The sequence below is a fragment of the Trichococcus flocculiformis genome (assembly GCF_963662535.1).
In the GTDB taxonomy this organism is placed as follows: Bacteria; Bacillota; Bacilli; order Lactobacillales; family Aerococcaceae; genus Trichococcus; species Trichococcus flocculiformis.
On sequence record NZ_OY759718.1, the window covers coordinates 1,005,857 to 1,236,542 of the forward strand.

188 protein-coding genes, 2 tRNA genes, 3 pseudogenes, 1 riboswitch and 1 other annotated feature (2 of these 195 cut by a window edge) are annotated in these 230,686 nt (G+C 47.4%); of the genes and pseudogenes, 150 read left to right on the forward strand and 43 right to left on the reverse strand.

The window, feature by feature from the left end; translation table 11 throughout:
- From ACKPCD_RS05080 to ACKPCD_RS05100, 5 genes are all read left to right on the forward strand, one after another.
- A protein-coding gene (locus ACKPCD_RS05080; RefSeq protein WP_119094100.1) for a VOC family protein crosses the window boundary here: on the forward strand, window positions 1-74 show its 3' portion. The gene continues 346 nt to the left of window position 1, outside the view; the window shows 74 of its 420 coding nt (coding positions 347-420); the start codon falls outside the window, past its left edge; its stop codon occupies window positions 72-74.
- 36 nt (window positions 75-110) lie between these two features.
- Entirely contained in the window at window positions 111-611 is a 501-nt protein-coding gene (locus ACKPCD_RS05085; RefSeq protein ID WP_086990184.1) for a flavodoxin family protein, read from the forward strand.
- 38 nt (window positions 612-649) lie between these two features.
- A complete protein-coding gene (locus ACKPCD_RS05090; RefSeq protein WP_321434190.1) occupies window positions 650-1,897 on the forward strand; it encodes an RtcB family protein in 1,248 nt (415 codons plus the stop codon).
- Between the two features lie 19 nt (window positions 1,898-1,916).
- Window positions 1,917-2,894: a hypothetical protein gene (locus ACKPCD_RS05095; protein ID WP_321434191.1), complete on the forward strand. Its 978-nt coding sequence runs from the start codon at window positions 1,917-1,919 to the stop codon at window positions 2,892-2,894.
- 93 nt (window positions 2,895-2,987) lie between these two features.
- Entirely contained in the window at window positions 2,988-3,359 is a 372-nt protein-coding gene (locus ACKPCD_RS05100; protein WP_276648206.1) for a hypothetical protein, read from the forward strand.
- Window positions 3,360-3,588: 229 nt separating this feature from the next.
- On the opposite strand, the gene ACKPCD_RS05105 is transcribed toward ACKPCD_RS05100, so the two are convergent.
- Window positions 3,589-4,236: an acetate uptake transporter gene (locus tag ACKPCD_RS05105; RefSeq protein WP_321434192.1), complete on the reverse strand. Its 648-nt coding sequence runs from the start codon at window positions 4,234-4,236 to the stop codon at window positions 3,589-3,591.
- A 220-nt stretch (window positions 4,237-4,456) separates the two neighbouring features.
- Between ACKPCD_RS05105 and ACKPCD_RS05110 the strand changes: the two genes are divergently transcribed.
- Genes ACKPCD_RS05110 through ACKPCD_RS05120 form a run of 3 tightly spaced genes read left to right on the forward strand, consistent with a single transcriptional unit; the run spans window position 4,457 to window position 7,740 of the window.
- Window positions 4,457-5,110, forward strand: a complete 654-nt coding sequence (locus tag ACKPCD_RS05110; RefSeq protein WP_321434193.1) for a DUF6544 family protein — start codon at window positions 4,457-4,459, stop codon at window positions 5,108-5,110.
- Between the two features lie 10 nt (window positions 5,111-5,120).
- Window positions 5,121-5,324, forward strand: a complete 204-nt coding sequence (locus tag ACKPCD_RS05115) for a DUF6544 family protein (protein WP_276644833.1) — start codon at window positions 5,121-5,123, stop codon at window positions 5,322-5,324.
- Entirely contained in the window at window positions 5,314-7,740 is a 2,427-nt protein-coding gene (locus tag ACKPCD_RS05120; protein WP_321434194.1) for a cation-translocating P-type ATPase, read from the forward strand. Before ACKPCD_RS05115 ends, ACKPCD_RS05120 begins: the two co-directional genes overlap by 11 nt.
- Before the next feature lie 66 nt (window positions 7,741-7,806).
- Here the strand turns inward: ACKPCD_RS05120 and ACKPCD_RS05125 are convergent, their stop codons facing one another.
- Window positions 7,807-9,042 (reverse strand): MFS transporter, encoded by a 1,236-nt coding sequence (locus ACKPCD_RS05125; RefSeq protein ID WP_321434195.1) that lies wholly within the window; start codon window positions 9,040-9,042, stop codon window positions 7,807-7,809.
- 175 nt (window positions 9,043-9,217) lie between these two features.
- Here ACKPCD_RS05125 and ACKPCD_RS05130 point away from each other — a divergent pair, with 175 nt between their 5' ends.
- The 4 genes from ACKPCD_RS05130 to ACKPCD_RS05145 all read left to right on the forward strand — a co-directional run bounded on the left by ACKPCD_RS05130 (window position 9,218) and on the right by ACKPCD_RS05145 (window position 11,398).
- Complete coding sequence (locus tag ACKPCD_RS05130; protein ID WP_321434196.1) at window positions 9,218-9,742, forward strand: SOUL family heme-binding protein; 525 nt, start codon at window positions 9,218-9,220, stop codon at window positions 9,740-9,742.
- A gap of 69 nt (window positions 9,743-9,811) precedes the next feature.
- Complete coding sequence (locus tag ACKPCD_RS05135) at window positions 9,812-10,384, forward strand: ribonuclease domain-containing protein (protein WP_321434197.1); 573 nt, start codon at window positions 9,812-9,814, stop codon at window positions 10,382-10,384.
- Window positions 10,385-10,390: 6 nt separating this feature from the next.
- The gene (locus tag ACKPCD_RS05140) at window positions 10,391-10,675 is read left to right on the forward strand and encodes a barstar family protein (protein ID WP_086943238.1); all 285 of its coding nucleotides are present in this window, start codon (window positions 10,391-10,393) and stop codon (window positions 10,673-10,675) included.
- Window positions 10,676-10,864: 189 nt separating this feature from the next.
- Complete coding sequence (locus ACKPCD_RS05145) at window positions 10,865-11,398, forward strand: dihydrofolate reductase family protein (protein ID WP_321434198.1); 534 nt, start codon at window positions 10,865-10,867, stop codon at window positions 11,396-11,398.
- A 15-nt stretch (window positions 11,399-11,413) separates the two neighbouring features.
- On the opposite strand, the gene ACKPCD_RS05150 is transcribed toward ACKPCD_RS05145, so the two are convergent.
- The gene (locus ACKPCD_RS05150) at window positions 11,414-12,070 is read right to left on the reverse strand and encodes a DNA alkylation repair protein (RefSeq protein WP_321434199.1); all 657 of its coding nucleotides are present in this window, start codon (window positions 12,068-12,070) and stop codon (window positions 11,414-11,416) included.
- Window positions 12,071-12,176: 106 nt separating this feature from the next.
- Between ACKPCD_RS05150 and ACKPCD_RS05155 the strand changes: the two genes are divergently transcribed.
- The 8 genes from ACKPCD_RS05155 (at window position 12,177) to ACKPCD_RS05190 (ending at window position 21,397) form a co-directional block, all read left to right on the forward strand.
- Window positions 12,177-12,935 carry an alpha/beta fold hydrolase gene (locus ACKPCD_RS05155; protein WP_321434200.1) on the forward strand — a complete coding sequence of 253 codons (759 nt, stop codon included), beginning with the start codon at window positions 12,177-12,179 and terminating at the stop codon, window positions 12,933-12,935.
- A 48-nt stretch (window positions 12,936-12,983) separates the two neighbouring features.
- On the forward strand, window positions 12,984-13,595 hold the full coding sequence (locus ACKPCD_RS05160) for a GNAT family N-acetyltransferase (protein WP_321434201.1): 612 nt from the start codon (window positions 12,984-12,986) through the stop codon (window positions 13,593-13,595).
- A gap of 64 nt (window positions 13,596-13,659) precedes the next feature.
- Window positions 13,660-13,929 (forward strand) — a binding site (T-box leader).
- 121 nt (window positions 13,930-14,050) lie between these two features.
- Window positions 14,051-15,748, forward strand: a complete 1,698-nt coding sequence (gene argS / locus ACKPCD_RS05165; RefSeq protein WP_321434202.1) for an arginine--tRNA ligase — start codon at window positions 14,051-14,053, stop codon at window positions 15,746-15,748.
- A 474-nt stretch (window positions 15,749-16,222) separates the two neighbouring features.
- The gene (locus ACKPCD_RS05170; protein ID WP_321434541.1) at window positions 16,223-17,752 is read left to right on the forward strand and encodes a chloride channel protein; all 1,530 of its coding nucleotides are present in this window, start codon (window positions 16,223-16,225) and stop codon (window positions 17,750-17,752) included.
- A gap of 97 nt (window positions 17,753-17,849) precedes the next feature.
- On the forward strand, window positions 17,850-18,326 hold the full coding sequence (locus ACKPCD_RS05175) for a GyrI-like domain-containing protein (protein WP_276648416.1): 477 nt from the start codon (window positions 17,850-17,852) through the stop codon (window positions 18,324-18,326).
- Window positions 18,327-18,392: 66 nt separating this feature from the next.
- Complete coding sequence (locus ACKPCD_RS05180) at window positions 18,393-19,796, forward strand: MATE family efflux transporter (RefSeq protein WP_321434203.1); 1,404 nt, start codon at window positions 18,393-18,395, stop codon at window positions 19,794-19,796.
- 169 nt (window positions 19,797-19,965) lie between these two features.
- Window positions 19,966-20,604, forward strand: coding sequence for an NAD(P)-dependent oxidoreductase (locus ACKPCD_RS05185; protein WP_321434204.1), 639 nt, complete (start codon window positions 19,966-19,968; stop codon window positions 20,602-20,604).
- A 46-nt stretch (window positions 20,605-20,650) separates the two neighbouring features.
- Window positions 20,651-21,397: a class I SAM-dependent methyltransferase gene (locus ACKPCD_RS05190; protein WP_321434205.1), complete on the forward strand. Its 747-nt coding sequence runs from the start codon at window positions 20,651-20,653 to the stop codon at window positions 21,395-21,397.
- Between the two features lie 47 nt (window positions 21,398-21,444).
- On the opposite strand, the gene ACKPCD_RS05195 is transcribed toward ACKPCD_RS05190, so the two are convergent.
- Window positions 21,445-22,629, reverse strand: a complete 1,185-nt coding sequence (locus tag ACKPCD_RS05195; protein WP_321434206.1) for a cation:proton antiporter domain-containing protein — start codon at window positions 22,627-22,629, stop codon at window positions 21,445-21,447.
- Window positions 22,630-22,671: 42 nt separating this feature from the next.
- Window positions 22,672-22,747: riboswitch (Fluoride riboswitch) on the reverse strand.
- Between the two features lie 257 nt (window positions 22,748-23,004).
- Here ACKPCD_RS05195 and ACKPCD_RS05200 point away from each other — a divergent pair.
- The 13 genes from ACKPCD_RS05200 to ACKPCD_RS05260 all read left to right on the forward strand — a co-directional run bounded on the left by ACKPCD_RS05200 (window position 23,005) and on the right by ACKPCD_RS05260 (window position 34,504).
- Window positions 23,005-23,772: a hypothetical protein gene (locus ACKPCD_RS05200; RefSeq protein WP_321434207.1), complete on the forward strand. Its 768-nt coding sequence runs from the start codon at window positions 23,005-23,007 to the stop codon at window positions 23,770-23,772.
- 2 nt (window positions 23,773-23,774) lie between these two features.
- Window positions 23,775-24,245, forward strand: coding sequence for a hypothetical protein (locus tag ACKPCD_RS05205; RefSeq protein ID WP_086990720.1), 471 nt, complete (start codon window positions 23,775-23,777; stop codon window positions 24,243-24,245).
- Between the two features lie 109 nt (window positions 24,246-24,354).
- The gene (locus ACKPCD_RS05210) at window positions 24,355-25,020 is read left to right on the forward strand and encodes an SIMPL domain-containing protein (RefSeq protein ID WP_068561323.1); all 666 of its coding nucleotides are present in this window, start codon (window positions 24,355-24,357) and stop codon (window positions 25,018-25,020) included.
- A 675-nt stretch (window positions 25,021-25,695) separates the two neighbouring features.
- Window positions 25,696-27,081, forward strand: a complete 1,386-nt coding sequence (gene purB, locus ACKPCD_RS05215; protein ID WP_321434208.1) for an N-acetyl-S-(2-succino)cysteine lyase — start codon at window positions 25,696-25,698, stop codon at window positions 27,079-27,081.
- Window positions 27,078-27,578, forward strand: a complete 501-nt coding sequence (locus tag ACKPCD_RS05220) for a GNAT family N-acetyltransferase (RefSeq protein ID WP_321434209.1) — start codon at window positions 27,078-27,080, stop codon at window positions 27,576-27,578. The genes purB and ACKPCD_RS05220 overlap by 4 nt, the downstream gene beginning before the upstream one ends.
- Before the next feature lie 15 nt (window positions 27,579-27,593).
- Window positions 27,594-28,442, forward strand: coding sequence for an amino acid ABC transporter substrate-binding protein (locus ACKPCD_RS05225; RefSeq protein WP_321434210.1), 849 nt, complete (start codon window positions 27,594-27,596; stop codon window positions 28,440-28,442).
- 27 nt (window positions 28,443-28,469) lie between these two features.
- On the forward strand, window positions 28,470-29,141 hold the full coding sequence (locus ACKPCD_RS05230; protein ID WP_321434211.1) for an amino acid ABC transporter permease: 672 nt from the start codon (window positions 28,470-28,472) through the stop codon (window positions 29,139-29,141).
- Between the two features lie 11 nt (window positions 29,142-29,152).
- The gene (locus ACKPCD_RS05235) at window positions 29,153-29,896 is read left to right on the forward strand and encodes an amino acid ABC transporter ATP-binding protein (RefSeq protein WP_321434212.1); all 744 of its coding nucleotides are present in this window, start codon (window positions 29,153-29,155) and stop codon (window positions 29,894-29,896) included.
- Window positions 29,897-30,076: 180 nt separating this feature from the next.
- Complete coding sequence (locus ACKPCD_RS05240; protein WP_321434213.1) at window positions 30,077-31,243, forward strand: amidohydrolase; 1,167 nt, start codon at window positions 30,077-30,079, stop codon at window positions 31,241-31,243.
- Window positions 31,231-32,592 (forward strand): MmgE/PrpD family protein, encoded by a 1,362-nt coding sequence (locus tag ACKPCD_RS05245; RefSeq protein ID WP_321434214.1) that lies wholly within the window; start codon window positions 31,231-31,233, stop codon window positions 32,590-32,592. Before ACKPCD_RS05240 ends, ACKPCD_RS05245 begins: the two co-directional genes overlap by 13 nt.
- Before the next feature lie 335 nt (window positions 32,593-32,927).
- Window positions 32,928-33,695, forward strand: a complete 768-nt coding sequence (locus ACKPCD_RS05250) for an amino acid ABC transporter ATP-binding protein (RefSeq protein WP_321434215.1) — start codon at window positions 32,928-32,930, stop codon at window positions 33,693-33,695.
- Window positions 33,692-34,117 (forward strand): OsmC family protein, encoded by a 426-nt coding sequence (locus ACKPCD_RS05255; protein ID WP_068561328.1) that lies wholly within the window; start codon window positions 33,692-33,694, stop codon window positions 34,115-34,117. The genes ACKPCD_RS05250 and ACKPCD_RS05255 overlap by 4 nt, the downstream gene beginning before the upstream one ends.
- A gap of 177 nt (window positions 34,118-34,294) precedes the next feature.
- On the forward strand, window positions 34,295-34,504 hold the full coding sequence (locus tag ACKPCD_RS05260) for a YdbC family protein (protein ID WP_068561329.1): 210 nt from the start codon (window positions 34,295-34,297) through the stop codon (window positions 34,502-34,504).
- Between the two features lie 120 nt (window positions 34,505-34,624).
- Here ACKPCD_RS05260 and ACKPCD_RS05265 read toward each other — a convergent pair whose 3' ends face one another.
- Window positions 34,625-35,830 carry an MFS transporter gene (locus tag ACKPCD_RS05265; RefSeq protein ID WP_321434216.1) on the reverse strand — a complete coding sequence of 402 codons (1,206 nt, stop codon included), beginning with the start codon at window positions 35,828-35,830 and terminating at the stop codon, window positions 34,625-34,627.
- Window positions 35,831-36,021: 191 nt separating this feature from the next.
- On the opposite strand from ACKPCD_RS05265, the gene ACKPCD_RS05270 reads away from it, so the two are divergent.
- The 4 genes from ACKPCD_RS05270 to ACKPCD_RS05285 all read left to right on the forward strand — a co-directional run bounded on the left by ACKPCD_RS05270 (window position 36,022) and on the right by ACKPCD_RS05285 (window position 38,687).
- Window positions 36,022-36,573, forward strand: a complete 552-nt coding sequence (locus ACKPCD_RS05270) for an O-acetyl-ADP-ribose deacetylase (RefSeq protein ID WP_321434217.1) — start codon at window positions 36,022-36,024, stop codon at window positions 36,571-36,573.
- Window positions 36,573-36,947, forward strand: coding sequence for a zinc ribbon domain-containing protein (locus tag ACKPCD_RS05275; protein WP_321434218.1), 375 nt, complete (start codon window positions 36,573-36,575; stop codon window positions 36,945-36,947). The genes ACKPCD_RS05270 and ACKPCD_RS05275 overlap by 1 nt, the downstream gene beginning before the upstream one ends.
- A gap of 116 nt (window positions 36,948-37,063) precedes the next feature.
- Window positions 37,064-37,891, forward strand: coding sequence for a DUF975 family protein (locus ACKPCD_RS05280; protein WP_177187455.1), 828 nt, complete (start codon window positions 37,064-37,066; stop codon window positions 37,889-37,891).
- Between the two features lie 46 nt (window positions 37,892-37,937).
- Entirely contained in the window at window positions 37,938-38,687 is a 750-nt protein-coding gene (locus ACKPCD_RS05285) for a hydrolase (protein ID WP_321434219.1), read from the forward strand.
- Between the two features lie 366 nt (window positions 38,688-39,053).
- Here the strand turns inward: ACKPCD_RS05285 and ACKPCD_RS05290 are convergent, their stop codons facing one another.
- Window positions 39,054-39,797, reverse strand: a complete 744-nt coding sequence (locus ACKPCD_RS05290; protein WP_321434220.1) for an SDR family NAD(P)-dependent oxidoreductase — start codon at window positions 39,795-39,797, stop codon at window positions 39,054-39,056.
- A 401-nt stretch (window positions 39,798-40,198) separates the two neighbouring features.
- Here ACKPCD_RS05290 and ypfJ point away from each other — a divergent pair, with 401 nt between their 5' ends.
- The 5 genes from ypfJ (at window position 40,199) to ACKPCD_RS05315 (ending at window position 48,321) form a co-directional block, all read left to right on the forward strand.
- Window positions 40,199-41,083: a KPN_02809 family neutral zinc metallopeptidase gene (gene ypfJ, locus ACKPCD_RS05295; protein ID WP_086989493.1), complete on the forward strand. Its 885-nt coding sequence runs from the start codon at window positions 40,199-40,201 to the stop codon at window positions 41,081-41,083.
- Between the two features lie 210 nt (window positions 41,084-41,293).
- Complete coding sequence (locus tag ACKPCD_RS05300) at window positions 41,294-43,528, forward strand: heavy metal translocating P-type ATPase (protein ID WP_321434221.1); 2,235 nt, start codon at window positions 41,294-41,296, stop codon at window positions 43,526-43,528.
- Window positions 43,529-43,852: 324 nt separating this feature from the next.
- Complete coding sequence (locus ACKPCD_RS05305; RefSeq protein ID WP_321434222.1) at window positions 43,853-45,052, forward strand: iron-containing alcohol dehydrogenase; 1,200 nt, start codon at window positions 43,853-43,855, stop codon at window positions 45,050-45,052.
- A 165-nt stretch (window positions 45,053-45,217) separates the two neighbouring features.
- The gene (locus ACKPCD_RS05310; protein ID WP_086989491.1) at window positions 45,218-47,218 is read left to right on the forward strand and encodes an HIRAN domain-containing protein; all 2,001 of its coding nucleotides are present in this window, start codon (window positions 45,218-45,220) and stop codon (window positions 47,216-47,218) included.
- Window positions 47,219-47,817: 599 nt separating this feature from the next.
- The gene (locus ACKPCD_RS05315; RefSeq protein ID WP_321434223.1) at window positions 47,818-48,321 is read left to right on the forward strand and encodes an AbrB family transcriptional regulator; all 504 of its coding nucleotides are present in this window, start codon (window positions 47,818-47,820) and stop codon (window positions 48,319-48,321) included.
- Between the two features lie 197 nt (window positions 48,322-48,518).
- On the opposite strand, the gene ACKPCD_RS05320 is transcribed toward ACKPCD_RS05315, so the two are convergent.
- Together ACKPCD_RS05320 and uvrC are read right to left on the reverse strand one after the other, a co-directional pair.
- Window positions 48,519-49,370 carry a DegV family protein gene (locus ACKPCD_RS05320; protein ID WP_321434224.1) on the reverse strand — a complete coding sequence of 284 codons (852 nt, stop codon included), beginning with the start codon at window positions 49,368-49,370 and terminating at the stop codon, window positions 48,519-48,521.
- Window positions 49,371-49,509: 139 nt separating this feature from the next.
- Window positions 49,510-51,294, reverse strand: coding sequence for an excinuclease ABC subunit UvrC (uvrC, locus tag ACKPCD_RS05325; RefSeq protein WP_086989488.1), 1,785 nt, complete (start codon window positions 51,292-51,294; stop codon window positions 49,510-49,512).
- Between the two features lie 130 nt (window positions 51,295-51,424).
- Between uvrC and ACKPCD_RS05330 the strand changes: the two genes are divergently transcribed.
- On the forward strand, window positions 51,425-52,678 hold the full coding sequence (locus tag ACKPCD_RS05330) for an MFS transporter (protein WP_086989487.1): 1,254 nt from the start codon (window positions 51,425-51,427) through the stop codon (window positions 52,676-52,678).
- A gap of 169 nt (window positions 52,679-52,847) precedes the next feature.
- Here the strand turns inward: ACKPCD_RS05330 and ACKPCD_RS05335 are convergent, their stop codons facing one another.
- Window positions 52,848-55,424 carry a vitamin B12-dependent ribonucleotide reductase gene (locus ACKPCD_RS05335; protein ID WP_407702690.1) on the reverse strand — a complete coding sequence of 859 codons (2,577 nt, stop codon included), beginning with the start codon at window positions 55,422-55,424 and terminating at the stop codon, window positions 52,848-52,850.
- Between the two features lie 420 nt (window positions 55,425-55,844).
- Here ACKPCD_RS05335 and ACKPCD_RS05340 point away from each other — a divergent pair, with 420 nt between their 5' ends.
- The 3 genes from ACKPCD_RS05340 to ACKPCD_RS05350 are packed head-to-tail and all read left to right on the forward strand — an operon-like array spanning window position 55,845 to window position 57,542.
- Entirely contained in the window at window positions 55,845-56,588 is a 744-nt protein-coding gene (locus tag ACKPCD_RS05340) for an NAD-dependent protein deacylase (protein WP_321434226.1), read from the forward strand.
- On the forward strand, window positions 56,578-57,153 hold the full coding sequence (locus ACKPCD_RS05345) for a Panacea domain-containing protein (protein WP_321434227.1): 576 nt from the start codon (window positions 56,578-56,580) through the stop codon (window positions 57,151-57,153). The genes ACKPCD_RS05340 and ACKPCD_RS05345 overlap by 11 nt, the downstream gene beginning before the upstream one ends.
- Complete coding sequence (locus tag ACKPCD_RS05350) at window positions 57,150-57,542, forward strand: hypothetical protein (RefSeq protein ID WP_321434228.1); 393 nt, start codon at window positions 57,150-57,152, stop codon at window positions 57,540-57,542. Before ACKPCD_RS05345 ends, ACKPCD_RS05350 begins: the two co-directional genes overlap by 4 nt.
- Before the next feature lie 172 nt (window positions 57,543-57,714).
- On the opposite strand, the gene ACKPCD_RS05355 is transcribed toward ACKPCD_RS05350, so the two are convergent.
- The 4 genes from ACKPCD_RS05355 to ACKPCD_RS05370 form a co-directional block, all read right to left on the reverse strand.
- A complete protein-coding gene (locus ACKPCD_RS05355; RefSeq protein ID WP_321434229.1) occupies window positions 57,715-58,128 on the reverse strand; it encodes a hypothetical protein in 414 nt (137 codons plus the stop codon).
- Window positions 58,129-58,172: 44 nt separating this feature from the next.
- Complete coding sequence (locus ACKPCD_RS05360) at window positions 58,173-59,090, reverse strand: hypothetical protein (RefSeq protein ID WP_321434230.1); 918 nt, start codon at window positions 59,088-59,090, stop codon at window positions 58,173-58,175.
- Window positions 59,090-59,773 carry a class D sortase gene (locus tag ACKPCD_RS05365; protein ID WP_321434231.1) on the reverse strand — a complete coding sequence of 228 codons (684 nt, stop codon included), beginning with the start codon at window positions 59,771-59,773 and terminating at the stop codon, window positions 59,090-59,092. Before ACKPCD_RS05365 ends, ACKPCD_RS05360 begins: the two co-directional genes overlap by 1 nt.
- 531 nt (window positions 59,774-60,304) lie before the next feature.
- Window positions 60,305-60,394 (reverse strand) — tRNA-Ser (locus tag ACKPCD_RS05370).
- A gap of 229 nt (window positions 60,395-60,623) precedes the next feature.
- On the opposite strand from ACKPCD_RS05370, the gene sstT reads away from it, so the two are divergent.
- Window positions 60,624-61,832, forward strand: a complete 1,209-nt coding sequence (gene sstT / locus ACKPCD_RS05375) for a serine/threonine transporter SstT (RefSeq protein ID WP_407702691.1) — start codon at window positions 60,624-60,626, stop codon at window positions 61,830-61,832.
- Window positions 61,833-62,187: 355 nt separating this feature from the next.
- On the opposite strand, the gene ACKPCD_RS05380 is transcribed toward sstT, so the two are convergent.
- Complete coding sequence (locus tag ACKPCD_RS05380; protein ID WP_321434233.1) at window positions 62,188-63,696, reverse strand: PTS transporter subunit EIIC; 1,509 nt, start codon at window positions 63,694-63,696, stop codon at window positions 62,188-62,190.
- Between the two features lie 12 nt (window positions 63,697-63,708).
- Entirely contained in the window at window positions 63,709-64,398 is a 690-nt protein-coding gene (locus tag ACKPCD_RS05385; protein ID WP_321434234.1) for an N-acetylmannosamine-6-phosphate 2-epimerase, read from the reverse strand.
- 146 nt (window positions 64,399-64,544) lie between these two features.
- On the opposite strand from ACKPCD_RS05385, the gene ACKPCD_RS05390 reads away from it, so the two are divergent.
- Window positions 64,545-65,363, forward strand: coding sequence for a MurR/RpiR family transcriptional regulator (locus ACKPCD_RS05390; protein ID WP_321434235.1), 819 nt, complete (start codon window positions 64,545-64,547; stop codon window positions 65,361-65,363).
- 373 nt (window positions 65,364-65,736) lie between these two features.
- On the opposite strand, the gene ACKPCD_RS05395 is transcribed toward ACKPCD_RS05390, so the two are convergent.
- On the reverse strand, window positions 65,737-67,074 hold the full coding sequence (locus ACKPCD_RS05395; RefSeq protein WP_321433154.1) for a DDE-type integrase/transposase/recombinase: 1,338 nt from the start codon (window positions 67,072-67,074) through the stop codon (window positions 65,737-65,739).
- A 287-nt stretch (window positions 67,075-67,361) separates the two neighbouring features.
- Here ACKPCD_RS05395 and ACKPCD_RS05400 point away from each other — a divergent pair, with 287 nt between their 5' ends.
- Both ACKPCD_RS05400 and ACKPCD_RS05405 read left to right on the forward strand, forming a co-directional pair.
- Entirely contained in the window at window positions 67,362-68,744 is a 1,383-nt protein-coding gene (locus ACKPCD_RS05400) for an MATE family efflux transporter (protein WP_321434236.1), read from the forward strand.
- A gap of 208 nt (window positions 68,745-68,952) precedes the next feature.
- Window positions 68,953-70,323, forward strand: a complete 1,371-nt coding sequence (locus tag ACKPCD_RS05405; RefSeq protein ID WP_321434237.1) for a CHAD domain-containing protein — start codon at window positions 68,953-68,955, stop codon at window positions 70,321-70,323.
- 64 nt (window positions 70,324-70,387) lie between these two features.
- Here the strand turns inward: ACKPCD_RS05405 and ACKPCD_RS05410 are convergent, their stop codons facing one another.
- Window positions 70,388-71,362 carry a bile acid:sodium symporter family protein gene (locus ACKPCD_RS05410; RefSeq protein ID WP_086990831.1) on the reverse strand — a complete coding sequence of 325 codons (975 nt, stop codon included), beginning with the start codon at window positions 71,360-71,362 and terminating at the stop codon, window positions 70,388-70,390.
- Window positions 71,363-71,625: 263 nt separating this feature from the next.
- On the opposite strand from ACKPCD_RS05410, the gene ACKPCD_RS05415 reads away from it, so the two are divergent.
- The 7 genes from ACKPCD_RS05415 (at window position 71,626) to ACKPCD_RS05445 (ending at window position 79,213) form a co-directional block, all read left to right on the forward strand.
- Window positions 71,626-72,609: a LacI family DNA-binding transcriptional regulator gene (locus ACKPCD_RS05415; protein WP_321434238.1), complete on the forward strand. Its 984-nt coding sequence runs from the start codon at window positions 71,626-71,628 to the stop codon at window positions 72,607-72,609.
- Window positions 72,610-72,904: 295 nt separating this feature from the next.
- Complete coding sequence (locus ACKPCD_RS05420) at window positions 72,905-73,846, forward strand: ABC transporter permease (RefSeq protein WP_321434239.1); 942 nt, start codon at window positions 72,905-72,907, stop codon at window positions 73,844-73,846.
- A 14-nt stretch (window positions 73,847-73,860) separates the two neighbouring features.
- A complete protein-coding gene (locus ACKPCD_RS05425) occupies window positions 73,861-74,742 on the forward strand; it encodes a carbohydrate ABC transporter permease (protein WP_321434240.1) in 882 nt (293 codons plus the stop codon).
- A gap of 46 nt (window positions 74,743-74,788) precedes the next feature.
- Window positions 74,789-76,402 (forward strand): ABC transporter substrate-binding protein, encoded by a 1,614-nt coding sequence (locus ACKPCD_RS05430; RefSeq protein WP_321434241.1) that lies wholly within the window; start codon window positions 74,789-74,791, stop codon window positions 76,400-76,402.
- A gap of 41 nt (window positions 76,403-76,443) precedes the next feature.
- On the forward strand, window positions 76,444-77,943 hold the full coding sequence (locus ACKPCD_RS05435; RefSeq protein ID WP_321434242.1) for a glycoside hydrolase family 32 protein: 1,500 nt from the start codon (window positions 76,444-76,446) through the stop codon (window positions 77,941-77,943).
- A 51-nt stretch (window positions 77,944-77,994) separates the two neighbouring features.
- On the forward strand, window positions 77,995-78,948 hold the full coding sequence (locus tag ACKPCD_RS05440; RefSeq protein WP_321434243.1) for a carbohydrate kinase family protein: 954 nt from the start codon (window positions 77,995-77,997) through the stop codon (window positions 78,946-78,948).
- Between the two features lie 112 nt (window positions 78,949-79,060).
- Window positions 79,061-79,213, forward strand: a complete 153-nt coding sequence (locus tag ACKPCD_RS05445; RefSeq protein ID WP_179193120.1) for a hypothetical protein — start codon at window positions 79,061-79,063, stop codon at window positions 79,211-79,213.
- Between the two features lie 253 nt (window positions 79,214-79,466).
- On the opposite strand, the gene ftsH is transcribed toward ACKPCD_RS05445, so the two are convergent.
- The 3 genes from ftsH to ACKPCD_RS05460 all read right to left on the reverse strand — a co-directional run bounded on the left by ftsH (window position 79,467) and on the right by ACKPCD_RS05460 (window position 83,716).
- Window positions 79,467-81,341 (reverse strand): ATP-dependent zinc metalloprotease FtsH, encoded by a 1,875-nt coding sequence (ftsH, locus tag ACKPCD_RS05450; protein WP_321434244.1) that lies wholly within the window; start codon window positions 81,339-81,341, stop codon window positions 79,467-79,469.
- Window positions 81,342-81,351: 10 nt separating this feature from the next.
- On the reverse strand, window positions 81,352-81,807 hold the full coding sequence (locus ACKPCD_RS05455; protein ID WP_321434245.1) for a MarR family winged helix-turn-helix transcriptional regulator: 456 nt from the start codon (window positions 81,805-81,807) through the stop codon (window positions 81,352-81,354).
- Between the two features lie 712 nt (window positions 81,808-82,519).
- Window positions 82,520-83,716 (reverse strand): IS256 family transposase, encoded by a 1,197-nt coding sequence (locus ACKPCD_RS05460; protein ID WP_321434246.1) that lies wholly within the window; start codon window positions 83,714-83,716, stop codon window positions 82,520-82,522.
- Window positions 83,717-84,254: 538 nt separating this feature from the next.
- Between ACKPCD_RS05460 and ACKPCD_RS05465 the strand changes: the two genes are divergently transcribed.
- The 3 genes from ACKPCD_RS05465 (at window position 84,255) to ACKPCD_RS05475 (ending at window position 87,803) form a co-directional block, all read left to right on the forward strand.
- Entirely contained in the window at window positions 84,255-84,767 is a 513-nt protein-coding gene (locus tag ACKPCD_RS05465; protein ID WP_321434247.1) for a methylated-DNA--[protein]-cysteine S-methyltransferase, read from the forward strand.
- Window positions 84,768-85,257: 490 nt separating this feature from the next.
- On the forward strand, window positions 85,258-86,397 hold the full coding sequence (locus tag ACKPCD_RS05470) for a 2-methylaconitate cis-trans isomerase PrpF family protein (RefSeq protein ID WP_321434248.1): 1,140 nt from the start codon (window positions 85,258-85,260) through the stop codon (window positions 86,395-86,397).
- A gap of 29 nt (window positions 86,398-86,426) precedes the next feature.
- Complete coding sequence (locus ACKPCD_RS05475) at window positions 86,427-87,803, forward strand: CitMHS family transporter (protein ID WP_321434249.1); 1,377 nt, start codon at window positions 86,427-86,429, stop codon at window positions 87,801-87,803.
- Window positions 87,804-87,806: 3 nt separating this feature from the next.
- Here ACKPCD_RS05475 and ACKPCD_RS05480 read toward each other — a convergent pair whose 3' ends face one another.
- Complete coding sequence (locus ACKPCD_RS05480; protein WP_321434542.1) at window positions 87,807-88,709, reverse strand: LysR family transcriptional regulator; 903 nt, start codon at window positions 88,707-88,709, stop codon at window positions 87,807-87,809.
- Window positions 88,710-88,845: 136 nt separating this feature from the next.
- On the opposite strand from ACKPCD_RS05480, the gene acnA reads away from it, so the two are divergent.
- Complete coding sequence (acnA, locus tag ACKPCD_RS05485; RefSeq protein WP_321434250.1) at window positions 88,846-91,539, forward strand: aconitate hydratase AcnA; 2,694 nt, start codon at window positions 88,846-88,848, stop codon at window positions 91,537-91,539.
- Between the two features lie 163 nt (window positions 91,540-91,702).
- Here the strand turns inward: acnA and ACKPCD_RS05490 are convergent, their stop codons facing one another.
- The 4 genes from ACKPCD_RS05490 to ACKPCD_RS05505 all read right to left on the reverse strand — a co-directional run bounded on the left by ACKPCD_RS05490 (window position 91,703) and on the right by ACKPCD_RS05505 (window position 95,927).
- Complete coding sequence (locus ACKPCD_RS05490) at window positions 91,703-92,383, reverse strand: amino acid ABC transporter permease (protein ID WP_321434251.1); 681 nt, start codon at window positions 92,381-92,383, stop codon at window positions 91,703-91,705.
- A gap of 41 nt (window positions 92,384-92,424) precedes the next feature.
- Entirely contained in the window at window positions 92,425-93,315 is an 891-nt protein-coding gene (locus ACKPCD_RS05495) for a transporter substrate-binding domain-containing protein (protein WP_321434252.1), read from the reverse strand.
- 458 nt (window positions 93,316-93,773) lie between these two features.
- Complete coding sequence (locus ACKPCD_RS05500) at window positions 93,774-94,439, reverse strand: hypothetical protein (RefSeq protein ID WP_321434253.1); 666 nt, start codon at window positions 94,437-94,439, stop codon at window positions 93,774-93,776.
- Window positions 94,440-95,927 (reverse strand): DUF1538 domain-containing protein, encoded by a 1,488-nt coding sequence (locus ACKPCD_RS05505; RefSeq protein ID WP_321434254.1) that lies wholly within the window; start codon window positions 95,925-95,927, stop codon window positions 94,440-94,442.
- A 258-nt stretch (window positions 95,928-96,185) separates the two neighbouring features.
- On the opposite strand from ACKPCD_RS05505, the gene ACKPCD_RS05510 reads away from it, so the two are divergent.
- The 13 genes from ACKPCD_RS05510 to ACKPCD_RS05570 all read left to right on the forward strand — a co-directional run bounded on the left by ACKPCD_RS05510 (window position 96,186) and on the right by ACKPCD_RS05570 (window position 112,367).
- Window positions 96,186-97,067, forward strand: a complete 882-nt coding sequence (locus ACKPCD_RS05510) for a metallophosphoesterase (protein WP_321434255.1) — start codon at window positions 96,186-96,188, stop codon at window positions 97,065-97,067.
- Window positions 97,068-97,196: 129 nt separating this feature from the next.
- Window positions 97,197-98,075, forward strand: coding sequence for an aldo/keto reductase (locus tag ACKPCD_RS05515; RefSeq protein ID WP_321434256.1), 879 nt, complete (start codon window positions 97,197-97,199; stop codon window positions 98,073-98,075).
- Window positions 98,076-98,173: 98 nt separating this feature from the next.
- On the forward strand, window positions 98,174-98,875 hold the full coding sequence (locus tag ACKPCD_RS05520) for a DNA-3-methyladenine glycosylase family protein (RefSeq protein WP_321434257.1): 702 nt from the start codon (window positions 98,174-98,176) through the stop codon (window positions 98,873-98,875).
- A 142-nt stretch (window positions 98,876-99,017) separates the two neighbouring features.
- Window positions 99,018-100,025: a Gfo/Idh/MocA family protein gene (locus ACKPCD_RS05525; protein ID WP_321434258.1), complete on the forward strand. Its 1,008-nt coding sequence runs from the start codon at window positions 99,018-99,020 to the stop codon at window positions 100,023-100,025.
- Between the two features lie 57 nt (window positions 100,026-100,082).
- Window positions 100,083-101,417: a DEAD/DEAH box helicase gene (locus tag ACKPCD_RS05530; protein ID WP_321434259.1), complete on the forward strand. Its 1,335-nt coding sequence runs from the start codon at window positions 100,083-100,085 to the stop codon at window positions 101,415-101,417.
- A gap of 384 nt (window positions 101,418-101,801) precedes the next feature.
- Entirely contained in the window at window positions 101,802-102,782 is a 981-nt protein-coding gene (locus tag ACKPCD_RS05535) for a LacI family DNA-binding transcriptional regulator (protein ID WP_321434260.1), read from the forward strand.
- A 263-nt stretch (window positions 102,783-103,045) separates the two neighbouring features.
- Complete coding sequence (gene bioB / locus ACKPCD_RS05540) at window positions 103,046-104,074, forward strand: biotin synthase BioB (RefSeq protein WP_321434261.1); 1,029 nt, start codon at window positions 103,046-103,048, stop codon at window positions 104,072-104,074.
- Between the two features lie 164 nt (window positions 104,075-104,238).
- Window positions 104,239-105,069 (forward strand): carbonic anhydrase, encoded by an 831-nt coding sequence (locus tag ACKPCD_RS05545; protein ID WP_321434262.1) that lies wholly within the window; start codon window positions 104,239-104,241, stop codon window positions 105,067-105,069.
- A 187-nt stretch (window positions 105,070-105,256) separates the two neighbouring features.
- Window positions 105,257-106,168: an AEC family transporter gene (locus tag ACKPCD_RS05550; protein WP_321434263.1), complete on the forward strand. Its 912-nt coding sequence runs from the start codon at window positions 105,257-105,259 to the stop codon at window positions 106,166-106,168.
- 281 nt (window positions 106,169-106,449) lie between these two features.
- Window positions 106,450-107,682, forward strand: a complete 1,233-nt coding sequence (locus ACKPCD_RS05555) for an L-lactate MFS transporter (RefSeq protein WP_321434264.1) — start codon at window positions 106,450-106,452, stop codon at window positions 107,680-107,682.
- Between the two features lie 261 nt (window positions 107,683-107,943).
- Window positions 107,944-109,299 carry a leucine-rich repeat domain-containing protein gene (locus tag ACKPCD_RS05560; protein ID WP_321434265.1) on the forward strand — a complete coding sequence of 452 codons (1,356 nt, stop codon included), beginning with the start codon at window positions 107,944-107,946 and terminating at the stop codon, window positions 109,297-109,299.
- Window positions 109,300-109,624: 325 nt separating this feature from the next.
- Window positions 109,625-110,629: an LCP family glycopolymer transferase gene (locus tag ACKPCD_RS05565; protein WP_321434266.1), complete on the forward strand. Its 1,005-nt coding sequence runs from the start codon at window positions 109,625-109,627 to the stop codon at window positions 110,627-110,629.
- 70 nt (window positions 110,630-110,699) lie between these two features.
- A complete protein-coding gene (locus ACKPCD_RS05570) occupies window positions 110,700-112,367 on the forward strand; it encodes a right-handed parallel beta-helix repeat-containing protein (RefSeq protein ID WP_321434267.1) in 1,668 nt (555 codons plus the stop codon).
- A gap of 176 nt (window positions 112,368-112,543) precedes the next feature.
- Here the strand turns inward: ACKPCD_RS05570 and ACKPCD_RS05575 are convergent, their stop codons facing one another.
- Window positions 112,544-113,566 carry a PLP-dependent cysteine synthase family protein gene (locus tag ACKPCD_RS05575; RefSeq protein ID WP_321434268.1) on the reverse strand — a complete coding sequence of 341 codons (1,023 nt, stop codon included), beginning with the start codon at window positions 113,564-113,566 and terminating at the stop codon, window positions 112,544-112,546.
- Window positions 113,567-113,868: 302 nt separating this feature from the next.
- On the opposite strand from ACKPCD_RS05575, the gene ACKPCD_RS05580 reads away from it, so the two are divergent.
- From ACKPCD_RS05580 to ACKPCD_RS05610, 7 genes and pseudogenes are all read left to right on the forward strand, one after another.
- A complete protein-coding gene (locus tag ACKPCD_RS05580) occupies window positions 113,869-115,293 on the forward strand; it encodes a sucrose-specific PTS transporter subunit IIBC (RefSeq protein WP_276647590.1) in 1,425 nt (474 codons plus the stop codon).
- 221 nt (window positions 115,294-115,514) lie between these two features.
- Complete coding sequence (locus ACKPCD_RS05585) at window positions 115,515-117,005, forward strand: glycoside hydrolase family 32 protein (RefSeq protein WP_321434269.1); 1,491 nt, start codon at window positions 115,515-115,517, stop codon at window positions 117,003-117,005.
- 224 nt (window positions 117,006-117,229) lie between these two features.
- Complete coding sequence (locus tag ACKPCD_RS05590) at window positions 117,230-118,003, forward strand: MurR/RpiR family transcriptional regulator (RefSeq protein ID WP_321434270.1); 774 nt, start codon at window positions 117,230-117,232, stop codon at window positions 118,001-118,003.
- 120 nt (window positions 118,004-118,123) lie between these two features.
- On the forward strand, window positions 118,124-119,713 hold the full coding sequence (locus ACKPCD_RS05595; RefSeq protein ID WP_321434271.1) for a PTS transporter subunit EIIC: 1,590 nt from the start codon (window positions 118,124-118,126) through the stop codon (window positions 119,711-119,713).
- A 31-nt stretch (window positions 119,714-119,744) separates the two neighbouring features.
- On the forward strand, window positions 119,745-121,070 hold the full coding sequence (locus tag ACKPCD_RS05600) for a 6-phospho-alpha-glucosidase (protein ID WP_321434272.1): 1,326 nt from the start codon (window positions 119,745-119,747) through the stop codon (window positions 121,068-121,070).
- 602 nt (window positions 121,071-121,672) lie between these two features.
- Entirely contained in the window at window positions 121,673-122,875 is a 1,203-nt protein-coding gene (locus ACKPCD_RS05605; RefSeq protein WP_407702682.1) for a quaternary amine ABC transporter ATP-binding protein, read from the forward strand.
- Window positions 122,868-124,688, forward strand: a pseudogene (locus ACKPCD_RS05610) (ABC transporter permease/substrate binding protein). Before ACKPCD_RS05605 ends, ACKPCD_RS05610 begins: the two are co-directional and overlap by 8 nt.
- 365 nt (window positions 124,689-125,053) lie before the next feature.
- Here the strand turns inward: ACKPCD_RS05610 and ACKPCD_RS05615 are convergent.
- A complete protein-coding gene (locus ACKPCD_RS05615) occupies window positions 125,054-125,761 on the reverse strand; it encodes a tyrosine-protein phosphatase (protein WP_321434274.1) in 708 nt (235 codons plus the stop codon).
- Window positions 125,762-125,923: 162 nt separating this feature from the next.
- Between ACKPCD_RS05615 and ACKPCD_RS05620 the strand changes: the two genes are divergently transcribed.
- From ACKPCD_RS05620 to ACKPCD_RS05650, 7 genes are all read left to right on the forward strand, one after another.
- Window positions 125,924-126,793, forward strand: a complete 870-nt coding sequence (locus tag ACKPCD_RS05620; protein ID WP_321434275.1) for a sugar phosphate isomerase/epimerase family protein — start codon at window positions 125,924-125,926, stop codon at window positions 126,791-126,793.
- Window positions 126,693-127,760: an ABC transporter substrate-binding protein gene (locus ACKPCD_RS05625; RefSeq protein WP_321434276.1), complete on the forward strand. Its 1,068-nt coding sequence runs from the start codon at window positions 126,693-126,695 to the stop codon at window positions 127,758-127,760. Before ACKPCD_RS05620 ends, ACKPCD_RS05625 begins: the two co-directional genes overlap by 101 nt.
- A gap of 98 nt (window positions 127,761-127,858) precedes the next feature.
- Window positions 127,859-129,511 carry an ABC transporter permease gene (locus ACKPCD_RS05630; protein ID WP_321434277.1) on the forward strand — a complete coding sequence of 551 codons (1,653 nt, stop codon included), beginning with the start codon at window positions 127,859-127,861 and terminating at the stop codon, window positions 129,509-129,511.
- The gene (locus ACKPCD_RS05635; RefSeq protein ID WP_321434278.1) at window positions 129,504-130,547 is read left to right on the forward strand and encodes an ABC transporter ATP-binding protein; all 1,044 of its coding nucleotides are present in this window, start codon (window positions 129,504-129,506) and stop codon (window positions 130,545-130,547) included. Before ACKPCD_RS05630 ends, ACKPCD_RS05635 begins: the two co-directional genes overlap by 8 nt.
- Before the next feature lie 492 nt (window positions 130,548-131,039).
- Entirely contained in the window at window positions 131,040-131,753 is a 714-nt protein-coding gene (locus ACKPCD_RS05640) for a hypothetical protein (protein ID WP_321434279.1), read from the forward strand.
- 256 nt (window positions 131,754-132,009) lie between these two features.
- Window positions 132,010-133,200 carry a family 16 glycosylhydrolase gene (locus ACKPCD_RS05645; protein ID WP_321434280.1) on the forward strand — a complete coding sequence of 397 codons (1,191 nt, stop codon included), beginning with the start codon at window positions 132,010-132,012 and terminating at the stop codon, window positions 133,198-133,200.
- A gap of 204 nt (window positions 133,201-133,404) precedes the next feature.
- Window positions 133,405-134,892 carry a DUF1538 domain-containing protein gene (locus ACKPCD_RS05650; RefSeq protein ID WP_321434281.1) on the forward strand — a complete coding sequence of 496 codons (1,488 nt, stop codon included), beginning with the start codon at window positions 133,405-133,407 and terminating at the stop codon, window positions 134,890-134,892.
- Between the two features lie 375 nt (window positions 134,893-135,267).
- Here ACKPCD_RS05650 and ACKPCD_RS05655 read toward each other — a convergent pair whose 3' ends face one another.
- Window positions 135,268-136,704, reverse strand: a complete 1,437-nt coding sequence (locus ACKPCD_RS05655; protein WP_321434282.1) for a response regulator transcription factor — start codon at window positions 136,702-136,704, stop codon at window positions 135,268-135,270.
- Window positions 136,705-136,707: 3 nt separating this feature from the next.
- The gene (locus ACKPCD_RS05660; protein WP_321434283.1) at window positions 136,708-138,441 is read right to left on the reverse strand and encodes a sensor histidine kinase; all 1,734 of its coding nucleotides are present in this window, start codon (window positions 138,439-138,441) and stop codon (window positions 136,708-136,710) included.
- 107 nt (window positions 138,442-138,548) lie between these two features.
- Between ACKPCD_RS05660 and ACKPCD_RS05665 the strand changes: the two genes are divergently transcribed.
- The 9 genes and pseudogenes from ACKPCD_RS05665 to ACKPCD_RS05705 all read left to right on the forward strand — a co-directional run bounded on the left by ACKPCD_RS05665 (window position 138,549) and on the right by ACKPCD_RS05705 (window position 146,923).
- Entirely contained in the window at window positions 138,549-139,832 is a 1,284-nt protein-coding gene (locus ACKPCD_RS05665) for an ABC transporter substrate-binding protein (protein ID WP_321434284.1), read from the forward strand.
- Between the two features lie 88 nt (window positions 139,833-139,920).
- The gene (locus ACKPCD_RS05670) at window positions 139,921-140,871 is read left to right on the forward strand and encodes a carbohydrate ABC transporter permease (RefSeq protein WP_321434285.1); all 951 of its coding nucleotides are present in this window, start codon (window positions 139,921-139,923) and stop codon (window positions 140,869-140,871) included.
- Complete coding sequence (locus ACKPCD_RS05675; RefSeq protein WP_321434286.1) at window positions 140,868-141,695, forward strand: carbohydrate ABC transporter permease; 828 nt, start codon at window positions 140,868-140,870, stop codon at window positions 141,693-141,695. Before ACKPCD_RS05670 ends, ACKPCD_RS05675 begins: the two co-directional genes overlap by 4 nt.
- Before the next feature lie 6 nt (window positions 141,696-141,701).
- The gene (locus ACKPCD_RS05680) at window positions 141,702-142,370 is read left to right on the forward strand and encodes a hypothetical protein (protein ID WP_321434287.1); all 669 of its coding nucleotides are present in this window, start codon (window positions 141,702-141,704) and stop codon (window positions 142,368-142,370) included.
- Window positions 142,348-143,919, forward strand: a complete 1,572-nt coding sequence (locus ACKPCD_RS05685; RefSeq protein WP_321434288.1) for an alpha-L-rhamnosidase-related protein — start codon at window positions 142,348-142,350, stop codon at window positions 143,917-143,919. Before ACKPCD_RS05680 ends, ACKPCD_RS05685 begins: the two co-directional genes overlap by 23 nt.
- 751 nt (window positions 143,920-144,670) lie before the next feature.
- Window positions 144,671-145,609 (forward strand): nuclease-related domain-containing protein, encoded by a 939-nt coding sequence (locus tag ACKPCD_RS05690; protein WP_321434289.1) that lies wholly within the window; start codon window positions 144,671-144,673, stop codon window positions 145,607-145,609.
- A gap of 333 nt (window positions 145,610-145,942) precedes the next feature.
- A pseudogene (locus ACKPCD_RS05695) lies at window positions 145,943-146,137 on the forward strand (type II toxin-antitoxin system Phd/YefM family antitoxin); the annotation flags it as partial.
- A gap of 129 nt (window positions 146,138-146,266) precedes the next feature.
- Window positions 146,267-146,563, forward strand: coding sequence for a type II toxin-antitoxin system RelE family toxin (locus ACKPCD_RS05700; protein WP_321434290.1), 297 nt, complete (start codon window positions 146,267-146,269; stop codon window positions 146,561-146,563).
- 234 nt (window positions 146,564-146,797) lie between these two features.
- The gene (locus ACKPCD_RS05705) at window positions 146,798-146,923 is read left to right on the forward strand and encodes a hypothetical protein (protein ID WP_321434291.1); all 126 of its coding nucleotides are present in this window, start codon (window positions 146,798-146,800) and stop codon (window positions 146,921-146,923) included.
- Between the two features lie 256 nt (window positions 146,924-147,179).
- Here ACKPCD_RS05705 and ACKPCD_RS05710 read toward each other — a convergent pair whose 3' ends face one another.
- Window positions 147,180-148,487: a PTS sugar transporter subunit IIC gene (locus ACKPCD_RS05710; protein ID WP_321434292.1), complete on the reverse strand. Its 1,308-nt coding sequence runs from the start codon at window positions 148,485-148,487 to the stop codon at window positions 147,180-147,182.
- A gap of 20 nt (window positions 148,488-148,507) precedes the next feature.
- The gene (locus ACKPCD_RS05715) at window positions 148,508-149,122 is read right to left on the reverse strand and encodes an AAA family ATPase (RefSeq protein ID WP_321434293.1); all 615 of its coding nucleotides are present in this window, start codon (window positions 149,120-149,122) and stop codon (window positions 148,508-148,510) included.
- A gap of 31 nt (window positions 149,123-149,153) precedes the next feature.
- Between ACKPCD_RS05715 and ACKPCD_RS05720 the strand changes: the two genes are divergently transcribed.
- A complete protein-coding gene (locus ACKPCD_RS05720; protein WP_321434294.1) occupies window positions 149,154-149,906 on the forward strand; it encodes a MurR/RpiR family transcriptional regulator in 753 nt (250 codons plus the stop codon).
- 1,195 nt (window positions 149,907-151,101) lie between these two features.
- Here the strand turns inward: ACKPCD_RS05720 and ACKPCD_RS05725 are convergent.
- Window positions 151,102-152,166 carry a YeiH family protein gene (locus ACKPCD_RS05725; RefSeq protein ID WP_321434295.1) on the reverse strand — a complete coding sequence of 355 codons (1,065 nt, stop codon included), beginning with the start codon at window positions 152,164-152,166 and terminating at the stop codon, window positions 151,102-151,104.
- 120 nt (window positions 152,167-152,286) lie between these two features.
- Between ACKPCD_RS05725 and ACKPCD_RS05730 the strand changes: the two genes are divergently transcribed.
- The gene (locus tag ACKPCD_RS05730; RefSeq protein ID WP_321434296.1) at window positions 152,287-153,159 is read left to right on the forward strand and encodes a LysR substrate-binding domain-containing protein; all 873 of its coding nucleotides are present in this window, start codon (window positions 152,287-152,289) and stop codon (window positions 153,157-153,159) included.
- Between the two features lie 227 nt (window positions 153,160-153,386).
- Window positions 153,387-154,418: a GMP reductase gene (locus ACKPCD_RS05735; RefSeq protein ID WP_321434297.1), complete on the forward strand. Its 1,032-nt coding sequence runs from the start codon at window positions 153,387-153,389 to the stop codon at window positions 154,416-154,418.
- 1,012 nt (window positions 154,419-155,430) lie between these two features.
- Here ACKPCD_RS05735 and ACKPCD_RS05740 read toward each other — a convergent pair.
- A complete protein-coding gene (locus ACKPCD_RS05740; protein WP_321434298.1) occupies window positions 155,431-155,601 on the reverse strand; it encodes a hypothetical protein in 171 nt (56 codons plus the stop codon).
- 111 nt (window positions 155,602-155,712) lie between these two features.
- Here ACKPCD_RS05740 and ACKPCD_RS05745 point away from each other — a divergent pair, with 111 nt between their 5' ends.
- On the forward strand, window positions 155,713-156,618 hold the full coding sequence (locus tag ACKPCD_RS05745; protein ID WP_321434299.1) for a helix-turn-helix domain-containing protein: 906 nt from the start codon (window positions 155,713-155,715) through the stop codon (window positions 156,616-156,618).
- Between the two features lie 506 nt (window positions 156,619-157,124).
- Here ACKPCD_RS05745 and ACKPCD_RS05750 read toward each other — a convergent pair.
- The 7 genes from ACKPCD_RS05750 to ACKPCD_RS05780 all read right to left on the reverse strand — a co-directional run bounded on the left by ACKPCD_RS05750 (window position 157,125) and on the right by ACKPCD_RS05780 (window position 166,459).
- Window positions 157,125-157,197: transfer RNA gene (locus ACKPCD_RS05750), tRNA-Arg, on the reverse strand.
- Between the two features lie 242 nt (window positions 157,198-157,439).
- On the reverse strand, window positions 157,440-157,706 hold the full coding sequence (locus tag ACKPCD_RS05755) for a hypothetical protein (protein ID WP_321434300.1): 267 nt from the start codon (window positions 157,704-157,706) through the stop codon (window positions 157,440-157,442).
- A 744-nt stretch (window positions 157,707-158,450) separates the two neighbouring features.
- Window positions 158,451-159,695, reverse strand: coding sequence for an aminopeptidase (locus ACKPCD_RS05760; RefSeq protein ID WP_321434301.1), 1,245 nt, complete (start codon window positions 159,693-159,695; stop codon window positions 158,451-158,453).
- Window positions 159,696-160,624: 929 nt separating this feature from the next.
- Window positions 160,625-161,368 carry an ABC transporter ATP-binding protein gene (locus ACKPCD_RS05765; protein WP_321434302.1) on the reverse strand — a complete coding sequence of 248 codons (744 nt, stop codon included), beginning with the start codon at window positions 161,366-161,368 and terminating at the stop codon, window positions 160,625-160,627.
- An 11-nt stretch (window positions 161,369-161,379) separates the two neighbouring features.
- Window positions 161,380-163,710, reverse strand: coding sequence for an ABC transporter permease (locus ACKPCD_RS05770; protein ID WP_321434303.1), 2,331 nt, complete (start codon window positions 163,708-163,710; stop codon window positions 161,380-161,382).
- A gap of 1,320 nt (window positions 163,711-165,030) precedes the next feature.
- Window positions 165,031-165,930: a hypothetical protein gene (locus ACKPCD_RS05775; RefSeq protein WP_321434304.1), complete on the reverse strand. Its 900-nt coding sequence runs from the start codon at window positions 165,928-165,930 to the stop codon at window positions 165,031-165,033.
- Between the two features lie 79 nt (window positions 165,931-166,009).
- Complete coding sequence (locus tag ACKPCD_RS05780; RefSeq protein ID WP_068562591.1) at window positions 166,010-166,459, reverse strand: flavodoxin; 450 nt, start codon at window positions 166,457-166,459, stop codon at window positions 166,010-166,012.
- 1,168 nt (window positions 166,460-167,627) lie between these two features.
- Between ACKPCD_RS05780 and ACKPCD_RS05785 the strand changes: the two genes are divergently transcribed.
- The 4 genes from ACKPCD_RS05785 to uvsE all read left to right on the forward strand — a co-directional run bounded on the left by ACKPCD_RS05785 (window position 167,628) and on the right by uvsE (window position 175,171).
- On the forward strand, window positions 167,628-168,527 hold the full coding sequence (locus ACKPCD_RS05785) for a nuclease-related domain-containing protein (RefSeq protein WP_321434305.1): 900 nt from the start codon (window positions 167,628-167,630) through the stop codon (window positions 168,525-168,527).
- 1,358 nt (window positions 168,528-169,885) lie between these two features.
- On the forward strand, window positions 169,886-172,390 hold the full coding sequence (locus tag ACKPCD_RS05790; RefSeq protein ID WP_321434306.1) for a CoA-disulfide reductase: 2,505 nt from the start codon (window positions 169,886-169,888) through the stop codon (window positions 172,388-172,390).
- 474 nt (window positions 172,391-172,864) lie between these two features.
- Window positions 172,865-173,854: a Gfo/Idh/MocA family protein gene (locus tag ACKPCD_RS05795; protein WP_321434307.1), complete on the forward strand. Its 990-nt coding sequence runs from the start codon at window positions 172,865-172,867 to the stop codon at window positions 173,852-173,854.
- Between the two features lie 57 nt (window positions 173,855-173,911).
- Window positions 173,912-175,171: a UV DNA damage repair endonuclease UvsE gene (gene uvsE / locus ACKPCD_RS05800; protein ID WP_321434308.1), complete on the forward strand. Its 1,260-nt coding sequence runs from the start codon at window positions 173,912-173,914 to the stop codon at window positions 175,169-175,171.
- Window positions 175,172-175,278: 107 nt separating this feature from the next.
- On the opposite strand, the gene ACKPCD_RS05805 is transcribed toward uvsE, so the two are convergent.
- On the reverse strand, window positions 175,279-175,725 hold the full coding sequence (locus ACKPCD_RS05805; protein ID WP_321434309.1) for a NanQ anomerase/TabA/YiaL family protein: 447 nt from the start codon (window positions 175,723-175,725) through the stop codon (window positions 175,279-175,281).
- 1,237 nt (window positions 175,726-176,962) lie between these two features.
- Here ACKPCD_RS05805 and ACKPCD_RS05810 point away from each other — a divergent pair.
- From ACKPCD_RS05810 to ACKPCD_RS05900, 19 genes and pseudogenes are all read left to right on the forward strand, one after another.
- Window positions 176,963-177,577: a sugar transferase gene (locus ACKPCD_RS05810; RefSeq protein WP_321434310.1), complete on the forward strand. Its 615-nt coding sequence runs from the start codon at window positions 176,963-176,965 to the stop codon at window positions 177,575-177,577.
- 2 nt (window positions 177,578-177,579) lie between these two features.
- On the forward strand, window positions 177,580-178,449 hold the full coding sequence (locus ACKPCD_RS05815; RefSeq protein WP_321434311.1) for an NAD-dependent epimerase/dehydratase family protein: 870 nt from the start codon (window positions 177,580-177,582) through the stop codon (window positions 178,447-178,449).
- Window positions 178,450-178,468: 19 nt separating this feature from the next.
- Complete coding sequence (locus ACKPCD_RS05820) at window positions 178,469-179,542, forward strand: glycosyltransferase family 4 protein (protein ID WP_321434312.1); 1,074 nt, start codon at window positions 178,469-178,471, stop codon at window positions 179,540-179,542.
- Between the two features lie 191 nt (window positions 179,543-179,733).
- Window positions 179,734-181,305: pseudogene (locus tag ACKPCD_RS14625) on the forward strand (IS1634 family transposase).
- Between the two features lie 59 nt (window positions 181,306-181,364).
- Window positions 181,365-182,471, forward strand: coding sequence for a glycosyltransferase (locus tag ACKPCD_RS05830; protein ID WP_321434314.1), 1,107 nt, complete (start codon window positions 181,365-181,367; stop codon window positions 182,469-182,471).
- Between the two features lie 44 nt (window positions 182,472-182,515).
- Entirely contained in the window at window positions 182,516-183,598 is a 1,083-nt protein-coding gene (locus ACKPCD_RS05835) for a glycosyltransferase (RefSeq protein WP_321434315.1), read from the forward strand.
- A 1-nt stretch (window position 183,599) separates the two neighbouring features.
- Window positions 183,600-184,709, forward strand: a complete 1,110-nt coding sequence (locus tag ACKPCD_RS05840) for a glycosyltransferase family 4 protein (RefSeq protein ID WP_321434316.1) — start codon at window positions 183,600-183,602, stop codon at window positions 184,707-184,709.
- A gap of 431 nt (window positions 184,710-185,140) precedes the next feature.
- Complete coding sequence (locus ACKPCD_RS05845) at window positions 185,141-186,043, forward strand: O-antigen ligase family protein (protein WP_407702683.1); 903 nt, start codon at window positions 185,141-185,143, stop codon at window positions 186,041-186,043.
- Between the two features lie 25 nt (window positions 186,044-186,068).
- Window positions 186,069-187,223 (forward strand): glycosyltransferase family 4 protein, encoded by a 1,155-nt coding sequence (locus ACKPCD_RS05850; protein WP_321434317.1) that lies wholly within the window; start codon window positions 186,069-186,071, stop codon window positions 187,221-187,223.
- Window positions 187,224-187,230: 7 nt separating this feature from the next.
- On the forward strand, window positions 187,231-187,779 hold the full coding sequence (locus tag ACKPCD_RS05855) for an acyltransferase (protein ID WP_321434318.1): 549 nt from the start codon (window positions 187,231-187,233) through the stop codon (window positions 187,777-187,779).
- Between the two features lie 9 nt (window positions 187,780-187,788).
- Window positions 187,789-188,358, forward strand: coding sequence for an acyltransferase (locus ACKPCD_RS05860; RefSeq protein WP_321434319.1), 570 nt, complete (start codon window positions 187,789-187,791; stop codon window positions 188,356-188,358).
- Entirely contained in the window at window positions 188,351-189,724 is a 1,374-nt protein-coding gene (gene wzx, locus ACKPCD_RS05865) for an O-unit flippase-like protein (RefSeq protein ID WP_321434320.1), read from the forward strand. Before ACKPCD_RS05860 ends, wzx begins: the two co-directional genes overlap by 8 nt.
- Before the next feature lies 1 nt (window position 189,725).
- Entirely contained in the window at window positions 189,726-190,265 is a 540-nt protein-coding gene (locus ACKPCD_RS05870; RefSeq protein ID WP_321434321.1) for an acyltransferase, read from the forward strand.
- A 149-nt stretch (window positions 190,266-190,414) separates the two neighbouring features.
- A complete protein-coding gene (locus ACKPCD_RS05875) occupies window positions 190,415-191,443 on the forward strand; it encodes an NAD-dependent epimerase (RefSeq protein WP_321434322.1) in 1,029 nt (342 codons plus the stop codon).
- Window positions 191,444-191,517: 74 nt separating this feature from the next.
- Window positions 191,518-192,684: a nucleotide sugar dehydrogenase gene (locus ACKPCD_RS05880; RefSeq protein ID WP_321434323.1), complete on the forward strand. Its 1,167-nt coding sequence runs from the start codon at window positions 191,518-191,520 to the stop codon at window positions 192,682-192,684.
- A 131-nt stretch (window positions 192,685-192,815) separates the two neighbouring features.
- The gene (galU, locus tag ACKPCD_RS05885) at window positions 192,816-193,742 is read left to right on the forward strand and encodes a UTP--glucose-1-phosphate uridylyltransferase GalU (protein WP_321434324.1); all 927 of its coding nucleotides are present in this window, start codon (window positions 192,816-192,818) and stop codon (window positions 193,740-193,742) included.
- 623 nt (window positions 193,743-194,365) lie between these two features.
- Entirely contained in the window at window positions 194,366-194,656 is a 291-nt protein-coding gene (locus ACKPCD_RS05890) for a hypothetical protein (RefSeq protein ID WP_321434325.1), read from the forward strand.
- 160 nt (window positions 194,657-194,816) lie between these two features.
- On the forward strand, window positions 194,817-195,125 hold the full coding sequence (locus ACKPCD_RS05895; protein WP_321434326.1) for a hypothetical protein: 309 nt from the start codon (window positions 194,817-194,819) through the stop codon (window positions 195,123-195,125).
- A gap of 690 nt (window positions 195,126-195,815) precedes the next feature.
- Window positions 195,816-196,607, forward strand: coding sequence for a helix-turn-helix domain-containing protein (locus tag ACKPCD_RS05900; protein WP_321434327.1), 792 nt, complete (start codon window positions 195,816-195,818; stop codon window positions 196,605-196,607).
- A gap of 437 nt (window positions 196,608-197,044) precedes the next feature.
- On the opposite strand, the gene ACKPCD_RS05905 is transcribed toward ACKPCD_RS05900, so the two are convergent.
- Window positions 197,045-197,608, reverse strand: a complete 564-nt coding sequence (locus ACKPCD_RS05905; protein ID WP_321434328.1) for a PTS sugar transporter subunit IIA — start codon at window positions 197,606-197,608, stop codon at window positions 197,045-197,047.
- Window positions 197,609-197,852: 244 nt separating this feature from the next.
- On the opposite strand from ACKPCD_RS05905, the gene ACKPCD_RS05910 reads away from it, so the two are divergent.
- The 19 genes from ACKPCD_RS05910 to dgoD all read left to right on the forward strand — a co-directional run bounded on the left by ACKPCD_RS05910 (window position 197,853) and on the right by dgoD (window position 222,289).
- Window positions 197,853-198,977: a DUF3800 domain-containing protein gene (locus ACKPCD_RS05910; RefSeq protein WP_321434329.1), complete on the forward strand. Its 1,125-nt coding sequence runs from the start codon at window positions 197,853-197,855 to the stop codon at window positions 198,975-198,977.
- A 236-nt stretch (window positions 198,978-199,213) separates the two neighbouring features.
- Window positions 199,214-200,098, forward strand: a complete 885-nt coding sequence (locus ACKPCD_RS05915) for a hypothetical protein (protein WP_321434330.1) — start codon at window positions 199,214-199,216, stop codon at window positions 200,096-200,098.
- A gap of 47 nt (window positions 200,099-200,145) precedes the next feature.
- Window positions 200,146-201,267 (forward strand): hypothetical protein, encoded by a 1,122-nt coding sequence (locus tag ACKPCD_RS05920; RefSeq protein ID WP_321434331.1) that lies wholly within the window; start codon window positions 200,146-200,148, stop codon window positions 201,265-201,267.
- 124 nt (window positions 201,268-201,391) lie between these two features.
- Window positions 201,392-202,456: a glycosyltransferase gene (locus ACKPCD_RS05925; protein WP_321434332.1), complete on the forward strand. Its 1,065-nt coding sequence runs from the start codon at window positions 201,392-201,394 to the stop codon at window positions 202,454-202,456.
- Window positions 202,457-203,010: 554 nt separating this feature from the next.
- Complete coding sequence (locus ACKPCD_RS05930) at window positions 203,011-204,834, forward strand: polysaccharide biosynthesis protein (RefSeq protein WP_321434333.1); 1,824 nt, start codon at window positions 203,011-203,013, stop codon at window positions 204,832-204,834.
- A gap of 550 nt (window positions 204,835-205,384) precedes the next feature.
- Window positions 205,385-205,759 (forward strand): GntR family transcriptional regulator, encoded by a 375-nt coding sequence (locus ACKPCD_RS05935; RefSeq protein WP_321434334.1) that lies wholly within the window; start codon window positions 205,385-205,387, stop codon window positions 205,757-205,759.
- Between the two features lie 2 nt (window positions 205,760-205,761).
- On the forward strand, window positions 205,762-206,613 hold the full coding sequence (locus ACKPCD_RS05940; RefSeq protein WP_321434335.1) for an ATP-binding cassette domain-containing protein: 852 nt from the start codon (window positions 205,762-205,764) through the stop codon (window positions 206,611-206,613).
- On the forward strand, window positions 206,610-207,272 hold the full coding sequence (locus tag ACKPCD_RS05945) for an ABC-2 transporter permease (RefSeq protein ID WP_321434336.1): 663 nt from the start codon (window positions 206,610-206,612) through the stop codon (window positions 207,270-207,272). Before ACKPCD_RS05940 ends, ACKPCD_RS05945 begins: the two co-directional genes overlap by 4 nt.
- A 608-nt stretch (window positions 207,273-207,880) precedes the next feature.
- Window positions 207,881-208,186: a type II toxin-antitoxin system RelB family anti-toxin gene (locus ACKPCD_RS05950; RefSeq protein WP_321434337.1), complete on the forward strand. Its 306-nt coding sequence runs from the start codon at window positions 207,881-207,883 to the stop codon at window positions 208,184-208,186.
- Between the two features lie 511 nt (window positions 208,187-208,697).
- A complete protein-coding gene (locus ACKPCD_RS05955; protein WP_321434338.1) occupies window positions 208,698-209,771 on the forward strand; it encodes an HRDC domain-containing protein in 1,074 nt (357 codons plus the stop codon).
- Between the two features lie 173 nt (window positions 209,772-209,944).
- Complete coding sequence (locus ACKPCD_RS05960; RefSeq protein WP_321434339.1) at window positions 209,945-211,447, forward strand: RNA-directed DNA polymerase; 1,503 nt, start codon at window positions 209,945-209,947, stop codon at window positions 211,445-211,447.
- A 299-nt stretch (window positions 211,448-211,746) separates the two neighbouring features.
- Window positions 211,747-212,742, forward strand: a complete 996-nt coding sequence (locus ACKPCD_RS05965) for a toll/interleukin-1 receptor domain-containing protein (protein ID WP_321434340.1) — start codon at window positions 211,747-211,749, stop codon at window positions 212,740-212,742.
- A gap of 210 nt (window positions 212,743-212,952) precedes the next feature.
- On the forward strand, window positions 212,953-215,838 hold the full coding sequence (locus ACKPCD_RS05970; RefSeq protein WP_407702684.1) for a TOTE conflict system archaeo-eukaryotic primase domain-containing protein: 2,886 nt from the start codon (window positions 212,953-212,955) through the stop codon (window positions 215,836-215,838).
- Between the two features lie 376 nt (window positions 215,839-216,214).
- Window positions 216,215-218,281 carry a BglG family transcription antiterminator gene (locus tag ACKPCD_RS05975; RefSeq protein ID WP_321434342.1) on the forward strand — a complete coding sequence of 689 codons (2,067 nt, stop codon included), beginning with the start codon at window positions 216,215-216,217 and terminating at the stop codon, window positions 218,279-218,281.
- Between the two features lie 26 nt (window positions 218,282-218,307).
- Window positions 218,308-218,931, forward strand: a complete 624-nt coding sequence (locus ACKPCD_RS05980) for a bifunctional 4-hydroxy-2-oxoglutarate aldolase/2-dehydro-3-deoxy-phosphogluconate aldolase (RefSeq protein ID WP_321434343.1) — start codon at window positions 218,308-218,310, stop codon at window positions 218,929-218,931.
- An 18-nt stretch (window positions 218,932-218,949) separates the two neighbouring features.
- Window positions 218,950-219,405: a PTS sugar transporter subunit IIA gene (locus ACKPCD_RS05985; RefSeq protein ID WP_321434543.1), complete on the forward strand. Its 456-nt coding sequence runs from the start codon at window positions 218,950-218,952 to the stop codon at window positions 219,403-219,405.
- Window positions 219,406-219,423: 18 nt separating this feature from the next.
- The gene (locus ACKPCD_RS05990; RefSeq protein WP_321434344.1) at window positions 219,424-219,699 is read left to right on the forward strand and encodes a PTS sugar transporter subunit IIB; all 276 of its coding nucleotides are present in this window, start codon (window positions 219,424-219,426) and stop codon (window positions 219,697-219,699) included.
- A 24-nt stretch (window positions 219,700-219,723) separates the two neighbouring features.
- Entirely contained in the window at window positions 219,724-221,118 is a 1,395-nt protein-coding gene (locus ACKPCD_RS05995; protein WP_321434345.1) for a PTS galactitol transporter subunit IIC, read from the forward strand.
- A gap of 25 nt (window positions 221,119-221,143) precedes the next feature.
- The gene (gene dgoD, locus ACKPCD_RS06000) at window positions 221,144-222,289 is read left to right on the forward strand and encodes a galactonate dehydratase (protein WP_321434346.1); all 1,146 of its coding nucleotides are present in this window, start codon (window positions 221,144-221,146) and stop codon (window positions 222,287-222,289) included.
- A gap of 518 nt (window positions 222,290-222,807) precedes the next feature.
- On the opposite strand, the gene ACKPCD_RS06005 is transcribed toward dgoD, so the two are convergent.
- Window positions 222,808-224,004: an IS256 family transposase gene (locus ACKPCD_RS06005; RefSeq protein ID WP_321434246.1), complete on the reverse strand. Its 1,197-nt coding sequence runs from the start codon at window positions 224,002-224,004 to the stop codon at window positions 222,808-222,810.
- A gap of 774 nt (window positions 224,005-224,778) precedes the next feature.
- Here ACKPCD_RS06005 and ACKPCD_RS06010 point away from each other — a divergent pair.
- The 7 genes from ACKPCD_RS06010 to ACKPCD_RS06040 form a co-directional block, all read left to right on the forward strand.
- Complete coding sequence (locus tag ACKPCD_RS06010; protein WP_068562075.1) at window positions 224,779-225,495, forward strand: type IV toxin-antitoxin system AbiEi family antitoxin domain-containing protein; 717 nt, start codon at window positions 224,779-224,781, stop codon at window positions 225,493-225,495.
- Window positions 225,464-226,408, forward strand: a complete 945-nt coding sequence (locus ACKPCD_RS06015; RefSeq protein WP_321434347.1) for a nucleotidyl transferase AbiEii/AbiGii toxin family protein — start codon at window positions 225,464-225,466, stop codon at window positions 226,406-226,408. The genes ACKPCD_RS06010 and ACKPCD_RS06015 overlap by 32 nt, the downstream gene beginning before the upstream one ends.
- 352 nt (window positions 226,409-226,760) lie before the next feature.
- Window positions 226,761-227,477, forward strand: coding sequence for a nuclease-related domain-containing protein (locus tag ACKPCD_RS06020; RefSeq protein WP_321434348.1), 717 nt, complete (start codon window positions 226,761-226,763; stop codon window positions 227,475-227,477).
- An 89-nt stretch (window positions 227,478-227,566) separates the two neighbouring features.
- On the forward strand, window positions 227,567-227,923 hold the full coding sequence (locus ACKPCD_RS06025) for a type II toxin-antitoxin system RelE/ParE family toxin (protein ID WP_068562077.1): 357 nt from the start codon (window positions 227,567-227,569) through the stop codon (window positions 227,921-227,923).
- The gene (locus ACKPCD_RS06030; protein ID WP_068562078.1) at window positions 227,920-228,231 is read left to right on the forward strand and encodes a type II toxin-antitoxin system RelB family anti-toxin; all 312 of its coding nucleotides are present in this window, start codon (window positions 227,920-227,922) and stop codon (window positions 228,229-228,231) included. Before ACKPCD_RS06025 ends, ACKPCD_RS06030 begins: the two co-directional genes overlap by 4 nt.
- 487 nt (window positions 228,232-228,718) lie before the next feature.
- On the forward strand, window positions 228,719-229,399 hold the full coding sequence (locus ACKPCD_RS06035; protein ID WP_321434349.1) for a nuclease-related domain-containing protein: 681 nt from the start codon (window positions 228,719-228,721) through the stop codon (window positions 229,397-229,399).
- Between the two features lie 578 nt (window positions 229,400-229,977).
- Window positions 229,978-230,686: the 5' portion of a GGDEF domain-containing protein gene (locus ACKPCD_RS06040; RefSeq protein ID WP_321434350.1), read on the forward strand. 347 nt of this gene lie beyond the right edge of the window; only the first 709 of its 1,056 coding nucleotides appear in the window; its start codon is at window positions 229,978-229,980; its stop codon lies off the right edge, out of view.

Below are 230,686 nucleotides of genomic sequence, written 5' to 3' on the forward strand. Positions count from 1 at the left end.
TCGAAGACCCCGATCGGATCAAAGTCGAGGTTGCAGCAAGATCCCCATTCGGACAAACGAAGCACATCCATTAATGGCGAAAATTTAAATTACAGAAAGTGGGAAAGGCTATGGAAATCGGGATCATTGTCCACTCCTTGACGGGAAATACCTTGTCGGTAGCGGAGCGGCTGCAGGAAAGGCTGGCGGCTGACGGGCACGACGTGGAGATCGAACAGCTCAAGACCATCGGAGAGGAAAAAACAAACGAGAACAACAGCGCGAACATCACACTGAAGTCCTATCCGGATCCGCAGGCGCACGATCTCCTGATCATCGCCGGACCGGTCAGAGGAGCTTCCGCTTCCCCTGTACTGAAGCACTATTTTTCGCGGGTCGGCCAATTCGAGAACAAGCCCATGCTCCTGTTCGTGACCGAGTTCTTCCCTTTCCCGTGGATGGGCGGAAAAAATGCCTTGAAGCAGATGACGGCACTTTGCGATGAACACGGCGCCGACGTCATCGGCAGCGGCGTCATCAATTGGAAGAATCCTCACCGCGAAAGGCAGATCACGGATTTGCTGCAGCAGTTCAGCGATTTGGCAACGGGGATGGACCAAAAAATCAAATAACTGCGCTGCGCAAGATATCCGGAAAGGGGCATCAAGAGATGATTACCATCTTCAATCCCGAGGAACAGAAGTGGCCAATCAAGGTGTGGCTGGAGAATGAGGAACAAATCGGTGAGGACTGTCTGCAACAAGCGAAGAATCTGTCTAATCTACCGTTTCTGCATCAATGGGTTGTACTGATGCCGGATACGCATTCCGGCTACGGCATGCCGATCGGGGGCGTCATCGCTGCCGAAAAGGTCATCATTCCGAATGCGGTCGGGGTGGATATCGGCTGCGGGATGAGTTTTGTCCAGACGAACATCCCTGTCGAACGGCTGATCGAAATCGAGACGCCGAACGGGAAGCTGGCCCAGGCGATCGCGGGCGACATCCTGCGGAATATCCCGACCGGCTTCGAGCACCATAAGAAAAAACAGCAATGTGAATCGGTCGCCCGCTTCCTTGAGGGAATGACACCCGAGGAAAAGGACACGATGCCGCAGGAATTGATGAAGGAACTGGACGATGCCGCCTATCAAGTCGGCACGCTCGGCAGCGGCAACCATTTCATCGAACTGCAGACGGACGACCAAGGAAAGCTTGGCATCATGCTGCATTCCGGGTCGCGCAATCTGGGCTTCAAAATCTGCCATTATTTCAACGATCTGGCCAAGGAAGTGAACAAACAGGAGCAGTCTCCGGTCCCTCCCGAGTGGGATCTGGCCTATTTTTCCACCGAAAGTGATCTCGGGAAATTGTACCTGCGCTGGATGAAATTGGCGATGGATTTCGCCGAAGAAAACCGCAATCAGATGATGGAGAAGGTACTCGATATCGTCCGACTCTGGGTGAAAAAGTACGCCGGCATCAACCACTTCAAGTTATCGGATGCCGTCCACTGCCACCACAATTATGCCGCACTGGAGGAACACTACGGCAAAGAAGTCTGGGTCCACCGAAAAGGGGCCATCCGCGCCGGTGCAGGCGAAATGGGCATCATCCCGGGCGCGATGGGAACCTATTCCTATCTGGTCAAAGGCAAAGGCAACCCGGAAAGCTTCCTTTCCTGTTCGCATGGGGCGGGCAGACGCATGAGCCGTTTGTATGCCAGGGAACAGTTCAGTGTCCAGGACACCATTCTGGATTTGAGGGAATTGGGCGTCTTTCTCGCGAAAGCCAAACGGACAGACGTCGGCACGGAATCGCGTTTTGCCTACAAGGCCATCGACTTTGTGCTCTCACAAGAACTGGATCTCGTCGAACCGGTCCGCCGCCTCAAGACCGTCGCAGTAGTCAAGGGCTGAAAAGAAAAGAGGGACAAAAATGGAACTGCAGGAAAGGTACATCGCGGCCGGCCTGAAACATATCCCGCCGACCGAAAAAGATGGAGTGGAAAAGGCCATGCGCCGCATCATCGCGGAGCGGCTGCAGGAACGAGGCAATGCTTCCGAAGAGACGGAACGCGAAGTGTTGAGAGGATTGGGGAGTCCAAGGATTCTGGCTGAAAAGCAATTGAGGGAACCGCCTCACCTGATCGGTCCGGAACTGTACGGCACCTACTTTTTGATCGTAAAGATTGTCATGATTGTGGCGGTCATCGGCACGCTGATCGGGAATACAGTCGATTTCATCGTCAATGATGTGGAATTGCTGCGTTATTTCGCCATAAGTTTCGCGACGGCCATCAGCGCGGCAATCGGGGCTTTCGGATGGGTGACGCTCGTGTTCGCCATCATGGAAAAGACCGCAAAACAGAAGATACTGACGGAAATCCAGGAAGACTGGAGCCTGGCTGATCTGCCAGAGAAAGAAAAGCCGCAGAAACCGTTCAGCAGAGTCGGGGTCATCATCGGCATCATCTTTACGGTGCTGTTCATCATCCTCGTCAACCAATACAGCCAGCTGCTGGGATTCTACTATACGCTGGACGGCAGCATCCAGGAAATGATTCCGATGTTGAATCAGGAAGTGTTCCGCAGTTACTTGCCTTACATCAACGGCATGCTGGTGCTGCAATTGCTGTTCTCCGCCAGCAAACTCGTTTTCAGGAAGTGGACCTATCCGGTCGCGACCGCCAATCTGATTTTGAATGTACTTTCGTTTGTATTGTTGTGGTTCATCCTTCAAGATACAGCCATCCTGAATCCGGAGCTCGTCACGAAAATCGGCGAAGCCACGGATGGGCAACGCGTCCTCAATACTGCATTCAACTCGATCAAAGCCGTCTTCCTGTTCATCTTCCTGCTGGACTCATTCGAAGGTTTCCATGATGCCTACAAAAACAGCAAAAAGCCGGCTTGAACCGGTAAACTATTACGGCCGGTATGTGAAAAACAGAGCGGATGGTCTATAATGGGAATGCAAATCGGTATTTTTGGAGGGAACAACTGAATCATGGAACAAACAACAGCTAAAGAATACATCCTTTACAACGAAGTCACGAACGAATACCTGACGCGCGTCACCTTCATGGGCAGCACCGTCTACAAGACGACGACGCTCGACTTGGCGCTGCGTTTCTCTGAACAGGACAAGGAGAGCCTGGAAGCGATGGGAGCCGGCGATCCGGAAAAGGTGCTGAACAACATCGAAGCGACGGCTTTCGGAAACGACAGCGATGTGAAGGAAACATACAGACTGTCCAATCTGAGCTTCCTGTCGATCAACGACTTGACGCCGGAGGAAAGGGCGGCCTTCGATCAGGAAATCGAAGAAGGTAAAAAGAAAGCAGCCCGGATCCACTGCTGCCGGATCGTCAGCAGATAAACCGCCAAGTCGGAACAAGCAGCAATCAATCAAATCAGTCATTATTCAGGACAGAGCAGTAGGCAAATTTTCAGGTCAGGTTGCACAAGCCAGCCCCGTAAAAAGGTTGCTGCTGACTTCGAATGACACTCCTCGGCGATTGGTCGGGGAACGCCACCGAAAAGGCAAAAACACGGGCGTTATGCAATCCTATTGCATAGCGCCCGTGTTTTTATTTGATTCAATTTATTTATTTACTAGTAGCTACTTCGATTTTTGCTGTTTTCTTGACAGTCGTCACATTGCCCAACGGCAGGACTTCTTCGCCGTAGACTTCGTTCAGAACTTGTGCCAAAGCGCCGTAGATGGCTGAGAAGCCGCAGAAGATGCCTTCGTAACCCGCGATTGTAGAAATCATTTCATTGCCCGTGAAGTCTCCCAAAGCAAGCAGGAAGAAAAGCAGTGTCAAAGAACCGAAGACGACCTGCAGGTTTTTGCTGATGCGCAATGTTCCGACGAACATGCCCAACGTGAAGAATCCCCACATGAACAGGTAAGCAGCCATGGATTTAGCTGAAGCCGCTTCGCCCATGCCAAGACCAGGCATAACGAGCGTTCCGACAAGGGAAAGCCAGAAGAAGCCGTAAGAAGTGAAGGCAGTTGCGCCGAAAGTATTGTTTTTCTTGAATTCCATGATTCCGGCAATGACTTGTGCCATGCCGCCGAAGAAAATGCCCATAGCCAAAATCATCGTGTTCATCGGGAAGTAACCTGCATTGTGGATGTTCAACAGGACTGTTGTCATTCCGAAGCCCAATAAGCCAAGTGGCGCTGGATTAGCAGTGAATTCTTTCAAGCTGACGATTGTGTTGTTCTGTGTATTTGATGCGTTTTTCATTAGTAGTCCGTTCTCCTTTGATTTCAAATCTGAAAATAATATCAGGGTGATTATATACATATTGCTTGCTGTCGTCAATCTGTTTCGTTGAAAGTACACCAAAAGTTCATTTTTGATGCGACGGCAAGGCGCTTTTGTGTAAGCGTTATTTACGTTTGAGTGTTGTTATGAAGTGATTCTGCAGAGAAAATAATAAAACGATTTTGAGGAATTCGAAAGGATGGAAGAGAAAATGATAGCGATAAAGAAAATCATTGCGGTCGGTGGGGTACTGCTCGGGACTGCCGGCATAGTTCATGCCTATCTGCGCACGGCGCCTTCGAAGGCCGCCAGGGAATTTACCGATTTGGCGGAGGATTTGTTGAAGGGAACGGAGCCGGCAAAAGGTCGCTTCACAGAAGCGGACATTGCGACGCTGCCTGGTCCTGTCCGACGTCACCTACGCCGTTGCGGTCATCTTGGGAAACTGAAAATGGCCTACATGAAGGTGGTTTTTCCTGATGTCGCCTTTTCGCTCGGGAAGGGAAAAAAGCCCATCAAGATCGCCTACACACAGTATAATTTTGTGAACGGACCCGACCGCATCGCCTACATCGACAGTTCACTCTATGGCGTACCTTTCGAAGGTGTGGATGCCTATGTCGACGGCAAAGGCTCAATGAAAGGGATTTTGGCAAAAAATATCACATTGTTCGACATTGACGGAGAAGCGATGGATAAGGCCAGTTTGGTGACGTTCCTGTCCGAGTGCCTCTTCGTTCCTAATGCGGCTCTTCAGGACTACATCCGCTGGGAGGCAATCGACGCGCACCATGCCAAGGCGGTGATTACGGCATACGGTACCACTGCGGAAAGGGATTTTCACGTTCAATGAAGATGATGAGATGATAGCCTTCACGACCGATGATCGGGAAGCAACGACGATGGATGGGAAAAGCGAAAAAGTCAGATGGTCGGCCATCTGCGGCGTGTACAAGGAAATCAACGGTATCCGTCAGCCGACAGAACTGAAGGCGGTCTGGCACTATGATGAAGGGGATTTCACTTATTTTGATGCGAAAGCTGCGATGATGAGTTATGACAAATAAGAATGAATGGAATGAATGGAAAGGATTGACGGAAGCGGAAGCGGCTGAACGGAGAGTCCGATATGGACCAAACGCGCTGCCGGTACCGAAGCATCGCCTCCTTGGTCTGATTGCAAGGCAATTCCGCGGCATCTTCAATCTGATGCTGCTGATTGCGGCGGGCGTGACCTTTTCTTTGGGTGAGCCGATCGATGGTGCCTTTATCTTGTTGTTTGTGTTCCTTGGGACAGCACTCAACGTCTATCAGGAGCACAAATCGAATCAGGCGGCCGATAAGCTGAAAGCCTATCTGCTGAGCACAATTACGGTAATCAGGGCCGGAACGGAAAAGGAAGTGCCGACCGAAACGTTGGTGCCCGGGGACATCCTGAAGCTTGAGTCGGGCGATATCGTGCCGGCTGACGCCATTGTCCGCGTTGCCCGTGATCTTCTGGTCGATGAAACGACCTTTACGGGTGAGTCCATTCCAGTTACGAAACGGGCGTCCGCGTCAAGCGCAACTGCCGCTGATGAAGAAGAGCATCTGCTGCAAGGGATTGTGATTGTGCGGGGAAATGCTTTGGCTGAGATTACGGCGATCGGACAGGAGACGCAATTGGCTCATATCGCTACGACGGCATCAACCGTCCAGGCGGAGAGTGAACTGGTCAAGAGTGTGGACAAAATCAGCAACTTCATCATGAAAGTGACGCTACTGACGCTCGGATTCGTCGTGGTGGCGAACATCCTGATCGAAGGCCGGCAGGCGGATGTCACGGGCCTAATGATCTTCGCGATTGCGCTGGCCGTATCGGCCATACCAGAAGCTTTGCCTTTGGTGCTGACGTTCTCGCTTTCACGGGGAGCCTTAGAATTCGCCAAACGCGATGTCATCGTCAAGCGGCTTTCTGCGGTCCAGGACTTGGGATCCGTCAATCTCTTGTGCACCGACAAGACCGGCACAATCACGGAAAACCATCTTGTTTTCAGTGCTTCCTATCCAACGGCGGGGTCGCCTTACGATCCGTTGGTTTTGGCGCGGTTGGCCGCCATCAATCTGCATGAGCGGATACCGGAACCTTTCGACCGTGCAAGCGATGAGGCCCTCACGCAAGCGCAACGGCAGATTGTGGAGCGCTACAGTCTCGCGCAGGAGGAGGCCTTTGACCCGGCGCTGCGCAGCAATGGTGCGATCGTGAAACAGGCGGACGGCAAAACGCTGCATATCCGCCGCGGGAGCCCGGAATATTTCTTCGGAGAAGGACTCATTCCCCGCGATGCAGCTGCGGAATGGCTGCAATCGGAGGAAGAAAAAGGGCACCGGGTACTGGGCGTGAGCTATGATGACGGCACCGGTGCGCATTTCGGCGGATTTGTCTCTTTTGTTGACCGCATCAAGGATTCCACTATTGCGACCGTAGCCGCCGCAAAACAGATGAATGTCGCCATTACGGTCATCACCGGAGATGCCCTGAAAGTTGCCGAGGCAGTCGGAAGGGAAGCCGGTTTGGTGACGGAGAGCGCTGAAGTCACGGAGGCAGCCAACTTTTTGACATTACCACTGGCCGAAAGGAAGAAACGTCTGTCTTCAATTCGCGTCTTTGCCCGGACGACACCGGAGCAAAAACTGGAACTAATCCAATTGCTGAAAGAACAATTCACAGTCGGCTATTTGGGTGAAGGGATCAATGATGCACCGGCCTTGAAGGCGGCGCACGTGTCGATGGTCGTGCAATCGGCGGCCGATGTCGCCCGCGAGACCGCTGATATCGTATTGCTTCAGAACGATCTGCGGGTAATCGTCGAAGGCATCCGCTTTGGGCGGGAAACGCACGCCAATACGATGAAATACATCCGCGCCACTTTGATCTCGAACTTCGGTAATTTCTATGCGGTCGCCATCGGCTCGCTCTTCATCAGCTTTTTGCCGATGCTGCCGAAACAGTTGCTGCTCCTGAATCTGCTTTCCGATTTTCCGATGATGGCCATCGCCTTTGATCGCGTATCGGCTCAGGAAGTAGAACGACCGCAGCGGTATGATCTGCATTCCCTCTACATCATTTTCGTCACGATGGGGCTCGTCAGCACGGTCTTCGATTTCATCTGCTTCGGGCTGTTCTATCGGATTTCCCCGGCAGTGCTGCAGACCAACTGGTTCATTGCCAGCGTGTTGACGGAGATATTATTGATGTTGTCGATCCGCTCCTTGGCTCCGATCACCAAGGCCGGCTGGCCGGCGCCGTCGATCGTGATCCTTTCGGTGATCGCCATGGCACTTGCCATCGGATTGCCGATGATTCCCGCTACTGCCGCCTTCTTTGAATTCCAGCCGCCGACAATGGCGCATTTGGGGATCATTTTGGGGATCGCCGTTTCTTATCTTGTCGTCACGGAACTCGTCAAACGTCCGTTGTCTGGGTTCGTCAGTAAAAGATAGAACCTAAAAAGGCTGATTCCGCGTGGAATGCAGCCTTTTCGGGTGTGGATCATATGCAACGCGGGATTAATTTCCCTCTGTCCGCAGCATCAGCACGCCTCCAATGATGAAGAGGAGAGAAATACTGGCGAGTCCATTGCGTGAGTCACCGGTCAATTGGCTCGTGAGCGCATATAGCGCCGGACCCATGATGGCGGCAAATTTGCCGAGGATATTGTAGAAACCGAAAAATTCATTGGCGTTCTCCTTCGGCACAAGCTTGGCGAAATAGGAACGCGACAGTGCCTGGATACCGCCTTGCGAAGTTGCGACCAGCGCAGCGAGGATCCAGAATTCGACAGCAGTGGTCATCCGGAAAGCCAGCAGGCAGGCAAACAGATAAATGACGATGCCCACCAAAATCATTTTTTTACTGCCGAAGCGCTTGGCCAGTACTCCGTAGAGGATCGTGAAAGGAAAAGACAGGATCGGGATCACCAGCACGGCGATCATCAGCACATCAGACACGACCCCGATACTGTCGCCGAAGACAGCTGCCATGTGGATGATTGTGTTCAGCCCATCGATGTAAAAGAAGTAGGCGATCAGGAACAGGAACATCTTCTTGTGGCTGCGGATTTGGTGCAGAGTTTTGTTAAGGCGGGCGAAACTGTCATGGATGATGTGTTCGCTGGCCGGGACAAAATAGCGCTGTTTCACATTGCGCAGCATCGGGATCGTGAAGACGATCCACCAAAAAGCTGTGAACAGGAAGGAGGCTTTGATGGCAGTCGTCCTGGGAATGCCGATTTTCTCTCCGAACATGATCAGAAGGATCGAAAGCACAAACGGAATCGTACTGCCCCCGATGTAACCCATCGCAAATCCGTAAGTGGACACCCGATCCATCCGATCCTCTGTCGCGACATCCACCAGAAAGGCGTCATAGAAAATGTTAGCGCCCGAAAAGCCGATTGTCGTGAGCATATAAAAGGCAAGCAGCAGGCGCCAATCGTCCGTGAAGCTCAGTGCGGCTGTAGCGACAACACCGATCAGGAAGAAACTTTTGAACAGCCGCATTTTCCATTTCGGATAATCACCGATCGTACCGAGGATCGGGGCGAATACTGCTATAGCCAAAGTCGCGGCAGATGTCGCATAGCCCCAATAAGAATCCGCCAAATTCGGGGCTATGCCTACGCCGGTAGTGATCGATTTATAAAAAAGCGGCAGAATAACCGAGGAGATGATTATGGAGTAGGCGGAATTTGCCCAATCGTACATGATCCAACTTTTTTCCTGCAACGAAAAACTTTTCAACATGGCTTCCGCCTCCGATCATAAAAGGTGATAACGCTCTCATTTGCTTGTAATTTATTTATATCAGTTGTTGGGTGATAGCACAAGCCCCAAACCAGTCAAGCAGCCTATCTTTTCGGGAAAAAAGAAAATCGTGGTAAAATTCAGCTATAGAGAACAGAATGGGGGAAGGGAAGTCATGGCCAAATATGAACGCCCGGAATACACAGTACTGCTGTCTGAGGAGCCGTTCGAATTGCGGGAATACCGCGATTTCTACATCGTGGAATATGACAATGCCGCTGATCCGGGTGTTGACAGCGGATTCGGCACCTTGTTCCGCTACATTTCAAAAGACAATCAGGCCAATCGAAAAATCAGCATGACTGTACCGGTTATCCAGGAAATGTCGGAAGAACGCACGAAGATGGCATTTGTTGTCCCTAAGGCGGAATGGGAGGATATTCCGCAGCCCAACAGTCCTGCGCTGACCGTAAAAAAATTCGCCAACGGCCTTTTTGCGGTCATCCAATACGGCGGTTATTCGAATGATCGGAAAGAGCGTGACATGCTGGAGAAGCTGGCGCAGTGGGTGCAGGAGAAAAATTACCAGCCTGCTTCGAACTATATGCTGGCGTCCTTCAACGCCCCGTTCGTGCCGCCGATGTTCCGGCATAACGAAATCATGGTGCGGGTCGCAACGGAACAGGAGGCTACCAAGTAAATACTGGACAATTCGGTGTTCCTTTTGTATCGTATCGGGGGAACACATTTAGCAAAAGGGGATAAATGGATGAAAAATTTAAGAAGCGTCATGAAGGGCTTGTTCGCACTTTTGGCGATCATTCTGGCCGTATGGGTCAATGGTGTCGATTCGCTTTTCGAGGAACAGACAACGGACTCTTCGATCAGCATCACCGCCAGCAGCTCGCAAGCAATTGAAGAAGGCATCCAAGAAACTAGCCCACAAAATGAGACGCAGGAATCGGCCGAAATAGTAACCAGCAACAGTGTCACGGAAGGGCAGTCCTATTCCACGAAAGACGAAGTGGCGGCCTACATCCACGAGTTCAACGAGCTGCCGCCCAACTATCTGACGAAGGATGAAGCCGAAGCATTGGGCTGGGATAACTCTGAAGGCAACTTGTGGGAAGTGACGGATGGGATGTCCATCGGCGGTGATTTCTTCGGCAATCGGGAGGGACTGCTTCCGAAGAAATCAGGCAGGACCTATTATGAGGCCGACATCGATTATGACGGCGGCTACCGCGGGGCGGAGCGCATCGTATACTCGAATGACGGACTGATTTTTTACACGGATGATCATTATGAATCGTTCGAACAGCTTTACGGGGAGGGGGATTGATTGAAGATGGAAATCATCCGTTTGGAAGGCAGGGAAATGACCGGCCGAAAAGCAACGCATGCCTATCTGAAAAAGAAATTGCACCTCCCCGAATATTACGGCAATAACCTGGATGCCTTGTGGGATTGTCTGACGACCGATTTTTCCGGGAAAATGATCATCCTGAATGATCCGCAAACCGTTAAAAGCCAACTCGGCGACTACGGATACTCCTTGGTGAGCTTGTTCAAGGAAGTTGCCGCAACCAACTCCGCCATCCGTTTGATCCTGGCCTACCCACTCCGAAGTTGATCCAAACCAACGAGCTGGGCAATACCCGATTGTCAACCTAAAACTAAGGCTCAAAGCAAAAAAAGACGATTCGTACAGAATCGTCTTTTTTTGCGGTTTTGTCAATTTCTGAACGAAAAATTCTTTCCTTGATTGTCAACCAGGCGTATAGTTGACTGTATGGGGTAGACAAGTCAATGGGGTGATCAGATGGAAAAAAGGAAAGTCAGAGTCTACATCGCAGCCAGTCTGGATGGCTACATCGCGCATTCGGACGGAAATATCGATTGGCTCGAAAGTGTCGCCAGACCGGATGAAGATTACGGTTATGCCGCTTTCATCAAAACGATAGACACAGTCATCATGGGGCGGAAGACCTACGAAAAAGTGCTGTCTTTCGGCGGGGAGTTCCCGCATGCAGGCCGGGAATGCTATGTACTTTCCCGGGCAGAACGCACTCCTGATGGTCAGGTCCATTTTTACAGCGGACCGGCAGAAGAGCTGTTGGATCAGATCCGGAGCAAACCCGGCAAGGACATCTTTATCGATGGCGGGTCCGAAGCGATCGCCCTGTTCCGTGAAAAGGGGCTGATCGACAGCTACACCATATCCATCATCCCGATGCTGCTCGGCGAAGGCATTCCGTTGTTCAAAGAGAACGACAAGGAGCAACCTTTGAAACTGGTGGAAGCAACCACATTTGATTCAGGTTTGGTTCAGCTCAGTTACGAACCAAACAATTGATAAGAGCTTACCAGCTCAGACATACTTGCTGCCTTCCCTGATGCTCAGGTTGGAAAGATCATTCTTATGTGCGGAAAGGAAGGCGCGCACCCAATCGGGATTCGTTTTGCTGAAATCGCGCAGGCACCAACCGATGGCTTTATTGATGAAGAATTCCTTTTGGTTCAGATTATTTTTGATTATTTCTTCCAGTAAAGCGGTATCCGTCTTTTCTTTGAAGCCGAGTTGATGATCGATGGCAACGCGACGCAGCCAGATGTCATCCGCCTCGCTCCATTCCAACAGGATCGGCTTGCATTCCGGATAGCGTTGGACGATCGATCCGACAACCCCGTCCAAGCCATCGACGGTATCCCACCAAGATTTTGTCTGGATGTATTGCTTCAACTTAGGCAAGTCTTCCGGACCGAGGCAATCCTGAATCGCCAAAAGATAGTCGACGCCGGCATACTGGAATTCACGTTCATCCCGTTTGAAGCATTGGTCGACGAAATCGAAGTCGACGATCTTTTCTTTTTTTGCGGTCGCAAGAAATTTTTTATAGGCTGCTTTCCGCGGACCCGTTGGAATGCCCAGGAACGGGAATTGATTCCGCATATAGGCCGACATCTGGGGGGCGCGTTCTTCATCGCGCAACGCCAGCAAAGATTCAAAAATGCCATCATACCGCATGGTGTTAACCTGCCTTTCTGAGGTGGATGCGACTCATAAGTCACTCATCATGATTACTTTAGAATAGTTTCGGGGAAAGTGCAATCATGATCTCAAGGAGGATATTATGGAAATAAAAAGGAAAGCCAGCTGGATCCGAAATTGGCTGATCGGACTGGCTGTAGTTATTGTGATTGCGGCAGGTTCATTCTTTTGGTACGTCAGTGACTACTACAAAGCAACGGCGGCTGCGATCAAGGCGCTGCAGTCGGATGGATCGGTCACCATCACCGAAACCGATGACGCGATCACCTTTGCGCCGAATGGAGAAGATCCGGAAGAAGGCGTCATCTTTTATCCGGGCGGAAAGGTGGAAGCGGAAGCCTATGCACCTTTGCTGCGCAGCTTGGCCGAAGCGGATTTATTGGTGGTCATCGCCAAGATGCCGTTCCATTTGGCGGTTTTTGACGCGGACGCGGCCGAAGCAATCATGGAACAGGAAGTTAGTGTGCAGGATTGGTATCTTGCCGGTCATTCTTTGGGCGGTGTTATGGCCTCCAGTTTTGCGGCCGATCAAACTGATAGAGTCGACGGCCTGATTTTCCTGGCATCCTATCCGTCCAATGATTTGACTGATGCGCCGTTTTCTGCGCTCTCCATCTATGGTTCGGAGGATGAAGTTTTGAGCCGTGAAAGCTACGATGAAGCGCAAGCGAAGTTGCCGGATGACTATACGGAAATCGTGCTGGATGGCGGCAATCATGGCCAGTTCGGTGATTACGGCCTACAGGAGGGCGATGGCACGGCAACCATCAGTGCCCTTCAACAGCAACAGCAGACGGTCGAGGCCATCACAGCATTCATCGGAAACAGCCACCAGCAATAATGCAGCGGATCAAACAATACGTGAGATTTGCATGAAGGGAAGACAAATATGACAGAAATAACGATGGCGAAAATGAGCCAATTATCGGAAACACAAAAAGAGGATGTCAGAAAAATTTTCGTCAGCAGCTACTATAAGGACATGAAGACGTTGCATCGCGACACCGAGCGCCTGCTTGGTGGATTCCGCAGGCTGCTGCAGGAGGACTTGATCCGAGTTGCGATGGACGGGGAGCGCCCGGTCGCGATGGTGGGCTGTTCAACCAACCAGCGTCGTGCGATGGAAGTCAACAAAGAGGATTTCCTGGCTAATTTCGGATTTCTCTGGGGACATGTCGGTTATTTCAGTTTTCGCAAAGAATACGGGGAGCCATTGGACATCGACGATGATACGCTCTATTTTGAATGTGTAGCTACCAACGAGGCAGACCGGTGCCAAGGTGTTGCCGGACGGATGCTGCTTAAGCTGATCGAAACGGAACCTTACGAAACCTTCGCTTTGGATGTCGTCGACAGTAACGGACGGGCTCAAAGTGTTTACGAAAGGATTGGCTTCCGCGAAGTGCATCGCAAAAAATCCTGGATCGGAAAAATTTTCATGGATTACTCGGAAAGCATCTGGATGAGCCGTCCGAAGCATTTGCCGAATCCATCGGAATGATGAGGAAGTCAAAAATTCAATTAGACAAACAGGGCCGGCTTTGATATAGTAATACAGATAGTAATCACATTCATTGATGAAGAAAGTACTTCGAGCAATGTTCACAGCGAGCGGGGAAGGTGGAAGCCCGCAACGGAGTGAAGAAGGAAACGCACTTCAGAGAAAATGACTTGAAAACAGGCGCGGTCCTCTGTTCAACGGACGGATCGGGAAAGAGTCTGCGAGTAGCGTCGTTCGGTTTAGCCCCGTTAACGGTTCAAAAGGATAAACTAATCAGAGCCCATCTGTGTTGCTTTATCGAATTAGAGTGGTACCACGGATGTTCGTCTCTATTTTGCCAGGGCAGAATAGGGGCTTTTTTTATCGTTATCGCAGATTTGCGGTACCTACTGGAAGATAAGTGATCCATTCACCGTGTGGATAGGCAGAGGCATATAATAAAGGAGCAGAAAAATATGGACTATAAAAAGATTGTTGCTGAAGAGATTCAAAAGCTGGTACCGGAGCATTTAAGCTACGACCAAGTGTACCAATTGCTGGAAGTACCTAAATATACAGAACACGGGGACGTTGCATTTCCGGCATTCGCACTGGCGAAAGCACTGCGCAAAGCACCGCAAGCAATCGCGGGAGATTTGGCGGCACAACTGAACCATCCTTACATTGCGAAGGTAGAAGCAGTAGGCCCGTACGTCAACCTTTTCCTTGAAAAAGCAGCCGTTACAAATGCAGTCCTGCATGAAATTGCTGCCGAGAAGCATGCATTCGGAACAGCCGATATCGGCAAAGGCGGCAATGTTCCGATCGATATGTCCTCGCCGAATATCGCGAAACCGATCTCGATGGGCCATTTGCGTTCAACAGTAATCGGAAATTCTTTGGCCAACATCATGAAAAAAGTCGGCTTCAACCCGATCAAAATTAACCACTTGGGCGACTGGGGAACGCAATTCGGCAAGTTGATCGTCGCCTACAAATTGTGGGGCAATGAGGAGAAAGTCAAAGCTGAGCCGATCAACGAGTTGCTGACTCTGTACGTCCGTTTCCATTCGGAAGCAGAAACAGACGATACTTTGAACGACGAAGCCCGCGCCTGGTTCAAGAAATTGGAAGACGGCGATGAAGAAGCTTTGCATCTTTGGGAGTGGTTCCGTTCCGAATCGCTGCAGGAATTCATGAAAATCTACGATATGTTGGGGATCACGTTCGATTCCTTCAACGGCGAAGCTTTCTATAATGACAAGATGGATGAAGTCGTTGAGCTGTTGGACAAAGCCGGCATCCTGACCCAGGACCGCGGAGCAACCATCGTCGATCTGGAAAAATACAACTTGAATCCGGCTTTGATCAAGAAATCGGACGGCGCGACGCTGTACATCACCCGCGACTTGGCTGCGGCGATTTACCGCAAACGCAATTATGATTTTGCGATGTCCCTGTATGCAGTCGGCAATGAGCAAAGCAACCATTTCAAACAACTGAAAGCCGTTCTGAAAGAACTCGGCTATGATTGGGCAGAAAACATGCACCACATCCCATTCGGTCTGATCACACAAGGCGGCAAAAAATTGTCGACGCGCCAAGGGAAAGTCATCCTGCTTGAGGAAGTCCTGAATGAAGCGACCGAGCTTTCCTTGAAACAGATCAACGAGAAAAATCCGACACTGGAAAATAAAGAAGAAGTCGCCAAAGCAGTCGGCATCGGTGCCGTCGTTTTCCACGACCTGAAAAATGACCGTCTGAACAATTTCGACTTCGATTTGGAAGAAGTCGTGCAATTCGAAGGCGAAACAGGCCCATACGTACAATATACAAACGCACGTGGCTTGAGCATCCTGCGCAAAGCGGCAGTTGAACTGGACACGACCGAAGCTGCTGATCTTGGTTTGGATGACGCGTACGCATGGGAAGTCGTGAAACTGTTGAACAGTTTCCCTGAAATCATCCAACAAGCCTACGAAAAATTCGAGCCATCCGTGATCGCGAAATACACGCTCCACTTGTCCCAAGCATTCAATAAATACTACGGCAACACAAAAGTGCTTGTCGAAGACGACAAACGCAACGCCCGTCTGGCTCTTGTACAATCCGTAGCCACAGTCCTGCAAGAAGGCCTAAGACTCCTAGGAGTCCAATCCCCAGAAAAAATGTAGGATACGATGAATCCCGGGTAGAAATCGAGCACTAAGGGGACAAACACAAAGCGGACGTTTTTTGTCCGCGTGGGGTTGTCAACTTAGGCGGAGATTTCTGGGATTCAGAGTTCGACTAAGTAGAGCGAGATGAAAAGCGTTTAGATACCCGGACGTTGGAGCAAATAACGAAGTGAACCTCTTTTGTTCACTACGTAAGGAGGCACTGTGACCGTACCGGTCAAGTGTATCATGTCTCTAAGCGATTAAAAATCGCAAGAGCCATGACAAAACGGGAGTGGTATCTGCTTTTCAGAACGCGTTTTCGTAGGATACGATGAATTGCTCACCCCCTGCAATTCAGAGTTCGACTATGTAGGATACGACAAAAACCAAAATCGCCTAAAATTATGCACATAGTTTTAGGTTTTTTGATTTTCATTGAACAATTAAAAAAGAAAGAAGGGATAATCCGTGGATATCTACAGGAAGCTCATGGCTGATGAACGTGTCATTTACCTCATGAAAGGAACCCTGGTGGGTTTATCAGCCGGTTTTATTGTTAGTCTATTCAGATTAGGCATTGAATTTATTTTAGAAACAGTGATCGAAGGCTATCATTTCATGCAGGAACAGCCAATCTGGCTCATCCCTTGGGTAATTTTTTCAGTGACAGCCGCGCTCATCGTCGGAAAACTTGTTAAAAGCGAACCTAACATCAAGGGCAGCGGCATTCCGCAAGTTGAAGGGCAAGTACAGGGGCTCATCAGCTTAAACTGGTGGCCAGTACTCTGGAAAAAATTCATCGGCGGTCTACTGGCGATCGGATCCGGCCTTTTTTTAGGAAGGGAGGGCCCGTCCATCCAACTGGGATCCGCAGTGGGGCAAGGCATCAGCAATCTCACAAAGGGGGATGATGTCGAAGAAAAAATCCTTCTTTCGAGCGGTGCCGGTGCCGGTTTGGCCGCAGCTTTCAATGCTCCTTTGGCAGGACTGATGTTTGTCCTGGAGGAGGTCCATCATAATTTTTCTCCCTTGTTGGCCATCACGACCTTCTCTTCGGCGCTTGTGGCAAATTTTGTGTCCCTTAATATCTTCGGGTTGACTCCGGCGTTGGATATCGGCATGATGAACACGATCCCGATCGCCTACTATGGTTTGGTTATTGGTTTAGGCATCTTTCTAGGATTGAATGGCTGGCTCTACACCAAAGTAGTCTTGGTATTGCCTAAACTGTATGGCAGGTTGCCATTCATCCCAGCTCGGTATAATGCAATCTTGCCATTCCTACTGGTCATTCCGATAGGCTATTTTCTTCCCCAGGTCATCGGAGGTGGCAGCGAGCTGATCTTGCATTTGAGCAGATGGCAACTCTCGTTAGGGATATTGATTGGCCTCTGGGTTTTGCGCTTTGTATTTTCGATGATCTCTTATGGAGCGAATGTTCCTGGCGGTATTTTTCTGCCGATCTTATCATTGGGGGCGATTTTGGGCGCCATCTACGGAAAAGCGGCTTTGGCTCTGCTGTCGTTCGATCCGCAATATTTGCCGCACTTCATTATTTTTGCGATGGCTGGTTATTTCACAGCCATCGGAAAAGCCCCTTTGACTGCCATCATTTTGGTCACGGAGATGGTCGGCGGGATGAATCAGTTGATGCCTCTTGCCATTTGTTCATTCAGCGCCTTTGTCACTGCGGATCTGTTGGGAGTGGATCCTATCTATGAGAGCCTTTTGGAAAGGCTGATCGCTTCACATGACAGCAAGCGCAATGGGAAAAAATATCTGTTTGATCTACCGGTCAGAGCTGAAAGTTATTTTTCCAGCAAAGAGATACGTGATGTCCGTTGGCCTGAGGATGTGTTGGTGACATCGATCCGAAGAGGCCAGCAGAATGTTGTGGCAACCGGGAAAACAGTTATGCAAACGGGCGATGTGCTGCATGTTTTGACGGATCTGGGCTTGGCCAAAACCGTTCAGGAAGAACTGAAGCAATTGGAAAAGAGACAAATTTTCGACACTTGATCCATCGGGTGGGTTTTTTCTTGAAAATATGCTATCCTTATATTGAATTTTGTAAAAGTCGGTGCATCGTAAGCCTTGATAGAGGGGGTTTTGTAAAATGGGAAGAATTTCAGACATTACATTGACCAACCAGCCGGAACAGCGCATCATTTCCATCAAAACGGAAACAACGCTAAAAAATATGCAGACGAAGATAGAGGACTGCCGCGAAAAAATCATGACCTATCTGAATTTGTTGGAAGAACTGCCTGCAGGACCCTGCCTCACGATTTATTACTCATTCACGAAGCAAAACGTCGAAATCGAAGTCGGCTATCCGATCGCAAAAATGTTGCCTCCGCAAGATGACATCCGTATGTCCATAATTCCGGCAGGGAAACGGATATCCTGTCTGAACATCGGTCCTTATAATGAAATTCCCAAGATTTATCAGGAAATGGACCAGTGGTTAGCGGTACATGATTTCGAAACGAACGGCATCTCCTATGAAACCTACTACAACGGCGGAGGCTTCACACCGCAAGAATACTTGACCAAAATCGAATTGCCTATCCAAGAGGCAGATGAAAACTAAAAATTATAGTAACAAAAGAGCGAGCCGTCGAATAGACGGCTCCACTTTTTTGGAAAGGAAAAAAATATGCAACAAAACAAACAGCCAGCAATGGCGGAAAACAAGATGGGTGTTATGCCCGTCAACAAGCTACTGATCTCGATGTCCGTGCCGATGATGATTTCGATGCTGGTGCAGGCCTTGTATAATGTCGTCGACAGCATCTTTGTGGCCCAGATCGGAGAAAAAGCACTGACGGCCGTATCCTTGGCGTTCCCGGTGCAGAACTTGATGATCGCTTTGGCGGTCGGGACCGGGGTCGGTATCAATGCCTTGGTTTCCAGACGCCTTGGCGAAAAAAATTACGAGGCCGCAAACAGTACGGCCGATAACGGCATCTTTCTGAATGCTATGCATTTCCTGTTGTTCTTGGCGTTGGGATTGTTTTTCATCCCGCTTTATTTCTCCTTCCAGACGAAGGATGCAGAAATCATCGCCTACGGAATCGATTACCTGCAAGTCATCTGTGTTTTCTCATTCGGGATCTTTATGCAGGTCAGCATGGAACGCCTGCTGCAGTCGACAGGCAGAACCATGTATACGATGACTACCCAAGCGACAGGCGCCATCCTGAACATCATCTTGGATCCGATCTTCATCTTCGGCTGGTTCGGTGTTCCGGCAATGGGGACAAGGGGCGCTGCGATCGCAACCGTAATCGGACAGATAGCCGCGGCTTCATTGGCCTTCTTTTTCAATGTCCGTTTCAATAAAGAAATCACATTATCGTTTAAAGGGTTCCGCCCGGATATGCAAACGATCAAAAAAATCTATTCCATTGGCGGCCCGTCAATTCTGATGCAAGCTGTCGGCTCCTTCCTGAATTTGAGCCTGAACAATATTCTGATCCGCTTCACACCGACAGCGACTGCTGTTTTCGGCGTCTACTTTAAGCTTCAAAGCTTCATCTTCATGCCGGTTTTCGGCCTGAACAATGGGATGGTTCCGATCATCGCCTATAACTACGGTGCAGACCAAAAAGAACGGATCAAGCAGACCATCAGCTTGTCGAAAAAATATGCGATGGCGATCATGTTCATCGGCGCCGCCATTTTCTTGCTGATTCCCGGAACACTGCTGCAATTATTCAATGCATCCGATGAAATGCTGGAAATCGGGATACCGGCTTTACGGATCATCAGTCTCTGCTATGTTTCTGCGGGATACAACATCGTCTCCGGTTCCGTGTTCCAGGCCTTCGGAAGAGGCGGCCTGAGTCTATGGGTCTCCATGATCCGCCAGGTCGTGGTGCTGTTGCCGGCAGCCTACCTGCTTTCTTTGTTGGGGGACGTTGCGTTTGTCTGGTGGGCGTTTCCGATTGCGGAAGTCTTTGCGCTGGTCATGAGCATCTATTTCAACAAGAAAATCGACAGAGAAGTCATCGCGAACATCTATCCGCATACAATTGGGGATGCTATCCCAGAAAAGTAAGAAAAGCGAAAGCCTTGCAGAGCCGAAGTGGTTCTGTGGGGCTTTTTTTATGGATTCATTTTAGGGCGGGCTTTTGTTTCCGGAAAAGTGTCCGGCTTTACTTTTAATCCTCGGAATCCTAAAATGAAGGAGACAGAGGGATGTTTGAGAACAGGACGGAGGGGTTTCAGTGAAGATCGGAATCATCGGAGCGACAGGCAGACAAGGCAGGCTTATTTTGGAAGAAGCGCATGCCCGGGGACACGAGGTGACGGCTATCATCCGGAATCCCGCCAAGCTCGCCGATAAAGATGTAGCCATCATCGAGCGGGATATCTTCGATGTACAGGTGGAGGATCTGAAAGGGTTCGATGTGATTGTGGATGCTTTCAATGCGCCGGAGGGGATGGAAGAGGAGCATGTCACTTCGCTGCAGTCCTTGATCGATGAATTGGAGCACCTGCCGGAAACGCGTCTGATAGTCGTAGGCGGCGCCGGCAGCCTTTACGCAGATCCCGGAAAAACGATCCGGGTGATGGAAACAGCCAATTTCCCCGAGGCTTTCAAACCGACTGCGAAAAACATGGCCAAGGCCCTCAGCCTACTGAAGGAAAGCAAGGTCAATTGGACATATCTTTCGCCATCCGCTTATTTTGACCCGAACGGCAACCGGACCGGAAAATACGCTGAAGGGGCAGAAACGCTGCTGCTGAACAGCGAAGGCGAGAGTTATATCAGTTACGCGGATTATGCGATCGCACTGGTGGACGAAATCGAAAGGCAACGGCATCTGAGACAACGCTACACAGTCGTCGGCGAACGGCAGTAAGTTCTTGCGCTGACAAGCACGACAAAGCAGATCAGGAGGGGAATTCATGGAAACATTGGATTTGATCATCGATTTTCATAAAAACAACCCGCGCCAAGGCCCCGGCAGCCAACAGAGCACCATCAAAGCCCTGCAGTTTCTGCCGCAATTGACTCCGCAAGCACAACTGCTGGACGTCGGCTGCGGTACCGGTGCGCAGACAATGGTGCTGAGTGAACAGACGCCTGCCCACATCACAGCGGTCGACAGCAGCAAAGAATTTTTGAGCATACTCAAACACAAAGCCCTGCAACAAGGCATCACGAACCGGTTGACGGTCAAGGAAATGGACATGGAACAGCTGGCTTTTGCACCCGAATCAGTGGACGTCATCTGGGCGGAAGGCGCCATCTACAACATTGGTTTTTCCAGAGGCATCCGAGAGTGGCGTCCGTTGCTGAAAAAAGACGGCTACTTGGTCGTTTCGGAAATTTCCTGGCTGACGCCGCAACGCCCGCAGATTGTGGACAAATATTGGACCGAAGTTTACTCGGAAATGGGGACGATCGCGGAAAAGACCGCCCAGATTGAGGAGGCCGGCTACATCCCGCTGGCACATTTCGTCCTGCCTGAATCGGATTGGACAAGCCACTACTACCATTACTATGAAAGCAATGAAGCGGCATTCCTGGAACGGCACGGCCACAGCGAGGACGCAAAAGCTTTGGTGGAAGAGAACCGCCAGGAAATGAGACATTTCGAAAAATACAGCGCCTACTACAACTATGTTTTCTACATTATGCAGAAAAGATGAAAAAATCGAGGAGCCTTGTCCAAAGAATGGACAGGCACCTCGATTTTTTACTTTGTCAAGAATGTCTTGTAAGTTCGGTCAATGAAAGTGGCTCCTATAGGTGCGGTCAGGATGATCGCCAAAACGGCGACGCTCAAAATGATACTGCCTGCTTCGACTCCGGCAGCCAAAGGAATCGATCCGATGGCAGCTTGGACAGTGGCTTTCGGTGTATACGCCATAGCGGAAAAAATGCGTTCCTTTGTATTCAGATTTGTACCTGAAACGGCCAGAATGACCGCCACCATCCGGAAAAATAAAGCCCCGAAAATCAAAGTAACAGCTGCGAAACCAACACCGCCCAAGGCCGAAATATCAACGGCTGATCCAACCAACACGAATAGGAAGATTTCGGCTGCAGACCAAATTTTGGCGAATTTATCATTCAGACGTTTGGCCAATTCCGGACGTCTTTTCAATAAAGTCGCTCCGACAGCCATGACGCCCAACAAGCCGGAAAACGGAATGAATTTTGCCAAGGAATCCTCAGCCGTCACCAACAGGAAGCTGGCGCTCAGTACCAGCATCACTTTCATCGTATCTCGGATGTGGAATGTTCTGAAGAGAAAGACCAATCCCAAGCCGACCAGTAGGCCGCCGAGCAGACCCAACGCGATCGAAACCGGAACGGAAAGCAGCGTAATTGCCTGGAACCCGCTGCCTGTGTACATGCCCATGAATGAGGTAAACAGCACGATGACATAAACATCATCAACGGAAGCACCCGCCAGAATCATCTGTGGAATCCCTTTAGCCTTGCCGTAGCCGCTTTCGATCAACATGATCATACGCGGGACAACGACAGCCGGTGATACTGCACCCAGAACAGTACCAAGGATGGCGGCCTCCAATAACGTGATGCCCAATAATTTCGGCGCCAACAAGGTGACAGCCAAGATCTCGAAAGTTGCAGGCAAAAAGGTCATCAAGATAGCCGGGCGGCCGATTTTCTTGAGATCGCCCAGCTCCATGGTCAAACCTGCCCGGACGAGAATGACAATCAGAGCAATTTTTCGGATGTCCGCAGAAATGGCCAACAATTCCGGCGCCATAAGGTCCATGCCAAAAGGACCCAAGAGGATACCGGTCAAAATCAAGCCCAACAAGCCTGGCAGTTGCAATCGGATAAAGAGCGAACTGAGCAGAAAACCAATTATGAGAATAAGAGCGATACTGTAGATCAAAACGTGCACCTCCAAATTTTTCCACTAAAAAAGCTGACGACGGACTGCGCCTATTGCGCAGAAGTCATCAGCTTATATAAGCGGTTTAAGCGATTTGCTTCGGGAGACATTCATTCCCGTTAGTATAGGTAATATGATAGCATGTTTTCGGAAGACCGACAAGCTGAAAGAGGACGCCACATTCTTGTTTTGGCGCTATTCCCATAACTTATTATCCTGTTATGGGAGATAATGTCAAAATTGCGATAATTGTTAAAAACTGATATGATAAAAGCAATCAAATTGAACGCCTCGGGGTCATCGACTAATATTTATGGGCTAGTCGAATTTTCCAAACGGCCTTTCCGACAAGATTTTCCATCAGAAAAATGTGAGGTGGCATGCGTGGACCAAGTGAACAAAGACAAGATTGTGAGCGAACTGAAAAGCATTCCTGGGTTGAAGGGCGTCATGGTTTGCGAGGATGGGGACAATGGCGAAGGGTCAGATATCTTGCTGTACTATGGCGCTGAAGAGGGGTTCCATCCTGAATTGGATCAGGCAATTCACCGATTGGAAGAAGGCGGTTTACGGGTTGGATTTACTTTAAGAGATATTGGACTTGTGGATCTTGCCATCACGGATTGCCTTGACGGAAAGATTGCGATCAAGTACGAGACTGGTCATCCTTTCGGTGTCGTGAACAGCAACATGGCGGCTGAAATTCATTATGGTCGAATTCTTTGGGAATCAGTGGATCATCCGATCACAGCAGAAAAGGGAAAGCTAGTGATGCAAGGAACGTATCCGGAAACACTGCGTCAGTCAACGATTGCTTGTTTCATGAAGGAAACGACGTTACAGTTGGAAATTGTAAAGGAAGCCGCTTTTGAAGGGGATATCCATTTCGCCAGCGCTGGTTTTTCCCAAGCGATACATTCGTGGGTTCAAGTCATTCATGCATTGAACCGACAATTTCTGTTGAACGGGAAGGGCGGCGTGAAGCGCGCGGGCCGATTGCCGATCAGCCCGAAACAATTCCGATTGCGTGTGAATCAAATCTATCGTTATTTCGCCTTCAACAATCCGAAGCTCGCCTATTGCGAAATTGATATGCTGAAAAATGAAATGAATGTGTTGGTAAAAACTTTTTCAGAAGCTAAGGAGGAATGAATGTGAAATTTTACGATGACAATCAAAAGAAGGTTCGCTACAGATTCGGCTTTTATAGTTTGTTGTTCATGACAGCGTTGCTTTTTATTTATATCTCATTGCCGATCGACAGCCTTGGCGGGATTTCATACCAAAATGCAATTATGATCATCATCATGGTCAGTGCTCTTTTCTTTCTGGTTAACATTGTTTATCGGAATGCCTTTTTCGACATCTATACGCGCAGTCCCTTTTGGAGCAATGTTTTCTTCTTGGTGATGGCCGGACTGCAGGCGCAGCGGTCTTATCAGTTGTATCATCTGGGCATGGATCTGCCTGTTCCGATCAATACGGTTGAATTTGTGATGCTTCACGGTCTGCAGGTAGTCTTGCATCTTTCGATACCGTTGACTTATGGCGTGCGTCTCTTTGTCGATCGGCAAACGAGAAAGGCGAAGGAACAGAATGCCCATGAAACTGGACAGTCTTCTTGAACAGTGGGCCTTCTTTCATGACACTCTGTTTTTTTTGCGTAACCGCTTTCTGCGTGATAGTCTTTCTTAATGAAGACAAGTTGATCTATTTAAAAAGGGGATAACCGAAATGGAAATTTCAAGAATGACTGTCAAAGGCAAAGGTTTCGCCAGCGCGTCGCCTGATGCAATCGCGATTTCGCTGCAGTTGGAGGACATCAAGGACACCTACGAATTGGCGATGCAACATGCCGCTTTGGCGTTGGAGCAAGTCCGGGAAACCTTGCTGCCACTCGGATTTTCTAAAAAGGAAATACGTTCCACACACTTTTCGATCGACAGCGCGTATGAGCACAGGAACGATTTCCGCGGCGAGAATAAGCGCTACTTCTTAGGTTACCGTTATCGGAATGACTTAAAGATCACCTTCGGAAACGACAGCAAACGCCTGGGTGAAATCCTCTTGGCACTGTCGGTCTGCGAAGCGGATCCGGAATTTTCGGTTTATTTTTTCCTGAAGGATCGCCGGGCAGTCGAACAAGCTCTGCTGGAAAGTGCTGTTCGAGATGCCAAGGAAAAATCACAAGTGCTGGCTAAGGCTAGCGGCGTCATGCTCGGGAAAATTTTGGCGATCGATTACGATTGGGGCGAAATCGAAGTGCGCTCCCGTGTCTATGCGGCCTCATCAAAAATGGCCTACGACAGCGCTCCGATGATCGATCTTGAGCCTGAAGACATCAGCAATAGTGACACCGTTACGGTCATCTGGGAAATCCTGCATCCGCAACAGGCCTGACCGACAAGTCTTTCGGAAGCGATAAGATAAACTTGAGGGCCGAATACTCGTCGTCGAATATGAAATACCGAATATAGACTTAAAAACACTGCATAAGCGGTGTTTTTAGGTCTTTTTTTGTGGTCATATAGGAATTTATAAAATTTTCCAGAGTGAAAAGTGCATCACCGTAGGTGTTTCACAAGTTTTCAACATGTTTCATGCATCTAAAATGATGTCTAGCTTCACGGGTTAGCCCTTCGGAAAGGATCAAGGAACCCCTTGTCTCTGCGAGCCAAGGATACTATTCGACTAACCTGCTGACGTAGGAAGTCTCTCAGCATATTGCGCTCTTCGATGCTCAGGCGGACAGATTTCCTAAATTGTCATGACTCTTGCGATTTCAATCGCTTAGAGGCATGATACACTTGACCGATTAGGTCACAGTGTTTCCTTAATCAGGGCTGAACGAACCCGTTCAGCTTTTCCTACCATTTTACTCCGGAAAAAGGTGAGGGGTGTTCGTTTTTTTCTATCAAGCGTGTTCGGAAATGCAGAATATGCCGAGCCACTTTGAAATGGTAAGCTAACAGAAGTTGTTTTTGTTCATTTTGAATGGAAAGCAAGCAAGTGCGGACAAAAGAAGCCACGCGCAGTAAGGAAATACGGATATACGTTTTGGGGAGGAATCAGACAATGGCATCACATGTGATAGATATGATTATGATGAAGAATAATTTCGGAACGGAAGCGATGCGAGGAGTCTGGTCGGAGGACAATCGCCTGCAGAAGCATCTGGATGTCGAAGCGGCATTGGCGCTTGCTGAAGGGGAGCTCGGGGTGATTCCCCAAGCTGCGGCCGAGACGATCGCTTCGAAAGCGAAGAGCGCATACATCAATCTGGAGGAGCTGGCGGCCAGTGGAGCCAAGCTGAAGCATTCTTTGATGCCGACCATCAATGCCTTACAGGAGTTGAGCGGGGAGGACGGCGAATACGTGCATTTTGGCGCGACGACTCAGGATATCGTAGATACGGGGACGATGCTGCAATTGAAGGAAGCGCATGAGATCTTCATCAGCGAACTAAATGAAATCGCGCGTGAATCGGCACGGCTTGCGGCTGCATACCGCACGACACCGATGGCCGGAAGATCACACGGTATGCAAGGCTTGCCGACGACATTCGGCTTCAAGATGGCGGTCGTCCTGAGCGAAGTTTTGCGCCATCTGGATCGCTTAAAAGAGGCCGAAGAACGGGTTTTCGTAGGCGGAATCGCTGGAGCCGTCGGAACCTATGCTTCTTTCGGTGAGCAAGGTCCGGCTATCGAAGCCGCCGCGTTGACGCGCTTGGGTCTGAACACACCGGACATCTGCTGGCAGTCCTCGCGTGACCGGATCGCGGAATACGCCAGCATCATCGGCCTCATCAGCGGAACGCTCGGTAAGGTCGGGAATGAATTTTACAACCTGATGCGGACCGAAATCGATGAAGTCGAAGAGCCGTTCACACCCGGTAAAATCGGCTCCTCAACGATGCCGCACAAGCGCAACCCGGCGGCATTCGAAGGAATCGCCAGCCTGACGCGCCCAATTTTAGCCAACGTCTCCTTGATCCAACAATCGACGATGGTCGAGCATGAGCGCGATGCGATGAGCTGGAGGGGCGAATGGATCGCCTTGCCGGAAATCTGCATTTACCTTTCCTCGCAATTGGCCACCACGAAAGCCGTCCTGAAAGGGTTGGTCGTGAAACCGAAGCATATGCTGCGCAATCTCAACCTGCAAGGCGGCTTGCTGCTGTCGGAACGGGTCATGTTCGTCCTGTCCGAGCACTTGGGTAAACAAACAGCCCACCACCTTATCTATGAACTGTCGATGGCCGCTGTAGAGGAGGAACGATCCTTCCGCGATGTGCTCGTGGAAAACGAAACGGTCCGCCAGCATCTGTCCGAGGCCGAAATCGATACTTTGCTGGATCCGGAAACCTATCTCGGTTCGGCTCCGCAAAAAGTAGACGAGGTGTTGCAGCGATTCGCAGCAACAGGCTTGGAAAACAGCGCAGAAGGAGCGGATGGACAATGACGCAGACTTTCCGTTTGGCGCAGGAAGCGGATGCGCCTGCACTCGCGGAGCTGCTCCGGCAAGCCTATGTTTCCAATACGGAGCTGGGCATCCACTTCGCCGCGGCGCAAGTGGGCACGGAAGCCGCGAAAAAACACATAACCAACAATGTCTGCTACCTTTTGGAGGAGGACGGACAATTAGTGGGGACAATTTCTTTGCGGTTGCCTTGGGGACCGAATCCGGGTCCAGCAGGGCTGCCGCACATCGGCTGGCTGGCGGTTTCGCCGGCCGCAGGCAAAAAAGGGATTGGCAGCCGTTTGTTGGATTTCATTGAACAGGACATCGCGCGCGACCAACTCAAATGTCCTGCAGTCACTTTAGGCACGGCCATCGAGCATCCGTGGCTGCCGCAGTTGTATGAAAACAGAGGTTACGAAAAAATTGCGGAAACAGACCTTGGTTTGGGGCACATCACCGCTTATTTCAAAAAAATAATCATAAAATCATTCAGATAAAAGGGGAAATAGAAAATGAAAAAATTGATGGCATTGGCATTTGCAGCAACAGTCGTATTGGCAGGCTGCGGAAACGGCACGACAACGGACAGTTCAGCTGACAGCGCGGCAAGCAGCGCAACGAGTTCCCAAGAAGCAAGTTCTTCGACAGCGGCGGAAGAAAAAGTGCTGCGGGTCGGAGCGACCGGGCAAAGCTATCCAAACGCATACCGCGAAGGCGAAGAGTTGGTCGGTTTCGACGTGGAAGTAATCGAGACCGCGGCTGAAAACTTAGGTTACACCGTGGAATGGACACTTTCCGACTTCAGCGGCGTGATGGGGCAATTGGAAACCGACAAGATCGACACAGTCGCGAACTTCGTGGCGAAGACTGCGGAACGCGAAGAGAAATTCCTCTTTTCGGATACCTACGCCTACGCCGGGGCAACAATCGTGACGCACACGGATAACACCGACATCAACACGCTTGATGATCTGAAGGGCAAGACGGTATCCGGTGTATTGGGATCGAACAATGTAACGAACCTGCAGAAATTTGATGCCAACGGTGAAATTACGATCCGTACCTATGAAACACGTGACGGCGCGATGAACGATGTGGTTGCCAAACGTGTCGAAGGCTACGTGAACTCCAAAGCTTCCTTGATTGCGGAAATCGAAAAGAATAGCCTAGCGCTCAAATTTGTTGGCGAGCCGTTCGTCTATGAAGACATCGCCTTCCCGTTCACGAAGACGGAGCGCGGCGAAGAACTGCAAGCTGAAATCAACGCTGAAATCGCAGCATTGCGCGAAGACGGCACCCTGAAAGAACTATCCGAAAAATACTTCAGCCAGGAAGACATCACAGTCAAAGCCGGCGAATAGAAACACAGAGAAAAGAGTGAAGCACAGATGAATTTTGATTTTCCCTATGTCCTGGAAGTGATCCCTGCGATCATGAAGTACGTTCCGTTGACCCTGTTCATGTCGATACTGGCGATGGCAGTGGCTATCTTGATCGGCATCCTGTTGGCGGTCATGAAGGAGAGCAAGAAAGCGGTGTTGCGCGGCTTCACGAGCGTGTACTTGTCTTTCTTCCGATCAGTTCCGACACTGGTGCTGCTGTTCATCATCTATTATGGCCTGCCGCAATTGTTCCCATCTTTGACTGCAATGGAGGCAGTAACGGCTGCTATCATTGGCTTGGGTATCAAACAAGCCGCGTTTTTGGCGGAAATATTCCGCGCGGCCATCATTTCCGTCAATAAAGGCCAGCTGGAAGCCGGGCTTTCCGTTGGGATGTCGAAATTCCAGACCGCTTACCGGATCATTCTGCCGCAAGCCGCCGAAAATGCCTTGCCGGGGACAGGGAACACCTTTATCAGCCTGATCAAAGAAACTTCTTTGGCATTCTCTCTAGGTGTCACCGAGCTCTTTGCCGAAGCTAAAATGATGGCTTCCTCCTCCTATAAATTCCTCGAGAGCTACTTGGCGGTCGCACTGGTCTATTGGGTGCTGATCATCATTTACTCTTATCTACAGCGCGTTTTGGAAGAAAAACTAAGCAAGCCGTACCGGACCTAGGAGGATGACAGATGATTAATGTGAAAGGTTTGAAGAAAAAATTCAATGAGTTGACCGTACTGAACGGAATCGATATAGTAGTGGAACGAGGGCAAGTCCTGGCGATCATCGGGCCTTCCGGTTCCGGTAAGTCAACCTTTTTACGCTGCCTGAATTTCCTTGAGCAGCCGGATGCGGGCCTTATCGAAATCGGCGAGGCCGCGCTAAACGCCGAGAACCACACCAACAAAGAAGTCCAGCAGCTGCGCCAACAAACCGCCATGGTCTTCCAGAACTACAACCTGTTCCGGAATAAAACGGTGCTGCAGAACGTGACCGAATCGTTGATCATCGCCAAAAAAATGCCGAAGGTGCAAGCGGAAGCAATCGCTCTGGATTTGTTGACTAAAGTCGGGCTGAAGGAAAAAGCCGGCAATTATCCGGCGACGCTTTCGGGCGGACAGCAGCAACGTGTCAGCATCGCAAGGGCCTTGGCGGTCAATCCGCACGCGATCCTCTTCGATGAGCCGACCTCTTCGTTGGATCCGGAGTTGGTCGCTGAAGTGCTTCAGGTGATTAAATCGATTGCCGATCAGCAGACCACGATGATCATCGTGACGCACGAAATGGATTTTGCTCGTGAAGTCGCCGATCATGTCATCTTTATGGCGGATGGCAACATCGTGGAACAAGGGCCGCCGGAAAGCCTCTTCGGCAATCCGCAACAAGCCCGCACGAAACAATTTTTGAAACAACTAGGAAACAATAAAAGCTGAACGGGTTCGCCCAGCCCTGAAAGAATTTTAGGAAATCGTGCCGACTGAGCATCGTAGAGCGCAATAGGTACGATTTATCTAAATTCCGAAGGGCTAACCCGTGAAGCTGGACAATAAAAGCTGAACGGGTTCGCCCAGCTTGGAATAATACAGTGAACCATCGAAAGGAAGAATGATACCATGACTGAAACGCAAACGGACACACAAACCAAAACGGGGTTCTACGAAAAGCTGGTCGCTTACCGGCGCGAACTGCATGCGCATCCGGAATTATCGGCAAAGGAATTTGCAACGACCGAGCGCATCCGCTACTGGTTGACGGAAGAAGGAGTCACTATCCTCGATTTCCCGCTGGAGACCGGTCTGATCGCGGAAATTGTGGGCGCATTGCCTGGTCCGACCATCGCGCTGCGTGCGGACATCGACGCTTTGCCGGTCAAAGAAGCGACAGGTCTGCCGTTCGCTTCCGAAACGGAAGGACTCATGCATGCCTGCGGTCATGATTATCATACGGCTTCCATGATCGGAGCTGCAATTCTGCTTCAGGGTAAAAAAGCATCGTTGAAAGGAACGGTCCGATTCATTTTCCAACCAGCCGAAGAAATCGCGCAAGGGGCGAAGTGGGTCGAAGAATCCGGTGCTCTGAAGGAGGTTTCCGCGATCTTCGGGATGCACAACAAGCCGGATCTTCCGGTAGGCACAATCGGGATCCGTGAGGGCGGGCTGATGGCCAGCGCAGATCGCTTCGAACTGGAGATTCACGGCGTCGGCGGGCATGCCGGCATTCCTGATTCCACCATCGATCCGATCGTCATCGCAAGCCAGATCATAACCGGACTACAGACGATCATCAGCCGCAACACGAGCCCATTCCATAATGCAGTCATCAGCGTTACCCAGATCCACGGTGGCAACTCTTGGAACGTCATTCCCGAGAAAGTCTATCTGGAAGGGACCGTCCGCGCTTTTCAAAAAGAAGATCGCGAAAAAATACCGGAATTGATGCGTCGGGCTGCTGAAGGGATCGCATCCGGTTTCGGAGCGGTTGCCGATTTCCGCTGGCACCCTTATGTTTCCATCGTGGACAACGATGTCCGATTCAAGGCAATCTTGGCAGAGACGGCTGAAGAGCAAGGCTATCGTTTCGTGGAGCCGAAACCGGTTGCCGGTGGAGAGGATTTTGCGCATTACCAAACACTCATACCCGGTTTCTTTGTGTTCATGGGCGTGGAAGGCACACGTGAGTGGCACCATCCTGAGTTCAATCTCAAGGAGGAAGCCTTGGTGGTTGCAGCGGATTATTTCGCAGCGTTGGCGATCAAGGTGCTGGATCAATGGAAGGCTTGACAGTATTTACTGAAATGCTGGCCGCTGAAGTTTTGAAGACAACCCCTACAAAAAATAAAGCTGCCTTGCGTGAAGCAAAACGCGGTATCCTCGACTATTTGGCCAGCGCTTTTGCTGGCCGGGAAGATGCCGGTGTGCTGAAGTTGCTACACGCCATCGAAGCGGAAGGCGGGCATCCTGTCGCGGCTTTGATCGGCCAAAATAAACGAGTAAACAGGCGGCAAGCGGCACTTGTGAACGGGTTTATGGGACATGCGCTTGATTATGACGATGTCCATTCCGACGTGCGCGGTCATCCCAGTTCGGTCATTTTGCCTGCTCTTTTTGCTTTGGCATCCTGTCGGGAAATTTCCGGCAAACGCTTTTTGGATGCCTACATCATTGGCGTTGAAGTCATGGCCCGGCTTGGGCAGGCTGTCGGCACAGCCAGCTATCAGAAGGGGTGGCACAACACCTCTTTGCTTGGCGGCGTCGCCGCCACCTTCGCGGGAGCACGATTGCTCGGGTTCACTGTTGCCGAAACGCAGAATGCCGTCGGAATCGCCGCCAGTCAGGCTGGCGGACTGCGGGTGCAGTTCGGAACAGAAATGAAGCCGCTGCATGCCGGATTTGCCGCACAGCAAGCGGTCCAGTCGATTGAATGGACCCAGCAGAATTTCCGAGGAATCGAAACAGCTTTCGATTCTCCAATCGGATACTTGCATGTATATGGCGGAAAAGAAGCGGATGAAGCAGTTTATTCAGCCTTGGCCGAGGACTGGGGAAAATCTTGGCGGATATCCGCTCCCGGTCTTTGGTTCAAACGCAATCCGTTCTGTTCAGCAGCATCCCATGGCGCTGATGCCGCTCTTGAGTTGGCGCAACTGCATTTGGATATCGCAACGATCAAAAAGATAGACATCGTTTTCCCTCCCAACGGCGATGCGGCTTTGATCCATACATGCCCGAAGACCGGAGAGCAGGGCCGCTTCAGCATCGAATATGTCGTCGCTTTAGCGTTGCTTGGGCAGCCGTTTACGCTTGGAAATTTCGGGTCCACGGCTGTTTCGGTCGAAGCCGAAAAGCTGATAGGGAAAATGTCCCGAAGCTATGATGCAGAACATATCCCGGATGCGCAAGCCATCCCGAAAGGCCGCTTCACGATCGTCCGGATCACGCTGGCGGACGGTTCCATACACAGCCGCGAAGTGAGCGTGCCGAAAGGTTCTCCGCAAGCCCCGTTGACGGATGCGGAACTGGAAAGCAAATGGCGCGAGTCGGCACCAAATCAGCATATAGCCGAGCAGATCATGGAGGCGATCCGCGGTCTGGAGAATGCCAAGGCGAGCGAATTGGGGAAATGGTTATAACGGGTTTACCAACTCATATTCATTTGAATAAGATTATCGAAATTAGAATTATCAGACCCGAGACCTTGAATAGGATATGTAAAGGAAGGCAATCGACCATCCAAGCATTGTCCTCTAAGTGGTTTCGGGTCTCTTTTTCAGTTCACACGTGAAATCCGGATTAAAATTACTCCACCTTACAGTATCCGGTTGCATCTAATTGCATCTAAAAAGGAAATCGCTAAGTTATTACAAAATGTATATCTAGATATGAAATATAACTATTGTACTTATTTATGGTGGCGGTATAGAATGGCGTTGTAGATGCTGATGGCAAATAGAGCGGGGGTGAGTGAATGATAACCATCAGAGGACTAGCCAAATCGTTCGGGAAACTGGAAGTGCTTAAGGATATCACGCTTGATGTCCGAGCCGGCGAAGTAGTCGCCATCTTGGGTCCAAGCGGATCAGGCAAAAGCACGCTATTGCGGTGCATCAATGGACTCGAGGAATTGACAAAAGGAAGTATCGAAGTGAACGGCATCACAGTTTCCGATTCCCAGTCCAAAAAGGAACGAGGGAAGCACGTGCGTGACATTCGCAAGAATACTGGTATGGTGTTCCAGCAATTCAATCTCTATCCGCACAAGACGGCATTGGAAAATGTCATAGAAGCGTTGTTGACCGTCAAAAAAATGGAAAAGAGTACAGACGTTGGACTCGGCGAAGAATTATTGAAGCGAGTCGGACTATTCGATAAACGGGTTGTCTATCCATCCCGGCTTTCAGGCGGTCAGCAACAACGCGTAGCGATTTCAAGGGCATTGGCGATGGATCCGGCTGTGATGCTGTTCGATGAACCGACCTCTTCTTTGGATCCGGAACTGGTGGATGAAGTGTTGAACGTCATCCAAGAACTGGCCAAGGAAGGTATGACGTTGGTCATCGTGACGCATGAGATGCAATTTGCCAGGAATGTTGCTGACCGGATCATTTTCATGGCAGACGGTGTAGTAGTGGAGGAGGGGCAGCCAAAGGATTTCTTTGCCGCTCCGAAAACAGAACGGGCCAGAAAATTCCTGAAAATGGAGGAAAAGAGCGAAAGAAATGAGGAGAAGCTATGATCGTGAAGACGATATGGGAAGGCGGCCGTAAATTCACCGCCCAGGGTGATTCAGGCTACGATATCAAGATGGATGCAACGCCAGCGTATGGCGGGATGGGCGAAGGTGCCACTCCTACCGAGATGCTGCTGGCAGCTTTGGCAGGCTGCATCGGCATAGACGTGACGATGATTTTGAACCGCTATTTGGATAAAATCAGCAAACTGGAGTTCATCACGGACGGAACCCGTAAAGAAGAAGCTCCTAAAGGTTTTGTCGCTATCACTATCACTTTCGTAGTGGACGGCGACATTGATGGCAAAAGAGTTTGGCGTGCAATCGACTTGAGTGAAGAAAAATATTGCAGCGTTTCTGATTCTTTGAATGCCGAAATCACCTATGACATTATTTTAAACGGCGTGAAGCTCACCAGAGAAGTGTAATGAAACAGAATAGAAAGAAATGGGATCGGAGTCTGATGGATAAAGGCTCCGTATTTTTGTCGAAAAACAGTTTGCTGTGAAATACTTTACCAAGAAATAGTCCTCTGATATATTAATAGACGATTGAATAAAGCGATGAGGCTTTATCATGAGAATGAGAAGGGATGGAAATGAAACATGGCAGACATCACATTTGAAATTGTCGAAGAACTCGGCGTCCTGTCCACCTCCGCAAAAGGCTGGACGAAAGAATTGAACCTGGTCAGCTGGAACGGCCGACCGCCAAAATACGATATCCGCGAATGGAGCCCCGATCACGAAAAGATGGGCAAAGGACTGACCTTCAGCGAAGAAGAAATGGCTGCTCTCGCCAAACTATTGAAATAACCAGAAAAGCGGAACGGGTTCCTTTGTCCTTTCCGAAGGGCTAACCCGTGAAGCTAGACATCATAAAAAAACCAACTGAAGCGAATCGGCTCCAGTTGGTTTTTCGATTTCAGCATTGCATCAAGAATGGCTTGTGCCGTGGCGTTTCCCGCGTTGATAGAAGAGGAACATCAAAAAAGCGGAAAGCAAGGCGGTGGCGGAACCGAAGTAGAAAGGTACTTGGTTATTGAAAGTATCGTATAACCATCCGCCGATTAGACTGGCCGGCAATAGGGTCATTCCCAGGAGCGCATTGTATAGCCCCAACCCGGTGCCTTTTTTCTCCTTGCCGATGATGTCGGATACCAACGCTTTCTGGATGCCGTCCGTCGCCGCGCTGTAGAGGCCGTAAAAGGCGAAGAGGCCGACGATGGCGAAATGGGTAGCCGCCTTGCCGAATCCAAAATAGATCAGCGCGAACATCAGATAGCCGCCGATGATGATGCGTTTACGTCCAATCTTATCGGACAGTTTCCCGAGCGGAACGGCGAAGGCGACGGAAACCGCATTGAACACCAGATACATGATCGGGATGAAGGCATCGCTGACGCCGACGTCGCTCGCTTTGATCAAAAGCAGGGCATCCGTTGAATTCCCCAGCGTGAAAAGGAAAACGATTGCCAGAAAAAGGTAGAAATCCTTGGGAAAATCCCGGAAGGATATTTTTCCTAGCCGTTCCGATTTGGTGCGTTTGGCTTCCTTCACAAAAAAGAGGATCGACAGCAGTCCCAAAAATCCCGGAATGGCCGCAAACAGGAAGACGCGTCGGTAATCGCCAGGAAAAGCGGCCAGTACAGCGAAGGCGGTCAGGGGCCCGACGATGGCTCCGCTGTTGTCCATCGCTTTATGGAAACCGAAATTCAGACCGGCGTTGTTGTTTTCTTCAGAAGAACCGGCCACAAGACTGTCCCGGGGAGCGGTGCGGATGCCTTTGCCGACGCGTTCGACAAAACGGATCGACAGGACCTGCAAGGGTGTCGTCACGAATGCGAACAGCGGGGAAAGGAGCGCGGTGATGCCGTAACCGATGATCATGAAAGGTTTGTTGCGTCCGATTTTATCGCTCCACCAACCGGAGAGGGATTTCAGGACGGAAGCGGTGCTTTCGGCGATCCCTTCAATCAGGGAGATTTCCGTTTTCGAGGCGCCCAGTGTCGTCAGAAATAAAGGCAGTATGCTGTAGACCATTTTTGTCGTCGTATCCGTCAGGAAACTGGTCAAGCCGACAAAGAAAATATTGCTTTCGACGCCGAGGATCCGCTTTTTCTTTTTGTGATTATCCGCCATCCCGAAAACCTTCTTTCCGATTATTTCTTCATCTCCATTTAATTCCTTTTTCGGCAAAAAGTCTAGCAGAGCGCCCGCGCGCATACGTCCGCTTCGGATGGGTCTGCCAAATGGATAATCAACCGGATTTTTGGTAAAGTGTACATATTGATATGTCCGGACTGAACACAGGTTATGAGGGAGGAATCGGAATGAAGGAATTGCAGGTCAGTCACACAACGTTGCATGTGCTCAAAGGAGACATCACCCACTGCGAAGTCGCTGCCATCGTCAATGCCGCCAATGAAAGCCTGCTCGGCGGAGGCGGAGTCGACGGCGCTATCCACCGTGCTGCCGGGCCGGAACTGTTGGCTGCCTGTCACCTTTTGAACGGGTGCCGGACCGGTGAAGCGAAGCTCACACCCGGCTTCCGGCTCAAAGCGGCTCATGTGATTCATACGGTCGGTCCGATTTGGCGGGGCGGGACGCAAGGCGAAGCGGATTTGCTGGCTTCTTGCTATCGAAAATCATTGGAATTGGCCGACGCCAACGGAATCCGCACGCTTGCCTTTCCGGCGATCAGCACCGGTATTTACGGATATCCACTAAGCCAGGCAACCAAGATTGCTGTTGGAACCGTCAAGACCTACCTGGAAAATCATCCGCAAACGCTCATCACTGAAATCATTTTTGTCTGCTTTGACGATGCGACAGTGCGCGTCTATGAGCAGGCATTTGAAGATTTGGAAAGGAGAACTGACTGATGTTTTTATTTTTTGACGTATTGCCGTTCCGCAAACAGCTTGAATACAACCAGACGATCACGTGCAGCCGTTGCGGTCATTTTGGCCGCTATGAGGTCTATCTCGTGGGAAATCGTTTCCGCCTGTTTTTCATCCCGGTCATCACCTTCGGGAAAAAATACCTTGTCCGCACAACCTGTTGCGACACATGGTACCTGCTGGATCCGCTTGTAGGAAAAGCGATTGAACGGAAAGAAACGGTTTCGATCTGCGACAGCGATCTGCAGATGTATCAAACAGGTGAACCGCTTGAAAGCAGATGCCCCAACTGCGGTGCCTCTTATCCTCATGGCTCCAATTATTGTCCAAATTGCGGAGCGAAAGTGGAGGGATAGGAAAGCGGACACATCATCAAGTGAATAAATGAAAGACAATCATCTGAAAGCGTTACAAATTGTACAATTATGGTATAATGACACTATCGCAAATTGTAAGGGGTGGTCATAGTTATATGTTAACAAACAAAGAAATCAGATCAACAGCTAGAGAATATTTACGCGGCAATTATAAAATGGCGGTCGTCAACTTGATCCTTATCACAATCGCGAACAGCGTCATGCAATCGGTAGTCCGGACGTTGACAGGCGAAAGTGCTCTGAATATGCAGATGACGGGGGAAACCTTGCCGAATTGGGATTCCGTCTTTTCAATGCAATCCTCACCTTTCCAAACGACTTTGAATGTCGTCCTTTCGATCATCGTGGCGTTGATCATCGGCTCCATGCAGATGGGGAACGAATGGGGTTATCTGGATATGCTGGACGGTACACCGCTTTCGTCGGGCCATCTGCTCAAACCGTTTGAAAACCAGTTGTTCAAAACCCTCGGCGTTCTGGTGCTGCAGGCGGTTTATGTCATTCTCTGGTCCGTATTGCTGATCATACCGGGTATCATGAAGCTTTACGCTTTGGCATTATCGAATTTCATTTATTTCGATAATCCGGACATGAAAACGACGGATATACTGCGACAAAGCGAAGCTTTCATGAAAGGCAAAAAGATGAGACTTTTCCAATTGGATCTGACTTATTTTGTTGTCTACCTGATTCCTGTGGTATTGTTCTTTGGTGTCGGAATAGCTGCATTCAACATATATGCCGGAGCGACAACGGCTGATTCCGATGCATTACTGTACCAAGCGTTGTTGCTGGTAGGCTTGATGCTTGCTGCATTCGCCATTTTCGGCATCCTTACCTTCATCGTTGAGCCGAGAAGAAAAGCAGCGCGTGCGGTGTTCTATTCGGAAGTCCTGAAGGAAGAAAACCTAATCATTGGCTGATCAGCCAAGATCATTTCATAAAAATCAACAGTAAAGGAGCGAAAGAATGGAACCAAGAATCAAACGAGAAGCGCCAAGCATCACAACCGATTTGCGCAGTGATACAGTCCAAGTCCCAAGTGTGATCCGGAATTGTTCCGGAATCCGGATTTTTGGAAAACGTATCAAATCGTTGATCTTTACTACGGATATTGCGATTATCCTGAATAACGATGCGGATGCCGTCATCGCGGTTTATCCATTTACCCCGCATCCGGCGGTCATCCAAAGTATAGCCAATGTCTCGACCATTCCGATCCTTTCGGGCGTCGGAGGTGGGACGACGCAAGGTAAACGTAGTGCCAATATCTCTTTGTTTTCTGAAGCGCAAGGATCCTTGGCTGTAGTCGTGAACGCGCCGACACCGATCGATACGATCAAACAGATTGAAGAAACTGTGGATATTCCGATCGTCTGCACCATCGTGACGGAATACATGGATATCCAGGAGCGTTTGGATGCTGGTGTTGACATCCTGAATGTCAGCGGCGGAAAAGACACCGCTTATATCGTAAGCCGCATCCGCGAAAAGTATCCGGATGTTCCGATTATCGCAACCGGAGGACCTACAGATGAGACGATATTGGCTGCTATCAATGCCGGTGCCAATGCCATCAGCTGGACGCCTCCCTCCAACGGTGAATTGTTCCGCCGCAAGATGGACAAGTACCGCGACAAAGAGCGCGAAAAATTTATGCAGGAACATCAAGGTATGACGATCGAAGAAGTCGAAGATTTGGAAGACCACAGAGATTAATCAATAAGAAAAGCGGAACGGGTTCATTCAGCCCTGAAAGAAATTTAGGAAATCTGTCCGCCTGAGCATCGAAGAGCGCAATATGCTGAGAGACTTCCTGCGTCAGCAGGTTAGTCGAATAGTATCCTTGGCTCGCAGAGACAAGGGGTTCCTTGATCCTTTCCGAAGGGCTAACCCGTGAAGCTGGCCATCAAATTTGATGGTATGAAATAATTTGGAAATCTGTGGAACACCTATGGTTATGAACTTTTCAACTCGAAAAATTTTATATTATCAAAAAAACGCGCAAGCAGTGTGTCAGGACAGTCCGGCATTTGCTTACGCGTTTTTTTAGGTATCATCAAGTTTCTGTTGGTTCAGGAGGAATCACAGATCAGAAATCATGCCGCCGTCGACGACGAATTGCGCGCCGGTCGAATAGCTCGAATCATCGGATGCAAGGTAGATGACCAAGTTGGAAACTTCCTCAGGTTTCGCGGTCCTTCTCAATGGAATATCCTTTTCCAGTTGTTTGATGTACTCATAGACGTCGCCTTGTTCAGCCATCGGCGTTTCGATGATGCCCGGGTGTACGGAATTCACGCGGATGTTGAACGGACCAAGCTCCGCAGCGGCGCCTTTCGTCATCCCGGTTACTGCGTGTTTCGATGCGCTGTAGGCGATCGCGGTAGGCGCACTCACAAGGCCATCGACTGAGGAAATATTGACGATTGAGCCGACGCCCGCTTTTTTCATGGAAGACACGACAGTTTTCATGCCTAGGAACACGCCGAGTTCATCGATTTCGAATGTCAAACGGAAATCAGCTTCCGTCAATTGGTCTAATGTTTTGAAGATGCCGACGCCTGCATTGTTGACGAGCACCGTAACCGGACCGAATTTTTCCTCGGTCAATGCAATGACCTCTTCCCAATTGGCTGATTTTGACACATCCAGTTTCATGAAGACGGCATTTTCACCGATTTCCTCGACCAAAGCTTTTCCGGCTTCTTCATTGATGTCAGTCACGACTACTTTGGCGCCTTCCTCCGCGAATTTACGTGCGTGCATGGCACCCATCCCTTGTGCCGCACCTGTGATAATTGCTACTTTGTTGTCTAATTTTCCCATTGCAGGTAGCTCCTTTAGATTTTTTTTGCCGCTCCCTAATTGTTCGGGATAACTTGTATAGGCTTACAATCATGTTATTCCTATAATGAATCGGAATCAATATTGTTGTAGCATATTTATCTATTCACAAATGAAGAGATTCCACAAAAAAATAAAAAGCTGTAAACGTTGTATTGTTAACGCGGTTTGTGGATGCGGAGCACGGACTTGTCTGGATTCAAGTGCTTCAGCCAATCAATGGAGATGAACCGAGACAGACGTCACTCAGGTGTATTTTTTTTAAATTACCCGTCGATACTATATAATAAAAGTATGAAATGAAATCGATTTTCGGATTGTCTGGGTGGGGTTGGCAGAAACAGAACCTGCGATGCGAAAAATAGAATATTGGAGGTATTCGTATGAAGTGGAAGGGTGGAAGAAGAAGTTCCAACGTGGAAGATAGACGCGGCAGTGGCGGCTTTTCAACGGGTGGCGGCGGACTGGGCATGAGTGGCATGGCCGGCGGCGGTATTTTCGGAATCATCATCATGATCATCATTGCCCTATTCGGGGGCGGAGACCTGTTTGGCGGGGGTGGCGGCAGCGCGCCTTCAGAAACGCCACAGACAGGCATCACTGAAACGAGCAACAAGACTGAGGACGAGATGGCTGAATTTGTATCCGTCGTATTGGCTTATACAGAAGATGCCTGGACACAAGAATTTGCCAACAACAATATGGAATATGTAGAGCCTACGCTTGTGCTCTTCAGCGGTCAAGTCCAATCAGCCTGTGGTGTGGCCGGTTCTCAAGTCGGACCGTTCTATTGTCCAGCCGATCAAAAATTATATATCGATTTGAGTTTCTATGATCAGCTTTCGCAAGAGTACGGCGCGTCCGGCGACTTTGCGATGGCCTATGTCGTCGCCCATGAAGTCGGACACCATGTCCAGAACTTGCTGGGCATCATGGATCAGGTGCAAGGCTACCGTGGACAAGTCAGCGAAACGGAATACAACGAGTTGAATGTGCGTTTGGAACTGCAGGCCGATTACTTGGCTGGGGTCTGGGCGAATTATGTCCAGGAGCAAGGTGTCTTGGAGGCGGGCGACTTCGAGGAAGCCTTAACAGCAGCACATGCTGTAGGGGATGATACCTTGCAGAAGCAATACCAAGGCTATGTCGTACCCGACAGCTTTACGCACGGTACTTCCGAGCAACGGATGCGCTGGTTCACGAAAGGCTTTGAGACCGGTGATTTGAGTGGCGGAGATACATTCAATATTGGATATGACGAACTGTAATTTTGAATAGATTTCGATGGGTCTGTCGCGTTGCGGCAGGCTTTTTAGCATCCAACTGGGCAACAGCAACCCGCTTGCTGATCCGATTGACACAGGCAATCTATAGGATTATAATATGAATAACACATGAATAGTTATTCATATGTAATGCGGAATCATTCCGTTTTTGAGTAAATAATTAGGAATACTTAGGGCTAAGGAGGGGTACAGATGTCTGAGAAAGCGAAGCAGATTGAATGGTATTTGGACGAATTGGACTGCGCCAATTGCGCGAGCAAAGTTGAGACCGGCATCGCGAAAATAGAAGGGATCCTGGAAAGCAATGTGAATTTCATGACGAAGACATTGCGCATCGTAATCGAAGAGGATCAAGAGGCTGAAATTTTGCCGAAAGTGAAACAAAAGCTCAGTGTAATGGAGCCGGATATCCATCCGACTCTGAAAAAAAGCGGTGAACCGATCGGCTTAAATGGTCTGCCGCTAGTTGCGGCCCAAACGGCTGATGCAAAATCTTCAGAAAATGTTCACGACGATCACGGCCCTACTTCCGATGATGCTGAAGGACATAGCCATGGACATAGTCATGCGCATGGTGAAGGGGATAAGGCTGAAATTCGGAAAGCCGTTATCCGATTGATCGTCGGCTTTGGGATCCTGCTGGCGGCAATTTTTACACCCGTCAGCGGAACGGTTTCGTTGGCATTGTTTGTGACCGCGTACTTGGTTGCAGGCTACGACATCGTTTGGAGCGCGCTCCTGAACATCAAGCACGGCCAATTATTCGATGAGAACTTCCTGATGACGATCGCCACGCTGAGCGCTTTCTATATCCAGGAGTATCCGGAAGCGGTGGCTGTCATGCTTTTCTATCAACTGGGCGAACTGTTCCAGGATATCGCCGTCGACAAATCCCGCCGTTCCATCGCTGAACTGATGGACATCCGGCCTGATTACGCAAATGTGAAAACAGAATCCGGTATCGAAAAAGTCGCACCGGAAACCGTTAAAATCGGCGACATCATCCTGATCAAGCCTGGAGAAAAAGTACCCTTGGACGGAAAAATTGTGAGCGGAACCTCGGCTGTGGACACCTCGGCATTGACCGGAGAGTCTGTTCCACGGGCTGTGAAAGCTGGTGATAGCATTTTGAGCGGTTTTATCAACAAAAACGGCGTCATCGAAGTCGCAGTCGAAAAGCCGTTTGCTGAGTCTACAGTCGTCAAGATTTTGGATTTGGTGCAGAACGCCAGCGGCCGAAAAGCCCCTACGGAAAACTTCATCACCAAATTCGCCCGCTACTACACGCCGGTTGTTGTTATCGCAGCCGTTTTGCTGGCGGTGCTGCCGCCGCTTTTGTTACCGGGTGAAAGCTTTCAGGAATGGCTTTACCGGGCCAGCATCTTTCTGGTCATCTCCTGTCCGTGTGCTTTGGTCGTTTCGATTCCGGTTGGCTTCTTCGGCGGTATCGGTTCAGCCTCGCGCAAAGGCATCCTCGTCAAAGGGAGCAACTTTCTGGAAGGCCTGAATGCGGTCAAAACGGTCGTGATGGACAAGACCGGAACGTTAACGGAAGGCAAGTTCGCCGTAACCCGGATCGAAAGCGCCGGTGATCTGACGGAGAATCGTTTACTGGAATTGACAGCCTATGCGGAAATGCATTCCAGCCACCCGATTGCTGATTCGATCAAGGAAGCTTACGGGAAAACGATAGCTGAAGAGAAGATTACTTCCACAAATGATATACCTGGTCACGGTCTGCAGGTCGTCGTTGATGGGCAAGAAATCCTTGTCGGCAATGTTAAAATGATGGAGAAATTCGGTATTGCACATGCGGCGACTCATGAAACCGGTACGGTTGTGCATATCGCTGTGGATAAACAATATGCGGGATACATCCTGATCGCTGATGCCATCAAAGCTGATGCGAAGGCCGCAATCTCCGGATTGAAAGCCAGAGGAATCCGCACGATCATGCTGACTGGAGATTCCCGCTCGGTAGGCGAAGCGGTCGCCGAAGAACTCGGCATTGATGAAGTCCATGCGGAATTGCTTCCGCAGGATAAAGTGACAAAGCTGGAGGAAGTGTTGGCACGCAAACGAAAAGGCGAAAAAGTCATCTTCGTGGGCGACGGTATCAACGATACGCCGGTACTGGCGCGTTCCGACATCGGGATGGCGATGGGTGGATTGGGATCCGACGCAGCCATCGAGGCGGCGGATATCGTCATCATGGATGACAAGCCATCCAAGATTTTGACGGCAATAGCCGTGGCTGAGGAAACACGCAAAATCGTTTGGCAGAACATTATTTTTGCAATGGCAGTGAAAAGTTTGTTTCTGATTCTGGGTGCTTTCGGCGTCGCCACGATGTGGGAAGCCGTCTTCGCGGATGTCGGCGTGACCGTTTTGGCCGTGTTGAACAGCATCCGGATCCTGAAGAAATAATCGTTCGTATGTGGGGGCCGCCAGCGGCCCCTATTTATCTGCTCCGGCGTTCGCCGGAGCACAGTATCGCAAAAGGGTGTCAGCTCCGGAGAGCGTATGGCTCATCGAAGTTGGATACAGCAACACTTGCTGAACTCCGGGGAAGCTGTCCTCATCGGAGTTGGGGTCGTAACTGGGCTTCTGTCCTCCGGCGAGGCCCCCGGTCCCCGGAGTTCCCGCAAATCGGCCGCCTACGCTAGCTTCAGCATCGGCCGGAGCGTCCCAAACGGATTATCCACATAGCTGTGCTACAATGAAAAAAGAATAAAAAACGAAAAGTGAGTGATGAGATTGGAAAAAGGAATACGTAATTTTGAGTTTCAAAATCCTACAAAGATTGTTTTCGGCAAGGACCAGATCAAACGCATCGGGGATTTGATCCCGCAGGATGCGAAAGTATTGATTTTGTACGGCGGCGGCAGTGTTAAGAAATTCGGCACCTTCGATCGCGTAGTCGAAGCTTTAGGCAACCGCGAGTGGGCTGAATTCGGCGGCATCGAGGCGAATCCGACCTACGAAACGCTGATACAGGCAGTCGATAAGATTAAAGCGGAAGGCTATGACTACTTGTTGGCAGTCGGCGGCGGCAGCGTTATCGACGGCGTGAAATTCGTTGCGGCAGGTGCGGTGTTCGATGGCAATCCTATTGATATGTTCGGCAGCGGCGTAGGCAAGGGATTGCCAGTCACAAAAGCACTGCCTTTCGGGACTGTATTGACGTTGCCGGCTACGGCATCGGAAATGAACAACAATTCTGTTGTCACTTTTGTGGAAAAGCAAGCGAAAATCAGTTTCGCCAGCCCACATACTTATCCACAATTCTCGATCCTGGAACCGGAAGCGACCTACACGTTACCGAAACGCCAGTTGGCGAACGGTGTCATCGATTCCTTCATCCATGTGATGGAAGCCTATCTGACTTATCCAATCGATGCAAGGGTTCAGGACCGTTGGGCGGAAGGGTTACTGCAGACGTTGATCGAAATAGGCCCGGACGTAGTCGATGAGGACAACCACGACTATGCGATCCGCGCCAACTTCATGTGGACGGCCACGAATGCGCTCAATCGCTTCATTTCCCCAGGTGTTCCGCAGGATTGGTCTACGCACGCTTTGGGACATGAGATGACGTTGGCGTTCGGGATTGACCATGCGCGCACGCTAGCGATTGTGCTTCCGGCGATGATGAAGGTACGCAAGCAGCAGAAGTGGGATAAATTGCTTCAGTACGCGGAACGGGTGTGGGATATCCGCAGCGATTCCGATCTGACAAGCGATGAAGAAAAAATCGATCTGGCGATCAAAAAGACCGAAGACTTTTTTGTAAGCCTTGGCGCGCCGATCCGTTTCTCTGATGTTGAGCTGGGTGAGAGCGACATTCCCGGTCTTGTGGAAGCACTCGTCCGCCACGAAAAAGAGAATATTTCCGAGCGTGGGGACTTCACAAGTGAAGATGCAAGAGCCGTATATACAGCTGCGCTTTAAAATTATGTTTAACCTGTATCGAACTCCCTTTAATCGGGGAGTTTTTTTGTGCATTTTGCTCCTGTTAATTTAACAATTTTAAAAACTAACATAGTGACGCTCTGTAATATATGGTAAGATTAAAGAAATAGAGTATCGGAGTGAACAGGAAAGAAGGGTTGCCATTTGGAAAATAACCAGAGCATTTTCGAGACAATCTGCCGGCTGCGTGAAGAAGAGCCCGGTCTGCCTTATCGATTCCAGGATGAGCGGACGGCTGGGCAAAAAGATGTACTGTACGTCCTTGCATCCGAAGGGATTCCTTTTTGGCGCAAAGAGGATTTGGCGAAGGAATGCTGCGGCATCCTGAAAGACCTTGTCAATAAAGAAGACACCATATTGACAGATCCTGTCCTGCGTCATTTTCTGGAGCATTATCCAATCTGCAGTTACTTCATTGAATTGCGCGAAAGAGTACGGATTACTTTGGAAGCGGAAACAAGTTCGCGGGAGCGGTTGTTCCACCTCGGCATGCGCCTGGCCCGTAGCGGCACCGATCCGGAACAGGTGAAGTTGGGCATCATTCTTTTGGGCTTCTTTCCATATGATACGACCAAGCAGATTATGCGCGTCTTGGGTTATCACAGTGAGTACACCCTTTACGTGCTCGAGAGCATCCAATACGTTTTTCCCATGCAGAACAATTTCATTTTCGAATTGGCTAAGCACACAGTCGGTTACGGGAAGCTAGCAGCCATGTTCTTGCTGAAGCCAGTCAGATGGGAGCAGCAGCATTGGATGATGCACGAAGGTATCAAGAGCGATTTCCTCGCCAACATCTATACCAATCTCTGCATCCAGAAAACCGATATGCGCGCCTATTTCAAAAAGACGGAAATCACGGCCGCCAATTTCACGGATTTCGCCTACCTCATCTGTTATGCCGACTACAACAATGATAGTTTGACCATCGATGCCCAACTTGATTTCCTATATAAGTTCATCGAAAAGCGTGATTTTGCGAAAAACTTCATCGATCTTGGCGCGCTCGTCAGCATCTGGTATCAAGTCGTCGACTTTTGGCAACAGGATTACGACTTCATCAGTCAAAACGAGACGAAGTACCGCCGCACCAAAACCATGTGGGATACCCGCATCGCCCGTTACGAAAAGTTGGTGCATAAAGTGGAGAGTTTCCTTCATCAACCAAAATGGCGCCATATCGTCTACCAGGAAATTTCCGCTCCGAACGAATCGGATAACCTGATCATGAAGGTACTCGTCTATCTGAATATGCATCCCGATTTTCCGGCTTTCATGGAAGTGTTGAGCCGGCAACCGTTGGGATTCAACATGCTTGATTTCTTTCTGAAAATCAATCCCGAATTCTATTTCGACGATGTCTGCGAATACTTAGAAGCGATCCTGAATCCGGATCTTTACGCGCTTCCCTTAGAGATCGAAGAACCGGAAAATCCGAGCGTTACGGATCTGATGCGCGCCGACGAATGGTTGCTGCGCCTGTTCGAAGTGATGAGCGAGAAACGCAAATACAATGAAGTCTGGTGTATCCGCGGTATCCATTACCGCCATGCCGGTGTACGCAAAAAAGCGGTCCAAGTATTGCTGCAGAACCGAAAAAAATGGTCTGACCAGGTGGAACGCGAACTACAGATTGCACTTGAGAAGGAGCCGAACAGCAATCTGAAGAGGCAAATCAACAGACTGCTGCAACCTGAAAATCAGAAAGACAAAAAGGAAAGCCGATATCTGAAGTCGAAGCAGCCGCCATTGAGCTATGCCCATACGGATAAGGAATTGGTGCATACCTACATCGCCGGCACGCAGTTTCATGAACTGAGCGGCGTCGCTGATTTCCTGAAACCGGGAGACCTGCTGCAACTCGTCCGCGAGACCGATAATGCTTATGATGCGAATGCCATCGCCGTTGCGACGCAAGCCGGCTACATGTTGGGTTACGTGCCACGATCAGAGAATGCTGTTCTGGCGAATCTGATCGATGCCGAGGAGCGTCTTTACGCAATCCTTGAATCACCGACAGTTGAGATGGAACGGCCGAAAATCACGATTGTCCTGAAACGTACTTTTTTCCAAGCGCAACCGAACGGGGAAGGCCAAGGCATCATCCTGCCGTTCCCACCACCCAAGAAAAAGAAATACGAATAAGAAGAAGAAAAGCGGAACGGGTTCGTATAGCCCTGAGTAAGGAAACACTGTGACCTAATCGGTCAAGTACTCTGATGTCACAGTGCGACATCAGAGGGCCTCACTGCGAGACCAGTTGGATGGCCTGATGACAGGAATAAGCGATTGAAATCGCAAGAGTCATGACAATTTAGGAAATCGTGCCATGCAACGTTCCCTACGGTCACCTTGTACTGGGGCTCTAAGGGATGAATCCCTAAGAGTCTCATGCAACTGAGCATCGAAGAGCGCAATTGCTGAGAGACTTCCTGCGTCAGCAGGTTAGTCGAACAGTATGTCTTTGCTCGCAGAGACAAGAGGTTCCTATATCCTTTTTCCGAAGGGCTAACCCGTGAAGCTAACCAACGTCTTGGGATGCGTGGGACATTTTGCAATCCTGTGAAACACCTGCGGTGATGCATTCTTGAGTTCAGACAATTTTATACTATCTTGCAAAGAACGAAGAGGAACACCGAAAAAACAGGGTGTTCCTCTTTTTGCGCGGAAATAAACTTGACTATTTTCGTGGATAGTCGAAAATGGGAAGAGAGAGTCATTCTGACATAAGGGAGTGTACATATATGAATTTTGGGAAACTGTTGGGTACATTGATCGTGGCATTCATCGGGGGCTGGGCTGGGATCCGCTTCCGTGTGCCAGCTGGAGGAATGATCGGTTCTTTGGTCGCGGTTGCAATTTATAACTATTTTTCGCAGATGGGCTACATGCCGGCCAATCTGAAAATAATTGGACAGATCATCATCGGCGGGACCATCGGCATGAACTTCACGAAAAGTAGTCTGGCCGAAATGAAACAGGTGTTTTTTCCTGCCGTAATTTCCGTGGTTATTTTGTTGACGGTCGGAGTGATTGCAGGCTATATCCTGCATAAAGTAGCCGGAATCGATCTGATCACAGCCTTGCTGGGGACCTCACCGGGTGGATTGACGGATATGACCATTCTGGCGGCGGCTTTTGAGGCGGACACAATCATCGTTTCCTCCATCCATCTCGTTCGGCTGTTCTCGGTCATCCTGTTGATGCCGATTTTTGTCCGGATCATCAGCACGTACATCAATAAATAAGCAAAAAAATGATCAACCGCGAAGAATCGGACAACCAAACGTCGACTGGATCATTGCTTGTTCGATAAGCGCGAAGAATCGGACAACTACACGCCAATTGGATCATTGATTGTCCGATAACCGGAAAGAATCGGACAATCGCAACAAAAAAGCGACCATCACTTGCAGATGGTCGCTTTTTTGTAACATGCATACTGTTACTCGTATTTCTTCAGGAAGAATAATCCCAACGTACCCAGACCGGTATGCGAGCTGATTGTGGAGCCGATCGTATTCACATAGATGCGGCGCGGATGGAAATGCTCTTCGATGTATTGACGGATTTCCTCTATCGCTTCAGCATCGTCGCTATGACAAAGGAAGACATTCTGTTCCTGAATCATATCCGCCTCATCGCGCAAGCGTTCGTACATCCGATTCATGACTTTTTTGCGTCCGCGCAGTTTTTCGACGGGAACCAATTCACCGTTGATGACTTCCAATAAAGGTTGGATATTCAGCAATCCTCCAAAAAAGGCGCTGGACTTCGAAAGCCGCCCGCCATCAGCAAGGTAGTTCAGATCCTTGACGGTGAAAAGGGATACGACATTGGCAGCCGTGAAACGGACACGTGATTCGATCTCATCCAAAGTAAAACCTGCTTCGCGCATTTCGATTGCTTCGACGACCGACAAGCCTTCACCGACGGAAGCGCTCATGGAGTCGACCAAGCGCAGATCAAAATCCGGGAATTCCTCTTTCAGTTGCTGATGAGCCAGATAAGCCGCTTGATAGGTGCCGGAAAGTTTAGCCGAAAGGGAGATGTAGATGCCCGATTCGCCGGCTTCGGCCGCTTTCCGGAAACCGGAAAGGAATTTTTCCAAGGACACTTGACTCGTTTTCGGGTGGCCACCGCGTCCAATCATTTCATAGACTTTGTCGGCTTGTATTTCGATCATGTCTTCGTATTCGCCCGTATCCAGCAAAGTGGTCAAAGGGAAGACTTCCACATCATTTTCCTGCAGATAAGCATAAGCCAGATCACAAGCACTATCGGTAAATATTTTCATCAGTAACGCCTCCTCCAGCGCGAGTTTCATCACGGGATATTCCGTGGACTACTCTACATTATAACATGTTTCATCCGTTTGGAAAATTTCAGCGCTACGACTTCGTGAAGCGGACTGGAGCCGCTGCAAAAACAAAGGCTCAACCATTCTCTTCGCCCAGTTCCTCTTTGATCAGCAGCGCCGTCTTTTCCGGGATACCCAACGCTTTGATGTCTTCGTAGCTGGCTTCGCGGATGCTCTTCATCGTTTTGAAATGCTTCAGGATCTTCGTGCGGGTTTTCGGTCCGACACCTTCAATCTGGTCCAATTGCGAAGCGATGCTGTTCTTGGCGCGGATTTGGCGATGGAAAGTGATCGCGAAGCGGTGGACCTCTTCCTGGATCCGCTGCACGAGATGGAAAGCCTGACTGTTCGGACTGAGCTCCACGATTTCATCCTTCTCGCCGAAGATGAGCGAGGAAGTCTTGTGCTTCGTGTCCTTGACCATGCCCGCTACCGGGATGTCCAATCCGAGCTCGTCCTCCAGCACTTCCTTGGCGGCATGCACCTGAACCTTGCCGCCGTCCATCAGGATCAGATCCGGCATGGCGCGGCCTTCGCGCAGCAAACGGCTGTAGCGGCGGCGGATGACTTCCTGCGTCGTCGCGAATTCATTGCTGCCTTCGACCGTCTTGATTTTGTATTTCCGGTAGTTTTTGCGTTCCGGCTTTCCGTCCCGATAGACGACCATCGCCGAGACCGGATTGGTTCCCTGGATGTTCGAATGGTCGAACGACTCGATAACCTCCAGATATTCGATGCCGAGCGCCTCGGAAAGTTCCTGGATGGCGCCGACCGTCTTGTGGGTGTCACGCTCGATCAGCATGAACTTTTCCGTCAGCGCCAGTTCGCTGTTCGTGATCGCCAGTTCGAGGATGCTGCGCTTGCTGCCGCGGACAGGCGTGTGCACTTTCGTTCCGAGCGCTTCCTGCAGCAGTTCCGTGTCGACGCCTTTCGGCACGAGCACTTCCTGCGGCAGGATATGATTGGGATCCTGATAGAACTGCATAATGAAGGAAGCCAGCTCTTCTTCAGGCGTATCGTAGCAGGGGAAAAGGGCGGCTTCGCGCTTGATGATCGAGGATTGGCGCAGCAGGAAGACTTGAATCGACAGCCAGCCTTTGTCCATATGGAAGGCGAAGACGTCGCGGTTCGTGTAGTCGCGCGACATGACCGTCTGTTTTTCCACAGTCGCCTCGATGTAGCTGATCTGATCGCGGTAATCGGCAGCCTGTTCGAAATTCAGGCTTTCTGCGGCGCGGTGCATTTTTTCGCGCAGATCTTTCTTGATCTCCTTGACGTCGCCATTCAGGAAAGCGGCGATGCGTTTGATCTGGGCATCGTATTCCTCTTTTGACACCTCATGATCGCAGCAGCCGATGCATTGGCCCATATGGTAATAGAGGCAGGCGCGTTTCGAATTCTTGGCGCACTTGCGCAACGGATAGATTTTCTGGATGAATTCCTGCGTCTCCGTCGCCGCGTAGACGTGCGGATAGGGTCCGAAGTAGATGCCGCCGTCATCCTCGACCGTCGAAGTGATGATGAGCTGCGGATCTTTTTCGTTCGTGACCTTCAGATAAGGATACATTGTCCCTTGTTTCAGTTTGATGTTGTATTTGGGCTGGTAACGCTTGATCAGGTTGATCTCCAGCAGCAGCGATTCCTTGTTCGTTTTGGTGACGATCGTTTCGAAACGGTCAATGTCCGCGACCAACAGCTGCGTCTTGCCTTCGTGCTTGCTGTGGAAGTACGATTTAACTCGGTTCTTCAGATTTTTGGCCTTGCCGATGTAGATGATTTCGTCATCCTTGTCCCGCATGATGTAGCAGCCGGGCAAGTCGGGCAGCAGCGCTAATTTTTGGTTGATTTCTTCTCTGCTCATCCGTTTCAATCCTTTTACTTTTCGTTGAGAATAGTATACCATGAATGGAAACATACGTTCAGTCGTTTGATTCTGAACGCAGTCATTTTGGGGACGATAACCGCCTCTCCAGCAAGGAAGTGCAAACAGTGTGATCAAGCAAATAAAATATGAAAAGTGGCAGCGTCAAACCGCTCTCTTTCTGGGCAGCCAGACGATTTCCCTGTTCGGCTCGTCACTTGTCCAATACGCAATATTCTGGTACCTGACCTTGGAAACACAATCCGGCGTCATCATGACCTTATCGACCATCTTCGGCTTTCTGCCAACTTTCTTCATCTCGCCATTCGCCGGGGTGTGGGCCGACCGCTATAACCGGAAGCGCCTGATCGTCCTTTCCGACGGCATCATTGCGCTCTCGACTTTGGTGCTGGTCCTGCTGTTCTTGGCGGGGCAGCGTTCCATCTGGATTCTTTTGGCGACATCGGCCATCCGCGCATTGGGTGCGGGCATCCAGATGCCGGCGGTCGGCGCCATCCTGCCGCAGATCGTCCCTGAAAAGGAGCTGACCCGGATCAACGGGCTAAACGGCAGCATCCAGGCTGTCGTTATGCTGGTTTCGCCGATGATCAGTGGCGCGCTTTACCAATTTGCGCCGATGGAAGGTATCTTTCTGATCGATATAGTGACAGCTGCTTTGGCGATCGCTATCCTCGTGTTCTTCCTGAAAGTCCCTACGCATGAAAAAGCCAGCCAGGAACAAGTCAGCAATTACTTGCAGGACATGAAGCTAGGCTTCAGCTATATCCAAAATCATACTTTTATCAAAAGGTTGTTCCTCTATTTTTCGCTTGCTTTCTTCATGGCAGCACCGGTGTCGTTCCTGTCACCGCTGCAGGTTGCACGCTCATTCGGCGATGACGTCTGGCGCTTGACGGCGATCGAAATCGCCTTTTCGATCGGGATGATCGGCGGCGGCCTCTGGATCGCGTCATGGGGCGGATTCAAGAATCGGATCCATTCCATCGCGGCCGCGATTGCGGTAATGGGTTTGTGCTCTTTCGGGATGGGCGTCATCCCGAACTTCTGGATTTATCTCTTCCTGATGGGCTTGGTCGGACTTTTCATTCCGCTCCTGAACGCTCCGAGCATGACGCTCTTGCAGGAAAAGGTCGAAGAAGATTTCCTCGGACGCGTCTTCGGCGTCCAAAGCATGGTCGCAAGCGCAATGATGCCTTTAGGGATGCTGGTATTCGGGCCGCTGGCGGACCGGATGGCAATCGAAATCCTGATGGCCGTATCGGGCCTATTCCTGATGGTCGTGGCCTTCTTCGCCATCCGCGACCGTGTCCTGCTTGAAGCAGGCAAACCCGAACCTTCGGACACCGGAAAAGAATCAAACTAAAGACTGGAGCTGCCGTATTCGGCAGCTCTTTTTTGTGGATGTCCGATACTTTGCGTTAATCGGACAAGCAGCATCCGCAGCGCAAGACGAGCAGCAAAGCATGAATGTCGGCAAACCACAAAGAAGAACCCGTCCTAAAATCGGACGGGTTCTTCTTAAATTAATCAGTTTACAAACCGCATTTCAGCTGTGCGCCGCAGTTGGTACAGGTGTTGCAGCCGCCCAGATCTTCGACCGTCCCTTGACGGCAGATCGGGCAAGTGTCGCCGATTTCGTTGCCGATTGTGACGTCGGTAGCTTCGAGATTGGCTATCGAATCAACCAGGAAAGTCTTGTCCTTGTTGATTTTGACGTGCTCTTTCTCTTCCTCGAGCTTGCCTTCCTCATCCCAGACATTTTCTTCGGCTTTCAGCGTCAGTACCTGGGAATCACGGCTGCCGTCCACATAGACTGTTCCGCCTTTGGCACCGCCCAAGTAAAGGCGCTCGTAGATCTTTTCGACCTGATCGACAGTGTAGCCTTTCGGTGCGTTCACCGTTTTCGAAATGGAGCTGTCGACCCAGCGTTGAATCGTTGTCTGCACATCGACGTGCTCTTCGGGCGCAAGTGTCATGGCAGCCACGAAGTAATCAGGCAAGTTCTTCGGATCGGCATCTGGATGGCGATCCAGATATTCTTGGACGATATCCGCCTTCACTTCGATGAATTTGCCGAGACGCCCGCTGCGGTAATACGTGAATGAGAAGTAAGGCTCGAGTCCGGTGGAAACACCGGCCATCGTCCCGGTCGATCCGGTAGGTGCCACTGTCAACAAGTGCGAGTTACGGATGCCATATTTCAGGACGCCTTCGCGGATGTGTTCAGGCATTTTTTTCATATAGCCTGTATTGATGAAACGTTCGCGCAGGATCTGCGTCTCTTTACCGCTCTGTCCGACCAGGAACGGGAAGCTGCCGCGCGTTTTCGCCAACTCGATGCTTTCCTCGTAGGCCGCCACAGCAATCGTTTCGAATACTTGATCGATCAGCTGCAGGCTTTCCAGTGAACCGTAACGGACGCCGCAATAGATCAGCATGTCGGCCAAGCCCATGATTCCCAAGCCAATCCGACGTTCGCCAAGGGCTTGTTTTTTGTTTTCCTCCAGGAAGTAAGGGGTGGAGTCGATGACATTGTCCTGCATATGGATACCGGTGCGGACGGTCTGCTCCAATTTGGCGAAATCGACCATCTGCAGATCCTTGTTGACCATTTCAGCCAAGTTGACTGCCGCTAAGTTGCAGACGGAATAGGCTGCCAATGGTTGTTCGCCGCAAGGGTTGGTGGCAACGACTTTTTGACCATAAGCTGTTGCGTTCGTCATCTTGTTGGCGTTGTCGATGAAGAAGATGCCAGGCTCCGCCGCATAAGTGGCGCAGACATTGATCAGCCGCCACAATTCACGGGCTTTGACGGTCCGGTAGGTGCGGACAGCATTGCCGGTAGCTTCCCATTCGCGGACATCGCCGCAGTTGGTCCATTCGGCATCATAGTGCGCCATCGCATCCGCGTCGTAATGTTCGACATCCGGGAAACGCAACGCATATTCCTCACCCCGCATCACGGCGTCCATGAAGTCGTCGGTGATGCAGACGGAGATGTTGGCGCCGGTCAGGAATTCAGGATTGTTGACGCTGTAGGTGCCTCCATCGCGCAATTTCTTCTCGGCTTCATGGATGACCGATGCATCAAATCCGCCATGCCCCGGGATGTGTTTGTAGTTGACGATACCTGTGTACATGTTGATTTCTTTAGGTGAAAATGGTTTGAAATGTAGCTTCTCCTTCGCCAACATGCGGATCTGTTCATCTTCGAAGTTTTCGATGATGTAGCGAAGGATGCGCGGATTCTGCATTTTCGAAATGATGAACTCAAAGATATCCGGATGCCAGTCGGCCAACATAATCATCTGGGCACCACGACGGGAACCGCCTTGTTCGACCAAATGCGTCAGCTTGGCGATGTCATCCATCCAGGAGACGGATCCGGAAGAGCGGCCATTGACGCCTTTTACGATTGTATGGCGTGGGCGCAACGTCGAACCGTTCGAACCGACGCCTCCACCACGGCTCATGATTTCCATGACTTTTTTGCGGTGATCGGAAATGCCACCGCGCGAGTCGGGCACGAAAGGCATGACATAACAGTTGAAATAAGTGACATCGGTACCCGATCCGGCGCCGTAGAGCACGCGTCCGGCCGGGATGAAATTCAAGGCTTTTTGTTCTTCATAGAATTTCAGGAAAGCTTCATGGCGCAGTTCCGGCGTGATTTCTACCTCAGCCAAGCCATGAGCATTACGCATCGCGATCTGTTCGTAGAAAAGCTCCAGTGGTTTATCCAGCGTCAGGATCCGGCGCGTCACGATGCCGCCTTCTTCGACTTCGAAATCATCGATGTTGTGCTGGTACTCCGCGGAAACTCTGATGCGTGCCGTCTGTTCCTTAAGGTTGATGGAGAGTATGGTGCCGGTTCCTCGAGCTGGGTATTTAGGATCCTCTTTGACCGTCAAAATAACCAGATCCCCTTCGGAAAGGGTCTCCTTTGTGGAATCCTTGTAGGAGTAACGATCCAGCATGACGAGGCGGGACACGCCTTTATACGTGACGTGCATATCTTCCGTGATCGGAAACACATGCGGGAACCGCTCGATGTCCTTGTTCAATTTTTCGAATCCTGCTTTAAATGTGGTCTTTGTTGCATCCACAATAATCACTCCTTCATTTATGGCGAAAACACTAGATGTTGTGCTGTCGGTTTGTTTCTCATACCATATATGTTAATTCTGTTCGCCAGATAAATCAAGGGGAACAATCGGAGAGTTGTATTTTGAAAATGGATGAAAACGTTGTTTGGGTGGACGAGGATGGGTTTGTAATAATATATCGGCCAATAAGAAGAGGACATTGTGCGTCGGAAGGCGATGTCGGCTGATGCAGAGAGAATGAATGCCGAACAGCCGAGACAGGACGCGGATGTCGACTGATCGAATACCGAAAACCGCAAAACACCCGACAGTTCACCAATGTGTCGGACGTCAGCCCAAGACTGAATGCGGAATAGTACCCGGTCAACCCTCCCGAAAGCTATAATAAAGACAGAAAGAACAACATCCGAAAGGAGCCCAAGCATGAACGATAAAGAACGCTTCGCGGATATGATCCGCAAATCAAAACGCATCGTCGCCTTCACAGGGGCGGGTATCAGCACGGAGAGCGGGATCCCTGATTTCCGTTCGGCGGGCGGGCTGTTCGACAGGCTGAGTGGTCGCCATTTCACTGGCGAAGAGACGCTCAGCATCGGTTTTCTGGAGACGTATCCGCAACTTTTTTTCCGTAATTATGCGGAGCACTTCAACTTTTCGCAGGCGCGCCCGAACGCAGGGCATCGCTTTTTTGCGGCGCTTGAGCAGGCAGGCAAAGAAGTCACCGTCGTCACGCAGAACATCGACAATCTGCACCAGTCAGCCGGCAGCCGCGCTGTCATCGAGCTGCACGGCAATGGGACGAGATGGCGGACGTTCGAAACAGCCGAAGCCACCGAAACCACCCAAATCAGCATCGACACACAAGGCATCCAGCGCGATCCCCAAGGCCGGATGGTGCGTCCGGACATCGTGCTCTACGGCGAGATGCTCGACGAGGAGGCGATGGAGCGCGCGGCTGCAGCAATCGGCGCCGCGGACATGCTTGTCGTCATCGGTACCTCGTTGGCGGTCTATCCGGCCGCGAATTTCGTCCATTATTTCAAAGGACCGTACGCAGTCCTCCTGAACCGTACACCCGTGCCGCAGTCATTGAACTTCCAGTTGACCGTCCAGACCGACGCCGGCGCTTTTTTGGCGGACGTCTGGAAAGAATTTTTTGAAAAATGAACCAAACTGCGCCTTGATGGAAATGGCATTCAGGAAAGGGGACATCATTATGACGAAGCTGAGACAGCTGGCGAGGTATCTGGTCTATTCCTACGAAAACCATACAGCAGCCCGGTTCGGCGACAATGAGCTGAAGTTGCAGACGATGCTGTATTTCGCGCAGCGGGAATGTTTGGCGCTGGTAGGGGAGCCGCTGTTCGACGGAAACTTCGAAAACTGGGCAGAGGGGCCGGTGCTGCCGGAACTGCACTTCTTCTTCGTGGAAGGCTATGATCCGTTCGAACCGCTGGAGATGAAGAAGTTGACGGAGCGCGAACAGTTTATCCTCGATCGCGTCGTTCTTTCCTACGGGCAGTACGAAGGCTGGTATCTGGCGGATTTGACGCGCCGCGAAACATCCTGGCGCAACAGCAGATCGGATCCGGCGGCTGAATCTGCCGAGCCCAAACTGCTGGAGATTGCGGATATGCGCGAGGATGCAAAAAAAGTACGGTTGTATGATCCGTTGTTTGATGTTTATCTGGATGAATTTGAGGATTTTGAAGGGGAGGTACTGAAATCATGAACGAAACGCAAGCTTATATCGGTACCATCGTTAAGGCCCGGTTTGCTTATCACGATTTAAATACGGACAAAATCGCCTTCAAATCGCGTCCGTTCCTGATCATCGGTGCGGAATACGATGAGTTGCCTTGCGATTTCACGGCCTTCCCGATTTCGAAAGTGTCCGCCAGCCAGAACGTCGATCCGGTCCACGACATCAAAGTAGCAAAAGAGCTCTACCCCAAACTGAGCCTGAACGCGGCTGTCTCCTACATCCGTGTCCATAAAATCCAGACGATCCACAGCTCGCAGCTTGCGATCGGGATCCAGTCCTCACTCAGCGAGGACTACCCGGACCTCTATGCCGAGGTGAAGGCAGCTTATCGAGATTTTTCCGGCGGGCTATTTTGACTGAGCCGAACAAAATCGGCGCGAAAACCAGGACGCAAAAAACTGGATAGCGGAGGTCAAGCAGACCCCCATCTATCCAGTTTTTTTGCAACAGTTTATACAATTCAGCTACTTACGCCTAAGCTTCCGGCAAGGAGAGTCCTCCTGCTAAGTAGGGATTGTTTGCTCATTTCTATTTCACACCATTTCCCTTTGTCGGGAAGGTAGCGACAACAGTGCCGTTAGCATCATTGAAAACGACTCGTTTTGAAGTCACTGTCACGGTGATGTCCAATATAGCAGCAGTTGCAGTAAGCTCAGCCAGAATGGCTTGTTTATCAGCTTTCGTAAGCTGGTTCACACTTTTAGCTCCTCGTGCGTTCACGACAGCTTGTGCATTATTGATGTGGTCAATGACTTGATTCGCTTCTTCAGCAGTCACATCATTGGACCTCAAATAATTTTTTGCTTGCTGCACATAATTGGAAGGTAAGCTACTGGATACCAAAGTTTTAATGATATCATTTTCAGTTGCAGCTGCAACATTCGCTTGCACTCCGAAGAATAATACGAATGCAAACAATAGTGATACGATGATTTTTTTCATCTATTTTTCACCTCCTCTCAATGCAAATGTCCCACGATGTTGAATCAGTATTGTTCCATTTCGGCCGCATAGGTGCGGTTCTGGCGGTAGACTACGCGTTTGGCCTTACTGATCAGACTGTAGCCAACAAGGCAGGCTACCCCCAAAAAGAAGACCAGTGCTCCGGAGACCAGCAAGACTACAGTGTAATGCATAGCTAACGCGCGAAGGGCGGTGTTGATGTAATCCGCTGAAACGGTGATGCGCTGCGGAATCTTGAGACTCAACGCCACGGATGCTGGGATGATGACGAAAGCCGATCCGGAAACGAAGCTGCTGCCGATCCAGATCAGGGAACGATGAGGCAGTTTCCAGTTCAAACCGACGAGTGCCCCGGCAATCAAAAAGAAGGCCAACGGTACGAGATAGAAATAAGCAAGAACGGTTTGCAGTATTTTTCGGAAGTTCTGGAATTGCGGATAAGCAATGACATTATCCAGATTTAACAAGATCGTATGGCTGCCGAAAAGAGCGGTGGCTTCATCGATTACCGCGGCAGTCTGCGCTTGCAAGTCTTTATCGAACGGCCGGTTGTGATCTGCGGCATAATTTTCAACATAAGCCATCACAGGCTCTTCGAACATACTGCGATCGGCCGCCGCCTCATAGGTAGAGTCGGGGGCAACCAGATAGTTGAGTGCTTGTTCATTGTTCGCGCGGGTAAGCTGTCGCAAAGCATATTGATCCATCGCGGCTTCCGCGAAAACTTCCTCAGGTATGGACGTTTCCAAACTCAACGACTTGAATTTAGCGGACAGGCTTTCCTCTATTTGAGTGTAGTAGGGGCTGTCTGCCAACTGTTGATTGAGGTCTTTTGCGTTTAACAGGACGTGCTTCATGAAGAGGATTCCGATCAAGGCAGCCACTACAAACATCAGCAAAAAGCTGAGGATCACTCGGCCGATTTTTTTTAGGTTGCGCATCACGATTCTCCTTGAAAATGAATTTCCGAAAGGGATGGGCCTTCGACCAGTTTTGCGGTAACGACATATCTGTCAGGGGTATTGCCGATGTAATCGAAAGGATAATTGGTGTATAAAGTTAAAATCTGATCTTGGGAAGGCGCCAGAATGCTTTCGTCGGTATTGCTCTTGATTTCGATGGTGCTGATTGCATATACATAAGTTCCGTAGGTCAGTTCCAGGCGGATTGCATCGCCGATCTTCGCTTCGCCAAGCGTCTTGAATACCGAATTGGTGTGCCCGGTGATTACGGTGTTGCCAATGTCACCCGGGAACACGGAACCGTAATATTGGCCGGCCCCATCCGACAATTGCGTTGCATCGTCACCGACGAAAATCGGCGAGATAATTCCTGCCGCATCCACGCGCAGCGTTCCGTATTCATCCCCGTATTTTGGGAAAGAAAGCTGGGTCGCTTTGGCTGCTTCCTCCCCAACCTCGTTGTGGTTACTCAGATTCGTCTGCGCAACGGCGACTTCCTGCGGGAAAAACATCCGCGAAAAGTAAAAAGCGTGAGCGATATTATCAGAAAAAGCCAAGCAAAGCAGCGTGACGCCGGATGCGAAAAGCAGTATCGGAATGCCGACCAGCATACCGATCCTCCGCCGTTTTGCCCGATTTTTTTGACTTATTTTATTGTTCATGACCATGCCACTCCATTCAGTTTTGGTACGTGTTGAAAATATAGAAGGAAACAGAAAACGCCGTTTCAATTTCGGATGCCATATTATTATTTCATGGATGATATGCTTCCAGTCGATTATAGTCTTAAAGGACTATGGACGACTTTTATTGTAGTCGTGAGAAAGGAAAGATAAGAAAAGCTGAACGGGTTCGTTCAGCCCTGAAAGAAATTTAGGAAATCTGTCCGACTGAGCATCGAAGAGCGCAATAGGACAGATTTATCTAATTTCCGAAGGGCTAACCCGTGAAGCTGGACATCATTTTAGATGCATGAAACATTTTGCAAACTTGTGAAACACCTACGGTGATGCACTTTTGAGTTAAAAAAATTTTATAAATTCCTATCTCACAAAAAAAGCACAATGAAAATCAGTTGGAATGATTTTCATTGTGCTTTTTTTTAGGTGTACCGGTTGATTTCGACAAAACAAAAAGCTGGCACTCCCGAATGGAGTACCAGCCTTTTGTCGGACAATAGTTAAAAGTTTTTAAGGAGAATGGGGGATTCGAACCCCCGCGCGCCTTTCGACACCTAACGCATTTCGAGTGCGTCCTCTTCAGCCGGACTTGAGTAATTCTCCATAAAATATATTATAGCGCTTTTCAGCTGATCAGAAAAGAGGAATTTTAAAAAAAGTCACGAAAATGCAGAAAGCAAATAATGAGGGATCCAATTCAACAGACACGCGGTAAGAGAAAAGTGAAAGGTATTCTTCCTAGGGAGATTAAATTATGGTAATATGAAAACCTATGTACTCATTTTATTGTAATTTTTGCATACATCAGGAGGAATTTGAATTGTATAAATTAATGAATCACTGGTACAAGCTGAGTCTTGTCAAACGTATCATCGCCGGTTTGGTCATCGGTATCATTCTTGCTGTCACTATACCGGACATAGCAAAACCGATCACAATTTTTGGTGCGTTGTTTGTCGGAGCTTTGAAGGCAATTGCACCCATCTTGGTATTTTTCTTGGTAGCATCTGCGATTTCGCAACATAAAAAAGGTCAACAGACGAACATGAAGTCTGTTATCGTGCTGTACCTTTTAGGAACGTTCTTGGCGGCACTCGTAGCGGTTGTCGCAAGCTTCCTCTTCCCGGTGACTTTGACATTGGGTTCCGGCGTCGAGGATGTCACTGCTCCAGGCGGTGTGGTGGAAGTCCTGAAGGCTTTGTTGTTGAACGTTGTGGATAATCCAATCAAGGCGCTTTTCAATGCCAACTACATCGGCATCTTGTCTTGGGCTCTCATGCTCGGTTTTACTTTGAAGAACGCTGCGGCTTCAACCAAGTTGATGCTGTCCAATGTTTCTGATGCATTGACGGAAATGGTCCGGATTGTCATTGCCTTCGCTCCTTTGGGAATCATGGGTCTTGTTTTCGATGTCATCTCTACAAGCGGAATCGGCGTATTACTGGGCTATGGCAAACTGCTTGCGGTGCTGATCGGCTGTATGCTGTTCGTCGCTTTGGTCGTCAACCCGATCATCGTCTACATCTATATCCGTTCCAATCCTTTCCCGCTCGTCTTCAGATGTTTGAGGGAAAGTGGCATCACTGCTTTCTTCACACGAAGTTCGGCTGCGAACATTCCTGTCAACATGACCCTTTGCGAGGACCTGGGATTGGACAGGGACACGTATTCGGTTTCCATTCCGCTTGGTGCAACGATCAATATGGCAGGTGCGGCGGTGACGATTTCCGTCCTAACCTTGGCAGCAGTCCAAACCTTGGGTATCCCTGTTGATTTCGGTACTGCCCTCATCCTCAGTATCCTGGCAGCGATCAGTGCTTGTGGAGCATCGGGTGTTGCTGGTGGGTCACTGTTGCTTATCCCGTTAGCAGCAAGTTTGTTCGGTATCCCGAACGATGTGGCTATGCAAATAGTCGGTGTCGGTTTTATCATCGGCGTCCTTCAAGATTCCTTTGAGACAGCTCTTAACTCATCGACTGATGTCCTTTTCACTGCGACAGCAGAATTTGCGGAGCGACGCAAGCAAGGCATCAAAATCTGATTCAAAACCGTAAAGCAAAAAAACCACTGATCCCTATGTCGGGTCAGTGGTTTTTTTGGATCTGTAGATTGATTACTATCTGGTCTGGCATCAATGAGGCTGTGACTATCGAATACCAGACAGATGTGTGATTTCTCGGCAGTTCGCAACGCCATCCTAGCCGTATGCCCGATAGAAGGGCAATCTGTCGGGTGTTTTGCGGTTTTCGGTAATCAATCAGTCGACAGATGCGTGACCTCTCGGCAGTCCGCGAGATACAGAAGAACCGAAACACAGTACAGTGGCCGTCTCGAAACGAGACGGCCACTGTACTGCACAGAACTTTAAACTTGTTTACTGAAGATTCATACTGAAATCAGTCTTCTGTTCCTAAAATTTGATTAATCTCTTGTGATAGCAAATCTGCTTTACCGCCGAATACAGCTTGGATGCCGCCTTGGACTTCGAAAACAGCAGTTGCTCCGAGATTCTTGATGGTATTTTTATCTACGATCGCACCGTCTTTCACGGAAACACGCAGACGGGTTGCACAAGCAGTGACGGATTCGATGTTCGCTTGATTTCCTAATGCTTGAATGATGATTTGGGCTTCATCATTTAATGTAGAAGCCTTACCTGAAGGTGCGACCGGCATGTTTGCGTCAGTTTCTGATTCATCCATACCAGGTACCATCACTTTGAATTTCGTGATCAGGAAGCGGAATACGAAATAATAGATCAATGCCCAAATGATTCCGACCGGGATAACCCAGATCCAGTTTGTTTTGGCGTTGCCTTGCAACGGCCCGAACAGCAAGAAGTCGATCAGTCCACCGGAGAAAGTGTTTCCGATACGGATGCTCAGTAAGTCAGCTACGTAGAAGGAAACGCCATCAAGGAAGGCATGGACCACATACAACCAAGGTGCGACGAACAAGAACATATATTCAAGTGGTTCAGTAATACCGGTCAAGAATGAAGTCAGGGCACTACTGAAATAGATACCGCCATTTGCTTTGCGGTTTTGTTTCGGAATGGAGTGGTACATGGCTAAAGAAGCAGCCGGCAAACCGAACATCATTGTAGCGAAACGACCTGCGAAGAAGCGCGTTCCGTAAGTGAAAAGACCTGTATGATTTGGATCGGCCAATTGCGCGAAGAAGATGTTTTGGGCACCAGCAATGGTTTGACCCGCTACAACTTCGCTTCCGCCCAAAGAGCTATACCAGAACAGCGGATAAATCGTATGGTGCAAACCGACTGCGCCTGTCAAACGAAGCAAAAAGCCGTACAAGAACGTTCCGAAACTGCCCATAGCTGCGATGGCTGTACCAGCGGATGTCAGTGCACCTTGGATCGGTGGCCAAATCAGGTAAAAGAATGCGCCGAGAATGATAGCTGCAAAGGATGCTGCAATCGGAATAAAACGCGAGCCTCCGAAGAACCCCAAAAACTGCGGCAATTCGATTTTACGATAACGATTATGCAGGAAGGCAACAGTGCTCCCGACAGCGATTGAACCAACAACCCCTGTGTCGATTGAAGCGCCTTCTGCGGAAAATAATTGCAGAAAACCACTGATGGTTGCGACGAAAACAACATAACCGACACCGCCGGCCAAACCAGCAGTTCCTTTATCTCCGTTCGCGAGACCGACAGCGACCCCGATGGTGAAGATGAGCGCCAAATTGGCAAAGACGGCATTTCCGGCAAAACTCATGATGCTCAGGATCGTCTGCAACCATTCAATGTCAAGGAACGGATAGGCGGCCAAGGTGCTTGGGTTGGTCAATGCGCCACCGAAACCCAGTAAAAGGCCGGCAGCGGGCAGAATGGCGATCGGGAGCATCATGGCTCTTCCGACTTGAGAGAATTTTTTAAACATGTTTTTCACTCCTTATTTTAAGTTGTCAACGAAACGTTTCGCAATTTCTTTTGGCCGTGTGATGGCACCTCCTACGACAATTCCTGCTACACCCAATTCCTGGATTGCTTTAGCTTGTTCAGGCGTATGGATTTTACCTTCGGCGATGACATCCACACCGGCTTCCACCAGTTTTTTCATCAAGTTGATATCCGGCCCATCCTGTGGGGTGCTTTCCGCTGTGTAACCGCTTAGCGTTGTGCCGATAAAATCGATTCCTTCATTGAAAGCGTTGATTCCTTCCTCAAAGGTGGCGATATCCGCCATGAACAATTGATCGGGATATTTTTCTTTAATTTCTTTGATGAAGGCATTGATTGTTTTGCCGTCATAGCGTTCCCGCAAAGTGCAATCCAAGGCAATGACTTCTACACCCGTTTCAACCAATTCATCGATTTCCTTCATGGTAGCCGTAATAAATGGTGCTTGAGGGGGGTAATCACGTTTGATGATCCCGATGATCGGTAAATCAACTTTTTCCTTAATTTGTTGAATATCCCTTACCGATTCGGCACGAATTCCGACTGCACCAGCTTGTTCAGCTGCAAGAGCCATCAAAGGCATGATGCCGCCTTCTTCTGTGTATAAAGGTTCTCCCGGTTGCGCTTGACAAGAGACAATAATGCCGCCACGGACCTTATTGATGAAATCTTCCTTCTTCATGGATATTTCCTCCGTTATTTATTTTATTACGGAGTTTATCTCCGTAAATGAAATATAGCACACGCTTTCATGTTTGTAAACAGGTAATTTGCATTTCTAAAAGTTCGTGTATAATGAGAGACATAAACAGGAAAAGGACTGACTTTATGGGACTAGCTCAACTGATTCAAGAAAAATATCACGCGTTGACGAAATCCGAGAAACGGATTGCGGATTACTTATTGAAAAATCAAGAACAGGCTGTGTATCAGACAATGAAGGATGTGACCGAGGCGGTAAAAGTAGGCGATGCCACGCTGATCCGCTTTTCCCAGAAGATCGGCTTCCATGGCTTTTCTGATTTGAAAATTGCTATTGCCAAGGAGGAATTCACCAGCCAGTATGAAAGTGATAATGACCATCAATTTTACGATCGGATTTTGGAAAACCAAGTCAAAGTTTTGGAATCGACCCGACTGTTACTCGATTCGGAAGTGGTTCTGCATGCGATCGAAGCCCTCACGAAAGCAAAACGGATCTACATCATCGGTGTTGGATCGAGTGGTTTGTCGGCGGCTTCGCTGGAAAAGATGTTGCTCAGGGTTGGTGTGCATGCGAACCATATCGTAGATCCGCATTTTCAAGCCCATGCCTTAGCCTTGCTAGGACCGGAAGATCTCGTGATCTGTTTCTCATTGAGCGGCCGTACCAAGGATATCTACGATTCTTTGAAAATAGCCAAAGAAAATCATACGCCTATCATTGCGATCACTAATTTCTTATCTTCGCCCATTGCTGCCTTAGGTGATATTGTCCTGCAGACCGCCAATGAGGAATTCTTTGACGGTGGATCGTTGGCCGGGAAAATATCACAATTGTATATTTCGGAGACGCTGGTACGGGGATATGAAATAAAAAATAAAATCAAAACAGTCGAATTACGGGAAAAGGTGTTGCGATCCATTATTGATAAAACCTTGGATTGATTTTGCAGCATCATTGCGCAAAACTATGCTATGCTAAAAGGGAACCGTGAAGCTAGACGAGCGGGGGTCGACTGGAGCGAGCGGAGTAAGAGTGGTAGTGCCAAAAATTCTATGGAAACTGCCCCAAATAACGAGGTGATGTGAAAAACCAAGCCCTGCTATTCAAAGTTAGGTGAAACAAACGCTCTTGACAACCGAGCCAATGGTTTCTTCCTTTGCCGTCAAGGGCGACGGTATACAAAAGGAGCAGCACAAAGTAGCCCTTGGCTTAGCTAATTTTAAACCATTGGCTTTTCGGATTGTAAAGAGTACGCTCCGCCGTGTGTTTAGTTTATTGGTTCTCTCTTTTTTTAGAGGGCTCCGGTGCCAAAAGTTAAGGGGTTTGGTCCATCAGCCAATCTTGGGATAAAGAGATTAATTTTGTCCATTTAGCCGGCATGTTGGGAAGTTTGTCCAGCTCAGGAATCAACACGGGTACCTTCTTTTCTAAGGCAGCGTGCGGTCTCAAAAAGTTGAAGTACACACAGAATAAGGTCACGAAAGAGACTGATCCCTGTTGGGATCCGAATCCGGTGGTCGCTCTGTAATTGCCTTTGAATGTTCGGTTCAACCGTTCGATGATTTGTTTTAACGGTCGGTATTCCTTTGACACCGGATCATTATTTGTAAGTCCGATTACTTGCTTCACGTCAAAGGGGATGCCGTGTTGGGCATAGTAGTGTTGAGCCAGAAGGTAGATGGGGTTGCCGTCGACGATGAAAGTTAGGTCCTCCGGTATCTGGGGCATCTTTTTGAAGACTTCGCGCAAGGCATAAATAGCGGATTCCGTATCTCGGTTTGGCGAAACATAGTTCGACAAAATTATTTTTTTGACGGCATCAAAGAAGAAAAACAAATAGTTCCAGCGACCGCCAACGCGGATGTAAGTCTCATCTCCGCAGAATTGATCGGATAATTCGTAAGGATAGTTCTCCAGGAACGGCTTCAGAACCACGGATGTACTGGAAGCGTAGTTGAGTATGGTTTGACCTGAGATTCTGACATTATGTACATCGTACATAAGTGCCGCTGTTTTTCTGGCCGAAAGACCGTAGTTTACGTGGTAGGTCAGTATCAATCCCAGAGTATGGGGCGAACAATGGATATTGGCCAGATTCACCTTCGGTTGAATGACTGAATCCTTTGAGATCGGATGAAAAGGAATATTGAATTGGCGGAAGAGATAGTGCATCTTGAATTGTTGGGAATCCTTCTCAAACAATTCTTTTTCTTCCGGAGTCAATTCTTTCAGCCTACGCAAGTAATAAGGACAGTCCGCTCTTTTACACTTGTAGACATCGAATCCATTGCGGTCTTTGATTTTCTCCAACGGATGTGAGCAATGCGGACACTTTAAAATGGCTTCTTTTGAATAACGGTTTTTAGGGTTGAATAAGGCGTCACAGACTTTACAGTTGCATTGGCCTTTGGAGCCATTATTGGCGTAGAGGTAGTCCGAGGGAGCGTTGCAGCGTGGGCAGGTTGTATTGAGGTCTAGGTTGATTTTAACGCCATTGCGGCGTTGAATAGGCTGGAGAACTTTCCCAGTTTTTTCGAAATGAGTTTGGAGAAGCAGCTGATAGTCCAACTTTTCAACTTTTTCAATCAAAGGCAGTTCATCGACTTTGAGCTTCTGGTAATTTAAATTATCCGGAGCAGTTAACTGAGGCATACGGGAATTTTTCGTCAACAGGATTACTAGGTTAATTAACGCAAGAATAATCATTCGTTGACGCTTGATAATATCAACTAAATAGGTTAATAATAGAGGTAGCAACTTGTCATCTTCCTTTCTTTTGGGGAAATAGTGCGGTGTCGTTACCATTACTATTAACCAAAAATTGGGGGGTGGCAAGTTGTTTTTGTCGTTAACCCCGTTAAATCAACGAAAAAATACAAAATTGAACGTCTGGCAGAGCTAAACTTTGACAGTACGGTAAGAGTCGTAGGAGGATGATTATGGGGGAAGATAAGCAAGCGGACATTAAGCAGCCGAAAAGTCCGATCAACAAGGAAATCATGAACATCGCGTGGCCGGTTCTGATCGAACTGGTCCTGAGTTCGTTGTTCGGGATGATAAACATGATGATGTTGGGGAATATCGCGGATCATGGCTATGCTGCGGCAGCTGTTGCGGCAGTTGGGGTGACGAATCAGCCGTTGTTCCTCGGACTGGCCGTGGTGCAGGCTTTGAATATCGGCGGCACAGCTTTGATCGCCCGCTATTTCGGAGCCGGAAAACATGACCGAATGGAAAACGTCATGAAGCATGTCATGATCATCAGTATGATCCTTTCCGCTCCGTTAGCCCTGGCTGCCTTTATCTATGCCGATCAGATCATGGCTTTCATGGGCGCACAACAGGATACGATTGAAGTCGGGCGGATCTATTTCCGCATCATCTGCATCAGCTATCTCCTTCAATCCTTTAATTTCAGCATTTCCGGATCCTTGCGCGGCATCGGCGAAACGCAGATTCCGATGGGTGTGAACCTGCAAGCAAATTTTCTGAATGTGATCGGTAATGCGCTACTGATATACGGCCTTTTCGGTGTTCCGGCGTTAGGCATCCAAGGCGCAGCGATTTCGACAGTCATTGCCAACACAGTGGCGTGCAGTCTGCTGATTCGCTATTTACGCTCGGGCAAGAGCAAATTAAATTTTTCTTTCGCTCATCCGTTCCATTTTTCGATGAAAACAATGAAAAGTTTGGCCAAAATCGGACTGCCTTCAGCGCTGGAACAATTAGCGCTGCGTTCCGGGATGATTCTGTTTATCCAGATCGTGTCGGGCCTGGGGACAGTCGTCTTTGCCGCCCATAACATCGGCATGAACATCCTGACGCTATCATTCACACTTGGGCAAGCCTTTGGGATCGCGGCTTCTTCGTTAGTCGGTAGAGCATTGGGTGCCGGCGATGCAAACCTGGCCGAAAAATATGCTTCACGCACCGGCAAAATCGGCAGCATGTGTGGTGCCATACTCGGCTTGGCCTTCTTCTTCGGCGCCGAGTACATCGTCAGCTTCTATTCCAGCGATCCGGAAATCATTCGGAATGCCGCGATCGCCATCCGCGTGGCGGCCATCACGCAGCCCTTCCAATCGCACCAGCTGATTGTTGCGGGTTCGCTACGCGGGGCAGGGGATACGATTTTCCCGCTGATCTCGACCTTCCTGGGGATATTGATCATCCGGGTAGCGGCCGCTACGTTCTTTGTGCAGGTGCTCGGACTGGGTATCCTCGGTGCCTGGTTGGCCGTTATGCTGGATCAGATCATTCGTTGGTTCCTGATCGCGATGCGTTTCCAGTCCGGCAAATGGAAAAGGATGAAGTTGGCCTAACTTCGCTTAAGTTCGATCGGAATAAACAGGCTCATTTGTGCATGCCAACAAATTTAATCAGTTTTCATTTATCCGCCTCTTTCTGAAAAGAGGCGGATTTTTTTCACATACATTAGCGAAAAATGGTATAATATCAGATGAGAGAGCGGTTACAAGTCGGGGCGTGAAATCCGTATTTGGGACACCGAAATAAAGGAGGATGACGAGTATGGGAGGACAATTGATACTGATTCGGCACGGAATCGCAGAAGAGCGCACACCTGAGGGGGATGACTTCTACAGAAAACTGACGGAAGCGGGAGTGGAGGAAATGACAGCATTCCTTCCCGACATCGCACCCTTACTGACCGAGGACGGTAACTTGAAGATATGGACAAGCCCGTTACTGCGGGCGCGTGAGACTGCTGAATTGGTTGCGGAAGCTACTGCTGTCGAAGAAATCCAACCACAGGAATTTTTGGCGACCGGTGATTTCGTAGCCTTCATGGATGCATTGAAACAGGAGGACGAGGGTTTCAATTTGGCGCTTGTCGGTCACGAGCCTTATATGAGCAGCTGGACGAAAGAATTGATCGGGGCGGCGATCCCGTTCAAGAAAGGAGCGGTAGCCTTCTTTACTGTCGACTTGACCGAGGATCCGATCGGCAATCTGGAATGGCTGTTGGCGCCGGGCGAATCGGCGAAACGCAAACACGAAGCCGCCGCCGCCAAAATGCGTGCGGTCGATAAGCACGAAGGGACGGCGGATTGCAGCCCATGCGTTGGCGAAGACACATTATACGCCAGCATCATCAAAGACCAGCTGGCAGGCATTCAGCTGGCCTATGCCGCTTATCAGCAGGATCCCGTCGAGCCGGAATCGGCGCATGCGCTGCGTGTGGCAATCCGACAGCTGCGGGCTTTATTGAACTTCAACAAGGCGAACGGCGAAGAAAAATATTACCGGGAAGCGGGTGAAGACTGGCGCGAAATCGCCACTACCTTCGGTTACCTGCGCGAGCTGGATGTGCTGATGGAAGAATGCCGCGAGCTGCGCGGGTTGTACCCGGAGATGCTGGCCGAGGACGGCCAAGTCATGACCTGGCTGATGGAAGAACGCCAAGGCGAGCAGGACAGTATCCAGGAACTGATCACGATCGGAGCCTTAACCGAACGCATCCTCGATGCTGAAGCCGCTACGGACCAGTTCCTGAAAACGATCCAACTGGATGATGCCCAGCAGAAAAAAGCGACGATCAAGAAACTCGAAAAAATGAAGAAACGCCTGATGCGCAAGTGGGAAGAGGTAGATTTCTCCAACCATGAACAGACCCACAGCCTGCGCATCAACGCCAAGAAACTGCGTTACGCCGCGACCTACCTCGCGCCGATCCTGGGCGAGAAGGACAAGGACACCATCAAAGAAATGAAGAAAGTCCAAACTGCACTTGGTACGCTCTGCGACCTCGATATCAACGGCCACCTGCTGCTGGAGATGGCCGACAAGACCGACGATCCCAATCTGCAGCACCACTTCAGAAAACTCAGCGAACACCAATTCCAGCGCAGGGAAGCGATATTGAACGACGAAGCAGATTGAACATAAAAAGAAGCCCGTCCAATAACCGGTTCAAACGGTCATTAGACGGGCTATTTTTTGGCTGTTAAGCTTCTGTAACGGGTGTCTCGACAGCAGCCGGACTTGATTCGGCAGACTTGGCATCTTTGTAGCGGCAATAGCTCGCGAACAAAGAGCCGGTCACATTGTGCATGATTGAATAGATGGCGCCAGCCATGGAAGCTTGCGGCGCATTGAACGGCGCATTCAGTGCCATGCTGGAAGCAAGTCCAGAGTTCTGCATGCCGACTTCGATCTGCATGGCGCGTGTCGATGCCACATCGACTTTCAAGAGTTTGCAGACGCCCCAAGCGAAGGCATAACCGCTTGAATTATGCAGGAAAGTCACGAAAGCGATCAGCAATCCGGAATGCATAATCGTTTCTTTGTTGACGGAGACGACTGCCGCAATAACGAGTAGGACGCCGATGGATGAGAAGGTCGGCAGCACGGAATAATACGAAGCAATTTTTTTTCCGAACAAGGAGTTCAAAATAACCCCAAAAACGACCGGCAGGAAAACGACCCTCAGAATCGACCAGAACATCGGCCAGAAGCTGATTTCGATGATTTCGCCGGCATAAAGCGAAATGTTCAGGGGCATGATGATCGGCGCCAGCATCGTCGAAATCGAAGTTGCCGTAACGGAAAGCGCCACATCACCATTGGAAAGGTAGGTCATCACGTTCGAAGCCGTGCCGCCGGGGCAGCAACCCAACAGAATTACACCCAAAGCCAGTTCAGGCGGCAGATTGAAGAGTTTCGTAAGCGCCCAACCGGCGAAAGGCATCCAGATGAATTGCATCAGGCTGACCATGGCCACATAAGCCGGACGGTGGAACACCTCCTTGAAATCACTGACCGATAAGGTCAAGCCCATGAAAAACATGATGATTTGTAGGAATAATGTCGTATAATTGCTTGCCCACACAAAGGATTGGTCGAAAACGAAAGCCGCCAATGCGACACCGATTACGATCCAGGTAAGATATTTGTTGAAGATTTGATTCACATTTGCCATAATTTCCCCTCTTTTCTTAAAGTGATAAACATCATGCTATAAAATAAACGAATGTTTAGAAAAGCGTGATAAACAAATATTAGAACTTGATGAGCATTATGTCAATCTTTATTATTCGATTGTTATAATTATTTCTGTATTTCCATTCATTGTGTATGCGGCTCAGAAATGAATGAGTCCCAAAATGCAGCTATACTTATTTTATCGACTCTGCTATCATGGTAGTTAGATTGTAAGTGTATACAGGAAAGGAGGTAACTCATATGGGAACAATGAAAGATGTAGCTGCTTTAGCCAAGGTTGGTGTCGGTACCGTATCGCGAGTGCTGAACAATTCCGGAGCCGTAAAAGAATCGACCCGCAGAAAAGTTGAAGCGGCGATGAAAGAGTTGAACTATATTCCGAACGCCTATGCGCGCGGATTGAAGATGAACAAAACCCACACGGTTGCGCTGATCATTCCGACAATCTGGCATCCATTTTTTTCGGAATTCGCCTATTATGTGGAAAGCAACTTAGCTGAACACAAATACAAAATGCTGTTGTGCAACTCGGATGTCAGCAGTGACAAGGAACTTGAGTATATCCAGATGGTTCAAGAAAACAAAGTCGACGGCATCATCGGCATCACCTATTCGGATTTGGATAACTTTGTCTCGTCGCATTTGCCCTTCGTCACCATCGATCGTCATTTCAAGGAAGAAACGGTTTGCGTCACATCGGACAACTTTCATGCAGGCCAGTTGGCTGTAGAAAAGTTGATTGAGAAGGGTTGTAAAAAACTCGGCTATGTCGGAACACATTCACGCTTTCCTAGCGAGACGACGAAGAGAAGGGATGGATTTGAGGCGCAGGCTGAACAGATGGGAGTTGCTTATGCCATCTACGATGGGGAAGACCCAGTCATGGAATTCAAGCAGGAGATCCGAACCTTTTTCGAAAAAAATCCGGATGTGGATGGTGTATTCGCCCACACCGATTTCATTGCTTTGGACATTCTGGAAGTTTTGGATGAACTGAAACGTAAAGTGCCGGAGGAAGTGCAGATCATCGGTTGTGACGGCATCAAGATGGAAGCCGGGCGTAAACAATTCCTGTCGACAATCCGTCAGCCAGTGGATCTGATGGCAAAAGCCGCAGTCGAAAAAATCATCCAGGTGATCGATGGCGAACCCGTCAAAACGAAGATCACGTTGCCTGTCCATTACCTAGAAGGATCGACGACAAAAAATGAAATTTTAAAATAATCTGTTTTTTGTATTGACAGAAAACGGTTACTGAATTATTATAGGTTTAAATCAAAAACATATTTTTTTGAAGCGAATTGGAAACGTTTCAATTACCGAATAAACGTTTCCCTATTTTTGAAATCGCGGGCAGGTTGGTGATTGAACAACCGCACCGATTTCAAAAGTAGCGTATCGATTCTTCATAATTTATTTTTTTGAACGAAATTGGAAACGTTTCAATATCTGGACGTTTCCGTATTTTTGAACGAAAGTGGAAACGTTTCAATTTTTAAAAGGAGGAGTTAGAACAGTCATGAAAAAAAGCCAGAAAAGCAAGCCGAAAAGAAGCACACAATCCAAATGGGAATTCATCAAACAGCACCGAATGCTCTATTATATGCTGTTGCCGGGACTGATACTCACGCTGGTATTCAAATATTTCCCGATGTACGGCATTCTCTTGGCTTTCAAGGACTACAATCCGCTGCAGGGTATTATGGGGAGTGAATGGGTGGGATTTGAAAATTTCGTCCAGTTCATCGACTCTCCCAACTTCGGAATTCTGTTGGAGAACACGCTCAAAATCAGTATATACGGACTTATTTTGGGATTTTTCCCGCCGATTCTCTTGGCATTATCTTTGAACCATCTGATCAGCACAAAATGGAAGAAGCGGTTCCAACTGATTCTGTACGCACCGAACTTCATTTCCTTGGTTATCGTTGTGGGGATGTTGTTCATGTTCCTGGCAGCTGATGGCCCGATCAATGGGTTTATAGAAAGCATTACCGGTTCGCGGATTACATTCATGACGGATCCAGATTATTTCCGAACGCTCTACATCCTATCCGGTATTTGGCAAGGTATGGGTTGGGCATCGGTGCTCTACACGGCGACATTGGCCAACGTGAGTCAAGATTTGATCGATGCAGCTCACATGGACGGCGCTAACATCCTCTATCGTATCTGGTACATCGATCTGCCTGCGATCCGACCGATCATGGTCATCCAGTTCATCCTTTCTGTAGGGGGCATCATGAATGTCGGCTACGAGAAAGCTTTCCTGATGCAGACATCGATGAACCTGCCTGTTTCGGAAATCATCTCGACCTACGTCTACAAAGTCGGTCTGCAGATGGGTGATTACGGGTATTCAACGGCAGTCGGACTATTCAATACAGTCATCAATATCATCTTGTTGCTGGCCGTAAATGCGTTAGCGAACAAAGTAAGCAATGATGATGCAGCTTTATAGAGAGGAGAACAAAAATGATAACATTGACAAAATTTGACCGCGGCGTGCTGCTGGTGAATCGCATTCTGATAGGCTTTCTGGTCTTGATAACCCTATCCCCTTTGTTGTACGTATTGATCGCTTCTTTCATGGATCCCTTCATCCTCCGCTCGCAAGGATTGAGTCTGAACCCAGCGAACTGGAGTATGGACGGCTATAAGAGGGTCTTACAGGATCCGGCCATCATCCGAGGTTTCGTGAATTCGATTTTCTATTCATTCACATACAGCGCATTGACTGTCGCGGTCTCCATTCTGACCGCCTATCCGTTGTCCAAACAGAAATTGGTCGGAAAACGGCCGATCACGATTTTCCTGATGATTACGATGTTCATCGGAGGCGGCTTGGTTCCAACTTACCTATTGGTGAAAAACCTGGGCATGCTGAATACGGTCTGGGCCATCATCCTTCCCGGCTCGATCAACGTCTGGAACATCATCCTGGCGCGAACGTACTTCAAACAACTGCCTGCCGAGTTGGAAGAAGCTGCGATTATCGACGGCGCCAATGAAATGCAGATATTCTTCAAAATCATGCTGCCGCTGGCGAAACCGATCATCTTCGTATTGTTCCTCTATGCTTTTGTGGGCCAGTGGAATTCCTACTTCGACGCCATGATCTACTTGAACGATGCAGATCTGCAGCCGCTGCAATTGGTGCTGCGGAAAATACTGATCCAAAATCAACCGCAACAAGACATGATCGGATCCGCCACTCAGATGGCAGAAATGGCGCAATTGGCCGAACTGATCAAATACTCGACAATCGTCATCTCCAGCTTGCCGCTTCTGGTCATGTATCCATTCTTCCAGAAGTACTTCGATAAAGGGATGATGGCAGGTTCACTCAAAGGTTAAGCAATACGCAACACAAAATAAATACATTATAAAGGAGAAACACAAAATGAGAGCAAAATACCTTGGCACAGCACTATTATCCACAGCAACAGTCCTGACTTTAGCAGCCTGCGGTTCATCCGGTGGCGCCTCTTCTCCAGACTACGAATTGACGGATGTATCCTTCCCATTGGAAGAGACCGTCAGCTTGAAAATGTCCACTTCCAGTTCTCCGTTGGCTCCGGCCGATCCGAACGAAAAGCTGATTTTCCAACGTTTGGAAGAACAATCCGGCGTCAATATCGAATGGAAAAATTATTCTTCTGACTATATCGAAAAACGGAATCTGGACATTTCCAGCGGCGACTTGCCGGATGCCATGTGGAACGCTGGCGCGAGTGACTATGATCTGCTCTCATGGGCAGAAGACGGCATCATCATTCCTTTGGAAGATTTGATCAATGAACACATGCCGAACTTCAAAAAAGTATTGGACGAAAATCCGGAATATTTGGCCATGATCACTGCACCAGACGGCCATATCTACTCACTGCCATGGATCGAAGAGTTGGGCCAGGATAAAGAGTCCATCCATACGGTAAACGATATCCCTTGGATCAATGTCGACTGGCTGGAAGCTTTAGGCTTGGAGATGCCGCAAACGACGGATGAATTGATGGTTGTATTGGAAGCATTCAAAACTCAAGACCCGAACGGCAACGGCGAAGCCGATGAAATCCCGATTTCTTTCATCAACGATGGCGGGAATGAAGACATGAAGTTCCTCTTCGGCGCATTCGGAATCGGCGACAATGATGATCACTTGGTCGTAAATGATGACGGCACGATCGACTTCACGGCCGACAACGAAGAATTCAAAAACGGTGTCGCTTATTTCAATGAAATGTACAACAAAGAGCTGATCGATGTGGAAGCTTTCGAACAGGATTGGAATGCTTACGTGGCGAAAGGGAAAGAGCAATTGTTCGGTGTGTACTTCACATGGGATAAAGCGAATGTTTCCGGAGCGAACGATTCCTATGAGCCACTGCCTGCATTGGCTGGTCCAAGTGGAGAAAAACATGTTACGCGTACGAACGGCTTCGGATTCAGCCGCGACCGTTTCGTCATCACCAGCGCCAACAAAAATCTGGAGTTGACTGCCAAATGGGTAGATCAGATGTATGTGCCGATCCAATCTGTACAGAATAACTGGGGTACATATGGGGATGAAACGCAACAAAATATCTTTGAATATGTAGAAGCAACTGATTCGTTGAAACACTTGCCTTTGGAAGGCACAGCACCGGGCGAATTGCGTCAAAAAACCGAAGCTGGCGGACCGTTGGCAATTTTGGACGACTACTACGGAACTGTGACGACAATGCCGGATGATGCACAATGGCGTTTGGATATCTTCAAAGACACTTACTTGGCTGATGTTCATAATCAATTCAATTATCCTCGTGTATTCTTGTCATTGGAACAGGCTGACCGGATCGCTCAGATTGAAGCCGATTTGATGCCGTTCGTAAGCAGAAAACGTGCGGAATGGATCGCAAACGGCAAAGTTGCCGAAGAGTGGGATGCTTACTTGGAAGAACTGAACCGTCTGGGACTGGAAGAATGGATGCAGATCAAACAAGAAGCTTATGATACATATTTATCAAACAACAACTAACCATATAGAATATTAACCAAATCTAAGAAATGAGGGGTAGCGTGAGTATACAAAGTCAAACAGCCTATTCAACAGAGCGGGCCAACCGATACATAGCAGAAAATAAAGGGTCGGTGAATCCTCTTTACCGGAATCACTATCATGCATCACCGCCAGTGGGCTGGATGAACGATCCAAACGGCTTCGTCCAGTTCCAAGGGGCGTATCACCTGTTTTATCAATTCCATCCGTATGATGCGAAATGGGGCCCGATGCACTGGGGCCACATGAAGTCGACGGACTTGATCCATTGGGAAGACTTGCCTGTCGCTTTGGCGCCGGATCAAGCGTATGACCGATTCGGCTGCTTCTCAGGAAGCGCCATCGAACGAGACGGGAAATTGTATCTGCTGTATACAGGCGTAACCGAAGCCAACGAAGAAGGCGTGCATCACCAGGTGCAGTGTCTGGCGGTGTCGGAGGATGGGCTGCACTTCGATAAAGTGCAGCAAAATCCGGTCATCCCGGTTGCGGCTTTGCCGGCAGACGCTTCCCAGATCGATTTCCGGGACCCTAAAGTTTTTGAACACGAAGGCATGTACTACACGGTAGTCGCCTCCAAGGCTGGCGACGAGACAGGGCAAATTTTGCTTTACCAATCTGCTGACTTGGTGGAATGGGAGTTTGCCTCCGTCTTCCTGAAGGGGAACAAAGAGCAAGGGATCATGTGGGAATGCCCGGATTTCTTCCGCTTGAATGGGAAAGATTGCTTGATCTTCTCGCCGATGCAATGGCCACAGGACGGGGACGACTATCAGAATCTGAATGCCTCGGTCTTGGCTGTCGGCGAAGTGGATTGGGCGACGAAACAGTTCCACCCGGAAAGTTATCAGGAATTGGATCACGGTTTGGACTATTATGCTCCTCAAAGCCTGGAGGATGACAAAGGCAGAAGAATCTGTATCGGCTGGATGCAGATGTGGGGAAGAAATTTCCCGACAGATACGCTGGGCCACAACTGGACAGGATCAATGACGATTCCGAGGGAGTTGAAATGGGAAGACGGCAAGTTGAAGCAATATCCGATCGGTATCGAAGCCATTGCCGACAATCAGGGAGAAAACAGCCCGGTGATCACAATGGTGGATACTAAAGAATCAATCCCAGGCATCGCAGGGGACTGCGGATTGCTGACACTGAAAGTGGATACGTCCGGATTGGAAAAACTGTCCATCCATCTGCGTGAGAACGAGAACGAAAGAACCGTAGTCTACTATGATAAAGCAAAGAATGAATTAGGAATCGATCGATCTGCAAGCGGCATCGAACTGAAAGGGGAGGAAGCACATCCTCCCGTCAGCCGGAAAGTCGCGTTGTCCGGAAAGAGCGATCATCTTGAACTCGCCATTTACCTGGACAGTTCGTCGGTTGAAGTGTTTGAGAAAAATGGTGAAGTAGTCATGACTTCAAACGTATATCCAACCGCGGAAGCAAAAGGCATTTCGTTTGAATGCAGCGGCAAAGCGGTATTTGAGGAAGCGACTTTTACGCCCTTTATCTGATCGGGAATTCAGGTTTTTTGGAACAAATAACTGCAACCGAAAGGAGACGTTATGCGGAGAGTTTATACTATTGGAGAAATACTGATTGATTTTTTCCCGAGTGAAATCGGGGTGCCCTTGAAGGAGGTTTCCGGTTTCACGAAGCAACCGGGAGGCGCGCCTGCTAATGTTGCGGTGACGGTTAGCCGCCTAGGCGGGAACGCGAGCTTCATCGGTAAAGTGGGTCAGGATGCCTTCGGGGATTATTTGACTGATGTGCTCAAACAGAATCAGGTGGACACCCATCACCTGTTTCGGACCACTGAGGCAAACACGGCGCTGGCGTTTGTGTCGCTCCAGGAAAATGGGGAGCGTGAATTCAGTTTCTACCGCAATCCCAGCGCGGATATGTTGTTGAACAAGGAAGAACTGAATGAGCTTGTTTTCACCGCTGCAGATATCCTGCATTTTTGCTCGGTCGATCTGATCGAAGCACCCGTAAAGTATGCGCATCTTGCCGCTTTGGAAAAAATGCAGCAGGCCGGCGGAACGATCGTTTTCGATCCGAATGTGCGCTTGAATCTCTGGCCGGATCCGGAAATGCTGAAGCAAACGATCCAGGAATTCCTGCCGTATGCTGACATCCTGAAAATCAGCGATGATGAATTGGCCTTCATTACGGGCATGGATTCGGAAGCGGATGGGATAGCAGCATTGCTGAAGACGGAACCGAAACTGCTGATCTTCACCAAAGGCAGCAAGGGAGCGGATCTGTACTTCAAAGGCGAGAAGACCAGCATTGAAGGGATCAGTGTCAAAGCAGTCGATACGACAGGGGCAGGCGACTCATTCATCGGGTCCTTCCTCTATCAGATCGCCGGCAAGGATGCTTGGGAAGACTGCACGTTGGATGAAATCCGCGAGATGGGCCTGTTCGCCAATCATGTGGCCGCATTGGTGACGACGCGACCGGGCGGCATGCAATCCATACCGACCTTGCAGGAAGTGTTACGTTCGGAAGGATAATTAATCAAAAAAACAGGGCATTATTCCTATGTGGATAGCCCTGTTTTTTGCGTGTTCACTTGGTGCTTACGGGTACTTGAATGTGTTTTTTCATATCTGGGTTCGATCGGAGATGGCTGGGTTGTTGGGGTTGTCCAATAACCGGGAAGAATCGGACAACGCGAGCAAGCATACGACATCCGCATCGCATTTGGTGCGCTACTTGTCGGATAACCGCATAGTATCCGACATCCGCATCGCATTTGGTGCAGTGCTTGTCGGATAACCGCAATGTATCCGACAACCTCACCGCATTTGGTGCACTGCTTGTCGGATTACTGCAAAGTATCCGACATCCGCATCGCATTAGGAGTCCTGCTTGTCCGATAACCGCAAAGAATCGGACAACGCGAGCATATCTCGAACATTTTCCGCCTCAAAAATAAGCAGTGTGGCTATCTCGAACTGAGACAACCACACTGCTTTCTTTTGTTGACATATCGGCAGTTCTGATGAATCCGTGCCTCGTATGCGAGCTGTTATGCTTCCAATATCTTCATGAATTCCGCACCGGTAATGGTCTCTTCGATCAGCAGGTGGTGGGACAGTTCATGCAGTTTCTCTCTGTTTTCGTTCAATATGGCAATGGCTTTCTCATGAGCCAGCTTGATGATGTCCAGCACTTCACGGTCGACCTGCTCGGCCATCCCGGCGGACACATTCATGGAAGTGTCGCCGCCCAAATATTTGTTCGTCTGGGTTTCAATCTGCATCATGTCGAACGTGTCGCTCATCCCGTAGCGCGTAATCATGGCGCGCGCCATTTTGGTCATCTGCTCGATATCATTCGAAGCGCCGGTCGTGATGCTGCCGAAGACGATCTCTTCGGCGGCGCGACCGCCTGCCAACGTCACGATTTTATTGAACAATTCTTGCTTCGTCATCAACGATTTTTCGCCTTCCTCGATCTGCATCGTATAGCCCAAAGCACCGGAAGTACGCGGAATGATCGTGATCTTGTGGACCGGCGCGGATTCCGTCTGTTTGGCTGCTACCAGCGCGTGGCCGATTTCATGGTAAGAGACGATTTCCTTTTCTTTCGGAGAAATGACCGCATTTTTGCGCTGGTACCCAGCAATGACAGTCTCAACAGACTCCTCCAGATCGCTTTGCGTAACGGCGCTGCGGCCTTCACGGACGGCGCGGAGACCGCCTTCGTTGATGATATTCGCCAATTCGGCACCGGAAGCACCGGAAGTGGCGCGGGCGATTGTGTTGTAATCAATATTTGGATCCATTTTGTAGTTCGTCGCATGCACTTTCAGAATGGCTTCGCGTCCTGCCAAGTCCGGCAGTTCAACCGGTACGCGACGGTCAAAACGACCCGGGCGCAGTAGGGCAGCGTCAAGGGACTCCGGACGGTTGGTGGCGGCCAAGAGGATGATGCCTTTGTTGGATTCAAATCCATCCATTTCCGCCAGCAGTTGGTTCAAAGTCTGTTCCCGCTCATCGTTCCCCCCACCGAAATTGCCGTTGTCGCGCTTTTTACCGATTGTGTCGATTTCATCAATGAAGACGATGCAGGGGGCTTTTTCGTTGGCTTCCTTGAACAGGTCGCGGACTTTCGCGGCACCGCGTCCGACGAACATCTCGACGAATTCGGAACCGGATATGCTGAAGAACGGCACATCGGCTTCGCCGGCGACAGCGCGGGCCAACAGGGTTTTACCGGTTCCGGGAGGTCCGACCAGCAGGATGCCCTTCGGATTCTTGGCACCGATATCCTGGTATTTTTTCGGTTGATGCAGGTAATCGACGACTTCACTGAGCGCTTCTTTGGCTTCGTCCTGTCCGGCGACATCCTTGAATGTTTTCGAATCGTCGGCCTTCACATAGACTTTGGCATTTGACTTGCCGAAGGACAACGCGCCACCGGCACCGCCGCCCATGCGTTTCGCCATCTGTTTCCCAAGCATGCTGCCCAATCCCCAGAACAGCAGGAGCGGTAAGACCCAAGAAACTAAGATCGAAAGGATCGGAGAGGCTTCAGTCGGAATGTCCTTGCTGAAAGTCACATCGGCTTCTTCCAAGCGGGTGACGAGTGTTGGATCATCGATCAGGCCGGTCATGTAGACCTTTTTGTCGCCCGCATCATCAGTCGCAACGAAAGTGATTTGGTTCTCTTCCAGTTTCACTTCGGATACATCGCCCGTCGACACTTGATTCAGGAACGTGCTGTAGGTCACTTCCTCCACGCTTCGGTTCAGGTAGCTAGGTAACGCGAAATAGTTCAGGAACATCAGGACGCTCAATGCCATCAACAAGTAATAGGCTGTCCTCCTGCGATTGTCGGGGTTTTCGTTGTTCAGATTCACATTCCACTTGCGGTTGTTTTTATTTTTATCATCTGCCATAAATGTTGAGTCAATCCTCTCTTTGTTGTTCATTCATTTCTTGTATCAAAAGCTGCAGTTCCTTGATGCCGACTGCGATTTTTTCAAGCCGCTCCTCGGACACGCCTTCCATCAGCAAGCAGTATTTATGTTCGATATCCTGCTCCATTTTTTGCAGGATCGCTTGGCCATTTGAGGTGAGTTTCAGTATGATGAAACGCTCGTCGTCCGCACGCCGTTCACGCGTCAGATAGCCTTGCTGTTCCAGTTTTTTGCAGAGGGTGGAGACGTTGCCGTTGTTCATATCCATCAGTTTCGCCAAACGGTTGAGCGACAGATCTTCGCTCAGTTTGATTTCCATCAAAATCCGCAATTGCAGCGGGGTGATGGGATAGTCTTTAGCGACCGGGCACATGACAAAATCCTTGGAAACTTGGATCGTCCGCATCAAATCCCAGATTTCTTTTTTCAAAAAAACAATTTTCATATTGAAATCCGCTCCTTTATCGGATAATAGTTGTGATGTAGAACTATTCTAAATCAAAACTATTTTTTGTGCAAGCGGTTCAACTTAGTCTTAAGCAATTCCTAAGAGATCCCTCTCGCTAGGAATGCTGTGAACCTACTATAAACCGTGAGTGTGAAGAAATCGTGAAGATGCTTGAAAGTATTCCATAAGAAATGTTTGCGGCGTGCGCCGGTTGCTAGGGACAGCGACTGGAAGTGGCTTCAGCTCCGGCGAGAGGCCGCTGCACGGAGGAGCGTACCAAAAAATAGCGCCAGCTCCGGATAGGCTCGCCTCGCCGAAGAAGAGCATTCAGAATGTGGGACGAACTCCGGCGAAGCCTTTGTTCACCGGAGGAAACAAAAAAGCAGCCACTCCTCGGAGGACAGCGACTGGAAGTGGCTTCAGCTCCGGCGAGGGGCCGCTGCACGGAGGAGCGTACCAAAAAATAGCGCCAGCTCCGGGAAAGCCCATCTCCCCGGAGGAGAACATTCAGAATGTGTGGGAACTCCGGCGAAGCCTTCGTTCACCGGAGTAAACAAAACACCGACGGTCAAGTCCGAAATCCTGTGTAAAATCACTTTGTAGTTCCTTTTTCTTGATACGTGTGTTTTTGTGCCAGGCGAGCCTGGCAGGACCCTCGGTTTAGGTAGGAATCAAAAACCGATTCCTACCTAAACCGAGCGTGCAATTGTTAAGTCCTCCCTACGATCGGATTTCCTGTCTTCATCAGGAATGTCCAACGGTTCTTTTCCCAGTCCTCATGGATATCCATCAGAACTGCGCCAATCAAGCGTTCCGCTGAGTCAGTATTCGGGAAAATCGAAACCACCTGTTCTCTTCGACGGATCTCGCGATTGACCCGTTCCAGGGAATTGGTTGTCCGCAGGGAAATGTGGTAGACTTCCGGTTCCTGAAGATACTGCATTGCGTCCATAAAGCCGCTGTCCAACGTCTCCAAGGCCTTGCTGAAGCGGTTCTCTCCACCGGTCAGCTCCTCGAATGCCTGACGGCTTTCCAACGCTTGCTGAAGGGTGTTGGCGCGGAAAATTTTCCGCAAGGCTTGACGCTGCTCTTCGCTATCTTTTTTCGGCATCACGTCCAGGATATTCCGGAGAAAATGGACCGTACACCGCTGCCAGGCTGCGCCCACAAACACTTCCTGAATGGCGGCTTTCAGGCCCTGATGGGCATCCGAAATCACCAGTTTAGGCTGCATCAATCCACGGTCCCGCAGATCCTGTAAGAAGGATCTCCAGGTCTCCTTGGATTCTTGATCCGATACTTTGAAACCAAGGATTTCCCGCTTGTTCAAATCATTGACGCCCTGGGCGATGTAGACGGCCTTGCTGATGACCCGGTGGTCTTCGCGCACCTTGATGTACATGGCATCGAAGTAGACATACCGAAAGGTATGCCCGGTCAAAGAGCGTTCCCGGAACTCCTTAAGCTCTGGATCCAGATGCTTCATTGCACTGGAGACAAACGATTTCGATACGGTTTCTCCGCACAATTGCTCCACGATTTTCGACACTTTCTTCGTGGAAACACCGTTGATCACAGCCTCCACCATGCTTAGCACGAAAGCCTGATCCATCCTGTTGTAACGCTTAAATAATTTAGTGGAGAAATCACCGTTGCGTGTACGGGGCACTTTTAAAGTGAGCCTTCCGATGGAAAGAGTGAAGTCCCGTTCGTAATAGCCATTGCGGTAATCTGTCCGGCTAATGGTCCGTTCGTACTGGCTGGCTCGGATGTGCTCGTCCCGCTCCGCTTCCATATAAGCGTTAAAAACCAGCACTGCCATTGACTTCATCATGCTGGTGATATTGCTGTTCAAAACTGCCTCTGTTAATTCTTCCATATTTATATTAATATTTAGTTGGGTCATATCCGTTCTCCTTTGCGATGTTGTGTGGTAACTACATTGTACCAAAGGTTTGGGTATGGCCTTTTCTTTTTACACAATTATACGGAAACAACTACACCGACCGTTCGACGGAGGACAGCGACTGGAAAGCACTTCAGCTCCGGCGAGGAGCCGCTGCACGGAGGAGCGTACCAAAAAATAGCGCCAGCTCCGGGAAAGCCCATCTCCCCGGAGGAGAGTATTCAGAATGTGGGGCGAACTCCGGCGAAGCCTCCGTTCATCGGAGGAAACAAAACACCGACCGTTCGACGGAGGACAGCGACTGGAAAGCATTTCAGCTCCGGCGAGGGGCCACTGCACGGAGGAGCGTTCCAAAAAATAGCGTCAGCTCCGGGAAAGCCCATCTCCCCGGAGGAGAACATTCAGAATGTGTGGGAACTCCGGCGAAGCCTCCGTTCACCGGAGGAAATGACAAATGGAGAGTGCTTCCTGTTGCCGTCACCGCTGTGTATAATGGAACAGAGAGATTGTAATCACGAATAAAGGAATGGTGACCAGTATGAAATCCTATAAATATATCCAAACGCCGCTCGGGAAGTACTTGTTGGCTGAGAACGGCAAGGGAATCACGTTTCTGGAACATGTTGCATCGGAACTGGATCCGCGCATCGAAAAGGAAATCGCGGCCGGAGAAATGGTGGAGGCGGATACTCCCTTGTTGCTGGAAGGGGAGCGCCAGCTGCAGGCGTATTTCAATGGAGAGCGAAAAGAATTCAATCTGCCGTTGGACGCAGCCGGGACGCCTTTCCAGTTGAAAGTCTGGGAAGCGTTGCGCCAAATTCCTTACGGCGAGACGCGCAGCTACAAGGATATCGCCATCGCTGTCGAAAATCCCAAAGGCGTCCGCGCCATCGGCATGGCCAACAACCGCAATCCGATTTCCATTATCACCCCTTGCCACCGCGTCATCGGCACAAGCGGCAAACTGGTGGGGTATGCCGGTGGGCTGTATCTGAAGGAATATTTGCTGAATCATGAGACAAAGGTTGCAATCGAGAACAGTTCGCTCTGAACGGATGTCGGAAATACAGGGAGCGGTGATTCTCAATTAGAGCATCTATTCTCAATAAGAGGAAAACGAATAGACTACGGTAAGGGCAAAGACATGACCTCGCTACAAGCAGTAAATTGAAATAAAGCCCGTCATATAATAGTCGATAAATTCAAAAAAGAGTCAGGAACAATAGTTTCCGACTCTTTTTTACTTTGCGCGTATGCACAAAATATCCAAACGGAGCTGGAGAAGAGCAACACTTGATTACGCAAAAAAACAGGTCTTCAATACTGTTGTTTGTATCCGTTATTATCATAACTCAAACCTATGATTTGGATAAAAATGATTGATTGGATATTTGGTCTACCAGAATTTATACTTCAGATATCAAGTTGAGTAATGAGCAATCGATAGAACTGCAGTCTATAAAAACTCATTGCTAAAAGGATTCAACTGGATGATCACAGATCCGTGGATATTTGAAAACGCAAACATTTGGAGGGACGACATGCTAAAAGAACTACAATGCAGCATCTATCGCGGCGGCACGAGCAAAGGTGCATTCGTAATGGAAGAAGATTTACCGGAAAATAAAGAGGAACGTGACCAGATCCTGTTGAAAATTATGGGCAGCCCTGATCAACGTCAAATTGATGGTTTGGGTGGGGCGGTCTCCACGACCAGCAAAGTCGCAATCATTTCGAAAGAAACAACAGAAGATTGGGATGTTAATTATACATTTGCCCAAGTTCAGATTGATAAACCGTTTGTCTCCTATGCAGGAAACTGCGGGAATATTTCATCAGCTGTCGGGGTTTTTGCTCTTGAGAATGACCTAGTGGAAATTAGCGCGCCGATAACGACTGTCAGGGTATATAATACAAACACAAAGAAAATCATTCACGAACATATTCCTACGCCTAACGGAGAGATTACTTATGAAGGCGACTTCAGTATTTCAGGTGTACCCGGAACGGGCTCGAAGATCGAACTGGAGTTTTTGAATCCGGAAGGTTCCTTCACCGGCAAGTTGTTGCCGACAGGGCAAACCAAAGACACGCTGAAAATCGCTGATTACGGCGATGTCGAAGTATCGATCGTCGATGCGGCAAACCCGCTCGTGTATGTCAAAGCAGAAGCTATCGGTTTTGCAGGAACAGAGACGGCCGCCATGATCGATGCCGACCCGGCCAATCTGGTACTGTTGGAAAAAATCAGAGGGGAAGCGGCCGTCAAAATGGGCTTGGCCGATAGTTGGGAAGAAGCCGCTACAGTCACACCGGGAGTACCAAAGATGACGATCGTGTCAGCAGCACAGGATTTCATTACGGACAGCGGCAAAGAAATACATGCAGCTGAATACGATCTTTCCATCCGGATGATGAGCATGCAAAAAGCCCACAAAACCATCGCTTTGACGGGTGCTTTGTGCACAGCCGCAGCCTGCGCAATCCCGGGAACAATCCCGAATGAAGTATTGGGGAACGAAAACGTCAAGAACGAGCTCGTGCTTGGCCACAGCGACGGCCTCATTTCCGTAGCCATGAAGTACAAGAACGAAGATGGAAAAACCAAAATTGAATCCGTATCAAGCCACCGGACCGCGAGAAAGATCATGGTCGGTACAGTCTTCTATACACAAGGATAGAAATAACATAAAGAATAGGAAGTGTGAAAATGTTAGCATTGTTAGGCTATGGGATGATTGTTACCTTCATGGTTTTGTTATTGGCCAAGAAAATGTCACCTTTTGCAGCATTAATTTTAGTTCCCGTCGTTTTTGGTTTAGCTGCAGCATTTATAAGTGGAACCCCACTTTTGGAAGTATTTGATTGGATTTTTGGAGGGTTGTATTACTCGCTGGATGAGAACAAGACACTTATCGGTAAAGGTGTAGCTCCAACAATCACGTTATTGCTGTTCGCCATCCTTTACTTCTCGGTCATGTTGGATGTCGGTCTATTCGACCCCTTGGCTACGAAGATGATCAAATGGGCAAAAGGCGATCCAATGAAAATCTGTGTCGCTACTGGTGTCATCTCTTTAATCGTTTCGCTGGATGGTGACGGGACAACGACTGTGTTGATCGTAACGACAGCGGTTCTGACGCTTTTCAAAAAAATGAAGATGAACCAGCTTTACTTGGCGGTAATCATCGGATTCAGCAACTCGGTCATGAACTTGGTCCCTTGGAGTGGCCCGATGGCGCGTGCAATGCCGGTGCTGAACTTGACACCGAAGGAATTCTTCGTACCCGTAATCCCGGGGATGATCGGCGCAACATTCCTGGCGTTGTATATGTGCTACTACTACGGTAAAAAAGAGCGCGCTCGACTGGGCTATACAGCCGAGGGAGGCATCATCCATGACAGCGACTTGGAACATATCATTAAAGAAATCAATGAAAAAGATGCCTATTTGAAACGTCCTAAATTGATTTGGTTCAACTTTATTCTTACAGCGGCAATCATGACAATGTTGATCATGGACATCATCAATGGCGGTATCCTCTTCGTACTTGGTACAGCCATCGCTTTGCTGGTCAACTACAGACAGTTGAATCTGCAATCTTCCCGTTTGATCGCAAATGGCGGAGAAGCATTAGGTCCGGTAAGTTTGGTTTATGGAGCCGGTATCATCATGGGTGTCCTGAACGGCAGCGGCATGAGTGAAGCCATCGCACAACAAATGGCTGGTATGATTCCGGAAACGATGGGAGCTTACATTCCATTATTCCTGGCTTTGATTTCTTTACCAGGGTTGTTCTTCTTACCAAATGACGCTTTCTATTTCGGGATCCTACCGGTATTGGCCCCGATCGCTTATCAATACGGTGCAACACCGACTGAAATCGGTGTCGCTTCCTTGATGGGTCAAGCCATCCGATTTGCAAGTCCGCTAGTGGCTTTCCTTTATGTTTTGGTTGACAGAACCGAAGTCAGCTTTGGTGATTACTCAAAAGAATACATGAGATGGGGTCTTCCGAGCTTCGCGATTCAAACCATCATCGCTATTCTGATCGGTGCGATCCCTTTGCCTTTCTTGTTCAATTAAGCATCAAACGACTTCCCGGCAAAGATCGATCAAAGTTCTGATATAAGGAGGCAATTTTCGCCCTTTGCGGTAAGCCACAATCATATCCGCATAATGCGGCTTGCCCTCGAAAGAGAAGAAGCGCGGCGCATTGCCGAATTTCAAGTGACGGATATGGGTCTCGTTCAAGAAGGAGATGCCATATCCCGTCATCGTCAGATTGACGGCCGTCTCGATATTGCGTGTGTGCGTCACTTTATAAGGAACAAAATGCTGCTCCGCAAAGATCGCTTCGGCGATCTGGCCGGTGCGCTGATCCGGGAAATGCAGAATGAACCGGTCTTTTTTGAACAGATGCAGGTCGATGGAAGGATAGCTGCTGTTCGGATTGGGCAAGCCTTGGTTGATGCAGGGATGTCCTGAGGGCACAGCCAAAAGGATCTCTTCCGACTTGATGACCTCGTAGTCCAGATTCAACGCATGGTGAGGCATGTTCATGATGGCGATGTCCGCCTCCCCATTGTTGATCTTTTCTTCAACGATCTTGGATGATTCCTCGATCAGCTCGACTTCGATGTTCGGATAGATTTCATTGAACTTCGGCAAGATATCCGGAGCCAGGTAGGAACCGCGCATGAATGGGATGGAGACGCGCAGACGACCGATTTTGTTGTCCAGAATATGCGCAGCTTCATCGTAGAAGTTTTCGCGCATACGCAAAATTTCAATCCCGGCAGCCAGAAAACGTTCGCCCAGGAAAGTCAGTTCATATTTTTTCCCGATCTGATTGAAGACTGTGAATCCTAAACGGGCCTGCATATTTTTGATGTACATGCTCAATGAAGGTTGCGAAATGTAAAGCGATTCCGCTGCCCGCGTCAAATTGCCGCAGTCATGGATGGCCTTCACGTATTCGATGTCTTTCATTTCCACAAAATCATCCCCTTATCATAAGTTTTGATTATGATTTACATAAATAATATATATTTCATTTATGTTAATTATAGGGATACAATCACATTAAGTAAATACAAGAATTCAAAAACTGGAGAGGTAAAATACTATGAACAGCAAGAAGAATGCAATCAGAACCATCACCACAAATGGTCAGGAGTACAAGTATTATGATCTGAAATCACTGGAAAACGAACAAGTGACGATCGCGAAATTGCCGTATTCCATCCGTGTCTTATTGGAAAACTTGTTGCGTCAAGCAGACGGCAAAGTCATCACGGAGCACCATGTCGGATCCCTGGCTAACTGGAAACCGGTCAATGAAGTGAAAACGGAGATTCCTTTCAAACCATCCCGCGTTATCCTGCAGGACTTGACCGGCGGAGCGGCAATCGTGGATTTGGCGGCCTTGCGTTATGTCACAGACAAATTGGGCAAGGATTCGTCGATCATCAATCCGGATATCCCAGTGGATTTGGTCATCGACCACTCGGTTCAAGTCGATTATTCGGGGTTCAATGATGCCTTCAGAATGAACGCGGAAATCGAGTTCGATCGCAACCGCGAACGTTATGAATTCTTCAGCTGGGCGGAAAAATCATTTGATTCCTTCAGTGTGGTGCCGCCAGCGACAGGCATTGTCCATCAGGTGAATTTGGAATATTTGGCTGATGTGGTCAAGGAAGCCGAAGCCGATGGGGAAACCATCCTCTACCCGGATACTTTAGTGGGAACCGATTCGCACACGACGATGATCAATGCTTTGGGTGTCCTAGGTTGGGGAGTCGGCGGCATCGAAGCCGAGGCAGGCATGCTGGGTCAACCGTGCTACCTGCAACTGCCGGATGTCGTTGGCGTCCGCTTCACAGGCAAGATGCAAAATGGTGCAACCGCGACTGATCTGGCTTTAAAAATGACCCAGGTATTGCGTGAGCAAAAAGTGGTCGGAAAGTTCGTCGAATATTTCGGCGACGGCCTGAAAAACCTGACGATCGCAGACAGATCGGTCATCGCCAATATGGCGCCGGAATACGGAGCGACTTGCGGCTTCTTCCCGGTCGATGACGAAACATTGGGCTATCTGCGCTTCACCGGCAGAGAAGATGCCAAAGTGGACAGAATCGAAGCTTATGTCAAAGCGAACCATCTTTTCTATAATGATGCAATCGAACCGGAATATTCCGAACTGATCGAAATCGACCTTTCAACAGTAGAACCAAGCTTGGCCGGTCCAAAAAGACCGCAGGATTTGGTGAAACTGTCTGATGTCAGCCAGAAATTCAAAGAGGCGTACGCCGCACCAATGGGAAATCAAGGCTATGGGCTGGATGCAGCCGATATCGACAACAAAGTGACGATCACCTATGAAGACGGCTATCAAGAAGAAATGGAAAACGGAGCGGTATCGATCGCAGCCATCACAAGCTGCACGAATACAAGCAACCCGTACTTGATGCTCAGCGCGGCTTTGTTGGCTAAAAATGCAGTCGAAAAAGGCCTGACCGTCAAACGCTACGTCAAAACCTCCATGTCGCCGGGATCGAAAGTGACGGCGCGTTATTATGAAAAATCCGGCTTATTGCCTTACCTGGAAGCATTGGGATTCAACATCATCGGCTACGGCTGCATGACGTGCGTTGGGAACTCCGGACCACTGAGACCGGAAGTCAGCGAAGCGGCCAAAGAGGGCAACATCCTGCTTTCGGCAGTATTGAGCGGTAACCGCAACTTTGAAGGACGCATCCATGCGGAAGTCAAAGCCGGCTACCTGGCGGCGCCGCACTTGGTCATCGCCTACGCCTTGGCGGGCAACGTCAAAGTGAACCTGGCCACCGATCCGATCGGCACCGACAAAGAAGGCCAGCCTGTCTATTTCAAGGACATTTTACCGAGCAACGAAGAAGTCCAAAAAGTCGTGAACGAATCCGTTCTGGCGGATATGTTCAAAGAAGAATACCGTTCTGTATTCGATTCAAACGACTTGTGGAATAAAATTGAATCTGCAGATAAACCTGTCTACGATTGGGATGCCGATTCGACTTATATCGCAAATCCGCCATACTTCGAAAACTTCCAATTGGAGACAGAGCCGATCACGACGCTGAAAGGATTGCGCGTTTTAGGGAAGTTCCAGGATTCGATCACAACCGACCACATTTCACCAGTTGGAGCCATCGCAATGAAGTCTCCGGCCGGGAAATATCTGATGGAGCATGGCGTGAAACCGAAGGACTTCAATTCATACGGAAGCCGCAGAGGACACCATGAAGTGATGGTGCGCGGTACCTTCTCGAATATCCGCCTGAGAAACGCTTTAGCTGACGGACTGGAGGGTGGATTCACCAAATACATCCCGACCAACGAAATCATGCCGATATTCGATGCCAGCGTGAAATACAAAGAAGATGGCACCGGTTTGGTCATCCTGGCCGGAGACGACTATGGGATGGGATCTTCCCGTGACTGGGCAGCAAAAGGCGCCCGACTGTTGGGTGTCGATGCGGTCATCGCGAAGAGCTTCGAACGGATCCACCGCTCGAACTTGATCATGGTAGGTGCGCTTCCGCTGGAATTCCTAAAAGGCGAAGATGCGGACACGTTAGGATTGACAGGATTGGAAGAGTACGCGATCGCGATCACGGATGAAGTAAAACCGAATGAAGTGATCACTGTCACAGCTCGAGCAGCGGATGGAACGGAAAAAACGTTCCAGGCCATCGCAAGGCTGGATTCTGAGATCGAGATCGACTACTACCGCAACAAGGGGATTTTGCCGATGGTACTCAGAAACAAGATCAAATAAGCTTTTCTTCATATACTATTTCGAGTAAAACGATAAATAGAAGAAGCCGGCCCCGACTCCGGCTTCCAGAATACGCAAAAAGCAGGCCCGTAACAGCCTGCTTTTTGTGTATTAAACTGAAAAAGAGGCAACCTCACATTTTTGAGTGAGGTTGCCTCTTTTGTCATTCCACATACATAGATAATTTCTTCTCGATGCGTGTCTGGAAAGCGGCGAAGACGCTGCAGACTGCCCAGTAGATGAGCGCGACCAGGATGTACATCGTCATGTAGTCGAACTCGCGGCCGCCGACGATCTTTGCGTTCTGGAACATTTCCGGAACGGTGATCATCGCCGCCAAAGATGAACCTTTGATCAGATCCAACAGCACGTTGCTCATCGGCGGAATGGCAATCCGCAATGCTTGCGGCACGATGACTTTGCGCATGATGAACGACCATTTCAGCCCCAACGCATACGCCGCTTCCCATTGGCCGTGATTGACGGAATTCAATGAGGAGCGGATGATTTCCGCACTGTAGGCAGCTGAGCTCATGCTGAAGCCGATGATGGCCGCCATGACGGCAGTGAATTGGATGCCGACGAACGGAAAGCCGAAGTAAAGCAGGAACAAAATGACCAAAGTGGGGGTTCCCCTCATGAAGGAGATGTAGAGCCGTGCCAGCCAGCGAAGTGGGTTCAACTTGGCCAGCTGCAGGAGAGCAAGGAAAAAGCCAAGCAGCGTGCCGTTCACCATGCTGGTCAACGCGATTCCAAGTGTATAGCCCATCCCTTTCAGGACGTACGGGAGGCTTTCCAGAGCCAATTCCGGATTGAAGATATACTGCCATTGGATGCCTGACATGTCTTGTCCACCTTCCTTTTTTGCGTCTTTATTCTATCTATCTATTCTACGTCGCTTACGTCGATCACTGGGAAATCATATTCGATCTGGACAGTCACATCCGCACCGTCGTAGAACTGTTTCGACAATTCCGCCAAAGTGCCGTCAGCACGCATTTCATCCAAAGCTTCGTTGAATTTATCAGTCAATTCGTCATTGCCTTTTTTGATGGAGAAATTAGTTTCGGACGGATTGTAGAAAATGTCATGCACTTTAACAGGTATATCAGGTAAAGCGGCAGTCGCCAATTTCTGTGCGTAGTAGTCGTTCAGGATCACGTCGGTCCGTCCGTTCGCTACATCCGAAAGGTACATATCGTTTGTCGCGTTGTCGTAGATTTTCTCTTCTGCGCCGAAGTAACGGGCGACTTTCATGTAAGTTGTCGTTGCCGCACCGGCAGCGATTTTGCCTTTCAAATCTTCCAACGTTTCGATGCCGGAATTATCGGATTCGCGGACAACCATGGCACCGAATGAATATTTGTAAGGAGTCGTGTAATTGTATTTGTCGGCATTTTCGCCATTGCGGTCGATCCCGAATGCTGCAACATCCACTGCGCCGCTGTTGACGGAAGTCAGCATGCCATCCACGCCCATTTCCGTGAATTCCACTTCCACGCCGATGCGTTCAGCGACTTCGCGGAGGATTTCAACCTCGTAACCAGTCAGTTCATCAGTTTCCTTGTCGTGATAAGAATTAGGGAAAAGCGTTCCGGAAGTGGCTGCCTTCAGCACGCCGGCTTCCTCAATCTTGTCCCAGCCTGTTTCTGAATCAGTTGACACCGCTGTATCAGTAGCGCTGCTGTCGGCTGTTTCGCCGCTCCCGCAGGCCGCCAAAGTCAAACCTAGTAATGCTGTCAAACCGCCAAATAAAACTTTCTTTTTCTTTGCCATCCGTGAAACCTCTCCTTTTTCCTCGAATAAGAACTAGACATAAGATAGCACGTATCCGCGCTGAAAGCAACCGTTTTATCCATTAGAATAACACAGTTTTATAAGCTGTTATAAACGTTTTTCAGTGGATGGATTGAACAAAATGAACATATCTTCTCATATGTTTCCGAACATTTGCTCGGAATGTTGATACAGTTCGCAAAACAGTTTGTGAAGTAGGGTACAGCTCGCGCAATATGTAACGAAAGTTACTGAAAACCAAAAAATATTTTAGGGTTGTCGGATAACCACAAAGAATCCGACAACCAGGCCAAGTATCCTGGGGAAGTTGTCGGATAACCACGCAGAATCCGACAACCGGATACAAATGCTCTAGCCCCGCAGGCAAAACAAAAGACCCGGATCGGCATCACGGGCCGATCCGGGTCCATTAAGTTTGTCCGCCAATCGTATGTTCCTTAACGTACCCCATGCACATTCTCGGCATCGAAGCTGAACAGGAAGCCGTTACCCGGCACATCCAGCTGCATCTGCTCGACGATGGCGTTCTCCACCGCCAGAGCGACATCGGAGGTGACCAAGTTCATGATGATGTCCTTGCCGTTGTCGAGTTCGATTCCGAACACTTTCCGGCATTTATCCGCGAAAGCGCCAGTGCCGTGGAAAAGGGTGCCGCCGCGTGCGCCTGCCGCTGCCGCTGCTTCAACGACATCGTCACCCAATCCGCCGGCGACGAGCGTAAAGAAGACTTCATGACCGGAAGTTGGATGGGGATCTTTTTCATCCATGTGCAGGCGTTCGCCATGCGTACCCAGCAAGTGCGAAATCGGACTTGTGAAGAGGATGCCACGATTCGGCAACTCGAAATGGAAAAGTGAGCTGATGTGTTCGACGGTAGGTTGCGTTTTATCGCGCGCGCAGACCATAAAGAGGATTTCTTTTTTTACTTCATAAAAACCGATTGTACGCAATAGAGCGCTGGAAACCGTTCCTGAACCATGCAGGATGGTCCCCCCGGTGATGCCGCACTTTTTCGCTTCCTCGAGCACGCGGCTGGCTTTGCCGATGTTGACGACGACAAAAATGACGTCGTAAAATCTTTTGTTTTCAATTTGTTCGGTCAATTAGAGACCCTCCTTTATACTGTTACGCTGATAAATGGCGCCCAACAATTGCAGCGAAATGATCGGCATCATCGCCACCATCGCAATCATCCCGAAGCCTTCCAAGAGCACGTTGGCATCCGGTGTGATTTCTGCAACCCCCTGAATGAACGCCAGAATGAAAGTGGCCGTCATCGGGCCTGATGCCACGCCGCCCGCATCAAAGGCGATTCCGACGAACAGCTTCGGAACTTTATAGGAGAGGGCAAGGATGACCAGATAACCTGGGACGAGATAGTGCCACAGTTGCAACCATGGCACGAGCACGCGCACGACCGACAAGAGAACGGCCAGCCCGACGCCTACGGATAGGAAACCCAGCACGATACCGCGCTTAACATAACCAGTTGTAACATCTTCTATTTGATGCGTCAACACATATACCGCAGGTTCCGCTAAAATGACCAATACCCCCAGCACAAAACCGACGATGAGGACCGGAATGGAGCTGTCCATCCCGGCGATCAGCATGCCGAGTTTGCGTCCGACCTCCATGAAACCGGCATTCACGCCGGTAAGGAAAAGGACCAGCCCGACGAACAGATAAGCCATACCCAGAAAGATGCGCCGGAAAGCGCGTTTAGAGAGTTTCTCATCCGCAAAGAAGACATGGTTGAGCACGAAAATGATCAGAATTGGTGAAACGGCCAACAGAATTTCGCCCGTGATTTTCGGCAACTCGTGCAGGAATGGCGCAAGCCAATTCGCGGCGACCGCTTCATGGCCGGGCATAGAACCCGAGAGCGGTTCATCGGAACGGACGAACAAACCCAAGATCAATACTGCCAGAATGGCGCCAGCCGAGGCGATCCCGACCAGACCGAAGCTATCCTCCTCGGCTGATTGCGTCTGCCGGTTCAGGGATGCGACGCCGACCGCCAGTGCCAACATGAAAGGCACTGTTAAAGCGCCAGTCGTAGATCCCGAAGCATCAAAGGCGATGGCGAACAGGTCGTTGGTGCTGAAGTACGCCAAGCCGAAGATGGCTAGGTAGAGAAACGTGAAAGCCTTGTTCAGCGGATAACGGTAAACGATCCGGAAAAGACCGATCGTCAGCATGACGGCAATGCCGACGGAAACGACGATCAAAAGCAGGTTTTTCGGATACATGCCGTTCGTGACTTCGGAAACCTGCGTCGCCAGAATATGCAGATCCGGTTCCGCGATCGAGATGAAGAACCCGAGGACAAGCCCCATCCCGAGCACATATTTCATGCTGTTGCTGCGGGCCAAACCTTTTCCGAGAAATTTCCCGATCGGTGTGATGCCCAAATCCACACCGAAAAGGAAGATCGACAGGCCAATGATGATCAAAAATGCCCCGAACAGGAAACGCTGCAGATCGATGGTTTCGAGTGGTGTCAATGTGAAATGGAGCAGTACGACAAGCGACGTGATCGGCAGTACGGACTGCAGGACTTCCCTTAATTTTTCTGTAAATATACTCATAGATTCATTCCTTTCGTGTTGCTGTTATAATGTTGAAGAGTAATATTTGTATATTAAACATAACATGCCATTTATTTAATAGGAAGCAAAAAGCACCCAAATCGATAGCATCGGACAACATTCTTATGGTTTCAGGAAAATCACCTAGCTCCGACAGTCGCTTCCGACGGGCACAAGAGCCAACCGTTTTATTTTGACTGAAGCGCTCCAAAGCATTAGAATAGAGGAAACAATAGGGATTCATGAAGGATGATCAATATGAACATAAAAAACAAAAACTTACTGAAAACCGCTGTTTTGGTTGGCGCGGGGGCCTATCTGCATCTCCAAAACACTTGGATCCAGAAGAGCGAGTACACCATTCCGGTAAAGAATCTGGCACTGGAAAACGAAGGGCTGAAGATAGTCCAGCTTTCCGATATCCACTTGCCGAAAGAAAAAGTCGATCTGAATAAGCTGATCGACATGACCAAAGCAGCGGATCCGGACTTTATCTTTCTTACCGGTGATCAGATTCAAGGGGATGATACCTTTGATCCGTCAGTCGCGGAAAAATTGTTCCGGAATCTGACGGCAATCGCGCCGACCTATGCCATAACGGGTAATCATGACCGCCATTCGCCGATGTTCGCTATCGTGGTGGATTTGTACAAGCAGACGGGGATCCGTTTTCTGGAAGACGAAGCAATCAGCGTCCTTGCGAAGGGAAGGAAGCCGGTCGTGATCATGGGACTGAGCGACAAAAGCTCGGCCATTCAGAAAATCGCGAAGGACTTTCTGAAAAAGATCAGGCTGAGAAAAGATTGGCAAGGCCAAACACGTCTTTTGTTGGCGCACCGACCTGAACATTTTCTGAAGTACCATATCGATCCGGAGAAATCAGCTGATATCACCTTCGCTGGCCATGCTCATGGCGGCCAGATCCGCATCCCGAGATTGGGTGGGCTGTATGCTCCTGGACAAGGGCGGATGCCACGGCATACCGAAGGCGTTTATCTGTTGCCTACGGATCCGGAAAAGAAACTGGTCGTCAGCCGGGGCATCGGTGGGTCCTCATTCCCGTTCCGGATCAACAACCGACCGGAAATGGTCGTTGTGACCTTAACGAGCGGCTCCACTTCAGAATCTTTGGAAATATGACCGTTTGGATTGGTTCGGGGAGGAAAGTGTTTTTCCTCCGTTTTGTTTTGTAAGCGCATTAATAATTTTTGTGTTTCTGAGGAAATTGCGTTACACTTAAAGTAATAAGTAGAAGGAGTGTGGGTTATCATGGTGAAGAGCTTAATGGACAGAATGCCTTTGAATGATGGTTTTACAATCCCCGGAATCGGATACGGAACTTGGAACGTGAGCAATGATGAAGCTGAAGAGATGGTCTTCATGGCCATCATGCGTGGGTATCGCCTGATTGATACAGGCAGCATGTACGGAAACGAAGTCGGCGTAGGCCGCGGTATCCATAAAGCCATCAACGCAGGCATTTCCAGAGATGATATTTTTGTCGTGACCAAACTCGGTAAAGACGACATGGGCTTCGAAAAAGCAACAGACGCTATCCGTGCAAGCTACGACCGGCTCGGACTGAAGTACATTGATCTGTTCCTGATCCACTTCCCGAGCCCTGATGAAGGTGTAACTGCAGCCACTTGGAAAGCCTTGGAGGAAGCCAAGGATTCCGGAATCGTCCGCAGCATCGGCGTCTCCAACTTCATGCGTGGGGATCTGAAAGAACTATTGGAGAACTCCCGCATCAAACCAGTCGTGAACCAATTGGAAATCAATCCATTCAACCTCATGGAGGAAGTGGATGACTTCGGCTACGACAATAACATTATGACGATGGCCTACAGCCCATTGGCTAAGGGAAGAGCTTTGGAAGACGGCAAAGTTATGAAAATAGCTGAAAAATATAATAAAACACCGGCACAGATCATACTGAGATGGGCCGTACAACGCGACCTCATTCCGATTCCGAAAACAAAGGATGCCGACCGAATGAAGGAAAATCTTGATCTGTTCGATTTTAGTTTGACGGATGAGGAATTAGAAAGAATCACCCGCATCAAGAAAGACAGCAACTTCGTGAAGGGGCACCAAGACCACAATCTCGGTAAGAGAATCGGGGTCGACATCCGTAACAGTAAGTGATGCCAATCAAATCAAAGCTGGGGGCTTCCGAGTCTCCAGCTTTTCTTATCGGGGAAAGGGGTTATGGTTGAAAAATATGCAGAGCAAGGGTGGAATAAATGAATTTTTATTATGATGAAGAAGCGATCCGCTGTCTGAAGGCCAAGGATCCGATTCTGGCGGACGTCATCGACCGGATCGGACCGATCGAGCGGCCGATCGATGCGGATCTTTTTTCCGCGCTCGTCAACAATATCGTCGGCCAGCAGATTTCAATGAAAGCCCAGGAGACCGTCTGGAAAAGGATGCTTGCCGTTTTTGGGGCGATAACACCGGAGCGTATTTGCCGGGCGAGCATTGAAGAAATCCAGCAGTGCGGCCTATCGACCCGCAAAGCGACCTATATCCGCGAAGCAGCCGAGAAAGTTCTTTCCGGTGCATGCGATCTGGAGGCGCTTCAGGACAAGAGTGACGAAGAGGTCATCGCCGAGTTGTCGCAATTGCGCGGTATCGGCAAATGGACAGCAGAAATGTTGCTGATCTTTTCGATGGGCCGTCAGGACGTACTGAGCTGGGATGACCTCGCTATCCATCGTGGCTTGCGGATGGTTTATCATCACCGCAAAATCACCAAGCCATTGTTCCAGAAATACAAACGGCGTTTTGCACCATACGGTTCGGTCGCGAGTCTCTATCTCTGGGAAGTGTCCGTCGGCGCGCTGCCGGATCTGAAGGACTATGCGCCACTGACGGAGGCCGAAAAGCGAAAACGCCTGAAGCAGCGCCAAGAACTGAAAAAAGCGGAAAAGCAACAGTCCTAAGCTACGCCGCCAGCATCCGGTTTGCGCTGGGATGCTGTTTTTGGGTTCAAAAATAATGGCTATCAATAAGCAATCCGCCTTTGATTAGTGTAGAATGGGAATAGAATGTTTCAAAAAAAACAATGAGTGAGGGGATCAAACCATGATCAGATTAGGCATCATCGGAACAAGCAGCATTGCGCATGCATTCGCAACAGCGGCCAAAGCATCCGGACAATTCGAAATAAAAGCGGTCTACAGCCGCAACCAGTTCACCGCCCAAAGCTTTGGAGAAGGCTACGGTGCGGATATTTTCGTCACGGACTTGGAAAAATTCACTGCCTTGGAGGAAGTCGATGCCATCTACATCGCATCACCGAACAGCCTCCATTTCCAGCAAGCCATGTCGGCCATCGCCAATGGCAAGCATCTCATCGTCGAAAAGCCGATCTTCTCGAATACAAAAGAATGGGAAGCTGCCTTCTCGGCGGCCAAAGCCAATAATGTCTTCCTGTTTGAAGCCGCTCGCCATCTGCATGAGCCAAACTTCGAGCTGGTCCGGAATGAAATCGCCAAATTGGGAGAAATCGACGGTGCCAACTTCACCTATGCAAAATACTCTTCCCGCTATGACCAAGTCTTAGCCGGCGAAGAACCGAATATTTTCTCGCTCGCTTTTTCCGGCGGGGCGCTTGCAGATTTGGGCGTATATTTGCTGTACGCTGCTATCGCTTGGTTCGGCGTGCCTGATGACGTCGATTATGCCGACAAGAAAATCCAGACGGGCGTGGACGGGGCCGGTACGATGCTGTTGAAATATCCGTATTTCTCCGTCACCTTGCATACGTCGAAAATCTACAATTCCTTCGCCGATTCGGAAATCTACAGCGGCAAAAAAACCTTGCTTCTCGATGGTGTCAATTTGATCCAATCGGTCGAACTGGTGGACGGCGAGACTGATGAACGGTATCAATTGGCCGAAAAAGCAACCGGCCATTTCATGGACGACGAAGTCCGTGCCTTCGCGCGCGTCTTGAATGATCCGGAAAATCCTGATACTATAGAAGACTACGAACGTTGGACGCAGATCAGCCGGGACGTTAACCGGACGATGGAGGCCTTGCGCAAAAAAGCGGGCATCGTTTACCCAGCGGATCTGGACGAGGCGTAAGACAGATTGTTGTACCTGCAACAGGTATGCGCCGCAGTATAAGAAATGAGGAAATGAATGATGATGATGGAAGAAATGGCAATGCCATTCGAAAAATACTGGCATGAGATGAGTTTTCAGCTGCCGACCCCAATCCAAGAGAATGTCTTCAAGCCGTTGCTGCAAGGCAAGGATGTCGTCGGTCTATCGCCGACAGGAACGGGTAAAACGTTGGCTTATGCCATTCCGTTGCTGCAGAAAACGGATGCCAACAAAGAGCTGCAATTGTTGGTGCTGGTGCCTTCGCAGGAGTTGGCTCACCAAGTAGGCCACGTTTTGGCGGAGTGGGGTTCCCTGAAGGACTTGAGCGCGCAAGTGATCATCGGCGGCGCGAACGTCGGCCGTCAGATCGACAAGCTGAAGGAAAAACCGGAAATCGTGGTCGGAACACCGGGACGATTGTTGGAATTGGCCAACCAGAAAAAACTGAAACTGCACAACATCAAGACGGTCATCCTTGATGAAGCGGACTATCTGATGCAGGAGGAGCACTTGAGCGCCCTGCGCGAGTTGATCAAAAAAATGCCGGGTTCCCGTCAGATGGGTTTCTTTTCGGCTACGAACAGCGAAAACCTGAAGGACATCCAAAAGTGGTTCAACACCGAGCCGCTTTGGTTCGACACGACAAAAGAAGGCCAGTTCATGGACCAAACGATTCACGGCTTCATCGAGGCACCTACGCGCAAACGCGCCGAAATGTTGCGCCGTTTGGGCAATCTGGAAGAGATGCAGGCGCTCGTTTTCGTGAATTCTACGCAGGAACTTGATTATTTGGCGCAGAAACTGCAGTTCGAAGGCATCAATGTCCGCATGCTGCACAGCGATTACGGCAAAGCCCAGCGCAAAAACGCCATGGATGAATTCCGCAAAGGCAATGTGACCTTTCTGCTGACAACGGATGTTTCCGCCCGCGGGATCGACATCCAGGATCTGCCTTACGTCATCCATTACGATCTGCCGCTATCGAAGGAAACCTACCTGCACCGCTCCGGACGTACGGGCCGGATGGGCAAAAAAGGGATTGTGCTGTCATTGGTGAATGATCGCAACAGCCGCGATATCAAACGTTTCGCCCCGCATCCGGAAGAAGTGAAGGAATTCTTCATCTACGGTGGCGAGCTCGTTGATCAGTTGCCGAGCCGCGAATCCCGTGACGCCATCCGCGATGCGCAGAAACCGGCCGTCGCCAAAGCTGCTAAAATCCAGAAAAAAGCTGCCTTGGTTGCTTCGAAAGAGGAAGAGGCTAAGAAGGAAGCAGTCGCCAAAAAAACGAAAAAGAAAAAAATCCGCTCCAAAGATCAGAAAAATAAAGGCGCACGCCGCAAGCCAACAGAGAAAAAGCTATCTGAATAACTGATTAACTTTCCGCATTCTGCCGGAAGGACAGGCCGAATCCGCCTATGTGGAGGCTTTCCCCGGCGGCGTGCGGATATTTTTGTTTTTTTGTGAATATGTGGGATGGAACTCCGGTTAAGCCGGGGGTCGCCGGAGGACAGCAATGCAAAATGCGTCCAGTTCCGATAAGACTGCTGCGGTCGGAGGAGACGGATAATACCGGATTGCTCCTCCGGTGGCGCATCCGCTCGCCGGAGCAGACACCGAAAATGTGAAGATTTCCTTCCCCGGTCCGTTGCGGCGCATCCCTTGCACCTGTATAATCAAAGGTAGAGACCTAACCTGTATTCGGATACGGCATAGAGTCCGTTTTGCAGCAAAAGAAAGGGGTGGACGCTATCCATGGTCACAATCAATGACATCGCTAAAATGGCCGGCGTGGCGAAGAGCACGGTTTCCCGCTATCTGAACGGCGGGGCGGTCAGCGGAAAAACGAAGGCGAAGCTGGATGCAATCGTCGCCGAACATGATTACAAACCGAATAAATTTGCCCAAAGCCTGAAAGCGAAGCGCACGCACATGGTCGGAACGATCATCCCGCGTCTGAATTCCTTTGCGACGAACGAAGCGTTGCGGGGCTTGGAGAGTAGCCTGCGCCTATCCAAAAACCAACTGTTGATCACGAATGCGGATCAGAGCCGCGAGCGCGAAATCGAAGCCATCTCCACCTTGGCGAAGCAGCGCGTAGACGGAATCGTCTTCTTCGCGGCGGCCATCACGCCGGCACATGTGAAGGCGTTCGAGGAGGCCGATGTACCGGTCGTCATCGTCGGACAGGCGCATCCCGATTTCCATTGCATCATCCATGATGATGAGAAGGCTGGCTATTCCGTTGGCTCCTACGCGGTGGCGAATGGGCACACGAACATTCTTGTCTTCGGGGTCGACGAGTCCGATAAGGCGGTCGGGGTGACCCGGCGCAACGGCATCGAGCAGGCTTTCGAAGATCACGACATCGACTATACCTTCGTCAAAACGAGCTTCGCCATGAAGGATGCCTACGAAAAAGCGTTGGAAATCCTTCCGCAATCCAAAGCGACCTTCGTGATCGGCGCTACCGACAATATCGCGATCGGGATCATGCGGGCGGCCCATGAACTGCAGATTGAAATACCGGATCAGCTATCCTTGGCGGGATTCGGCGGCTACGAAATAACCGAGGCGGTCTATCCACGCATCACAACAGTGCATTATCCTTTCCAGGAATCCGGCGAATTGGCGGCCAAAATACTGATGGAACTGATCTTGGAAAAAGAAGTTGACCTGATCCAAACGTTGGATAACGAGTTGTTGGTCAGGGAATCGACTCAAAAAAATGCATAGCCACAATCTATAAAGCTAGAACCGAAAAGTCACAATAGGGAACCCTCAAGCGCACAAACGCTTGGGGGTCTTTTTACGGATTCATGCGCAAAGTACAGCAAAAAGACAAACCGCTGTACAAGCGCCAAAACCAGTTAGAACGCAAAAGCAGCACGTTTTCTCCATTTTTTCATTGTTACCCTAAATTTGAGATAGGTTGACATCGTTTTTCGTATATGCCATCATGGATTCAATGACTATATCAGAATGAATGGAGAAGAATGATGAGCGAAAAAGAAGCTGTATTATCGGTAAAAAATGAAGAGCAATCCATTGGAAGATTGACCACAATGGAAGCAATCAAAAATAAACTTTATGCAGGCGGACGCCTGACTAAAGCGGAGGTTATGGAATTAATCGAGGCGCCGCTCGAAGAACTGTGTGCAGCCGCCAATGACGTGCGCAAACATTTCTGCGGTAATGTGTTCGATGTCTGCACAATCATCAACGGCAAGAGCGGCAAATGCTCGGAAAACTGCAAGTTCTGCTCCCAATCGCGCTATTACCGCACGAAAGTGGATGCCTACTCGCTGATCGGATCGGAAACGATCGTCGAACAGGCGAAATACAACGAAGAGCGCGGCGTGCTGCGTTATTCCATCGTGACCTCAGGCAGGGCGCTGTCCAGTAAGGAAGTGGACAAGGTCTGCGAAAGTCTGGAAGCCGTCCAAAAGGAATCGGATATCGCACTCTGCGGCTCGTTTGGGCTTTTGGAGGAAACGGAATTCGCCAAGCTGAAGCAGGCGGGATTGACGCGCGTACACAACAATCTGGAAACTTCGCGAAGGAATTTCCCGAATGTCTGCACGACCCACACCTACGACGACAAAATCGCCGCCATCCGCGCCGCGCTACAGGCCGGATTGACCGTCTGCAGCGGAGGCATCATCGGCTTGGGCGAGACGATGGAGGACCGCATCGATATGGTCATCGACCTCCGCGAAATGGGCATCCGCTCGATACCGATCAATCTGCTGAATCCCATCCCGGGCACGCCATTTGAGGGAAATGAAGTCGTCAGCGACGGCGAGATGAGCCGCATCATAGCGATTTTCCGGATGCTGGTTCCCGATGCGTATATCCGGTTGGCGGGAGGAAGAGGGCTGCTTGCGGATAAAGGCAGACAGTGCTTCCTTTCCGGCGCCAATGCGGCGATTTCCGGCGATATGCTGACGACGGACGGCATCACGATCGAACGGGACATGCGCATGTTGGGCGAACTCGGCTACGAGGTGGTCCTGCGCGATGACTGATGGGACCATATAGACCCGCCTGACCCTCATGTCAATATCCTTTTGAATGCAGAGAACAGAAGAGGTTAACTGTTGAATTATTGATTTTATAGATTCGATCGATAACTCACTTGTGATTTTTTTTGTATAATAAGCAGATATTGTCTAGAGGAGGAAAAGTGAAAATGAATGAAGCAAAAGGATTAAAAAAATATTTGGCGGTTTTAGGGGCATTCGCCTTATTGGGATTGAGCGGCTGCGGCCAAGCAGAAGTATCTGAAGCAGATAGCATCGTGCAGGCGACGACGGAACAGACTTCCGAAGCTGCAACACAGGAATCAACTGAAGAAACAACCGAAGCAGCCAATGAAGAACATTTGGACTATGAAAACCAGGATGAATGGGACTTCGAATCCGGGGCGATGCAATCCCCGATCAATATCGAAACGAGTGCAGCCGAAGCGATGACTACAGACGGCTCCCTGACATTGGATTATGCTGATGAAATCATCGATGTGATCGATAACGGGCACAGCATCGAAATCGAGGACGGCGGCCAAGCGACGATCGCCGGACGCAGTTTTGAACTGGCACAATTCCACCTGCACTCCCCGAGCGAGCACACTGTGGATGGCGAAAGCTTCCCGATCGAACTGCATTTTGTCCATAAGGCCCAGGACGGACGCTTGGCGGTCATCGCGGTCTTCTTTAAAGAAGGAACCGAAAATGCTGCTTTTCAGGCGATCCTGGATGATGTGCAGGCGAACGAAGAATCAGACGTTGCGAGCGGACTTAGCCTGAACGTTGCTGAGCTGCTTCCAGCAAACAAAAGCTACTATCATTACTTAGGATCCTTGACGACACCGCCACTGACCGAAAATGTCGAGTGGTATGTGATGGCGAATACTGTTGAAGTCTCCGCGGAACAGATTGCGGCATTCAACGAATATTATGAAGGCAACAACAGAGAAGTCCAACCATTGGGCGAGCGTTCCGTCTTGAAATACGAAGAATAACCAGTCTTTGCGGCGATTTGATCGTCATGGCTGAAAAAGTTCCGTCCGCCCAAGTGCTTTTGGGTCAGGAGGGACTTTTTTTGTTTTCTGAGGAATCACGTAACGCGATTACAAAACACAGAAAAATCGGATGCAACGGCACTTTTTTTGTTATAATTGAAGGAAAAACGCGAGCAGGGGGAACGTAATGGGGGAAATAGCAGCAAAAGCCGCATCATTGATTTTGATCATCGTGATCGGCTACGTCATCAAACGGATCGGATGGGTAAACGCCGAGGATTTTCCGAAATTTTCGAAAATCGTTCTGCGGATCACGCTGCCTTGCGCGCTGATCACTAGTTTCAACACGTTCGACATCACCTACAACCTGTTGTTTTTGACCGCGATTGGCCTCATCGCTAACTTGGTCCTGCAAATCACCGGCTATCTGGTGAATCAGCGGAAAGGCGGCATAGCGCAGGCTTTCGGAATCATCAACCTCGGCAGCTACAATGTCGGGGCCTTTGCGATGCCATATATCGCCGGATTGATGGGCCCGCAGTCGATCATTTTCGCATCCCTTTTCGATGTCGGCAATTCCTTCGGAGCGGCCGGAATCGGCTATGGTTGGTCCCGTTCGGTTGCGGATGAAACGCAGAAAACGACCCTGGGCGGCTTCCTCAAGCTCATGTTCCTTTCGCCGCTGTTCGATACCTACTTGATCTTGTTGCTGATGCGCCTCTTCGGGTTGCAATTGCCGGATGCGGTCATCACCTTTACGTCCACGGTGGGCGGCGCCAATACGTTCCTGGCGATGCTGATGATCGGGATTGGTTTGGAATTGGGTTTGGATGCTCACCGTTTCAAGCTGGCCTTCAAATACTTGGCCATCCGCTACGGATTTGCGCTGGTTTTCTCCATCCTGATTGTGCTCTTCCTGCCGGTCCCAACCGTCGTGAAGACGATCCTCTGCATGCTTTTCTTTTCGCCGATCGCTTCCATGGCGACAGGCTTCACCGATGAAGCGGGCGGTGACGTCGAAACCTCCGCCTTTATGAATTCCGTCTCCATTCTGATCGGAATCTTCGCGATGCCGCTCGTTTTGGCGGTAATGGGATAATAAATGTCAAATGAAACATAATCAAACCATCCGTTCTTGTAGCGGATGGTTTTTTGTTGGGCGGAATTTTTTTCCTCCGGCCAACCCGGCCAGCAGCGCAAACGTATAGCATCAACCTATATCTGTGTATATCAATTAAGTGTTACCCTATAACGCGATTCCATGGCATACTGAAACAACCTTCATTCATGAAAGGCATCAGCAAATATTGGGATAGCGATGCAATTATTTGCACCGCTATCCCTGAAAATACAAAAGAAACAGGAAAAGGGGGAACTAGAATGAGAAAAGAAACAAATCGTTGGGTGGTGCTAGTCAGCTCGATGGGGATCTTGTTGTGCACCGGTATCGTCTACACATTCAGTGTTTTCGCAGGACCGTTGGCGGAGTTGCGGGGATGGGCGGTGCCGGACATCATGATGGCGTTCGCAATCAATTCCGCAGTGGGGCCGATCCCGATGATTTTCGGCGGTTATTTTACGGACCGTGGCTGGGCAAAATGGATCGCCCGCATCGGCGTCGTCCTTTTCGGTATCAGCTTCGCGTTCACCGGGCAAGCGACGAGCATTTTCCAGTTATATCTGATCTACGGGATCTTCGGCGGATTTGCGCAGAACTTTGCCTATTCCGCCTGCCTCAGCAACACAATCCGCTTTTTCCCGGATAAAAAAGGCTTGGCTTCCGGTCTGATCACCGGTGGCATGGGCGGAGCGGCAATCATAGCGGCTCCGATTGCGAACACGCTGATCGAACGCTACGGCGTCAGCCAAGCCTTTTGGCGCATGGGCTTAGCGTATGCATTGATTGGATTCTTTTTCAGTCTTTTCATCCGCTCGGCACCGAAACAAGTCGTTCCACAAACAGCTGAGGGCTCCGAAAAGGCTCCAGCAAAAACCATCACCGCAAACAAAAACTGGAAGGAAATGCTGGCGACGCCGGCATTCTACCTGCTGATCCTGATGTTCGCAATGGGCGCCTTTTCCGGCCTGATGATCGCTTCGAACGCATCGCTGATCGGGCAGTCCATGTTCGGACTATCGGCAACAGCGGCTGCCGCATACGTCAGTCTTTATTCCTTGAGCAACACTTCTGGGCGGGTATTCTGGGGCGCAGTCTCCGATCGGATCGGCCAGATCCGCGCGGTCATCATCATCTATAGTGCCATCATTTTTGCCTTCGTCCTGCTCGTCAGCGTCAACCAAGTGTGGGCCTTCGCTGCAGGTGTCGTCACTTTGGGACTCTGCTTCGGCGGCGTGATGGGCGTCTTCCCAGGCTTGGTCATGGATAACTTCGGTCCAGCGAACCAGGGCGTCAATTATGGCATCGTCTTCATCGGCTTTTCGAGCGCTGCATTCGTCGCACCGAAAGTGACTGCGTCATTGGCCGCCGCGAACGACGGTGACTTCACGAAAGCCTTCTATGTCGCGATCGCCGTCGTCCTGCTCGGATTGGGCTTGAGCCTCGTCTATGCAAAAAGAAAAACAGTGTCCAAGCTTGCAGCGGAAACTGTTTAAAAGACACTTCATTGAAAATAGCCCGCGTTGAGGAAGCCTACTCTCCTCAACGCGGGCTATTTTTCTGAATGAAACGAGTTTTGGCACACAATTTGCGATTAAGTGTCTGCAGTATTAAGCCCCTTATGTTAGCGATCCGAGCAGAGTAGGCTTATAATCAAGTTATAAATTAACCCGTTCCCACGGCCATCTCCTGAGAGAATCCAGCCATAATGGATTCCATCGTTAGCTCGAATGTACTTTTAGGAGGAGTGATTTAGTATGAAGAATAGAATGATGCTTGTGACGTTATTCACCTTGATTATTTTTGCGGGCTGCACCGACACAATGGAATCGGGCCTGGATTCAGCAAAAAGCAACCAAGAGAGCACTTCTCAAGCCAACAGCAAACCGGAAACAGATACAGAAACCGCAACCTCAAAGGAAAAACAGCTGCTGACTTTCACTGATGAAGCGATTGAAGATTATGTGCGTAAATTGATCGGCAAAGAAGAGGGAGACCTGACTGCGAGCGATGTCGAATCGGTCGATGCGCTCTATTTGGGCAATAAGGATATCAACAGCATCAGCGGAATCGAACATTTTACGAATCTGCGGATACTGCATTTGAATGATACTCAAATAAATGACATCAGCGCGCTAGCCGGTTTGACGCAACTGGAATATTTGGATGTCAGCCGCACCCAAATACAGGACATCACGGCTTTAACGGATTTGACTAAGCTAAAGACCCTTTATCTCAACAACAACCAACTGGATGACATCACAGCATTAGCCGAATTGAAGAAGCTTGAGGTGCTCTATTTGAACGATACTGCAGTCAGCGATATCCGTCCGTTATCCGGCTTGACTGGCCTGCAGTCGCTGAAGCTGCGCAATACCGAAGTCGAAGAGGTCGGCGTCTTGGCTGGCATAAATCAGTTGCGCTATCTGAGTCTAGGGAATACGCAAGTCAAAGACATCACAGCTCTATCCGTCTTGACGCAACTGACCGTCTTGGAACTGGATAACACACCCATCCGTGACGTCGGAGCTGCAGCAGATTTGACGCAGTTGATGGAGTTGAACCTGAGTGGGACTGAAATAGCCGATGTCAGCGCCTTGGCGGGTCTCGGTAATATGCTGACGTTGTATTTGAGCGGCACTGAAATAAGCGACCTTTCGCCATTGGCAGGATTGGCGAGGCTGACGCACTTGGAATTGAACGCCACAAAAGTCGAAACTATCGGCAGCTTAGCTGGACTGACCGGCCTGACGCACCTCGAAATCAGTGGATCGCAAGTGAATGACATCACCGCCTTGGCCGACCTGGCGGAATTGGTCTACCTCGATCTGTCCGAAAATCGGATCACCACCATCGACAGCCTGGCCAGTCTCAGCCAAATCCGGCATTTGAATCTGTCCGGAAATCAAATAAACGATGCTACTGCCTTGGCGGATTTGGCAGAGTTGTGGTACCTCGATGTGAAGAATAATCCGATCAGCGACACGACCCCTTTGCTGGGCTTGGCCAAGTTGGGGAAACTGCATATCAGTAAAACGGACATCAATGCCGACGAACAAGCCATGCTGCAAAATGCTCTTCCAAATTGCGACATCAGTTGGTATGAAGAGTGAGCCAGCGTGCCGACCAGCCGAAGTACCCCACCTGATCTGCACAGCTCCGGCGAGGGCCCGCTCACCGGAGGACAGGAGTGATTCGAGGGATCCTACTCCCGCGAGCATCGTCTTCTCGGAGCAGGAGGTTCATATGCTGGCCCACCTCCGGCGAAGCCTGTGTTTATCGGTGAAAATCAATGATCGTTAACCGGTCGCTGATGATTAACCGTGCATCGGCACAATAGGTTTGCAAGCGACTTTACTATCTGGTCTGGTTCATCTAAAATGTAATAAACGCCAACAATTATTTTATAGTTGAGTTTCAGAAAAAGGAGAACGAATAATGCGATCAGAAAAAAGAAACAAGAACGGTTTGAAAATATTCATCAGTATCCTTGCAATTCTGGTGATCAGCATCCTTGGGTACATCTACTCGATTTATGCAAACGTGAAAGACACGATAGATACAGCTTATACACCGGTCGAAGTCGAGACTTTCCGGACGACAAATAGCGGGAGCGTAAATGACTCTTCGGCAGGAAAAGAAGAAGGCAGCCGAGCCGATGCCGGCGCCTTGACCCCTTCGCAACTTCTGGAAGCGGGCGAACCGGTTTCCATCCTGTTGCTGGGAGTCGATACCGGTGACTTGGGCCGTACGGAACAAGGCCGCTCCGACTCGATGGTGGTTGTTACAATCAATCCGCACACCCAAAAGACGACCTTGTTGAGTATCCCACGCGATACCTACACTGAAATCGTCGGTTACGGCACTTCGGACAAAATCAACCATGCCTATGCATTTGGAGGCACCGCGATGTCGATCAATACCGTCCAGCAGATGTTGGACATCCCCATCGATTTCTATGTGATGGTCAATATGGCCGGCATCCAAGAAATCGTCGATGCGGTCGGTGGCATCACTGTCGAGAGCCCACTTGCCTTCAACCAGAACGGCCATGATTTCGTCGTAGGAACCAATCAACTGGATGGCGAAGCCGCGCTGGAATTCGCCCGCATGCGCTATGAAGATCCGGCCGGTGATACCGGTCGCCAAGGCAGACAACGCCTAGTCATCGAAGGCGTCATCCGCAAATTGGCAACACCGGAAACGTTGCTGAATTATCAGAATATTCTGCAGTCGCTTTCTGCCAATATGCAGACGAGTTTCCAACTGTCCGATTTCTACACGCTCCAAAACAAAAAATATCTCGGCGCGGTAGATAATATCGCGCAGCAACAACTCGGCGGCACCGGTGGGATGATGAACGATATCTACTACAATTTTGTCGACGACACCGAACTGACGCGCGTACATGATCTACTGCAGGCCGAATTGGAATTGGAATAGACAGGCGGCAAGGCTGACAAATGGCCAGTGGATATTGAGCGGGGGGTACCTCTGAAAGGAGGGAAGGTAGATGAATAAACGGATGGCCATGCTGCTGCCGTTTCTGATGCTGGTGTTTCTCAATAGCCAAATGCCTCATTTTGTCCAGTGGATCGAAATAACGCAACTTCGGCTGGAATCCATTGGGGGTGTAACATTGTCGGTCAACAACGCCCAACAGTCCTACGTCCAGCTAGAAGAATCGGAAGTCAGTATCGAGGATTTCCCGAAGCGTGAGACGGAAAAAGACGATACCGAAAGAATTCAGCGGGCGGTCGACTATTGCATCGAAAATGATAAGGACCTTTTCTTTCCAAACGGAAGCTCCTACATCCTCCGGTCGGTAAACGTTGAGGCAGGACTGCGGCTCGTGGGCTATGGGGCAACTTTCATCTTGGCAGACGATCAACCCAAATTTACCAGGATGTTCACAACCCAATATCGGCAATGGGAAAATTCGGAGGACTCCGATTATCTGATTTTTGAAGGCATGACCTTTGATGGGAATGCCTGGAAACAGGGGGACTTCTTAAACTACGAGAAAGAGCAACAATTCGGGATCTTGTTTGCTGGTTCGACAGCAGAAGACGGTATGTTACGGGGGAAAGTCCTAAACTGTACGTTCCAGAATTGGTGTGCGGATGGTGTGCATATTTATACAAATGCTTCTGTGGAAATCACCGGCTGTTCCGCAATCAATTGTTTCCGTGGTGGCATCGTCGCCAGCGGAACCCCTACAAATATCACCATAACGGATTATCACGCTGAAAAAGGGCAGTTCGGTAAAGCAATCGATATTGAAATTGATACCGAGCCTCCCGGCAAAACGAACCTGACCATTGAGCGGATGCTGGCCTACAGCGACGTCGACTTGGGGACACAAGAGGGGTCCGTTGTAAAGATGACCGATTCGACAGTCATCGGTGGTACGACGGTGATTTACGGTTTCAAAAACAACATCACAGTCGAGCGCTCGACGCTCGGCAATGTGGAAGTGATGAACGCCACCGACTGTACGTTCAACAACGTAACCTTCGCAGTCACTCCTAGCATAACAAAAGATGTGAATGGCGTTATGGTGCACGTTATCGATATTTTCGATGACCTGCCGAAGGACGCTTACCAAACGACTTTCAATGACTGCATTTTCGAGCGTGCAGATGCGGGGGATTTTCTGAAGAATGCGAAGGAAGTCGTCGCCTTGAATGGCTATTATGGTAAACTGACGCTCAACGACTGCACGTTCAGCAGCGGTTTTACGACTGGCTACTTTAACTTCGGGGTGGCCGAAAGTTACTTGAACGATGTATATTTCGACACAGAAACCGCGGTATCGATGCAGCCGCTCTCTTGGGCGCGGATCGACAAGTTCGTGCTTGATGATGTTTCGTACGGCGAGAGTGTGACGACGCCGTTCCGTTTCCTGGATTATATGAATACAAAACCTTACGCGACGGTCACGTTCAAGAATATGGTGTTGGACAGTTCGCAAGCCGGCTATGCCGGCGCCGATCAGATCGGGACGACGAAAATCGTCAGTGATCGCTTGATTTATGTCGGCGAGGATCCTACAGAAGCGGATGTTCCGGCATTTAAAGGGGATACCGCCAGACTTTATGCACCGGTTTCGGGTTCGCCTTCGGAATGGGTCGCCGTCACCAGCGATCCGATTGCGGCAGAGTGGAAAGTGATCGAATGAGGGAAGCAAGAATGCTAAGAGAAAAAAATACAGCCTGGCAACATCCGATCTGATGTCGCCAGGCTGTATTTTTATCTTATTGTCGACTGAACGCAAACCGTAGGGAAAGGAATAACCGACGAATTCCACATTTGTCGGCTGTTCCTTTTTATCCTTTAACATTCAATGCTTCAGCCTCAGCGGATCGCGCGCATGCCGAGCAGTTCGACGTCGCAGGCCAAATGACCGGCAGAAACGGTTTGTTCATACATCAGATCGGTGGACAGATATTTCTTGTTATCGTCGGCAAAGACGGTCGCGACGACGGCATCCTTATTCCCCAGCAGATCCTGAGCCTTCAGAACACCCAAAAAATTAGCGCCCGAGGAGATGCCGACGCCGAGTCCAAGTGTACGCGCGAGTTTGCGGGACATGTTGATGGCGTCGCAATCATCGATCGACAGAATGTTGTCCAGCTGGTCCAGTTTGACGATGGCAGGCACAAATTCGTCACCGATGCCGAAAATTCTGTGCGGACCGATCATTTTTCCGCAAGTCGCCAACGTTGGGGAAGAGGCGGGATCAAGCGGAAACGCCAGACAGTCCGGGTAGTTTTCCTGCAGAATCTGCTTCACGCCCATCAGCGTTCCACCAGTACCGACGCCAGCGACGAAGCCTTGTGGCCTTTTGCCGAAAGCCGCTAGTTGAGCCAGAATTTCTTTCCCGGTTGTCGCGTAGTGGGCGGCGCAGTTTTCGGGATTGGAGAATTGATGGGGCAGAAATGCGCCTTCGGTTTCGCCCATCCGATCAGCCAGGGCGATCGAACCGGTGAAGCCACCTTCCGCCTTGGAAACGAGCCGGATTGTCGCGCCGAAGCTCTCAATCAGATTGATCCGCTCCTTGCTCATCCAGTCGGGCATGAAAATCGTGACCGGATTGCCCAGATAGGCACCGACTGCAGCAAAAGCGATGCCGGTGTTGCCGCTGGTCGCCTCGGCAATCGGCATGCCTTCAGTGATGGCGCCTATTTCGTAGGCCTGACGGAGGATGTGGTAGGCGACACGGTCTTTGATGCTGCCGGAGTAATTGTAGTATTCGGCCTTTGCGTAAACGATCCGCGGTTCGCCTTTGTAAAGCAGGGAAATTTCCAGCAGTGGAGTGTGGCCGATCAGCGCCGCCAAACCATCAAATTTTGCGGATATTTCTTTATTTATCGTCATGGTCAAAAACCTCCCATGTCTTTGTCAGGTCGCTCTTTATCTCCATTCTACTCCGATTGTCAAGGAATGGCTAATGCCAGCAAATTAAAAAAGACGAAATCTTTTTTATAAAAATGCTTGACTTTATTTCTGAAAGGGTTTACTATTCATATCAAGAGGAACCGGTTTCACCAATGCGAAAAACCAGCTCCTTATCATTTTAGAACAAAGGGGAACCGGTTCCGAAAAGAGATGAAACACAGTCATTATTGCACTTATTCTTAGGCACAGCTCATCAAAGCAAAGGAAAGAGGGAGAAAAAAATGGATTACAAAAAGATTGCAGAAGAATTGTTGACGGATATCGGCGGAAAAGACAATGTACAGGCAGCGACGCACTGTGCGACACGACTACGCTTAGTTTTGAGGGATGAAAGCAAGGTTGATCAAACGGGATTGGATGCACGCGACGAAGTCAAAGGGACTTTCTCAACAGCCGGTCAATATCAAATCATTCTTGGTTCCGGAACCGTCAATGAAGTCTACAAAGAATTCATCAAAATGGCCGGAATCGACGCCATGAGTAAGGAAGAAGTCAAAACAGCCGGCACGCAAAAACTGAACCCGATTCAACAGGGCGTCAAGATGCTTTCGGACATCTTCGTGCCGATCATCCCGGCCATCGTAGCCTGTGGTTTGATGATGGGATTGAACAACGTCTTCACAGCACAGGATCTGTTCGTTACCGGGAAATCACTGATTGAAGCGTATCCTTCTATTGAAGGATTTGCAGCGATGATCAACACATTCTCCAATGCGGCATATGTCTTCCTGCCAGTTCTGATCGGTTTCAGCGCAACCCAGAAATTCGGCGGCAACCCTTACTTGGGAGCTGTTTTGGGAATGCTGATGGTCCACCCGGATCTTGTCAATGCCTACGCTTATCCAGCCGCTTTGGCTGCGGGAGAAGTGCCTTTCTGGGATATCTTCGGATTCGAAATCGCGAAAGTCGGTTACCAAGGTACCGTCCTGCCGATCTTGTTCGCGGCTTTCATCTTGGCTAAAATCGAAACATTCCTGCACAAACGTGTGCATACATCATTGGATAACTTGGTCACACCGTTGTTCGCCTTGGTCATCACAGGGTTCCTGACTTTCACATTGGTAGGACCATTGATGCGCACGCTCGGCGACGCGATGACAAACAGCCTAGTCTGGTTGTATGACACAACGGGTGCCATCGGCGGAGGGATCATCGGTTTCTTCTACGCGCCACTGGTCGTTACCGGTATGCACCACAGCTTTATCGCTGTTGAAACGCAATTGTTGGCCGATATCGCCAAAACAGGCGGTACGTTCATCTTCCCGATCGCCGCTATGTCAAACGTGTCTCAAGGTGCTGCTGCATTGGCGATGTTCTTCATCATCAAAGAGCAAAAAGCGAAAAGCTTGGCATCCGCATCCGCCATCTCTGCTTACTTGGGGATCACTGAGCCTGCCATGTTCGGTATCAACCTGAAATTCCGCTACCCGTTCTACGCAGCGATGATCGGTTCCGGTATCAGCAGCGCGTTCATCTCTTTCTTCAATGTCAAAGCGATCGCAATGGGCGCAGCCGGCTTGCCGGGTGTCATCTCGATCAAACAAGAAGAATTGTGGTTCTACGTCCTGGGCATGCTGATCGCGACAGTCGTGACAATCACAATGACTTTCTTCTTCAGCAAACGCGACTGGACGAAAAAAGCATAGAAAAGCAGTACAAGCCCGCTCTGCCTCGAAAGAAATTTAGGAAATCGGTCCACGCAACGTTCCCTACGGTCACCTTGTACTGGGGCTCTAAGGGATGAATCCCTAAGAGTCCCATGCAACTGAGCATTGTAGAGCGCAATAGGACCGATTTATCTAATTTCCGAGAGGCAGGCTTGGACTGCTAGACATAGGACTAATTTGACACGGAAAGGAATAAAACGATGAAAGAATGGACGCGCGAGGAGCGCTATAAACAAATCTCGGATTATTCCGACAACTATCTGGACGAATTGGCGAAAAGGGTAGCGCAGTCACCCTTCCGCCAAAACTACCATATCCAACCGAGCACCGGCCTTTTGAACGATCCGAACGGCTTCACTTATTTCGACGGCAAATGGCATCTTTTCTATCAATGGTTCCCGATGGGCGCGGTCCACGGCCTGAAGCACTGGTACCATCTGACTTCGACCGACCTCGTGCAATGGCAGGATGAGGGCGTCGCGCTGCTGCCTGATACCGAGTACGACAGCCACGGCGTCTATTCCGGCAGCGGCTTCGTCAAAGACGGACAGCTGCACATCATGTATACCGGCAATGTCCGCACGGAAAAATGGGAAAGGGTGCCGAACCAGATTGTTGCCCGCATGGAAGAAGACGGCAGCTTCACGAAGTTCCTGCCGCCTGCTATCGCCGGCAATCCGGAAGGCTACACCGACCACTTCCGCGATCCCAAAGTCTGGGAGCAGCACGGCATTTATTACACAGTCATCGGTGCCCAACGCAGCGACGAAACCGGCACAATCCTGATGTACCGCTCGGCCGATGCGGTGGAATGGGAATTGCTGGGCGAAGTCGACGCCGGCTTGCCGGAATTCGGCTTCATGTGGGAATGCCCGGACCTGTTCGAGATCGACGGCAAAACGGTATTATTGTTTTCGCCGCAAGGAATCGAACCGGAAGGCGACCGCTACCACAACATTTTCCAGACCGGTTATGTGATTGCTGATGATTTCCGGATGGATGAGCTGAAACTGGAGCATGATGGTTTCCGGGAACTGGATGCCGGATTCGATTTCTACGCCACCCAGACAGCCGAAAGCCCGGACGGCCGCCGCATCCTGACGGCCTGGATGGGATTGCCGGACGTCGCTTACCCGACCGACAGCGAAGACTGGGCGCACTGCCTGACATTGCCGCGCGAGTTGTCCATCAAGGATGGCAAACTGATCCAGCAACCGGTCCGCGAATTGGTTGCTTTGCGGAAAACGAAGACAGTTTCGGACGCCGGTTTATTGTCTGGTGAAAAGAGCATCGAGCGCAGTGGCGCAAACTGCTACGAACTCAAGCTGGATGTAGCATTTCCGGCGTCAGCCGACCACGCGCCGGTGACCTTGGATCTCTGCGAAGATGCGACCAACGACAAGCGTTTCCGCATCACTTTGGATCCGAATACGAATAAGATCACGATCGACCGTAGTCGCTGCGGCATTCCGTTCGCCGAAGACTTCGGCACGACCCGCAGCCTAGCGGTCGAACAGATGGAAAAGGTCAAGCTGCAGATTTTCGTCGACATCAGTTCGATCGAAATCTTCGTCAACGACGGCGAAGCTACCTTCACCTCCCGCGTATTCCCCGAAGCGGGAGAAACCGGCCTGTCGCTCGCGGCAGGCAGTACAATCGATTACAGCCTCGACCTTTGGGAATTGGCCTGAAGAAGCAGGATTTAACAGTTGAACGCACCACCCATTAGCTCTGTTAGCAGAGTAAGGGTGGTGCGTTTTTTGCGTTGGGGGCGGAGGACGAGAAAAACATTCCCGGCGCGCTGCCCGAATGGAAAAGCTCTCTTATTTCAACAAATATTTTTGAATAAATATGCATGGACAGGCTGGTTTTCGTTATACTAGAGAGGACAAAAACTTTAGGGGTGAATCCGTACGTGGTAGATATTGCCAAGTTATTTCAAGGTAAGGAATTAAGCGAATCAGATCAACAACTGTTGACCTACATCATCAGCAATATGGATACCGTTTTGCAAATGGGTGTTCGTCAGATTGCCAAAGAAAACTATACCTCACCGGCAAGCATTATCCGCTTGTCGAAAAAGCTCGGCTATACAGGCTTCATCGATCTCTATTATCACCTGTTGCCGCTTGTGAATGCTGAAACCGAGCTGACCGGAACTTCCGAAGATGAATTTTTTCAACTGGATCATGCGCTTGTTCTGCAACACAATGCAATAGGGGATATGGACGAGTTCATCGGAAAAGTATTGAGTTTGGATGGGAAATTTATTTTCATCTATGCTGCCGGTTTTTCCGCGATTGCAGCGGAATACCTCTACAAAAAACTCTTGCTTCTCGGGAAACAAGTCATTCTTGCAACAACGCTGGATTCCATCGGGGTATTGGAAAATAACCTGAAAAATATCGGAGCTTTCGTCGCCATTTCCAAATCAGGAGAGACGCAAAGTGTCATTGATAAGCTGGTGAAAGCCAAGAATGCGGGCATCTTTACCGTAGCTTTCACAAAAGAGACCCCTAACCGGCTTGGGGTATGCAGCGATCTGAATTTTAAAGTTACCGATCAACACAAGTTGGATGACAGGAACTTGTTGCCCAACACCTTCTTCCCATTTACGCTGTTGCTGGTGGAGTACCTGTTGAGCCGTTACCTGAAAGAAATCAATGAAGTGGATGAGCCAAAAGAATAGTCGGTGAAACGTGTTTCGTACTTGCGGAACACGTTTTTTACCGTTATGAAAGCCTTTTATTTCCGGACGATTCCCGCTACACTGTAGTCATATTAAAGAAATCATATTGGAGGGAAACAGATGAAAGAGAGAATCATGGATACCATGCAGAAATTTTCCAAAGCGATGTTCATTCCCGTTTTGATTTTGCCGATAGCCGGCATATTGATCGCGATAGGAAATCTCTTTACCAATGCGCGCTTGTTGGAAGTTCTGCCATTTTTGAATAACCCCATTACAACCGGATTCGGAACGATTTTGTCCGGATCACTCGTTTCCATTTTAGTGAATCTAGGCGTCATCTTCTGTGTCGGACTGGCAGTGGGATTAGCCAACAAGAAAAAATCCGAGGCTGGATTCATTGCTTTGCTGGGTTACCTTGTTTTCATAAATGCCATGAACCGTTTCATGGGTCTGCAAGGCATGCTTGTGGAAGGCAATCTGCAAGGAACAGGACAGACGATGGTACTGGGTGTTCAAGTCTTGGATATGGGTGTCTTCCTGGGGATATTCCTCGGAATCGTCACCGCAATCGTCCATAACCGCTACGCCGATAAAGAATTCAACAATGCGTTCCAAATTTATGGCGGCACCCGGTTTGTCTTTATCGTGTTGATTCCGGTAGTTGTGCTGCTGGGCATCCTGTTCACTTACATCTGGCCATTCTTCCAAGGCGGCATCAGCAGCTTAGGCGCTTTGATCAATCAAAGCGGCAACTTCGGCATCTTCCTGTATGGGACATTGGAACGGCTGCTCATCCCGACCGGACTGCACCACTTGGTCTACACGCCGTTCCTCTATACTGAACTGGGCGGAGTCGCTGAAGTCGCAGGCGAAATTTTTGAAGGGGCACGCAACATCTACTTCGCCGAAATCGCCAATGCGGACGGCGGCTTGCTGGCGCCGAGCGTCATCTGGGATGCGCGCGGCATTTCGAAAATGTTTGGACTGATCGGTGCATGCTTGGCGATGTACCATAAAGCAAGCCCTGAAAACAAAGCAAAAGCCCGTGCCATTCTGATTCCGGCAGCAGTCACTTCCTTTATCGCAGGTGTCACGGAGCCGATCGAGTTCTCGTTTATGTTCGTCGCACCGCTGTTGTTCATCGTTCATGCCGGTTTGAGTGGTTTGAGCATGGTCGTATTGAATATTTTGAATGTTCGGGCAATCGGTCCGAATGGTTTTATCGATTTTCTCTTGTACAATGTGCCGCTTGGGACAGAACGGACCGCGTGGCCGATGTACATTGTGGTCGGCTTGTTCTTCTTTGTGATCTATTACTTCTTGTTCCGTTTTTTGATCACGAAATTTGACTACAAGACGATTGGCCGCGAGGAGTCGGGGCAGGAAACAAAATTGTATTCGAAAAAGGATTATCAAGAGAAAAAAACCAAATCAGGAGAGCCCGCAAACGATTTGGGTCTGGCGCAGACGATCGTGGCTGCATTGGGCGGCGAGGAAAATATCGAGACCGTCACGAATTGCTACTCGCGCTTGCGACTCACTTTGACCGATCCTGAAAAAGTGAACGAAGGGATCTTAAAGAACGAGACCGGAGCCAGTGGCATCATCAGGAAAGGCCAGAATGTGCAAGTCGTATATGGGTTGCAGGTGAATGCGATCCGGAAATCGGTAGATACTGTGCTGAACAGAGCAACTGTTGAAGAATAATCTGAATTCAAAAAGTGAGGATGAATTGTTTATGAAGAAATTTTCTGTAGTCATTGCTGGTGGTGGCAGCACCTTTACACCAGGAATCGTGATGATGATGTTGGATAATATCGATCGTTTCCCGATGCGCGAATTGGTGCTGTACGACAACGATGGAGACCGTCAGGCGGTATTGGGCGAGGCTCTGGAAATCTTGTTGAAAGAACAGGCGCCCGATTTGAAGTTTTCGTACACAACTGATCCAGAAGAAGCGTTCACGGACAAAGATTTCTGTATGGCCCATATCCGTGTCGGCAAATACGAAATGCGCGAAAAGGACGAAAAAATCCCGTTGCATCATGGCGTAATCGGCCAGGAAACCTGCGGGCCAGGCGGTATTGCTTACGGCATGCGCAGCATCACTGGGATGCTGGAAATCATCGACCATATGGAAACCTATTCGCCGGATTGCTGGATGCTGAATTATTCCAATCCAGCTGCGATTGTGGCCGAAGCCTGCCGCGTCCTGCGTCCGAATTCGAAAGTCCTGAACATCTGTGATATGCCGGTGGGAACACTGCGCAGAATGTCCCAAATCATCGGAAAAGATCCGCAAGACCTGGAAGTCCGTTACTTTGGACTGAACCATTTTGGCTGGTGGACAAGCGTGAAAGACAAAGAAGGGCACGAGTATCTCGATCAGATCCGCGACTATGTGGCCGAGAACGGCTACTTGACCCAAGTGGAAGTCGACACGCAACATATGGATCAGAGTTGGCAGGAAACGCACAAGAAAGCGAAAGATCTGCTTGCCGTCAATCCGCGTTACCTGCCGAACACCTATCTGAAATATTATTTGTACCCGGATTATGAAGTGGCCCATTCCGATCGCGACTATACGCGTGCCAATGAAGTTATGAACGGCCGGGAAAAGGAAGTCTTTTCCGCTGCACGCAACATCATCGAAAAAGGAACAGCCAGTGATGGCGGATTCCATATCGACAGCCATGCCTCCTTCATCGTGGACTTGGCCCGCGCGATTGCGTTCAACACACATGAAAGAATGCTGATGATTGTGGAAAACAATGGTGCCATCGCCAATTTCCCTGATGATGCAATGGTGGAAGTGCCCTGCATCGTGGGGAATGACGGCCCGGAACCATTGGCTCAAGGGAAAATCCCAGCCTTTGAACAGGCCCTGATGTTCCAGCAAGTGACCGTCGAAAAACTGGTGGTGGAGGCTTATGTCGAACAGAGCTATCAAAAACTATGGCAAGCCTTGACGTTATCGAAAACGATCCCGAGCGCAAAAGTCGCCAAGGACATTCTGGATGACCTGATTGAAGCCAACAAGGACTACTGGCCGGAACTGCATTGATCGTAAATGAAGCCCACCTTTCTGGCGGGGCGAAAAACAGCACCTGAAAAATAACTGATTGAAAAAGGATTCCTGCTCATCAAGAGCCAGGGATCCTTTTTGCGTGCGATTATAATGATAAGCTGCGTGATTTAAACAAGATCGGAACCAAACAATCAGATATCCAGCCAATATCCGACAAATAAAACAAAAATAATTCCGAAATTGTCGAATATGGGGACCGCATTCGACAATTCGACAGCGATCACAACTAATGTTTGTATGTTGTATCGTATGTATGTCAACATAATGATTCTAATCCGAAGTTAATTTAAAAAAATTCAGATTCTTCACGGTTACCTTTGGAAAGCGCGTGTAACCGCATACTTTTTCGCGAAAAATTCACAAATAATTCATTTTTGATTTGCATATCCGCGCCATAACTGGATAATAGTGGATATAGCTTTGTGATGTAACGAAATTATCTTCAATTTATGTTTTCGGAATAAATGAAAATATAACACTATATTTGTACATTGCAGGGGCCCATAATCGGATTCGAGGATTTGATTCCCACTATCGATAGAATCCACGCATATAGCATCAAAAATTTGAGAGGAGCAATGCACTTGCCGAAAATAAAAATAGAGAACGTAACGAAAATTTTTGGAAAAAAAGCAGACAAGGCTCTGGAACTGCTTGAACAAAAGAAGAGCAAACAGGACATCCTGCGTGCCACTGGGGCGACAGTAGGGGTCAACAACGTCAGTCTTTCCATAGAAGAAGGGGAAATCTTCGTCATCATGGGTCTTTCCGGAAGCGGGAAGTCGACACTTGTGCGGATGTTCAACCGTCTGATCGAACCGACGAAGGGGAATATCCTGATCGATGGCGAAAATTTGTCGATCATGGATAAGAAGGCATTACGCCAAGTCCGTCGAGAAAAAATGAGTATGGTTTTCCAGAACTTCGGCTTATTCCCGCACCGCACGATTTTGGAGAACACCGAGTACGGACTCGAAGTGCAGGGCGTAGCAAAAGCCGAGCGCAAGGAAAGAGCGCAACAGGCTTTGGAAAATTCAGGCCTGGGCGATTACAGCGATCAGTATCCGCACCAATTGTCAGGTGGGATGCAGCAACGGGTCGGGTTGGCCCGTGCCTTGGCGAATGACCCGGAAATTCTATTGATGGACGAGGCCTTCTCGGCTTTGGATCCATTGATCCGTCGTGAGATGCAGGATGAACTGCTGGATCTGCAGGCAAATGTCAGCAAGACAATCATCTTCATCACCCATGATCTGAACGAAGCTTTGCGTATCGGGGATCGGATCGCGCTGCTGAAGGACGGGGAATTGGTCCAAATCGGTACGCCTGAGGAAATTTTGACCAATCCGGCAACGCGCTATGTAGAAAAATTCGTGGAGGACGTCGATCGTTCGAAAGTGTTGACTGCCGAACACATCATGAAGCGTCCGATCGTCATGAATATCGAAAAACACGGGCCGCTCTTCGCCTTGGAATTATTGCGCCAAGAAGGGATTTCGACGATCCTGGTGGTGGACAATCACCGCAGACTGAAAGGGTACATCACTGCCGAGGACGCTACGAAAGCGTTGAAAGCCAATGCTACGAAAGTGGATGGCATCCTCAGAGAAGATATCCCGACAGTCTCCAAAGATACTACCTTGAGCGATATTTTCCCGATCATCCATGATTCAAGCTCGCCGGTCGCTGTCATCGAAAACGACAGATTGGTGGGTGTTCTTGTCAGAGGCGCCGTCATAGCCGCTTTGGCAGGAGAAAGTGAGGTGTCCGTAAATGGATAATCTGTTAAATTTCATTCCTGAATTACCGGTTGCCGATTTTGCGGAATATGTCACGGACAAGACCGCTGACACGTTCAGTTTCCTGTTCGATCCGATCAAAGCGTCTTCGCAGACTTTGATTGATCTGATGACGTCAACGCTGACGGCCATCCCGGCTGTCATCCTGATTGCATTAGTGGCGCTACTGGCATTCTTTGCTTCAGGCAAAAAATTCGGCCTGGCCATTTTTTCTGTCGTCGGTCTCTGGTTTATCCACAATCAAGGCCTATGGGAAGACTTGATGTTCACCTTGACGCTGGTCTTGTTCTCGAGCTTGCTGTCCGTCCTGATCGGCGTGCCTTTCGGTATCCTGATGGCGAAAAGCAAAATCGCGAACAACATCATCAATCCGATCCTGGATTTCATGCAGACGATGCCGGCCTTTGTTTATCTGATTCCGGCTGTAGCCTTCTTCGGAATCGGGATGGTTCCCGGGGTGCTCGCATCACTTATTTTCGCGATCCCGCCGACCGTCCGCTTCACGAATCTGGGGATCAGACAAGTCTCCACCGAACTGGTTGAAGCAGCCGAATCATTCGGCAGTACCGGCGCGCAAAGGTTGTTCAAAGTCGAATTACCATTGGCGAAAGCCACAATCATGGCCGGCATCAACCAAACCGTTATGCTGTCCTTGTCGATGGTCGTGATCGCTTCGATGATCGGTGCCCCTGGCTTGGGCCGTAATGTCCTTTCCGCCTTGCAACGCGCCAAAATCGGTTCCGGTTTCGTATCCGGCTTGGCTTTGGTTGTACTTGCCATCATCATCGACCGTCTGACCCAGAAATTCAGCAAAAAGAGCGCCTCATAACACTGTTTAATGACGCAACGATTCCTGATTGCCAAACAAAAAGGAGAGAAACATAATATGACAAAAACAACAAAACATAACTGGAAACGCCTTGGACTTACTGCCGGATTGGGCTTAGGTGTCTCGCTGATCGCCGCTGGCTGCGGTGCAACAGAAGATACAGCATCCATGGAAGATACAGTCGGCAAAGGCCAGGAAATCGAACTGGCTTACGTCGAATGGGATGACGCAGTGGCCACAAACCATGTCGTTGCCCAAGTATTGGAAGATCTTGGTTACGATGTGACTTTGACTCCATTGGATAACGCCATCATGTGGGAAGCCGTCTCGACAGGCGAAGCCGATGCCATGCTGAGTGCGTGGCTGCCGGGAACGCATGCCGCGCAACTGGAAGAATACGGCGACAAGATGGTCGACCTGGGCGGAAACCTTGAAGGCGCGAAAATCGGTTTGGCCGTTCCTGCGTATATGGATGTCGACTCGATCGCAGATCTGACCGATCAAGCCGGCAAATCCATCACCGGAATCGAGCCAGGTGCCGGAATCGTAGCGGCCACTGAACGCGCCATCGCGGATTACTCGAACTTGAGCGATTGGGCAATCGAGACGTCCTCATCCGGCGCCATGACCGTCACACTCGGACAAGCGATCGAAAATGAAGAAGAGATCATCATCACAGCCTGGAACCCGCACTGGAAATTCTCGGCTTACGACCTGAAATACCTGGATGATCCCAACGGCATTTTCGGCGGCGAAGAGACCGTCCACACGATGGTGCGTGAGGGACTCGAAACCGACATGCCGGAAGCTTACCAAGTGCTGGATCAATTCCAATGGACCATCGAAGATGTCGAAGCATTGATGCTCCAAATCTATGAAGGCGAATCAGCTGAAGATGCTGCCGCAGCCTTCGTGGAAGCTAATCCGGATCTAGTCGCAGAATGGACTGCCGGCGTAGCTAAATAATGAATGTTGAACACTAATAGGAGTTGCTGCCTCGGACTGAGGCAGCAACTCCTTTTTTCGTACCGAAAGTGCGGCGGATGTCCGATTCATTGGGATTATCGGACAACTGTCGACCCGAACGTATGCCGAATGTCCGATTCATCAGCGTTATCGGACAACCTTCGATCCAAATGTGTTCAAAGCATAATAGTGAGACGCGAAAACCTGACAAACACATGGAACTCATTCATTTCACGCAAAAAATCGAAGACGCTCAGCATCCGCATGCTGAGCGTCTTCGATTTTTTTAGTTCTTTTGAACATTTTATCTTATTTTTTCGAGTACATTTCTTCATCCGCCAACACATTTCAAAACATCCTGCTGCTTACAGCAACAACCCCTGCAGGCCCGCGACCTCTTCCTCGTCAAGTCCGATACTCCGCAGATAATCCTCAACGCTACCGTACTTGTCCACAAATGCTTGATGGAATAACTCCATGATTTCCGGATAGGAGACATAAATGTTCAAGTGCTTATCCGGATCAAGCAGGCGCGGATCTTGTTTCATGTACGTGTATGAAACTTGATAGTCCGCAACGATTTCAGCCAGCGGAACGCCGTGCAGACTCAACAGCAGATAACTGATGACGCCGGTGCGGTCCTTACCGGCGCTGCAGTGAAAGACAAGCGGCCTATCCCAGCGTTCAAGAAAAATCCGGAACACTTTTGCCAGTTCATCTCCCGCCGAAAGATACTCGAGATAGCGATCACTCATGAAGTAGGGCGAAGAAGCCGATTGCGCCAACTCACTGCTGCGGCCGGCATCCGTTCTGCCGCTCAGATTCACGTTCACATAACGGCCTACCAAATCTGCATACGCATTCGGCTCGCGCACCAGTTCCTTCGGCGCCCGCAGATCGATGATCGTATCGATGCCCAGCGACTCCCATTTCTGACGGTCATGCTCAGTCGGCCCGAACAGCATACTCGACCGATAAACGCGCCCGTCCTTCAGAACCGCACCATCCGCCGCATTGTAGCCCCCGAGATCCCTAAAGTTTACAATTTCCTCAAAAAAATGATGTCTTCCCATATCAACGCCCACTTTCTGTGCTTATTGGTCCCCATCGTATCACAATTTTTATATACATTTAGTAAGCTTTACAATTTTTAACGTCAAATTAACCGGAAGTTTACAAACAATCCCTATACTTAAGAGAGTTCTTACTGAAAGGAGCGAATGAATCAAGCCATCATGACAAATACATATCTATCCACACCCCTGATGTGGAATCATTCGATAGAAGAAATATTCCGGACAGCGAAGGAACAGCGCATGGGATTGGAAATTTTCCATCAACAAATGGACTATCACGGCGTGGCGATCGAAGAATTGCAACGGCTCATCGTTGCTTACGAGCTGGAAGTTTTCGTGCATGCCTACAGCTGGGACCTGAATCTGTGCGCCTTGCAGGAATCGGTCCGTGCCGTTTCGGTCTTGGAAACGAAAAAGTCGATCGCTTTTGCTCATGCGCTGGGAGCGAAGGATGTCACCATCCACCCCGGACGACTGTCGATCGGCCTGGAAGAGACCGTTCACGACGGATATATGCATGCATCCATGAAAGAGCTGATGGCTTATGCCGATGAACGCAACCAGCCGATTTCCTTTGAAATCATGGAGCCGGTAGGAAAGGAATTCATTACCGATCGCCATGTTTTAGAACGCGTGGCTGGCGACCTCTGGGAACGGATGTACGTGACACTCGATGTGGCGCACTGCCGCGACGAGGAGATGGTGTTGGATCACCTCAATAAGCTGCCGCGTATCCGCAAATTGCACCTCAGCAACCGCACAGAAAGACAGTACCATACCCCATTAGGTGAAGGTGTGCTCGATTTTGGCAAGCTCTCGCCAGACATCTTGGCAAGCGGACTGCCGATCGTCATCGAAGGGATGGACCTCGGTTTGGAACGGAAAGTGCTCAAAAAAAATCTAACCTATCTCAAGGAGGAATTTTTCGATGAAATGGAACAAATGGATTTTTGCAGGAATGTCAGCTTTGACTTTAGCGGCTTGCGGTACAGCCGACACAACGGAATCGGTCGAGGATTCCGCGACTGATGCGGCATCAACTGAATCAGTTTCCGAAACGGCAGCCACCACGGATGCTTCCGGTTCGTTCACGCTGTACACTTCCCAACCGGAACAGGACATCGCGCTATTGGTCGAAGGCTTCAACGAGGTCTATCCGAACATCCAAGTGGAAGTCTTCCGCTCCGGTACTGAGGAAGTCCTTTCAAAAGTCATGGCCGAAAAGGAAACCGGCGACATCTTGGCGGATGCCTTGTTGGTTTCGGACAGCTTCACTTTCGAAGGATTGGCTGAGGAAGATTTGCTGCAGGCATATGAGTCGCCTGAGTTGGAAGCCATCCCTGCGGAATATATCGACGACGAAAATCTGTACGCCGGCACGAAAGTCATTGCCACAGGTATCGCGGTCAACACGGACAGGATCGACGCTTCCGGCATCACAGGCTACCAAAGTTTGACGGATGCGGCTTATGCAGACCAAGTCATGATTCCGAGCCCGCTTTATTCGGGAGCTGCTTCCTTGAACCTTTCCATCATCACTCAACAAGATGCGCTAGGTTGGGAATGGTATGAAGGCCTGAAGGAAAATGCCTTGTTTGTCGGCCAAGGAAACGGAACCGTCCGTGATGCATTGTTGAACGGCCAAGAAGGCATCGGCGTGCTGGTGGATTACATGGCGAACCGTGCCCGCATCGATGGCGCTCCGATCGCATTCATCTATCCGGAAGAGGGCGCGCTGTACGTGACCGAACCGATCGGCATCATCAATGGTGCTGATAACGCGGATATGGCGGAATTCTTTGTGGATTATATTCTCTCTGAAGAAGGCCAGACAGTGACATCAGAAATGGGGTACACACCTGTGCGTGAAGGCATTGCTGCTCCGGAAGGGCTGAAGGGCGTGGACGAAATCACTCCGATGGCATTTGACGAAGCCAAAGTTATGGAGACGCGCGAAGCCGATAAAGAGCAATTCGCAGAAATCTTCGGTCAATAATCGAAAGCAGTGCATAAAAACTGGAATGAATTGAGGGAAGAATGGGCCAGGACTAAAATCCCGGCCTTTTCCTTCCTTCTTTTTTTAAAGGAGAAATCATGTCGAAATTTTATCATTTCACCCATAAGATCCTGTTCTGGATCATCGGGTTGTTCGTGTTCCTGTTCCCGCTCTTCACGCTTTTCAAGATGGGTTTCGAGGTGGAAGGGGGCTTCGGGATCACGAACTTCACGGGCATCTTCGAATCGCCGCGGACGCTGCAGGCCATCGGAAACACGTTCATCATAGCCTTAGGGGCCACTGCGATATCAGTGGCGGTCGGGTTCCTTTACGCGCTGATCGTCGCCTATACGAACATCCGATTCAAGCGGCTGGTCGAATTACTGGTCATCTTGCCCTACATCATCCCGGGCTATGTCGTGACGCTGTCGTGGACGGCATTGTTCGCGGGGAACAGTCCAGTCAATACGTTTTTACGCGAAAACGGGCTTCCTGTCATCAACATGTATTCGCTCGGGGGAATCATTCTCGTCCTCGGCATCAGCAACGCGGCACTCGTGTATCTGAACATTGTCGACATTCTGCGTAAAGTCCCGCAGGAACAGGAATGGGCTTCGCGGATCGCAGGTTACCGCATGAAGGAAACGCTCCGGAACATCAACTTCCGGACTGTCCTGCCGGCGATCGTCAGTGGGATCATCTTGGCTTTCCTGAGCTCCATCGATAATTTCGCGATTACGGCAACACTCGGTTCGCCCGCAGGAATCACCGTTCTCAGCACCTACATCTACGAAAAAGCGATCGGTTTCGGCCCGGCGAGCTTCAACCAGGCCGCCGTGTTGTCAATTATCCTTTCCTTGATCGCTTTCGGCGGCATAGCGCTGCAGTGGTGGGTGCTGCGCAAATCGGTCATCATGGAAGCGGCCCGGCCCGACTACGAACCACGCATTCTGTTGGCAAAAGGCAAACGCCGCTTGGTCGAAATCCTATCCGTCACAACGATCATACTCGTGAACATTGTGCCTTTGTTGGTCATGTTCCTTTCATCTTTGCAAGTGGGCTACAGCCGCTCGCTCTTCGATATCAGTACCATGAAACTGGATAATTACCGCTTCATCCTGGAGACACCGAACATGTACAAAGGCTTCCTGACCAGTTTCGGATTGACTGTCGTTGCGATTCTGATCGGCATCCTCGTCAGCGTCTGGGTCATGTACTACAAGCAACGCCATGATCAAAGAGCTACCTTGCCGATCGAACTGGGAGCCGCATTGACCTATTCGACACCCGGCATCGTGCTGGCGTTGAGCATGATTTTCTATTGGAGCAAAGTTCCGAACGTCTACGGGACGATGCGGATCCTTTTGATCGCCTATGTGACCCGCTACATCCTGCTGCTTTTGCGCGGCAGCAACACGGCACTTTTGGGCGTCACAATCGAGCTGGAGGAGGCCGCATCCGTTTCTGGATCGAAGACTTTCGAGAAATGGCGCCGTATCATCATCCCCATCATCAAAAATCAAATTTTTTCGAGTTCCTTCCTCGTCTTCACTGGCGCATTCACCGAGCTGACGTTGTCCTCGCTCTTGGCTGCGGCCGATGCGAAGACGGTGGGGCTGACGATTTTCAATCTGCAGACCGGCGGCGACAACAATATCGCCCAAGCCTACTCTGTCATGCTGACACTCTTTATTCTCGCCATCGTCCTGATCCGCAATCACTTTGAACGGAGGAATCGAACCAATGACTGAACTGCACATCACCAACCTGTCCAAGCATTTCGGCACAGCCAAGGCACTGAACGACATCACGATCCAAGTGAAGGAGAATGAATTTATCGCTATCCTCGGCCCGTCCGGCTGCGGAAAAACCACGCTGCTGCGCTCTGTGGCAGGCTTTATCGACCCGACGGCCGGCAGCATTCGTTTCGGTGAACAAGCTTTTTTTGAAAATGAGGACACCATGCCGGTCGAAGATCGCCAGCTCGGAATGGTGTTCCAGCATTTCGCGCTCTGGCCGCACATGACCATCAAGGAGCACCTTGAATACCCGCTGAAAAGCTCGCAGAACAAGAAACGTTTCAACGAGGCGGTGCGCAAGGAAATGATACGGCAGGCGCTTCAGCTGGTCGAACTGGAAGGCTTTGAGGACCGCTATCCGAACGAGTTATCGGGAGGGCAGAAACAGCGCATTGCCTTGGCCCGTGCCATCGTTTCGCAGCCGAAGATGCTGCTGATGGATGAACCGCTGAGTGCCTTGGATGCGCACCTCAAGCAAGTGATGGTACAGGAAATCAAGCGTATCCATCGCGCTACCAAAGCAACGATCCTCTATGTGACGCACGATCAGAGCGAAGCCATGGCCCTTGCTGACCGGATCATCGTCATGAACCAAGGAAAGATCGAACAGATCGATACGCCGTACAATCTTTACCATTATCCGCAGACGCCGTTCGTCGCTAATTTCGTCAGCAAAGCCTTGCTGGTCAACGGCGAATGGCAAGGAGATCGTTTCCGCCCGGCTGAAGCAAACGCATTGAGCTGGCCAGGAACGGGAGTCGCCGATTATTTCAAAGCCAACCGCCTTTATCCGATCCGTCCTGAGGAACTCAGCTTCCAACCGGAAAACAAACAGCGTGGCGGATTGCGCGCCACAATCAAGGACAAACAGTTCCTCGGCCGCGAAACGCGCTACATTGTTTCCGCACTCGGCACAGAAATCGAAATCATCTCGCACTCTCCGCATGCAGCCGAAATGGATGAGGAAGTATACATCACGAAACACTGAAAAAAGCAGCCGCAAATGGCTGCTTTTTTTATGGCGTAATTTTGTGGCCGGTTATGGACATGCATAAAGAAAAGCATGAAAAGAAAACCCGCCAAAATACCGTTGGCGGGCTATCTTCGGCGTGTGGGGCTCGGAATTCCCCGCCAAAATTTGTTTGACGGGGAAAACGCGCCCGGCGCAGCCCCGAATAGCCCGCCAAATACTGTTTGGCGGGGAAACTCCCGCCCGATAAACCCGAAAATCCCTTCGCGCTCTGCGCGTAGCGATGAAACATTCAATCTGTCGGATGTCTAATTATTCAACGCTGCTGTCGCTTCGCACGATTCATCTCATCAAAGCAGTACCGTCATCAGAATGATGAACGGCACGATGGAAATGATTATGGAGTGCTTTTCATAGTGACCACAATCATTCCGGCGTATAATGGAAACAAGGAAACATAAGCCAGCATAACGGACCGAACCTTTTGCTTTGCGTAAGGAGGTTTTTTAAATGAAAAGAAAATTTGCTGTATTAGGTATGCTGACTGCAATCGCCGCACTTTTCGCGGCTTGCGGACTGGATGGGACAACTGCATCGGACGAATCAAGCAGCGTCGTCGCAAGCAGCCAAAGCGAAACAGTCGAATCAACCGTTGGAAGCGGCAGCGAAACCTCTGTGGAAGCCGACACCAGCATTCCCAGCACCCATTTGGCCGAGCCGTATTTCGCGATTTTTGCAAGCAAACAGTATGTGGCACAATACTATTACCAGGAATTCACTGGGGACCAGATCGAGGACCGATCGATGACAGTCGCCGTTGCCGGCGCTGATCAGGCCATCCGGATCAGCGGGGAGAATACGGACACAACGTATCTTACTTTGGACGGGCAAGCTTTTGCGGTCGACCACCTGGACCGGACGATCGCGAGGAATGAAAGTGCGGATTCCGCCGAAGAACCGGAAGACGACGGCATCATCGCAGCACCGCCCTTCAAGGACATCGGCAGCATCTATGTGGGCAGCTGGCAGGATGAAGATCTCATTTATGAAGAATACTACACCGCAAACGGCGACCGGATGTTCTACTATTTCGAAGGCAATGTCCTGAAACGAATCCGCTCAGCTTCCGGAGAAAATGAGTTCAATCTCGATGTTTTGGAAATAAGCGACAGGACTGCAACGGAATTTATTGAGTTGCCCGAAGATTATGAATGGCTGCCTTAAAGGAGCGTTCAGCCGCTGAATCCGTTAAACAGTTAAACAAATTGTCCTCCGGCGAGAAGCTCTTAACCGGGAGACAGCCAGGTAACCACGGCTCAACTTCGGTGAGCACTGTCTCGCCGGAGTTGAGCCATCCAAAATAGACCTTACCTCCGATGAGCGAAGCCTCACCGGAGAAAAATCCACGAACACTAGCTCCAACTCCGCTCAATCGCAATCTTGGAATCCTCCCCAAATCTACGAGAGAAGATGAATCCTTATGGAGAAACCAATCAAACTAATCAGCATCGTTTTTTTGCTCGCAGTACTCTTTGTCTGGCTTCACCAGTCGGATTACGCATTTCTGCGCGGGTGGCAGGCGAACGGGGATGAAACAGAAGCGATACCGGTCTACAACGGTGAATACCGGCTGATTTTCGATGAAAATTTCGATGAAAGCCCGCTCGATCCGGCCATCTGGAATGACCAATATTTGGCTTCCTGGACGCCGGACATGGAATCCGCGCGTGCCGTCTACGAGGTGGCGGATGGCAATCTGAATCTGATCATCCATGAGGATACCCAGCCGTGGAATCCCGAATTTGACGGGACGGTCCGCACATCCAGCGTAATGACCGGCAACCGGACCGGACTGCACGAATTTAAGGCTGATCTGGAGGTCCGCAACGATATCGAGCCATTCATGGGCTTCATTTCGCAATATGGTGTCTTCGAAATCCGCGCCAAAATGATGAACAGCCTCGGCAATATGTGCGCCTGGTGGCTCGTCGGAATCCAAGATACGCCGGAACAAGATGTGGAAGTGGACGTATTCGAAAATTCCCTGAACTTCGGCAATGTCGTCACGGCTTCTTTGTATGCGCACCGGGATCCGGCAGCGCGGGAGCAGCATTTCATTTATGATGTCGGCGAGGCCGATTTGAGCAATGAATTCCATCTCTACACTTTCGAATGGACTCCGGAAGGTTTCGTCTTTTATTTCGACGACGAAGAAATCGGGACGTTCCAAGCCGAGGTCGCCTATCCGATGATCTCCATCCTGTCGGCCTACGAAGGGCGGGAGAATTGGTGGGTCGGCCCGTTCGATCCGACTGCGCCGTATCCGAAAGTGTTCCAGGTCGACTACCTGAAAGTCTGGAAAAAGGTGCCGGACGAATTTGAACAAGTCGAAAAACTGAAGATCGTCTCCCAGGATGAAGCGACTTTCACAATGGCAGCCGGCCAGTATGCCATCGAACACGGCCAGCTCGTCGGTTTCCCGTCCTACGTCACGCTCCGCTACAACGACGGTACGGATACGCAGCAATGGGTCAAATGGGAAGAGCTGACGCCCGCCACTTTGGAAAAGCTTGAGAAGCCAGGGACTTTCAAATTGGAAGGGGAGATCATCGGCGTTCCGGAAGCCATCTTGGGGAACCGGAAAGCTACGGTACAAGTTGTTGTCGACTAATTGGATACCGAAAACCGCAAAACACCCGAGAGATTGCTCTTCTGTCGGGCGTTCGCCCAGGATGGTGACTCCTTTACCCGAGAGCGCCAGCCCGCCACATATAACGGAACAAAATTCTTCCAGTTATTCCCGCACCGCTTTTTCGTTTATAATAGAAGAAAGATAACCACCTTGAACGCCAAGCTCAGAAAGGCGGTGCCTCCGATGAAACTGTTCTTGTCAAAAATCCGCGAAGTGCTGCATGCGGTCCTTCCTATCATCGCAATCGTCCTGTTGCTGCATGCCACCTTGACGCCGCTGACTGCATTGCAGCTACAGCGTTTTCTGCTGGGTGCCTTCTGCATCACCGCCGGACTCTCTATTTTTCTGCACGGTATCGATTTCAGCGTCAGCATGATCGGAAAAGCGATGGGGCGGACGTTTTCCAAGACCGCCAACCTCATCCTGCTTGCCGGTGCCGGTTTGGCGCTCGGTTTCATCATTTCCATCGCGGAGCCGGATTTGCACATCCTGGCTGGGCAAGTCGAACGTCTGACGGCCGGCACTGTCGAAAAATGGAGCATCATCCTTGTCGTATCGCTCGGCATCGCCGCGCTGTTGGCACTCGGGCTGATCCGGATCGTCCGTAACATCGTCCTGCACAAGCTGCTGATCGGGCTGTACGCCGTCGTATTCATCCTCGCGCTGAACGCTTCCGATGAATTTCTCGCCATCGCCTTCGACGCATCCGGCGCGACGACCGGCGCCATGACGGTACCGTTCATCATGGCGATTGCTCTCGGAGTCACGCTGCTGCGCAAGGACAATCTCGCCGCCAACACCGAAGGCTTCGGTCTGATTGGTGTTGTCTCGGTCGGCCCGATCCTCGCTATTCTCCTGATGGATCGCATCGCGGGCGGAAGCATCACGCCCCCTGACGCTCCGATCGACACCCTGAAAACAACCAGCCTGCTGTCACCATTCCTCGAAAAAATCCCGATTGTTGCTGCAGAAGTCCTGCTTGCACTGTTGCCGATCACGCTCATCTTCCTCCTGATGCAGCGCTATTCCTTCCGCCTCTCACGCCGAAATATCTCGTGGATCCTCTACGGCCTGCTGCTGACCTACATCGGCCTCTTCCTGTTCCTCCTCGGCGCCCAAGCCGGCTTCATGGACATCGGCCGAACGATCGGTTTCCGCGTCGCGTCATTGGAAAATAAGCAATATTTGCTTGCGACCGGCTTCGTGCTCGGTTTGGTCACCGTCTTGGCGGAACCAGCCGTCCATGTCCTGACGTACCAAATCGAGGAGGTCACGGAGGGTGCTGTCACACGGAATGCCGTCAAGATCGTGCTCTCCATCGGCATCGGGACAGCCATCGCCTTAGCGATGGTGCGCATCATTTTTCCGGCTATCCAACTCTGGCACATTCTTCTGCCGGGCTACCTCATTGCGCTGACACTGACAATTTTCGTCCCGAAAATGTTCGTTGGCATCGCCTTCGATTCCGGCGGCGTCGCATCCGGACCGATGACAGCGACATTCATCCTCTCATTCGTCCAAGGCGCCGCCAGCGCAACGGCCGGAGACAACCTCATCTCCAACAGCTTCGGCATGATCGCCCTCGTCGCCATGACCCCGATCATCGCCGTGCAAGTGCTGGGGATTGTGTACAAGCTGCGCGCCAATCGCAGCAGGGAAACGGATAGATGAAGCACAAAAATACCAGAGAGTCTACTATGTCGGCTGAACGCATAACGGATAATGCCGAACAGCCGACGAAAACGTGATGTGTCGACTGAACGACGAGCGAAGAATACCGAAGAGCCGACACCCGCATGATGTGTCGGCTGAACGAGAAGCGGAGTCCGCCGAACAGCCGACGCCAGCGTGCTATGTCGACTGAACGAAGTACGTAGGATATCGAATGGCCGACAACGACGTCCACGCACTATGTATGTCAGGCTAACGCCCTTCGAAAGCACAAAACACCCTAGGGAGATATACGCTCCCTTTAAATGTACGAATAACCAGGCGGCCACCTCATCCATCATTGGAGAGGCGGCTGCCTGGTTTGCTAAGTATTCTCTATTTTTGCTTTCGGTACTGCTCCGGGGTAAGATCAGTGAATTTTTTGAATACTCTGTAAAAATATTTCTCGTTATCGTATCCGACTATCCTAGAAATCGTCGCAGCCCGGCGATTGGTCGTTTGTAGTAGCGTTTTGGCAGCATCGATCCGCAGGCCGTTCAAGTAGTCGACGTATTTCATTCCGGTTTTTTCTTTGAATAAGGTCGACAGATAGGAACTGTTGATGTAAAAAATATCCGAAAGAAAATCCAGCGTGATCGGATCGGCATAATGGATATCCAGATAGTCCTTGACGTTAGCGATGATATCCTGGGAAGAATACAAGTTTTCATAGGACATCGACTTGGCGATATTTCCTAAAAACTCTAGGAAATAAGTGCTGATGTCCATAAACGTGAAGAGTCGTTCCATCACTTCCTGATGAATTTCCGGATAGGTATAATTCGATTGCATGCGGTAATAATCATCCAGGAATTGCTTTGATTTTTCGATCAAGGACAGGCCGATATCCTTCAGATCGAAAAGCGTCGCGCCTTCACTGAAATAGGCCGTTTCGAAGTACTCGCGCAATTTCTCCTTCAGCACGCTTTCCTTGCCGGTCTCCAGATAATACATTAGTTCAGAGATATGCGGAAAAGAATATTTTTCGTTTATGATAGTACTGTCATAATAAAAAAGGGTAGGTTGACTATCATATTTCCGTGAATTCAACGCGTCGATACAATTCTGATAATAAGAACCGAATGCTGTGGCCTCCATCACTGGGCTGCTTATGCCCAAAAATGTACTCTCAGGCAAGCCACTGATGAGGTCCATAATTTTTGATTTTTCGACAATCGAAAAACGGGTCAGCTCATATTTAGGGATAGGCTCCGAAAAAATCGCGGATTGAGTTAACCGCTCCAACGAATCTTTCGGATCGCGGCAGACGGACAGGACCAGATAGTACTGGTTCGGAGAAGGAATCATCTTCTGCAGAGCCTTCATACCCAATTCCGTTTGATGGCCAATGATAGTGCTGATAATCACTTCATTTTCGTTGTTTTTTTTCGATTTATTGTTTTCCAGAATCGCAATCACATCCAGTAGGGATTTTTGGATATCCTCCCGGCTGAATGGCTTCAGGATATAGTTGATGGCATTTGCTTGGATCGCTTTCTGGAGATAAGAAAAATTCTGATAGCCGGAAATGACGATGATCGGCATCTCAGGAAAGTGTTTCTTCAGATAATCAAGAAACTGGACGCCGTCATATTCCGGCATATCTATGTCCGTGATAACAAAATCGACGGGATTTGCTTCCAAATAGGTGAGGGCTTCCTTGCCGTTGCCCGCTTCGAAGGCGCATTGGATAGCTAAATCCAATTTTTCGATTTTCTTTAAAGTCCCTTTTCTGATTAGGATTTCATCATCCGCAATTAAAAACTGATACATATTTTAGTTCACCGCTTCCTTGAAAGGTAAATGAATGATGACTATTGTGCCTTTTTCTTTATGGCTATAGACCGTAATACCGTAGTCGTCACCACTGAAATTTTTGATCCGTGCTTCGATATTGATCAGACCGATATGGGCTGTCTTTTCCCGCACCAATGTCGATGCTTGATGCAGCTCAGCATGCAATTTATATAGCGTGTTCTCGCTCATTCCCATGCCATTGTCGGATACATAAAGATACAGATCATCTTCGAAAATTGCGGCGGAAATCCTTATTTTCCCATCGAATCCGCCTTTGTTCATTCCATGATAGATAGCATTTTCCACCAACGGCTGCAGGATGATTTTGGGCACTGTCGCAGCGAGGATCTTCTCGCTGGTGATGTTATTGCGGTAGTTGATTGCGTGTTGGTAACGGATTTCCTGGATATGCAGAAAATCCTCGACGTTCTGCAATTCCTCAGCTACTGTGGCCTCGTTGATGAAGCCATTGGAGGCGTAACGGAACATATTTGATAAGGAAAGTGTCATGACCGATATTTCATCTATCTCTTCTATCTCAGCCAAGGAGTTGATCGATTCCAGCGTATTATAAAGGAAATGCGAGTCGATCTGGTTCTTGTAAACGTTCAGCTCAGATTTCAGCAGCGACTGCTCCGAATTGAGTTTATCGATCAGAAACGCATCCAGTGTCTCCAACATGTTGCGGTATTCCTGATAGAGGATTCCAATTTCATCCGATCTGTTCTCGTATTTGTTTGCTCGGAAATGATAGTTCGTCGTCTGCTTTTTTCGCATCAGACTGGATAAATTGACGATCGGTGTAGTGAACAAGTTCGAGAAGCGGGTGGATGTCAAGTAAATGGCGATAAAGAGAAGAACCAAAATGATGAACAGGTTACGCAGCAGTGTTTTGAATAATTCTGCATACTCACTGTTGTCGATAGTCACGGCCAGCAGGATGGGTTGGCGATTGAGATTGATTGTGGTCTCCAACTGACTCGTGTCGGTAATCAGCTCATCGGAAGCGGCTGTGTAGAGCACCGCATCATTTTTCGTTTCGGTCAATTGGAATCCGATTACTTTATCCGGGAAATTCTGGGAAATGAAATCAAAAAATTCAGGCTCGCAATTCACTACGAGCGTTCCGAGCAGTTCCTTTGAATAAAAATCATAGATGGTCCTGGAAAAGAAGAGTGTCGGATCTGCACCGGCATTGATGATCGCCCGATCCTCCTTGGCCACGGAAATATTCAGGTTTCCTTTCGCTTCGAGTGTTTCCCGGTACCACTCACTCATAAGCGGATTATACCCGTAGGAAAAGTCCTTTTGCGTATTCGAATAAGAAATGATTTCGCCATTCGGCAGGATGATGGCCATAAAATTGATATAATCCATCCGATAGATCACGGTCCGGAAAATGCCTTCAAGCTCTTCGGATGAATAGAAAAGGTTCTCCGGTGTATAGGCCTCCTCATTGGCATATTTCCGCAAATCCGTCATCAAATCGTACGAACTTTTCGAGAAAAATTGCACCTTTTCGGTGAGTATATCGATGTCGTTAATCTTCTCCTCAATGATGGAGGCGCTCCGGTTCAACGAATTTTTTGTATTCGCTTCCAAATCCTGGGAAGAAAAATGATAGTACATCCCGAAGGAAAGAAATGAGATCACCAACAAAGATACTGTTGCAATCACAAAAATCGCGAGGCTGAGTTGTTTGTTTATTCGCATGCAGAAACCTCCTAATGCATAATCCAAAAAAAGTATACCATGAAATGAGAAAAAAAATTACTCAATCTAAATTATGATAAGACTATAAAAGAAATGGAGGAATCAAAATGAAAAGGATTTTACGTTTGTCGGCTTTGGCTATGGCATCAATGAGCGTGCTTGCTGCTTGTGGGAACGGTGGCGGCAGCACCGATGATTCTGCAGCAGATAGTGGCGAAAATACCATCACGGTAATGGCTTCCGGGGTGAAAGACGGGTCACAGGGAGTATTTTTGGAATCATTCAAAGAGTTGGTCGAAAAACAATACCCTGACTATACTGTCGAAACGACGCTTTTGCCGGATGACCAGTATTACACAGCTTTGAAAAGTAAGCTATCCACCGGTCAATCTCCTGATTTGTTTTTAGTACAACCTAAGAAAGCCAGCGCAAGTTCCGTTGAAGAAATGGCAGAAGCGGGCTATATCGAAGATCTTTCTGATCTGGATAATTGGGACAACCTGATCGATCAAGCGAAAGCTGATATGTCCTATGAAGGTAAGCCGTACGCCTTGTCAAGCAGTGTCGGGGTACTGGGAACATGGTACAACAAGGACTTGTTCGAGCAGAACAACATCGCGATTCCGACAAACTGGCAAGAATTCCTGGAAGCCTGCGAACAACTGAAGGCAGCCGGCATCACACCAATCGTGATGGGCGACAAGGATTCCTACATGATCCAATTCGGGATGTACCAGGTTGCAGCCAACCAAGTGTATCCTGAAAATGCAGATTTCGATAACCAACTCTATACAGGCGATACAAAATTCACGGACCAAGCCTGGGTCAACACAATCACAATGTACAAAGAATTATACGACAAAGGCTATGTGACCGACAACTCGCTTGGCTTGGGCCAACCGCAGGCGCAACAGTTGTTTATGGATCAAAAAGCAGCGATGCTCTTTGACGGCGACTTCAGCTATCCGGCTTTGGAAGATGCTGCCTTTAACCTTGGCTTTATGGGAATGCCGGCTAATGATGAAGGGGAAACTTACATTGCAGCCGCAACGGGAGCTGGTTATGCAATCAGTTCACAGAGTGAGCACAAAGATATGCTGAAGGATGTTTTCAACGAAATGACGGATGGATCGTCCGAATTGCACCAGGCTTGGGCTGCGACAGCTACCTCGTTTTCAACCTATAAAGGGGTAGAGCTGAGCAATGAAGTGTTCGCCGATGTCGTGCCAGCATTTGAAGCAGGCCAATCCTTCTACTGGTGTAACCAAGCGTGGCCAGCCGGTACAGAAACGGAAATGCAATCTAAATTCAGCGAGATGATCGGAACAGGCAAAGTTACGCCTGAAGAAGTTGCTGAAGCAATGCAGAAGAAATTTGAAGAACTTAAATAGACGAACTTGAATAGATCAAAGCTTGTTCTGGAGGGGCCCAAAAAAGCCTCTTCGGAACATTCTTTATAAAGGAAGGATGAATCATAAAATGGAACTGAAGCAAACGACAACAGCCGCTCCAAAAAGGAAGGCAATCAGCTTCCTGTTCAAAAAGAACCAATCTCTGGTAATGAATAACCGCATGTATCTGTTTGTTATTCCTGCTCTGGCGGTATTCGGCACCTTTTGGATCTGGCCTTTTCTGAAGCTGTTCACCTACAGCGTGACTGATTTCAATGGATTTAACCTGAACTACAATAATGTGGGATTCGACAATTTCAAAGCGATTTTTGAATCCGGTATCCTGTTCAATTCAATCGGGAACACGCTGACTTATACGGCATTGTTGGTGATCGGCGGCAACCTTTTAGCACTTATTTTGGCATTCGCCCTCAACAGCAAAATCAAAGGCATGGCTTTTTACCGATCGGCAGCCTACATTCCGGCACTTTTCAGTGCTATCGTTATCGGATTTGTCTGGAGCTATGTGTATATGCCTGAATCTGGCTTGATCGCCTCCATAATGAACCTGTTCGGACTGGACGGAAGTAGCTTCAATGTCCTTGGAGACTACGGCAAAGCCCTCTACGGAATCACGCTCGTCGATGTCTGGAAAAACGTAGGGCAGACGATGATCATTTACTTGGCGGGTCTGCAGACGATCGATGACTCCGTTCTGGAATCCGCTGAAATGGATGGCTGCACCGGTTGGCAAGCAATCCGTCACGTCAAAATACCTTTGTTGGCGCCTTCCATCACGATCAATGTCATCCTGAACGTCATCAACGGCCTGAAAGCTTTTGACTATCCTTTCATCATGACAAACGGGGGACCTGGGGATTCGACGAACACCTTGATGTTCTCGATTTACAAGATGGCCTTCACGGAACAACAATTCGGCAAAGCAGCCGCCTTTTCGGTAGTCTCGTTTATCGTCATCATTGCGATAACGGCAGTGCTGCTAGTATTTATGTCCAAGAAAGAGAGTGAGATGGAATGAGTAAAAAATCCAGCAATTTAGCAGTCCACATCGGCTTGAGCCTATTCTTATTGGTTACCTTATCACCTCTAGCCATTGCCTTATCGACTTCCTTGAAAAGCCCAGGGGATACGTCTTCGCCCTTGATGCTGTTTTCGGACATTTCCTTCGAAAGCTATCGTATGGCATTTGAAAAGATGAATTTTATGACGTCGTTCATGAACAGTTTGATTACGACGATAGGCAGTGTTGTGATCGTCGTCCTTTTGGCGGCGATGGCAGCCTACCCATTAGGAAGGATCAACAGCAAACTGAGCAAAGCGCTCTACATCCTGTTTATATCCGGCTTGGTCATTCCAGGGCAAATGGTTATCATTCCGATTGCGCAAGTGTTCAGCACAATCGGCATCCCAAGCAACCGGTTCACGCCTATGATCATGTTCATCACCTGCAGCATCCCGTTCTCGACTTTTCTGTACACGGGGTTCATGCGCAGTGTCCCTCCCGAAATAGAAGAATCAGCTTATTTGGACGGAGCCAATCTCTTCACACGCTTTTTCCGGATCGTCTTCCCTTTGCTTGTGCCAGCGACCGTTTCCGTCGTGATCACGCAAGGCATCTGGATCTGGAACGATTATTTCTATCCGCTGATTTTCGTAAATAAACAGGCTGAAATGAGCCTGCCGGTCACGATGCTGAACTTCTTAGGAGATAAGGAGAATCCCGCCCAGTGGAGCGTCCTCTTCGCCGCCTGTATTTTGTGCGCCATTCCATTGATTACGCTATTCTCATTACTGCAGAAGTATTTCATAGGCGGCATCTCGGCAGGCGCAGTGAAAGGATGATGAATCGTGAATGACCGACTGATAAAACTGATGGGATTGTTCGATTTCTTTTATCGGGTGATCATCCTGAACACCCTGTTTCTGGTGACGAACGCCTTCTTTTTCCAAGTATACTTCCTATTTGATTTCAAAGTCGTGTTCTTCCCAATCTATCTGTTGACCAGCCTCACGCTATTGCCCAGCATTCTGGCCTTGCTGCGCACGGCGCACACGTTGAAAGGGGAGAACAGCTCCGGCATCTTCGGGATCTACCTGAGGGAGCTACGGTTTACGTTGAGGAAAGAAATGCATCTGTCAGCGCTTTTGACTCTGGCTTTCTACCTCGGCCTGACCACCCTTTATGTGTCAGCCGTGACCGGCCCAATCACGTATCTGCTATATGCGATGAACATCGTATTAATCGTCTTTGAAATAAGCTTCGGCATCAATCTCGCCAGAGAAGCCGTTTCGTTCAAAGGACAGAATCTATTGAAGCAAGCTCTGGCGACATACCTGTCGAATTTCCTGAAGAATGCAGCCGTGTTGATGATGATTGCCTTAGGCGTTTTTGTTTCCTTCAAGCTGTCCTATATGGCGATCATCTTGGTTTTCGGGGCAGCCATCATGTGCCTGCACGGCCTATTTCATAACAGCAGAAAGGACCTAACCAAATATGGAGTTCCAAACCAACCCTGACATCCGTTTTATTACCAATGAAACTTTCGAAGAGAAAATTAAACAGATCGAAATTGACATGTACCACGAACAAGTGATGCCAAAACGGATCGTCGCTGCAACGCCGGCGTCCACGTCCGCAAACGAGCTGGTCGAAGTGACCAGATACGATTCCAGCGAAGGTATCCGGATGGACCGCAAAGAGCAGGTAATCGTAGACTTCGGCGAGCACTGCGTCGGAAGGGTGTCGCTTGCAATCACGTCCTTAGGTAGCCCGCCGGACGCACCCGCAAAATTGCGGCTATCCTTCGGCGAAACGCCGATTGAAGTGACCCGTTCGTTCGACAGCTACAAAGGCGAGCTGAGCGCTTCTTGGCTTCAGGAAGAATTGTTGACGATCGATGTGCTTCCGGAAACGATGGAGCTCAAACGCAGATTCGCCTTCCGCTACCTGAAAATCGAAGTGGTGGATACGTCCCCTAAATACCAGATCAACCTGAAATTGAGCTGCACAACGGAAAGCTCCGCCGACAAGGCAAAAATGAAGCGATTGGAAACCGACGATCAGTTGCTTCAGGAAATCGACCGGATTTCGCAAAAAACGCTTATGCAATGCATGCAGGACGTATTCGAGGACGGCCCGAAACGGGACCGACGCTTATGGCTGGGTGATCTGAGGTTGCAGGCTTTGGCGAACTATGCAATTTTCGGAGCGAATGACCTGGTTAAAAAGTGCCTCTACCTTTTTGCGGCCCAAACGACCAGCGAGGGCCAAGTTTCCGCCAATGTCTTCATCGAGCCGCGATTGATTCCGGACGATACCTTCTTGGCGGACTACAGCCTGTTCTTCATCGACACTTTACTTGATTATTACCGCGAAACGAAAGACAAACAAACGTTGACCGATCTCTATGCCACAGCCGTTGCGCAACTGCGTGTGTTGGAAAGTAGTATCTTGCCGAACGGAAAAATCGACGTGCCGCAAGGCTGGTGGGCTTTCATCGACTGGAACGAACCGTTGGACAAACAAATCGCTATCCAAGGAATTTTCATTTACTCCTATAAACGATTGAAAGAATTGGCTACTTTTATGGAAGTCAATAAATTAGTGGGTGAGCTGGACGACAAAATCAAAATTCTGGAGCAGTATGCGTTGACCACCTATTACGATGAAGAAAAAGGCTTGTTCGTGGATCCGGCGAGCGGACAGATAGCTATTCCGTCGCAGACTTGGATGCTGTTAGCCGAAATCGGCGATACGGAACTGCGCAAGAATGTGTTGGGAAATTTGCTGGCTTTGGATGATGAACGGGTTGTCGGGTGCAACTCGCCTTATATGTACCACCATTATGTGGAAGCGTTGTTGCAAGAAGGATTCCGCGAAGAAGCCATCCGCATCATCAAACTGTACTGGGGCGGTATGGTCGAAAACGGCGCCGATACCTTCTGGGAAGTCTACTATCCCGAAGACGTCACATTCTCGCCGTACGGAGACGAAATGATCAACAGCTATTGCCACGCATGGAGCTGCACGCCTTGCTATTTGTTCCGAAAATATGGGATAGTCTGAAAAATAACATTATAAAAAAAAGTATCGAACAGGCAGCCGTATAATCCAGAAAAACATGAATGTCGGCTGAACGAAGAACGAATGTTACCGAAGAGCCGACGGAATCCTGATGTGTGGACTGAACGAAAAGCGGAGAACACCGAACAGTCGACGCCCGCGCAATGTGTTGACTAAACGAGGAGTGAACAATACCGAACAGTCGACATGAAGAAAAATCGTCGACTGAACGAAGGGAAAAGGATAACAAACAGCCGAGATAGGGCATGTATGGCAGTCGGGCTAACGCCCATCGGAAGCACACAATACCCTAGAACAACATATCTGATCTTCATACAGACAAAACACAGGCAGCCACCTCTCCAACAAGGGATGAGAGAGCTGCCTTTTTTAGTACGTATAAATCTGAAAAGCACGTATGTCGGCTGAACGAAAAGCTAAAAATACCGAATAGCCGACACCCGTGTGATGTGTCGACTGAACGCAGAGCGTAGGATTCTGAATAGCCGACGCCCACGTAATGTGTTGACTGAACGAGGAGTGAAGAATACCGAACAGTCGACAAAAATAAAAATCGTCGACTGAACGAAGGGCAAAGGAAAACAAACAGCCGACGGATGATGCGGCACCACACCTCGTTTACGTAGAAACATACTTTGGGTTCCATAAATAATAACCGCTGCCTCTAATATAGAAGCTTTACAGCACATTATGCGTATATTACCTTCGAAAAGAAATAGTGGAGGCGGATGTATTGGCATTTAAGGAACGCGCAAAATCTATGAATTTACGTATTTATGAAATTTTAGCGAGCCGTATGCGATTGGATAAAGAAGATTATTATTACTACCTCAATCTGAAAAAAGGATATGAGGGTGAGTGCCGATTTGATGGTCTGACAGAAAAGCTGGGGGCAAAATGTATTATTCTGAATGATTTGCAGCTGGAAATTAGACGTTCTTCATTACAAATAGACGCGTTGTTAATTTGTGAAGGAAAAATAGTGTTATATGAAATCAAAAATTACAGTGGGGTACACCACTGGGGACCGGAAGAATTTACGAAGCAATCTGGCACTACTTTGGAAAATCCTTCCCTTCAGCTAACGAAAACAAAAGTAAGGCTGAGGAAGCTGCTGAAGAGCTTGGGCTATTCGATGGAAATTGAAGCATTCATAGTATACGTAAATCCAGAATTTTCAATCTGGGGAGCTCCATATGAGGGTGACAGCATTCTTCCTGGGCAGATTTCGGAGCATTTCCGTGAACTGCAAAATATGAAACCCGTAACAAATCCGGAATTGGAAAAGTTGGCGCAAGCACTTGTCGAATGCCATGATCCTGAGTACCCAAGCAAATTGATCAAATATGAGTACGAAAAAATGAATAAAGGCATTATTTGCCCAACATGTGGGTTGCTCGTGCATAACTTTTGTGGGCGTTCCCATATGTGTGAACGCTGTGGGAAAAAGATGATCATACAAAAAGCCATCAGCAACAGCATTTCGGATTTCCATACGCTCTTTCCAAATGAAAAAATGACAACAAAACGTTTGGCGGATTGGTGTGGCACGGAAGATACAAATCGCGTCTATAAGATTTTGAAGCGGGAATATCAGGCTGCAGGAAGCGAGAGTTGCAGATACTATATCCCAGTGAATGAAAAGCCGACGTCGGCGAGATATGTCGGCTGAACGAAGGGCGAAGAATGCCGAAAAGCCGACACCGGCGAGGTATGTCGGCTGAACGAGAAGCGGAAGATACCGAATAGCCGACGTCGGCGAGATATGTCGGCTGAACGAAGGGCGGAAGATATCGAAGAGCCGACACCTATGTGATGTGTCGGCAGAACGAAGAGTGGAGATAACGAAGGACCAACGCGGGCTCCGGCCGGCTGTACGCGCAGCGTGATAAACATTTCTTCCTTTTAAGCAATAAACATTTTGTATATATTAAAGATATCATAAAAAGACTTTTAAAAGATTTTTAAACGGTGTATACTGGGATAAACTAAGGAGATGATAGAAATGAACTTTAAAATTCTTGACGTCCCGACCACTTCCATATCTGAAGTGAAAAAATCCCCAACCATTGTATTTAAAAAAGCTAAGGAAGAAAACACGCCTGTCTATGTTTTTAATCGTGGAGCTGTTGCGGGCGTTATGCTGACGCAGGAACAGTACGAATCTTTGACAAACGAAATCGAAGTATTACATGAGCGAGTATTGGACTTAGAAGTAGAGAAACGCTTAGTTATCAAAGATTTAGAACTATATTCGGATGAAGAAGTCCGTGGCGCCAACGCCGATCAGTTTCGTACCATAGATGAGAATGATGGGTGGGAGTAGTTTGTGCATAAGATAGAGTGGACGGCGTTATCAAAGCAGGATTACGATTCTCTGGATGGAAGTCAGAAGATTTTCGTGGACAAAGCGATTGCAAGGATTAAAGAATTTGGCATGCAAGCAGGACAGGCATTACACGGTTCACTGAGCGAGTGCAGGAAGTTGAAGAACAAAAAAATGGGGCTTCGAATTGTATTTCGGGAGGCAAATGGCAAAATCGAGGTTATCCAGATAGTCGCAATCGGCAAACGCGACAAAAAAGAGGTATACACAGCAGCGGAAAATAGAATCAATGCTGAGTAGCTATAGATAAAATTGCTAAACACACTGAAGAAACTTCTTGATATGGATAAGTCGATCGCCAGTGTCGGAAATCGGAGAACACCGAAGAGCCGACGCCTGGGCGATATGTCGGCCGAACGAAGAACGAAGAATGCCGAAAAGCCGACGCCGGTGAGATGTGTCGGCTGAACAAGAAGCGGAAGATACCGAAGAGCCGACGCTGTTGCGGTATGTCGGCTGAAAGAAGAGCGAAGAATGCCGAAGAGCCGACGCCTGAGCGATGTGTCGGCTGAACAAGAAGCGGAAGATACCGAAGAGCCGACGCTGTTGCGATATGTCGGCCGAACGAAGAACGAAGAATGCCGAAGAGCCGACACCTGAGCGATGTGTCAACTGAACGAGAAGCAGAAGATACCGAAGAGATCGCTCTTCTGTCGGGCGTTAGCCCATGAGTGTATCTGATTTACCTGAGAGAAACCACATCTGTCAGGCTATCCCCCATCGAAAGCACAAAACACCCGAGAACAACATACATGCTCTTCAACTTTACAAAACACAAAACCCCAGGCAGCCGCCTCTACCACGTTGGGAGAGGCGGCTGCCTGGGGGTTGTTCATTCAGCAATAAACTCTTACTATTACTGATTTTCCATAGCGCTTTGACGGCTCAGGCTGTTCTCGTATACTTTGAAGAATGGGTAGTAAATGAAGATACTTAGTATTACAAGTCCAAAATAGAAGAGAACGTTTCTGAAGTCCATCGTGGCTAAGTAAGCTTGCGCAAAGAAGGGCGTAAAGGACGGATCGATAATATAGCCCATCGAAATGATGCCTGCTACTTGGGCATAATAAGTCAAAACCAGATTGATGATCGGTGTCAGCAGGAAAGGAATCGCCAAGATTGGATTAAAGACAATCGGCAAACCAAAAATCACGGGCTCGTTGATACCACAGATGCCTGGGATGATGGAAATTTTGCTCAACGTCTTCAGATGAACCAACTTGCTGCGCAGCATCAATATGATCAAGCCCAATGTTCCGCCGGCACCGCCCAAAACAGAAATTCTGAACATCTGCAGGTTCATGGCAACCGTAGCTTCTTGACCGCTGGCAATCAATTCACTATTGATACCGGTATTTGTGATTCCGATTGAAAACACGATCGGGAAAATGATGGAGGTCCCGTTGATTCCGAAAAGCCATAAAAAATTCCCGAATGTGACGATTGCGATGAATCCCCATAGGTTTCCCGAAAAACTTAAGGCAGGAGTCAGCAACAACATGATGAATTGCGGGAAGGTGCTGCCGGTCAATGCGATAATAAGTACATTTAATCCGTAAATCAGAATGATGTTCAAAAATAAAGGCAGCATCGAATTGACGAACGCGGTGACAGCCGGAGGAACCGTATCCGGCATAGAAATCTTCCAGTTCCGGACTTCCACCAACCGGGATACTTCCACGACGATCAATCCGATGATGATGGCAACGAATAATCCGTTTGTGCCAAGAAACTCAGTGGAAATTTGTCCATCGACGCTGCTTGCAACCACAAGCATAAAGACCGCCAACGAGATCATCCCGTTCATGGCAGCATCCAATTTGTACTCGCGCGCCAAGGAATAGGCGATCCCGAAAGCACAAATCAGACCGAAAATACCCATTGTCATGTTGTAAGGAGCGGTCAGCAGCTCATAGTTTGCGGAAGCAAAGTTTTTCCAGGCGGCCAAAAAGCGCACGAAGATATTTGCTGTCTGTGGGTCATACAGATCCATATTGATGGGAGGGTTGGCAAAGATTAAGAAAAGCGATCCTACAACGATGAAGGGAAGCCCGAACATCATACCCGAGGAAATGGCTTTTAAGTGAATTTGATTACCTATTTTTGTACCTATTGGACTTAACATGCGGTCTAGTTTTTCTAAAAGGGAATCTTTCTTATTCATCACTATGTCTCCTTATTATCCTATATTTGCCAGCTATTGAATACGAATGCGGTCGGAACAGTGTTGTTCGGATCGTATTCTTTCAGTAAAGCTTCGTATTCTTCTTTATAAGTATTCGTCACTTCCATTTGAGGAATGACTTTACTGGCTTCGTGCAGGAAGTGGAATGAATCGCGACCCATTTCCATACCGCGCGTCGTATGCTTATCCAAAGCGAAATCCGGTACCTCAGGAACATATCCCATAGCAAAACTTTTGATGACAATATTTTTCAGCAAATCGGTTGAGCGATCTTTTTCAGATTCAGTCAGAACACGGATTGCGTGAAAGAAAAACATTGCCCGATCGGATTCATTGTAGGCAAATTCTTTGCGCATTTGGTTGAAATTGTTGACCATCACTGCTGCATTAGGATTTCCCATGCCGATGTCTTCAACCGAAATGGCCAAGAGTCTGCGCCAGAGCTTTTCTTCGAATTGAGGCGAAGTGATGTACATTTCATATGCAAATTCACAAGCTTCTTTCGTCATACCGCGACGGATGCATTTTTGCAGACTTGAAATGACTTCATCACCGTTCAAATTATTTCGCGTGGTTGTTCTTGCCCACGGATCGGCAATAGATTTTTCTTTCATAGGTATCGTCTCCATTTCTTTTTCTTGTGATATGATAGATTTTAAAGAGGTGACCAGCATGAATATTGAAAATTTGTCAAACAAATATAACTTAAATGAAACCGAAAAAAACATTCTCTTATTTATCGAAACCCACGCTAAAGACATCAAAACTTTAGGCATCCGCGGTGTCGCGAAACAATGTTATACCTCGCCAGCTACCATCATCAACTTAGCCAAAAAAATGAATTTTTCCGGATACAGTGAATTGGTTTTCAAAATCAAAGAGAATGAGGTAATGGACAAGCAACTGGCCTTATCTGAAACGACGAAAACATTATTTTATAAAAAATTAGCAGAACGCTACTACGAGGACTTTGAGAAGATAATGAACGATTATCAAGACAAAATGATCATGATTTTAGGTTCTGGCTTTTCTCAGATTATTGGAAATTATATAAACGAGTCTCTCATCATCAACGGCTTTCGAAGCATATCCAATTCTCATTTGGAACTGATTCAAAAGGAGTATGCAAAAGAGACTCTGATTATTGTAGTCACAGAATCGGGCGAAACATCCCGATTGAAAGAATTAGTGAAACAAGCAAACGAAAATGGGGTTGAGGTGTTGAGTTTCGTCGGCAATGCGAATTCGGCTATTGCGGATGATTCCCGCTTAGCTATAGCGACTAATGATGATATTCAATTTTCAAAGAATCCTCATGAACCACATCTTTTTTACGGATCCGTTTTGCTTATTTTCGAATTCTTGCTAAGCAAATATTTGAAGCAAACCATCAGCTGATAAATTCATATTAACAGGACAATCAGCGATATCCTAGCTTATCGGACCATTCTATAACCTGTTCAAAAATCTAAAAACACGTTCACGAAAACGCTTAAACAGACGAAAAGTTTTTTATCCCAGAACGATGGTCTTTTTGAATGGGATATTGTTCGTCTTTCGGTTGGTCGGATACCAAAAACCACAGAACACCAGACAGATCGCTCCTCTGTCGGGCGACAGCCCAGGAAGGTGACTCGTTTACCCGAGAGCTAACCAGTCTGTCGATTGATCGGATACCGGAAACCACAAAACACCCGACAGATCGCTCTTCTGTCGGGCGTCAGCCCAGGCCGGTGACTCGCTTACCCGAGATCTAGCCAGACTGTCGACTGATCGGATACTGAAAACAGCACAATACCAGACAGATCGCTCCTCTGTCGGGCGTCAGCCCAGGCCGGTGACTCAGATACCCGAGATTTAGCCAGTCTGTCGACTGAATAGTTACCGCAAACCACTAAACAACAGACAATTCATTCTTCTGTCGGGCGTTAGCCCAGGACGGTAACTCATTTACCCGAGACCCGGCGCAGCTGTCGACTGAATAGTCACCGAAAACCGCAAAACACCCGACAGATTGCTCCTCTGTCGGGCGTCAGCCCAGGACGGTAACTCATTTACCCGAGACCCGGCGCAGCTGTCGACTGAATAGTCACCGAAAACCGCAAAACACCAGACAGATCGCTCTTCTGTCGGGCAACAGCCCAGGACGGTGACTCAGATGCCCGAGAGCACGCCAGTCTGTCGACTAATCGGATACCGGAAATCACAAAACACCAGACAGATTGCTCTTCTGTCGGGCGTAAGCCCAGGACGGTGACTCATTTACCCGAGAGTCAGTCAGTCTGTCGACTGATCGGATACCGAAAACCACAAAACACCAGACAGATCGCTCCTCTGTCGGGCGTTAGCCCAGGACGGTGACTCATTTACCCGAGATCAGGCGCAGCTGTCAACTAATCGGATACCGGAAAACACAAAGCACCAGACAGATCGTCTTTCTGTCGGGCGTCAGCCCAGGACGGTGACTCAGATACCCGAGAGCTAGCCAGTCTGTCGACTAATAGGATACCGGAAACCGCAAAACACCCGACAATCGCGCGATAGCAAAGCAAAAAGCATCGGCTCCCGCAGGAACCGATGCTTTTTGTTGCAGTTATCCGAAAAACACACGTATCAGCACCACAGCCATCACGACTTGCGCAGCACCAACAGTCAACCCGTAGAGCATGGCTTTGGGGCCTTCTTTGATGATGTCGGCGAATTTGACGCGCATGCCGATTGCGGCGAGGGCGGCGACTTCGAATTGGGTGCTGATGGCTTTTGAGGCGATCAGGGCGCTGTCGGGAACACCGATGAAGCTGCGGATCAGGAAGAAGACGACGAATCCGGTAAGGAACCACGGCACGCCGTAGGAGACGGCGGCCGGGGTGGCGGACGCTCCAGATTCTTCGCTGGCAGTAATCTCCGCGCTTTTTTTGCGCGTGAACAAAGATTCGCCTTCGTTCATGTTCATGCGCCCATACAATACGGCAACGCCGATGATCAGGAGTACGCGCATCAGCTTGAAGACGGTCGCCAGGGTAACGACGTCGTCATTGACGAGTTTGGCGGCGGCGACGACTTGGCCGACGGATTGGACGGTGCCGCCGATCAGAGCGGATGTCCGGAGCGTGTCGCTGCCGTAGAGGACGGCGCCCAGGACCGGCAGTAGGACCATCAGCGCGGTTCCAGTCAAGTTGACGATCGTGATCGAGATGCCTTTTTCCTTGTTGTCGGCTTGGACAATCGGCGAAACGGTCCCGATGGCAGAGGAACCGCAGACTGCGTTGCCGGCGCCCATCAGCAGCGAGAAGCGTTTGCCGAAGCCAAAGACTTTGCCCAACCGGTAGGTGACAAAAATTGTCAGCCCCATCTGCAGCAAAATAAAGACGAAGCCTTTGAACCCTGCTGACTTCAGTACCTGGAAATCCAAAATCAGCCCATTCAGGACGATGGCGTATTCCAAGAGCCGTTTCTCGGAAAACTTCGTACCCGAGCCTAGTTCCGGCCGGTTCAGGACCGTGTTGCCCAGCAGCATCCCCAACAAAATGGCGATCAAAGCGGCGCCGAGCGTCGGCAGGAAGCGGGCGAAAAATTGGCTGACCAATGAGATGGCGATGCTGGCGGCGAGGCCGGGCAGCACGCCATCGAGTTCTTTCTTGAGTGCATTTATTTTCATGAGTGTCGAAATCCTCCCTAAATGTTGCATTACAGTAATCTATTTTACCCGACTTTTTGCATAAATAAAAATAATGATTTATTATGCAGGTATAAGCAAAATTAATGGGAGGTGCCACACATGTTGGATTACCGCTACAAAACGTTTCTCACGCTGATCGACGAGGGCAGTTACACGAAAGCCGCCAAAAAATTGAACATTACCCAGCCGGCCGTCACCCAGCACATCCAGCATCTGCAGGAGGAACTGTGCGTCCAGCTGTTCCGCTATGAAGGCAAGCAGTTGTTGGTCACCGAAAAGGGGCGCTATCTGGAGGAACAACTCTCGCTGCTGAACCGCGATGTGGAGCGGATCCGCACACATCTGCTGCAGCAAGACGATGCACCGACGCTATCTTTCGGGGCGACACTGACGATCGGCGAGTACGTTATGCCGGGGCTGATCGGGCGCTACCTGGAGCAGCATCCGCGCCATCACCTGTCGATGGTCGTCGACAATACAGCCACGCTGACCGGCTTGATCCAGAAGGGGAAAATCGATTTCGCGCTGATCGAAGGCGACTTCAACCAGAGCCAACTCGGCTTCGAAAAGCTGTCCGACGAGCCATTCATCGGCGTCTGTGCGGCTGAAAGCCCGTTGTGGCGCAGCGAACAGGATTTGGCGGTGCTGTTCAGCGCGCACCTTTTTATCCGTGAGGAAGGCTCCGGTTCGCGGCGGATTTTGGAAAATGCCCTCTTGAAAGAGGGGGCGAACCTCAGTAGTTTCGGGCGGACGACGGTCGTTGGCGGCATCGGCCCGATCAAGCAGTTGGTGGCGGAGAACCGCGGCATCGCTTTTCTCTACCGCATATCGGTCGAAAAGGAACTGGAGGAGGGGACGCTGAAGGAGATTCCGATCCGAAGATTCGCCGTGGCGCATCCGTTCCATGTCGTCCATCTGAAGGATTTCCGGGATCGCGGGCCGCTCCAGGAACTGCTGTCTTTTTATCGTTGATCGGAATGCGCCGAACTTTGCTGGGATGCGCCATCCATCGGCTTTTCGTGACGCTCAAAAGTAAAACTAACTTTTCATCACCATTTAATCTTTGACAAACGTGGGGCAGTAGTGTAACTTACTATAGGGACTTTACGATAGAAGACATTTTTTGCCTTCACGTCCGTGTCTGTGTAAAGCGATTCCCAAAAAGGATTTGTGCACTAGCAGAGAGAGGGAAAGAGTAAATGAAAATTTTTGATTATGAAGACGTACAATTAATTCCGAACAAGAGCGTTGTTCAAAGCCGTTCTGAATGCGATACGACTGTGGAGCTTGGCGGTCGCACGTTCAAATTGCCGGTGGTGCCTGCGAATATGCAGACGATTCTGGATGAAGAACTTGCTGAAAAATTAGCGCGCGAAGGTTATTTTTACATTATGCATCGTTTTGATGAGGCGAGCCGTTTGCCGTTCATCCAAAAAATGCATGAAAAAGGTTTGTTTGCTTCGATCAGTTTGGGGATCAAAGCGGCAGAATTTGATTTCGTGAATGAATTGGCGGCTAAAAAAGCTGTTCCTGAATATACAACAATCGACGTGGCGCATGGTCATTCCGATGAAGTCATCCGTATGATCAAACACGTTAAAGCTGTGATGCCGGAAACATTCTTGATTGCCGGTAACGTGGGCACTCCTGAAGGCGTCCGTGAATTGGAAAATGCCGGAGCCGATGCTACAAAAGTGGGAATCGGGCCTGGTAAAGTCTGTACAACCAAAATCAAGACCGGTTTCGGTACAGGCGGCTGGCAATTGGCGGCGGTAAGCTGGTGTGCGAAAGCTGCAAGCAAACCGATCATCGCTGATGGCGGCGTGCGTACAAACGGAGATATCGCCAAATCGATCCGCTTCGGCGCGACAATGGTCATGGTCGGCTCATTATTGGCTGGACACGACGAGTCACCGGGCGAAACGAAGGAAATCAACGGTCGTTTGTACAAAGAGTACTTCGGCAGTGCTTCCGAATACCAAAAAGGCCAACGCAAAAACGTTGAAGGCAAGAAGATCTTGACGCCTTACCGCGGCACAATCGCGGACACCTTGAACGAAATGCGCGAAGATCTGCAATCCTCGATCTCCTATGCGGGCGGAAGAGATATTTCTGCTATCCGTAAGTGCGATTATGTATTGGTCAAAAACTCCATCTACAACGGCGACAGCAATCAAGGCATCATCGAAGCTGGCCGCAGCTCATATGGCGAAGGCGATACGATTTTGTAATTTAGAAAACAAACAAAAGAACAGCCCACAGCAGCGTCCGGTAGCTTTACCGGCGTAGCTGCGGGCTGTTTTATTTTCAGAGAAATCAGAAAAAAAGCGCAGATTTGGTCTTCGAAATCGGATTTCGGAAATCAAATCTGCACAAAACCACCACAAATTTTGGGAATGAGCATTTTATTGGGATATAAATATGCTTTAATAAAAGGACAATAGTTTGATTTTTTTAGAGAACGAGCTTATTATTTTGCTAAACCGCACGAAGTTTGTGTACTGATTTTCAAACTTTTTTGTAAAAAGTTGGATAGAAGCAGGGTTTCTAGCAAAAAACAATTTTGTATTTTCTGACAGTCGGATATAATTATATTGTATGTCTTTCGGCCGTTCGGCTAATATAACGGATGGGGTTCTCATACTAATAAAGTAAGTTATTTAGACAAACTAATTGTATTTAATTGATCTGACAAGGTTTGGCGTTAATTGTCATTTCATGTTGCTCAATAATGGCTAACATTTCGCTGTGTAGATTCTATTAAAAAACAGATAGAAAAGATTACGCAGTGGTGCTATACTAATCTTAGTAAGAGAGCTCTTACTAAGGTAAACAACTTTTGTTTAAATGGCAACGGTACACAGCCAATTGTAGAACACATTTTAAGCAATCGCTGGAGGTAGGTTTATATCAATCAATCACTAATGGAGCAGTCTGAAGTTTCTTTTCTGCCTATCCCGTAGCTGAAATCCTCCCCGCATTACCCCATCTCATTTTAATCATTTGATCGCAATACATAACTTCGCTTCGCTATAATGAACGAATATGAATTCTTCGCTACATTTTAGGTTCAGGCTGATGGGTTGGACGGAAAAGACGCTGAAGGAACAAAACAACTGCGAAAAGTCTGGGGCCGGAGTCCGAATCCGGCCCCAGACTGTTTTTTTGTATTTTATAAGTTGGTCAGGAGGTTAGGATGCAACTGTCCTGACCTATTTTTCGTTTATTCGGGAAGTGCGAAGTTTATCCCATAAACCAAATAACATATGGGGAATACTTTGCTGGTGCTTTTGCTACTTGTTCGTGCTGAACATCTTTGCTGGATAGGTTGGCATCAGTAGCTAAATCCTTTAAAATAAAACTATTAGTGACCAGTACTCCTAGGGCAAAGGACAAAACAATAATTTTTTTCATGATAGCGACCCCTTTTCTGAATATAATTTCTTTTATAGTTTCATTATAAAGAAGAAAAGTGCATTCTCAACTATTTAGTCGTATAATACTATTAAAAAAGAAGGTGTAGCCATGGCAAAAGAATTCGGAGATGTTCTGAAGGAAATAAGGGTAGATAGAGGGTATTCCCAACAGTATGTCGCAGAAGGCATTATGGGGCAATCTGCTTATTCTAAAATAGAAAGAAATGAAATAGAACCCACTTTTCGGAAATGGTTGGCTATTTTGGAGAAGTTGAATGTGTCAGTGGATGAGTTCCGCTATATTTTAAATAAAGAAGATTTGACGGCAAAAGAAAAGTTGATCAACGAATTTTTATCGTTAAATGCTAACCACCTAGATGATTTAAAATTGCTTAAAGATGCGATAAATGAGTATTTAAAAGTAGAGGAAGACTATTTGCTAAGAAACTTTTACTATGCATGCGAGAGCTTAATCATTTTACATGCAACCCAAAACATTGAAGAAGCACAGTTTTTTGCCAAGAAAGTTTGGGACCGTATGGACAAATTTGATAAATGGTACCTATTAGACATTCGCCTAATAAACTACATTTTATTTATTTTTCCGATTGATGTCGCCGTGAACATAGGCAAAAGAGTAATTCAACAATTAGCTCCTTATCATAAACTGAAAGAAGCAGAAGTTCTATTGATCAATATAGATATTAATTTAGCTCTTTTGCTGATTGATGATAAAAAATATCTGGAAGCTCTTTCCTATTTGGAAAAAGTAATCCCTCTATGTAAGAAAAGTCAAAAATATAATCAACTGGCAATTGCCTACGCAAGAAAAGGGATCATATTGACAAAAACAGGAAGAACTGAAGAAGGTTCTGAGTATATTAAGAAGGCTTGCGCTATATTGCATGCGATTGAAGACACGAAGTTGCTAAGTGAATTAGAAAAAGAACTTTCTCATTACCTGAATATGGAATCTGAAAATCCGCTACAACTAGATATGTTACTACAGGACTAGGTGTTCCACTTCAGAAAATAGAAAAGCAATTATAATGTACATTCAGAAATTAAAAATACGGCTATCCAGATCAAATGGATAGTCGTATTTTTTGTGGTTGGGTGTCTGTTGAGCAGATAGACTGGCGGACTCTCGGGTGTTGTGGATACCGTCCTGGGCTGACACCCGACAGAAGGGGGATCTGTCGGGTGTTTTGTGCTTTTCGGTAACTAAACAGTCGACAAACTGACTAGGTCTCGGGTAAACGAGTCACCGTCCTGGGCCGATGCCCGACAGAAGAGCGATCTGTCTGGTGTTTTGATGTTTTCGCTATCCGAACAGTCGACAGACTGACTAGCTCTCGGGTAACTGAGTCACCGTCCTGGGCTGACACCCGACAGAAGAGCAATCTGTCAGGTGTTTTATCATTTTCGGTATCTATTCAGTCGACAAATACGCGCGCTATCGATAAACGATAAAAAAGGAGGCGCCTCGATTTGAGGCACCTCCTTTTCATTATGTTTTTACGGCCCTAAGAAGAATTGAACTTCCGACACCTCGTTTAGGAAACGAGTGCTCTATCCGCTGAGCTATAGGACCAACAGAACACTATCCATTGTATCACTTATTGCGTGCAATTTCCACATTCATTTGAAAAAAATTCCCGCGAGTCACTGAAATGCGAAAAGCCAAAAAAGGCAGCCAATCAGCTGCCCTCTAAAACGTGTTCTGGCTCCCAGAAATCTGTGCCTAAGCTGACTATCATACACGGAAAAAAGCGTCCATTTAGTGTTAGTCCTCTCAGTGCTCGATTTCTACCCGGGATTTATCACACTCTGATCTCATTCATTTTCCAATGCCTCGATGCGCGCTTCCAAATCCGAGACCGTGCCCCTAAGCTCAGCGATTTCCGCTTGCAGACTCTCGATGTCGGCCGGTCGCACTTCGCCATCCGTCGTGCCGCTCATTTGCTGGAAGACCAAAGTAAGGCCAAAAATCAATAGCACTGCCCCGAAAATATACAACCAACTCAGGCTGGACGGTTTTTCCGGTTCCACCGCCTGTGAAACCTCCTCGAACTGTTCCATCCGTTTTTTTCGATCGACCACGATAAACACCCTGCTTTCGTGAAGACTTGTCTGACTCTCTACCCACATTATAGCTTATCGAAAAACAGAACTAAAGAAAAGTACCGTACCGTTACGAATTCTTAATAATGAGAAAACGGCGCCATTACCTCCGGCGAAAGGGTCGCTCGCCGGAGTAGTAGTTTCCGGTAATAGTCTTTCTCCTGTGAAGGAATGTTAGCCGGAGCTGGCAGATTTGCGGCACGCGCTTCAACGGTGAGCAGGTCCTTATCGGAGCTGACGCACGCTTACGGGCACCAGCTCCGGCGAAGCCGGACCTAACCGTAGGAGAAGGTGAGGCGCCATTACCTCCGGCGAAAGGGTCGCTCGCCGGAGTATGGGTTCCGGTAATAGTCCTTCTCCTGTGAAGGTATGTTGGCCGGAGCTGAACGCGGATGCGGAGGCTGTCCTCCGACGAACGAAGGCTCGGCGGAGGTGACAACGTCGGGCGATTGCCTGCTCCGACGAGGACAACCTTTACGGGAGCTGGTGCTTTCCTCCGGTGAGCGCCGTTCTCGACGGAGGTGAGGTTTCCGGTAATAGTCTTTCCTCCTGCGGGAGATTGTTAGCCGGAATTGGGGGCTGGGCAGCACGCTATTCTACGGTGAGCAGGTCCTTGTCGGAGCTGACGAACGCTTACGGGCACCAGCTCCGGCGCGCGCACCCTCGGTCGGAGGTAAGAAAAAAGCCTCCCGTCGCCGGGAGGCCTCACAAACATATATTACCTTAAAACGCCCAATCCCCATTGCGGAAGATCGGCATAACCGATCCGTCCTTGCGGATCCCGTCGATGTTCATATAAGCGGACCCGATCATGAAGTCCACGTGCGTAGTCGAGCGGTTCAAGCCGGCTGCAGCCAGCTCTTCTTGCGTCATTTCCGTACCGCCAACAACACTCGATGCGTAAGCGGAACCCAGCGCCAAGTGGTTGGAGGCATTTTCGTCGAACAACGTGTTGAAGAAGACGATACCGGATTGCGAAATCGGCGACGGATCCGGAACCAAGGCGACTTCGCCGAGGCTGCGTCCGCCGTCATTTTCTTCGACCAGACGTTTGATTGTATCTTCGCCTTTTTCAGCTGTCACTTCGGTCACTTGACCGTTCGCGAAGCGGAAAGTCATGCCGTCGATGATGTTGCCGGCGTAGCTCAACGGTTTCGTCGATTTCACGACACCATCAATGCGGCGGAAATCAGGCGCGCTGAAGACTTCCTCGGTCGGCATGTTGGCGATGAACTTCTCGTTCTGCGCGTTCACGCTGCCGGCGCTTTCCCAGATGTGATTTTGCGGCATACCGACAGTCAAATCGGTTCCGTTCGGCGCGGTGTAATGCAAAGCGTCGAATTGCTCGGCGTTCAGAACATCGGCTTTCGACAACAGGCGCGCTTCATGCGCATCCCAGGCAGCCACAGGATCGGCTTCATAGACGCGGCATGTCTTGAAGATTTCGTTCCACAAAGCGTCGACTTGTTCCTCTTCCGTCGCCAAATCCGGGAAGACTTTCGCAGCCCATTTCGCGCCGGCTGCGGCAGCGACGGTCCAGCTGACTTTGTTGGCTTGGGTCGCGATGCGTTGCGTATCGAAGGCGACGTTATTGGCTTTTTGGACAGCAGCCAACTTTTTGCCGTCGACGCCGTTCAGCGCATCCGGATCGGCCGAGCGTACCGAAAGGCGGCTGGCTTTCTTTTCAATCATGTCGAGGCTTTCATCAATCTTGTACTGCGGAACGTTCGTCATGCGCTCCTCGGACGTGTGCAGGTAGGTTTCGCGGGTGACGAAATCGTCGGTCCACTTGACGATGACTTCCTCGGCGCCCAACGCGTAGGCTTCCTTCGTCAACAGACGCGCGAACGGTGCCTGCTCGACGTCGATGGTGATGACGATCGTGTGGCCTTTTTGCACATTGATCCCTTTCGAAACCAACAATTTGGCGTACTTTTGCAGATTTTCCTCAAAATTCGGTAATGTCATTTTGTATTCACTCCCATGTTGTTAAACGTACTAGCACTATCATAGCACAACTTATCTCTATAAAATAGAGATGTCGGCCGTGAATTTGTGCAAAATTGACCCCAAAACGCAAAAAAACTCAGCCGAAGCTGAGCTTTGTCTATTTAACCTTGGGGGGATTAAACAGAAGCTGGAACCACAAGGGCTCCTGTAATTGATATAAAATCGATTACATGTACTATATTCTCACAGGTATGCCGAAAATGCAATATCTTTTCATAAAATAAACAAATTTGTTAAGCAAATGGGATTGTGCCAGCGACAGGGGCAAAATCCAGCTCCTCCGATAAGAGGTGGCTTCGCCGGAGCAGGCGGCTGAATGGCTGCGTCAGCTCCGACAAGGCCGCGCTCCCCGTAGAAGAGCGTGCCGCATAGCTGCCAGCTCCGGCCAGCATTCGCTGACAGGAGGACAGATTATTACCGGAAGCCCAACTCCGGTGAGAAGCCCGTTCCCCGGAGGAAGGCACCAGCTCCCGTAAAGGTTGTTCTCGCCGGAGCAGGCGAGCGTACGATATTGTCACCTCCGCCGAGCTCTCGTTCGTCGGAGGACAGCCTGCGCATCCGCGCCCAGCTCCGGCTAACATTCTCCCGAAGCAGGAGAGACTAATACCGGAAGCCCAACTCCGGTGAGAGGACGCAACTCGTCAAGATATGATTGCCTTTTCTAGCATTCTTTGAATCGGATCGGCGCTTCTACCAACGGTACTTTGAGCCGGAGGAAAACCTCCCGAAAGACGATCACCTCCGACCACGACGGCTTCGTCGGAGTACGTCCGCCGCACCGCGCAGCCTCCTCCGGCCAGCATTCCCTCGTCGGAGCTGAGCTACTGGGCACAACACTCTTCTCCGGGCAGCTCCCCTCTCACAGGAGGAGGGAATCACCCTTCCCCCTAGAACCTCATCTCGTTCAGCCAATCGGTTAGTTTTTCTTCGCGTGCTGCATCCGGACCGGTGTATGCGCCCAGAATCAGTTCGTCTTTGATTTTGCCGTCGCTTAAATAGATGATCCGAGCTGATCGGTTGGCTACTTTGGCGTCATGCGAGACGAGGATGATACTTGTACCTTGGTTATTGATGGCATTGAGGATATCCATCACTTCTTCGGTTGTGCTGCTATTGAGTGCGCCTGTTGGTTCATCGCCAAACAGCACACTCGGTTGGTTGATGAGAGCACGGCATATGGCTGCCCGCTGCAGCTGACCGCCGGATACCTCGTTGATGGTATGACTGGCGATGTGGTCGATGCCGGTCATTTTCATATATTCTTCTGCGTTTTCGACAACTGCTTCCCTGGGCACCATTTCCGCTTTAAAACCGGGCAAAATGATATTGTCGCGGATGGAAAGATTTTTCAGGAGATAGGAATGCTGGAAAATAAAGCCCATGTGCTTCAAACGCACCTCGCTCATTTCGGCATCCGGTAGTCCTGCCAAGTCCAGGTTGTCATAAGAAATGGTTCCTGAAGTTGCCCGGTCCATGCCGCTGATGCAATAGAGGAGCGTCGATTTTCCCGAACCGGATTGCCCCATGATAGTCAGGAATTCGCCGGCAGCCACCTCGAGATTTATATCTTTCAATATCTTCATTTCACCGAAATTTTTATTGAGGTTTTGAACTTGTAACAAGATTTGCATGGTGAATCCCCCTATTCGTTAACGATGGCTACAATCGATGATCGTTTTCTTGCTTTCAGCATGCTCCAAGTGACAAACAAAGCGATGACGATAAATACTATCGGAACAAGCAGATAATTGACGGATGGATTGATGATGAAGTCAACTTGCTTGATGCCCAAGCCCGTGAAAGCCAAGCCGAAATTAAGCGCGGTTTCACCGAGCAAGCCGGCCAGCAGGATGCCCGCAACCACACCCGCGCTTGCTACGAGACCAATTTTCATCAGGTATTGTTTGGTGAGGTCTTTCCCAGAAAATCCGATGGCAGTAAGGATCGCCAATTCCGCCGCATTTTGGGCCAAGCGCAGTTTCAAAAAGAGACCTGTGATGAGCGCCACCATTCCTGCCGCGATCAAAGCGATGACTACTACAACAGCCTTCAGTTGCGATGCGACACCACCCAAAGTCTGATCAATGAATGCCTGCATCGAATCGATGGAGACCCCGGACTTGATGACATTTGCCCATTCAGCTGCTTTTTCGTCGCTGTCGGTTCCTTCGGCCAAGTCCACGGAAAGCTGGTATTGTATAATTGGTAAGGCACTAAATTTGCGGACGGCTTTAGCGGAATACCCGCCATTGGTGACATCCTGATAAATACCTGATACGGTAAAGACTCCACTATTCAGTAAAATAGCTTCGCCAACAGCTTTTCCGGTTCGCTCCGCATTCAAATAGGAGAGCGCTATCTCGTTCTGCATCTCAGGGGCAACTCCGTTCAAGTATTTTAGCCCTTCCCCTGCGCCAGGCCCTGTATCAACATGGAGGTTCAGTAATTCGTTTTCCGAATCGGTTGTTTGGACACTGACGCGTTTGACAATCTGAATGTTTGCAACATTTGGGTCTTCGCTTAGGAGCGCTTGGGTTTTTTGAAAATTTTCGTCCATCTGTTGGCTATTATCGATTTCGATCAAAATATCGCGGTAGGGACTCCCCATATAGGTGACAAATTCAGGAGCTTGCATCGTGCTCAGCAAGTTCAATGGGACCACCACCATGGCAACGGCGAGCAGCATGATGAAAAAAATCATCGCCCATTTTTTGAATTGATAAAACACTTCGCGACTTGCCAACAGCCAGTTGACGGAGCGATTTCTGGCCTTGTGTAGCCCGTCTTTGATCTTGGTTTTATTTTTATCAAAACCAGAATTTGATGTGAATGCTTCGACGATCGTGAGCTGGCGAATGCTGTTCACTATTTTTTTGCTGTAAAGAATAATCAGCGTGTAGACCACCACTGCCGCTACGACGGAAAAGACAAGCGCGAGCGTGGACAGTCCGCTGTCACCGAACGTTGCACTGATGTGATCCGTGAAATAACCGTTGGTGGAATTGGAAATAAGCAATCCCGCCATCACGCCGATTGCTGCCAAGAAACGATATTTGGTCATATAAATGTTTTTGATGTCTGTGTTGCTGAGGCCGATTGCTTTCATCGTGCCGATTTCGCGTATTTCTTCTTCAAGCGTTGACATGATTGTGTATTTCAAGCAGATGAAAGCGATGAGGACAAGAATGAAGCTCACAATCAGGAGGACAAAGACAATGGCGATATCGGTCAGGGCACTCAATAGAAAGATCATGGTGTAGGTGATGGTCGGCCCATTCATAGGAAGATCAGCGTTTTCATAGACAGTCTGGAAAGCTGCGGCTTCGTCGGGCTGATTGAAATAGGCTTCGATCAGGTATTCTTTTTCAAAATCCGCGGCAAGCATGGTTGCATAATCAGCATCGCTCAACAGAATGCGTGTAGACGAGGTCATAGGGGAATTCATCTGAGCATCTAGCACGAATTCAGTAATCGTGAACTGTTTGCCGGCGATTTCAATTTGGTCGCCAAGCTGGAGATCATAGCGAGTTTGCAGGAGTGCGGGCATGCCGATTTCGCCCGGAGACAATTGGACTTTTTGGTGGTTGCTGTCGAGGAGGATATCTTTTTGGTCATTTTGTTTAATCAGGCTGACGTCAAGGCGCAGGTCGGACATGGTAAAGGTGGCATCTTCCGAACTAACGGCGATCTGGTCGCCAAATACGCCCAGCATCGTTTGGACTTGCCAGTCTGTGACCGCATCATCCGAATTCATGAATGTCGTCAATGTGGTTTCATCGATTTCCCCTTTATGCATCTGGAGAAAATGTGGCGGTTGGGCAACTTCGAAGAAATTGGTAATCGACGTAATCGTTTGAATACCAATCACAACAGACGTAGTCGCAAGGAACGCAGAAATCGTTATGAATAAGAGCAGCGTTGCATTGATGAGCTTGTTTCGCTTCAAATCATTTTTAACAATCAGACTGTTCACTTTATCACCTTCCATTAAGGTTATTCATGGTTGCAGCATGGCATAAGGGCGCTTTCACCTCACTAAGTCTATTATAGTTTGAAATGATAGAATATGCTCATAATATGGCGCCTGCTTCATAGCGCTGACGCGCTCCTCCGGTGAGGAGCGCCTCTGCCGGAGGAAAATACCTAAAAAGATCATCACCTCCGACAACCGCGGCTTCGCCGGAGTTCCGCCGCCCGCCACGCACTCTCTTCCGGCGAACATTCTCTCGCAGGAGTTGATCTCTCTGGCGCAGTCTGTCTTCCGATGAGCGTCCCGCTCATCGGAGCTGACCGTTTCCTCCTGTAAAGGGGTGCCCTGCCGGAGGAAAACACCCAAAAAGATCATCACCTCCGACCACGGCGGCTTCGCCGGAGTTCCGCCGCCCACCACGCACTCTCCTCCGGCGAACATTCCCTCACCGGAGCTGAGTAGTGGTCGCAACAACCACTTCCGGCGTTCCCCGGAGGAAGGCACCAGCTCCCGTAAAGGTTGCCCTCGCCGGAGCAGGCGAGCAGCCGACGTTGTCACCTCCGACGATCCCTTGTTCGTCGGAGGACAGCTTCCACATCCGCGCCCAGCTCCGGCTAACATTCGCTTGCAGGAGTAGAGACTATTTCCGGTAACCGCAACTCCGGTGAGAAGCCCGTTCCACGGAGGAAAGCCCTAGCTCCCGTAAGGGTTGTCCTCGCCGGAGCAGGCGAGCGGCCGACGTTGCTACCTCCGACGAGCCCTCGTTTATTGGAGGACAGCATCCGCATCCGCGCCCAGCTCCGGCTAACATTCTCCCGAAGGATGAGATACTATTACCGGAAGCGCAACTCCGTCGAGAAGCCCGTTCCCCGGAGGAAAGCCCTAGCTCCTTTAAGGGTTGTCCTCGCCGGAGCATGCGAGCGGCCGATATTGTCACCTCCGACGAGCCCTTGTTCGTCGGAGGACAGCCTTCGCATCCGCGCCCAGCTCCGGCCAACATTCTCCCAAAGGAGGAGAGATTATTACCGGAACTGCAACTCCTGTGAGAAGGACGCTCACCGGAGGAAAGCACCAGCTCCGACCAAGGTTGTCCTCGCCGGAGCAGGCGAACGCACGATATTGCCACCTCCGCCGAGCCCTCGTTCGGCGGAGGACAGCCTCCGCATCCGCGCCCATCTCCGGCCAGCATTCTCCCGCAGGAGGACAATCATTACCGGCAACCGCACCTCCGGCGAGAGGGGCGTTCGCCGGAGGTGGGCACCAAACCAAAAAAAAGGAACCGAGGGTCCTTAGACTACTCGGTTCTTCACATTCTTATATTTTTCAAACTACTGTATCATCCTCAATCGCCAGCACTTCCAGTGTTGTTTCCAGCTCGCGTTTTTTTGCTGCTAAGCTTTCCATGACATCCTCGGTGCTGTCCTGGAGCTTCTTCAGGTTTTCAATATTCTTTTCGATAATGACTTTGGTTCCCCAATCGGAGAAGAGGTTGTCGAAGAAGATGTCCAGGGCGCGTTGGGTGGAGGAGATGGTCTCGAGATCGCTTTCGAAGACGAAATCGAGGTCGCGCAGCTCACGGGCAAACGTGTAGACGGTCTGTTCGAGATGCAGCAGGGAGGCTTCGGCGGCATCGAGCTTGTCATTTTTCAGAAAATCGAGGATGAGGCTGCTGTCGGTGATCAGGTCCCAGGTCGAAATGGCGTCGGCGGCGTCGAGGCCACTGATGATATCCGAGAGAGCTTCCAGCACCGCCAGACCGGCTTGTTCGGCTTCGTTCGTTTCGCGCCATTCGTGCTGGATCGCCAGAATCTGTTGCTGGCGTTCGCTGATGACCTGGTTCATGTCCGGATGTCTGCGGAGCACGTCTTCCTTGATGTTGCGCAGCCGCAGTTTCTTCTCCTCGATGTCCGCTTCGACTTCCTTGACCCTGCGCGCGGCGGCGATCTTCATCGCGTAGGCTTTGTCGAACTCGACTTTGGCGCCGATGATTTCGCGGTACTCCTTGTCATAGCGGCGGTCGAAATTGCCGAACAGTTTCAGCAGCGTATTCGAGAAGCTGTCGTTGCGCAGCCGTTCGAGGTCGCGGTTCTCCTTTTCCAAGTTCGCGATGGCTTTTTCAAGCGCTTCTTGGTATTTCGAAAGATTCTCCTCGGCGTTGAAAAGCTTGCGCGCCAACGATCCTAACTGGAGCATCAGTATTTCATATTCCATTCCGACATCCATGTAATCGCCTCCTTCCTGTTGTAAAAAAGAAGAGTCAACTGCAGGGATTCCCGAATGCCGACTCTTGCTTTTGTGTTGCTTATTTGTTCAGCGCCGCTACCATCGCATCAGAGAATTTCTGCAGGTTGGCGATGTCCTCTTCTTCGGCGTTCAAATCGATTTTGACATTTTCTGCGCCGATTGTTGCCCCGAACTTCTTGAATTGTTCCTCAAAATCATCGACTGCCTTGCAGTAGTATTCGTAGAACGTATCCCCGGAGCCGACGACACCAGCGATTTTGCCTGTGAAATCGACGTCTTCCATCTCTTCATAGAAATCCATAAATTCGTCTGGCAGGTCGCCGTCCGTTCCGTATGTGTAGGTTGCGATGATGTTCATGTCATATTCCAAGAAGTCCTCGGGTGCGACTTGTGTGCATTCTTTCACTTCTACGTCCACGCCCAATGCTTCCAATTGGTCTGCGACGATATCGGCGATTTCTTCGGTATTTCCTGTCAAACTTGCGTATACGATCAATGCTGATGCCATAGTAATTCCCTCTTTCTCTCACGATTGCTTTCTTAAGCAAAGTATACCAAAGTTCTGGTGGCTTGGCATCAAATAATCGCAGAATCTCCCTCGGCCGCGCACCTCCGACGAGCGCGGCCTTCGCCGTAGCTGGTGCGTGGAAGATGGTGTGTCTTCCGATTAGGCTTGGTTCGACGGAGGACAGACTGCGAATCCGCACCCAGCTCCGGCTAACATTCGCTTGCAGGAGGAAGACGGATACCGAAGAGCCCAACTCCGTTGAGAAGGGCACTCACCGGAGGAAGGCACCAGTTCCTGTTAAAGTTTGCTTCGCCGGAGCATACGAGCGTGTGAAATCCGTACCACCGGCGAGCCATCGTTCGTCGGAGGACAGCAGGCGACCGCGCGCTCAGCTCCGGCCAACATTCGCTTGCAGGAGAAGGACGGATACCGAAGAGCACAACTCCGTCGAGAAGCCCGCTCACCGGAGGAAAACACCAGCTCCCGTTAGGGTTTGCTTCGCCGGAGCAGGCGCGAGCGCGAAATCCGTACCTCCGCCGAGCCCTCGTTCGCCGGAGGACAGCATCCATCCGCGCGCTCAGCTCCGGCCAACATTCGCTTGCAGGAGAAGGACGGATACCGAAGAGCACAACTCCGTCGAGAAGCCCGCTCACCGGAGGAAAACACCAGCTCCCGTTAGGGTTTGCTTCGCCGGAGCAGGCGCGAGCGCGAAATTCGTACCACCGACGAGCCTTCGTTCGCCGGAGGAAAGGCTGCTTCCGCGCGCTCAGCTCCGGCTAACATTCGCTTGCAGGAGGAAGATGAATACCGAAGAGCCCAACTCCGTTGAGAAGGGCGCTTACCGGAGGAAAGCACCAGCTCCTGTTAGGGTTTGTTTTGCCGGAGCTGGTGCGAGCGTAAAACGCTCACCTACGGCGAGTTCTTGTTCGTCGGATGAAAGGGTGCGAATCTGAGCTCAGCTCCGGCTAGTCCTCGGTAATCGGAGGATACCGAATCGTTGGCACCACAACTCCTGTCAGGCAGTGGGAACGGGAGGTTGTCACTTTCAAGCAGCCGTTTCTCCGGTGAAAGGATACGTCGTCGGAAATCGTTGGAGGAATGAAAAAAGCCAACTGAGATGGAATGCAGATACTACAGGTGACAGTTGAATTCAAAAGGAGGAGAGGTAATGGCATATAAGGAACGCGAAAAGCCACGGATACTTTGCATTTACGAGGCATTGGCCAAGCGTATGAAGTTGGGGCCGGGAGATCAGTATTATTTGTTGCATATGGATGGGGGATTCGGGGGTGAATGCGGGCTGGATGTGCACACGGATGCATTGGATTCGCGCTGTTTGGTGCTGAATGATTTGCAGTTGCGGCACAATCGCGTTTCGATTCAGATCGATACGCTGGTGATTTGTCCCGATAAACTTTTAGTGTACGAAACGAAAAACCACAAAGGGGATCATCTGTGGGGGCCGCTGACATTCCGGAAGCCAAGTGGTGCCACGATGGAAAATCCGTCGCTTCAGCTGAATCGGACGATGGCAAGATTGGGGGTGCTGCTTGCGGAGCTGAAGATCGAGATGCCGATTGAAGGCTTCGTCGTCTTCATCAATCCCGAGTTCAATTTGCTGAGTAATCGTAAAATTGAGGAATACTTGCTTCCCGGGCAGATTCCGCGTCATTTTCAGAATTTTCGGGTGAGAGGAGAAATTCGGCCGGAGCAACAGCGGCTGGCGGATGCGTTGATCCGGATGCACAATCCGCGCCATTTTTCCGAGGAATTGCCGGAAATCGACTACGCGAAGTTGCGAAAAGAGCTGTTTTGCCTCGATTGCGGTTCGGCGGTGCGCCTTGATGGGGTGAAGTCAGTCTATTGTCCGGTCTGCAAGAAGAGGAGGCGGACGACGAAAACGATTCTGCACAATGTCGAGGAGTTCCGGCTGCTTTTTCCGGATGCGAAAGTGACGACGCCGCGGATGGCCGAATGGTGCGGGATGGATAATAAGGATCGGATTTATCGTGTGCTTTGTAAGAACTATACGGCCGTGGGAAAATGCCATGGACGCCATTACGTATAAGGGCAAGAACTCCGACGAAGCTGCGGCTCGTCGGAGTTCTTGCCTGTTTGTTTGTCTGAGGGATTATATACCGGCTGGACAGTGTTCTCCGATAAGAGGTTGTTCGCCGGAGCTGGTGCGAGATGGAGATCCTGTCCTCCGATGAGAGGTAGTTCGCAGGAGAACAAGCTGTGATTGTATGCGCAGCTCCGGCTAGGATCCGGTAATAGGAGGAAAACGGATACCGAAGAGCCCAACTCCGTTGAGAGGGGCGCTCATCGGAGGAAAGCACCAGCTCCTGTCAGGGTTTGTTTCGCCGGAGCAGGAGCGAGGGCAAAGGTCGTACCTCCGGGGAGCCGTTGTTCGACGGAGGACAGCTTGCGTCCGCGTGCTCAGCTCCGGCCAACATTCGCTTGCAGGAGGAAGATGAATACCGAAGAGCCCAACTCCGTTGAGAAGGGCACTCATCGGAGGAAGGCGCTAGTTCCTGTTAGGGTTTGTTTCGCCGGAGCAGGAGCGAGGGCAAAGGTCGTACCTCCGGGGAGACATCATTCGACGGAGGACAGCATCTGAATCCGCGCTCTGCTCCGGTTAGGATCCGGTAATAGGAGGAAGATGGATACCGAAGAGCCCAACTCCGTCGAGAAGGGCGCTCACCGGAGAAAGGTACCAGTTCCTGTTAGGGTTTGTTTCGCCGGAGCAGGCGGGAGTGTGAAATTCGTACCTCCGGGGAGACATCATTCGACGGAGGACAGACTGCGAATTCGCGCTCAGCTCCGGCTAGGATCCGGTAATAGTAGGAAGATGAATACCGAAGAGCCCAACTCCGTTGAGAGGGGCACTCACCGGAGGAAGGCACCAGCTCCTGTTAGGGTTTGTTTCGCCGGAGCAGGCGAGAGTGTGGAATTCGTACCTACGGGGAGACATCGTTCGACGGAGGACAGCATAAGATTCCGCACTCAGCTCCGGCTAACATTCGCTTGCAGGAGGAAGACAGATACCGAAGAGCCCAACTACGTCGAGAGGGGCGCTCACCGGAGGAAGGCACCAGCTCCCGTTAGGGTTTGCTTCGCCGGAGCTGGTGCGAGTGTGAACTTCGTACCTCCGGCGAGCTCTTGTTCGCCGGAGGACGGCATCCGAATCCGCGCTCAGCTCCGGCCAGCAGTCGGTAACAGGAGGAGAGCGGGTCATTGGCACCGTAGCTCCGACGAGGGGGCTTTCGTCGGAGGTGGGCGGCACCGGCGGGCCGGGATTGGGAGTTTGTGCAAAATTTTTTTAACATCTCTGTCACATTTCTCTTTACAAATTATACCTACCGGGGTATTATTATCTGCATACAACCGAAACTTAAAAACTTTGTGAAATGAGGATTTTATATAATGAAACGTAAAATTGTGATCATCGGCGGTGTAGCCGGCGGGGCGACTGCAGCGGCACGCTTGAGAAGATTGAATGAAGAGGACGAAATCGTCATCTTCGAAAAGGGTGAATACATCTCTTTCGCGAACTGCGGTCTGCCTTACCACATCGGCGGCGTCATCCAAGAACGTGATAACCTGTTGTTGGAGACTGTCGGCGGCATGGCGAAGAAATTCAACATCGGCATCAAGAACTTCAGCGAAGTCGTGAAGATCAACCGCGGCAGCAAGACCATCACAGTGAAACACGTCATAACAGGCGCTATAACTGAAGAAAGCTACGACAAATTGATCATCTCGACCGGCGCGCGTCCGATCAAACCGGCTATCGAAGGCATCGAGGACGCGCAGAACGTCTTCACGTTGCGCAACATCCCGGATATGGACAAGATCAAAGCGTACATCAACGAGCACCAAGTCAAACGCGCGACGGTCATCGGCGGCGGCTTCATCGGCTTGGAAATGATGGAGAACCTATGGGAATTGGGCATCCACGTATCCCTGGTGGAAATGAGCGACCAGGTCATGGCACCGATCGACTTCGAAATGGCGCAATCCGTCCACGCGCATATCGATATGCATAACGTCAACCTGATCCTGAGCGACGGCGTCAAAGCTTTCGAAAACAACGGCTCGAAAGTTCGCTTGAACAGCGGTAAAGTCCTCGACACAGACATGACAATCCTTTCGATCGGTGTGACACCGGAAAATGAATTGGCAGTCGATGCCGGCCTGAAAACTGGCGTACGCGGATCAATCGTCGTGAACGACCAATTGCAGACATCCGATCCGGATATCTTTGCGGTCGGCGATGTCATCGAAGTTACCGACTTCGTCAACAGCAGCAAGACTGTTGTTCCGTTGGCTTGGCCAGCGAACCGTCAAGGCCGCTTGGTGGCTGACCACCTGAACGGCATGGATGTCCGCTACAAAGGCACGATGGGGACTTCCGTTGCGAAAGTCTTCGAATTGACGGTGGCGGCAGCCGGAAACAACGAGAAAACTTTGGAACGTCTCGGCACCGACTATAAAGTGGTCCACATTCATCCGAACTCCCATGCCGGTTATTACCCAGGGGCTTCGCCATTGGACATCAAATTGCTGTTCGGCTTGGACGGCAAAATCTTGGGTGTGCAGGCGGTCGGGATGGAAGGCGTGGAAAAACGCGTCGACGTGATCGCGACAGCCATGAAATTGGGCGCGACGGTCTACGATTTGCCGGATTTGGAATTGGCATACGCACCGCCGTATTCATCCGCCAAAGATCCTGCCAACATCGCCGGCTATGTGGCTTCCAACATCCTCGAAGGCAAAATCGACACGTTCCAATGGCATGAAGTCGATGGCCTGATCGCAAGCGGCGCGTTCTTCCTCGACGTCCGCGAAGACTTCGAGTTGGCGACCGGCGTGTTGGGCGATGCCTACACGATTCCGCTGGGCGATATCCGCGCGCGCATGAACGAATTGCCGAAAGACAAAACGATCTATGTGTTCTGCCAAGTCGGCCACCGCGGCTACAACGCGGCCCGCATCCTGATGCAGAACGGCTTCACCGTCAAGAACCTGGACGGCGGCTACAAAACTTACAAACAAGCGAACACGACTTTGAATTATAAAGAGGAAGCGCCGGAAGAGGCCGTGCATGTGGAACCGACACACGCGAAGCCAGTCCAACCGGTCGGCAACACGATCCAAGTCGATGCCTGCGGACTGCAGTGCCCGGGTCCGATCCTGAAAGTGAAAGAGAACATGGATAAGATGGTCGACGGTCAGGAATTGATCATCGAAGCATCCGACTTCGGCTTCCTGGCGGATATCGCTGCCTGGACGAAGAACACCGGCAACACGCTGCTTTCGAAAGAAATCGACGGCAAAATCGTCCGTGCCCACATCTCCAAAGGCAAAGGCGGCGCAGCGGCTCCGGCAGCACCAGCCGGATTCAACGCTGCGGCAATGGCAGCCCAAGCGGCGCAAGCTCCGGTCCTGCAGGAAACCAAGGACGGCGCCACGATGGTTGTCTTCAGCGGTGATTTGGACAAAGCCTTGGCTTCCTTCATCATCGCCAACGGAGCAGCGGCTTACGGCAAAAAAGTGACGATGTTCTTCACCTTCTGGGGACTGAACGTCATCAAACGTCCGGAAAAAGTCAACGTAGCCAAACGCAGCATGGAAAAAATGTTCGACATCATGCTGCCGAACCACGCCGGCCAACTGCCGATCTCGAAAATGAACATGGGCGGCATGGGCTCGAAAATGATTCAAGCCGTCATGAAACAAAAGAACGTTGACCCCTTGCCGGTCATGATCGCCCAAGCCCAAAAAATGGGCGTCAAAATGGTCGCCTGCACCATGTCCATGGACATCATGGGCATCAAAGAAGAAGAAATCATCGAAGGCGTCGACTTCGGCGGTGTAGCGACCTACATCGGCGACACGATGGATGCGAACTTGAATTTGTTTATCTAATAATGCACCACAAATACGGCTCCCGCTGCGGCGGGGGCCTTTTCTTTTGGGTATTTGGTTGTTTTTGGAGATGAAAGGTGAAGGCGTCGGCTGATCGTGAAACGAATGATGATGAACAGCCCATGAAAAACCAGGGTGTGGACTAAACGGAGAGCGAATATTATCGAAAAGCCGACTAAAAGCAGGGGCGTCGGCTGAACGAAGGGCGAAGAATGCTGAACAGGCAACACGAGCTAAATCCGTCGACTGAACGAAGAATGAAGGATGTCGGATAGCCGACACAAATCGTTCTTGTCGGGCGAATGCCCAGGACGGTATTACCGTAAGCCTGTCGATACAGCAAACAAAGCATTATCCACTACGGTTCATCCCCTAGGGGCTGTTCTTTAGGAGCATTTGTGCAGGTAAACCAACCTACGGTCGCGTATAATAGGCTGTATACAAAAACAGGCGAACTTGGAAAAGGGGATGGCTATGAAAGAGACAGTATGGGGAATGATTGGCTGCGGCGACGTAACGGAGAAGAAAAGCGGTCCGGGGCTCTACAAAGCGAACGGTTCCCGATTAAAGGGTGTATACAATCGCACGGAAGCCAAGGCGCACGATTGGGTGAACCGCCACGGATACGGTCAGGTGTACGCAACGGTCGAGGAGCTGCTGGCAGACGACGAAATCACGGCTGTCTACATCGCCACACCGCCGGCCACGCACTTCGACTACGCCATGCAGGTTATCGCGGCAAACAAGGTGCCTTTGATCGAGAAACCGATGGCGCGCACGTTCGCGGAATGCCAAACGATACTGGATGCGGCCGAGGGAAAAGACTTGCCGGTATTCGTCAGCTTCTACCGTCGAGCGCTTAGAAAATTCCAGAAAATAAAGGAACTGTTGGATGAGGGAGCCATCGGGCAACCGCAATTGGTGGAAATTCGCCAATACCAGCAGCCGGCTCCAGAAGACTTGGACAAAGACAACTTGCCTTGGCGTCTGCTGCCGGCTGCTGGAGGCGGGAAAGATTTGGATATCCAAGTGCATGTACTCGATTACTTGGCCTATTACTTCGGTGACATCACCGCGATGACTGGCATTGTCGAGAACCGGGCCGGACTCTATGAAGTGGAGGACACTGTCTCGGCATCCTTCCGCTTCGCGAACGGTGTCGTCGGATCGGCGGCTTGGTGTTATGTCGCGGATTTCGACTTGGATGAGGTGACGATCATCGGTTCGGAAGGGACTCTGGTCTTCGAAGGCACGAGCTTCGAATGGATCCGCCTCATCAAGGACGGGGAAACGACAATATACAACTTCGAAACGCCAGAGCATGTCGCCATGCCGTTCATCCAAACCGTCGTTGACGAACTAAACGGAAAAGCGAAAAGTCCCGCAGATGCCACCAGCGCAGCCAACGGCAACAGGATGTTCGATGAGTTGTTGAAGGATTACCGCAAAAGATACGAGAGCTAAAAAATATAATGCAGTAATCGAGTTCCATCGGGAACTCTGAACGAAAGGAGAATCCCCATGTCCATCGGCTATGCCTGCCTCAACATCGGTACACCGAACACCAATATCCGCAGCGTCATGCAACGCAACGCGACCCCGGAGAAGCTGACGGAGGTGACCGAGCACAATCTTGCCGCGCTGGAGCGGATGATCGACTACAACCGCAAGAACGACATCAAACTGTTCCGAATCAGCTCGGATCTGATCCCGTTCGGCTCGAGCCCGGTGAACGCGCTCCCCTGGTGGGACATCCACGCCGAAGCCTTCCAGCACATCGGCGCGAAGATCCAGAAGAGCAGCATGCGGGTGTCGTTCCATCCGGGCCAATACACCGTCCTGAATTCGCCCGACGAAAATGTCGTGGCGCGCGCTATCCTCGATCTCGCGTACCACGCCAAAATGCTGGAGTATCTGGGTGTCGACAATCAGCACAAAATCGTCCTCCATGTTGGCGGTATCTATGGGGATAAAAAAGAAGCACTTGAGCGCTTCGAACTGAATTTCCGCCGCCTTCCGGAAGCTGTCCGAAATCGGCTTATCATCGAGAACGACGACAGGCTCTACAATATCGAAGAGGTCCTCGAACTGGCGCACCGACTCCAGATCCCGGCCGTCTACGACAACCTGCACCATGCCATCAACCCAACGCCATCAGGAGGCACCGACCCATACTGGATCGCCGAAGTTAAAAAAACTTGGAAAGCAGCAGACGGCAACCAGAAAATCCACTACTCCCAGCAGGCGCCAGGCAAACGGCCGGGCGCCCACACCGATACGATTGACTTGGAGACTTTCCTTACTTTTCACGAACAGCTGGAGGACAAGCAAATCGACATCATGCTGGAAGTGAAGGACAAGAACCTGTCCGCCATCAAATGCCAAAATGCGACAACTGAAAACAAGCGCATGGTCCTTCTCGAAAAAGAGTGGGGCCGCTACAAATACGCTATCCTTGAAAAATTACCCGCGGTCTATCAAGCCATCCGCACGCTACTGAAGGACAAAGAAGCCTATCCGGTCCAGGAATTCTACCGCTTGATCGATACCGCCTTCGCCGAAGAAATCCACCCCGGGCAAGCTGAGAATGCCGCAGCCCATGTCTGGGGCTATTTCAAGAAACACGCGGCCGAAGCCGAACGCAGACAATACGAAAAGAATCTTGCGAATTTCCGCAACGGCAGCGGAACGCGCGCGACCCTGAAACGGCACCTTTTCAGATTGGCGCAAAAATATGAATCTGAGTATCTGCTGCAGTCGTTGTATTTTTACTTGGATTGAAAAGCACACGGAAGGAAATGTTTCTAGGCTATTTGCATTTCCTAAGTAATCAAAAAGAAGCCAGAACCGAGATTGCGCGAGCAACTCAGGTTCTGGCTTCTTTGGGATTACATTTTTACTTTCACGACGACTTTCTTGACCGGTGCCGGGCCATCTACCGCCAAACCCGGTCGGTGGGCATCCTGTGGTGCGAACACCGCGAACTGTCCCGCATGCAGCACGAAATGATCGCCTTCCGCATCGAAGAAGTAGACATCCTCTTCAGGGCGATCCTCCGTCTTCACGACATCATTCAGCGCTTTCCAGCCCATTTTCTCGCTGCCTTCCACGATGTACTGGATATCTGTGTACGTGTAGTGCGCTTCCCAGCGACATTCCTCCAGCAGATGCGTCTCATATTCCTGTACCAACGCGAACACCACATCACCATCGATTTCGTAGCGTCCTACAGGTAAAGCTGCCAAATCCGTTTCTCTTAAAAACATCAGTCCCTTATACAGTGACTCGTTCAAATTCTTATAGAAATCCATATTTGCCAATGCATCAATGATCATAAAAAACATTCCTCCATCCGTTCGACTGTGAATCAATAGTACCAGTATAGGGCAGATTCCTCCGATTGAATAGGCTTTCAAAGCATTGTTGCGATTTCTGTCGCAACTGGGAAGCGTGCTGCACTTATGGCCACTTCCGACGAAGTGGGGGTTCGTCGGAGCACAGTGCTCGCATCAGCTACGCAGCTACGATAAATGATCTGTTTATCGGAGTACAGTAGGGAAAAAATGTCATCTACCCGATTGTTGACTTACAGCCTTTCAAGAGGTGATCAGTTTGAACCAAATGTCTTGTGTGTGAAAATATGTGAAAAACCATATTATTACGGTGTTATCAGTTTTTCTTGCAATCTCAAAGGAGTGTATTTGAAAACGGCAAGCAATATACACACAACTTTATTTTTCACTTACTATACAGTTGGTTCAAACAAGCAAATACTTGTATAGGATATTTATCCTCGAATCACCTAATTGACTGAAGCTTTTACAATGAGACATTAGGACTAAACTTCCCCAAAGATGGACACATGCAAAATGTCGGAATAATCAGTAAAAAAGCCAGTCAAGCCTTAGTAGGTAAGTAAAGTTGGACTGGTTTTTAAATGGCTTCGTCTTAAATAGGCACTCCGTCTCTGGATCATCACGCCACCTCCGATAAAGCCATGTGACTAAGGAGAACAGGCTGCGCCAGCTATCCCACCTCCGCGGAGTGGTTGTTGACCGTAGTAGACCGACTCACAAACAGCGCACCTCCGTCGGAGCTGTCTTAACCGGAGGTAAACATCGTTCCGGAAAAGTGTTGCCTGGAATTATGATTATTGGAATATAAAATAAAAAATCGGTCAGAAAAGGATTATAATATAAGGTACGGTTTGCAAGAAAGAACTAACAAAGCGATACTTTCGAATGAGAATTATATAATGCAGAACATTAAATATAAGGACGGTGCAATTCTTAAAAATACTAAATCGTAATTCAACTTTTATTATAGTTTTCGTAATCAAAAACAAAAGGTTGGAATAGCGTGAATTCATACTTTATTCACAATGAATTCGTTTGCTTTCTTATCATTCGGCTTTTAAAAGTAAATTTTAAGTAAAACTTCAAAAAAACTTCGTTTTTTGTGCAAAAATGGTTGTAGAAATGTTATCATAAAAAATACTGAAAGATATTTTCTTTATATGATTATATCTTAGCGACAATTATAAGAAGAAAAAAATAATTATAGGGGTGCTTTATGAAATATTTGAAGATAAAAAGAGTGATTGATCTTGTTCTTTCGGTATTGGCCGCAGTCATTTTATCGCCAGTTTTCTTAATTTTATTTATTGCAATAAAATTGGATACACCGGGACCCATCTTCTTCAAACAAAAGAGAGTTGGCATCAACAAAACCCACTTCAATATCTTGAAGTTCCGTACGATGCGTATCGACACACCAAAAGATACACCAACGCACCTATTAGAAAATCCTGATCAGTACATCACAAAGGTCGGTAAGTTTCTGAGAAAAACAAGCCTGGATGAACTGCCACAAATATTCAACATCATCAAAGGCGAAATGGCCATCATCGGACCACGCCCAGCATTGTGGAATCAATATGATTTGATTGCTGAAAGAGATAAATATAACGCAAATGATGTGCGTCCTGGTTTGACCGGATGGGCTCAAATCAATGGACGTGATGAATTGCCGATCACTGTCAAATCCGAGTTGGATGGTGAATATATCAAAAAAATGAATTTTGCATTCGATGTGAAATGTTTTGTCGGAACCATTACAAGCGTTTTGAAAAGCGATGGTGTTGTCGAAGGCGGTACAGGAATATTAAGTGAAGGGAGTAATCAATAGAAATGAAGAGAATATTGATTACAGGTGCCAATAGTTATATTGGCACCTCTTTTGAAAAATGGGTAGCTCAGTGGCCAGAAGACTATCAGGTAGAAACTGTTGGTACAAGAAATGGCGAATGGAAAGAACTCGATTTTTCTCCATATGACGTGGTTTTTCATGTAGCGGGAATTGCCCACCAAGATGCGAAGGCAGATCAAGAAGAGCTGTACTACAAAGTAAACCGGGACCTGACCATTGAAGTAGCCAAAAAAGCAAAGTCTGAAGGAGTTAAACAATTCATCTTCATGAGTAGCATGATTGTTTACGGAGCAAGTAGCAAAATCGGAGAAACCAAAGTTATCACAAGAGATACCGTACCGGAGCCAATCAATTTCTATGGGAATAGTAAGCTCCAAGCGGAACAGGGAATCCTTCCACTACAGTCGGAGGCGTTTAATGTTGTCGTTATCCGCCCCCCAATGATTTACGGAAAAGATTCAAAAGGCAACTATCCACTTCTAGCTAAATTAGCTAAGATAACTCCAATATTTCCAGATATCGACAATAAAAGAAGTATGTTACATATCGATAATCTAACCGAATTGATTCGTTTGTTAATTAGCAAAAATGAGCATGGAATTTTCTTCCCACAGAACAAAGAATATGTGAAGACCTCAGAAATGGTAAAAACGATCTCCCATATTAGTGGGAAAAAAATGAAATTAGTAAAATTATTTAATCCCATTTTATATTTATTATCCGATAAAGTTGGCTTGATAAATAAGGTGTTCGGCGATTTGAATTACGATATGTCATTAAGTGATTTAAAACATGATTATCGTATTAAAGATTTAAAAAAATCAATTATTTCTACTGAAGTGGAGAGTTAATTTAATGAAGAAAGTCCTTATGTTAGTAAATCATGATGTTGTAATATATAACTTCAGGAAAGAACTTGTTGAGAGGTTATTAGAAGATGGGTATGAGGTCATTATTTCATCACCATATGGAGAACGAATTGATGACTTAGTACAAATGGGTTGTCAGTACATCGAAGCTACTATTTCTAGGCATGGTACGAATATGTTAGAAGACTTAAAACTACTCGCACACTATAGAAAAATAATAAAAGAAGTCAAACCAGATGTTGTACTCTCCTATACGATTAAACCTAATATATACGGGGGAATGGCATGTAGAGCATTGAATGTTCCTTTCATTGCTAATATAACTGGATTGGGCACTGCTGTTGAGAATAAAGGCATTATGCAAAAAATCACTATTTTTCTATATAAGCAAGCCTTTGATAAAATTAACTATGTTTTTTTTCAGAATGCCGAGAATATGCAATTTTTTATTGATAATAATATTGTAAAAGAAAACTATATATTGGTCCCAGGATCAGGAGTAAATTTATATCATTTCCAGCCCTTACCTTATCCAAAAGGTACTACAATTGAATTTGTTTTTATTTCAAGAATCATGAAAGAGAAAGGAATAGACCAATATTTAGAAGCAGCAGAGTATATTGGTAATAAATATCCTAACACTAGATTTCATATTTGTGGCTTTTGCGAACAATCATATGAAGATAAATTAAAAAGTTTACAAGATCGTGGGATAATTATTTACCATGGAATGATACGGGATGTTAGAACAATAATTGGCAAAACGCATTGTACTATACACCCTACATATTATCCTGAGGGACTTTCAAATGTATTGTTAGAAAGTTCTGCCTGCGCAAGACCGATTATTACAACTGATAGATCAGGCTGTCGAGAGGTAGTTGATAACGGAATAAACGGTTTTGTGGTTGAACAGAAAAATAGCCAAAGTTTAATTAAGAAGATTGAAAAATTTCTAGAATTAAATTATGAATCAAAAGCACAAATGGGATTGGCCGGTAGAAAGAAGATGGAAAAAGAATTTGATAGACAGATTGTAGTAAATTCTTATTTAGAAGCAATTAAATCAATTTGAATTTTATTGATTTTAATAAAAATTCAATATTTAGTCGGAATAGTCGTTGAAGTTTACTTTTTTATGGAGTTACTTCCTTCATTTCTATGTGAATTATAACGAAAAATGCTGAAAAACATTTATACAAAAGGATTTCTATTGAAATTTCGAAATTTCCGTGTTATGGCTATAACGTGGAAAGGCGTGACTTTATAAGTTTAGTATATGTAACGAACAAGAAGAACGGTACAACCTATGTTTACGAATCACCTAACTATTGGAATAAAGAAAAGAAACAGTCTCGAAGTAAGCGTGTTCACATCGGAAAACTGGATGAAGTTAGGAACCCGAATCCCTCTAAACTATTAGCTACGTCGCAGGCATTAGCACCTGCAAAACAAGGGCTGGTTCCATCCACTGTAATGAAACGAAGCTACTAAGGTGCGACCTACTTGTTTGAAAAAATCGGGGAACTGCTTGGTTTTACCGCCGATTTAAAAACTTGCTTTCCTGAAAGCTATAAGTAGATACTCTCCATTGACTAATTCTTTATTTTAGAAGACCGTAATACGATTCTCAGATTCTCATCTTTACGGCAGCTATATTCCGTCCTAAAGAAGCAGTAATCTGTTTGTATCTGTTACGGAAGAAGATAAAAAATCTTTTTTTCAGCCTTCAAGCTAAGCGACGAACTGAGAATGAATATTGGACTTTTGATGCTACCAGTATTTCCTCCTTTTCATAAGCTCTCAAGCAAGTCAAATATGCTATCAACAAGGACCATGATCCGCTTGCGCAGATTAATTTTGCCCCGTTGTTTGACGAAGAATCTGTATTAACATTTTACTAACGTAAGTTAGAAGGCAATATAAGCGACCTCAAAACAGTGAAGATCTTGCTTGCCGATTTAGGTAGTCGTGGGTTCAGCAAGGTAAAACTAGCAATGGATCGGGAGATTTTATAGCAAAGAAAATATTGATGCCTTGTACCTAAATCATCTGAAATTTTTGATGGCCATGAAAGTGCCCCTTAAATGCGCGCAGGAAGAACTGGACAAGGTTCGGGATAGCACCCGCACTAATTACAATGCTAGCTACCAACTTTACAGCTATACTGCAACGATAGACTGGAAGTATTCGCAGAAGCGGCCATACAAAGGTGATGTGATTGAAGGGAAACGATGGATGCACCTGTATATTTTTTAGAGATGAAAAAGCACTTGAGCACGAGAATCGTTTCAATGCGCTTCTTAATCGGCTTGAAGCAGAACTCGTTTCCGGGAATCGCAAAGCGGAACACGAAAAGCAGTATGCCAAATACTTCGAAACCACTAAAATGCCAAAGTGCGGGACAAAGGTAACTCCGCAACAAGAAGTCATTACCTAAGCGGAAAAAGATTACGAAATCTTTGCTCTCATCAGTAATAAAATTAAGAACCCTATCGCAGCTTTAGACTTGTACCGTAACAAAGACATCGTTGAAAAAGCCTTCGAGAATCTTAAAGAGCTGCTGAATTTACGGCGAACTGATGTTTAATCAGAAAGTTTGCTTGAAGGTAAATTATTTGTGGAGGTCATTGTATTGATTTATCTGTCGTAAAACAAAAAGCAAATATCCGAAAAAGAACTGTACAAAAATTATACGATGCAGGAATTACTAGACGAACTGGATTGGATGTCATTGAAGTATTTACAAATCCAGGCAGTGCATGGCGAGTGGATGAGGTTACGAAGAAGCAGTCACAATTATATAACACCTTAGGTGTTATGCCCCCGATTATGTGATAATTTTTTGGAATCTAGGATGAGAATCGGGAAATATAGAATTTATGGAGGAAACTCTTTTGAAAATATTACACGTAATTGATAGCCTTAAATCCGGTGGAGCTGAAAAATTAACTACTGAAATCATACTTAAATTAAAAGATTACGGAGCTAGTGTGGATATTTTACTACTGACGGATGAGGGAAATGTTTTTCATCGAGTCTTGGAAAGTAATAACATTTCGATTAATGTTATTCCGATAAAAAAAATGAGAAGTCCACACAATATTTTTTATATTTACAAATTAGTAAAAAATGAGAAGTATGATATTATACATGCACATTTATTTCCCGCTACCTATTGGGTTTCTATAGTTAGCCTTTTTATAAAGTTTACAAATTCAAAATTTGTAATGACTGAGCATAGTACACACAATAGGAGAAGAAATTATCGTTTGTTCAAAATTTTTGATAAGTTTATTTATAAAAAATACGATAGGGTTGTCTCAATAAGTCGAGGAGTACAGAGGAATTTAATTAGTTGGCTAAATGACTCTCCAGCAAATAAGAGATTTTGTGTAATCGAAAATGGAATTAATATTAATCATTTTAAATACGCAAAAGAAATTAATAAAAATGAATTCGAAAAATTTAGCAATGAAATTAAGTATATTCTTTGTATGATTGGCAGATTTACCGATTCAAAAGATCATGATACCGTTTTAAGAGCCATGAAGAGGTTGCCAGCTAATATAGGATTGGTATTGGTGGGAGAAGGTACTTTAGAAAATAAAATAAGAGAGAAAATAATAGAGTATGATTTACTTAACCGCGTTATTTTATTGGGATTCCGCCAGGATGTGGAGAGAATTATTAAGACTTCTGATATTATCATACACTCTGCCAATTGGGAAGGCTTCGGATTAGCGGCGGTAGAAGGGATGGCTGCAGGAAAACCCGTAATAGCGTCAAATGTTGAAGGTCTAAGTGAGATTATTGAGGGGTATGGTTTATTATTTTCCCATTCCAATGATATTGAGCTAAGCGAAATAATTTGTAAATTAACTTCTAACAAGGAGTTTTATGATGAGATAGCAACAAAATGTAGCAACAGAGCAAAGAGATATGATATTGGTAACACTGCAGAAAGCTATTTTAATATTTATAAAGAGATATTAAAAGGATAGAGGAAATTTTAAATAGTGATTTAATATTTTTCAGGGAGGGCATAATGAGAATTCTACAATACGGACTGACAAACCATGTAGGTGGTATTGAAACATACCTAAGAAAGATCACCACAACACTTCATAATAATAACGATCTTGAGTTTAGTTTTTTAATAATTGGAAATGAGCAACCATGTTTTTATGAAGAATTTTTAAAATTGGGGTGTAAATTCTATTTTATAACACCAAGGAAACAGAGTTATTTTAAAAATTATTCTGAGTTAGTGAGTTTATTGGAAACCGAAAAATTTGACGTTTGTCATTTTCATTTTAATAGTCTTAGTTATATACTTCCTGCTAAAATTGCATCAAAGTACTGCGATAAAATAATAATACACAGTAGGAACGCAGACGTTAAATTAGGTATCATATCTAATGTGTTACATAAAATAAATTATTTTCTAATTCCTAAAAATGCTTATTTAGTAGCTGTTTCCGATTTAGCAGGAAAATGGATGTACGGTAAAAAGCAATTCAAAGTAATAAATAATGGAATTAAACTGCAATCATACAAGTATAACCCCATTAGTAGAAAAGAACTTAGAGAAAAATATGGAATGAATGATAATATTGTCGTAACAAATGTTGGCGCATTTAGATATCAAAAAAATCATAAGTTTCTTTTAGAGATTTTTAGAGCATTAATGGAAATTAATGATCACTATAAATTAGTTTTAGTTGGTGATGGTAGCCTATTAAACGTCATGAAAGATTATGCTAGAAAATTAAATATAGAGAAGAATATTCTGTTTTTAGGCAATATGGACAATATAGCTGATATATTATCTGCCAGTGACGCTTTTATTTTCCCTTCCTTCTATGAAGGATTTCCAAATGCTTTGCTAGAAGCTCATGCTTCTAACTTGAATTCATTTTACTCAGATACTATAACTAAAGATATAGATTTTCCCAAATTAGGAATTAGAATTTCTTTAGAAAAAACCGCAGAAAATTGGGCAATTATTATCGATGAGAAGATGCGAAATAAAAATAACCGAGATAATTATAATGACCACGATGAATTGAGAAAGTTCTCAGTTGAGAATGAAATACATATCTTGCAGAAACTCTATAGGGGGATATAAGTTGAAAAAATCTGTACTATTACATGTAAGTCCTAATATGTTTCCTGATATTAATGTAAACCATGCGACTAAAAAAATTTGGAAGGAATTATCAAAAGGGTTTGATGAATACCATCTGTTTGCAAGATCAAGCGATAAAAAATATCATTTTTATACTGAGGGTAATATTAATCTACATTTAATTCCCACATTTTCTAAAAAAGCAAGATCATTTTTTTTGGTAAGTTTTCTAACTATATACTTTGCGAAAAGATATAGGGTAACGCAAATGATTGCACAATGTCCGATTACTACTGGTTTAGCAGTCAGTCTTACCTCAAAATTATTAAAAATACCATTTATGACAGAAATTCATGGTATGGAGTATTTAAATTTAATGAAACGAAAAGATGTAATCGGTCATTTTTCCAATTTATATTTGAGATTTGTGTTTAAATCATCTCATAAACTTCGTTCATTAAGTTCCAAGATGACAGAACTTATTGAAGAATTACAAATCGAATCAAATATTGTTGAAATTCCTAATAGAGTAAATTTTAATATTTTTAATAATCCAAAAAATCACTTTGAAATTACTCAACCTATAAACATTACTAGTGTAGGTAGATTTGTTCCGGAAAAAGGGTATGAGCTTTTAATTCAGTCGATTATTGAGCTTTCTGATGATTTTAATATCAATTTAACTTTAGTTGGAGGGGGCTCACTTGAAAGTAGGTATATTTCTTTAATTGGAGATAATAAAAATATAAATTTAATTAAATGGATCCCGCAAGAAGAATTTATCGATATACTACATGAAACAGATATATATATTCAATCCTCAATAAGTGAAGGTATGCCCAGAACCATATTGGAAGCAATGGCGATGAGGCTACCAATTATCTCTACTAATGTTGGGGGGATTTTAGGTGTTCTCGAAGATGAACATAATGCGCTAATCATTAATCCACACTCAGTAAATGAAATTAAGTCTGCTATAAAGGAATTAGTTTCAGATGAACATAAACGCGTAAGTATCGCAAATAATGCATTTGAAGATGTAAGGGAAAAATATGAATGGAACAACATTTTTAATTTATATAGAGAAGAACTAAAAAAGATGAGCTATTGATTTGAAAATATTTGAGTATAGGGGAGAATCCTTTCAAAGAAAGAGGATTTTAATATCCTACAGGCTGTATTAAAAGTGGTAATATGTATTAATTTAACATGTCAAATAAAATTAGGAGTGTTTATTTTTTGGGATTATACACTAATATTCTTCAAGTAATACCGATTCTAATGATAATATATTATTGTCTTATTTTTTTCTGTAGAAAATATCATAAAACAGATTTACTAGCATTTCCTATGTACATGTATTGGGCGACATATCCTTTTATAGTTAATAACAAATTGTTTATCATTCCTTCCTTTACACAAATCCTCGGGATTTTATCAATTTTAACAACTATTGTTCATATAGTTAAACGTGATAGAAAAATTCATTTTAATAAATATGAATTACTTTTTTATATTGTGGTTTGTATATCGTGGTTCCAAATGAGTTACTCAAATTTTTACTATACAGGACTTCTTAATCTCACATACATATTTTTACTAACCAGCTCTTTTTTTAACACCAGGTTATTTAGAAATCCGAAAATTATAGCCAAAACACTAATTATAAATGGATTGGTTTTATCTTTTTTGGCAATTATCGAACGATTAATATATAATTCGCGAGTAAGTACGACATTCTTTAATCCAAATTATCTCGCAATATATTTAGTTTTTAGCTTGGTGATATTATTTTTTTATGCACCTAAGAAAAAGTCGCTTCTTATAGTAATAATATTTATCGCAATACTGCTCACTGAATCTGATGCTGTCATAGTAGGTATAGTGTTCCCGGTTTTAATAATTATATTGAATAAGTTCAAATTAAAAATAACTTATAGATTCATATTTCCCGTAATATTTATTTCGTTTACAATCGGTATTATATACGGTTTATCGCAGAGTCTATTATCTAATATCGAGTATTTCGATCATGCCGCAAGTGGTGTTCTAAAGAGTAGTGATTCTATCAGATTTGATATATGGAGTATTGCAATATCATTGTTTAATAAAAACCCTTTAATTGGGATAGGATATAACCAGTTTCAGCCTCAAATTGCTCACACGGGATTTCAAAACTTTATGTTCAATAGAAGAGAAGAGGGCTTTGTGACGCATAATGATTTTGTAAGAATTCTAGTAGAACTTGGTCTTGTTGGTAGTTTGGTATTTTATATATATATTTATAAAGTAATTAATTTATCCAATAAAACTCAAGATATTAAAATGCGTATGACGTACCTCTCATTAGTTTTGATTTTATTATTCTTTTCTTTCACTCATAATAACATCAATTCTTTGTTGTTTTGGATGACGTTAGCTTTTCCGATATACGTAAAAATATAAAAATTAATAAGGTTGGTGATTATTTATGAAAAAGATGATTTATGTATTAAATCATTATTCGTCCAGTGACTCAACTCACTTTTATCATGTAATTAATTTGTTGAATAAAGTTGCGGAATCTGGAATTCAAATTTGTGTCGTGATTGAAAAAGCGGATACTATTCCTCAATTTAATAATCCCAACATTGATGTAATTGTTCAAAAAGAAAAAAATAAAGTGTTAAGACTTTTAGAGTTTTTTTCAGTTGCAAGAAAATTAGCTAAAGAAGGTTATAAGAAGGTTTTTGTTAGAATATCTACAATACCTACGATTATTTTTATAATTTTATCTTGGTTTTACGAAATTGAAACATTTTATTGGCACAGTGGCACCATATTTGACTCTAATAATAAGAAAGAAAAAGAAATAAAGAACCTCAAAAGTATAACGTCAAAAATAAAATTTGATTTTATAAAGAAATATATAAATAATTTTGTGACTGGACCAGAATTAATGTTAGATTACTATGTTGAGAATGCGAAGGTTCCAGCAAATAAAATGAGATTATTGTACAATGATATTGATCTGCGAAGATTTAAGATAGTATCTGAAACTGAAAGAAATGTGTTGAAATCCAATTTAAATCTTCCTAGCGATAAAAAAATCATATTATTTGTTAAAAGATTATCTCCAATAAAAAAACCGATGTACTATTTACCTTATATAATAGAAAAATTTAACAATATTTATTCTGATGCTCTATTCGTTATAATCGGTTACGGTGATGAGGAGAGGAAATTAATAAAGTATTTAGATAAGAATAAATCTTTAGCATCTAATGTGATCTATCTTGGGAGCGTTCCTAACAATATGGTTCAAAATTATTATATGGCCTCCGATATTTTTTTAAATGCCACAGCTGAAGAAGGATTCCCAAGAGTTTTACTTGAAGCAATGGCATCAGGAATGCCTGTGATTAGTACAAATGTTGGAGGTATTGCTAATATTCTTGGGGAAAAGCAGTCTAAATATATGTATTTACCTGATGATAGGGATGGTATAGTAAAGGGTCTTATCCAATTGTGTTTGGATGATAATATTAGAAAAACTTTATCTGACGAAAATATTCTACAGTCTCAAAAGTTCTCTACCAGTAATGTTTCAGAGATGTTTATCAATTTAGTTTTTGGAGGGAAGTAGGGAAATAATGAGGAAATATTTTAAATATTTAAATTACATTCCAGGCCTATTAAAAATGTCGTTAATAAAATTATTACATTTTAAGCAATTGAAATTTTCTTATAAATCATATTATCCACTATCTTTGAAAATAGTGTTTAAATCAAAAAAATCCAAAGTAACAATTGGGCGTGGATTTAATGCAAGGGAAAATGTAATTTTTAGAGTCAATGGTGATTTAAAAATAGGATCGTATGTTTTTTTTAATGCTAATACACGAGTTGAATGTGAAAAACAAATCCATATAGGAAACGATGTAATTTTCGGACCCGGAGTGTATATTTATGATCATGATCACACTGTAATAAAGGGTAGAAAACATAAGAGTAATGATTTAATTTCCGATCCTGTTTTAATAGGCAATAATGTTTGGATTGGAACAGGAACAATAATTTTGAGAAAAGCAAATATAGGAGATAACTCTGTAGTTGCAGCAGGGTCAGTTTTGAGGCAAAGCATACCTAGTGACGTAGTTTTTTATCAGAAAAGAGAAAATAGACAAAAAGAAATTCTGTAGGTGATGAGAATGATTAATAAGTTGCTTTTTTCATATATAATGAAGCTGAATAAAAAAAAATTCGGTTCAGTAGGAGATAATTCTGTAATTCCCTTATCGATGAAAAATATACAAAATCCAAGTAATATTTTTATTGGAAAGTATGTGAAGTTTGGTTCGGATATGGTTATCTATGCAACAATAAATTCAAAAGTAATTATAAAAGATGGATCTATTTTTGCCCCTAGATGTAAAATTTTTACATCAAACCATAATTATGATTCATTTGACTTACAATCCATACCATATGATCACATTAATCTTGTAGAGGATGTTGTAATTGGAGAAGGATGCTGGATTGGTGACTCTGTAATCATTTTACCAGGCGTTACAATTGGAAAAGGTGCAATTGTTGGAAGTGGATGTGTAGTAAGTAAAGATGTACCAAATTATGCAGTAGTAGTAGGAAATCCAATGAGAATTGTTAAGTATAGAGATTCAAGTACTTTTGACAAATTACTTTTGGAAGAAAAATTTAATATTAACAAAAATAATAACAAAAAAAAATTTGTGAGAAGGTTGGGAAAAAATAGTGATTAACATAAAGAAAGTAGATGTTTTTATCAGCTATTTAGGATATGGGTTTAGATTGATATCTAACCTAATAGTTCTGCCAATCATTTTGAGTAGTGTATCATCTGAAGAATATGGACTTTGGGCTATCTTTTTGTCCATAGGCGCGTTAGCATCGTTATTTGATTTTGGCTTAGGGAGTGTTCTAACAAGATACACTACATTCGCTTATTCTGGAGCTGAAGAAATACCAATAGAGGGAATGCCCACTAAAAAGGAAAATGGCTCTCCAAATTATGAACTACTTTTTAAACTATTTATCACTTCTAAAAAGATGTATAAGAAAATTTCATTAATAGTATTTTTTGTTCTAAATTTAATGGTCGTTTATATAATCAGAATTTCAACGAATGATATTGAAATCATAAAAGTTGTTATAGGTTGGGAAATCTATTCTATTGGAATTGCATTAGGCTTTTATTTTAATTACTACAACTCATTTATAAAAGGATTAGGGAAAATTAAAGAAATTGAAGTTGTGGGTATTATCAACAGAGTTATATATATATTAATGCAAATATTATTCATTGATATGGGACTTAGTTTTATAGGCTTAGGACTTGCTAATCTTTTAAGTATAATATTTTTGAGATTCCAACTATCAAAACACATAAATGAATTAATCAACTCAAAACGGAGTATTTTTACAATGGTAGAAAATTCTATATGGTCTAAAAGTGATGAACAGATTAACTTAGCCTTAAGGAAAAATTCTTCACAAATCGGACTTGTAACAATCAGTAACTATCTTCAAGGGCAAGGAAGTTTGTTGCTACTGTCTGCATTTGTACCTTTGGATATTACAGCTAGATACAGTTTGAGTATGCAACTAATCTCCATTGTAACTAGTATCGCCGTAATCCCCTTTAATACTTATTTACCGCAACTAAGCTCGTTTCAAGTTCAGAGAAATTACTCTAAGTTAAAAAATACTTATATATTCATTACGGTAATGCTATCTCTGACCTATTTAATTGGTTCCTTGACAATAATTGTGTTTGGACATGCTATTATAAATATAATGAATTCAAATACAAATTTGTTGGGAAGTAATTTGTTAGTCCTGCTTTGTATTTATCAGTATGTACTAACTAACCATCAAAGAGCGACTAGTTTTATTGCAGTTGGGAACGAGCAGCCCTTTGTTGTGCCATATCTATTAAGTAGTTTACTCTCACTAGTATTTATTCTAGTTGGATTTATGTTTGGCATGGATTTAGTTGGCTTTATTTTAATCAATTTAATAGTCCAAATTATGTATAATGGATGGAAATGGCCAACGATGGCTTTCAAGAAAATTAATTTTAAACCTGATTATAAAGGAGATCTTTGATTTGATTGCTAATTTTTATCACGTTTTTTCAAATAATTGGAGAACCTTATTTAATCCGAATTTACACATTGCTAACAATGTGAGAATTAAAAAAAGTATAATAAAAAAGAATGGTAAAGTTATATTACAGAGTGGTTGTAGGTTAGGGCCGTATGCTATTATTAGTCCCTCCAACGGAAATATAATTGTGGGGGAGGGTACATCAATAAATGCATTTTCAATGTTATATGGTCCAGGAAACATAATTATTGGAAATAATGTATCTATAGCACCACGCTGTTCTTTGATGGCTTTCAATCATAACTTTCTAGATGTAGATAAGCCAATCAAAACACAAGGCGTTAATTTTAAAGGTATAGAAATTGGAGATGATGTTTGGATTGGAAATGGTGTTACTGTTTTAGATGGTGTTAAAATAGCTAGAGGCTGTGTAATTGGGGCTGGGAGTGTTGTCACTAAATCAATTCCGGAATATTCCATTGCTTTCGGAAATCCCTGTAAAGTAGTTAGGAGTAGAACAAATGTAGCAGACCTAAAATAAGTACTAAACTTTGATATTATACTGTAATTACTAATAGCAATACCCAGAAAGAAAATTCTAACACATGAAATCGTTAAGATCGTTTAAATTTAATATAAAAATTATATGTGAGTTTATACACTTACTTTATTTGAAAGGATATAGAAACTATGGAACATAATAATTCGAAAATTTTAATAACAGGAGCGGCTGGATTTGTGGGATTTCATCTTTCAAAATATTTATTAATGCAGGGTTATTTAATAATAGGATTGGATAATGTTAATGACTACTACGATAGAGGCCTAAAGGAAGACCGTCTTAATATATTAAAAAAGTATAGTAACTTTGTGTTTTACAAATCAGATTTAAAAAATAAGATTGAAATTGATGATATTTTCAGTAAACATAAATTTACACATGTTATCAATCTAGCAGCTCAAGCAGGGGTTAGATACTCTATCGAAAATCCGCACGCCTATGTTGATTCAAATTTAATTGGTTTTATGAACATCCTTGAAGCTTGCAGAAATTATCCCGTTGAGCATCTCCTATATGCATCTTCAAGCTCAGTCTATGGTGGCAACAAAGTAGCGCCATTCTCAACAAATCACAATGTGGATCATCCGGTTTCTCTTTATGCAGCAACAAAAAAATCGAATGAACTGATGGCTCATACTTATAGCCATCTTTATGGAATACCTACAACAGGCCTTAGATTCTTTACAGTATACGGTCCTTATGGTCGACCAGATATGGCATACTTTTCATTCACTAAAGACATTCTTGCTGGGAATCCAATAAAAGTCTTTAATCATGGGAAGATGGAAAGAGACTTTACTTATATCGATGATATTGTGGAAGGGATTGTTAAGCTGATTGAGAAAGCTCCAGTCCCTAATAAGGATTGGGATGAAAGCAAGGATGAACTGAGTTCGAGTTTTGCTCCATATAAAATTTATAATATCGGTAACAATAATCCGGTCCCTCTCATGCGGTTCATTAATGCTTTAGAGTCTGCTCTCGGCAAAGAGGCAGAGAAAGTTTATATGGATATGCAGCCTGGGGATGTTTTAAGAACATATGCTGATGTGTCTGATCTTGAGCGAGACATAAACTTTAAACCTTCTACTAGTATTGAAGATGGTCTCCAAAAATTTGTGGATTGGTATCTTGAATACTATCAAGTGGAAAATTAATTGAATTTAAAGGTTTCATCAATTAACTTTGGATGTTTTTTTTACAAATGGTGTGATAAGGGGATACTAGTAAAATGAAAATTACAATTGCAGGAACTGGTTATGTAGGATTATCAAATGCTATTCTACTTGCACAAAATAATGAAGTTATGGCAGTGGATATTATCCAAGAAAAGGTCGATATGATTAATAACCGTCAATCACCAATTGCAGATACTGAGATTGAAGAGTATCTGGTAACTAAAGATTTGAATTTAACGGCAACCACCGATAGCTATAAAGCGTATAAAGATGCGGAATATGTTATTATCTCTACTCCTACAAACTATGACGCAGAGAAAAACTATTTTAATACTAGAACCGTCGAGGCAGTAATTGCGAACGTTTTATCAATCAATCCTGATGCTGTTATGGTAATTAAGTCAACAGTGCCAGTTGGTTATACGGAAAGCATTAAAGAAAAATTTGAAACCAACAACATAATATTTTCTCCCGAATTCTTAAGAGAAGGAAAAGCTTTGTATGATAACTTATATCCTTCACGTATTGTCGTAGGGGAACAATCAGAGCGAGCAAAAGTATTTGCAGAGTTGCTGGCTGAAGGTGCCCTTAAAGAGAATATTAATATTCTATACACGGATTCTACTGAAGCTGAAGCAATTAAATTATTCGCTAATACCTATTTGGCTTTGAGAGTTGCGTACTTCAATGAACTGGACTCCTATGGAGAAGTACGAGGATTGAATACGAAACAGATCATCGAAGGTGTAGGCTTGGATCCACGTATTGGAACACACTACAATAACCCATCATTTGGCTATGGCGGATACTGCTTACCGAAAGATACAAAACAATTATTGGCTAATTATGCTGATGTTCCTCAAAATATTATGTCAGCTATCGTTGACGCTAATAGAACTCGGAAAGACCATATTGCTGATATGATCATCAAGCGAGACCCTAAGGTAGTCGGAATCTATAGATTAACGATGAAAATGGACTCTGATAATTTCCGTCAATCAGCAATTCAAGGTGTCATGAAACGAATCAAAGCAAAAGGAATCGAAGTGGTAGTATTCGAACCAGCGCTTGATGAAGATGATTTCTATAATTCTAGAGTAATCAAAGACTTTGACGAATTCAAAGGAATTTCTGATGTAATCGTGTCTAATCGCTTTGCGGAAGAATTAGCTGATGTGGCTGAGAAGGTTTATACAAGAGACCTATTCCACGAAAACTAAACAACCGTAGGGTGTAAAGAATCCAGAACAAGCCCATTATGTGCTTATTTTGGATTCTTTATCATACCAGGAGTAAGCGCTTAAAATTTTTAGGTATATTTCACTTTTATATCAAAGGAGCAATCGTTCATATGCAAAAAGTCAGAAAAGCAGTGATTCCAGCGGCCGGATTCGGCACGCGTTTTTTACCGGCTACAAAGGCCATGGCGAAGGAAATGTTGCCGATCGTTGATAAGCCGACCATCCAATTTATCGTCGAGGAAGCCATCGCTTCCGGCATCGAAGAAATCCTGATCGTCACCGGCAAAAGTAAACGCGCTATTGAGGACCATTTTGACTCTAATGTTGAGTTGGAGATGAATTTACGCGAAAAGGGCAAGGATGAACTTTTAGCCTTGGTTCAGGAGTCGACTGGTGTCCGTATCCATTTTGTACGCCAATCCTATCCGTTAGGGCTAGGACATGCGGTCCTTCAGGCGAAAGCCTTCGTAGGGGATGAACCATTCGTAGTCATGCTAGGGGATGATTTGATGCAGGATGAAGTGCCATTGGCGAAACAATTGATCAATGCCTATGAACGCACGCATGCATCGAATATTGCAGTTATGGCGGTACCTCAGGAAGAGACATCCAAGTACGGCATAATCGATATCGACTCCGAATTGGAACCAGGGTTATACAATGTCAGCCGATTCGTGGAAAAACCAAAAGCAGAAGAAGCGCCAAGCAATTTGGCCATTATCGGACGTTACTTATTGACGCCAGAAATCTTCGAAATTCTTGAGAACCAGGCTCCTGGTGCAGGCGGAGAGATCCAGCTGACCGATGCCATCGACACTCTCAACCAAACCCAGCGCGTCTTCGCGAAACGTTTCGAGGGAACCCGCTATGATGTGGGGGATAAGTTCGGTTTCATGACCACCAGCATCAACTACGGCCTGAACCATCCCGAAGTCAAAGATAAACTGAAGGACTTCATCATTGCGCTTGGGAAAGAGCTATCTAGGGAGAGCGAAAACAATACTACAGTGGCTGGGACAACCGTTTCAGTAATGTAGAAGTGCCCGAAAAAAGAAAAACGCCGTTCTTCGGATGTGTGCAATTTTGCCGCTCTGAGGTAATGAAGGATAGGCCAGTGTACTAGAAGCACAGTACATATTTCTAATGATGTGAATGCTCTGGATACAGCTTGAATTTATCCGCCACTTGATATAGTCAATTTGACCACGATTACTCTTTGTCTGAAGTAGGTGCATACTGATGTGATGCATTTACTTTAGACTAGTGTGATCAATAGGGTAACTTCTCAAAGAGCAAAAGGGAAATCCAGTTTCTTGTTATCTTATTTATTCGAATATTGATGTATAGTAAACGTTAAGGCTAACTAATTCCCTTTATTAAGCCTTTTCTGGATGTTTGTTTAACTTAAATATAAATTAAATTATTTTCAAAAAATTGCTTTTAATTTAAATCTACATGTGTTATTATATCTACAGAGTCAACTAAGGAAAGAAAAACGAACTGAATTGTTATTGCAAAGATAGAATTTCAATAAACTAAATTGGAATAATTTTTGTGTTGGAGTACCCCCAAGGTTTCCGGTGAAATTTATATTTTGCGGCAACATGAAAGCGTATTCTTTCCTTTGGTAGGCTCAAAAATTTTGTTAGGGGGGTGCAATATGGACTTTGAAGTGATTTCGCCTTACTGTGGAATATACAGAGAAGAAAATACTGTCAATGTTTATTATCTGCAAACAGAAGATTTGGTAAGGGCATACGTTTTTAGTAACATCAAGGATGCGCAGGAGTTCTGCAATGCGGCAAAAAATTTGCTCGAGTTTATGGTCAACGTTCCGAAAGGGAAAGAACAACTCTATCACCAAGAATTTCTGGAACTAAGCATCAAAAACAAAGAGTATGAATTGATTGTTTACGAGGCGATGCCTGAAGAAGAAAGAGAAGCAGGCTGACGAGGACAAATTGCTTGGGGGAAGCTATTAAACAGTTAAAATGCTCAATCTTGAACAAATGATAAGGAGGAGGAATGGATAAAGACTATTGATCTAGCATTAATTATAAGCGTTCTAATTAAATTTAGGGAAAATTACAAATTTGGGGGATTACAACAGAATGTCAAATTTCAAACTAGTCGCACCTTATTGTGGTGTCAGCAACTATGACAAAACATTTTTCGTTTACTACATGAACACAGAAGAGAACCTACGCCGCGAGTATATATTCAATACAGATGAAGACGCAAGTAATTTCAGCCAGGCCATTGAGAACCTGACTGCCTTCATGAAATGCATTCCTGCACGCAAAAAAGAGGCGTACCATCAAGAATTCCTGGATCTGCTGCTCAGAGAAGTAGACCACAAATTGAACATCCGCACAAATCCACCTGAACCTACTGACGCCGCACTGGCACTCAAAGCGTAAGGCAATCATAAGTTCACACAACAAGAGGCACATCCCAAGTTTCGGGCTGTGCCTCTTGTTGTATAGAAGGGTTCCAGCTATTCTTAGAACTCCGACCAACATTATCCAGTCCGGAGGACAGACTCCCATCAACCACTCTCCTCCGGAAAGAATTTGTTGACCGAAGATTCACCTAATTCAGATTCCCACAAACCCTCACCTCCCAAAAACTCGGCATTCGCCTGAGGTGATAAACATTTCGGATCCCCAAATCCTTATTATGGCATTCCACTGACACCACCTCTGCATTAACTTTTACCAGCTTCGGTAAGGCAATGTACCACTAAGTGCACAGCATGTTACCACCAACTTATAAGAACAACTGAACGTCGCCTACAGTGAGTGGTGTTTGTGGCAAAATAAACACAGGTGGCTCTGTTCCCCACATTTGCTGGCTCTATCACCCGCAATAGTAGCTCAATCGGATGCAATACTCATCAGCAAAGGTAACTGAGAACGAAACGCAAGAAGCCAATGTGTTCGCCGCACCCTTCTTTTATCAAAGCTTAGCTTTCCTGCATGAATAAAATTTCCGGAAGAGGGGGGTTACACCCCGATTATCTTTGCCGTCTTTTGTAGTAGAGGCAAGAAACGATGGTGGGAAATCCGCTGTCGATTCAGCCAATATCATAAAAGGAAGCAGGTAGAGTGATGATGAATGAGACGAATGAGATTGATATCTTTTCGATGGGGTATGGGCATATTGCGAAGCTGGTGATGAAGGACAAGGATCTGACGGTTGAAGCAAAGGCAATCTATTCTTACATTGCTTCGTATGCCGGGGCGAGCGACACGGCGTATCCTTCCGTCGATCTGATCTGCTATGATCTGAGCATCGGCAAGGAGCGCTTCCAGAAGCATAAAAAATGTCTGATCGAGAAAGGGTATATCGTCATCCGGAAACATTCTACGCCTGAAGGGAAATTCACCAATAACCTGTATGTGCTCAGCCAAACAGTGGCCAAAGCTGCTAAGACGACAGAAATGGCAACGGAGCTTGAAAATCCGTTGCCTGATTTTACCGCCAAGCAAGACCCCTCGATGGGATCGACTCGTATGGAGAACCGTACTCCTAATAGTAACAGTGTTACTAATAACAATCTTACAACCAGCCATTCAAAAGATCTTTTGGAAGAGGATGAAGAAGATACTCAAGTAAATAGAAAAGAAAAAAATCAGCAAACGGACTTCGACTACTGGCAAAAGAAATGGATTGCCCATTTTGGTGAGCAAATCCCTTATACCACCAATATCCACGAAGGCCTCCAGCAATGGGCCAGGTTTTTTGGCGACGAAGAAATCATCTTGTACGCATTCATGCGGGCCGGACGATACGGCGCAAAATCCTACGCCTACCTCGACAGCATTCTGCGCAACTGGTGGGATGACGGCCTCCGCACTGCCGATGCAATCTACGACAGGGATATTTTGCAAGGCTATTAGCAAAACCGTCAGCGTCTCAACTCCGACAAAGGCCCGTTGGCCGTATCACTTCAGTCTGTGGATGCACCAACTCCGGCAAGAGCGTCCTAACCGGAGCAGAGCGACTATCGAGCCGCTACCTCCGGTGAGCGAATGCTGGCCGGAGGAGAAGGATTGCCGGGCGGACCAACTCCGGCGAAGCCGCCGTGGTCGGAGGTGATTGTCTATTGGAATCTGCTCCTCTGGCCGAAGGGGAGTTGCTCGGAGGAAACAGCCTTGTGGTAACGTCGGTGACACTCATTGGTTATGTCTGTTTACTGTCACTGGTGGGGGAATGTTTTGGCCGGAACTAGTCGATTTTCGCACTCCTGAAGTACGATGAAGCCATGCTGACCGGAGGTAGGTAGCTTTTTGGATGCTCAGCTCCGGCGAGAGAGCTGCTCGTCGGAGCTGGGCTATTAGGACACAACAGTCAAGTTCTCAATGACAGACATGAAATTTTCAAAGCAAGGGGTACTCATAATCTGTTCCTGTTTCTCAGTCTGATCCATCAATTCCAGCAATAAGTCATAAATATACTCTGTATTCGCATAGCCTTGCTGGGATATTGAAAACAGGAAGACGAATTTCACAAGGTGGCCGTCTCCCCAATCGATGCCGTTCGGTATTACAGCAATAGGGACAACCGACTTGAACGCCATCAATGACATTGGATGCGGAATGGCCAAAATATTGTTGAGATTAGTTTGGCCAAGTTCTTCCCTTTCCAGGATGCTTGCCAAAAAGTCTTCTGGAGCATACTTGTCCTCTACAAGCTTTCCAACCATGCTATTAAGCAGTTCGGCCTTTGTCGACGGATGCTCCAAATAGTAAAAATGATTCCTATCGAATAACTGGATCGTTTCCGAACGACCGCTGTTTTCAGAGTGGCTGATGGCGGCCTGAAGCTGGTCCAGATCCCTATCAAGGTTGATTACATCGATGAAAAGATTATGGAAAGGCCTACAGTGAGCTGTTAGCAAGTATGATTTAAGAGATAGTTACTGTATTCACAATTTTATTAGGTTATAATTAAAAATAGTATAGTTAAATTTTTGTTAATATAGTAAAATATCTATAAGGATTGTAGCGATTGTAAAGCGGGGTTATTTTCAATTTACATTTGGAAAGTTACATAAGAGAGAAGACGCCAAAGGCTTTCAGATTCATTAGACGTTATCACTTCCAAATATATCAATAAAATAGAAAGCTGGATAGGTGAGTAATATGGATGTAAATGAATACAGAAAAATATGCAGCGAGCTTTCAGGTATCCCACTATTTGATGGGAAGTATAGCTTTTATTATGATGAGACTAGAAATGTTCGGAAGTTTAAACTGACTGAGAATGGTGTGAATGCAGACGAAGGTATCTCAAATGACTTTATTCTCGGCGGGGTGTTGTTTAAAGGCGATGTGCCTCCATCTGAGATAGATACATTATTTGATGAATTGAAAATTAAAACATCTGAAATTAAGTTTAAGACATTAGCTGGTAGAGGAGTAGACTTCTGGAAAACAATACAAAAGAGACCAATTCAGCAGTACCTTAAATGGCTTGGAGACAGTGGACTCTATGTTCATTTTGCTACTTTGAATAATATGTACTTCTCCATTGTAGATATGATTGATTCTATATTTGTCACCCAGCCACAGTTTAATTTTGGACCAGAATGGGAGCGAAGTTTAAAGGCCAGCTTGCATAGATTCGTTGTAACCCATTTAGATGAAATCTTGCCTATATTTTATAGTTACAATTATCCAAGTTTAGCGAAGGCAGATATTAAGGGTTTTTGCTATGACTTGAGTGGTCTAATTCAGTCTTATGGCGATGAAGATTTTTATTTAGAAAATTTCCAACAATTACTTAAAGCAAACGGCCGCAAGGAAGAGTTACTGTTCATCGAAGATAATACACCGGGGTTATTAGTAGAGGATTACTCAGGCTTAAGAGACGGACGGTGTGCGTTTTATAAAGATTCTATGCATTACTTTGATGGGGAGGCTGAAGCAGAGTCATCATTAGAGAATACTATTTTTACTTTAAATGGTAAGAAGATATCCAATTATAAATTCTTGGACTCTAAAGAAGAACGGTTAATTCAGATATCGGATGTTTGGGTGGGACTGATGGGAAGACTATTTTTCATGTTGGATCAATCTTCACCAGACATTATCAAGAGCAAAATGGAATCTCTTAATGAGACGCAAAAAGAATGCATCCATATAATAAACTCATTAATAGATAGGTCAGAGCGACTCCATATAGCACTAATTCAGAATGTGAACAGCTTGGAAATTGTGCAGCATAGAGGGGCGTTGTTGGAGTTGATGGATGAGTTGGTGAGATGATTTAATGATAACAGCAGATGATCATTTGCTTAGGATGGGCTTCCAAATGCCCGTGGATGAACACCATAAGCCAGCGAAACTTATGAAGGAGGGATGCCTTATGATATGTAAAGGTGTAAAAGGTTTCATAAAACTGCACAAACTTAATGGCATTTCTGTTAATTTAGGTTTAATTGCGTTGAATTTTGCTGGAAGTTCATCCTAAGTGAATGATATGAGTGAGGGGAGATGTATACATGCCCAAAGGAAATTGCGCGTTGTGTCATGAATTTAAAGAGTTAGAACTGAGCCATATAGTTCCTAAATTTGTAATTAGGTATTTAAAAAAAACTTCATTTGGAGCAATTAGAAATATGGATAATCCTAACAGGATAGTGCAGGATGGAGAAAAACATTACATGCTTTGTGGAGCATGTGAGGATCTCTTCAGTGCATATGAAACGAAATTTGCAAATAAGTTTTTTTATCCGTACATGATTGATAGTAAAAAGGAGTTTAATTATGATCAAGAAACATATTACTTCATAACCTCTGTCAGTTGGCGAAGTCTATATTTAGATATTCTGGATTTTGTGAAGAACCATGATGCATATGGAGTGGACATGAATACACTAGATAATCTGATAAAAAAAGAAAAATGTATGAGAGAATACTTGTTGAAAAAAAACTCGGAAATAGATGGGGTTGAAAATCATATTTTCTTTTTTGATGATTTGCTTGATGTTGAAAAATCAAATGCAGAGTTAAGACCACATGCTACCTTCCACAGGGGAATAATAATTTATACTTTTTTTAATAAACAGTTGAATTCACAAGCAACGATTACAAACATGATGGGGATTATTTTGTTTACATTATATAGTAAAGGCCCTGAGGAGTATTGGGAAAATACTGAAATTCATAATGGAAATGGTCGTATTGAAGCAAGAAATCAAATAGTACAGAGTGTCTGTGGAAATGAGCTTACTGAAATTTTAGATTTAGCAAAACAGAAATTAGATAATATAAGTGAGAACCAGATGTCAAAGATAGTTGATAAAGTAAAAGCAGACCCTGACAATTTTGCTAAATCAAAGGCCTATGAAGATTTGATGAAAGATCTTAATTTAGATCAAAGTTAAGATCTTTATAATGACTAATTTATTTTGAAAGTGGTGATAAATTAAAAATGAATTCAAAATTAGAATATCAGAAGTATAAGCAACTATGGTTAAGTGATGGACGCTTGGTTAGTGTACAACATTTTTTTAGCTTAAGCTTATATATAGCCTATAAAGGATTGAAAAAAAACTATGATTCGGAGAAAGAAAGATTTAGAGATTTAATTCGCAATGGAGAAATCATTGAGGGTTTTACTCTAGATGAATATAGAGAATTAAGTGATGCTGATTTAGAAAAAATTGCTAATGAGATTTTGGAGAATAGAAAATCAACTAAAGCACCTGGGGAAAGTGTATTCACTATTTTTTTTCTTGAAATGGAAAGGGAAATAAAAGAATTAACAGAATCATTAGTGCAATCTCTCAAACCTTTTCAAAAAAATATGATTGATGTAACAAAATCATTTCAACAGTTAAGTAAAAGAATAGGAGAATTATATGCTCCAATAGCAGCGCAAATACTAGCAATGACAGCACAATGGTCAGAAACAGTTAATAACTTCCTAGTAGAACGTAGAGAATATCTAAATGCAAAAGAGAAGGCCTCATTGATTGCATCAAAATATGACTGGTTTATTGCTTATGATTTATACGTGAGTAAAGAATTTTTTGAGAAATTAATTGAATTGGATGAAAAGCCATCTGAAACTAAAGAATTAGATGACTTTTTTACAGAATACTATGGTGCAGACTTACGAAATCAAATCATAAGTGATTTGATAGATATGGATTCAACTAAAGAATATAAAGAGATACTAAACCAAATAGAATATGGCTATACGCATAAGCTGTTTTTTCTAATAGTACCAACACTATTTACTTTAATTGAAGGTATGATAGCGAGAGGGTTTCAGCATAAAGGGCGCATGAATGGAAAGCACATGAAAGAATATATCAATGAATTAATAGATATAGATGAAATAGAATCTCTGCAAGAAATAATAGAAAAACGGATGCTTGTTAGTTTTGAACATGGAAAAGAAATCGATTCACCTATAAGTCGGCATGCAATACTTCATGGGGGAGATATTGAGTTCGGTACTGAAGCAGTGGCTTTGCGTTTGCTCCTAATTTTATATAACTTAGCCTTTGCTATCAGCTTAAGAAACGGAATGGGAGAATCAAATTAGGTATATCTGAGAACAAGAAGGCATGTGATAGGGTTAAGGATACTTATATGAATTATTGGAATTTTATAGAACTGATTTAAATCGGATTTTGAATAAGAAATAAAATCAATAGTGGAGGTGACTCATGGATAACCAATACATTGCATTCTACGCATCATCCCATGGCTTCGGACACATGACCCGCTGCCTGGCGATCATCGAGGAACTTTTGGAAACAACCGATCATTTAATCTATCTCGCGAGCGGCACCTATCAGAACAGCTTCGCCCGCGTTTACCTCGCGCGCTTCGGTGACCGCGTGACCTACAGGGACATCCGCACCGAAGTTGGCCTGGTCAACAAGGAGAACAGCCTGCAGGTCGACATCCCACGCCTCGAGCACGAACTGACCGGTTTCATGGCCGAGTGGGATACCGCCGTTGCTGCGGAAGTCACCATTCTGCGCGATCTGCCCGTCGCCTGTGTCATCAGTGACATCAGCGCCATCGGCATCCAAGTGGGGGATCAACTGGGTGTGCGCAACATCGGCATCGCCAACTTCACCTGGTGCGAGCAGTACGAGTTCCTCGGTCTTTCCGACACCCTCATTGAGCGCTTCCGGGAAGTATATGCCAAACTTGACCTCTTCATCGAATACGACCTGATGCTGCCGGCACCTAAACTACATGTTCCAAGAAAACAAATCGGCTTCATCTGCCGACGCTTCGATACCAACCGCATCGCCGCCATCAAAGCTCAATACGGTACGAGCATCTTCATCACTTGCGGCAAATCCGCCAGTCTACTGAATATCCAAATCGACAACTATGACGGTACCATCTTCGCGACCAACGGCATCAACATCACCGCTACCGGCAACGCTACCGTCATCGAACTTCCGATCGATACCTTCGATACCCACAACTATCTCGCCGCCAGCGACATCGTCATCGCCAAAGCCGGCTGGGGCACGATATCGGAAGCCCTGCTTTCAAAAAGGAACCTAGTGCTGATAGATAGGGAAGGCGTACTGGAAGACACCGAAAACATCGAAGAACTGAAGCGCCGCGGCATCGCCGTCTCGATCAAAGAAGCCGACCTGGCGCGCATCGATATGCAGGCGATCACAAATCTGATTGCGGACAATATCATCAGAGAAAATCTGGATGCCTATGAAAATGCATTGGAGGACATCATCCGTGAGTTATAACGCCAAAGGTGTGCTCAGCTCCGACGAACGCTATCCTTATCGAAGAAAAACATCCGCATAACAAGCGCAACTCCTACGAACGAATGCTCGCCGGAGAACAGCCATTTTCCTGTAATCCAACTCCGGCGAGCCCAGTCTAATCGGAGCAGGAAACTCTCCTCTGGATGCTTTTCTCCGGCTCAAGAACCAAATGAACGCACGTCCCTACCCGCATGGTCACCATCCATCGGGCAGGGACGTGCGTTTTTCATAATCACAAACGATATGGCTGCTATCATTGATATTTATTCGGAATTTCAGTAAAATAATTATAGTTATTTCACAAAAAATATAGTACAATATTCTACAGTAGGGGAATTTTATTCATCTGTTGGTTTCCTTGTGAAGGGTCTTATGCAATAGAAAAATCATAAAAGAATGTCATCTCTAAAGCCGGATCCAAATGAAGGGGAAATCGTTGATTCGAAGGCTCCATTTTGATTGGATACGCAGAAGGGATGTTGTGGAAAATCTTAAAGGAATAAAGGAAGTTTGTTTAGGAGGAGTACGGAGTTATGACGCGTAATTTATCACGCAAACAAAAATCGGTTGTTTTAATTTTGTTGGATTCACTTTTTATTTTCATATCTGCATTGTTGGCCTATTGGTTGATCCAAACGTATATTGCACCACCGAATGCGTTTTTCTATGTCATGGTAGGTGTCTGTATCGGCAGTTACATTGTGCTCGGGCTAAGGTATCATTTGTTTTCAAGGATTATCCGTTACACGAGTGTTTATGAAGTCGGGAAGTCAACGATTTTGATGACGATTTCTTATGCGATTTCAGCAGTCATTACCTTATTATTCATCAAAGGTATCAGCTTCCGTTACATCTTCTTGATGTACATGTTCAGCTTGGTCTTCATACCGGGTTCGCGTGTGGTATGGCGTTTGTATCATGAATGGAACGAAGGTAAGCTCAAAAGGACGAAATTGCCGGCTGATAAAGCGGTCCGGACGTTGGTTGTCGGTGCGGGTGCTGGAGGCAGCATCTTCATCAACAGCATCCTGCGGAACCCAAGTGAAATCGAAATCGTCGGCATCGTGGATGGCGACAGAAATAAAGCGAATTCTCGTTTATTCGACATTCCGGTAGTCGGTACGAAAGAAGATATCCCAGCACTGGTGAAGGAGTTCGCCATCGATCAAGTGACGATTGCCATCCCATCATTGAAGCCGCCGGAGTTGGAAGCCATTTTGGATTACTGCAATCAGGCAAATGTGAAAGTCAATCAAATGCCACGTATCGAGGATGTCCTGAAAGGGAAACTGACTGTCAGCCGCCTTCGGAACATCGATGTTGTCGATTTGTTGGGACGCGAAGAAGTGCAGTTGGATCGTACAAAAATCGCCGAGCAGTTGGAAAATGAAGTGGTCTTGGTAAGTGGCGCCGGTGGTTCGATCGGATCGGAAATCTGCCGTCAAATCGCGAAATTCAGTCCGAAAACGCTGATTTTATTGGGTCACGGTGAAAATTCGATTTATCTGATTGATAAAGAATTACGGAACTTATATGGGCGCACGATCAACATTATCCCTATCATCGCGGATATCCAAGACCGCGACCGGATTTTCCAAGTAATGAAGAAATACAAACCAGATCACGTATTCCATGCGGCTGCGCACAAGCATGTGCCGCTGATGGAATACAATCCGCATGAAGCCATCAAAAATAATGTCTACGGATCAAAAAACATGGCGGAAGCTGCCAAAGCAGCTGGCGTGAAGAGTTTCGTGATGATCTCCACCGATAAAGCTGTCCGTCCGACAAATGTTATGGGTTCGACGAAGCGTATCGCCGAGATCCTGGTCACTTCATTAAATGAACCAGGCAAAACTAAATTCGCCGCCGTGCGATTCGGGAATGTCTTGGGAAGTCGCGGCAGCGTCATCCCCGTCTTCAAAGAACAGATCGAAAACGGCGGCCCAGTCACTGTTACCGATATGCGCATGATCCGCTACTTCATGACGATACCGGAAGCAAGCCGTCTGGTTCTGCAGGCTGGCGTTCTGGCCAAAGGTGGAGAGATCTTCATCTTGGATATGGGTGAACCTGTCAAAATTTCTGACCTGGCACGCAAAATGATCAAGTTGTCCGGTTACACGGAGGCTGAAATTCCGATCGTGGAATCAGGCATCCGCCCCGGCGAAAAACTCTACGAGGAATTGCTGGTCGATGGCCAATTGTCCGACAATCAAGTGTTCGAAAAAATATTTGTTGGAAAAGCCACAACGTATGACCGTCAAGAGGTCTGGAAATTTGTCGAATCACTTGATGGTTTGGCAAATGAAAAGCTTCGTGACGAAGTAATTGCCTTCGCAAATGAAAATGTGTAGGGATTGATACTGTATAACAAGCATACCTCCGAGACTGGGGTGTGCTTGTTTTTTTTCGTGCCAGCTCCGACGGAGCTAACGCCCGTCGGAAAAAAGTGTTGCGCCTGGTAACTCTCCTCCGGTGAGCGAATGCTAGCCGGAGGAGGGTGTGTTGCGGGCGGCCGAACTTCGGCGAAGCCGCGGTGGTCGGAGGTGATGATCTTTTTGGATGATTTCCTCCGGCAGGGAAGCCCCTGCCCGGAGGAAAGCCCTTGCCGGAGAAGGGTGTTTTGCCAGCGATCTCAGTTCCGGTGAGCGAATGTTCGCCGGAGGACGTTGTGTTTCGGGAGACTGAACTCCGGCGAAACCGCGGTGGTCGGAGGTAATAATCTTTTTGGATCTTCTCCTCCGGCAGACAACCCCCTCACAGGAGCTGGCACGGCGTCACCGCAGCCCCCACCAATCTACCCAGTCCTTCTCAAATCGAGGCGGGCTTTTTTTCGTTTCCGACTTTACATCTGTTAACTACTGTTATATACTGTTTATCGAAAGGGAGGGGGGGTCGTTTCGGATGAAAATCATCATTCAGCACAATTCGATGGTACCGATCTATGAGCAACTGGTGAATCAGATCAAGTCGTTGATTTTGGAAGAGAGTTTAAAGGAGAACGAGCCTCTGCCTTCGGTGCGGGTGCTGGCGAAGGAGATCAAGGCCAGCGCACTCACCGTCAAAAAGGCCTATGACTTGCTGGAGCAAGAGGGTTTCATCGCGACGGTCCACGGCAAAGGGAGCTTTGTACTGGCGGTGAACAAGCACGCGAAAAGGGAAAACCTGCTGTACAGCACGCAAGAAGAGTTGGAGCAAGTGATCAAAAAAGCGCGGCAGGCCGGCATCTCAAAAGTGGAGTTGGCGGAACTGACCGCGATGATTCTGGAGGAGGAATAAGCATGATTGTAATGGAAAACGCCGTCGTGACGTATCCGAGTTTCGAGTTGAATTGTTCATTGACGGTGAACGAGGGCACGATCACCGGGATTGTCGGGGAAAACGGCGCGGGCAAAACGACCCTTTTCAAAGCGCTGTTGGGCTTGGTACCGATCGCATCGGGCAGCGCCAAAATCAACGGGCAGGACATCGCGGATTTGTCGCTGGCGGACCGTGAAAGCATCGGCACCGTGTTGGCGGAATCCTTTTTTAACGATATCTACACGATTAAGGACGTCAATCGGCTGTTGAAAAGTTTTTACCGAAAATTCGACGAAAGCTATTTCCTGCGCAAATGTGCTGATTTCCACCTGCCGCAGGATCAAAAACTCAAGGAATTCTCGACCGGGATGAAGGCCAAACTGAAGACGCTGACGGCGCTGTCGCACGGGGCGCAGCTGCTGATTCTCGACGAACCCACGAGTGGACTCGATGTCAGCGCGCGCTACGAAATTTTGGACATATTGCAGGACTACCTCGTCGCCCACCCGCAGTGCAGCATCCTGATCAGCTCGCACATCTCGAGCGACCTAGAGAAACTCTGCGACGACATCTACTACCTGAAGGCCGGCAAAGTCCTCCTGCACGAGGAGACCGACCGCCTGCTCGATGCATACGGCGTCCTGAAGGTGGATGAAGAGGCACTGGAGCAACTCGACCGCGACTTCCTTCTGTATCGGAAGCGTACCAACTACGGCTACGACTTGCTGACGGACCAGCGGCTGTTCTACATGGAGAACTACCCGAAAGTGATCGTCGAAAAACCGACGATCGACCAAATAATGCTGATGATAATGGATGGTGACCGACTATGAGAGGCCTCTGGGTAAAAGACTTGCTGCTGTTGCAGAAGCAGCTGAAAACACTGCTGATGTTTATGCTGATCGCGGCGTTCAACGCCTACACGATCAAATCCGTTCCGGTGGTATTTATTATGATGGCGTTTTTCTTCGTCACGACGACCTCTTCGACGATTTTCTATGATCAGGAAAACCACGGCTTCCTCTATCTGTTCACCTTGCCGATACGCAAGAAGGATTACGTGATCCAGAAGCAACTGCTGGTTCTGGTATCTGCCCTGGTGGCCACGTTGCTGTCCGTCGGTTTGATTTTGCTGCTGATGCCATTCGTTCCAGAGCTGCAGACGAGCGCACAGGATTTGCTGTACAACGCTCTTTATAGTTTCTTTTATGGGTGTTTCTACGGTGCCATCATCACGCCGCTGTACCTGCGCTACGGAACTGAAAAAGCCCGCGTATTCATTTTTGCGATCATGGGGATCCTAGCGATGGGCATCATCCTGCTGCAAAAGACGGGTGTACTCGACAATTTAGAGAGCTCCGACTTTATAGCCACTGTGGCAGCCTTCAATCCGCTGCAAATAACCAGCTTGATCCTCGCGCTGAGCATCGCGATGCTGGGTGTTTCGACAATTGTGAGCAGGCGGTTTATTGAGAAGTCCGTTGCGTTTTAAGATAGGTGTGTGAACCCCAGCGAGGATTGCTGGGGTTTGTTTTGTTTGTTTGCGCCGTCCTCCGACGAGGCGGGTGCTCGCCGGAGGACAGACTTCTTCCCATTCATCACCTCCGGCCCACGGCTGGCCGCCGGAGGTAGCGGTGCTATCCATTGGTTACCTCCGACTAGCCCATCCTCCCCGGAACTGGGATCCACAGGAACGTCCGAACTCCGGTGAAGCAGTCGTTCACAGGAGGAAATCGCCAGCTCCGATGAGCGGAGTGCTCATCGGAAGTGGTGATGTGCCCGCTATATCAGCTTCGGGGAGAGAATGTTCGCCGGAGGAGAGGGCGTGGTGGGCGGGTGAACTCCGGCGAAGCCGCAGTGGTCGGAGGTGATGATCTTTTGGTATCTCCTCCTCCGGCAGAGAACTGCTCGTCGTTCGAAAGTGTCAGGTGTCGTCAGTATCTACATTCATCTGTTTAAGAAGAGTTAGAGATATTTATGTGATGTCTGCCCATTTTGTTGCGCTACTGTAAACACAATTTATCATTTGAATGAAGTTATCGTATATGATAACATGATGCTGAGGAGTGTCTAAAGAGGATTATGAAAGAAGGTGCAGTGATGAGTAAATTGGATGTTAAAACAAAATCTGCAGGAGTAAAGTTTGACGACATTAAAGCGCAAATGATGGAAGATGCTGAATTTCAAGATGAATACAACAAGCTACAGCCAAGATACGAATTGATCTCACAAATCATCGAAGCAAGAAAAAGTATGAAGATGACTCAAGAAGAGCTGGCTAAAAGAGCTGGAACCAGAAAGTCCAACATTTCTAGACTTGAGAGTGGCTCTTATAATCCTTCATTAGATTTCCTCATCAAAATCGCTAAGGGCTTGGGGAAAGATGTGCATATTGAAATTCGCTGATGAGCGCTTTTGATTGTATAGTCTACAACAAAAAATATAGGAACTGAGTCGGTGGCATCCAAACACCGCTAAAGGTTTGCCACCTCCGACGAGGCCTACTCCACACGGAGCTAAGCACACGCATAACAAGCTTACCTCCGACTAGCAAACGCTGGCCGGAGGTGAGTTTTATTTGGATATGGAACTCCGGCGAAGCCGTTGTTCACTAACAATACCAAATCAGAAATATAGAAATAATCACTTTTAATCATAGTTTAATCTGATTGGATATAGTAAAATTGATATTGTATTAGTTGTTTAAAATAAATTGAGAAAAAGTTTTAGCAGCCCTCTGTTCTTCAAAGTATTTCGTTTTGTTCAGAATGAATTCTTTTTTGAAGGACAGGGGTCTTTTGTATGGGAAAGTCAGCTGTCCCAGGTGGGGGCTTCAACAGCTTTGCTCAGTTCTGAGCGAGTATTTTATCAGGCAACCAGATTGTAAAATTACGCAAAAAGAGATTGGAGGATTATGATGGGAGTTTTTGATTCTTTCAAAGAATTGGTTACGCAAAAGCCGGTGGGTCTGAAGAAACCGGATTTTTATAAGGCCGACAGCGATTCGAAGAAGCAGCTGGAGCGGTTGCAGCAGCTTTACGCCACCGCGCCGGACAGGGTGAAGCTGCAGATTGAGCGCGACATGAAGCTGCTCGCGTACGGCATTGCCGGGGAGGATAACGTCGCGTTTGAGCTGAATAACAGCTACCTGCCGATCATCGTGCTGCACGATCTGCGCCTCGAACACGAGGGTCTGTCGGTTCAGATCGATTACCTGATCATCACCACGAAGTTTTGCCTCGTCGTCGAATGCAAAAATCTTTTCGGAAATCTTGAGGTCAATAGCCGCGGGGAATTCATCCGCGAGCTGGAATTCAACGGGAAACGCAAAAAGGAAGGCATTTACAGTCCGATTACGCAGAATGCGCGGCATATGGAGATGATTAAGGCGTTGCGGCTGGGAAAAAAACGGAATCTGCTGATGCGTATGGCGCTTGAGAAATCCTTTGGTGATTTCCATAAATCCGTTATTGTGCTGGCTAATCCGAAAACAGTCATCAACCTGAAGCGGGCGCCGAAAAACGTGAAAGATCAGATCATCCGGAGCGACCAGCTGATTGACTACATTAAGCGGCTGCTGCGCGAAAACAAGGATCTGGCGTCTTCCGAGAAAGAGATGTATGAGATGGCTGAGTTTTTTGTGGGTTTGCATAAGGAGAATCCTGTTGATTATGCGGAGAAATATTTGGTGGGTGGCGGATTTGAGCAGAGTGATGCGATTGTAGATAGGGAAGAGAACAGCGGAGTTGAGGTTAAGATTGATGAAACGCCGTTGTATCAGGCTTTGAAACAATACCGGTATGAGACCAGCAAAGCGGAAGGCGTCAAGGCGTTTTATGTCTATAATAATCTCCAGCTGGAGGCGCTGATTGCAATAATGCCTGCGAATTTGGATGAGTTAAGGAAGGTTTCCGGTTTTGGGGATGTAAAGTGCGAGAAGTATGGAAAAGAAATACTAAGTATCATATTGAGGTATAGTAATTGTGAGTAGTATAGTTACAGGGAAATTAATATTTTTGAGAGCAAAAAGATTTTTCAACAGATACAACAGTACATAAGACTCTTGTGTTTATTTGTAGGGTTATGTAGTTTTCTAACGCAAAAGTCTGTACTTTTAATATCATTAAACAACTTCAAAAATAGTTTCGTAAAGGATGAAATTTATTGAAATATTATCAATTTATGAATCAGATAAGTAGTGACTTAATTTATGAAGGGTTACTAGGATATGGTATGTTCTCAGAAAAACTTCCACCATTTCTATCTTCGTATGATTTTTATAAGTTATGTTCCACAAAGAGAAATCAGTTTTCTAGTCATCCCAGAGGGTATATTCATTACGATACAATAAGAAATAATGGAATACCTCGGGCTATGGGTATTCCTACACCAATGTCTTATAATAATTTATGTATGTCAATCAAAAATAATTGGAAAGAACTTCAAAATATTTTTTATAAGAACACTATGAATGAATCTCATAAGGTTAGCAGAATACATATTAGAAGTATTAAAACAAGCAAGAAGATATTTGAGATGAATTATAAAAATTTTAAAATTGATGGGACTCCAGATTTGGATTTATTAATTGGAAAAAAATATATGGTTTCCGCAGACATTTCTTCTTGCTTCCCAAGTATATATACACATTCAATATCTTGGGCACTAATTGGGAAAAAGGAGGCCAAAATAGAGAAAACCAACTACAAAAAATGGTATAACAAAATGGACAAGGCAACACAAGACACAACAAACGGAGAAACACATGGCGTATTAATTGGTCCCCATACATCTAATCTACTTTCAGAGGTTATTTTGACGAGCATAGATAAAAACTTAACTCCTAAATATGATTATGTCAGAAATATCGATGATTATACTTGTTATGTTTCTAGCCACGCTGAGGCTAACCTTTTTTTATTAGATTTAGCAAGTGAACTTAGGGGCTATGGTTTACTGTTAAATCATAAGAAGACTAAAATAATAGAACTTCCATTAGCTAGTAAAAATGATTGGGTTCGGGAATTGAGCGCGGCTATCCCAAGCAGTGAGCCAGTTAAGTTTAATGAAGTTCGAGATTTTATCGATAAAGCTGTTGAGGTAATGAGAAATAATAATAACAATGCTGCAATATTGAATTATGCTATTAAAACGTTATCTAAAAAAAATCTGACTAGCAATGCGAGAATATGCTTTATTAAGACATATTTTCATTTAATCTTGATATACCCTTACCTAATAACGTTATTTGAAGATTATTTAATTGGTCCTCTTACAATCACAAGCGGCGAGATGGTTGATTTTATAAATAAACTTTACACCCAGGAAGTAAAAGTTCAAAATTATGAAGCAGTGTGCTTTTCTTTATATTTTGGCATTAAGTACAATATCATAATAAATGATTATAAATTTGTGGATGCAAAAGAAAGTGGTAATTGTATTTTTTTATTACTAGCATTTTTGTATACACAAAGTAGAAAAGAGCCGGTAATTGACTTTATTGATTTAGCAAAAGATTTAATAACAACAGAACATGATTTTTATGAAAATTGGTTATTTGTATATGAGGTACTAAGTGCAAAAGATTTTAGCGGATCATGGAATAATAAATATTGGGGAGAATGGAAAGAACTAAAAAATGCAAAAATTACCTTTATATCTTGGTGAGCATTCTAAAAGTATTAACCTGGATTCCTATAGGTCGGATTAGCAATTTAATTAATTAGGAGTTTAGAGGGAGATAATATTTTTACCATTATTCTTTAGTATAAGTTATATGCAGGTTACGGGGTCACTACTGAGATAAAATTCATTACGATCACCGAAACCGGTATCTATATAATTGAATCCAAGATTTACAATGGCTGAATTTTTGGGGATAGAAAAAGCAGATACTAGGCATAGTTATTTAATTGCGAGAAAATTTCTTGGAATAAAATTTTTTTATTAGTAGGAGGAATGATATTTTGAATAGCCAACCAAGAGTATTTTTCAGTTATAGTTGGGATAATCCTGAAAATCAAGAGTGGATCTTAGCGTTAGTAGCAGACTTGAGAAATTCTGGAGTGCTAGCAGATTTAGATATTAACCAGACGCAAAAAGGTCTGGTGCATTTGGATACCATGATGGCTAACAATGTAAGAGACAATGATTATATAATAACGGTGTTTACTCCCGATTATGTTATGAAAGCAGATGCACAGATAGGTGGCGTTGGTGTAGAAACACGGCTTATTATGAATGTCTTAAAAAGTAATCCAAATAGGGTAATTCCTATTTTACTCGAAAGTACAGAAGGAACTTCACCAGTGCCTTTCTATTTGGGAAACTATATGTATATTGATTTCAGAGCTCCAGGGAATTACCAAATAAAATTTAAAGAATTGCTTCATCGAATATTTAACAAAAATTTGATAGATTTACCTGATGTGGGACAACCTCCTCAATTGCTAGGGAGGGAAATTCAAGGACACTTGCAACGTAATTTGAATGTATACCCAGCAGTTTCGAATGAGAGAGTGGATTTAGTTCCAAATTTGAAGAAAATTACAGATAGAGATAAAAATAAATATATGAATGAGAGTTACAATACTATCATTTCAACCTTGGATAATTTGCTCGCTAGGACGGGCAAAAGTAATCAAAATTTCGAAAGTGATAAGGAAATCATAACAAATCAGAAGAATGTGTATAAATTGTATGTTGATGGTAATTTGCGATTTACTTTGAAGATATGGTTAGGTACGTCATTTGGAGGAAGTACACCCTCAATAAATCTATCTTATGATAATACATTTACTCATTCGGATAATTCATTCAATGAAATGATACGCTGTGAGACGAATGCAGAAAAGATACTCGGTCTAAAAATGACCATGAGATTGATGAACGGAGAAGAAATAATGAGTCCAAATGCAGTAGCTGAAGAGATTTGGTCTACGATTGTTGCAAGAATTAAATGATGGCTTTAGAGTTTTGGTATACTTCTGATGTGGGAAATCCACCAAATTTAGAACGATTTAGAAAGATATCTCTGCATTGAGGTTACAGTGATACATCTTCTTAACGCGATAAAAGGTAAGTAACATGTTAAAGACACATTAAATGTTATAGGATAATCTTTTTAATCGGTTTTTTCATCGACAAGGACGGTTAGGAGTTGGAAAACAACCATGAATCCAGAAAACCTTTACGAAAAGTATCAACTGTTGCTACAAGAGAACCAATTGCTCAAGGAACGTATTTTATTGTTGGAATCCGCACTTAAACAGGCAGAAGTACCTCTTGTGGAGGATACATCTTGTGATTATCTCAAATCCAAGTCTGCCAACAGTCCTACTCTAGCCATAGGAAAGTCCAATACTGAGCCAGAAGAAAAGCCCTTTCCAACTCTTAATAAATACTCCTCTCCCTCCGAAAAAATCCATCTGTTCATGTCGCTTTTCAAAGGTCGAGAGGATGTGTACGCGCATAAGTATTTCAACAAGAAGGAAGGAAAGATGGTTTACGGTCCGATGAAATCCAAGCCTTGGGAACGGAAGCCGGGTGATGGGGAGTATGCTCCGTTTGATGAGCGGGTTGTCGATCATCATCTGCGTGGGTTTGATGGAATGATAGCAGGGGTATTCCCGATTTGTCTGGATGACAGTTGTCACTTCTTGGCGATCGATTTGGACAAAGGGGAATGGCAGCGTGATGCTGAGGTGTTGCGGGAAGTGTGCAAGGACTTTGAAATCCCGGTGAGTATCGAATGCTCGCAATCCGGCAATGGGGCGCATGTGTGGTTCTTCTTTGAGGATGCCGTGCTTGCGAAGACTGCCAGGGAATTGGGAACTGCACTGTTGACTGCGGCCATGAATCGTCGGCACGAAATCAAGATGTCGTCCTTCGATCGGCTCTTTCCGAATCAGGACAGCCTTCCGAAAGGCGGGTTCGGTAATCTGATCGCTTTGCCGCTGCAGAAAACGGCGCGCCTGCATGGGAACAGCGAATTTATCGATGAGTCGTTCCAGTCTTATGAGGATCAGTGGGCTTATTTGGCAGGAATCAAGAGAATACCGGCTGATGCTGTCTCATCACTCCTGAAGAAACTGCAGACGCAAAACGGGGCGGAAGATTTTTCCGAAAACGCCGAGGCAAGTGAAGCGATGAAACCATGGCGGAAGAATCAGATTGTTTTGACAAGAGCAGATTTTCCGGATCTAGTGAAAATCACTCTTGCCAATCGGGTCTATATCGAAAAAGCTGGATTGACGGAGCAAGCGTTGAGTCATTTGAAGAGGATGGCGGTCTTTCACAACCCTGCGTTCTACCAAGCGCAAGCCAGTCGGATGTCCACCCATAATATTACCCGCTTGATTTCATGCGGCGCGGAGGATGCGCAATATATTGGACTGCCGCGCGGTTATATAGAAAAATTGATGGCGTTGTTCGAATCTTTGGATATCCCTGTCTCGGTGACGGATGATACCGTCAGTGGGGATGCATTACGTGTGGATTTCAAAGGAGAGTTGTGGCCGGAACAGGAAAAAGCGGTGGCCAATCTGCTTGTACACGATAATGGGATTCTCTGCGGGACGACCGCGTTCGGTAAAACGGTGTGCGCATTGAACATCATCGCCGAGAAGAAAGTGAACACCTTGATTGTCGTGAACAAAACGAGTCTGGTCAGTATGTGGCAGGAGAAAATCCAAGCATTCCTCGATTTCCCGGATACCGAGAACGAAAAGAAAGCCAAAAAGCTGGTCGGGCAGTTGGGAGGCGGAAAGAAAAAGCTGACCCAAAAGATAGACATTGCTTTGCTGCAATCCCTTTACCACAAAGGTGAAGTCCACGAATGCCTCCAGGATTACGGTATGATCATCGTGGATGAGTGCCACCACATATCCGCCTTCAGTTTCGAGCAGGTTCTGCAGGCGGCTCCGGCCAAGTACGTCTATGGCTTGACGGCTACACCGACCCGGAAGGATGGGCTGCAGCCAATCGTCTATATGCAGTGCGGTCCGATCCGTTACAAGGATAATGCGAAGAAACAAGCGAAGGCAAGGCCGTTCGACCACAAAGTAAGGATGCAATTCACAGCGTTCGATCCGACAATCCGGGAGGAGATGTCCCTTCAACAGGTTTATCAACAGATTTTTGAGAATGAAGAGCGTAACAGCAAATTGGTTGCGGATATCATCAAAAACTACCGCGAGGGCAGGAACGCAATTATCCTGACGGAACGTGTGGCGCATGTGAAACGGCTGGAAGAGCTGCTGCGAGAGGAAATCCCTGATGTGGTGGCGGTTACGGGTGGGCTGGGTAGGAAGACAGAACGAGAAAAGCTGCGGGAAATCCGTGAAGCGCCGGTAAATCGACCGCTTACAATCATTTCTACCGGTTCGTTCATCGGCGAAGGCTTCGATGAACCGCGCCTGGATACGCTCTTCTTGGCGATGCCGATTTCCTGGAAGGGCCGGCTGCACCAATACGCCGGACGCCTGCATCGTCTCTACGAAGGTAAAACCGAGGTCCGCATCTACGATTATGTCGATGTCCACGTTCCGGTGCTCGAGCGGATGTACCGCAAGCGGCAGACGGGCTATACCGGCATCGGCTATTCGGTCGAACTGGCGGATCAGGAAGCGGGCGGCCGCAGTTTGATGTATACCGGAAAGGATTACGCCGACGAACTGAAGCGAGATTTGCTGTCTGCCAAGCGTGAGGTTATGATGGTCAGTCCTGCTCTGGCCGGCAAAACAGTGGCGACATTCCTGAATACCATCAAACCGCGCATTCTGGAAACGGTCACGGTCAGCGTAATGACGAAGAATACTGACAGTATTGCCGATCCCCAACATCGCTCCAATCGGATGCTGCTGCTTGCGTCATTGGCAGACAAAGGAATCGACTTGCAACAACAAGACGCTACTGGACCAAAATGTGTACTTATTGATCGCAAAGTTGTTTGGTACGGAAGCATCGATGTCCTGGGTAACCAAAGCAACGATGCCAGTTTTATCAGGCTGGAAAGTACGAAACTGGCTGAGGAATTGTATACGTGTTTTGGGAAGTAATGATGAATTGAATACTATAACGAAGGGCCGCTGGGGTGTCTCAGCGGTCAATTTGTCGTTCATCGGAAATTCCGGCAAGGCGGTGCACTTAATGAAATAGCTTTTCTCAAACCATAAAAGGTTATTGCCTGGTTTTCCGTATCGCTCCTTTTCGCAGATTTAAAAAAGAACTGTATAATGGATGATTGTACATATACACTGGGAATATTTCAGCATGAAAGTAGGGTTACATAAAACCCGTCATACCAGCCTACTAACCACCATCAAGACCAACGCTGAACAAAAATCAAAGCTAAGCACGACAAAAGTTGGTATGAAAACGTGTACAATTTTCATGGGTTCAAACCTATAATTAGAAATGTCAGGAGGGGACAACATGTTTTTGGATAAACGCAGTTTGGAAATCATTAAAGTCCTTTTGAAATATCCTCACTTGAAAAGTAAAGATTTAGAAGAAAAATTAAGTTTATCAAGGAGGCAGATAACGTACTCAATCGAAAAAGCAAACGGCTGGTTGGAAACGAATGGATTGCCTGTCATTCAACGCAATAATACAGGGGCTTTTATCCTGAATCAAAGAGTTCAGAATTATTTTGCGGAGCAAATGCAGGAAACGTGTTGGGAGAACGAAACGGATTATATTCCGACTGAGCAAGAGCGCAGTTTAATGATCATTTTGTATTTGATCGATACGAGCGAGGAAGTTTCGTTGGCACATTTGATGGATTTATTGAAGGTAAGCAAGAACACGGCATTGAGCGATGTTAAGTTAGCTATAAAATATCTTGCATCTTTCAAACTTACCATTACTTACTCACGGATGAGAGGCTACTGTATTTTAGGCGATGAGATGGTGGTCCGTAAATTGATAAGAGTGTTGGTCATGGACATTTTGGAAATGTATCACGGATCGGACTACATGGATGAATTGCTTGGAGAGCGGAAGAAGACGATTTTTGATCTTGTTCGAGAAATGGAGCAATTGCTTAATCTGAAATACACCGATCAAAGTCTGGAAGTTCTGTCTTATGTGATTGCGTTCAATCTATCGCGGGCACAAAATAATCAGTATCTTCCAAAGAAATCAACTACACTCTATTCGGATATCCAGGATACACGAGAATATAGGATAGCACAACAAATCCTGGAGGCGCATATGAATGTGTCCGAGGTCGACCGGAGCTGGCTTATCCTACAGTTTTTGATGGCGAATATCCAGCAATCTGCGGTATATGAATTCGAAGAAACGCAATTGAAGGAAGCGGTTGAACAAGTTATTTGTCTTTTTGAAGATAAAGTGTTTATCAGAGTAAGCAATCAGAGAGTGCTGATGGAAAGATTGTTTATGCATCTTAGACCGGCATATTACCGCAGTAAGTACCATTTGAATCTGGAGGTCGATTCTTATGAAGGATTTATACGCGGGGACGATAACTTGCTGATTTTATTCAATATCATTCAGGAAATCATCTATCCGATTGAAGAATTGTTGCAGGTGAAATTCCCTCAGAATGAATTAGCTCTGTTGACATTCTTATTCGGTACCGAATTAGTGAATCAAGGCATATCACTGAAGAATAAGACGGTTGCAGTGGTCGTCTGTGCGAATGGTTTGACTATCTCGCGGTTATTGAAGCATACATTGAAGGATTTATTTCCGGATTTTGTCTTTACGGAAACGTTGTCCTCAAGAGAGTTCAGTAACTACACCAACAGGTATGACATTGCCTTTACCTCCGTACCAGTTGTTACAGATAAGTTATCATTTTTGGTTGATCCATTGATGTCTGAGAACGAAAAAATCGGATTAAAAAGACAAGTCTACCAGAAAATCGGAATGTATGATGACGAAGCCGTGCGACGTATCATGGAGGTCGTCAAGCAGTATTCTCAAGTGACGGATGAAGATGGTTTAGAGCAGGCATTGCACCAAGTAGTTTTAGCGAATCAATCGGAAACGAAAGTCTTACCGGATCAAAATGCGTTGCCGGATCTGAATAGCTATTTTGCACCGGACGCTATCCAAATGATTGATAGTGCCAAGGATTGGAAAGAGGCACTGACCATAGCCTGTGCGCCACTATTGAACAGGGGTATCATTACAGCTGGCTATATCGATACTTTGATTTCGGAAAATGACACGGAAGAAGCCTATAGCTTTTTGGGTGATACTATGGCCATACCGCACGCATCGGTCGAAAAGGGTGTCTTGTCGGACGGATTTGCTTTATTGATCTTGAAAAAGCCTGTGCAGTTTCGTAATCAAAAGCAAATTCGCATCATAACACCATTGGCAATCCTGAATCAGTCCGTTCATCTGAAAGCGATTATCCAATTGAACCAACTGGCCGAAGATGATAGCGCAATCAGTAATCTATTAGCGGCGGAAGACCTTTCTGTCGTGAGGAAAATCATCAAAGAAGCATCCAAAATAAACGTGTGATGCAAAAAGAAAGGGAGGCAGAGAAGATGGAATTGACTAAGTTTCCGAAAGTAACCATCATTTTGCGTGGCTATGATTATAATCAAGTAAAAACGGTGATGGAAGCACTAGAAGGACAGGAAGAACATTATGCATTGGAGATAACATTAAATTCGCCGGATGTCTTTGAAACAATCCGAAAAACAGCAGAGGAATACGGCGACCGCTTTCTGATTGGGGCAGGAACAGTGCTTAATCTGGAGGATGCGCGACAAGCAGTGGATGCAGGGGCTGCCTTTATCCTGTCACCGGTTGTATTGAGCGAAGAAGTTATTTCATTCTGTAAGAGCAAAGGTGTGTTGACAGTCCCCGCAGCGATGACACCATCAGAAGTGCATGCGTTGAAGGTAGCGGGAGCGGATATCATCAAAATATTCCCTGCTGCATCCGTGGATATCAGCCATTTCAACGCGCTGATGGGACCACTAGGCGTCACACCGTTCATGGCAGTGGGTGGAGTCAATCAAGACAATGCTGATACTTTTTTGAAGAATGGCGCTCAGTTTGTAGGTATTGGATCGGGTATCTTCGAAAAAGAAGATATTCAAGCGTGCAATATAAATAATCTAAAAAAATCATTAGCAGCTTTTCATGAAAAGCTGAGTAATTGAGGTGGGAAGCATATGGGTATGGACTTAAAAATCAATGACGAACTTGTATTTTTGGATTTGAAGTGTGATAAGAATGAGGACGTATTGGGTTTATTGTCAGAACAACTATATAAGTTAGGTTACGTCAAAGAAGGTTATCGCGAAGCAGTGCTTGAAAGGGAAAAAATTTATCCAACCGGTTTACCGTCATTAGGTCATAAGATTGCGATTCCGCATGCTGACTATACTTTGGTAAACAAAACGACGATTGCAATCGGCGTTTTGGATGAAACAGTCACTTTCCAATCTATGGAAAACGTAGACCAGCCATTAGACATTAAAATCGTGATGATGCTGGCCATAAGCGAGCCTCATGGACAAATTGAAATGTTACAAAAGATTGTTTCCATTATTCAAGATGAAAGTTTAACGGAAAGAATCGCTAATTCGAAGTCTAAAGAAGAAATCATGAATGTACTGGAATACATATTATAAGAAAGTAGGAGATCAGATATGAAAAGAGTCTTAGTAGCTTGTGGAAATGGAATTGCAACATCAACAGTAGTGGCCTCAAAAATCAGAGAATATGCAGAAAATGCGGGAGTAATCATCAAAACGGAACAATGTAAATTAATGGAAGTTCCTGGAAAAGCAGATAATTATGATTTAGTTGTTACGACAGGGCAATTTGGTGGTCAAGTAAATACGCCTGTCGTAGGTGGGTTGTCTTTGTTAACGGGTATCGGTAAAGAAAATACATTAAAAGAGATTTTGGGTTATCTAAAATAGTAATCAGATTTAGGAGGAAAGATTATGTGGAGTGCAATTATGTCAGGATTCAATTGGCTTATTGATGCTGGCCCAACAGTGATGTTGCCGGTTATCATAACGGTTATTGGCTTATTCTTCGGTTTAAAATTAGGCAAAGCTTTTAAATCTGGTTTAACATTGGGCATTGGTTTTGCGGGTATAAAATTATTGCTGGACTACATGTCCTCAAACTTAGGTCCTGCTTCTCGAGCAATGGTCGAAAATATCGGCATAAACTTAGATGTGCTGGATGTGGGTTGGGGTTCCATTGCAGCTATAACGTGGTCATCTCCAATCATTGTGTTTATTGTATTTTCAATATTTGCAGTAAACATTATTATGCTATTGACCAAAACTACTAGCACGCTAGATGTTGATATTTGGAATTACCACCATATGGCCATTGTGGGTATTATGGTTCACTATGTTACAAAAAATATTTGGCTGGGCATTGGTGCTTCTGTGGTTATGGCCATTACAACTTTTAAAATAGCTGACTGGTCTCAGCCGCTGATTGAAAAATTCTTCGGTATTCCTGGAGTGTCATTGCCAACGGTATCGGCAACTTCTACGTTGTTGCTGGCTTGGCCTTTGAATTGGTTGCTGGACAGAATTCCTGGCATAAATAAAGTTAATATCACACTGAAGGATGTTCAAAAATATTTGGGATTTTTTGGAGATCAAATGATACTAGGTTTGATATTAGGTTCAGCTATTGGATTATTAGGTGGGTATAACATTACCGCATCGTTGCAATTAGGTGTAAGTATGTCTGCGGTATTGGTAATTATTCCTAAAATGACTTCACTATTTGTTGAAGGATTAATGCCTATTTCTGAAGCAGCGCAGGACTGGTCTCAACGGAAATTCAAAAACAGAAAACTATTTATCGGCTTAGATGCAGCAGTTGTAGTGGGAAACCAAGATGTAATCACTACTGCTTTGATTTTGATTCCTTTAACTATTGGCTTGGCATTCATATTACCAGGGAATAGAATGTTGCCTTTCGCTGACCTAGCGATCATTCCGTTTAGAATTGCTTTTGTTGTTGCACTCACACGCGGAAACTTCTTGAAAAATATTATCATTGGACTCGCTACTACTACAGCGATTTTATATGCAGGTTCCATTACAGCGCCAATTCTGACGGATCTTGCATCTTCGATAGGCATTGAAGTGGCGGTTGCGGGAGGAGCTTTGTTCATCTCGTCCTTCTCAGCAACTAGCTTGACGCATAGTTTCTTGATTTTCTTTGCCTTCGTTGGGCCGTTATTCATAACGATGCCTATCATGATTGCTGTTATTGCACTATTTTGGGTTTACTTTGAAGTGATCAAACCTAAATCAAAAAAGACTAATGAAGAAATCGAACTAGTAAGTGAAGAACAGTCTTACTAATGAATTGTATAATGGAGGATGAACTATGAAAATTACTGATATTAAAGTCTATAAAGTCAAACCAAGATGGATTTTCATCAAAATAAGCACGGATGAGGGAATTGATGGTTGGGGTGAAATGATCTCAGGCACAAAAACTGAAACAGTCGTTGCCGGTGCTTATGAAATGGGTAAACGGATCATCGGACGGAATCCGATGGAAATCGAAAGAATTTGGCAAGAACTGCACCGTTCTTTCTTTAGAGGTGGCCCAATCAATGGCACAATCGTTTCCGGTATCGAGATGGCACTTTGGGACATTAAAGGCAAGTACTACAATGCACCGGTTTATGAATTATTGGGTGGTGCTGTCCGCGATAACATCATGGTGTACTCCTGGATCGGCGGAGATCGGCCAGACGAGGTGGTGGAAAGTGCCTTAGATAGATTGGATCGCGGATTTAAAGCTATCAAGATGAACGCCACTGAAGAGCTCCACTATATCGATTCCTTCAAAAAAGTTCAGGAAGTCGTGGATAGAGTCGCATCGATCCGGAACAAAGTTGGTTATGATTTGGAAATTGGTGTTGATTTCCACGGCCGCGTCCACAAACCCATGGCGAAGGTCTTGGCAAAAGAATTGGAACCTTACAAACCTATGTTTTTAGAAGAGGTAGTTCTTCCTGAAAATGAGGAGCACTTTGCCGAAATTGCGCAACATGTAGCGACTCCATTGGCGACTGGAGAGAGATTATACACCAGATGGCAATTTAAGAACATTTTCAAACAAGGAGCCATCGATATCATCCAACCGGACGTTGCTCTTGTCGGCGGGATTTTAGAAACAAGGAAAATCGCGGCGATGGCGGAAGCCTATGATATGGCAGTCGCTCCACATGCTCCATACGGTCCGATTGCACTAGCTGCCACATTACAAGTCGATGCCTGCACACCGAACGTATTTATCCAGGAACAGAGCCTCGGCATCCATTACAACAAGGGCTTCGATTTATTGGATTTTGTGAAGAACAAAGAAATGTTCCAATACAAGGATGGGTTCGTAGAGCTCCCAACAAAACCAGGTTTGGGTATCGAAATGAATGAAGAATTTGTAGAGGAAATCGCACAGGAAGGTCTGATCTGGACCAACCCAATGTGGAAAAACTACGATGGCACCATAGCTGAATGGTAAAGCTGTTTTTGTTAAGATAAAATCTTTTTGGAATATCCCCAAATCGTCTCTCTATAATGGACGATCTGGGGATATTTTGTGTTTTCTGCGTTGAAAGAGGGGTTAGCTGGATAAGAGCACTGCTACTGGTGTTGGTGTTGTTCTCCGACAAAAATCTTCCTCACCGGAGTGAATTACTAGCTCCGATGAGAAGACCGCTTATCGGAGGAAAGCCTTGAGCCGGCTACTCAGCTCCGGCGAGCGAATGCTGGCCGGAGGAGGAAACGTGGTGGGTGGCCGAACTTCGGCGAAGCCGCTGTAGTCGGAGGTGATAGTTTTTTTGGTCGTTCTCCTCCGGCGAGAGAGCCCTTACCGGAGGAGGATGACAGCTCTGACGGTCAAGTCCGAAATCCTGTGTAAAATCACTTTGTAGTTCCTTTTTCTTGATACGTGTGTTTTTGTGCCAGGCGAGCCTGGCAGGACCCTCGGTTTAGGTAGGAATCAAAAACCGATTCCTACCTAAACCGAGCGTGCAATTGTTAAGTCCTCCCTACGATCGGATTTCCTGTCTTCATCAGGAATGTCCAACGGTTCTTTTCCCAGTCCTCATGGATATCCATCAGAACTGCGCCAATCAAGCGTTCCGCTGAGTCAGTATTCGGGAAAATCGAAACCACCTGTTCTCTTCGACGGATCTCGCGATTGACCCGTTCCAGGGAATTGGTTGTCCGCAGGGAAATGTGGTAGACTTCCGGTTCCTGAAGATACTGCATTGCGTCCATAAAGCCGCTGTCCAACGTCTCCAAGGCCTTGCTGAAGCGGTTCTCTCCACCGGTCAGCTCCTCGAATGCCTGACGGCTTTCCAACGCTTGCTGAAGGGTGTTGGCGCGGAAAATTTTCCGCAAGGCTTGACGCTGCTCTTCGCTATCTTTTTTCGGCATCACGTCCAGGATATTCCGGAGAAAATGGACCGTACACCGCTGCCAGGCTGCGCCCACAAACACTTCCTGAATGGCGGCTTTCAGGCCCTGATGGGCATCCGAAATCACCAGTTTAGGCTGCATCAATCCACGGTCCCGCAGATCCTGTAAGAAGGATCTCCAGGTCTCCTTGGATTCTTGATCCGATACTTTGAAACCAAGGATTTCCCGCTTGTTCAAATCATTGACGCCCTGGGCGATGTAGACGGCCTTGCTGATGACCCGGTGGTCTTCGCGCACCTTGATGTACATGGCATCGAAGTAGACATACCGAAAGGTATGCCCGGTCAAAGAGCGTTCCCGGAACTCCTTAAGCTCTGGATCCAGATGCTTCATTGCACTGGAGACAAACGATTTCGATACGGTTTCTCCGCACAATTGCTCCACGATTTTCGACACTTTCTTCGTGGAAACACCGTTGATCACAGCCTCCACCATGCTTAGCACGAAAGCCTGATCCATCCTGTTGTAACGCTTAAATAATTTAGTGGAGAAATCACCGTTGCGTGTACGGGGCACTTTTAAAGTGAGCCTTCCGATGGAAAGAGTGAAGTCCCGTTCGTAATAGCCATTGCGGTAATCTGTCCGGCTAATGGTCCGTTCGTACTGGCTGGCTCGGATGTGCTCGTCCCGCTCCGCTTCCATATAAGCGTTAAAAACCAGCACTGCCATTGACTTCATCATGCTGGTGATATTGCTGTTCAAAACTGCCTCTGTTAATTCTTCCATATTTATATTAATATTTAGTTGGGTCATATCCGTTCTCCTTTGCGATGTTGTGTGGTAACTACATTGTACCAAAGGTTTGGGTATGGCCTTTTCTTTTTACACAATTATACGGAAACAACTGCTCTGACGAGAGGACCCTTCGTCGGAAGACAGATTGCTCCGGATAATTCAACTCCTGTGAGCGAATGTTAGCCGGAGGAGACTGCGTGGTGGGTGGACGTACTCCGGCGAAGCCGCTGTGGTCGGAGGTGATAGTCATTTGGGGTGTTTTCTTCCGGCGAGAGAACCCTTACCGGAGGAGACGCTAGCTCCGACAAGGAGGGCGCTCGTCGGAAGACAGACTTGCGACCACTACTTAACTCCGGCGAGAGAATGTTCGCCGGAGGAGAAAGTATGGCGGGCGGCTGAAGTTCGGCGAAGCCGCGTTGGTCGGAGGTGATGATGTTTCGGTATCTCCTCCTCCGGCAGAGCAGCCCCTTACCGGAGGAAATCGCCAGCTCCGGTGAGCAGTACCCTCATCGGAAGACAGCTGGCGCCGGCTAAATCAGCTCCGGGGAGCGAATGCTGGCCGGAGGAGGAAGCATTGCGGGCGGCTGTACTCCGGCGAAGCCGCGTTGGTCGGTGGTGATGATTTTTTGGGAGTTCTCCTCCGGCAGAGGATCCCTTTACCGGAAGAAAGTGCTGCTCCGCTAAGTTTTTCTCCCCATAAAAAAACAATGATTTTGTCAAGATAAAATCAAAAAAACTTGACAATTACTACCGTTCTGAGTACGCTTTGGGTAGTAAATGAGGTGAGCAATAATGAGTTTTACAAGTACTATTGCAGACAGTGTGAAAAGATATCCCGAACTGAAAATCATCGATGCACGACAAATCCACAAAGAGAAATTCAGCGAAATACCGGAGCAAGCGTTTTACCAGGTAGTTTCACGGATGGCAAAGGCTGGGGAAATCGAAAGGTTGACGAAAGGAATTTATTGTAGACCCAAATCGGGGAGATTCGGGAAAATTCTTTCGAGTGAGAAGGACATTCTGGAGCACTATCTTGGCAAGAATGAAAAAAACGGAATCGTCATCGGTTATCGTATGTATACTATGTACGGATTAACAACTCAACTTTCCAAAGACATTCAAATGTATTCAAACATACCTCTCGAGGAAAAAAGGCAAATCAGGAATGTTTCAGTGAAAAAAGCGGATCTCAGATTTGATGCATCGACAAAAAAATTAATTGAACTGCTCGAGGTTTTGCAGCATCACAAAGAAATTGAAGATCTTAATTACAAAAATTTATGGAAATTTCTGAGTGCTGCTTCGGAACATTACAATGAAAACAAGCTAGGGAACATTCTCGGTGAAATCAAGTATAAAAAAAGCACACTCGCTTCGCTGAAGAATGTTCTGGATCATTTTGGCGTAAGCAATACGGTCGGAAAATATTTAAAAGGAACCTCAAAATATGATGCATTGGATGTGGAAAAAATCTATGAAGCTACACCAGAATCAACAAGATTTTGAAGAACTGATTGAGTTAACGGCCCAATGGAGACACATCCCTTCCGATGCGGTGAGGAAAGACTATTTCATCACGTTGTTGCTGAAGAACCTTGCGGATAGTGAATTTGTTGACTCTGTAGTGTTCAAAGGCGGTACTTCTCTGAGTAAATGTTACCCTGGTTCCATTGAGCGTTTTTCAGAAGACATCGACTTGACGTATATACCCGAAGCTGGCCTCTCAATAAAACAGATCAATAAGGCGTTAAAAGCCGCTGAAAAAGTGATAATCGGCGATGGGAAGTCTGAGTTCGTCATTGAAGAAAGAAATGATAGGAACAAGAGTAGCTATGTCTGGTTCACCGATGAGTATCGGAATCTTGAACGGATAAAATTAGAAATTGGGTCGAGCGTCAGACCGCATCCGTACGAGAGGAAAACGATGAAGTCCTATATCCAAGAATTTTTGGAGAGTATCGGTGAAACGGATGCGATCGCTGAATACGAACTTAAGGAAGTCACAGTAAACGTCTTGAATGCGGAGAGAACATTCATTGATAAGGTGATGTCGGTGAAACGTCATGCCTTTTCTGGAACATTGTCAAGCAAGGTGAGACATATTTATGATGTTGTCCGGTTGTATCAATTACCGGCAATCCAGCAGTTCTTGCAAAATAAAGAAGAATTAATGTCTATCGTAAGAATGACGAAAGAAACAGATGTCCACTACTTGGAGAAACGAAAAATCTCTGTTCAGTTTGATCCAACAGCAGCGTATGATTTTCAATCTTGGAAAGAACGTTTTTCTAGGGATACCCGAAAAAGTTATGAATTGCTGCATACTTCGTTGCTGTACTCGGATACGCCGCAGAATTGGGATGAAGCGTTGGCAGTTTTTGAACAAATTGGAGAATTGCTCCAAGAAATCGGAGCGTAGCATATTGCGTTGAAAAGACCGATGGGACACTCCCATCGGTCTTTTTAGTATGACCACCAAGCGAAATCCTTACTGGAAAGGCGCAGTCCTCTCTTCCGTATAGCTCAACTCCGGGGAGCGAATGTTGGCCGAAGGTGACTGAATTGCGGGTGGCTGTACTCCGGCGAAGCCGCGGTGGTCGGAGGTAATAAGCTTTATTGAGATTCTCCTCCGGCGGAAAGACCGTTCACCGGAGGAGCGAGCGCAATTTAAATCTTACTGAAACAGCAATCAATTTCTGGTGAGTCGCGTATATTATCTTCGAATGCTTAAACGCCTCTCTCATACTTACCGATTAAAGGAGCTGCTGAATTTGGAAATAATACTGTTTTTTCTTCTGGTTGTTGGTTTGTGTAAGGGATTTAGTGGAGGCTCGCCGAAGCAGAAGAAACATAAACGATACAACCGATACCAAAGGACCGCGTACAACGCTGCAAGCGGCAATAGCGTCTTCGATACTCTGTTTGATGATGGAAAATACGGTGAATTCCTGATCTATTCCTGTTTGGAGGACTTGGGCGATGCGCACAAATTGTTGACGAATATTTATTTGCCCAAGGTAAATGGGACGACCACTGAAATCGACTTGATCATGATTTCGGCAACCGGCATCTATGTTTTCGAGTCGAAAAATTTCAGCGGCTGGATTTTCGGGGATGAGAACAGCAAGTACTGGAAACAGATTTTTCGAGGCGGCCGGCACTATCAATTCTACAATCCCATCTGGCAGAACAAGAAGCATATCAGCGTTCTGAAGCAGCACCTTGGTCTGGGCGACGAGGTTTTTCGTTCCTATATCGTTTTCAGCGAGCGTTGCGTCCTCAAGAAAATGTCTGTTTATTCGCCGGAAGTGAAGGTGATGAACCAGGATGTGCTGGCTTGCGAAATTGCAGAGGACATGATGCAGCGGCCAGAATTTTTCACGCCTTTGGAAATAGAACAGATCTACAATGAATTGAGTCGATACACCCAAGCTGATGACGAAACGAAACAGGCGCATATCGATGCGATTAAGCGCAGAAATCCGTGAGGGGGATATCTGTTCATATATAATCATGAAATGAATAATTGTAGCGTACTCGCTACAATTTGTTGTATAATAACATAAAGAGGTGCCGAATGGTTAAACCTGAATTTGATTGGGGAGAAGAATTTGAAACGTTTCTAAACTCACTGAGTACTAAAGAAGAAGCGCAGTTCAGAGCACTGATAGATCGAGTCGAAAATACAGATTTGCAGGATTCCATCAGAAAAGAACGAGTTAAGAAGTTGGATGATGATATTTATGAACTTCGATCCCAAACAAATGATCATTGGTTGAGAGGCTGTTATTTTCAAATACAAGGCACCGAATATTATATCACGCATGGTTTCAGCAAAAAGACAAATAGAACTCCCACCAGAGAAATCCGCAGAGCGAAAGCTGTCAAAAAAGCATACTGGTCAGCCAGAATCAAAAGGAGGAATGACAAATGAGCAAGAACAGTGAAGTGATTAAGCGACGCAAGTCCGAAAGCCCCGAATTCAAACAGGCATTTGAAGATGAACAAGCAAAATTGGATTTTGCAGATCTGTTATTCGAATTGAGAGAACAAACGGGATTGAACCAAACTGCATTCGCCAAGAAGGTAAACAAATCACGCTCGACAATTGCGCGGATCGAAAGCGCTAGAATGGAACCATCATTTTCCATGCTCGAAGACATAGCGCAGGCTTTGGGGAAACGCATCGAAATCAGTTTTGTAGATGCAAATCAACGAGTAGAAGAGAAATTAGTCAGATAGTCGCTAAAATACTATATTGAAAAGACCGATGAGACATATAGTTCATCGGTTTTTTCAGCATGTTCAAGAAACGAAATCCCCCACGGAAGATAGTCTCGCGCCGGGCAGATCACCTCCGACGAGCGAATGCTGGCCGGAGGTGATGCATTGCGGGTGGCCGTACTCCGGCGAAGCCGCCGTGGTCGGAGGTGTTGATTTTTTTGATCTCCTCCTCCGGCAGAGAACCCCCTCACCGGAGGAAAACCCTCCCCGGCACCCCAATCAAGCAGGTAGCCGAAATTCCATGAATAAAGTTGTAGTCTAACTTCCGATAATATAGTAAAATCGATTTAGCGCGAGGCCGTTAATCGGAATCCTCTGTTTGGATAATCCGAAAATGATAGCGGTAACAATTCGCGAGTGGATATAAACTTTACGCAGCGTTGGCCGTCGGGGAGTCCGGCCAATTTTCGCGGCTGACAAAACCATACTGAAGGAGAGCACCGATTTGGAGACCTTCTTATTTTTTATCATTCTGGTTTTTCTTATCGCGGGACGGATGATTCACATCCGCTACGTCAAGTCGGACAACGGTTCCGCGAGCGGGCGCAGTTTTGCCGGGACGCTGTTGGACAAGGGTACGAGCGGCGAGTTCATGATTTACAGTCACCTGGAAAAATTGGGCGAGCCGAATCGGCTGCTGCCGCATCTTCATTTGCCGAAGAGCGATGGGACCACGATCTATATTGATCTTGTGATGATTGCGCGGACCGGTATCTATGTGTTCGAGTCGAAGAATTTCAGTGGCTGCATTTTCGGCGACGAAGACAGTCGTTATTGGACCCAGACGATGAAACGGGGTACGAAGCAGCAGTTTTACAACCCGATTTGGCAAAATGAGAGCCGCATCTCGTCGTTGAAACGTCAGCTGGCGCTCGAGGCAGATGCGTTCAAATCTTATGTCGTTTTCAGCGATCAGTGCACGCTGAAGAAAATGTACGTCCGGTCGGGCTGCGTCAAAGTCATGAACCGAAGCATGATTGTGCGCGAAATCATCAAGGACATGGCCGAGCTGCCCGACATTTTTACGCCGCTCGAGATCAACCAGATCTATTCCGAACTGGTGCCGTATACGCATACAGCTGCTGCGATCGGGCAAGCGCGGATCGAAACGGTGCGGTTGGAATGAAGGAATGAATGTTAAGAGCCAGTAAACCCCCGGATTCCGGGGGTTTTTGTGTTGGTTGGGGGCATGAATCTGTGGTGCGAGGAAGGTCGCCAACTCCGATGAGTCGGCGCTCGCCGGAGAAGAGGCTTGCGCTGGGTAGTTCAACTCCGATGAGCGAATGCTGGCCGGAGGAGAATGCATGGTGGGTGGCCGAACTCCGGCGAAGCCGCCGTGGTCGGAGGTGATCGTCTTTTTGGAGTTGTCCTCCGGCAGAGAACCCCTTTACAGGAGGAAACCGGAAATGCTGAAGCATTGAAAACCAGGAATGCGATATATTGGTGTTACATATCCCTCATTACGTGTGTTTAAAATACAAAATTGTATTTTTTTGATTTGTAAAAGTTTCCATCCATTTATAATGATATGTGGACCAACTAAAATAGGTTATAATGAATCAGTTAATGATGCGTAGGGATTAAATATTTATATTCAGGAAGGAATTATGCTGATGCATCAGGACACAGATTCTGGCTCGAGCGTTCCGAACAAAATTTAGAACGAATTGTATCTACTGAATATAAGTATATAAGGAGCTTACAATGGTTAGTCTACTGGCAAATATAGGGATCCTGTTTCTGGCTGTTTATTTCTGTTCGAAAAGCGGAAAATTAGGAGCGAATCACGATTATACAACAAAATCTGGCCTCATCGGATGCATTTTGATGGAAGTGCTGTTAGGCACGATTTTATTGAGTTTTTCCACGGTTATCTTTGGGATCAGATATGATTTCAGGGTGCTGCTGTTTTGTTTTTCCGCAAAGCATATGGATTGGAGAATAACCAGTTCGAGCATATTGTTGCTGGGGATCATCAGATTTTTTTGGGGCAACAGCGAGGCTGCCCAGGTGAACCTGATCGTCAGCATAATGCTGGCCATCATCTTGCCGATGATAGTGAAGCTTATTCGGGACAGAATGAGCGATTTGGCGCAACTGCTGGTCTTGGTAACCGTTGCGCTTATTCCTTCCATCGTCTTTACCAATCACATGATACTGGATAAAGGGCTTGTGCTGTTGATCAGTTTGATTCTGTTGGCTTTGAATTATGGGGCGGTTTTTGTGATGCAGTACTTCATTTCGGATCTGCACGGTTTGATTGCCTCCGCCAGCACAGACCCCTTGACGGCGCTCAAGAATGTGCGGCTCTTCAACAGTGATCTGATGGAAATGGAGCGGAGACGGCATCCGGTCACGTTGGCGGTGATCGATATTGACCATTTTAAAAATTGCAATGATCGTTATGGACATG

Excerpts from the sequence above, each read along its gene's own strand:
- ACKPCD_RS05085 (WP_086990184.1), top strand. The coding sequence starts at position 111 with ATGGAAATCGGGATCATTGTCCACTCCTTGACGGGAAATACCTTGTCG.
- ACKPCD_RS05090 (WP_321434190.1), top strand. The coding sequence starts at position 650 with ATGATTACCATCTTCAATCCCGAGGAACAGAAGTGGCCAATCAAGGTG.
- ACKPCD_RS05095 (WP_321434191.1), top strand. The coding sequence starts at position 1,917 with ATGGAACTGCAGGAAAGGTACATCGCGGCCGGCCTGAAACATATCCCG.
- ACKPCD_RS05100 (WP_276648206.1), top strand. The coding sequence starts at position 2,988 with ATGGAACAAACAACAGCTAAAGAATACATCCTTTACAACGAAGTCACG.
- ACKPCD_RS05105 (WP_321434192.1), bottom strand. The coding sequence starts at position 4,236 with ATGAAAAACGCATCAAATACACAGAACAACACAATCGTCAGCTTGAAA.
- ACKPCD_RS05110 (WP_321434193.1), top strand. The coding sequence starts at position 4,457 with ATGGAAGAGAAAATGATAGCGATAAAGAAAATCATTGCGGTCGGTGGG.
- ACKPCD_RS05115 (WP_276644833.1), top strand. The coding sequence starts at position 5,121 with ATGATAGCCTTCACGACCGATGATCGGGAAGCAACGACGATGGATGGG.
- ACKPCD_RS05120 (WP_321434194.1), top strand. The coding sequence starts at position 5,314 with ATGACAAATAAGAATGAATGGAATGAATGGAAAGGATTGACGGAAGCG.
- ACKPCD_RS05125 (WP_321434195.1), bottom strand. The coding sequence starts at position 9,042 with ATGTTGAAAAGTTTTTCGTTGCAGGAAAAAAGTTGGATCATGTACGAT.
- ACKPCD_RS05130 (WP_321434196.1), top strand. The coding sequence starts at position 9,218 with ATGGCCAAATATGAACGCCCGGAATACACAGTACTGCTGTCTGAGGAG.
- ACKPCD_RS05135 (WP_321434197.1), top strand. The coding sequence starts at position 9,812 with ATGAAAAATTTAAGAAGCGTCATGAAGGGCTTGTTCGCACTTTTGGCG.
- ACKPCD_RS05140 (WP_086943238.1), top strand. The coding sequence starts at position 10,391 with ATGGAAATCATCCGTTTGGAAGGCAGGGAAATGACCGGCCGAAAAGCA.
- ACKPCD_RS05145 (WP_321434198.1), top strand. The coding sequence starts at position 10,865 with ATGGAAAAAAGGAAAGTCAGAGTCTACATCGCAGCCAGTCTGGATGGC.
- ACKPCD_RS05150 (WP_321434199.1), bottom strand. The coding sequence starts at position 12,070 with ATGCGGTATGATGGCATTTTTGAATCTTTGCTGGCGTTGCGCGATGAA.
- ACKPCD_RS05155 (WP_321434200.1), top strand. The coding sequence starts at position 12,177 with ATGGAAATAAAAAGGAAAGCCAGCTGGATCCGAAATTGGCTGATCGGA.
- ACKPCD_RS05160 (WP_321434201.1), top strand. The coding sequence starts at position 12,984 with ATGACAGAAATAACGATGGCGAAAATGAGCCAATTATCGGAAACACAA.
- argS (WP_321434202.1), top strand. The coding sequence starts at position 14,051 with ATGGACTATAAAAAGATTGTTGCTGAAGAGATTCAAAAGCTGGTACCG.
- ACKPCD_RS05170 (WP_321434541.1), top strand. The coding sequence starts at position 16,223 with ATGGCTGATGAACGTGTCATTTACCTCATGAAAGGAACCCTGGTGGGT.
- ACKPCD_RS05175 (WP_276648416.1), top strand. The coding sequence starts at position 17,850 with ATGGGAAGAATTTCAGACATTACATTGACCAACCAGCCGGAACAGCGC.
- ACKPCD_RS05180 (WP_321434203.1), top strand. The coding sequence starts at position 18,393 with ATGCAACAAAACAAACAGCCAGCAATGGCGGAAAACAAGATGGGTGTT.
- ACKPCD_RS05190 (WP_321434205.1), top strand. The coding sequence starts at position 20,651 with ATGGAAACATTGGATTTGATCATCGATTTTCATAAAAACAACCCGCGC.
- ACKPCD_RS05210 (WP_068561323.1), top strand. The coding sequence starts at position 24,355 with ATGGAAATTTCAAGAATGACTGTCAAAGGCAAAGGTTTCGCCAGCGCG.
- purB (WP_321434208.1), top strand. The coding sequence starts at position 25,696 with ATGGCATCACATGTGATAGATATGATTATGATGAAGAATAATTTCGGA.
- ACKPCD_RS05220 (WP_321434209.1), top strand. The coding sequence starts at position 27,078 with ATGACGCAGACTTTCCGTTTGGCGCAGGAAGCGGATGCGCCTGCACTC.
- ACKPCD_RS05225 (WP_321434210.1), top strand. The coding sequence starts at position 27,594 with ATGAAAAAATTGATGGCATTGGCATTTGCAGCAACAGTCGTATTGGCA.
- ACKPCD_RS05230 (WP_321434211.1), top strand. The coding sequence starts at position 28,470 with ATGAATTTTGATTTTCCCTATGTCCTGGAAGTGATCCCTGCGATCATG.
- ACKPCD_RS05235 (WP_321434212.1), top strand. The coding sequence starts at position 29,153 with ATGATTAATGTGAAAGGTTTGAAGAAAAAATTCAATGAGTTGACCGTA.
- ACKPCD_RS05240 (WP_321434213.1), top strand. The coding sequence starts at position 30,077 with ATGACTGAAACGCAAACGGACACACAAACCAAAACGGGGTTCTACGAA.
- ACKPCD_RS05245 (WP_321434214.1), top strand. The coding sequence starts at position 31,231 with ATGGAAGGCTTGACAGTATTTACTGAAATGCTGGCCGCTGAAGTTTTG.
- ACKPCD_RS05250 (WP_321434215.1), top strand. The coding sequence starts at position 32,928 with ATGATAACCATCAGAGGACTAGCCAAATCGTTCGGGAAACTGGAAGTG.
- ACKPCD_RS05255 (WP_068561328.1), top strand. The coding sequence starts at position 33,692 with ATGATCGTGAAGACGATATGGGAAGGCGGCCGTAAATTCACCGCCCAG.
- ACKPCD_RS05260 (WP_068561329.1), top strand. The coding sequence starts at position 34,295 with ATGGCAGACATCACATTTGAAATTGTCGAAGAACTCGGCGTCCTGTCC.
- ACKPCD_RS05265 (WP_321434216.1), bottom strand. The coding sequence starts at position 35,830 with ATGGCGGATAATCACAAAAAGAAAAAGCGGATCCTCGGCGTCGAAAGC.
- ACKPCD_RS05270 (WP_321434217.1), top strand. The coding sequence starts at position 36,022 with ATGAAGGAATTGCAGGTCAGTCACACAACGTTGCATGTGCTCAAAGGA.
- ACKPCD_RS05275 (WP_321434218.1), top strand. The coding sequence starts at position 36,573 with ATGTTTTTATTTTTTGACGTATTGCCGTTCCGCAAACAGCTTGAATAC.
- ACKPCD_RS05280 (WP_177187455.1), top strand. The coding sequence starts at position 37,064 with ATGTTAACAAACAAAGAAATCAGATCAACAGCTAGAGAATATTTACGC.
- ACKPCD_RS05285 (WP_321434219.1), top strand. The coding sequence starts at position 37,938 with ATGGAACCAAGAATCAAACGAGAAGCGCCAAGCATCACAACCGATTTG.
- ACKPCD_RS05290 (WP_321434220.1), bottom strand. The coding sequence starts at position 39,797 with ATGGGAAAATTAGACAACAAAGTAGCAATTATCACAGGTGCGGCACAA.
- ypfJ (WP_086989493.1), top strand. The coding sequence starts at position 40,199 with ATGAAGTGGAAGGGTGGAAGAAGAAGTTCCAACGTGGAAGATAGACGC.
- ACKPCD_RS05300 (WP_321434221.1), top strand. The coding sequence starts at position 41,294 with ATGTCTGAGAAAGCGAAGCAGATTGAATGGTATTTGGACGAATTGGAC.
- ACKPCD_RS05305 (WP_321434222.1), top strand. The coding sequence starts at position 43,853 with ATGAGATTGGAAAAAGGAATACGTAATTTTGAGTTTCAAAATCCTACA.
- ACKPCD_RS05315 (WP_321434223.1), top strand. The coding sequence starts at position 47,818 with ATGAATTTTGGGAAACTGTTGGGTACATTGATCGTGGCATTCATCGGG.
- ACKPCD_RS05320 (WP_321434224.1), bottom strand. The coding sequence starts at position 49,370 with ATGAAAATATTTACCGATAGTGCTTGTGATCTGGCTTATGCTTATCTG.
- uvrC (WP_086989488.1), bottom strand. The coding sequence starts at position 51,294 with ATGAGCAGAGAAGAAATCAACCAAAAATTAGCGCTGCTGCCCGACTTG.
- ACKPCD_RS05340 (WP_321434226.1), top strand. The coding sequence starts at position 55,845 with ATGAACGATAAAGAACGCTTCGCGGATATGATCCGCAAATCAAAACGC.
- ACKPCD_RS05350 (WP_321434228.1), top strand. The coding sequence starts at position 57,150 with ATGAACGAAACGCAAGCTTATATCGGTACCATCGTTAAGGCCCGGTTT.
- ACKPCD_RS05355 (WP_321434229.1), bottom strand. The coding sequence starts at position 58,128 with ATGAAAAAAATCATCGTATCACTATTGTTTGCATTCGTATTATTCTTC.
- ACKPCD_RS05360 (WP_321434230.1), bottom strand. The coding sequence starts at position 59,090 with ATGCGCAACCTAAAAAAAATCGGCCGAGTGATCCTCAGCTTTTTGCTG.
- ACKPCD_RS05365 (WP_321434231.1), bottom strand. The coding sequence starts at position 59,773 with ATGAACAATAAAATAAGTCAAAAAAATCGGGCAAAACGGCGGAGGATC.
- sstT (WP_407702691.1), top strand. The coding sequence starts at position 60,624 with ATGAATCACTGGTACAAGCTGAGTCTTGTCAAACGTATCATCGCCGGT.
- ACKPCD_RS05380 (WP_321434233.1), bottom strand. The coding sequence starts at position 63,696 with ATGTTTAAAAAATTCTCTCAAGTCGGAAGAGCCATGATGCTCCCGATC.
- ACKPCD_RS05385 (WP_321434234.1), bottom strand. The coding sequence starts at position 64,398 with ATGAAGAAGGAAGATTTCATCAATAAGGTCCGTGGCGGCATTATTGTC.
- ACKPCD_RS05390 (WP_321434235.1), top strand. The coding sequence starts at position 64,545 with ATGGGACTAGCTCAACTGATTCAAGAAAAATATCACGCGTTGACGAAA.
- ACKPCD_RS05395 (WP_321433154.1), bottom strand. The coding sequence starts at position 67,074 with ATGCCTCAGTTAACTGCTCCGGATAATTTAAATTACCAGAAGCTCAAA.
- ACKPCD_RS05400 (WP_321434236.1), top strand. The coding sequence starts at position 67,362 with ATGGGGGAAGATAAGCAAGCGGACATTAAGCAGCCGAAAAGTCCGATC.
- ACKPCD_RS05405 (WP_321434237.1), top strand. The coding sequence starts at position 68,953 with ATGGGAGGACAATTGATACTGATTCGGCACGGAATCGCAGAAGAGCGC.
- ACKPCD_RS05410 (WP_086990831.1), bottom strand. The coding sequence starts at position 71,362 with ATGGCAAATGTGAATCAAATCTTCAACAAATATCTTACCTGGATCGTA.
- ACKPCD_RS05415 (WP_321434238.1), top strand. The coding sequence starts at position 71,626 with ATGGGAACAATGAAAGATGTAGCTGCTTTAGCCAAGGTTGGTGTCGGT.
- ACKPCD_RS05420 (WP_321434239.1), top strand. The coding sequence starts at position 72,905 with ATGAAAAAAAGCCAGAAAAGCAAGCCGAAAAGAAGCACACAATCCAAA.
- ACKPCD_RS05425 (WP_321434240.1), top strand. The coding sequence starts at position 73,861 with ATGATAACATTGACAAAATTTGACCGCGGCGTGCTGCTGGTGAATCGC.
- ACKPCD_RS05430 (WP_321434241.1), top strand. The coding sequence starts at position 74,789 with ATGAGAGCAAAATACCTTGGCACAGCACTATTATCCACAGCAACAGTC.
- ACKPCD_RS05440 (WP_321434243.1), top strand. The coding sequence starts at position 77,995 with ATGCGGAGAGTTTATACTATTGGAGAAATACTGATTGATTTTTTCCCG.
- ACKPCD_RS05445 (WP_179193120.1), top strand. The coding sequence starts at position 79,061 with ATGGCTGGGTTGTTGGGGTTGTCCAATAACCGGGAAGAATCGGACAAC.
- ftsH (WP_321434244.1), bottom strand. The coding sequence starts at position 81,341 with ATGGCAGATGATAAAAATAAAAACAACCGCAAGTGGAATGTGAATCTG.
- ACKPCD_RS05455 (WP_321434245.1), bottom strand. The coding sequence starts at position 81,807 with ATGAAAATTGTTTTTTTGAAAAAAGAAATCTGGGATTTGATGCGGACG.
- ACKPCD_RS05460 (WP_321434246.1), bottom strand. The coding sequence starts at position 83,716 with ATGACCCAACTAAATATTAATATAAATATGGAAGAATTAACAGAGGCA.
- ACKPCD_RS05465 (WP_321434247.1), top strand. The coding sequence starts at position 84,255 with ATGAAATCCTATAAATATATCCAAACGCCGCTCGGGAAGTACTTGTTG.
- ACKPCD_RS05470 (WP_321434248.1), top strand. The coding sequence starts at position 85,258 with ATGCTAAAAGAACTACAATGCAGCATCTATCGCGGCGGCACGAGCAAA.
- ACKPCD_RS05475 (WP_321434249.1), top strand. The coding sequence starts at position 86,427 with ATGTTAGCATTGTTAGGCTATGGGATGATTGTTACCTTCATGGTTTTG.
- ACKPCD_RS05480 (WP_321434542.1), bottom strand. The coding sequence starts at position 88,709 with ATGAAAGACATCGAATACGTGAAGGCCATCCATGACTGCGGCAATTTG.
- acnA (WP_321434250.1), top strand. The coding sequence starts at position 88,846 with ATGAACAGCAAGAAGAATGCAATCAGAACCATCACCACAAATGGTCAG.
- ACKPCD_RS05490 (WP_321434251.1), bottom strand. The coding sequence starts at position 92,383 with ATGTCAGGCATCCAATGGCAGTATATCTTCAATCCGGAATTGGCTCTG.
- ACKPCD_RS05495 (WP_321434252.1), bottom strand. The coding sequence starts at position 93,315 with ATGGCAAAGAAAAAGAAAGTTTTATTTGGCGGTTTGACAGCATTACTA.
- ACKPCD_RS05505 (WP_321434254.1), bottom strand. The coding sequence starts at position 95,927 with ATGAGTATATTTACAGAAAAATTAAGGGAAGTCCTGCAGTCCGTACTG.
- ACKPCD_RS05510 (WP_321434255.1), top strand. The coding sequence starts at position 96,186 with ATGAACATAAAAAACAAAAACTTACTGAAAACCGCTGTTTTGGTTGGC.
- ACKPCD_RS05515 (WP_321434256.1), top strand. The coding sequence starts at position 97,197 with ATGGTGAAGAGCTTAATGGACAGAATGCCTTTGAATGATGGTTTTACA.
- ACKPCD_RS05520 (WP_321434257.1), top strand. The coding sequence starts at position 98,174 with ATGAATTTTTATTATGATGAAGAAGCGATCCGCTGTCTGAAGGCCAAG.
- ACKPCD_RS05525 (WP_321434258.1), top strand. The coding sequence starts at position 99,018 with ATGATCAGATTAGGCATCATCGGAACAAGCAGCATTGCGCATGCATTC.
- ACKPCD_RS05530 (WP_321434259.1), top strand. The coding sequence starts at position 100,083 with ATGATGATGATGGAAGAAATGGCAATGCCATTCGAAAAATACTGGCAT.
- ACKPCD_RS05535 (WP_321434260.1), top strand. The coding sequence starts at position 101,802 with ATGGTCACAATCAATGACATCGCTAAAATGGCCGGCGTGGCGAAGAGC.
- bioB (WP_321434261.1), top strand. The coding sequence starts at position 103,046 with ATGAGCGAAAAAGAAGCTGTATTATCGGTAAAAAATGAAGAGCAATCC.
- ACKPCD_RS05545 (WP_321434262.1), top strand. The coding sequence starts at position 104,239 with ATGAATGAAGCAAAAGGATTAAAAAAATATTTGGCGGTTTTAGGGGCA.
- ACKPCD_RS05550 (WP_321434263.1), top strand. The coding sequence starts at position 105,257 with ATGGGGGAAATAGCAGCAAAAGCCGCATCATTGATTTTGATCATCGTG.
- ACKPCD_RS05555 (WP_321434264.1), top strand. The coding sequence starts at position 106,450 with ATGAGAAAAGAAACAAATCGTTGGGTGGTGCTAGTCAGCTCGATGGGG.
- ACKPCD_RS05560 (WP_321434265.1), top strand. The coding sequence starts at position 107,944 with ATGAAGAATAGAATGATGCTTGTGACGTTATTCACCTTGATTATTTTT.
- ACKPCD_RS05565 (WP_321434266.1), top strand. The coding sequence starts at position 109,625 with ATGCGATCAGAAAAAAGAAACAAGAACGGTTTGAAAATATTCATCAGT.
- ACKPCD_RS05570 (WP_321434267.1), top strand. The coding sequence starts at position 110,700 with ATGAATAAACGGATGGCCATGCTGCTGCCGTTTCTGATGCTGGTGTTT.
- ACKPCD_RS05575 (WP_321434268.1), bottom strand. The coding sequence starts at position 113,566 with ATGACGATAAATAAAGAAATATCCGCAAAATTTGATGGTTTGGCGGCG.
- ACKPCD_RS05580 (WP_276647590.1), top strand. The coding sequence starts at position 113,869 with ATGGATTACAAAAAGATTGCAGAAGAATTGTTGACGGATATCGGCGGA.
- ACKPCD_RS05585 (WP_321434269.1), top strand. The coding sequence starts at position 115,515 with ATGAAAGAATGGACGCGCGAGGAGCGCTATAAACAAATCTCGGATTAT.
- ACKPCD_RS05595 (WP_321434271.1), top strand. The coding sequence starts at position 118,124 with ATGAAAGAGAGAATCATGGATACCATGCAGAAATTTTCCAAAGCGATG.
- ACKPCD_RS05600 (WP_321434272.1), top strand. The coding sequence starts at position 119,745 with ATGAAGAAATTTTCTGTAGTCATTGCTGGTGGTGGCAGCACCTTTACA.
- ACKPCD_RS05605 (WP_407702682.1), top strand. The coding sequence starts at position 121,673 with ATGCACTTGCCGAAAATAAAAATAGAGAACGTAACGAAAATTTTTGGA.
- ACKPCD_RS05615 (WP_321434274.1), bottom strand. The coding sequence starts at position 125,761 with ATGGGAAGACATCATTTTTTTGAGGAAATTGTAAACTTTAGGGATCTC.
- ACKPCD_RS05620 (WP_321434275.1), top strand. The coding sequence starts at position 125,924 with ATGACAAATACATATCTATCCACACCCCTGATGTGGAATCATTCGATA.
- ACKPCD_RS05625 (WP_321434276.1), top strand. The coding sequence starts at position 126,693 with ATGAAATGGAACAAATGGATTTTTGCAGGAATGTCAGCTTTGACTTTA.
- ACKPCD_RS05630 (WP_321434277.1), top strand. The coding sequence starts at position 127,859 with ATGTCGAAATTTTATCATTTCACCCATAAGATCCTGTTCTGGATCATC.
- ACKPCD_RS05635 (WP_321434278.1), top strand. The coding sequence starts at position 129,504 with ATGACTGAACTGCACATCACCAACCTGTCCAAGCATTTCGGCACAGCC.
- ACKPCD_RS05640 (WP_321434279.1), top strand. The coding sequence starts at position 131,040 with ATGAAAAGAAAATTTGCTGTATTAGGTATGCTGACTGCAATCGCCGCA.
- ACKPCD_RS05645 (WP_321434280.1), top strand. The coding sequence starts at position 132,010 with ATGGAGAAACCAATCAAACTAATCAGCATCGTTTTTTTGCTCGCAGTA.
- ACKPCD_RS05650 (WP_321434281.1), top strand. The coding sequence starts at position 133,405 with ATGAAACTGTTCTTGTCAAAAATCCGCGAAGTGCTGCATGCGGTCCTT.
- ACKPCD_RS05655 (WP_321434282.1), bottom strand. The coding sequence starts at position 136,704 with ATGTATCAGTTTTTAATTGCGGATGATGAAATCCTAATCAGAAAAGGG.
- ACKPCD_RS05660 (WP_321434283.1), bottom strand. The coding sequence starts at position 138,441 with ATGCGAATAAACAAACAACTCAGCCTCGCGATTTTTGTGATTGCAACA.
- ACKPCD_RS05665 (WP_321434284.1), top strand. The coding sequence starts at position 138,549 with ATGAAAAGGATTTTACGTTTGTCGGCTTTGGCTATGGCATCAATGAGC.
- ACKPCD_RS05670 (WP_321434285.1), top strand. The coding sequence starts at position 139,921 with ATGGAACTGAAGCAAACGACAACAGCCGCTCCAAAAAGGAAGGCAATC.
- ACKPCD_RS05675 (WP_321434286.1), top strand. The coding sequence starts at position 140,868 with ATGAGTAAAAAATCCAGCAATTTAGCAGTCCACATCGGCTTGAGCCTA.
- ACKPCD_RS05685 (WP_321434288.1), top strand. The coding sequence starts at position 142,348 with ATGGAGTTCCAAACCAACCCTGACATCCGTTTTATTACCAATGAAACT.
- ACKPCD_RS05705 (WP_321434291.1), top strand. The coding sequence starts at position 146,798 with ATGCCGAAGAGCCGACGCCTGAGCGATGTGTCGGCTGAACAAGAAGCG.
- ACKPCD_RS05710 (WP_321434292.1), bottom strand. The coding sequence starts at position 148,487 with ATGAATAAGAAAGATTCCCTTTTAGAAAAACTAGACCGCATGTTAAGT.
- ACKPCD_RS05715 (WP_321434293.1), bottom strand. The coding sequence starts at position 149,122 with ATGAAAGAAAAATCTATTGCCGATCCGTGGGCAAGAACAACCACGCGA.
- ACKPCD_RS05720 (WP_321434294.1), top strand. The coding sequence starts at position 149,154 with ATGATAGATTTTAAAGAGGTGACCAGCATGAATATTGAAAATTTGTCA.
- ACKPCD_RS05725 (WP_321434295.1), bottom strand. The coding sequence starts at position 152,166 with ATGAAAATAAATGCACTCAAGAAAGAACTCGATGGCGTGCTGCCCGGC.
- ACKPCD_RS05730 (WP_321434296.1), top strand. The coding sequence starts at position 152,287 with ATGTTGGATTACCGCTACAAAACGTTTCTCACGCTGATCGACGAGGGC.
- ACKPCD_RS05735 (WP_321434297.1), top strand. The coding sequence starts at position 153,387 with ATGAAAATTTTTGATTATGAAGACGTACAATTAATTCCGAACAAGAGC.
- ACKPCD_RS05740 (WP_321434298.1), bottom strand. The coding sequence starts at position 155,601 with ATGAAAAAAATTATTGTTTTGTCCTTTGCCCTAGGAGTACTGGTCACT.
- ACKPCD_RS05745 (WP_321434299.1), top strand. The coding sequence starts at position 155,713 with ATGGCAAAAGAATTCGGAGATGTTCTGAAGGAAATAAGGGTAGATAGA.
- ACKPCD_RS05760 (WP_321434301.1), bottom strand. The coding sequence starts at position 159,695 with ATGACATTACCGAATTTTGAGGAAAATCTGCAAAAGTACGCCAAATTG.
- ACKPCD_RS05765 (WP_321434302.1), bottom strand. The coding sequence starts at position 161,368 with ATGCAAATCTTGTTACAAGTTCAAAACCTCAATAAAAATTTCGGTGAA.
- ACKPCD_RS05775 (WP_321434304.1), bottom strand. The coding sequence starts at position 165,930 with ATGGATGTCGGAATGGAATATGAAATACTGATGCTCCAGTTAGGATCG.
- ACKPCD_RS05780 (WP_068562591.1), bottom strand. The coding sequence starts at position 166,459 with ATGGCATCAGCATTGATCGTATACGCAAGTTTGACAGGAAATACCGAA.
- ACKPCD_RS05785 (WP_321434305.1), top strand. The coding sequence starts at position 167,628 with ATGGCATATAAGGAACGCGAAAAGCCACGGATACTTTGCATTTACGAG.
- ACKPCD_RS05790 (WP_321434306.1), top strand. The coding sequence starts at position 169,886 with ATGAAACGTAAAATTGTGATCATCGGCGGTGTAGCCGGCGGGGCGACT.
- ACKPCD_RS05795 (WP_321434307.1), top strand. The coding sequence starts at position 172,865 with ATGAAAGAGACAGTATGGGGAATGATTGGCTGCGGCGACGTAACGGAG.
- uvsE (WP_321434308.1), top strand. The coding sequence starts at position 173,912 with ATGTCCATCGGCTATGCCTGCCTCAACATCGGTACACCGAACACCAAT.
- ACKPCD_RS05805 (WP_321434309.1), bottom strand. The coding sequence starts at position 175,725 with ATGATCATTGATGCATTGGCAAATATGGATTTCTATAAGAATTTGAAC.
- ACKPCD_RS05810 (WP_321434310.1), top strand. The coding sequence starts at position 176,963 with ATGAAATATTTGAAGATAAAAAGAGTGATTGATCTTGTTCTTTCGGTA.
- ACKPCD_RS05815 (WP_321434311.1), top strand. The coding sequence starts at position 177,580 with ATGAAGAGAATATTGATTACAGGTGCCAATAGTTATATTGGCACCTCT.
- ACKPCD_RS05820 (WP_321434312.1), top strand. The coding sequence starts at position 178,469 with ATGTTAGTAAATCATGATGTTGTAATATATAACTTCAGGAAAGAACTT.
- ACKPCD_RS05835 (WP_321434315.1), top strand. The coding sequence starts at position 182,516 with ATGAGAATTCTACAATACGGACTGACAAACCATGTAGGTGGTATTGAA.
- ACKPCD_RS05845 (WP_407702683.1), top strand. The coding sequence starts at position 185,141 with ATGAGTTACTCAAATTTTTACTATACAGGACTTCTTAATCTCACATAC.
- ACKPCD_RS05850 (WP_321434317.1), top strand. The coding sequence starts at position 186,069 with ATGAAAAAGATGATTTATGTATTAAATCATTATTCGTCCAGTGACTCA.
- ACKPCD_RS05855 (WP_321434318.1), top strand. The coding sequence starts at position 187,231 with ATGAGGAAATATTTTAAATATTTAAATTACATTCCAGGCCTATTAAAA.
- ACKPCD_RS05860 (WP_321434319.1), top strand. The coding sequence starts at position 187,789 with ATGATTAATAAGTTGCTTTTTTCATATATAATGAAGCTGAATAAAAAA.
- ACKPCD_RS05875 (WP_321434322.1), top strand. The coding sequence starts at position 190,415 with ATGGAACATAATAATTCGAAAATTTTAATAACAGGAGCGGCTGGATTT.
- ACKPCD_RS05880 (WP_321434323.1), top strand. The coding sequence starts at position 191,518 with ATGAAAATTACAATTGCAGGAACTGGTTATGTAGGATTATCAAATGCT.
- galU (WP_321434324.1), top strand. The coding sequence starts at position 192,816 with ATGCAAAAAGTCAGAAAAGCAGTGATTCCAGCGGCCGGATTCGGCACG.
- ACKPCD_RS05890 (WP_321434325.1), top strand. The coding sequence starts at position 194,366 with ATGGACTTTGAAGTGATTTCGCCTTACTGTGGAATATACAGAGAAGAA.
- ACKPCD_RS05895 (WP_321434326.1), top strand. The coding sequence starts at position 194,817 with ATGTCAAATTTCAAACTAGTCGCACCTTATTGTGGTGTCAGCAACTAT.
- ACKPCD_RS05900 (WP_321434327.1), top strand. The coding sequence starts at position 195,816 with ATGATGAATGAGACGAATGAGATTGATATCTTTTCGATGGGGTATGGG.
- ACKPCD_RS05910 (WP_321434329.1), top strand. The coding sequence starts at position 197,853 with ATGGATGTAAATGAATACAGAAAAATATGCAGCGAGCTTTCAGGTATC.
- ACKPCD_RS05915 (WP_321434330.1), top strand. The coding sequence starts at position 199,214 with ATGCCCAAAGGAAATTGCGCGTTGTGTCATGAATTTAAAGAGTTAGAA.
- ACKPCD_RS05920 (WP_321434331.1), top strand. The coding sequence starts at position 200,146 with ATGAATTCAAAATTAGAATATCAGAAGTATAAGCAACTATGGTTAAGT.
- ACKPCD_RS05925 (WP_321434332.1), top strand. The coding sequence starts at position 201,392 with ATGGATAACCAATACATTGCATTCTACGCATCATCCCATGGCTTCGGA.
- ACKPCD_RS05930 (WP_321434333.1), top strand. The coding sequence starts at position 203,011 with ATGACGCGTAATTTATCACGCAAACAAAAATCGGTTGTTTTAATTTTG.
- ACKPCD_RS05935 (WP_321434334.1), top strand. The coding sequence starts at position 205,385 with ATGAAAATCATCATTCAGCACAATTCGATGGTACCGATCTATGAGCAA.
- ACKPCD_RS05940 (WP_321434335.1), top strand. The coding sequence starts at position 205,762 with ATGATTGTAATGGAAAACGCCGTCGTGACGTATCCGAGTTTCGAGTTG.
- ACKPCD_RS05945 (WP_321434336.1), top strand. The coding sequence starts at position 206,610 with ATGAGAGGCCTCTGGGTAAAAGACTTGCTGCTGTTGCAGAAGCAGCTG.
- ACKPCD_RS05950 (WP_321434337.1), top strand. The coding sequence starts at position 207,881 with ATGAGTAAATTGGATGTTAAAACAAAATCTGCAGGAGTAAAGTTTGAC.
- ACKPCD_RS05955 (WP_321434338.1), top strand. The coding sequence starts at position 208,698 with ATGGGAGTTTTTGATTCTTTCAAAGAATTGGTTACGCAAAAGCCGGTG.
- ACKPCD_RS05970 (WP_407702684.1), top strand. The coding sequence starts at position 212,953 with ATGAATCCAGAAAACCTTTACGAAAAGTATCAACTGTTGCTACAAGAG.
- ACKPCD_RS05975 (WP_321434342.1), top strand. The coding sequence starts at position 216,215 with ATGTTTTTGGATAAACGCAGTTTGGAAATCATTAAAGTCCTTTTGAAA.
- ACKPCD_RS05980 (WP_321434343.1), top strand. The coding sequence starts at position 218,308 with ATGGAATTGACTAAGTTTCCGAAAGTAACCATCATTTTGCGTGGCTAT.
- ACKPCD_RS05985 (WP_321434543.1), top strand. The coding sequence starts at position 218,950 with ATGGACTTAAAAATCAATGACGAACTTGTATTTTTGGATTTGAAGTGT.
- ACKPCD_RS05990 (WP_321434344.1), top strand. The coding sequence starts at position 219,424 with ATGAAAAGAGTCTTAGTAGCTTGTGGAAATGGAATTGCAACATCAACA.
- ACKPCD_RS05995 (WP_321434345.1), top strand. The coding sequence starts at position 219,724 with ATGTGGAGTGCAATTATGTCAGGATTCAATTGGCTTATTGATGCTGGC.
- dgoD (WP_321434346.1), top strand. The coding sequence starts at position 221,144 with ATGAAAATTACTGATATTAAAGTCTATAAAGTCAAACCAAGATGGATT.
- ACKPCD_RS06005 (WP_321434246.1), bottom strand. The coding sequence starts at position 224,004 with ATGACCCAACTAAATATTAATATAAATATGGAAGAATTAACAGAGGCA.
- ACKPCD_RS06010 (WP_068562075.1), top strand. The coding sequence starts at position 224,779 with ATGAGTTTTACAAGTACTATTGCAGACAGTGTGAAAAGATATCCCGAA.
- ACKPCD_RS06015 (WP_321434347.1), top strand. The coding sequence starts at position 225,464 with ATGAAGCTACACCAGAATCAACAAGATTTTGAAGAACTGATTGAGTTA.
- ACKPCD_RS06025 (WP_068562077.1), top strand. The coding sequence starts at position 227,567 with ATGGTTAAACCTGAATTTGATTGGGGAGAAGAATTTGAAACGTTTCTA.
- ACKPCD_RS06030 (WP_068562078.1), top strand. The coding sequence starts at position 227,920 with ATGAGCAAGAACAGTGAAGTGATTAAGCGACGCAAGTCCGAAAGCCCC.